Here is a 230686-nt window from a genome sequence, read left to right as displayed (position 1 = left end):
CTGGTGGCCTATGCCATCTTCGGCACCAGCCGGGCGCTGGCGGTCGGACCGGTGGCGGTGGTGTCGCTGATGACTGCCTCTGCCGTGGGTGAGCTGACGGCGCAGGGCACGGCGGAATATCTGGGCGCGGCCATTGCGCTTGCCTTCCTGTCCGGGCTCATTCTCATCGTTATGGGCCTGTTCCGCCTCGGTTTTCTCGCCAATCTCCTGTCGCATCCGGTGATCTCCGGTTTCATCACCGCCTCGGGCCTGCTGATTGCCGCCAGCCAGCTGAAACACATTCTCGGCGTGCCGGGCGGCGGCACCACGCTGGTGGAAATTGGTTCATCGCTTGCCGCCAATCTGGGCCAGATCAATCTCATCACGCTTGCCATCGGCATTCCGGCCATCGGTTTCCTGTTCTGGGTGCGCAAGGGGCTGAAGCCGCTTCTGATCCGTGCCGGATTGAAGCCAAGGCTCGCGGACAGCATTGCCAAGGCGGGTCCCGTTGCAGCGGTCGCCGTGACGACCACGCTCGCAGCCGCCTTCAATCTCGGTGATGCGGGGGTGAAGCTTGTCGGCCATATTCCGGGCGGGTTGCCCAAGCCCGTGCTGCCACCCTTCGAGGCGCAGCTCTGGCTGGACCTTCTGGGCCCAGCCCTGCTCATCTCCGTCATCGGTTTCGTGGAATCGGTTTCCGTGGCGCAGACCCTCGCCGCCAAGAAGCGCCAGCGCATCCTGCCGGATCAGGAGCTGATCGGACTTGGCGCGTCCAATGTGGCCTCGGCCATCTCTGGGGGCTATCCGGTAACTGGCGGCTTCGCCCGCTCGGTCGTCAATTTCGATGCAGGCGCCGAAACCCCCGCGGCAGGCGCCTATACCGCCGCGGGCATAGCACTGGCCACCCTGTTCCTGACGCCGCTGCTCGCCCATTTGCCCCAGGCCACGCTTGCCGCCACCATCATCGTTGCGGTTCTGTCGCTGGTGGATTTTCCGGCCCTCCGCCGAACCTTCATCTATTCGCGCAGCGATTTTGCCGCCATGGCTGCCACCATCCTCGTCACCTTGCTGGTGGGGGTGGAAACAGGCGTTACTACCGGTGTTGTGCTGTCGGTGCTGCTTTATCTGTTCCGCACCAGCCGCCCGCACATGGCTGTCGTCGGCATTGTTCCGGGCACGGAGCACTTCCGCAATGTGCGCCGCCACAAGGTGGTGACCGGCAGCACGGTGCTGACCGTCCGCGTTGATGAGAGCCTTTATTTTGCCAACAGCCGCTATCTGGAAGACCGCATTCTGGAACTGGTGGCCGAGCGCCCGGCGATCCGCCACGTGGTGCTGATGTGCACCGCCGTCAACGTGATCGACGCCAGCGCCTTCGAAAGTCTTGAGGAGCTGAACCGGCGGCTGAAGGATTCCGGTGTGACCTTCCACCTGTCAGAGGTGAAGGGCCCGGTGATGGACCGGCTGAACCGCACCGATTTCGCCCAGCACCTTACGGGCCAGGTGTTCCTGACCCAGTATGACGCTCTGTGCAGCCTTGACCCCGAAACCGCCCACCTCTCCGAATCCCGCCACCCCAAACGCCGCGCCATGAGCACGCTGTGGGACGGGCCGGAGATTTGAAGGGGGGGGGAGCTCAATCCTCAGCTTTTCCATCGTCACCCCGGACGAAGCGCAGCGGAGATCCGGGGCCGGTGAACCACGGTTTCCCGGTTATGCCTTTTGGGGCAAGCAACTTGTACCCCGGCTCACCGGTCCCGGCTCGGGGGCCGGGATGACGATGGAGGGGCTGCGGATTCGCCGGCAAGCTGCCATGGCGCCTTGTCTGTCCCAGTCCACCTTTCGCTTGCCTTCCGCACATCGCCCGGGCAAGGGTCGCGGCCATGGAACAGATGCCCCAGCCCATACGCTCCCAAGAACCGCCCGAGACGAGTCTGCGGCAGCGGTTTGTATCTGGCCCGCAGAACGGCGGGAGCGGCATTCTGGCCGTCGTCTACTCGCAGGTGCGCGTGCCCGAAGGCCGGTTCGGGCTGGAACGGCTGTTCATGGACACGCGCCACGCCTGCCTCTTCCTCAACGACCTGCGCTGGCGCTGGTATGAAGGGCAGACGGAGGCAGTCGATGCGGCGATTGATGCTGCCATTGCACAGGCAAAGCCTTCGCGGATCATCCACTATGGCTCGTCCATGGGCGGCCATGCGGCGCTGGCGGCGGGCTTGCGCCGGGGAGATGGTGAGGTGCACAGCTTCGGTCCGGAGCTGGAGCCCGGACGGCCCGGCACCCAGAGCGCGGATTATGGCCTTGCCTCACCCGGCACACCGGCAGAGGCACTGGCGCTTGCACCGGAGTTCGCGCGGCTGGAAACCCCGCCCGCCCATCCGCTGCATCTCTACTTCGGCCATTTCGATGCCGCAGATGCGGCAGGTGCGGCGCGGGTGCTGAGCCGCAAGGCAGAGGTCCCGGCGATGGCTGGTGTCCACGTGTATGAACTGGCATCCTGCCATGCCAGCCATGACCACCTCTATGCGCTGAACGTCATCCGCAAGATCATCCGCACCTTTGAGCGCGATCCGGCGGCGGAACTGGCCGCCCGTGATCTGCTGCAGCCGCTGCCGCCCGCGTTTCATGCCGGCTTCTCGCAGGCCGCCGAACTCTTCGCGCAAGGCGCCGTGCCCGAGGAAGCAGATCTTCTGCATCTGGCAGGCCTCGCCCCGGACCACATTGGCCTCCTGCGCCTCAGGGCGGATGCAGCTGCCGCGCGCGCAGATCTGGAATCCGCCCTTGCCCTGATCACACAGGCCGAGGCGCAGATTGCCGGCCATCCCGGCCTTGCCGCTCTGCCCAAGCGCTGGCGCAAGGACCTGACGCTCGCCCGCATCCGCTGGATGGCGGATCTTGGAAGACAGGAGGCAGCGGCGGACCTGCTGAGGTCTCTCGCCGTGCAGATGCCCCATGACGCAAAGGTTCTGGCGCTGGCGGAAGAGCTTGGCACCAACCTGCCGGAAAGCTGAAATACAGGAACTGACCTTGCATTTCCCGAACAAATGCGGAACATTCAAGGGATGAACCCGCTGGACCTCGCCCATACCAACCGCATTGCCCTGGATGACCCGCTGACGGACGGACGCCAGTCCGAAACGGCGCTCAAGGTCTGGCGCGGGGCGGCCCGGCTCATGCGCTTGCAGGGCTTTGCCTGCCTGTCCGAGCTGACGCTGGCCTCCGGGCGGCGGGCGGACCTGATTGCACTGGGCCCGAAGCACGAGCTCATCATCATCGAGGTGAAATCCTCCATTGCGGATTTCAGGGCAGATAGCAAATGGCCGGACTACCGCGCCCATTGCGACCGGTTCTATTTCGCCACCCACGTGGATGTGCCGGCGGAGATCTTCCCGCAAGAGGCCGGGCTGATCCTGTCTGATGGCTATGCGGCCGATATCCTTCGCGAGGCCCCGCACCATCCCCTGGCGGCCGCCACGCGCAAGGCCGTGACCTCCCGCTTTGCCCGTCAGGCCGCGCTGCGCCTGCATGACCTCCTGGACCCGGACGCAAGAGCCATCGCCAGCGTTCTCTGATCCTTAGCGCAAGGGCTGGCGTAAGAGGGAAAGTCCCATGTAACCACGTCCTTGCCAGCTCCCGTCATGCACCCTGCCCTTCCCGCCTCCTTTCCGTCCGGCCTGCAGGTTGTCTGGTTCAAGCGGGACCTTCGCGCCTTTGATCATCAGCCTCTGTTCGAGGCCGCCCGTCTTGGGCCGGTGCTGCCGCTTTACATCGTGGAGCCGGGTCTGTGGGCGCAGCCGGACATGTCCGGCCGCCAGTTTGCTTTCCTGCGCGAATGCCTTCAGGAGCTGCGGGAGGCGCTCGCCCGGCTGGGCCAGCCGCTGATCATCCGCACGGGTGAGGCGGTGCCGGTGCTTTCCGCGCTGCACCGGGCGCGGGGCATTGCCGCCCTGTGGTCGCATGAGGAAACCGGCAACCTTTGGACCTTCCGCCGCGATCTGGCGGTGAAGGCCTTTGCACGGGCCGAAGGCATCCCCTGGCACGAGCCGCGCCAGACTGGCGTGGTGCGCCGTCTGGCGAGCCGTAACGGCTGGGCCGCGCGCTGGGACCATGACATGCGCAAGCCCCTGCTGCCGGAAACGCCGCTCATTCCGCTGGCAAGCCTTGGCCTCACCATTGATCCCGGTCCTCTGCCCCCGGCAGAAAGTCTTGGCATTACACCGGATCCCTGCTCCCAGCGCCAGCCCGGCGGACGCAAGGCGGGCCTTGCCTGTCTTGAGAGCTTCCTGCACCGGCGCGGCAAAACCTACAGGTCTGGCATGTCGAGCCCTGTTTCCGGCTTCGATGTCTGTTCCCGCCTCTCGCCTCACATCGCCTTCGGCACGCTTTCCTTGCGTGAAATTACGCAGCGGGGGGAAGACCGGCTGAACCAGCTGGTTCTTGCGGGGGATGCGCCGGGTGCGGCCACATGGCGCGGCGCCGTCAGCTCCTTCCTCGCACGGCTGCACTGGCACTGCCACTTCATGCAGAAGCTGGAGGATGCGCCGCGCATCGAGGTCAGCAATCTGCATCCCGCCCATGACGGCCTGCGCCCGCGTGAGCCGGACCGGGCACGGCTGGAGGCCTGGATGAAGGGTGAAACGGGCCTGCCCTTCGTGGATGCCACCATGCGGGCGCTCCTTGCCACCGGATGGATGAACTTCCGCATGCGCGCCATGCTGATGGCCGTCTCCAGCTATCACCTGTGGCTCGACTGGCGAACGCCGGGGCAGCATCTTGCACGCTGCTTTACCGACTATGAGCCCGGCATCCACTGGCCTCAGGTGCAGATGCAGTCCGGCACCACGGGCATCAACACCATCCGCATCTACAATCCGGTGAAACAGGGCATCGATCAGGACCCTGACGGCCGCTTCATCCGCCGCTGGGTGCCGGAACTCGCCGCCATTCCGGACGCCTTCCTGCACGAGCCCTGGAAGGCACCCAATGCAGGCGCCGTGCTGGACAAGGCCTATCCGATGCCGGTGGTGGACCATGTGGCGGCTGCACGGGCGGCGCGAGACAAGGTCTGGTCCTTGCGCAAGGACCGCGAATTCCACAAGGCGGCAGACACCATTCAGGAGAAGCACGGCAGCCGCAAGGCCGGCATCACCCGCCGGGGACGGGATGGCGGAAGAGGACGCAAGCGCCCGGCAGACACATCTGCCCAGCTCAGCCTCGGCTTGCTGCTGCCGGAGGAGGAGGGCAAGGGCAGACCATGAAGATGCGCAAGAAATCCGACCTGCCGGTGAAGACCTGCCGCGCCTGCGCCAGGCCCTTCACCTGGCGGCGCAAATGGGCTCGCGACTGGGACAACGTGCTCTATTGCTCAGACCGCTGCCGGGGCGCACGCAAGGGAGGCATCCCGCTGGCTGAAGATCCAGCAGGGGGGACGCAAGGTTCCTCCCGCAGGCGCTAGAGGCACCGGCTCATCCCCTGGACGCAGCACCAGCGCTCGCTTCAGGCCAGTCCATCCGGGCGGAAAGCGTCCACCACATGTTCGGGCCAGCGGAAGGGCACGACCAGAACCAGATCGAACCGCAGTGTCTGCCCGGCGAGATGGGGGTGGTGCAACAGATAGATCTGCGCGGCGCGGATGATGCGGTTGCGGGCTGTGGGAGTGACCGCTTCCAGCGCTGCGGTGCGGGTGCGGCGGGCCTTTACCTCGACAAAGGCAACCACATCGCCCCGCTCAGCGATGATATCCACTTCACCGGTCGAGGCCTTGAAGCGGCGCTCCAGAATGCGCCAGCCGCGCAGACGCAGCGACAGGGCAGCGAGGCTCTCGGCCAGATGACCCAGCCGGTAAGCTTTCCGCCGCTTGTGCCGCCGCCCCTGCTCCGTCATGATCCGGTCTATTCCCCCTCAGCCCCTGCGGCCGCTTTCAGCGCCAGCGCCAGCTTGTAGACCTCGTTCCGGTCCAGGCCCGTGCGCTTCGCCACGTCCTTGGCGGCAGCGGCAACGGGCATGCCGGCAAGGGCCTCGGTGAGCAGCGCTTCCACATCGGCGGCATCTTCCTCGTGAGCCTGCACCTCCGGCGGGCCGATGAGAACGACGATTTCACCCTTCGGCGGGTTTTCCTCATAGAAAGCCGCCAGTTCCGTGAGTGTGCCGCGCTGGAAGGTCTCGAACTTTTTCGTCAGTTCCCGGGCGACCACCGCCGCCCGGTCTCCCAGCACCTCAGCCATGGCGGCGAGCGAAGCTGCCAGCCGGTGGGGAGATTCAAAAAAGGCCAGCGTTGCCGGAATGGCAGCCAGTTCCGACAGCCTCCGGCTGCGCTGGCCTGCCTTCTGCGGCAGAAACCCGGCGAAGAGCAGGGTGTCACTGGGCAGGCCGGAGGCGACAAGCGCGGCAAGCGGAGCTGAGGCACCGGGAATGGGGATGACCCGGTGGCCCGCTTCCAGCACATCACGCACCAGCCGGTAGCCTGGATCGGAGACCAGCGGCGTGCCCGCATCGGAGACCAGCGCCACCGCCTTGCCTTCTGCCAGCGCCGCCAGCAGCCGCGGGCGCTGCCGCTCCGCATTGTGCTCGTGATAGGGCAGAAGCGGCGCCCGCAGGCCGAAGCGCTGGGCCAGGGTCGCTGTGACGCGCGTGTCCTCGCAGGCAATCACATCTGCGCCTGCCAGCGTTTCCAGCGCGCGCAGTGTAATGTCACCAAGATTGCCGATGGGCGTCGAGACGACATAGAGCGCGGCCTCCTGCCGGGGTGCCTCGACAGTCTGTCCGGCAACAAAATAACGCCGTTCTGGCGGGGCTTCAGCCATCGTCATGTCAAAACTCCGGGCAACAACAGCTTAAGGGCTGTTCAACACATGATCCAGTCTCGTGAAACTGGACAGGAACGTTCTGAATTCGTAAAGGTTTTTGAACGCGGACGCGAGGAGGCCATAGTGCAAAACACGACTGAAGCCGCCAAGGGCATGAAAACAGCATCCCCACATGCGTCCGGACGCGGCTTTTTGCGCCGGAGCCGGCTTCGGTTTGCCGCACTTGCCGGGGCCCTTGGCCTTCTGGCGGGCTGCATGCCCTCCACCATGGGGCCGGTGCAGGATGGATCTGCCTTCCCGGCGCAGCCTTCGGCGCCCACAGTGGCAGGAGAAACGATTGGCGACGGGTCGATCCGCGTCGGACTGCTGCTGCCGCTCAGTGGCGGCGGTTCTGCCTCCTCCATCGCCACCACGTTCAAGAATGCCGCACAGCTGGCGATCAATGATTTTCAGGGTTCCAACATTCAGCTTCTGGTGAAGGATACGCAAGGCACCGCAGAAGGCGGGCGCGCTGCGGCCGAAGCGGCCATGTCTGAAGGCGCGGAACTGCTGCTCGGGCCGGTCTTCGCTCCCGCCGTTACCGGCGCTGCCAATGCGGCGCGCAATGCAGGCATTCCGATCGTCGCCTTCTCCAGCGACACCGCTGTGGCTGCTCCCGGCGTCTATCTGCTCAGTTTCCTGCCTGCCGGCGATGTGCGCCGGATCGTTGGCTACGCCGCGCAGCAGAGCCGCAAGTCCTTTGCCGCCCTGTTGCCGGATGATGCCTATGGCGCTGTCGCCGAAGCGGCCTTCCGTCAGGAAGTCGGCCGTGTGGGCGGGCGCATTGTCGCCATCCAGCGCTACAAGCTGACGGGCAGCGACACTTCGGATCTGGCGGCCAAGGTGCAGCAGCTGGCCCCGAACCTGGCTCAGATCGATGCGCTCTTCGTGCCCGCTGGCGGAGGCGTTGCGCCCTTTGTGGTGCAGACACTGGTCCAGCAGGGGGCGAACCTTGGCACAGTCAAGCTGCTGGGTAGCGGCCAGTGGGAGACCCAGCAGGTGACCAACAGCCCGATGATGACCGGCGCCTGGTTCCCCGGCCCGGAAAAGAGCGGCTTCGATGCACTGGCCAGCCGCTATCAGGCCGCATTTGGCAGCCCGCCGCCGCGCAATGCCTCGCTTGCCTATGATGGCACGATCCTGGCAGCCGGGCTTGTGCGCTCTGCTGGCCCGCAGCGCTTTGCCACGCAGACGCTGACCAACCGCGATGGCTTCCTCGGCATCGACGGCGTGTTCCGCTTCCTGCAGAACGGCCAGAACGAGCGCGGCCTCGCAGTCTATGAAATCACCGGTTCGGGCGTGAAGCCCGTCTCCCCCGCCCCGCGCGATTTCCGCAGCCCCAGCTGAGAAGGCCCATCATGACCGGCGGGAAACGGGTTCTTTTGATCATCGGCGGTGGTATTGCTGCCTACAAGTCGCTGGATCTGATCCGCCGCCTGCGCGAGCGCGGTGCGAGGGTTAAGGTGGTGATGACAGCCGCCGCGCAGCAATTCATCACGCCGCTCGCCGCCGGGGCGCTGACGGCTGAGAAGGTCTACACCTGCCTCTTTGACCGGGAGGCGGAACAGGATGTCGGCCACATCCGCCTGGCCCGCGACACCGATCTCATTATCGTGGCGCCAGCCACGGCGGATCTGATGGCGAAGATGGCGCAGGGCCTTGCTGGAGATCTCGCCAGCACCGTGCTTCTGGCGACCAACCGGCCCGTGCTGGTGGCCCCGGCCATGAACCCGGCCATGTGGGCCCACCCGGCGACGCAGCGCAATGTGGCCACGCTCAAGGCCGATGGCATTGCCTTCATTGGTCCGGAACGCGGCGAAATGGCCGAAAGCGGCGAGGCGGGCCTTGGCCGCATGGCCGAACCGCTGACCATTGCCGAAAGGGCGCTTGAGCTTCTGGAAGCTGGCAGCACGCTGCCTGCCGGGCCCCTCGCCGGGAAGCACGTGGTCATCACCTCCGGGCCGACCCACGAGCCGATTGATCCAGTGCGCTACATCGCCAACCGTTCGTCCGGCAAGCAGGGCCACGCCATTGCCGCCGCAGCCGCAGAGGCAGGCGCCCGGGTGACGCTCATTTCCGGCCCCGTCACCCTGCCCGATCCGGCAGGCGTCACGGTCATTCATGTGGAAACGGCGAAGGAAATGCTCGCGGCTGTCGAAGCGGCACTGCCCGCCGACGTGGCCATCATGGCCGCAGCCGTCGCCGACTGGCGCGTGGCGCAGGAAGGCAGCGAGAAGATCAAGAAAGACGGCTCGGGCCAGCCCCCTGCCCTGGCCTTGGTTGAAAATCCGGACATCCTGTCGACTGTCGGCCACCTCACTGGCAACCGGCCACGGCTCGTCGTCGGCTTTGCTGCCGAAACGCAGAACCTCATCGCCAATGCGCAAGGCAAGCTGCAGCGCAAGGCCGCCGACTGGATCGTCGCCAACGACGTCAGCCCCGCAACCGGCGTGATGGGCGGCGACGCCAACACCGTGCGCATCGTGACGCGTGACGGCATCGAGGACTGGCCGACCCTGAACAAAACCGAAGTCGCCCGGCGGCTGGTGGCACGGATTGCTGCGGCGCTGGCCACCGTTGAAGGCTAATATCACCCGGTCCGGATACGGTCGCCGCTGCCTGACCCTCTGACAGTCTTCAAAATGTAGTTGAAATACGCGCCGAGGCTCAGGTCCGTCAGCATTTGCGCGTCGGTTTCCGCCAGCAGCTGCGGCGTGGACATGTCGATACCATTGATCTGAGCCAGCCCGGTGATACCAGGCCGCGCATCAAAGACGCCACGCGCTGCGCGCTCATTGATCAGTTCAGTCTGGTTGAACAGGCAGGGCCGCGGGCCGACAAGGCTCATCTCCCCCTTCAGAACGTTCCAGAGCTGCGGCAGTTCATCGAGTTTCGTGCGCCGCAAAAAATGCCCCAGCTTCGTCACCGCTCGCGGATCGGCCTGATGCGTGGCCACGGAGGCCGTATCAGGCCGCATGGTGCGGAACTTGACGAGGATAAACGGCCTCTGGCCCCGCCCCACCCGCTCCTGCCGGAACAGTGGCGAACCCGTGTCAAACCAGCCCATAATCCAAAGCACAGCCAGAAGCGGCAAGCCAAAGACAAGCCCAGACAAAGACAGGATCACATCGAATACGCGAGTCATGCAGCACCACATTTTCCAGAATACCCGGAACTGATTGCAATCATGAATCAATCAGTAACAGAGTTCAGGGCTCAGACAGTTAAACGGGGGCTCCCTCAGATGATCAGGGCACCAGCCATCGTGTCATCTTCGACAGCCGCAAGCACCAAATAATTGGCCAGCAAACAGCAAAACAGCCCAAAACTGTGAGGGCAATATTAAGAATAGCGCTCGATGGAGAATTTGCTGTTTCTCCAACGATATTATAGTTCATTCTCTCAAGAACCAACACGTGCAATAGATAAATTCCAAAGCTGCACGACGCCACACTTGAAATAACTAGCTTTGCGAGAGCCAGGTTCGATTCATAGATGCGCCTGCCAACATATAAGAGAACAACAAAAGCGGACAGAGACATAAAAATCACGTTTGGTGCGCTATAGACATGTAGGAATTCAACATATCGTCCAGCGGCATAGCTTTCGCGTGCTGTTAACAGTGTCGTTATGACTGCGCAAACGAGGAAACAGATGGCAGCGGCAGCGGCATCTATAGGTCGCGGCGCTGATATGTGTTTGCGAACGAGGTACCCCGCGACAAAGTAGCCTATGTTTCCCAAGTCAATACGTCCGCCAAAGACGTAGTTCCAGTTCAGCAAGAACGCCATGGCCTGCAGGGTGGACAAGAAAAGCCAAAGGCAACAAAAATAGATAGCTGGATCATCGCTCTCTCTGACTAGCGGCCGCAAAACAGGTATGAGCATGTAAATAACTATTATCTCATAGAGGAACCAGAGGTGGTAAGTAACAGCCTCTTGAGAGATGCTCCGTAAAGAACTTATGATGAAGCTAAAGTTAAATGTCTCTCCCACTCCATATGCTATATAAAAGCGATAAGCAATGCTCCAGATAAGGAGGGGGAGAATGACCTTAAGTATCCGACGTCCAGTTTCGTGAAGCGGGGTTTCATCATTCTTACTCTCGGAGGAAAGGATTAAATAGCCACTCAATATAAAAAACAAAGGAACGCAAATACGCAGCATAGAAACAATAATATTGCTAACGCCCCAAATATCCGGAGGGGTGGACGCAATCTTGTACATGTTCTCTGATGACGAGTGAAGCCCTATGACCATAAACATCGCGGATGTGCGAATGAGGTCCAGGTAGTTCATGCGCTCTTTATTTTTCATTTTCCGTTACTCGATAAATTTACGGCCAAGAGCGCATGATACAGTGTCTTATTACATATCTTTTCGCCAAACGGTTCGGTTGACATAGTCCACATAGCTCAGGACAACCCGCAGGATCTGCTTGGATACCGGACCGGCTTCATAGTCATCAACCGGACGGAACACCCGCTCTTTGCCATCATGCTGCGCCGTGACAATGCTGACTGCTTCAAGGACGCGCTCGCTGCGCAGGCCGCTCATGACCAGCGTTCCCACGTCCATGCCTTCCGGCCGTTCATGTGCATTGCGAAGCGTGATCGCCGGGAGGTTCAGCAGTGAAGCTTCCTCGGTGATCGTACCGCTATCCGAAAGCACACAGAAGGCCGACATCTGCAGCTGGATGTAGTCGATGAATCCGAAAGGTTTCATAAAGTGCAGCAGCGGATGGTCAATGGGCTCGCCAAGTGCATCGAGACGCTTGCGGGTACGCGGGTGTGTCGAAATCAGAACCGGGAACCCGTAACGCTCTGCCAGCGCCTTAAGTGTCTTGAGAAGGTCACGGAGGTTCTCCGGTGTGTCAACATTCTCTTCGCGATGAATACTTACGATGAAATACTTGCCTTTCTCCAGCTGCATGCGGGTCAGCACATCAGATCCGGCGATCTTGGGCATATAATGCGACAGCACTTCCTGCATGTGCGAGCCGCTCTTAATGATTGTCTCGGGTCTGACACCTTCAGCGAGAAGATAGCGGCGGGCATGCTCGGTAAGAACGAGGTTGATATCGCTCAGGTGATCCAGAACCTTCCGGTTCAGTTCTTCCGGGACCCGCTGGTCAAAGCAGCGGTTGCCAGCCTCCATATGGAACACTGGAATTTTGCGGCGCTTGGCAGCAATCACGGCAAGGCAGGTGTTCGTATCACCATAGAGCATCAGCGCATCCGGCTGCTCCTTTTCGAAGATCTCATCTGCCTTGGCAATTACATCCGCGATTGTCTTGGCAGCGGTTTCACCGGCTGCCCCAAGGAAATAGTCAGGCTTCCGAATGCCCAGGTCATCAAAGAAAACCTGATTCAGTTCGTAGTCGTAATTCTGACCCGAATGAACCAGGACATGCTTCACATGTGCATCGAACTCGGCGATGACGCGGCTCATCTTAATGAGTTCGGGCCGGGTGCCGACCAAAGTCATAACCTTTAGCATTTCGCTTCCTGTCGTTCAGCGTTAATAACACCAGATCCAGCTGTCACATGACAGCTGGATCTTGTTAAGCCCATCTGCATTCACGCCATGCTCAGCGTGATGCGTCACCACCTCATTGCCGGTTCAACCGGCGGCAAGAGCGGTCAGGACGCGAGTTCTTCCTTGATGTAATCTAGCGTCAGAAGCAGCTTCTTGACTCCCTCAACGTCAAGTCTCTCCGTGTTATGAGACGTGTAATCGTCAATCTCGGAGATTTTCTGCTCACCTTCGATGAAGAACTTGTTGTAATTCAGGTCCCGGTTGTCGGCAGGAATGCGGTAGTACCGCCCAAGATCATCAGCCTTTGCCATCTCTTCGCGGGCAACCAGAGATTCATAAAGCTTTTCGCCATGCCTGGTCCCGATAATTTTGATCGGATTGCTGGCATTGAAGAGATCTTTAAGCGCGACAGCAAGGTCTTCCAGTGTTGATGCTGGCGCCTTCTGCACGAAAATATCGCCCTGAGACCCGTTCTCATAGGCATGGATCACCAGATCAACGGAATCTTCCAGCGACATCAGGAAGCGAGTCATCGTCGGGTCGGTGATTGTCAGCGGGAGGCCAGACTTGATCTGCTTGATGAACAGCGGAATGACCGATCCGCGTGACGCCATGACGTTGCCATAGCGGGTGGCGCAAAGCACAGGTCCCCCGTTCATCATCCGGGACTTGGCGACAACGACCTTCTCCGCCATAGCCTTGGAAATGCCCATGGCGTTGATCGGATAGACAGCCTTGTCTGTGCTCAGAAACACAACACGCTTCACGCCACGGTCTGCAGCGGCGTTCATAACGTTCTCTGTTCCCAGAACATTCGTGCGCAGCGCTTCCATCGGATAGAACTCGCAGGACGGAACCTGTTTCAGCGCGGCTGCATGGAAGACGTAGTCAACGCCTGTCATCGCATCGCGGATGCTATCGAAGTTACGCACATCGCCGATGAAGAACTTGAGCTTTGGGTTGTTCAACTCGATGCGCATATCCTCCTGCTTCTTCTCGTCGCGGCTGAAGATGCGGATTTCACGGACATCCGTGTCAAGAAAACGGCGAAGAACGGCATTGCCAAACGAGCCGGTGCCGCCAGTGATCAGAAGTGTTTTGTCATTGAACATATTACTTGTCTCCGCGGAAGTCGGCGTCATGCATGCGCTTGATGAGTTCTGGCCAGCTCGGAGCTACATAACCACTGGCCTGCGAGAAGCGTGTGGAAATGAGTGACCGGTCTATTACAAATTGCTCATCCCGGACAATCTTGATGTCCTTGCCATACTCTGCCGCAATCAGTTCCAACAGTGCGTATTTCGAAATCGGCTTTGCAGAGACGTGATAGAGGCCTTTGAGTTCAGGCTTGGGCATCACGTAATCCCGGATCACTGCAGCCAGCTCACATGTCGGCAGACCAGAGAAAATTGCCCGGTCGAAGCCCTTGACCTCGCCCTTCTGCGCCAGGAACCAGTCGACCAGCGAGTAAGCCGTCGTCAGTTCGCGGCCGATGATCGAAGTGCGAAGTGTAATGGCGTTATCGTACTCAACCACTTCACCAAGGTGCTTGGACACGCCATAAAGGTCCTCGGCATCGGCCTTGCTTTCCTCTGTGTAGCTCCCTGTTGCTCCGGAGAACACACAATCTGTGCTGATATGCACGAGGCGCGCGCCGGCAAGTGCTGCCAGCCGCGCCAGTTTGTGTGGGAACATTGCATTGAGCGGCAGGGCAACAAGCGGATCCTTTGCAGCTGATTGCTGCTTGATCAACCCCACGCAATTAATGATGGTGTCAGGTTTGGTACGGTTAAGCAGAGCTACAAGCGCATCACTGTCGAGGACATCGACATTGGCAATCATGTCCGCCTGTTGTTCTGGAGTGAAATGCCTGAAGGATGAGGCGCTTCGTACAGTTGCCAGAACCGTCTGATTTGCCCGGCCATGGAGCGCGCGCAGCACTGCGCTTCCGAGCATTCCGCTCGCGCCCAGAATGAGCGTCCTTTCATTCTTCACTTTGCCGAACTCCCATTCTGCTCTCAAGAATTGCAATCAGCCTGCGGACTACGCCTGCCGCCTGGTAATGGCTTTCAAAGTACCCTGTAGCCGCCGCCCTCATTGCCTCCCGCTTCCTGACGGGCAATGAGGACAAGGTCAAGATGGATTCCGCCAATCCTTTGCTATCCCCTGCCGCAACCACAAGTCCACACCCTGCTTCCCTAATGATCCGGGCGCCTTCGCCATTCAGGGCGGCAGCAATTGGTTTTCCCGCTTGCATATAGGCCTGAACCTTGCTGGGCACGATCATGCTCATGGCCGGATCATTCTTGAGTGTTACCAGCAGAACGCCGGCGCGGCGGAAGAGGGCAGGCATCAGCGGCCGGTCGATATGTCCGGTGAGAACAAAGTTTGCAAGACCAGCGCTAGCGGCTTGGGCCTTTAGCTGTTGAGCCTCGCTGCCGGAACCTGCAATGACAAAGCGGATGCGCGGCTCGTGCTGCAGGAGACGGGCGGCCTCAAGAATTGTTTCGAGTGACTGAGCGCGTCCCAGATTGCCTGCAAAAACAACGGGAAAACAGTCATCGAGAATCTTGGACAGCTGTGCCGGAAGAGGTCCCTCTTGCGTCTCCTCGACGGGGGCTGGGTTCGGCAGATAGATAATTTTGCGCGCATCAGCACATTCTGCAACCGGCCCGGCGAATGCCTCTGATTGCACGAGGATCGTACCTGCGCACCGGTAGAGAATGCGCATCAGCTGCCTGACAGCGGAAAGAATGAACCGGTTGGTGACGAAGCCAGTCACCGCAAGACTGTCTGGCCAGATATCTTGCACCCAGTAGGCAAGATGAGCTTTCTTGCGCCAAGCCATGAATGCGGCTGGAATTGCCGACGTGAGAGGTGAGACACCGTAAAACAGGACCACATCAAAGGACCTGCCACGCAACATCCTGGGAAAATGCAAAAGCCCCGAGAGGACGAAGGACAGGTAGTTCAATGAGAGACCGGCGACACCGGCGTTTCCGCGCGGGCGCAAGGGAACCCGCAAGACCTCAATGCTGCCGGCATAAAGCTCCCGCACCGTTCCCTTTCGGGAATAACCCGGCGCGATGCGGCCCTCCGGGTAATTTGGTTTTCCGGTCGCAACCGTCACTTCGTGGCCTTCAAGCGCCAGCGTGCGTGCCACATCATTGATGATAAAGGACTCAGGCCAGAAGTACTGAGAGACGATCAGGATGCGCATGCTCAATCCGAACTGACCCAGGAGGGTGCCGCCTTTTCCGGCGCTGCGATCCAGTTGTAGGTTTCAATGTACTGCCGGGCAATAGCGTCCCAGCTAAACCGCTGACCGGCATAGGCCATCGCCTTCCGGCGCATCCGCGAAAGTGCCGCAGGTTCAACATTCATGGCCGCGCGCAGGGCTGATGCCAGCTCCGTGACATCATTGCCAACGATCCAGCCCACCCCTTCCCCGGCAAGGCTGCTCCAGGGCGTCGCTCTTGTCGTAATGACCGGGACTCCGGCGCTGAGTGCTTCAGCAACGGTGATGCCAAAGTTCTCCGAATAACTTGGCAACACATAAATCGACGCACGGGCAAAGACATCCCATCGGTCAGCCCCGAAGACAGCGGGCAAAAGGGCAACATTCGTCAGGCCCAAGCTCGCGATCTGCTGCTGGATTCCTGCGACATACGCCGCCTCGCCGTGGCCGCAAATATGCAAACGGTATCCCTTATGGTCAGACAGAGACTTCCATGCAGCGAGAAGGTCGGGAATGCCTTTCTTGGGGTCGATACGGGAAAAGAAGAGAATAGTCTTCTCCCGCTCTTTGCCGGCAAGCTCTGGAGAAAATCCGTCGAGATCAACGCCATTGGGAATGACCGCGATTGGCGGTGTCAATCCCAGTTCCCTCAGGCGCCCGGACTCCTGGTCCGAGTTGACCACGAGCAAGTCTGCAGCTTGGAGAATGCGCCTCTGGTAGAGCCACCATGCAAAACGCTTCTTGGCCCACTTGTGATCAAACGCCCAGGGCTCAAGAGTGCCGTGCGGGCTCATGACGACCGCTGCGCGGCGGCGCCGGGCTTCATGAAATGCCCGGTATTCGAAAGGTGTCCAGAGCCCGTGAATATGAACGACAGAGGTCAACACGCTGGCCGGCAAGTGCCGGAGCTTCCGGCCGTTGAAACCCACAACGTGACTTTCCGCAGCCGCATCTGTGGTCGCATTGCCGCTGACGAAATGAGCCGTTACTCCTGACGAGCGCAGATGTGCATGTAGAGACTGGGCGACATTCATCATGCCGCCGCCCAGATGACTGGCATCACGAACAACAGTTGTTATTGCTGCGCTCACCAGGTTTGCCTCGGTTATTGTCTTGAACCGCGCGTGAGTTTGCGGACAAGCTTAAATATCCATGACCCTCTGACTTCCTGCACCTGTATCCTCTCGGCCTCAACAGCAGCCCGCTCGGCTTGGAGCTGAGCCTTATCGGCCTCAATCTGGGCTCGCGCAGCCTCGATCTCAGCTAGCGCAGTCCCAAGCTTTGACTGCTGCTCTTCGAGAAACTCGTTTCTATTCTTCAGCTCCGACATGCTGTCTTGCAGCTTTCGCAGGGCAATTTCAGATGGCAGTGGCCGCCTGATATCCGAGAGCGACAAGGAGCTCACAAACTCTGATTCTTCAATGTTACGGACAGCAAAGAATGCCCCGTATACTTTCTCGAGAGGCTCCCCACGAAAATTCTTGCTATGATATGTCTCGCATATATGAAAGTCCCAGCCGTCGCCGAAATCTTCTGGCAACCAACCGGACTTATGCTCCTGCATCTCCGCGCCCGAAAGACCCCAGGCATCCGGCTGCCCAGCTTCCACATGCTGTGGCATGAAGCCTAAAGGTGTGAATATTACCACCTGACGTGCGGCAACTCTTTCGAGCTCCGCAATGACCTTTAGGCCTACATCCTTCTCCAGATGTTCGATGACGTCGAGTAGAAAGATGCTGTCTACCGCCTTGTCATGAAGGGCGCCAAGAGCTTCCAAAGCCCCGAGCTTCAGAATGAGAACGCTCTTGTCATCTGAGTGGCGCTTCCGGAGTATGTTCGAGTACTCATCCCATGGCTCCACCATAATGTGAAGCTTAGGTCTGAAATAGTTCATGGGTACGATGCCGCACCCAACGTCCAGTGCAATATCTGTCTCGACAACAATCTTATCGATTGCGTCCAGAAGAGACTGCACGTCGTTATAGAGTGTTTTTTTCATCGGTTCCGTGTTCATTCCCTTGAGGCCTCTTTGCTGCAATCTTAACTTAACTAAGCTAAGGCGGCATTTATCGTTGATTTGACAGGAATTTGTAGAAGGACGCCGGTGTTTATTTCTGATTGAGAATGAAAAACAATTGCCTCATGAAGCCAATGATGCTGAACATGATCTTCAAGAGTTCCGCCTGCTATCGCCAAGACCACCGTATATGTTCCTGGTGCTAAAGTTGGCATTATGAACTTGAACCGAGCTTCGCCAACACTTTGCGAACTCATATTCACCGGTGAGGAGGCTGTCTCTTTAAAAGTGTTTTCTCCAAAGATATACTGCCCAAGTCGATCTTTGACTATAAATCCAGCAATAACGGATTCAAGATCTGAGTTTGCCTTGAAGTTGCAAGCAATCTCGCAGGTCTCGCCTCCAGTAACGACTTGTAAAATCTGCCCGTGTTCTCCAGCCAGCTGACAGCCAGTAATTTCCGCCGCCATATCGCCAAACCCACGATCGTTTGCTGGCGGCGGAAGTTCAGACTGCCCCCATCCGTTGTAAGCTTGTTCAGTTCCGCCGGGGCCGACGTCAGGACCTTGTTGCGGTTCAGTCGAAACGGCTTCTTCAGCTGAGGCAGCCGAAGGGGTTTCTGGTTCAACGCCAGTATGCTTCTGATAAAGGAAAGCTAGGTACTCTTCACAGACCTGCTTCGGATCGCCTTGTGCCCTGATAGTGCCGTTCTGCAGCCAAACAACACGATCGCAGAAACTCATCATCGCACCGGTGTCATGGCTCACAAAAAAGATGGAGCCGCGTTCCTGGAACTTGCGCAGGAAACGCAGGCACTTCTGCTGGAAATAGGCGTCCCCAACGGCCAGTGCTTCATCAATGACCAGAACCTCTGCATCGACATTGGCAATGACACTAAAAGCAAGACGCACGAACATGCCGCTGGAGTATGTCTTTACCGGTTGATCGATGTGCTCGCCGATTTCTGCAAACTCAATGATCGCGTCCATCCGCTGATCGATTTCGGCCCTGGAGAGGCCATAGATAGCGGCATTGAGATAGACGTTTTCCCTGCCCGTGAAGTCAGGATTGAACCCGGCTCCAAGCTCCAGCAGCGCAGCCACACGGCCGCGGCTGTAAGCGGCACCTGCGGAAGGCGAGAGCGTGCCGCAGATAATCTGCAGCAGTGTCGACTTGCCCGATCCGTTCTGCCCGATGATCCCAAGCGTTTCGCCAGGCATCAGACTGACGGAAACATCCCGAAGCGCCCAGAACTCGCGGAACCGCGGCTTGTCCTGACGCAGACGGGGGAACATGCTGCCCAGCACAGGCGCCAGCAGCCGCTTCATACGCGGCACAAGCATCTGCTTCAACCGGTCTTCCGACTTGTTGTACAGCAGATAGACCTTGCTGATGTTCTTTGCTTCGATCACCGCCTCAGAGGACATCGGCAAATCCCTTCCGCGTAGCCTGGAACCACGAGAACCCGATCGCAAAAACGACGGCCGCAGCAGCTGTATAAATCAGCAGACTCCACCAATCCGGCGCATTGCCGAGGATCGATACATCCCGCAGCTGTTCCACAATAACGGTCAAGGGATTGGCATAAAGATAGATGCGGAAGTTCTCCGGAACGTTCTCGATCGGGAACAGGACGGGAGAAGCAAACATTGCAATGGTTGAAATAATTCCGACCACATGAGTCAGGTCACGCACAAACACGCCAGTTGCAGCCAGAAAATAGCTAAGTCCAAGAACCATGAGGGCATAGGGTGTAATAATAAAGGGTAGAAATACGATCGTTAACGGAATGTTTCCCTGAAGATAGAATAACAGAAAGCAAACCAAAATCATGCCAACAAAGAAATTCACAAGAGCGCTTAGCAGGGGCATCAAAGGAAGCAGCTCGAGTGGAAATACAACTTTCTTCACATAGGACGAATTACTAGTAATAAGTTGAGGTGCGCGAGTAATGAACTCGGCAAAAAAGCCATGAACAACGAGTCCTGTGAAAAGAAGAATGACGAAATTGCCTTTTGTGTCCGGCCCAGAGCCCCAGCGCATTTGGAAGACGAACACAAATACGAAAGAGTAAAGGGTTAGCATCATCAATGGATTGAGCAAAGCCCATGCAATACCCAGCACACCGTTCTTGTAACGGATTGAAAAGTCGCGCATCCACAACTGCTTCAGCAGGTTGCGATTCTTCCACATGCTAGCTAGCACTGCAGAGGATGTCGGCAACGTATTGACGTTATACATGGTCATGCTGTTTTAATAGCCTTTCACGCGTCAAATGTCGCGATCAAAAACACGCGCACTATCCCGGATCTCAGCCTGCCTGCACCGGGAGAATGACATGGTCGATGTGGCCGTGCTCGTGCAGCCATGTGCATGTGGTGTGAGCGTCAGCCGAGACAATAACCGCACGGCAGGACGCCAAACGCGCCAGTTCCACAGCAAATGCGACGCGGAACGGAGTGTTTCCCTCCACTGCAATGCGGTCCAATCCATGGGCCATGACAAGATGCAGCTTTTCACCGAGGCCGTTACGGGGCAGCTGCTCTGCAGCATGCTTCCATTCGTCGGTCCAGTTGATGTTGCAGCCGCCATCCTCTGGCAGGTACAGGTAGCGGACAAGTCCAGCTCCTGCAGGCTTGCGAAGTCCCGTATCGTCATCAAAGCCTGACGTGCTCTGCCCTCCGGGTAAATCGGCCAAGACAAGCGTTTTGCCAGCAGGATACATTTCTCCGATCAGCTTCGGAGAGGCAGTGACCGGCAGGGCCGCGGTAGCTGGGAGTTCTCTTACTGGCTCGCTCATCTCACTGGGTTTGCTTGGTGTCATGCCAAGTAATGATTTCAGCTTGGCGTTCTCGCTTTCCAGCCCATTGACCCTCTCCAGCAAGGCAGCCTTCTCGGCATAAAGAGCGTGGATCTCCCGGTAAAGGCTCTCGAGACGTGGAATGGTGAACGCAACCCGCCGTACAACCGGTTTGTAGTGCCGGAGCAAACTTCGCGGACCTGCCGAAATACGGCTGCGTACCTGGCGCCCAATCCAGGGCAGCGTAAGCCTCCGTTGCTCGTTGGTCAGCCCGGCGCGATAGATGACCGCCTGTCCGCTTCGCCTCCGGTGATCATGGAGACGGGCATCTGCGCCCTCTTCAAGGTCATCTCCTCCAATGAAGGCATTGAAAGCCCGGTCCATGGACTCCAGCGTGAAATCTTTGAGGAACGCTGTTCGCGCGTTTGCGGCCATTTGCCTATAATTTTCGGGATTGGAGACAAGCCGTTCAAGTTCGTTGTAGATAGCGGTTGCCGCAAGCGTTGTAGCCACAAGCCCGCAGCGATGGTTTCTGATATATTTCGCAGGAGATGAATAATCAGGTCCATGAAATACAATGGGGCGACCAGCCGACAAGTATAGAACCAACTTGCTGGGGAAGCTATACTGCGAAACTTCCTTCATGCCCGGATCGAACGGATAAGGGCAGTAGAGGATGTCGCATTGCGATAAAATGAAAGCCGCATCCTTTTGGGATTTCCAGCCAAGGAAGGACACATGCGGATCCGGAGTGCCTGGAGGCTGCTGGGGCCCCAGGATGACAGCCCGCACCGGCCGCCCCGCGACCTGCCAGCCGGCTGAGCGGAGGGCATGCAACAACTGCAGCCATTCGTTCGCGGCATAGAACTGACCGGCCATGCCGATCACCAGAGGTTTCTCCCGGGAAGTGGAAGCGTCAGCTGCAGGCTGCTGCGCCATAGACTTGTGATGTGACGCTATAACGGGAATGGCAGATACACCAAACCGCTGCTTGTACAGCTCGGCCATCGGCACTGATGCCGTCGCAACCCCCTGGCTGGCGGCAATTGCCTTGTCAAACTGGGCTTGAACGCGCCGGGTGTGGAACCTGTCAATGCCGTGCGCTTTCGCCCACCAGCTGAACGGATCCCATACATGGGTGTGAAGTGGCACACCGAGCCTTTGTGCAACCGCTGCAGCCATACGGATCGTGGTTTGCCCTTGCAGCACCGCCCAGACACGATCAACGTGCTGATTCTGCCCAAACTTGACAGCTTTGCGGATCAGGCTTGGTATGATGGCCGTCTCGATGAATTTCTCTCCTGCAAAGGCCGCCGCAGCGGAGAGCGCGCGCATCGACCTGCGACGTGGCAGCCACGACCAGTTCTCGTTGGGCTTCGCATTCATCTCGATCGGAATATTGGCGAATTCTTCGCCAAGGCGCATGTCAAGCGCCGGATTCGTAACCGAAAATATGCAAATCTCATCCCGCGGGACCAGCCGGACCATTGCCGAGAGAACCAATCCTGCAGTAAAATTATCACAAGGCGGAATATCCGTTAGAAGAAGTATCTTCATGGGTGCGTTCTCCGGCGGTTAAGTGACCGGTCCTGAATTTTCATTTTGCGATAGAACGCGCTTGTAGAGGTCCGCAGTCAGTCTGGCTTGGTCACGGATATCATAGTGCTTCTCAGCAAGGCTACGGGAGAGAGAGCCCCGGCGCTCACAATCCGCAGGATTGCGAGCCAGCCATTCAATCGCGCGCGCCAACTCTTGGATGTTACCCATCGGCACACAGAGGCCGGCATCGGGCGCGAATGTGATACCCGGAAGAGAAGTGCCGTCGAAGGAAAGAACCGGCCGGCCGCACGCCATTGCTTCAATCGCCATCAGACCAAATGCCTCAGCTCTGGAGGGCATGGCAAAGAAATCGCACGCAGCATAGGCGTCAAGCAGCAGATCCTCATCGTTCGACCAGCCAAACTCGAGGATTTGGTGCTTGCCTATGAACTTGTCAAAGTGCCCTATTTCCTGAAGCGAGATGATGCAAAGCTGCAAATCGGAAGCGAGCTGTTCAACAGCCTTTACAAACTCAGAAAGCCCTTTGAATGGGGTGGATGATGAGCGAAGGAAAACAACTGGCCGGCCAGGAAAAATGCCCAGCCGTTCCCGTGCTGCCTGCTTGTCGGCAGGCTTGTAGCGATCAAGATCAAGGCCGAACGGAATAACGTTGACTTTCAGCCCCTCTGCGAGCGGAGACTTTGAAACCATTGTCCGCATCCATTCGGATGCGACAACGATTTCTGCCTTCATCTTAGAGTATATCTTCTTTTTCCAGGCATATTGCTCTGCCGTTTTGTCCTTGCGCATGGGAAAAGGCAGGGTCAAATCTGGGCACGAGCCACACCCGCTGGTCCAGCGCGTGCAATCCAGCGGATAGATGCAATGGCCTGTCATGGCCCACGGGTCATGCCACGTCCACACGGTCGGCTTGCGCCGGGTAAGATAGGGCAAGGCAGACAAACTCATCCACCCGTCGTGAATGATGTGGAGATGCGCCAAATCAGCTTCACGCATTCTCTTGTGCAGCGGAAGCGCCCAGGAATGCGGCTGGAGACGCGCATGCATCGACAGCTTTTGTTCAAGCTTCATCAATCCACGAGTGACATAGCGGTTGCCCGGATAGTCAAACGCCTTGGAAACGAAATCCGCGTCCGACTGCTTGTTCCAATACACAAGCTGTGTCGAATTGATGCCATGTTGCGAAAGGTGAGGATGCAGGTCATAGCCGTTAAACCGGCGGCCTATTAGATCACCTGAATTGATTTGAACAACGTTTACGCTCATGTGAAACCTGGGCCAGGAACTTCGTTGACAACCGCTCCACGCAATATTTTCTTCAAAAAATACAATCTACCCTGAGATGCAAATTTATCATCGCAGGAGAGCGCTAGAGTTCAAGGTTGCTTCGCATTGACGACCTTAACTGAGAACCATACGTGCGGAACACGGAAATGATTGAAAATTTACAGCACCTGCAAATTTAAAATTGCAATCACCCGACTCGCAATCTCCGTATTGCATGAAAACAACCTTGTCAACCTTTTGCAACCTGCAAGACTCAGGAACCAGAAGAATGCAGGCAATGCCTTGTGTTTTCAGAAAAGACTGTCCACCGACAGTACCTAAAACCCAATTATGAAAGGCAGCCTTCATCGACGTGCTGTCTATTCTGGAAATCGTTTGAATTCCAAGGGATCTCAGTGTGGAACGGGAAGGGGGGCGTCTGTTGCAGAAGGCTCGTTTGCGTCACAGACAACGACGACAATGTCTGTCCACAGCCTGCACCAACAGGCGGAAAACGCCGGAGGCTGCCAAACGCCTCACCGGTCCTTCGTTTCTCTCACCGGCAGGGGGCGTTGCTCTTCGATGGCTTCCATGGCGAAGTAGGATGTGACGCTGTCGAGTTCGATGCCGGCGATCAGGCGGCGGTAGACGGCGTCGTAGCTGGCCATGTCGCGGGTGACGACTTTCAGCATGTAGTCATAGTCGCCGCCGATGCGGAAGAAATCGATGACTTCCGGGATCTGCACCACGTGGCGCCGGAAAATCTCCAGCCATTCCGCAGAATGATGCCGGGTGCGGATCATCACGAAGACGACCAGATCAAGGCCCAGCCGGGTGCGGTCGAGCTGTACCGTCTGGCCTGTGATCACGCCCTCCTTCTTCAGCGTCTGGATGCGGTTCCAGCAGGCGTTGGGGGACAGATTGACCTTCTCCGACAATTCACGCTGGGTGAGGCTGCCATCCTCCTGCAGCGCCTTCAGGATGGCCTTGTTGAACTGATCAATCATCATGCACCTTTGTCGAACAGTTTCATCGCTTTAAGGCGCAATGATGTGAAATATGGGAACACATCTCAAGCCTGATCGCATAATTTTCGATACACCAGTTTTCTTCCATTGGAACCATCCCATGCCGATGAGCCTTGAATCCTTCCAGAGCAGCCTGCCCACCACCCGCATTGTTGAGGCGCTGCGCGCCGGGCTGATCGGGGAGGGGGCGGAGATCGAGGGCGCTTTCGGACCGCGCAGGATCACCTATGCGGACTACACCGCATCGGGCCGGGCGCTGCGGCAGGTGGAAGAGTTCATTCTCACGGAAGTCCTGCCCTATTACGCCAACAGCCACACGGAAGCCTCCTATTGCGGGGCGCGGATGACCACGCTGCGCCGCGAGGCGCGGGCGCTGATTGCCCGCAGCACCGGTGCGGATGAAAACTACACGGTGATCTTCACCGGCTCCGGCGCCACGGCCGGCATCAACCGGGCACTCAGCCTGTTCGGCCTTGGCGGGACAGGGCAGCAAGCTGGCCGCGCTGCCGTTCTCATCGGCCCCTATGAGCATCACTCCAACATCCTGCCCTGGCGTGAATGCGGCGCGGATGTGATCGAGATTCCGGAAGCGCCACAAGGTGGACCGGACATGGATGTCCTGGAGGCTGAGCTTCTGCGTCTCAAGGACAGACCCATGGTGCTGGGCGCCTTTTCGGCAGCCTCGAATGTCACCGGCATCCTGACGGATGTGGACGCTGTCACCCGTCTGCTGAAGCGCCACGGCGCGCTTGCACTATGGGATTATGCGGGCGGCGGACCCTATCTCCCCATCATCATGGTGCCTGAGGCGGACTGCGCCAAGGATGCGGTGGTGGTGTCGCCGCACAAGTTTCCCGGCGGGCCGGGGGCATCCGGCATCCTGATCATCCGCAATGCGGCAGTTCGCGCCAGCAAGCCCACATGGCCGGGCGGCGGCACGGTGTCTTTCGTCTCGCCCTGGGGGCATGACTATTCCGCTTCGCTGGCCGCGCGCGAGGAGGCGGGCACGCCGAATGTGCTGGGCGATATCCGCGCTGGGCTTGCCTTTGCGGTGAAGGATGCGGTGGGCTGCGATTTCATCCTTGCCCGCGACAAGGCGCTGGCCCGCATGGCCTTCGCGGCTTGGGACGGGCATCCCGCCTTGCGCATTCTGGCGGCGGATCAGCGGGACCGGCTGCCCATCTTTGCCTTTCAGGTGCTGGACCGGCAGGGCACACAGGTGCATCCGCAGCTGTTTACCCGCATGCTGTCCGATTTCCACGGCATCCAGGCCCGTGGCGGCTGCGCCTGCGCCGGGCCTTATGCGCACCGGCTGCTGGGCATCTCTCAGGCGCGCTCGGAAGGCCTGCGCGCCTCGATCCAGGCGGGGGACGAGATCGAGAAGCCCGGCTGGACGCGGCTCAACTTCAGCTATCTGTTGAGTGACGAAACCGCCCGTTTCATCCACCAGTCGGTCGCGGAACTGGCGGCAGAAGCGGGTGAGCGGGCAAAGCTCTATGTGGCCGACACGCGCACGGCCCGTTTCCGCAAGGCGGGCTGAGGGCTCGCTTATCGGGTGGCATAGGTGCGGCGCCGGGGGTAGGGTCAGGATCTGACATTCACCGGACCTGCCGTTGCCATGACCCAGCTTTTCGACCTGAACCTTGCCGGACGCGAGGCGGCCGCCGTTCCCGAAACGGGGGAAGCCGCCGCGCGGGACTATGCCATCGTCCGCCAGACGCTGGAGCGCATTTCCGATACCTGGCGGGACCAGCCGGCACTGGAAGACCTTGCCCGCGAGGCCGGGCTGCAACCGATCCAGCTGCAGCGGGTGTTCTCGCGCTGGGCCGGACTGACGCCCAAGCAGTTCCTGCAGGCGATCACGCTGGATCATGCCCGCGAGCTTCTGCGCGATGCAGCCAGCATTCTGGAGACCTCCTATGAGGTGGGGCTGTCCGGGCCGGGGCGGCTGCATGATCTGTTCGTCACCCACGAGGCGATGACGCCGGGCGACTACCGCAACCGTGGCGCGGGCCTCACCATCCGCTACGGCTTCCATCCGTGCCCCTTCGGCCAGGTGCTGATCATGGCGACCGACCGGGGCCTTGCCGGACTCGCATTTGCCGATGAAGGGGAAGAGGCATCCGCCTTTGTCGACATGTCCGGCCGCTGGCCTGCTGCCGTCTTCTTGGAAGATGACGTGGCAACAGCGCCCTATGCGGCGCGGGTGTTTGATCCGGCGAGTTGGTCTGAGGACACGCCGCTCAAGGTGATCTTCATCGGCAGCGACTTTGAGATCCGTGTCTGGCGCACGCTGCTGAAGATCCCCATGGGCAAGGCGACCACCTATTCCGACATTGCCCGCAGTCTCGGCAAACCCAGTGCGGCACGGGCGGTGGGCTCGGCCGTGGGGCGCAACCCGATTTCCTTTGTGGTGCCCTGCCACCGGGTGCTGGGACGCACCGGCGGGCTCTGCGGCTATCACTGGGGCCTCACCCGCAAGCGCGCCATCCTCGGCTGGGAAGCCGGGATCACCGGCATGGGAGGCTGACCTGTACAAACCGGAAAAGCCTAAAATTCGAAAGGCTTTTTCAAGGGATTGGACTGCAAGCTTGTTTCCGGCTGTGCCCGCAGAACCTTGTCGGGCCTTCATCAGGATCAGGCCTGCCGCGCAGGCCGCTGGGGACAGGGCATGCGACCGCAATCGGCAGACGGAAACGGCAGCAAGGCTGAAGCGGAAACGGGCCTGAAGGCACAGCAGCCGGACGGCCCCGAGCGCCCGGAAGGGCAGAAGCGCCCGCAAAGCCCGAAAGATGCAAAGCGTCCGCCGAAGGGAAAGGCCGGTCAGCCCGGATCTGCGCCGGATGAGCCTGGTTTACTGACCCGGGCCGGGCGCCGGTTCGGTCACGAACGGGTGCTCACATTGGCCGCCGGTATCGGCATTCTGGCTCTCATCGCTGCCTTTTTGCTGCTCGGCGGCGGGCCTTACGAGCGGCTTCTGGCGCTGGTTCTCGGCTTTGCCGCAGGCGGGCTGTCCATCGCCTGTGTCATTCATGATGACCGCCACCGCCTGCAGACCGCACTTGGCACTGCGGCGGTGGAAACCCACCGGCTGAACCAGCGCATCGAGGAGCTGGAAGACGCCGCCTGGGAGCTGCGCGAATCCGATGAGCGCCATGCCAGCATTCTCCATGCGCTGGGCGATGTGGTCATCCGCCGCGACATGGAAGAAAACGTCATCTATGCCAATCCGGTGGCTGGAAGCCTGTTCTGGCCGGAGCAGAGCCCGCGGCCCGGCGAAAAACTGGAGCTGCCGCTGGCCGAGACGCCGCAGGATTTGCTCAGCGCCGAAGCGACTGGCGTCTTCGGTGACATTCTGCTGGACACTCGCGAAGGGCCACGCTGGTTTTCCCGTATCGATGTGACCGTGCGCGAGGGGCCGCGCGGAACACCGGTGCTGCAGACCGTCCTGCGTGACGTTACCACGCGGCGCAAGATGGAAGAGGAACTTCTGGCCGCACGGCAGAATGCGGAAAGCGCCAGCGAAGCCAAGTCCCGCTTTCTGGCAACCGTCAGCCATGAGGTGCGCACGCCGCTCAACGGCATTCTGGGCATGGCCGCGCTTCTCTCCGACACGCATCTCACCCACGAGCAGCGGGCCTATGTGCGGGCACTGGAAACCTCGGGCGAAACGCTGCTGCTGCTGATCGATGAGCTGCTGGATTTCTCCCGTGCAGAAGCCGGCAAACTGACCATTCAGCCGGGACCGGTGGATCTGGAAGGTCTGGCCGAGCATGTGGTGGAGCTGCTGGCACCGCGTGCCCATGCCAAGGGGCTTGAGATCGGCTTCACAGCCGACCCGGCAATTCCCCGTATTGTCACCGCTGATGCCAACCGGCTGCGGCAGATCCTGTTCAATCTGGCCGGCAACGGCATCAAGTTCACCGAAGAGGGCGGCGTTCTCATCAGCCTCTCCATCGCTCCGCAGGAAAGCGGCAGCCTGCTGACGCTGGAAGTTAGGGACACCGGGATCGGCTTTTCGTCCGCGGATGCCGAGCGGCTGTTCGGAGAGTTCGAGCAGGTGGATCACGGCCCGGCACGGCGTTTTGGCGGCACGGGCCTTGGCCTTGCCATCGTCCGCCGCCTTACCGGCCTGATGGACGGCACGGTCGAGGCGCTGGCGGAGGAGGGCAAGGGTGCCATCTTCCGCATCTGTCTGCCGCTGCCGGAAGCTCCGGATACCGCAGGACAGGCCGGGGAGGGGCTTGCAAGCCTTGCGAACCGGCGTGTGGTCATTGTCTCGCAAGGGGTGATTGAAGGCAAAGCACTGGCGCTGCAGTGCACCGCTCATGGCGCCAGCGTGCAGCTTGTGCAGCCGGGCGATGATACGCTTGCCGATGCGCTGCCCCATGCGGACCTTGTGCTGCTGGAACACGGCGCGGTGGCCGATGGCGCAGGCTGGCTGGCGACCGCCCGTGCAGCCGGCTGCAGTGCGCCAGCCATTGTTCTGGTTACCCCGCAGGAGCGGGACCGGCTGGACCGCCTGCGCGAGGCAGGTTTCTCCGCCTATCTGGTGCGGCCCGTGCGAGGGCGCACATTCCGGCGCATCATTGCCAGCCTTATGGGCGAAGGCGGTGAAACGCTGGCCTGGGAGGCGGCCGTGGATCTGCCGCCGGAACGTATTCCGGGCGCGCCGCACCGGCTTGCCCCGGCCCGGCCACTGCGGCTGCTCTTGGCCGAGGACAACGATATCAACCGTCTTCTGGGCGAAGCACTGCTGCGCAAGCTTGGCCATGAGGTGACGGTGGTGCCCGATGGTCTGGAAGCCTGGCGCGCAGCCAGCGAGCAGAATTTCGATGCCATCTTGATGGACTTGCACATGCCGGGGCTCGACGGGCTGGATGCCATGGCCCAGATCCGCGAGATCGAGACCGCCCGGGGGCGCCCGCAGGTGCCGGTGCTCATCGTCACGGCGGACGTGATGCCGGCCGCCCGCGACCGGGCAAGGGCGAGTGGAGTTGCCGGTTTCCTCACAAAACCGCTTTCCCGCGAAGCCGTTGAAGAGGCACTGGAAAATCTGCCCGCCCGGACATAGTGCCGCTCCCGGATTGTTACCATGACGAAATATTGTGAACGCTGGCCGTTGTCATGCTAGTGTTGGAAAACTATGGTCTACGGCAAGATCAGGATTTCGCCGGTTAAAGGGATGAGAATCGCTGTACCGGCGTAGCAACCTGACAGGACAAACGAGGCCTGCGGCACCGGTTCCGCAGGGCCCCCGGTGGGAAACAACCGAGGCAGATAGGGGACCGAATCTCGATGATGCGGCCAGGTCTATTTTCTCCGCGCAAGCTTGTGCAGAAGTTCGTGCCCATGATGGGCGAACAGGGCATTTCCGCGCGTTTCTTTCCCGGCTTTGCAAAGCCCTTGCATGGTGAAGCTGGTCCTGCCGGTGATGTGTCTCTTGGCCGTGTGGGCTCTCTTGAGGTGCGCCTCGCGCGCACCGCGCGTGAAGTGAAGAAGGCGCAGCGCCTGCGCTATCACGTCTTCTACGAGGAAATGTCTGCCATTGCCGATGCGCAGACCCTCGCCACCCGCCGTGACATGGACGCCTTTGACGCCATCTGCGATCATCTTCTGGTCGTTGATCACGCTGCGATGAAGCGCAACAAGCTGGGCCGCCTGCAGCCACAGATCGTCGGCACCTACCGTCTGCTGCGCCAGGACGTGGCCGAGGCCCATGGCGGCTTCTATACGGCCAGCGAATATGACATCCAGCCGCTGGTGGATGCCAATCCGGGCCTGCGCTTCCTGGAACTGGGCCGCTCCTGCGTACTCAAGCCCTACCGCAACAAGCGCACGGTCGAGCTGCTCTGGCACGGCATCTGGGCCTATGTGATCCGCCACCGCATCGACGTGATGATCGGCTGCGCTTCCATCGAGGGCACGGATCCGGACCGGATCGCCAGCCAGCTTTCGTTCCTGCACCATCATGCCCGTGCGCCGGAGACCTGGCGTGTGCGTGCCGTGCCGGAACGCTATGTCGAGATGAACCGCGTTGCCCGCGAAGAGCTCAATGAAAAGGCGACCTTGCGCGAGCTGCCGCCTCTGGTGAAGGGGTATCTGCGCCTCGGTGCCTATATCGGCGATGGTGCCGTGGTCGACTATCAGTTCGGCACCACGGATGTCCTCATCGTTATGCCGGTGACGCAGCTGAATGAGCGCTATGTGAATCACTACGGTGCGGACGCCTCGCGCTACTCGAGCTGAGCCGTCTAACAACTCGCTTTAACATTAGAAACCGCTGCTTCTTTGAGGAGGCGGTTTCTCTTTGCGGGGGCTGCGTGCCGGCGACCCATCCGCACCCAAGGTTTAACGCCACCTTAAACCAGCCGCTCTAGTTTGATGCAGACTGCCTTGCGCTCCCCGCACAGGCCCTCAGAATGACGAGAGGCTCATGGCACGCCGCCCGGCTGGCAGCAATCGGATCGAACCGGCGTTTGGCCCTGCCAGCGGCGATCTTTACGATGTGCGCCCGGGAACCGGTGACGTTGCAGCAGAGCGTCCGGTCAAGCGGCCCCGGCGTCCGCGTACGGATGATGGTGACGCCCCTGCCCCCCGCCGCAAGCGCCCCGTAAAGCCTGGCGGAAAGAGCAAGGCTAAAAAGAAAGCCCGCCGCAGCCGCACCCGCTCTTCCAATCCGTTGTTCTGGCTGATCCGCAAGGCATTTTATTGGGGCTTCGTGCTTGCCATCTGGGGCGGCATCGCTGCCACCGGTGTGGTCGTCTACTACGCGGCCCATCTGCCTCCCACCTCCGAATGGAAGGTTCCTGCCCGGCCGCCCAATGTGAAGATCGTTGCCACCACCGGCGAGCTTCTGGCCAACCGGGGCGACACGGGCGGGGAAGCCGTACGTCTGGAGCAGCTTCCGGCATATTTGCCGCAGGCGGTAATTGCCATTGAGGACCGGCGGTTCGAATCCCACTTCGGGCTCGACCCGATCGGCCTTGTCCGCGCCCTTGCCGTCAACATGACGTCGGGCCATCTGGTGCAGGGCGGCTCGACGCTGACCCAGCAGCTGGCCAAGAACCTGTTCCTCGAGCCTGACCGCACCTTGAAGCGCAAGGTGCAGGAAGTGGTGCTGTCACTTTGGCTGGAGGCCAAATACTCCAAGGACGAGATCCTTGAGATGTATCTCAACCGCGTCTATCTGGGCGCAGGCGCCTACGGGGTGGACGCCGCCGCCCGGCGGTATTTCGGCAAGTCGGCAAGGCTTGTTACCCTGCAGGAGGCGGCCGTTCTGGCAGGACTGCTGAAAGCGCCCAGCCGCTATGCCCCCACGCGCAATCCCGAGCTGGCGTTTGAACGATCCAAGGTGGTTCTTGCCGCCATGCGCGATGCCGGCTTCATTGATGCAGCGACCGCCCGGACAGCCATGAGCGAGCCCGCCCATGTGGTCAGCGACCGCAACACGGCCAGCGCCAATTATGTCGCCGACTGGGTGATGGATCTGCTGCCGCAGTTTGCCGGGTCCATCGACAGCGACATCATCGTCGACACCACCATTGATCCGGTGATGCAGCAGGCTGCGGAATCAGCACTGGTGACTGCGCTGAATGCCCACGGACGTGAATTGGGGGTCTCGCAGGGCGCCGTCGTCATCATGGACACGGCAGGGGCCGTACGGGCCATGGTGGGTGGCCGGGACTATCAGAAGAGCCAGTTCAACCGTGCCACCAACGCGCGCCGTCAGCCAGGCTCCGCCTTCAAACCCTTCGTCTATCTGGCGGCGCTTGAAAGCGGCCTGACGCCGGACACGATCCGCCGGGACGAGCCCTTCTCCCTCAAGGGCTGGCGCCCGCAGAACTATACCAAGCAGTATTATGGCGATGTCACGCTCACCGACGCACTGGCCATGTCCCTCAACACCGTGGCTGCGCGGCTGGCGGTGGAAACCGGACCCGGCAAGGTGGTCAAGGTAGCGCAGAAGCTTGGCATCCGCTCGCAACTGGCGGCCAATCCCTCGCTGGCGCTGGGCACATCGGAAGTGACGCCGCTGGAAATCACGGCGGCCTATGTTCCCTTCTCCAATGGCGGCTACGGAGTTGTGCCCCATGTCATCCGCCGCATCCGCACGGCGGAAGGCCGCACGCTCTATGCCCGGCAGGGGGATGGAACTGGCAAGGTGATCGACGGGCTGCGCCTTGCCCAGATGAACCACATGATGGCGCAGACACTTGTCACCGGCACGGGCAAGAAGGCGATGCTGGCAGACCAGCGCCCGGCGGGCGGCAAGACGGGTACCAGCCAGGACTTCCGCGATGCCTGGTTCATCGGCTACACCGGCAACCTGACGGCCACCGTCTGGCTCGGCAATGACGACAACAGCCCGACGAAGAAGGCGACGGGCGGCTCCCTGCCAGCGGAAATCTGGAAGGCCGCAATGGACAAGGCGCATGCCGGTCTGCCCGTTGCGGGCTTGCCCGGTGTTGCCGAACAGCTGCCGCAGAATTACGGCCCTGTGCCCACCGACAATGCCCCCATTCCCCCGGCGGATGTGGGGGCCGATGGCCGTGTCATTCCGCCGCCGCCTTCCGAAGGCGGGCCGCTCGGCTTTATCGGCCGGCTTTTCGGCGGCTGATCAGCCGAACAGATGCAGCTTGCCGCCCTCGTCCTTCAGCCACTGGCGGGCTTTGGGCGTGTGCGGGGCAAGCTGCCGGCACAGCGCCCAGAACCGGTCCGAATGGTTCATTTCCCGCAGGTGCGCCACCTCGTGGGCAGCGACATAGTCCAGGATTTCCGGCGGGGCAAGGATCAGCCGCCAGGAGAAGGACAGCCGCCCGTTCGAGGCGCAAGAGCCCCAGCGGCTGCGGGTGTCGCGCAGGGAAATGGCCGCGGCCTTCACCCCCAGCGTGGCCGTGTGGCGGGCCACGGCTGCTTCGATATCGGCCCGTGCCTGCCGCTTCAGCCAGTCGGCCACCTTGCGGCCCGTATGTTCGGCAGCGCCGGGCACGCTGAGCACCGCATGACCGTCTGCATCAAGCCCTGCCGTTACAAGCCCGCGCAGGCGGCCCGAAGGCTCGATCCGGTGAAGGATTCCCCGGACAGGGACAACCGACCCGGCGGCAAAGGGGGTTGTCTGCGGCAGAGCGGCGAGCTTTTCCTCCAGCCAGCCGGCATGTTTTTCGGCAAAACGCTGGGCGGTAGAGAGCGAGCCGCCCTTGGGAATGGTCAGCACCGGGCCGGACTGGTCATGCGGCAGGCGCAGCAGATAGCGGCGCGCCCGCGGATCAGGCCGCAGGCGCACGGCAATCTCGCCGCCGCTCAGCGGCAGCACGATATGGTCCGGAAAAACAGGCCGCCGCAGCCGTGAGAACATTCCATTTCCCTGCAAGTCTCGCAGACAGGCGCTGCGAGTGTGATTCGAACGTATCAGAGGGTATCTGGTTTTGCTGGCGTGAGGAGTGGCTTGCAGCGGGAAACCGCGCCTTCCAAAACGGCGAAAGCGGCGCAAGCTGCGCCGCTTCCCGCGTGGTGTACCTTACCGGACCGGCCGGTCAGGCAGGACCAGAGGTGCCTGAGCTGCGGCCACGGGCGGCCATGAAGCGGTCGAACTCTTCCTGATCCTTGGCCCGGCGCAGTTCGCGCAGGAAAGTATCGAATTCGGCGCGCATGGCATCGAGTTTCGCACGCTCTTCCTCGAGGCGCTTTAGTTCGCGTTCCCGGTAGTCATCAAAGGCTACGTTGCCGGTCCGGCCAAAGCTTCCCGCATTCATGTTATTCACCGCACTCTTGATCGGGCTTCTGTTCCATTGATCACGGGCGTCACGAAACATTGTTTCGAAACGGTCACCCCAAAGAATATAGGCAAGCATTGCCAGTCCAAGCGGCCAGAACAACACAAAGCCCAGCACCATCAGCACGATGCTTGCCGCATTCCAGCCAGGCCTCAACACAGTGTTCCCAGTCATCGTCATCCCCTTTCGGATTTCAACAGATAAAGACGTGGGAATGCGCGGCCTGCCTTTCAAGAAGACCATGAGGCCCCTCATCGATTACACGGTGCGCCGGGTTGTCTGCAGAATTGAACGCAAAAGCGGAAGACGTCCTTGAATCAATGACTTGGACGGAAGGTTGGGCTCTCACCGGCCCCTGCCGCAGACATGAAAAAACCCGGCCCTGCCCTGATCACCTGCCGGAAGGCAGGCCTCAGAGGGCAGGGCCGGGCCTGATCTCTGGTCTGATCACCGGTCTCAGGCGACCGTTTCAGCCAGTTTGCGGGCCTGCTCGATCCAGTTGTCACGGGCCATGCGGCCGCGGAAATCCAGACGGTCGTCCAGCGCCTCGATCTGCGCATCCGTCAGGCCTGCGATCTGCCAGAAGTGGAAGATGCCCGCTTCATTCAGCGCCTTTTCCAGCTTGGGGCCGACGCCGGTGATGGCCTTGAGATTGTCGGCAACGCCCTGGGGCTTGGCCAGCAGGATCTCGGCCAGCGGGTCGCTCTTCGCAGCTGCGGCTGCCTTCGGCTCAGCCTTGGCAGCAGTTGTCACGTCCGCCTTGGGGGCGGGCGCTGCGTTGGCCCTGTGCGTTTCGGCTACCGGTTTTTCCACTGCGGCCGGTTTGGCGGCGGCAGCTGCAGCAGCTTTCTTCACACGCTCGCGGTTGGCTTGCGAGTGGGTCAGGATGAAGTCGATCATGCGCGGGGCGATTTCGGCGCGGAAGCGCGAGCCATTGAACACACCATAATGGCCCACATTCGGCTGTTCGTAATGAGCTTTCATGTCCTCCGGCAGGCTGGTGCAGAGCGTGTGGGCAGCGCGGGTCTGGCCACGGCCGGTGATGTCGTCCTTCTCGCCCTCGATGGTCAGCAGGGCGGTGTTACGGATGGCGCCGCAGTCTACGAGTACATCGCCGTGCTTCATCTTGCCAAGCGGCAGGGAGTGCTCGATGAACACGCTCTCCACCGTCTGCAGGTAGAATTCTGCCGTCAGATCCATCACCGCCAGATATTCATCGTAAAATTCGCGGTGCTTCTCGGCACTGTCACCATCGCCCTTCACCAGATGCTGGAAAAAGTCGCGGTGGGCGATGAGGTGCCGGTCGAGGTTCATGCTCATGAAGCCCGACAGCTGCAGGAAGCCAGGATAGACGTAGCGCATCATGCCCGGATGCGGGAACGGCACCTGCATGATCACGTTGCGCTTGAACCAGTTGATGCCCTTGGACATGGCCAGATCATTGACGGCGGTGGGCGCGACACGGGTGTCGATCGGCCCGCCCATCAGTGTCATGGTCGAAGGCGCATAGGGATCGTTGCGCGCTTCCATCACCGCAACAGCGGCCAGCACCGGTACCGAGGGCTGGCACACGGCCACGACGTGGGTGTCCGGCCCGAGAAAATGCAGCATGGAGATGACGTAGTCGATGTAGTCATCCAGATCGAACTTGCCGTCCGAAAGCGGCACCATGCGGGCGTCGATCCAGTCGGTGATATAGACATCGGCGCGCGGCAGCATGGCCTCCACCGTGCCGCGCAGCAGCGTGGCATAGTGGCCGGACATGGGAGCAACGATCAGGATCTTCGGGTCGTTACGGCGCTGGGCGGTGCCGCGCTCGAAATGCAGAAGGTCGCAAAAGGGGCGGCGCCAGACGACGCGTTCGCTCACCGGTACCTTCATGCCGCCGATGGTGGTTTCGGCCAGGCCGAACTCCGGCTTGCCATAGCGCCGTGTCGTGCGCTCAAGCACCTCGCAGGCGGCCGCAACCTGCCGGCCGAGCTGCGTGTGGCTCATCGGGTTGAACGGGTTCTGGAAATAGAGCCGTGTTGCGTCCGCTGCGGCACGCACCGGGCCCATGGCGGCATGGTTGATCTCGTAGAGATGATAGAAGGGCAACACTTCTGATCCTTCGTCGCTGGCCCGGCGAACACGCACTGTCTCTGCCGCGTATATCAAGCCCGGCTTCTGGCATTGCAGCAGAATAGGCTGATATTGCCGTCTGCATCAATAGCCCGAGTGTGAACAGCCTGACACCAACAGGTTGACAGCTCATGAAGCCAGTTCTGCACTCTGTATCATACAAAGGACTATTTGCTGCATTGCTGTTGTCGCAGTGCAGCATGAAAATAGAGAGAAATCCTATTTTGCTTAAGGACTTATTGCTGGTGAGTTGAAGCCTCCGGCTGCGCTGTTCCGGAAGCAGGCGCGAGGCATTACGCCGCCAGATCCGCCACGACTGCGTCCAGCACGAAAAAGCCGTCGCGGGTGGCGCGGACACGGGTTTCGTCCAGCTTCTCGACCATGCCATGCTCCAGCAGGTCGTTGAGGCGGCGCGGGTCGATGGAGCGGCCGGACAGCCGCTCGTAGCGGCGCATGTCGACGCCCTCGATCAGCCGCAGGCCCATCAGCAGGTATTCATCGCCCTGCTCCTCGTCACTCAGCGGCAGGTCCTCCACCATGCCGTGGCCGCGCTCTTCCACATGGGCAAGCCATGTTTCCGGATGGCGCTCGATGGCTGTGGCGCGCTTGGTGGCGCCCAGCGACAGGCGGCCATGGGCACCCGGCCCGACGCCCACATAATCGCCGTAGCGCCAGTAGACGAGATTATGGCGGCATTCCGCGCCGGGACGGGCGTGGTTGGACACTTCATAGGCCGGCAGGCCGAGATCAGCGGTCAGATCCTGCGTCAGCTCGTAGAATTCCGCTCCCAGATCCGGGTCTGGCACGATCAGCTTGCCCGCCTGATACAGGTTGAAGAAGGGCGTGCCTTCCTCGATGGTCAGCTGATAGAGCGACAGATGATCGGCGGCGAGTTTCACCGCCTGGCGCAGCTCTGCCTCCCAGCCGGTCACTGTCTGGCCGGGCCGGGCATAGATGAGGTCGAAGGACAAGCGCGGGAAGGTTTCGCGGGCAATCTCGATGGCCTGCAAAGCCCCGGCCACGTCATGCAGACGGCCGAGCTGGCGCAGGTCCTGATCGTTGAGCGCCTGCACGCCCAGAGATACCCGGTTGACGCCAGCTGCCCGGTAGCCCCGGAAACGTTCCGCCTCAACGCTGGAGGGATTGGCTTCCAGCGAGATTTCCACGTCCGTATCGATCGCCCAGTGGCGGGCGATGGCTTCCAGAATGCGCTCCACCGTGCGCGGCAGCATCAGCGACGGCGTGCCGCCGCCAAAGAAGATCGACTGCACCGTCCGGTTTGGCGTCCAGGCGGCAAAATGCGCCAGCTCCCGCTCGAAGGCCGCAACAAAGCGGTCCTGGTCGACCGGCTGATGCCGGACGTGGGAATTGAAGTCGCAATAGGGGCACTTGGCCGCGCAGAAGGGCCAGTGCACATAGATGCCGAAGCCGCCGTCCGGGGTGGTGGTCATTCTTGCTCCAGGCAGGCCTTCGAGAACAGGGTGAAGGCGCGGGCACGGTGGGACAGGGCAGGCGTGGTTCTGGACCAGCCGTGTTTTTCTTCCGAAGTCATCTCACCGAAGGTGCGCTCATGGCCGTCGGGCTGGAACATCGGGTCGTAGCCGAAGCCTTTCGTGCCGCGCGGCGGCCAGACAATCTGGCCTTCCACTTCGCCGCGGAAAAACTCCGCATGGCCATCAGGCCAGGCAAGGCAGAGCACGGCCACGAAGGAGCCGCGCCGGGCTTCCGCCGTCACCGCGCCTGCCTGCTGCAGCTTTTCTTCCACATTGCGCATGGCCATGGCAAAGTCCTTCTCCGGACCGGCCCAGCGGGCGGAATAGATGCCAGGATCGCCATTGAGAGCGGCCGCGCAGAAGCCGCTGTCATCGGCCAGCGACGGCAGACCGGAGGCCTCTGCTGCCGCACGGGCCTTCAGCTCCGCATTGGCCTCGAAGGTGGTGCCGGTTTCTTCCGGTTCCGGCAGGTCCAGCTCGCCGGCCGAAACCACATCGAACCCATAGGGGCCGAGCAGCTCGCGGATTTCGCGCAGCTTTCCGGCGTTGTGGGTGGCCACGACCAGACGGCCCGGCTCCAGCTTGCGGTGTGCCATGGGGTGCCTCACAGGATGGACATTTTCTGCAGGTCGATCAGGCGGCCGATGCCGCCGCGGGCAAGATCCAGCAGTGCCTTGAACTCTTCCTCGGAGAAGGGGGCGCCTTCCGCCGTGCCCTGGATCTCGACAATGCCGCCCGCGCCGGTCAGCACGAAGTTGGCGTCGGTCTCGGCAGCGGAATCTTCCTCATAGTCAAGGTCCAGCACCGGGTTGCCCTTGTAGATGCCGCAGGAAATGGCGGCCACATGGTCCTTCAGCACCGGCTTCTTGACGATCTCGCGGGCGCGCATCCATTCGATGCAGTCATGCAGGGCCACCCATGCGCCGGTGATCGAAGCCGTGCGGGTGCCGCCATCGGCCTGGATCACGTCGCAGTCGATGGAAATCTGGTTCTCGCCGAGGGCTTCCAGATCGACCACGGCGCGCAGCGAGCGGCCGATGAGGCGCTGGATTTCCTGGGTGCGGCCGGACTGCTTGCCGGAGGACGCCTCACGGCGCATGCGCGTGCCGGTGGCGCGCGGCAGCATGCCGTATTCGGCCGTCACCCAGCCCTTGTTCTGGCCGCGCAGCCAGGAGGGCACGCGCTCTTCCAGGCTGGCGGTGCACAGGACGTGGGTGTCGCCGAACTTCACCAGGCAGGAGCCCTCGGCATGCTTGGAAACACCACGCTCCAGCGTGACGGACCGCAGTTCATCGGCAGCACGTTTGGACGGACGCATATCTGGCTCCTGACTTGAAAATGGCCGCTGCGGCGCACTGGCCCACAGATCTTTCCGCGCTTGTAGCCCTGAGACCCGAGAGCCGTAAAGGCCTGCTTGCACTCTGCGGCCATTTTGGTCCTATATCTTGCAGAAGAGCCGTGAATTGCCCGAAGCTGGCAGCACACGAAACCCGGCAGAGGATGAGGTTGGATACGTGAGCCTGAGCGATCTGGACAAGCGGTCCCGCGAGATTTTCCGATCCATCGTCGAGACCTATCTGGACACCGGCGAGCCGGTCGGCTCGCGCAATGTGGCGCGCGGCCTCGGCATGTCGCTGTCGCCGGCCTCCGTACGCAACGTGATGGCTGATCTGGAGCATCTGGGCCTGCTCTATTCCCCGCACACCAGCGCCGGGCGCCTGCCGACCGAAACGGGCCTGCGCTTCTTCATTGATGCGCTGCTCGAGGTGGGGGACCTTTCACAGGAGGAGCGCGAGCGCATCGACGTTCAGGTGCGCGCCTCCAGCCACACCAAGGGCACGATGGAGCATGTCCTGACGGAGGCGAGCCAGCTTCTGTCGGGGCTTTCCAGCGGGGCAGGTGTGGTGCTGACTCACAAGCAGGATGTGCGCCTGCGCCAGATCGAGTTCATCCGCATTGAACCGCTGAAAGCCCTTGCCGTTCTCGTGGGTGAGGATGGCTCGGTGGAGAACCGCATCATCGATCTGCCCTCCGGCCTGCCGCAGTCGGCGCTGGTGGAGGCGGGCAACTATCTCAATGCCCAGATCCAGGGCCGGACCCTGTCGGATGTGCGCCGCGAACTGGAACGCCTGCGCGAGGCCAACCAGGCTGAGCTGGACAGCCTCACCCAGAAGATCGTCGAGGCTGGCCTGGCAGTCTGGGCAGGCGAGGGGGGCGAGGGCGACACGCTGATCGTCCGCGGCCAGTCGAACCTGCTTACCGATGTGGACGTGGCGGAGGATCTGGAGCGGGTGCGCTTGCTATTCGACGATCTTGAAAACAAGCGCGACCTCATCCAGCTGCTCGGCCTTGCCGAAAAGGGGGACGGGGTGCGCATCTTCATCGGCTCGGAAAACAAGCTCTTCTCGCTCTCCGGCTCGTCGCTGGTCGTCTCGCCCTACCGGGACCGGGAGCAGCGCATCGTCGGCGTCCTGGGCGTCATCGGCCCGACCCGCCTCAACTATGCCCGGGTGATCCCCATGGTGGATTACACGGCCCGCCTCGTCAGCCGCATGCTCGGCTGACAGGCCTTTCAGATACAGACAGGAACCGTCATGTTTTCTCCCGCAGAGCTGGAGCGCTATGCCCGTCACATCGTGCTGAAGGAGGTGGGCGGGCCGGGTCAGCAGAAGCTGAAGGCCGCGCGTGTTCTCGTCATCGGCGCGGGCGGGCTCGGCGCACCGGTGCTGCAATATCTGGCGGCGGCCGGCGTGGGGACGCTGGGCATCGTCGATGATGATACGGTATCGCTGTCCAACCTGCAGCGGCAGGTAATTCACGACACGGAGCATCTGGGCGAGCCGAAGGTGTCAAGCGCTGCCGAAGCGATTGCCCGGCTCAACCCCAATGTGACCGTGGAGCCGCATCCGGTGCGGCTTGCGGGCCACAACGCCATGCAGCTGATCCAGCGCTATGATCTCGTCATCGACGGTTCGGACAATTTCGCCACCCGCTATCTGGTGTCGGATGCCTGCTTCTTTGCCCGCAAGCCGCTGGTCACCGCTGCCGTGGGGCGCTTCGACACGACCATCACCCTGCTGAAACCCCATGAAACCGGCGCAGACGGCACACCCAATCCGACCTACCGCTGCCTCTTCCCGAAGCGCCCGGCGGAAGGGCATCTGCCGACCTGCGCCGAGGCCGGCGTTCTGGGGGCGCTGACTGGCCTTGCCGGAACATTGCAGGCGCTGGAAGCCATCAAGGAGATCACCGGCATCGGCTCCGGCCTGACCGGGAGGCTGCTGATGATCGACACGCTGGCCATGCGTTTCGAGACCATCAACTACCGCCGCTCTCCCGCCAATCCGCTCAACGGCGATCATCCGAAGACCTGGGCGGAGCTGCTGGAAGAGGAACGCTGACACCTGAAAAGCAAAGACCGCAGCCCGGATGGGCTGCGGCCTGAAGTCTTGCCGGAAATGGCTGTCCGGATCAGTTCGGAACCGGAGCCGCTTCCTGGTTGGCCATGTTCTGGCGGTAGAGCTGGGCGAAGTCGATCGGGTCCAGCATCAGCGGCGGGAAGCCGCCGTTGCGTGTCGCATCGGCCAGGATCTGGCGCGCAAACGGGAAGAGCATGCGCGGGCACTCGATCATGACGAAGGGGTGCAGGTGCTCGTTCGGCACACCGTTGATGCGGAACAGGCCGCCGTAGACCAGCTCCACGTTGAACATGACCATGTTCGGGCGCTCGGCCTTGGCGCTCAGCGACAGGACCACATCGAAATGACCATCGGCGACCGGCTGGGCGCTGACGTTCACCGAGATGTCGAGCTTTGGCTGTTCGCCCTGCTGCAGCGAGCGCGGTGCGTTCGGGTTCTCGAAGGACAGGTCCTTGATGTACTGCGCCAGGATGCTGAGGCCCGGTGCTTCGCCACCCTGTGCATCGCTGCCCTGCGCCGCGGCGCCACCTTCGTTGATGTCCGTCATCTGTCTCGTATCCGTCTTTCAGTTTCAGGCCCGGCACAATGCTCCGGACCATCAAGCGGCAAGCCGGTGCCCGCTCATCGGTCGCAGAACACCATCTGGAGAGGCTGGCTAGCACGCGAGCACCTGTTCACACAAGAGGCCTGGGCATACTGCGGTGAGTGGACACAGAGGGAGAGGGCTTGCCACGGCACGGATTTCGGCCCAGTTAGTTGCCATGAACGATCCAGTTGAATCCGGTTTCATCCTTTCCCACCGCAGGCTCAGCCTGGATACGCTGGTGCGCCTGCGCTGGCTGGCGGTTGCGGGCCAGACCGTGGCCCTGCTCGTGGTGCAGCTGGGGCTGGGCTATCCGGTGCCCTCCGCGCCCGCCTTTGCGCTGGTCGCCTGTTCGGCTTGGCTCAATGTCTTCCTGAAGATCCGCTCGCCTTCCGCCAAACGCCTGCCGGACTGGGCGGCGGCCGGGCAGCTGGCCTATGACATCCTGCAGATGAGCGGCCTCTTGTTCCTCACCGGCGGCCTAGGCAATCCCTTCGCCTTCCTGCTGCTGGCGCCGGTGATGGTGTCGGCCACCGGCCTTTCGGGCCGCCTGACGCTGATGCTGGGCCTGCTGGTGACGGTCTGCGCCACGCTGCTGGCCTTCATCCATTTGCCGCTGCCCTGGCCGGAGCCTCATGTCTTCTCGCTGCCGGATGTGTATTCGGTCGGTATCTGGATGGCGCTTGTCTGTTCTCTCGCCTTCATGGCCGTCTATGCTTTCCGCGTTGCGGTGGAAGCACGCCAGCTGGCCGATGCGCTGGCCGCCAGCGAGCTGGTTCTGGCGCGAGAACAGCATCTCAATGCCCTCGATGGCCTTGCCGCCGCCGCCGCCCACGAGCTGGGCACGCCTCTGGCAACGATTTTTCTGACGGCCAAGGAACTCTCGCGGGAATTTGACGAGGGGGACCAGCGCCGCGAGGATGTGGTTCTGATCCGTGCGCAGGCGGAGCGCTGCCGTGATATCCTGCGCCAGCTGACCACCCTGTCGAGCGACAAGGACCAGCTGTTCCAGCGCATGCCCATGTCGCAGCTGATCGAGGAAGTGGTGGAGCCCCACCGCGGCTTCGGCATCAGCATCAATGTGGACTTTGCCGGCAAGGAGCCGGAGCCGGTGGGCGTGCGCAATCCGGCCATTCGCTATGGCCTCGGCAACCTCCTTGAAAACGCAGTGGATTTTGCTGCGTCTGCCGTTCAGGTCAAAACCGCATGGGATCAGAGGACCGTCAGGATCGAGATCCGCGATGACGGGCCCGGCTTTACCCCGGACGTATTGTCGCGGATCGGCGAACCTTACATTTCCTCCCGGGCCTCCCGTTCCCAGACCGGGGGAGGCCTCGGACTTGGCTTTTTCATTGCGAAAACCCTGCTTGAACGGACCGGTGCGCGGCTGATGCTGGAGAACCGCCCTGCCCCCGAAACCGGGGCTGTCGTGCGTATTTCCTGGCCCCGCAGCAGCATTGAGGGCGGCTCGGATATGGACCCGGCCGCGGTTTCTGGCCATATAAAGGACACTATTCACGAGCGAGGGGCTCCGTGAGCGGCCAGACACCATGCTGGCAGCGGAGCTGATCACGTCTGTAAATGCAGGACGGCACCCATGAGTGACACAGAGCTTCGCAAGATTGAGGCGGAAGACAAAAGCCTTCTGCTTGTTGATGACGACAAGGCCTTCAACCAGCGCCTTGCCCGGGCCATGGAAAAGCGCGGTTTCGAAGTGGAAACAGCGGAAAGCGTGCGAGAGGCAATCGCCAAGGTGGGCGTCCGTGCGCCAGCTTTCGCCGTGGTCGATATGCGTCTCGAAGATGGCAGCGGCCTGGATGTGATCGAGGCGATCCGCGAGAGCCGCCCCGACGCCCGCGCAGTCATCCTCACGGGCTATGGTAACATCGCCACGGCGGTGACGGCGGTGAAGCTCGGCGCCATCGACTATCTCTCCAAGCCTGCCGATGCGGATGAGGTCTTTGCCGCGCTGACCCGTGAGGGCGATGAGAAGGCAATGCCGCCGGAGAACCCCATGTCCGCTGACCGTGTCCGCTGGGAGCATATCCAGCGCGTCTACGAAATGTGCGAGCGTAACGTTTCGGAAACGGCACGCCGGCTCAACATGCACCGGCGCACGCTTCAGCGGATTCTGGCCAAGCGCGCGCCGCGCTAAATACCGGACCTCAACGAAGGTGGCTATTGAGGTCTGATCAGGCCTTCACGGCGCATGAGCAACCTTAAGGCATGATGCGTCAGCGTCCCAGAGCCGTGGCAGAAGCCGGGCCGTCAGCCTCGCACCAGATGCAATTGATAGCGCTGGGGCACTTCCAGCGCTTTGGGCGCGGGTCTCGCGTGAGCAAAATCCCGCCCCAAGTGTTTGCGATATTGCCGTGAGTGGCCCGGCAAGGCTAAAAGCGGCTCGCGCCGGGCTTGTCCCGGACGTGTGCAAACGCATGAAGATGAGGGACGACATGGGGTGGGTGTTCAGCGGCGGTGCGCGGGGCGTGACGGCCGGACTTCTGACGCTTCTGGCGGCCACGTTACCTGCGCAGCCTGTCTTCGCCCAAAGTCTGCCGGAGCAGATCCGGGTGCAGGTCGTCCCAGCCGAGCCGGGCATCCGCTCCATTCTGGTCAACAAGCGTTACCGCCCGATTATCTCCCGTGGCATTGAAGGTGCTGTGGTCGAGACTGTCACCGGTGCCGTCGATCCCTCCACGGTCAGTTGTCAGGTCGAGCTTGAAATCACGCTCGAGAACAGCCGCGTCCTGCGCGAGAGTGCCGATATCTGTGCCTCCGGCGGCGCGGTGACGGTTGACGTGAAGAAGGACGTTACCGGCCGTCCGCGGGTCGTCGGCGGTGCGGGCGTCACCCCGGCGCCGGCCAGCCCCTCGGGCTCATCCTCCTCGCAGCCAGCTCAGAACCAGAGCACGCAGGCACCCGTCGCAACGGCTCCTGCGGCGCAAGCGCCCCAAACCCAGACCCAGCCGCAGGTTCAAATGCCGCCGCAGGCGCCGGTCCAGCCCCAGGCTCAGGAACAAACTCAGGCACAGACGCCTGTTGAACCGTCACAGCCGCAAGGTCAGTTGCCGCCTCTGGACAGCCCCGTACTGCCCGCCGCGCCAGTTGAACGGGAATGGACAGTCACTGGCACCGAACTTGGCTCGACGATGGCGCGGCTCGTGCATGGCCCGGCGCAAGGTGCAGATGCAGATTTCACCGCCCGCTGCACGCCGCAGTCCGGATTCATTACCGTCAGTGTGCCCCAGACTGCCGCGCCGGTTTCGCAGGGCAGCCCGGTCTCGGTGGCGCTGAAGTCGGAAGAATTCTACACCAGCTATGACGCTTCGGGTTCCGATGCGAACAATCCGCAGGGACGCTCCCTGCCGGAGTTTACCGTCGCAGCCACCGATCCCGTCTGGGATGTGATGGCGCGCAAGTCCGTGCTGGAAGTGATTGTCGAGGGGGCGGTCACGCCGGTTTCCCTGAAGGGCAGCGCCAAGGCGGTGCGCCTGTTCGCGGCAGCTTGCGCCTTGCCGGACCAGATCGTGGATCCCAGCTCCAACCCGGCCATGGCGGGTGGCACGGGAGATCTGGCTTGCACTGAACTTGGTGGCATCCGGTCACTGGATGGCGGCTTCCGGGGCCGCATGCTGTTCCGCAATGCCCGGGGCGGCCCCATCGATGTGTTCTGGATCGATTATTCCGGCATCCAGCAGTTCTACGCCCGCCTCGAGCCAGGGCAGGTGCTGGACCAGGAATCCATCATCTCCAACGCCTGGCTCGTGACGACCGATGTGGGCCAGTGTCTTGGGATCTACATCAGCCGCGAGCCGCAGCAGACCGTTGTAATCGGACAGCCGAGTGGCAGTACCATGCCGGTTCCGCAAGGCCTGCCGCAGGGGGCTTTCACCCCCGCGCCGCCCGTGCAGCCTCAACCTCAGCTTCAGACTCCGGGCATGTTGCTGCCACCCGCGCCCGTCGGCAATGTCAGCACCACGAACTATATCTGCACCGCCGGTATCGACCTGCAGGTCGTCTATGATACCGCCCGGGGCGTTGCCATGGTGACCGAGTTCGGGCAGGTCTCCGTCACGCTGCCGCGCGTCAATGGCGGGGCAGGCTTCCGCTATGAAGCGAACGGCTATGTCCTGCAGGGACAGCGGGACAACGTCACGTGGTCCCGCCCGGGCCTCTACGACGTCTTCTGCGGACGGGGGTGAGCGCAGTCAGGCCTTTGCCCGGATTTCAGATGCGCCGCAGGGCGACTTTTGAAATCCGGTGATTGGCATCCTTGGTCAGGATCAGATCGGCACGCGGGCGCGTCGGCAGGATGTTTTCCTTGAGGTTCAGAAGGTTGATATTGGTCCAGATGGTCTTCGCCGTGGCCAGTGCTTCTTCGTCCGTGATCCGGGAGTAGCGGTGGAAATAGGAGCCGGGATCGCGGAATGCGGTCTCGCGCAGGTGCATGAAGCGCTCCACATACCAGGTCTCCAGAATGTCCTCCGGCGCGTCGATATAGACCGAGAAGTCGAAGAAATCCGAAACGAAGGGCACGGCGCGGCCATCCTTGGGCAGTTCCCGCGTCTGCAGCACATTCAGGCCCTCGACGATGAGGATATCCGGCTGGTCGATGGTGACCGAGTGGCCGGGCATCACATCGTAATAGAAGTGGGAATAGAGCGGCGCCCGTACGTTGCGCTTGCCTGCCTTGATGTCTGACAGGAAGGTCAGAAGCGCGGTGCGGTCAAAGCTTTCGGGAAAGCCCTTGCGCTGCATCAGGCCTTCCGCTTCCAGCACGGCATTGGGGAAGAGAAAGCCATCGGTGGTGACAAGATCCACCTTCGGGCTCGCCGGCCAGCGGGCAAGCAGGGCGCGCAGGATGCGCGAGGTGGTCGACTTGCCGACTGCCACGGAACCTGCAACGCCGATGATGAAGGGCGTCTTGCTCTCCGCCACGCCGAGGAAGCGCTTCGTCGCCTGATGCAGGATCAGCGTCGCTTCGGCGTAATAGGCCAGAAGCCGCGATAGCGGCAGATAGATGCTTTCCACCTGCGCCATGGAAATGGGGTCGTTCAGCGCCCGCAGCTCGCTCACCTCGGCAGAGGTCAGCGTCATGGGCGTATCGGCACGCAGCCGGGACCATTCGGTTTCCGTGAAGACCCTGTACGGCGACAGGTCCATGGTCTCGGGGCGGGTGACAGTCTGGTCCATGGGCGGCTCTGTCCCGGTTGTTCCAAGGGCTTGCATGCGGGCCTTTCTGGTCCGGATGCGCTTGTGATGCGCCAGAACGGTGCCAGCTGAAATGCTCTAGCTGGCGGGCCGTGAGGCTTTTTCCTCAAGACCGGTCTGTCCGGTGCGTGCGGCAAGTTCCGCCATGACCTCGTCAAGGCTTACGCCGCTCACCTTCAGCACCACCATGAGGTGATACAGAAGATCCGCCGCCTCGCCCTTGAGGCCGTCCCGGTCGCCCTGCACAGCGGCAATCGCGGCCTCAACGGCTTCCTCGCCCAGTTTCTGGGCGCATTTGCCAACGCCTTTGCCCACCAGCTTGCGGGTGTAGGACATATCATCGTCGCTCGCCGCACGGGCCGCTACAATGGCTTCCAGGTCGGCGAGAGTGAATGCGGTCATCAGAGCTGTCTTTTCCCGTAACAGGTGAAACTTACACCGGATTTCAGCCGAAATCAGGTATCCATTCGCATAGGTATCCCTGCGGCAGCCATGTGGGCTTTTGCCTCACCGATGCTGTAGGTGCCGAAGTGGAAGATCGAGGCGGCCAGAACGGCTGTCGCATGGCCATCGCGCACGCCCTCGACCAGATGATCAAGCGTGCCGACGCCGCCCGAGGCAATCACCGGCACCGGCACCGCATCGGCAATCGCCCGCGTCAGGGCAATGTTGTAGCCGGACTTGGTGCCGTCCCGGTCCATGGAGGTGACCAGCAGCTCGCCCGCACCCAGCTCCACCACTTTCCGGGCAAATTCCACGGCATCGATGCCGGTGGCGTTGCGCCCGCCATGGGTGAAGATCTCGAAGCGGGGTGCTTCGCCTTCTGCATTCACCTGCTTGGCGTCTATGGAGACGACGATGCACTGGGCCCCGAATTTCTCGGCAGCCTCGCGCACGAAATCCGGATTGTTGACCGCCGCCGTGTTGATCGACACCTTGTCGGCACCAGCGATCAGCAGCTTGCGGATATCCTCCACCGTGCGCACGCCGCCGCCGACGGTGACGGGCATGAAGCAGGCCTCCGCCGTGCGCCGTACCACGTCGAAGATCGTGTCCCGCCCCTCGTGGCTGGCGGTGATGTCGAGGAAGCACAGCTCGTCGGCGCCAGCGGCATCATAGGCCTTGGCCGCCTCCACCGGGTCTCCGGCATCCACCAGATCAACAAAGTTGACGCCCTTGACGACACGGCCGTCCTTGACGTCGAGACAGGGAATGATGCGGGCCTTGAGGGTCATGCGCGGGCCTTTGCAATTTCATAGCCACGCAGATATGGAATCTGAATGGCAGAGGCAGACAGCTCTTACATCTTCTATGCAGACGAAAGCGGCGATCATTCGCTGACGTCCATTGACGTGAACTTTCCAGTTTTTGCCTTGTCGCTCTGTGGCTTCAAAAAATCAAGCTATTGCAGCCAGATCGTTCCCCGCTTCCAGCGGATCAAGTTCCACTACTTCGGCCATGATGCGGTCATTCTGCACGAGCACGAGATCAGAAAGCAGAAGGGCGATTTCAGGCTTTTCACTGATCAGAGGCTGCGCGAAAGCTTCCTGCAAGATGTGTCGGACTGCATCGAGGCTTCGTCCTTCCGGATCGCCGGGTGCGCCATTCTGAAAAGTGAGCTTAAGCTGGATTTCTTTCCGGACAATCCCTACGCCATCGCCCTTGGAATCTGTCTCGTGAAGATCCATCAGTTTCTGAAGGCAAAGCAGGAAACCGGCAAGCGGACGTTCTTCATCTTCGAGAAACGCGGGCCCCGGGAGGATCAGGAGCTTGAACTGGCCTTCCGGCGCATCATTGCCGGAGACAACCAGATCCGGACGCCAATGCCTGGCTTCGAGGCGATCTTTCTCGACAAGAAATCCAATTCGATTGGCTTGCAGATTGCCGATCTCACCGCAAGGCCCATGGCCCTCAGTGTGTTCCGCAAGGATCAGCCGAACCGGGCTTTCGAGATCCTGTCCAGAAAGATGATCGGCGGCACCTCTCTGGGTGCGAAGGGGCGCGGAATCTTCGCCTGAAAAGCGAAAGGCCCCGGATTACTCCAGAGCCTGACGCCGACCGGGAACCCCCAATCCATTTGGTTCAAAGATAAGGGAGTTTTAGATTTTGTCAAGCTTTTTCATAGGCTTAAGCAAAAAGTCCCAACCCCTTCATCTGATTCAGCTTTCCCTTGCCGCCCGGATCAGGGCCATGGCCTCGGCCGGGTCGAGGCGGCCGTCGTAGAGGGCGCGGCCGGAGATGGCGCCTTCCAGGATGGCACAGTCCTGCTGCAGCAGGCGCTTGATGTCTTCAATGGAGGCAAGGCCGCCCGAGGCGATGACGGGAATGGACACGGCAGCCGCCAGTTCCAGGGTCGAGGGGATGTTGAGCCCCTTCAGCACGCCGTCCCGGTCGATATCCGTATAGATGATGGCCGAAACGCCGGCATCCTCGAAGCGCCGGGCAAGGTCCACGGCGGTGAGTTCGGAGGTTTCCGCCCAGCCTTCCACCGCCACATGGCCACCCTTGGCGTCGATGCCGACGGCGATCTTGCCGGGGAACTTGCGGCAGGCCTCGCGCACCAGCTCCGGGTCGCGCACGGCGACGGTGCCGAGGATGACGCGGGTGATGCCCTTGGCCAGCCAGCTTTCGATATGGGCGAGCGTGCGGATGCCGCCGCCCAGCTGCACTGGGTTCTTCGTTGCGCCAAGAATGGCTTCCACCGCCGCGCCGTTGACGCTTTCCCCGGCAAAGGCGCCGTTGAGGTCAACCACGTGCAGATATTCAAAGCCTTGATCTTCAAAGGCCTTGGCCTGCGCCGCCGGATTGTCGTTGAAGACGGTGGCCTGGTCCATGTCGCCCAGTTTCAGGCGCACGCACTGGCCGTCCTTGAGGTCGATGGCGGGAAAAAGGATCATGGCAATGTCTCTCTTGCGGCGCCTGCCGCGCCTTGGTCGTGCATCGGGCGTGAAAGCCGGGCCTCAGGGCTTCCAGTCAAGGAAGTTGGCAATGAGGCCAAGGCCAAGCCGCTGGCTCTTCTCCGGGTGAAACTGGGTGCCCACCATCGTGTCGCGCGCCACCATTGCGGTGAAGGTGCCGGCATAGTCGAAGGTGGCCAGCCGGTCTTCCGGGCGGGCGCAGGCGAAATGGAAGGAATGGACGAAATAGGCATGCAGCCCGTCCGGCCCGGTGGCCAGACCCTTCAGCACGGGGTGGGACTGCGGATGCACGCTGATCGTGTTCCAGCCCATGTGCGGGATTTTCAGCGAAGGATCAGACGGCTGCATCGCCGTGACATCGCCGTCGATCCAGCCGAGGCCTTCCACCGTTTCGAATTCCAGCCCGCGGGAGGCCATCAGCTGCATGCCGACGCAGATGCCCAGGAAGGGCTTGGCCTTGCGGCGCACGCTTTCCTCAAGCGCTTCGCGCATGCCTTCGACGGCTTCCAGTCCCCGGCGGCAATCGGCAAAGGCGCCGACGCCCGGCAGGACGATACGGTCTGCCTTCAGCACCTGTTCCGGATCGGAGGTGACGATCACATCCGGCACCTTCGCGTGATCACGGGCGGCCCGTTCGAAGGCCTTGGCAGCCGAGCGCAGGTTGCCCGAGCCATAGTCAATGATGGCGACAGTCATCTTGCACTTTCTCCTGTGAACCCCGAGCCGGCAAATCCGGAGCCGGACAGCGTCAGGCCGATCACCTGCTCGCGGCCAAAGCGCGGCACGAAGCCCTGCGGCTGCGGGGCAGCCGGTGTTTCCACCGGGCGCTGGGCCGGGCGGTAGGCGTTGAAGAAGCGCAGCTCGGCCTCTTCTCTGTCCTGTCCCGTGACAACACCGGCGAAGATCCAGCCCTTGCGCTCCAGCGACCAGCGCCGCAGGTTGCCGCTTTCAAGGCCGATGAGAACACCGGTCAGAAATGCCACCACGCCGGGCGCTGACTGGATGAAATTCTGGGCGATCAGCTCCAGCACCAGCGAGAGGGTGAGATAGGCCAGAAACGGCAGCCACAGCCGGTGCACCAGCATCCAGATGCCGGTGAAGACCAGCGCCGGGGTGGAGAAACCGTCGCGCACGAAAACCGCCCTTTGCGCCATAGCAGGCGTCAGGCTGCGCCCCTCCGCCTCCGGCGGCAGCATGACCATGTATGTGCTCATTGCCCTGCCTCCTCAGCCGCCAAGCTGGCCCTTGGTGGTTGGCACGCGGCCCGCCTGGCGCGGATCGATCTCGATGGCCTTGCGCAGCGAACGCGCCACGGCCTTGAAACAGGTTTCTGCGATATGGTGGCAGTTGCTGCCATAGATATTGGCGATATGAAGGGTGATGCCCGCATTCATGGCGAAGGCACGGAAGAATTCCTCGAACAGTTCGGTGTCGAACTCACCCACCTTGTCACGGGAGAATTCCACCTGCCAGACGAGGAAGGGCCGGCCGGACACATCCAGCGCGCAGCGCGTCAGCGCCTCGTCCATGGCCAGATGGGTGTCTGCATAGCGGGTGATGCCGGACATGGACCCCAGCGCCTGAGACAGGGCCTGCCCCAGCGCGATGCCGGTGTCCTCCACCGTGTGGTGGAAGTCGATATGAGTGTCGCCCTCGGCGCGCACCTTGATGTCGATCAGCGAATGGCGCGCAAGCTGTTCCAGCATATGGTCGAAGAAGCCGACCCCCGTCGCCACGTCATAGGCGCCGGTGCCATCAAGATTGATCTCGACGTCAATGCGGGTTTCCTTGGTGTTGCGCGAGATTGCCGCTGTGCGCATCTGTCATCCTTCCATCGGCCAGCCTTACTACCTGCCTGGCGAAACCGCGCCGTTTTAGCAGGCGGTGCCACGCATGGAAACACAAATGGGCAATCTGGCCAGAGACTTCTTTGCCAGATCATCGAAGCCGGGAAGTTGCGCGGTTCTGGCGTTGCTGCAACGGGCCTGCTAGGAAGCGGCAACGCCTCACGCCACCATGAAAGGAAACCCGGATGGCCGCCTCCAGCCGCTTTGCCCCCAAGTCCGCCACTCACCGCCTGATGCTGCCGCTGGATGTGCCCACGGTTGAGGAGGCGCGGGCGCTGATTGCGGCGACGAAGGGCGCCGTCGGGGTCTACAAGATCGGCATGGAGCTGCAGTTTGCTGGCGGGCTGAAACTTGCCGAAGAGCTGGCGGGCGAGGGCATCGAGGTGTTTCTCGACGTGAAGCTGCTCGACATCGACAACACCATCGCCAGCGCCGTGCGCAACATTGCCCGCATGGGCGTGCGCTTCGTCACGCTGCATGCCTATCCGCGCACCATGCGCGCCGCCGTTGCCGCCTTGCAGGAAACGGATACCAAGGATCTCTGCCTGCTCGGCGTCACGGTTCTGACCTCCATGGACGAGGAGGATCTGCTGGCGGCCGGTTATCGCGGCCCGGTGGCGGGCCTTGTCGAGGCGCGCGCCGGGGATGCACGGGCCGTCGGCATGGGCGGCATCGTCTGCTCGCCGCTGGAAGCGGGCCTTGTGCGGAAGGCTGTGGGCGGCGAGCTTGTAGTCGTCACGCCGGGCGTGCGGCCCGCCGGCAGCGACAAGGGCGACCAGAAGCGCGTGATGACGCCGGGCGATGCCATCCGCGCCGGGTCCGACTATCTCGTCATCGGCCGCCCCATCAGCCGCGCCGCCGACCCCCGCCGCGCCGCAGAGGCCATCACTGCGGAAATCGAAGCGGCGCTGTGAGGCGGGTCACTACTCTCCGCGTCATCCCGGTTTGCCGCGTGGCGGCAAGACCGGGATCTAGTATCCCCGGCGGAAATGATGGCAGAGACCGGGGATACTGGATCCCCACCTTCGTGGGGATGACAAGGTGAGAGGCTGTGCCGGGGTGCATGAATGCTCTCCCGGCACAAGGCGGGGAAAGCCGCAGTCTGGTTGCCCAGGCACAGCGCTTCAACGCCCCTCCCCCTTGAGGGGAGGGGTGAGGGGTGGGGGTAACAGACTGAAAATACAGGGTATTTTTATTGAAATCTCTCTGTTCAGAGACGAGTGCCAGTCAGGAAGCGCTCCTGCGTGAAGACCCCCACCCCTACCCCCTCCCCTCAAGGGGGAGGGGAATCGAGAGGCCTCATTCAGAGCGGTAACCCTCGAAAACTTCTTGTCTTCCCGGCGCAAGGCGGCAGAAGCCCATCGCCGTTTCAGCGCAAACACCTGCCCCTTACGCCGCTTTTCCGAACCGGTAGTAGGACATGGACAGGGTGCCGTATTCGTAGGTGCGGTGAAGCAGCTCGCCCCTGGCGCCCTTGCCGCCAGCACCGAGCGCGAAGAACACAGGCAGAAGGTGCTCCTCCCTCGGGTGCGCCATCCGGTAGCCGGGGGCGGCGTCGAGATCCGTGATCCGTTCTGCGTCGCCGGTGAGAAGGCCCTGATCCAGCCAGGCATCGAAGGCCGTGGCCCATTCGGGGGCCGGGCTGTTCTGCGGCATCAGCTGGCGCAGGTTATGGGTGGTGCTGCCGGTGGCGATGATCAGCACGCCGCTGTCCTGCAGTCCGCTCAGTGCCTCGCCCAGCTCCAGCAGCTCCTGCGGGCCGTAGCTCAGCGGCAGGGAGAGGGCGACGACCGGAATATCCGCCTGCGGATAGGCGAGAGAGAGCGGCACCCAGGCGCCGTGATCCAGCCCCCATGTGGGGTCGATCTCTGCCTCGATGCCTGCGGCGCTCAGCTTTTCCATCACCTCGCCGGTCACATCTTCCGGGGCGCTGGCCGGATACTGGATCTCGAACAGGGCGCGGGGAAAGCCGCCGAAATCATGGATGGTGCGCAGCGGGCCGGGGGCGGAAACCCGGAGGCCCTCCGTCTCCCAGTGGGGCGACAGCACCACGATGGCACGCGGGCGCGGCAGGCTGGGGCCGAGTTCCTTCAGAAACCGGTGCGCGGCGCTGTCCGCAATCGCCAGCATGGGCGAGCCATGGGCCAGAAACAGCGGTTCAAATCCTGTGGCAGACATGTGATCCCTCCATGGCGGAGCAGGGCGTATCATTCGTTGCCTTGAGAATAGGAACGTTTCCGCCGTGGATAAAGAGGCGCGAATGCGACGGATCGTTCACCCTCACGAAACAGCAGCTATGCCCCCCGTCCGGCGCCCTGCCGCATGACCTGTTGACCGCAGGCCGCAAGGCTTGCGCTGGGCCGCCAATGCTGACAGCAAGAGGGCCGTATTTCCTTCAAGGAGAATTGCCATGCCCGTTCCTGCTTCCGTCACCGTTGAACTGCTGCGCCTTGAGCATGGCGCAGACCTGCCGCTGCCCGCCTATCAGAGCGCCGATGCAGCCGGGTTTGATCTGATGGCAGCGGTGAGCGAAGATCTGGTGCTGCAGCCGGGCAAGAGGGCGATGGTGCCGACCGGCCTTGCCATGGCCATCCCGCGCGGCTTCGAAGGCCAGGTCCGCCCCCGCTCCGGCCTTGCCGCCAAGAACGGCATCACGGTCCTCAACTCCCCCGGCACGGTGGATGCGGATTATCGCGGCGAGGTGAAGGTCATCCTGATCAACCACGGCGACGAGCCCTTCACCATCACCCGCGGGTTGCGCATCGCCCAGATGATCATCGCCCCTGCGATGCAAGCCACCCTGACCGAAGTCAACATCCTGGATGCCACCCAGCGCGGCGTTGGCGGGTTCGGGTCGACTGGGGTGGGGTGATTGGGTTTTTTGGGGGGCGCGCGGAATATGCTGCTGCGCCCCCCCCGCTTCCCGAGAGGGCGTTGGTGGCCGTGCTCCCTGCCCATCCCAAGAGCGGCACAAGATTGATTCGCGGGCCCGGAGGGAGCGCCCGCCATCGCTCAAAAGCCTTAGAAATTGGGCTTCCAGGAATAGCTAGGGGGGCACGATATCCCCGTTTTGTGTCGCTGCATGGCATAGGCTCATGGAGAAGACAGCTGGATAGCAGAGGCGTCATGGAAGACGACCATAGGCGATTTAAGGAATGTTCTGCTCGATCGCCAATGCAACGGCGGCATTTGCGGCTACTTGTAAAGCAGGCGCTGCCGTCGGTGACGATGCAATGCTAACGACAGTGATGTGTGGATTTGCAGCCACAAATGCATTTAGAGCTCTCACGGATGCGCCCCTTGATTTAGTTGTGCAAACAACAATGTCGCAGTTACGTGAAGCAAATAAGCCCACAGCGCTCTGGACATGACGAGCTGAATCTCCGTCTTTTGCCACTCCAAGCAACCAGTTTCCGTTTTTCTGAATGGGAAAAGTGATAAGTTCAGGAAATGGACTGGCGGTGACATTCCGATAGTTCTCCACAAAATGAACGACTGAGCTCGTTTTTCCAGAGTTTGACGTTCCGTAAACGACGATAAGCTTAGGCATAATTTCCTCGTCTATAAAATTTGATAATTTTTATTTTAATAATCATAAATAAAACTTTTTCCAAAATCAAAAATTTTTAAAAGCGGATATTTAGTGCTCGCCGTACAGCCGATTCTCCTGTTAGGGGGGGGGACTCCCCACCCCCGCTTTGGCACAACTTTCCTTATTCCTCAGGCTTTTGAGCATGAGAGCACTCGATTCCGGCGTGAATTGTTCCTAGGTTAGGATCAGAATTCCGACAGAAGAACAGGTGCCCCGCATCATGGTGCCGGGGCCAGGACGGGAGATGACAATGACCGACAGGAAGCCGGGCCGCGGCCGGATTTACAGCTCGATCACCGAAACCATCGGCGACACGCCGCTTGTGCGGCTGGACCGCCTTGCGGAGAAGCACGGGGTGAAGGCCACTCTGCTGGGCAAGCTGGAGTTCTTCAACCCGATTTCCAGCGTCAAGGACCGTATCGGCGTTGCTATGGTCGAGGCGATGGAAGCCGCTGGTCAGATCCAGCCGGGCAAGACCACGCTGGTGGAGCCGACCTCCGGCAACACCGGCATTGCGCTGGCCTTCGTCGCCGCCGCCAAGGGCTACCGGCTGATCCTTGTCATGCCGGAGACCATGTCCATCGAGCGGCGCAAGATGTTCAAGATCCTCGGCGCCGAGCTGGAGCTGACGGAAGGGCCGAAGGGCATGAAGGGCGCCATCGCCCGTGCTCAGGAGCTGGTGAGCGAGATCCCCGGCGCGGTGATGCCGCAGCAGTTCGAGAACCCGGCCAACCCGGAGATCCACCGCCGCACCACGGCGGAAGAGATCTGGAACGACACGGACGGCAAGGTGGATGTGTTCGTCTCCGGCATCGGCACAGGCGGCACCATCACCGGCGTGTCGCAGGTGCTGAAGAGCCGCAAGCCGGGCTTGCATGTGGTGGCGGTGGAGCCGGAGGACAGCCCGGTCCTGTCCGGTGGCAACCCCGGCCCGCACAAGATCCAGGGCATTGGTGCCGGTTTCGTGCCGGGCGTGCTGGACACGTCGGTCTATGATGAGGTGGTCAAGGTTTCCAATGACGAAGCCTTTGCCACGGCCCGTGAGGTTGCCCGTACCGAGGGCGTGCCGGTGGGCATTTCCTCCGGCGCGGCGCTGACGGCCGCCATCAAGGTTGGCCAGCGCGACGGGATGGCCGGCAAGACGATCGTCGTCATCATCCCCTCCTTCGCCGAGCGCTATCTCTCCACGGCGCTGTTTGAAGGGCTGGAGTGAGACACGGCTGCAACGGCCAGGCGTAACAAAGCCCCGGCGAATGCTGCATCCGCCGGGGCTGAAGAAAACCCTCTCCGCCGTCATCCCGGACGCGCCCTGCGCGATCCGGGACCGGTGAGCCGGGGTGGATGCTGTTTCAACGCGGTTTGACCGAAAGACCTGGGCTCACCGGTCCCGGATCTCCGCTTCGCTGCGTCCGGGATGACGAGGGAGAGGCAGCAGGACGCTTCTTGCCCCCCTGATGCTTACCTCTCCATCCCGGTCTTGCCCTTGGTCCAATAGGCAATCGCATACTGGCTGCCCTTGCCGAGGCTGAAGTCCTTGCGGAACAGGGGGCGCAGGCGCTGGGCGGTCTGCTGTTCGCCCGCAAACCAGGCAAAGGCAGGCTTTGTGCCCGAAAAAACCGTGCGGATGGTCTGTTCCAGATCCGCATCGAAACGTTCCGGGGCAAGGCCATGAACGGTCAGGCCGAGGCGGGCAGCCTCTACGGCGGGAAGATAGGCCAGCGCCTCCTCATCCGTGCCAAGCCCGAGGATCACATGCCCGCCACCGGAAACGGGGGTGCCCTCCCGGTCCATGTCCGCCGCCAGCGCCTCGATCATGCGGGCCACGGCCGGTGCGCCGGTGCCATCGGCGGCAAGCAGCAGCGGGCCTGCGAGCGGCGGATGCTGGAAGCCGGAGGGGCCGAGCAGGCCGATCACATCGCCCTCGCGGCAGGCCTCGGCCCAGTCGGAGACGGCGCCGCCCGCATGCCGGACAACGTCGATATCGATTTCGCCGGCCTGCTTGCGGGTTTCCTTGAGGGTGTAGTAGCGCATGTGCAGCCCGTCCGGCCCTTCAGGCAGGATCAGCGCGCCATTGGCGGCAAGCTTCGGCCAGACAGGGGCGCGGCCTTCCGGCGGCAGCAGCAATTTCACATGAATCCCGTCGCTGCCAAAGCGCTCCATCCCCTCCACCTTGAAGGTGAGGCGGAGCAGGACAGGGCTGAGCGCCACCTTTTTCAGGACCGTCAGCTCGTGGAAGTAAGGCGGGGCCACCTCGCCGTCGCGTGGATCATCATCGGACCAGCGCAAGGCGGCGGTCGTGCCGGGCTGCAGCTCTTCGATATGCTCCATCAGCCATTGCTTCAGCCGGTGCAGGGGAACCAGCCCGTTTGCCTGCACCGTAATGCGCAGCCCTTCGCCCTCATGAACGGTGAGGCCAACGGTGTTGGGGTCAAGGTTCAGCATAACTTCGGCCGGGGTGGGGCGGGTGATGTCCATGCTGTTGCGGAGCATTTCGGCAACGAGCGTTTCCAGCAACGCTGCCGGGGCGCCGCTGGGAAGCGTGGTGAAGGCAATCAAGGGGGCGGGGCCGTTCATGAGCGGGCTTCCTCAAACATGTGCGGGGCTGGCTTGCGGCGCAGCAATGTGGCCGTCAGCAGCACGGCAAGGCCGGACAGGGCCGTGGAAAGGGTGAAGAGCGTGCCATAGCCGAGCTTGTCCGCCAGCAGGCCGGAGGCACTCGATCCAGCCAGATAGACCACCAGCTGGGCGCAGGCGAGAATAGTGAAATCCGTACCCGGCTGGTCCTTCGAGGCAACGGACATGAACAGCGAATAGAGCACGACGATTTCCATGTAGCGGATCAGCGTCTGGAATCCGGCGGCACCCATGACGGTGTAGATGCTGTCCGAAATGCCCAGGGCATGGACCATGAACATCAGGAAGCAGATGGTTCTGAGGCCGCCCAGCGTGATCAGGGCCGTGCGGGTGCCCTGCCAGCGCATGAGACCCACGGCCACAACGGAGCCGAGAAGACCGGCGGTTGCCGCCGAAGCCCCCGACAGATAGCCGATCCAGGACAGCGGCAGCTTGATGTCAACCAGATAAGAGCCTTCCATCGCCTTGACGAGGCCCTCGCTGGCCCGGAACACCAGCGCGACGATGAGGATCTGCACCGCTTCGGGCCGGCGGAAGAAGGCGCGGAGCGACGGCCGGTGCACCTGCTCCGGGCCTTTGCTGCCCGTTTGTGACGGCTCCCCGTTCTCTTCCATCAGGGCGGTGATGGCGAGCGGGATCAGGGAAAGGGTGGCGACGAAGAGCAGCGCCGGCTGCCAGCCCCAGTGCTCGAACAGGAACAGCGACAGGCTGCCGCCAATGACAACGCCGAAGGCCACCGCCCCGCCTTGGCAGGCGTTGCCGATGCCCCGGTCCGCCTCTGTCAGCTTCTGTGTCGCATAGCCATCGGTGGCGATGTCCTGCGTTGACATGGCAACGGAAATGACCAGGCAGATGAGGAACAGTCCCACCACATCCGTGGGCTGGATGAAGGCCATGGCGAAAAGCGCGGAGGAGCTGGCAAGCTGCATCGGTACGATCCAGCCGCGCCTGTGGCCAATGGGCAAAAGACGGATCCGGTCGACGAAGGGCGCCCAGGCGAATTTCACCACGAGCGGCAGCATCAGAAGCGAGAAAAGCCCGATGGCCGTACGCGAAACGCCCTGCTCGCGCAGGACGGGCGGCAGGGCGGCAGCGATCAGGTAGGTGGGAATGCCTTGCGCCAGATAGAGGCCGGCCAGCGTCACATAAAGACGGATCCGGCTTTTCTCTGCTGGCGTGTTCTGGCTTTGGGGCGCTGGTGCATCCCGCATGGCACTGGTCTTTCCGCAAGGGGCAAAGCCTCCCGCAAGCACCTGCGGGAGGCTTCAGGCTCAGAACGACACGCGGTAGGTCAGGGCCACCGTGCGGCCAAGACCCGGCACTTCCGCACCGCGCACGGCGCTGGCCACCGGGTTGACGTAATAGGTGTCGAGCACGTTGCGCACGCCCAGCGAAAGCTTGCCGGCCTTGCCCATGTCCTTCGACATGCCAAGATGCAGCAGGGTGACCTGCGGCAGGCGCTGGCTTGTTTCCTTGCGGCCGGACAGATGCTCGATTTCGGCGCGGGCCATGATGTCGTACATGAACTTCACCTCGCCATAGACATTCAGCTTGACGTTGTTCGGGATACGGTTGTTCGGCATGTACTCGCCCGCATCGATGCGGCCGTTGCCATTGGCGTCATACTTGCCCTCGACATAGGAGAAGACGGTGCCAAGGGTCACATTGTCCCAGACGTCGGCTTCGGCGCTGGCTTCCACGCCCCAGATCCGCTCCTTCTGCTGAGAGACCTGATTGGTGGTCACGTTGTAGGAGACGCCATCATCCGAGGTGGAGACATACGCGCTCGCCGCGCCGCGGAAGCGGCCCCAGTCGCCGCGCAGGCCGCCTTCATAGGTGTTCACCAGCTGCGGCTTAGGCGCGATCGAGGCATAGCTGATGGCCAGGGACGGGGTGCCGGAGCAGCCAAAGGCGCGCGCCAGAGCGCCATAGGCGGCGCAGATCTCGCCCGTGCTGTTGACGCCTGCACGGCGGGTAAAGCCGCCGATATCCGTCAACGAGTAGCCTTGCGAGAAGTTGGCGAAGGCCTGAGCTTCCTGCGTCAGGTCAAATACGGCGCCGATATTATAGGTCGGAGAGTTGTATTCAAAGCTGCCGCCCCGGACATTGATGGCAGGCCAGAGTGTGTAGGCCGTGGGCGAGCGGTACTGAACGGCTGCAGGACGGTTGAAATTCTTCACGTCCAGATAAAACTGATCAAATCTGGCGCCACCCTGAAGGGTCAGGCGGTCGGTGACGGGCAATTCCAGCTGGGCAAAGGCACCGATCTGGTTCTGGGTCATGGGGGAGATGACGGTGGTTCCGTCGGTCAGTTCCTGCGTGGTCTGGTCATAGGTGTAGTCCAGACCCCATGTCAGGTTTGCCCCCTGACGCAACCAGTCAACCGGGCTGTTCACAGTGGCATTGATACCGGCGCGGTCACTCTTGAGTACGCTCTGATTATAGGGTGACGTCGGCGACGCGGGATTACCCGAATAATAGACGATCGAATTGACAGCAGAGAGTGTGTTGAACGGGCTCGTCTTTTCGATCGAATTGTAGAATGCCGTAACCGCCAGCTTGCCGAGCACGAAATCATTCTCGGTAAATTTGCCAGTCAGATACTTGGAATCTTCCTTGAGCGGATCGCCGGTATAGGGTGACCGGAAGTCTGGAGACACCGGCGTCGTGGTGTAGTTGGTGAGCCAGTCGGGATTCTGCTCCAGATAAGTCCAGTCGAAACTCAGATCAAAACGGCGGCTTTCGTTCTCGTAGCCAAGGCCGGTGAAGAGGTTGCCCTGCTTCGTCCGGTCTGCACCGCCCTGGCCGAGCATGGCATCGGAAGCCATCTCCTTGCCGCGCCCATCATAGGCCTTGCGTGTCATGTCGCCGGAGAGGGAGAAGAAATAGTCGAACTGGCGGATGCGGCCTTCAACGTTGGCACTCACCGAAGGAGCAATGGAATTGCCCACGTCCTGGGTGTAGGCGCTTGCCTGCGTTGTGATGGTGGTGCGGATGCCCTCTTCCGCGCCACGCTTGGTAATGAAGTTGATGGTGCCGCCCGTCGCGCCCGCGCCGTACAGGCTCGATGCACCGTTGACGACCTCAATGCGCTCGACCGTGCTCAGGTCAATCATCGACAGGATACGGGAATTGTCGCGCAGCGGCGTGTTGCGCGGCACGCCGTCAACCATGATCAGCACGTCACGGCCACGGAAGGTTTCCGAAGCACCGGAAAGTGTCTGGTTTGACGGAGCGAAGCCTGGAACCATGCGGGCAATGAGATCGGCGGCATCGGTGGACCCGAAATTACCGTCCTCGATCTGCTCCCGGTCGATCACGACCACCGACTGTGCCAGTGTGCTGACTTCGTTTTCACTGCGCCCCGCAGTGATGACGATCTTGTCGAGGGTGGATGCAGCCTTGGGTGCGGTGTCTTCCTGCGCTAGTGCCGGAAATGCTGCGATGAGCGCTGTCGTTGTCAGCGCAAGTGTCTTGAAATGCATGGCCTGCCACCTGTTGCATGTGCTGTTGAAGTCTGGTCTGCGGTGGCTTGGCCATTGCGGCCTGGCTTCCTGATATTGGCGCTAAAACTGCATATATGAATTAAAGATTCAAGTTTCATCCAAGGCGCGCGCCTTGCAAAAGTTGCGCTGTTGCGCGAACGCAACATTTCAATGCCGGCACAGCGGGTTCCGCAGGTCAGTTCCCAGTGCAGGCATCGGGCGCTGGGCGGCATCGCCATAGCCGATGGCAAAGCGGACCTTGTTGATACAGACCCTCGGCATTGCCGGATTGAACAGATCGAACATCTTGTGCCGTTCCGCCAGCTCCGGATAGGCCGCCATGTAAGCCGCAAGCACATCCGCCAGAAGCCGGTAGAATCTGTCTTCCGGCAGCACGCCGGAGGCTTCGAGCCGGGCAGAAAAGAAACGCAGAACCGTGACGAAATGCGCCGTCTGGATGTTGTGAACGATATAGGCCGGGGGTTTCGACGGCAGCACGGCCCTTACCTCGGCTGGCAGACCGGCCTGCTCCGGAAACTCGACATTGACCAGATCCACGTCGCCCTGCAGGTCCTTGATGGCAATGCCCGCCGGCATGTCCCTCTCCAGCACCACGGTGATGTTCTGCCCATGGGCGATGAAGCCCGTGCCGAAGCGGCAGAGCATATGGTAGAGCGGCACCACGCTGACTTCGAAGAGGCGCTTCAGCCAGTCCTCGAAGTCCATTCCGGCCCGGCGCGCATGGGCCACGGCCAGTGGCCGCCCTGCTGCATCGGGATGCAGAAGCGCTGCATAAAGGCAGGCACGGCGGTTCGGCCCCACCCGGCCGGAGGCATTGTCGCGCCAGATCACGCCCAGCGTTTCGTTGTGCTGATAAGGTGCATCTTCCATCTGGCCATAGAGCGGATGCCGGTACCAGATGCCGCGCGCCTCGCGCAGGATCGTGACGTGCCGGACCAGCAGATCATCCGAAGCAACGATGCCTTCCAGCCAGTCCGACAGGGCGGCGCCGATGGCGATGTATTTGCCCGGAATACCGCGCCAGGCGGAGGTGTTGAGGATGGTCAGCGCCACCTTCACATCCGCCGAGCCGGGCCGGTCGATGCTGGTGAGCGTGCGCAGGCTGGGGCCTGCTACATAGCGCCCGCCGAAGCTGCCGAGGAACACCAGATCACCCGCTGCCAGATCCGTAACATAGGCCTGCTGGATCACGTTGTCCCACTGCCAGGGATGCACCGGGATCAGCGTATGGGTCTCAAGGCTCAGCCTTTTTTCAGCCAGCCAGGCAAGAAGCTTTGCCGTCTCATTTTCGCCGAGCTGACGGCGCAAAAAGGCCGCTTCATCCCCCTCTCCGCCCATGCGGCAGTTCTGCCGGCTGGCTGCCAGCCAGAACAGGGAGAAAGGCTCGGCAGACTCCGGCGAATAGCGGGCAAGGTCATCCGCGCCCCAGCCCAGGCGCCCCTTGTTGGCCACCGCCTTGGGGTGCCCTTCCAGCAGCCCGTGCAGCACATGCACGGGCAGGTTCAGCAGCCGGTCCGCATCAAGGCCTTCCGTCTTCTGATGCAGGATCATGTCCTGCCGCAGGGTGTTGGAAAGCTCCCGCAGGAAGGTGGCGAGGGTTTCCGGCGCCATGCCGAGCTCGGCCCTTGCGTCCAGCGTGAACTGAAGCGGCGAGATGGCCCCCTCCGGTTCGCGGCGGATCGTGCGGCTGTCTGTCAGCAGGTTGCCCCAGGCGCCCGTGCGGGCGGCAAAGCGCCAGGTGATGCCGGACTTGAGGCGCAGGGCGTATTCGCCGCCGCCTTCCGCTTCTGGCGCTAGAACTTCCTCGTAGGTCAGCTCGTCCAGCATCTTGGCAAGGCCTGCGCGGCAAACCTCCTGCCAGCGGGCGTCTGCGGCGCTCCGGCTGTCTGCCGGGGTGGAGACTGCAAAGGGCGCGTTCACAGCCGGACCTCCGAGAAGAACCGGTCACGGGTGCAGCGCATCAGGGCCGAGCGCTTGTGCGGAAAGTCGAATTCCTTGACCTTTTCGTAGCCAACCTCGCGCGCGTAGCTCAAAAGCTTGGAGTTATCGACGCGGGGCTCGCCCATGATGTTCTCGGTCATCGGGCAGTCGAGGAAGAGATAGTGGATGAGCCCGCGCAGCCAGGCTCCGGTCTTGGCCCGGCCGAGATGGCGGCGTTCGCCGATCAGCCCGTGCCAGGCCCGGTCCCAGGGGCCGCTGTCATAGAAGGGGCCAAGCCGGTCCTCCCGCACCCAGTAGGTCTCGAAATAGCCCGCATCCTCGCCGTTGAAGCAGCCGATCAGCGGATAGGTGTGCGGACGCTCCGCGAAGGCGGCGAGATAGTCGCGCAGCTTCGGCTTTTCCCAGGCCAGCTCCCAGAAATAGGCGACGCGGCCGTCGTTCATCCAGCGGTGGAAGGTGTCGAGGTCCCGGTCAATGTCCACGGTGCGGAAGGAAACGGTGAGATCGGCCACCGGGTCATACCGCTCATAGACCACGCCCACCGGATGGGGCGGGCGCAAGGGGTGGTCGCGGCCATCGGGGCCCGGCACCAGCCCGGTGCGCAGCCGCCCCGCAGGCTTGTGTCCCAGCCAGAGCATGTCTGTCTGGTAGAAGCCATCACGGCGCACCTCCAGCCCGCCCGTGACCGGATGGGCAAAGGGCAGATCGCGGAGGGTGAGCGGCAGGCCGGACGGATCAAGGATCAGCCGGTGGAGGCTGCCGTCAGCGGCAAAGGCCGCTTCCAGCGCCCGCAGCACGGCGCCGGTCAGCTCGTCCGCGCCGGGCATTGCCCCGTTCAGGCGCAGCGACAGAACCGGTGTTTCCCCGGTGCTGTCGAGACGGGTGGTCACGAGGGCTTCCGCCCGTGTGGTGCTGGCAGCATGAATGTTCATGGGCTGGGTCTCCGGTGTCAGTGCCCGTCCGCGCGCGTCAGCGGCAGCAGCGGGTTTGGCATTTCAAGGAAGGCGGCGAGCTGGCCCGAGCCATCGCCCGAAGCCTCGTTCACGTTGCTGAGGCTGGTGCGGTAGTTGCCCTTGCTCACCCAGGTTGGCCGGTTCAGCAGGAAATCATGCAGGCTGGTGTCGCCCCGGCTTTGCGCCTTTTCCCGTTGCAGGAAGGTCAGAAGGCAGCGGTTGGCCCGCTCTTCCGGGATGAGCTCATCCAGCACCAGCGTGGCGATCACGCTCATCAGGTTGTTGACGATGACGTAGTAGCAGACGAGCCCATCGCCCAGCTCCGGCGGCACCACGTTTTCGGCGTGGCGGCCGATATCGGGCAGATGCTTCGCCAGCAGGTCGTGATGGGTGGTGAGATGACCGGTGCCCTGACAGTCGCGCAGCCACAGATGCGCAGGCCAGCCGTGCGGATCGAGTGCCAGCGTCATGTTCTGCTGATGCGCCCCAAACAGCAGGCCGTAGCGGGCGCGGATTTCCAGAAGCGGATGGATCGCCACATCCAGGAAGCCCTGCAGCCAGCTCTCCGCCAGATCCTCCGCTGCGCCGCCATCGCGGGCGGCGCGGGCCAGGATCAACTCGCCGAGAGGTGACGCGCCATCAGGGCGCTGTTCGCACAGGCCTGCCATCATCACCGGCCCGGCGGCGGTTTCATCACGGAACGGGTTGTCGCGCAGGACAACGAAACTTTCCTCCCGCGCGCCGCCATCGGCGTCCTTTAGCGCCACATAGGCCGGTTCGCGCAGGATCGAAGCTGTGGGGAACTCAGCGGCAAGGCTGTCACCGATCGGGCCATCAAGCAGTTCTGCCAGTTGCAGACCCCGCTCCACTTCCTTGCGCGCCAGCGTGCGGCGGGAGTTGGTGAGCCGCAGGGAGAGAGAGAATTTCAGCATCGAAGGCGCGTGCCAGGCATGGACACCCCGGAACGAGCCGGTGGCGGCAAAGGGCTGGCCCAGCTCGCCGAGCGGCCGCAGCAGGCCTTCCCGCACGAGGGCGATGACATCTGCCCGGGCGAGAAGCTTCGGCGCCTGAAAGGGATGCCAGGGCAGCGGCACGAAGCCGTCTTCCGGCTGGCGCAGCTCTTGCGGCAAGGACGGGTCACTGTCTGCCAGTGCCCGCAGCATCTGTTCTGCCGGGGTCAGCGTGCCGCTGGCAAGCACGAGGATGGAGCGGTGGGCGAGGCACCAGAACAGCGGGAAGCGCCCGCCCAGATCTGGCGCGAAGCGGCGGGCCTCCTCCAGATCCAGCCCGTCGCGGCTGCGCGGATTGGGATGGGTGGCGTGGCCGCCGGTTAGGGCCTGCTCGCCCTGCTGGAAAGTCCAGCCTGAGGCGAGCCCCAGCGGCGGGCGGGCGCGGAAAGCCTCTTCCGCGGCAAGGCGGCTGTCCATCACCCGCTGAAGCAGCTTCATCTGCAGGGCCTCATCGCCCGCGCTTGCCACCGGATCGGTGACGAGCAGCGCCAATGCGGTGGCCAGCGGCACCTTGCGCAGGCTGCCATCAGCACCCATCAGGCAGAAGGGCAGGCGCACGGCGGTGCGGAAGGGGGTGCGGGCAGGAGCGTGGATCAGCAGCGCATCGCCGCCGGCAAGTGGCAGTTTAAGGATTTCACCGCCGGAAGCGGCAAAACCGTCCGGGAAGGCCGCCTCGAGGCGGGCTGTTTCGTCCGTGCCAAGCGCAGACCATCCGTCCCATTCGCGCAGGAGTGCGTTTAGAAAGGCGCTGGCGGCGGAATGATCGGCCAGGGCTGCGGCGTCCATGGACGCGGCTGCGGGCGTCATCCGTTTTGAAGGCAGAAGCTGGTTCATGCCGGGTCCTCGTCACTCGGGATCAGATCAGCCGCCGCCGCCAGGACCGGGGCAGGTCTGGCAGGCGGCGGCAATGGTGGCGGCCGGATTACCCGACAGCCCGGGTGAGCGGGGCTTCATCCGGGAGGCGCTTCGGCCAGTCCACCAGTTCCGGTCCGGCACTGACATCGAAGAGGTCTTCGCCAGTCAGGGCGTTGATGATGACGGCGCTGCGCCAGGCCATCAGGCTCATCTGCGGATCGACGATCCCGTGAGACGACAGGCCGAGATTGAGGCCGAAGAGGCCGATGCTGGACGGCCCATCCCATTGCAGGCGGTAGCTGGCATCCAGAACCGGCAGGCCATGGGCATCGAGATCCAGCCGGTGGCGCAGGGGCTCAAGGCAGGCGGGCAGGGCAGGGCGGGCGCCGGTCGCCAGGATCACCACATCGGCAGCGAAAAGCTCGCTCTCGCCGCTGGTGACCGCGTGGGTGTGCAGCAGGAAACCGCCGTTCTGCCGGTCCATTGCTTCCAGATTACGGCCCGGAAGCAGGGAGATGCAGTTCTCACCCATGAGGTGCCGGCGGCGGTAGATCTCGGCAAAGAGCGTGTCCACCGTCACGGGCGTCAGGCCGTCGCTGGCGAGCTTCTGGCCCGCAATCTCGCTGCGCTGGGCCTCGAAGGGGAGCGTCTGATAGGCCGCGACATAGCCCGGCGTGAACACCTGATCGACAAAGCCGCCTTCTTCCAGCGGGGAAAAGCGCGGCAGATTGCTGATCCAGCTTACATGCGCGGGCGCGCCATCGGCACGGGTCAGAAGATCGAGGACGATTTCCGCGCCGGTCTGCCCGCCACCGATCACCGCCACGCGCTTGCCCGTGAAGTTGCGCGGCTGTGTCAGGTAAGTTCCCGCATGGAAGCAATCGGCTCCCAGATGTGCTGCCGTGCAGGGCGGGACAAAGGGCTGCATGCCTGCGCCCGCGATGAGATTGTGCGCCAGCTCCGTGCGGCCGCTGGCAAATTCAAGCCGCAGGCGGCTGCCGTCCAGATGCACGGCTGTGGCTTCCTCGTCAAAGGCAAGAGTGTCGAGCCTTGCACTCACCCACTGAAGATACTCGTTGAACTCCATCCGGGTGACGCCGGTGAAGCGGCCGGAGAGGAAATCGTAGAAGCGCTTCTTCTCCACCAGAAAGGCGGTGAAGGAATGCGGGCTCGTCGGCAGGACAGGCGTCACCAGATCCTTGAGGAAGGAGGTTTGCAGGATTGAGCCGGGGAACATCAGCCCCTGATGCCAGATGAACTGCTTCTTCTTTTCAAAGAAACGCGCATTCAGCCCCGGCACGCTGTCAAGAAGCGCAGCGACGCTGAGATTGAAAGGGCCGATGCCTATTCCGGCAACATCCAGCGGCAGTGCGGGGGTGCCTGCATGAGGGCGCATTTCGAGCACGGGGTTCATTCGGATGCTCCTTTACAAGGGGCGTGGGCAGGGGCCGCGGCGGTCAGATCCGGGAGGGGGAGCTGAAGCGCCGGGCCACTGCTGCGGCTGAAACGGGTGAGGATGGGGATGAGAATTGCGGTGAGCGCGGTTGCGCCCGCCAGAACGGAAAGGGCCATGTCGAGGCTGATGGAGCCCAGAACACCGCCTGCAAGGGAGCCCACAGCCAGACCGGCAAATTGCAGGCTGCTGAGGCGCGTGGAAACAAGGGCGCGGTTCGCGGCAGATATGCCTTCGCCAGAAAGTGTCAGGGCCGTGTTGGCTCCGAGGGCTACCGAGAAGCCAGCGGCGGTGAGTGCTGCGGCAAGCGCCAGCAGCGGCAGGCTGGCCGCAAGAGCCAGAAGGCCGAGCCCGGCAGCACAGAGACATGCCCCGGCCACACGGCCTGCCTGAAGGCGGGGGCCGATGATCCTCTCAAGGCCAAGCTGAACGGCGATGCCCACGGCGACCGATACGGCAAGGCAAAGCCCCGCCGCGCTGGCTGCGTCCGCCGGGGAAAGGGACAGGCGCTGCGCGATGATTGGGCCCAGGAGGACATAGGCGGCACCGGTCGCAAGCTGCAGCAGGAAACCGAGAGACAGAGGCCCCGCCAGCACGCGCCAGCCCAGTCTGGCGGCACCGTTCTCAGTCTTTTGCACCGGGCGGATAGCAGATTTTTCGACCATGCCTTCCCTCAGGAAAAGCACAAGCGCAGCCAGATAGACCGGCAAGGGCAGAAGCACGGGCGCCCAGGCGCCCAGCAGCAGCAATGGTGCTATGAGGGCATTGCCTGCGAGGCGCCCGATCCCGTTCATGGCATTGAGCCGGCCGATGTGCCCGGCAAGCGCTGCCCCCTCTGTTCCGGTGTTCTGCTGTGTTCTGACCGTGCCTGCACTTTGCGCCAGCGGCAGAATGGCCGGGGCGCTGAGGCTGTAGATCAGGCGTCCGGCGGCCAGAAGCCCGAAGGCAGGCAGGGCGGCGAGCCAGCCATATGCTGCTGTTGCGATGCCTGTGCCCATCATCATGACACCGGCACCAGCACCCGTCAGCGTCAGCCGCAGGGCCTGGTCAAGCCCCCGGCTGGCTGCCACACGGCCCCACACCGGAATGGCAAGCGCCGCCGCGAGCAGGCCAAGCCCCACTAGGGCACCAAGGGCCGCAAGGCTGACACCGAAAAGATGCTGCAATACCGGCACAAGGGCGATCAATGCCGCTTGATGGAATGCGTTGGCCGCCAAAGCCAGCATCAACATCCGGAATTTTGCCACGGGTAATGCAACCTTGAGTTTTTGATTGCACCACAAATACCTGAGTTTTTGATTCAAGTAAATATGATTGATCGTCCCGATCGTGCGGCCCGGCCGCAAAAATTTTGGAACAAAGTTTTGTGTGGCGTGTTCTTCCTCTGTGTCTGGGAAAAACAGGATGGCTCTCAGTTGTTTCTCAATTCAGAGAACCGCTGGGGCATCTGCAAGAAATGGAGGATAAATAATGATCCAAAGGATTCTTGCTACGACCGCTCTTGTTTCTGTAATTATCGCCGCCCCGGCGATGGCGCAGGACATGAATAAAGCACCGGAAACGGCGCCTTCTCTGGAAAGTCCTGCAGTGATGCCGGGCACACCAGCGGAAATGCGGCCGGGCGTGACGTCTGGCCAGGACATGAGCCAGTCCGCAGGCACGATGGCTCCGTCCGGCTTGTCCGGCATCACGTCTGAAGTTGCCGCCAGCAGTCTGATTGGTGAAGACGTCCATGCGACGGGTTCCACTGAAGGCGAGCCCATTGGCACAGTTTCCGATGTGGCAATGACCGAGACCGGCGAAGTGAATGCCGTGATCATCTCGGTTGACAGCACAGCTGATGCCGAAGGCAAGGACGTTGCCGTTCCCTTTGATCAGCTGACCTGGATCGACCAGAACGGCGAGAGCCGCCTGATGGTCCAGATGACGCCGCAGCAGCTGTTTGGAGCTCCTGCCTTCGACAAGACCAGCCTGACTGGCCCGTCGGTCATCGACGAGCTGAAGGAGACGGCCGGTCTGAGCGATGAAAACGCAGGCACCACCATGGCAGTGCCGGGCACCGGTGCAGCAGGTGAGGCGGCCAAAGAACAGGTCGCAGGCGTTAACGTGATCAGTACCGAAAGCCTGATCGGCACCAACGTTATGACGGCAGGTGGCGAAACCGCCGGCAAGATCTCGGATGTCGTCCTGGCACCTGCCGGAAAGGCCGAGGCCTATGTGGTTGACGTGGGTGGCGTGCTTGGCATCGGCAGCAAACCGGTCGCCGTTGAGGCTGCCAACGTGATGATCCAGCGTGATGCCGAAGGCACCATTCAGGCCACCACGTCAGTGACACCGGAGGCTATCGAGAACGCCCCTGCCTACACGCTCGAAGCCTACAGGCAGAGCCCGGAAACCACCGTGATCCGCTGACTTTAACTGGCGCCCGCCTCTGCGGGCGCCATCAGCCGGAGCCATTTCTCCCGGCAAATACTGGCCTTTCCGGCCGCACAACATGACAAGAGGAGCATATCATGCCCGCAGCAGTTCAAAATGCCGCAAATGACGCCAGCAAGTCCGTCTCCGCCAAGGATCTGGAAGAGCGCATCGCCCGCGTACGCGCCGATGTCGCCGATCTTGGCAAGACCGTTGCCAGCTATGGCAGTGGCAAGGCTGACGACCTGAAGGCCGCCGGTGAGGACGCGCTGGAAACGCTCAAGAAGGAACTTGCCGATCTTGAGGGCAAGGTCGCCAAGCAGGTTCGAGCCCGGCCGCTCCAGTCACTGGCCATTGCCGCCGGTGCCGGTGTGCTCGCAGCTCTGCTGATGCGGCGCTAAGCCATGCGCCTGCTGGCTTCCCTCGCCCTGGATACCTTGGGTGATGCAAAAGGAAGGCTGCGGCAGTTCCGCCGCAGCGTCCTGCTGGTTGGGGCCTGCGCCTTGCTGGCTCTCACCGCCTGGGGCTTCGGCGCGACCGCCGCCGTGATCTGGGTTATCCGCACCGGATATGACCCGGTTGCCGTCCTTTTCACGGGGGCGCTGCTGTTGTTGTCCTGTGCGGCGCTGCTGGTGGCCATCATGATGCTTTTGAACCGGCGGGACCGGCGCAAGCGCGAACACAGGCGCGCCCTCAATGCCATTGCTCTGGCAGCTGCCACGCCGCTTCTGGCGGGTGGAAGGGCGAAGACCATGGGTCTTGCAGCTCTTGCTGTTGCCGGCCTTTTCCTCGCCAGCCGAGCCCGGTCATCTGACAGCGAGTAAGAAGCCCCGTGGGCTCCTGCCAACTGGTTTCATCCCGGCCTCGTGCCGGGATTTCTGCGTCTTGAAGGGCTTATGGGACAGACGGGAAAGCGTATCAGATTGCGCCCGGTGCAGGGGGCCGGAGCACGGCCAGCGCCTTCGGTTCGATCTTCACGGTGATCTTCAGCGGCAGCTCGACCAGCTCGCCATCCAGCACACCAATCTTGCGGCGCATGGAAGGGGACAGTTCCACAGTGATTTCCCGGGCCCGGTCGTACATCAGATTCGGATTGGAGCGCCAGGCACCGCGCGCCAGATCCGCCGCAAGCCGCGTTGTCTCGAAGGATGTCAGCCGGTGGACGCTGTAGACCCCCAGAACCCCTTCATCCAGCCGCGCGGCATAAGGCAGCGTACCCTCGCCATAAACATTGTTGGAGACGGCAATCACGCTGAACCGCCCGCGCCGTGTCTCGCTGCCGGTACGCAGCCTTGCGCGGAAGGAGAAGGGGCGGAAAGTGGAGCGCAGGAAGGCGCGGAAGCTGCCCCACATCTTGGCAAGGCGGGAGGCATGCTCCGCCTTGTCGCGCTCACGGATCATCTGCGCCTGCAGGCCGAGGGAAAACTGATGCACGAAGGGCCTGCCGTTCATCAGGCCGATGTCGGAGCGCACGGTTTCGGCTTTCGCCAGGGCCGCGATGGCCTTGTCAAGCTGGAGAGGAATGGTGAGGGAGCGGGCAAAGAGATTCATCGTCCCGGCCGGAAGCACGCCGAGCACCTTGCCGGAGTGGTAGGCCATCGCAGCGGCTGCCGAGATGGTGCCATCCCCGCCGCCGGCAAGGATGACTTCTGTTGCCGGGTCTCCGGCAATGCGCTGCAGATTGTCTTCAAGACGTGCCGAGGAGGTGACGATACACTGCACCTCATGTCCGGCGGCGGAAAATTCGGCCTCGATAAGATGGCAGACCGCCTGAATGTCGGCAGTTTTCAACGTGCCGCCATCCCGGTTCAGAAGTGCTGTCACGCGCATTCATTCTCTCTTTCGTGCTGCAGCCTTTCACTCATAGGGCACAAACAGACAGAACGAGGAACAGCCTCTTTCCGCTGCGGGCGGCCCGGGGGCTAAGCGAAGGTCAGCCGTGAAACAGTTGTTGCGTTGCGGGAGCAGACAGGCTGTCGGGGCCGTAATCTTCTTCGCCGCTGATCTGCAGCCGTTCCTGCAGGCGGTTGCGGGCGCGGTTGACCCGGCTCTTGATCGTGCCGATTGCACAGCCGCAGATCTCCGCCGCCTCCTCATAGGAAAAACCGGAAGCGCCAATCAGAATAATGGCTTCACGCTGATCGTCGGGAAGTTCGTCCAGCGCCTTGCGGAAGTCCTGCAGGTCAAGCGAGCCATACTGACCGGGATGCACGGCCAGACGCTCGGTGAACAGCCCGTCGCTGTCCTGCACCTCGCGGCCGCGCTTGCGGGCCTGGCTGTAGAATTCATTGCGCAGGATGGTGAAGAGCCAGGCCTTCATGTTGGTGCCCAGCTCGAAGCTTTCCTGCTTGGCCCAGGCTTTCATGATGGCATCCTGCACCAGATCATCGGCTCTGTCGGAGCTGCCGGTCAGCGAGACGCCAAAGGCGCGCAGGCTTGGCAGGCATGCGAGCATCTCACGCTTGAAGATCTTCCGCGGGTCTGCCGCCTGCGCCGGATCTGCCGTCTCCGCTGCCATCATTTCTTCAGGCTCCTCTCCTCAGCTTCGTCGAGGCGCTCCAGAAGATCGAGAAACCGGTCAGGGATCCCTTCATTCTGTACCGTGTCGTAAAGCTGCCGGAGCCGGGCCGAAATCTGCTGGGCATGAGCGCCGTCCAGCGCCCCAGTGCCAGCGCCCGGTGTTCCGGGCTTTTTCCAGTCATTCATGGGCATCATGCATCCGTATTGTATCTGTCAGGAAAATGCGGACCGGCAAAAAAAGTTCCAGGCAGGAGGAACTTTTTTTGGAACCGGCCGTTCTTCTCCGAAGATGCCCGCCGTGCGGGCGGTCAAGATCCGGTTTCCCGGCATAGTTCCATTCTGGACGCCACCCGGAAAGCCTTATGGAGCGTTTTTTAATGTCGCTTTCGACCCGTATTGCACCTCACCTGAGCTATCTGCGCCGCTACGCCAGAGCCGTGACCGGCTCGCAGGCATCGGGCGATGCCTATGTCGCGGCGACCCTTGAAGCCTTGATTGCCGATGTGTCGCTTCTGCCAGAGGCGCAGAATGACCGGGTTGCGCTTTACAAACTCTTTGCCACGCTTTTTGGTTCCACGCTGATCAAGATAGAGACGTCTGAATCGCCCTTCCTGTGGGAGCGCCGTGCCTCCAGCTACCTTGCCTCCCTGCCGCCACGCAGCCGCCTCGCTTTCCTGCTGGTGTCGGTGGAAGAGTTCACCGCAGCAGAGGCGGCCGATATCCTGTCCGTAACGGAAGCCGAGTTCGGATCCCTTCTGCGTGAGGCGGCAGAGGACATCTCCCGTCAGGTGGCCACCGACATCATGATCATCGAGGATGAGCCCCTGATCGCCATGGACATCGAGCAGATGGTGGAAGGGCTGGGCCACCGGGTCACAGGCATTGCCCGCACCCATGCGGAGGCTGTCGAGCTGTTCCGCGAGACCCGGCCGCGGATGATCCTGGCCGATATCCAGCTTGCCGATGGCAGTTCGGGGCTGGATGCAGTGAACGAGATCCTCGCAGACGTGACGGTGCCGGTCATCTTCATCACCGCCTTCCCCGAGCGTCTTCTTACGGGCGAGCGCCCGGAACCGGCGTTCCTCGTGACCAAGCCTTTCAATCCGGACATGGTGAAGGCCTTGATCAGCCAGGCCCTTTTCTTTGACGAAAGTGCCAGGGCTTCTGCTGCCGAGTAATGCCGTGCCGCCTGTTGCCCTGGCGGTTCAAAATGTGATGCGTCGGCGCCGCAAGGGCCCGGAATGACTGGCTTTGCCTGTTCGCGAGCCAGTTTCGATGGAACCACACGGGAGTTCAGCCGTTACATGATCAGCACCTTGCCTCTGCATTGCATAATATCCGTGCAAAGCAGAGGCGGTGAAAACCTCGAATCCGGACACCGGAACGTCCTGTTGCAATGCAGGTCTGGCGTCTTTCAGAAGGAGTTGGTCATGCTGTATTATGCGGCTGTTTTTTTCGTGATTGCGGTCATCGCAGGTGTACTGGGGTTTGGTGGCATTGCTGGAGCTTCTGCCGGTATTGCACAGATCCTATTCTTCGTGTTTCTGGTGTTCCTCGTCTTGTCCCTGATCGCTGGTGTGCTGCGGCGGGGCTAGGAGCAATAGTGATGTTCCGGAGTGAACAGCAGGAGGGGCTGGCTGCAAAAGCAGCGGAGCCCCTTTCTGCGACAGTTGGAGTAGTGCCGGTGGTTCATCGGTTGATCTGGAAGGACCCGGGGCAGCCGGAGACCCATCTGCGTGAATATCTGCTGCTGGCGCTGGAGCGGTCGGGCATCTGCCTTACCCTTCAGGACAGCCAGTTGAACTACGTCTATGCCGCCAATCTCCCTGCGCCCTGGAGGCTGGACCCGGAGGCAGGGCATCCGACGGATGCCGCCATTTTCGGTGAGGAGGTGGCCGCAATGCTGGCGGCCAGCAAGGCCCAGGTCGTGGCTTCAGGCGAGCCAGCTTCTCTTGAGGCCGATCTCGGTGAGGCCGGGGTTTTTTCGTTTAAAGTAGAACAGGTGACGTCCTTTGGTACGCGTCCCTATCTGCTGACCACAATCGCGGACCTCACTGAAAAGACCCGGCGTGAGAAGGTGCTCCGGGCGCTTCTGCGCGAGGTCAGCCACAGGTCCAAGAACCTTCTTGCGATCATTCAGAGCATTGCTTCGCAGACAGCGCGGCATTCGACCAGGATGGACCAGTTTCTGGCCAAGTTCCGGGGGCGGCTGCATTCGCTCGCGCAGTCGCAGGATCTGGTGACGGACTCCAATTGGCATGGCGCCTATTTCGAGGATCTGGTGCGCCAGCAGGTCAGCCGGTATGTGCCGCAAAATCCGCACCTGGTTGAGGTCCTGGGTGACAACGCGCTGCTGGATCCGAATGCGGCCTTGCATGTGGGCCTGGCCCTGCATGAACTGATGGTCAATGCCGTCAGCTACGGAACTGCGCTGACCGTTGGCCCGCCCGTCACGCTGCGCTGCCGGGTGAGCAAGCAGGACGGCGTGCGTATGGCGGAGATCGTCTGGATCGAAACCGTGACGCCGCAGGCTGGCGAAACGGATGCCTCGACAGGCGCTGCCCAGGCTTCCCGCACGGTTTACGACCGGCATTTTGGCAGTACAGTGCTTGAGCGGGTGGTGCCGCAGGCCGTCAATGGCAAGGCCAGCTACAGTCTCACGCCGCGCCTTGTGACATATAGCGTCGAGTTCCCCCTTGAGCCCCGTCCTGCCTGATTTCTCCGGCCAGATGGGGTTAGCCCCGGAAATTCAGCACATTGCCCTAACGTGACCTATTGAAAACTGACAAGACGCACCGTTTACTCCCTTTACCGGCAGGGTGTGTTTACCCCCTTTGCTCCTGAGCACGGTTGCAGATGTCATGAGGAAGTATCTCCCCCCGGCCGTGTTCCTTGCCGTGTCCTGTGTAGGGCTCTGGCTGACCTGGGCCGTTTTTCAGGCCGAAACAACGGCAGAGCAGCAGCGGTTTGAAGCCGTCGCCCGGGAAGCTGTGGACAGGGTCAATAGCCGGATAGAACAGCAGCTGGGTGTTCTGGCTGCCACTAAGGCCTTTTTCGAGGCAGCTGGAGGGATCGCCGGAGACAACGAGTTTCGCACCTTCGTTCTGGGGCTTGAGCTGACAGGCCAGCTCCGCGGGCTGCAGGGCGTCGGCTTTGCACAGCTTATCCGCACCGGGGCCGAGGCGCCTGTGAATGATGCCTTGTCCGCCCATTTCGGGCCTGAGGCCGCCATCTGGCCCGCCGATACCTCAGAAGAGTGGCGCACCCCCATAGTCATGCTGGAGCCGCAGGACCCGCGCAATGCCAGGGCCATCGGATATGACATGTTCAGCGAGCCTCTGCGCCGGGACGCCATGTCACGGGCCCTGGAAACCGGCAAGCCCCAAGCCTCTGCACCGGTCGAACTGGTCCAGGAGACAGGCACAGAGAAGCAGGCAGGCTTTCTGGTCTACAGTCCCTTTCGCGGAACACAGCCGCGTGCGCTGGAAGATGAGACAGGCGGGCAGCCGGATGGTTTTATCTACGCTCCTGTGCGCGCAGGAGACCTCATTCTTGCGGCTTTGACGTATCCGCAGGAGCTGCCTGTCGAGGTTGAGGTGATGGATCAAGGGGCTGACAGTTCCACTCAGCCCGTTCTTTTCCGCTCCGAAGGCTATGCGAAACTTCCGGAGCAGAGTTTCCAGTCCATGTCAGGAGAAATCACCGTTGCTGGCCGCAGCTGGCTCGTGCGTGTGCGGCAGCCTGACGTTGAAAACGGCATCGGGGCGCATTGGCGCTCCCTTCTGATCTGCACATTCTCGCTGCTCTTCGCAGCAGCACTTGCTGTCTCCATCCGCAATCAGAACCGGGCCGTGGAAGCCCGCCGCGACCTTGAAACCCTGTCGCAGCAGGTCATCGCCGAGAAGGATCTGATGCTTCAGGAAATGAAGCACCGGATCAAGAATTCGATTGCCCGCATTCTCGCCATTGCCCGGCAGACGGCGAACAGCTCTCCCTCATTGGAGAGCTTTTCCTCCTCCTTCGCCTCCCGGCTGCAAGCCATGGCCAATGCACAAGACCTGCTGACGCGCTCCCGCTGGCAGCGGGCGGGGCTGAACGAGCTTCTGGAACAGGAACTGGAGCAGGTTTTCGGCGAAGCGCTCCAGCGTGAAAAGCTTTGCGGTCCTCCGGTTGTCCTCAATGAAAAGGCCGCTCATGCGCTGAGCCTCGTCTTCCACGAGCTGGCGACCAATGCGCTCAAATATGCCCGTGTCGGCGATGACGGAGCATCCCTGACGGTGGACTGGACGCTGGAAGCCGCCCCAAAGGGCAAGCTTCTGCAACTGATATGGACGGAGAAATCTGCGCAGGCCATTGAGCCGGGGACTGCCAAGGGCTTTGGCACAAGGCTGATTGACGCCAGCATCCGCGGCGAACTGGGCGGCAAGATCGAGCGCGAGTTCACCGGAAATGGCCTGACCGTGCGCATGTCCGTGCCGCTGCAGGCCTGAGGCTGAAGCCCTGTCCGCTTACGCTCAGCGCCAGCTGGCTGTTGCGGCGAGCCACTCACGCACGCGCGCTTCCGGATCTGCATTGCGGGTGATGTCGGTGGCAACCGCTGCACTGTCCGCTCCGGCCGCAAGGGCCGCTTCCGCCCGCTCCGGTGTCAGGCCGCCAATGCCAATGAGGGGCAGGGTGCCGATGCGCTTCTTCCAGATGCCGAGCCTTTCCAGCCCCTGCGGCGCCCACTTCATCTCCTTCAGGATGGTGGGATAGACCGGACCCAGCGCCATATAATCGGGCTCTGCGGCAAGGGCCGTCTCAAGCTCCGCCTCGTCATGGGTGGAAAGACCCAGCTTCAACCCGGCGCTGCGGATGGCAGCAAGATCGGCCTCCGCCAGATCCTCCTGCCCCAGATGCAGCCAGCTGTAGCCTTCCTCGATGGCCATCTGCCAGTAGTCGTTCAGCACCAGCGTGGCGCCATGGGCCTCGCACACGGCTTTTGCTTCGCGGATCTGTCGGCGCAGCTCGTCCGGTGCGCAGTCCTTGACGCGCAGCTGCACCAGCTTCACGCCCTGCGGCACGAGGCGGGCGATCCAGTCCGCGCTGTCGACGATGAGATAGAACGGATCAAGCTTCATCCGAAAGCTCCCTTGCCAATGATAGGGGTTGATGGCACGGCCATATCCCTTGGTTCAAGCAGTCCGGCAAGATATCCTTGGCGCCCGGCCTCCACCGCCCCGGCAAAGGCCTCGGCCATGAGCGCCGGATCCGCTGCCCCCGCTACGGCTGTGTTGAGCAGCACCGCATCAAAACCCAGCTCCATCACCGTGGTGGCATGGGAGGGGCGGCCAAGCCCGGCGTCGACGATCAGCGGCACATCCGGGAAGGCGGCACGCATGGATCTGAGGGCGGCAAGGTTTTGCGGGCCCGCAGCCGTGCCGATGGGCGCGCACCAGGGCATCAGCACCTGACATCCTGCGGCCAGCAGCTTTTCCCCCACGATCAGGTCATCGGTGGTGTAGGGAAACACCTCGAAGCCCTCGGCGCTGAGAATGCGCGCGGCCTCCACCAGCTCGAACACATCCGGCTGCAGCGTGTCGTGGTGGCCGATGACTTCCAGCTTGATCCAGTTTGTACCAAACACCTCCCGCGCCATTTTCGCCGTCAGCACCGCCTCAGACGCGCTGTGGCATCCTGCGGTGTTGGGCAGCACCTTGACCCCGAGATCGCGGATCATCTGGAAGAACGCGCCGCCATTTCGCCCGGCCGCCGTTTCCCGGCGCAGCGACACGGTGACAATCTCCGCCTTCGAGTGCCGTACGGCATCAGCCAGTATGGCAGGTGAAGGATAGCGGGCTGTGCCCAGCAGCATCCGTGACGAGACCTCGCAGCCATAGAGTGTCAGGCTCATCTCAGCCTCCCTGCATCGGCGACAGGATCTCGATCCGGTCGCCCTCGCTCAGCCGGCAGGCCTCCCGGGCTTCGCGCGGCACCAGTTCGCCATTGACGGCGGTGGCTAGCCAGTCGCCTTCATAATCAAGTTCCTGCAGCAGGGCGGGCAGGGTTTCCGCCGCACAGGCCACGGCTTCGCCATTCACCAGCACTTTCATGGGTTTGCATCTCCCTTGTTTTCCATCAGCCGCCTTGCGGCCATATCCGCTGCCTGCCGGGCGAGGGCCGGGGCAAGCAGGAAGCCATGCCGGTACATGCCGGCAACGGCCAGATCCGCGCTGTGCGGCAGGCGTTCCGGCTCTGCCACCACGCGCGGCATGTTGTCGTCAAAGGCGGGGCGCACTCCGGCGCCCAGTTCCACGATGCGCGCTTCGCCAAAGGCGGGATGCAGCGCATAGGCGGTGTTGGCCAGTTCCATGACCGAGCGTGCCGTCACCGGGCCGCCGTCGTCGCTTTCAATCATGGTGGCGCCTACCATGAAGCGCCCGCCGCCGCGCGGAACCACATAGAGCGGATGGCGCGGATGCAGCAGGCGCACGGGGCGCGACAGGGAGATTTCCGTGGTCTCCAGATACAGCATCTCGCCGCGCACACCGCGCAGACCCGGCATCCGGCCGATAGCGCCGGGCCCGGTGCAGTCGATGACAAGCGATGCCCGCAGATCTGCCCCTTGCGCTGCTTCGCCCAGCTGGAAGGTAACACCGCGTGCTTCCAGCTGCTTCCAGAGCGCCGTCATGGCGAGGCGCGGATCAAGATGGGCTTCATTCTCGAAGAACAGCCCGGTCATGAAGCGCCCGGCAAGGGCAGGTTCCAGCTCTGCAATTTCCGCAGCATTCACCGTCCTGTGGCCTGTCGAGCGGCTGGCAAAGCGGCGCAGTTCCGCCTGATCGCGCGGCGGGCACAGAACCAGCGTGCCTTTGCGGGAGACAAGCCCCGGCACGGCCGCCTCCCACCAGTCTGCAGCTTCCAGCCCAAGCTTCAGCACCTCGGGCCCGGCGGTCTCCGCCTCGCACCAGGGGGCAAGCATGCCGCCGGCATAGAAGGACGCGCCATGACCCGGTGCCGGATTGGTGTCTGCCACAATGACGGAAATCCCGCGCCGGGAAAGCTCCAGCGCTGCGGCAAGCCCGGCCACTCCTGCGCCGCGCACCACCACTGGACGAGAGCCTGCAGAATGAGAGAGGCCTACGTGTGTCTGGCTCATCCGCTTCCGGCTCCGTGGCATCTGTCTCACGGGCGGAAGGGCTTTGTGAGGCGCCCGCTGGCAAACGCCGTGCCTGCGCGCATCACACACCATCCCTCCGCCAGCGTGAACTGGATCAGGTTCAACGGGTCACTGCGCTGCATCGCCAGCAGTATCTCAGCCCCTTGCACGGGACTCCCCAAGGTGAAGCCCAACCTTTGCGCCGGGAATGGAGGCTTGTCAATCGCGGGAGGGCCGGTGATTGCATGATTGCAACGGCTTGCCCTTCGAACTGATCTGCTTCGCCGCAGCGGGCCCTCTGAGGGCAAAGGCCGCCGGGCTGCTCTTCCGTGCCTTGGCACACGCGGCCGCAAAGCGGCTTGTGCCTTCACCTGTTGCGTGCGCCCTGCCTTTCCGGATGCACCCGGCGGAGACTAGCCGCGCAACTCGTGCAGGATCATGGCGGCCGCGCCAAAGGCGACCGCATCCGTCGCGGAGTTCTGCGGCACAAGGATTTGCGGCTGCAGAACCCGCGCCCCTTCAAATGGGTCCGATGTGGCAAATTCAAGCCAGCCTGCAAGACGTTTGCGGACACTCCAGGGCAGCGTCCCTCCGAGATAAATTGCAGAAGGCGCGAGGATGGCTGCAATCATGAAGGCGAGCGTTGCCGTCTCCGGCCCTGCCTTCGCAAGCCAGGTTTCCAGTACGGCCTCATGTTGCTCCAGATAGGCGGTCCATTCCCCGGCCGAGCGCCCTTCCGGGATAACGCCTGCATGGTCGAGGCACCAGGAGGCCAGATCATCGAAGCTGGGTCTGGAGCGGCCCCTGGCGCGCAAGGCGCCGACTTCGCCGGCATTGCCCGCATGCCCGCGGTAAAGCTCGCCGTTGACGATGATTCCGCTGCCGATGCCTTCAGAAAGATAGAGATAGACGAAGTTTTCGTGAGTGGCGGCGTTGCCCATCGTCAGTTCGCCCATTGCGGCGGCGTTGGCATCGTTCTCGATCATGACCGGGCATCCCAGAGTTTCCTCCAGGGCGGTTGCAAGGTCTGAACCCGTCCAGCCGATCACCTCCTGCGCCAGATCGAGGGATGCCGTCTGTTGATGGAAACGGGTCGGCATGGCGATGCCGGCACCGATCAACAGCCGCGGGTCTATGGCGCTTGCAGACAGAAGTTCTCCTTTCAGCCGCCCGACGGCGTCCAGCAGGCCGGAAAAGCTCTCGAAAGAGCCTCGTTCCTGCCACTCTCCCACGAGATTTCCGCGAAAGTCGAGCAAGGCAACCGAGACGGCAAACCGGTTGGCGTGCAGGCCGATTGCGTAACCGGCCTTTTCAGACAGCGTCAGATCAATATGCGGTGCCCCGCGCCCGCCCGAGCGCCTCGCACCTTCGACGATGATGCCGCGCTCAATCAGGTCGCGGGTCATCGTACTGACCGCCGCTGTCGTGATGCCGCACATTTCCGCCAGTTGCACCCGCGATGCCATGCCTTTCCTGCGCAGGTGCTTGAGCATGTCGGCCTGCGTCCGTCCAATGCCCTCCAAAGGGTGCTGCCGCGTCAGCATGAATTTCCTCCTCCTCGCAATTCCCTAGCGAATGTCATCAAACTTTTAATTAAGCAAGTTAATTAATGAAATATCGCCAACTGGATTGATCAGTATGACAAAGCCTCTCGCTCTTCTCACCAGCATTGCTCTTTCGGCTCTCGTGGCCGGCAACGCGTATGCCGAAGACATCAAGATCAAGATGTCGACCCTCGCGGACAAGTCCGGCCCGGCGCGTATCACCAACATCGAAGCCGCAGCCGACATCATGAACAGTCAGTTCAAGGCAGCCGGCATCGACAAGCGCATCGTCATCGAGGCAAATGCCAGCGCTGTCAAAGGCTGGGACGACCTGGCGCTTGAACTCATGAAGGCCTTTTCGGTCGGTCAGGGGCCGGACCTCTATGTCCTGCCGCATGAATGGATTGGCAAGTTCGCTGAAGACGGCAATGCCCTGGCCATGGACGGGATCATTGCCTCTACCCCGTGGGCCTATGGCGACATCCTGCCAGTCCTGTGGAACTCCGCCAAAGCCGCCGATGGCAAGATCTATGGCATCCCGCAGGATGCGGAGATCCGCATGTTCTTCTATAACAAGGACATGCTTCGCAAGATCGGCAAGGATGAGGCTTTCATCGAGAGCATCCCTGCCCAGGTTGAAGCTGGCAGCTTCACGCTTGATGACCTGACCGCCCTCGCCAAGGAGGTGGTTGACGCAGGTGCGGCGGAATACGGCATGCTGCACCGTCCGAATGTCGGCATCGACTATCTGATGGTGTTCCAGTCCTATGGGGTCAAGTTCATCGACGAGGCCAGCGGCAAGCTCATCTTCCCCAAGGCGGAGATGGTCGAGGCGCTGGGCTGGTACGAGCGGAACGCCCGGGAAGGCGTGACGCCGGCGGACAATACCGCCATGAGCTGGGACGCCATTCAAAGTGCCTTCAAGCAGGAGAAGGCCTTCATCTTCCATCAGGGTGTATGGGCGGTTGCCTGGCAGGCTGGTGACAAGAATGGAGCGGTCTGGCCGGCGGACAAGGAAGGCTACTTCAACAAGATCGGCTGGATTCCGGCTCCGGCGGCGGAGCAGGGGGGCAAGCCGTCCAACCTGTCCCATCCGCTTCTCTACACGGTCAATGCAAAGAGCGGGCATGCAGATATCGCCGCAAGCCTCATCGCGCTGGCGACCTTGCCCTACTTCAACACCGAGCATGCTGTCGGCTCCTATCACACGGCGATCAGCCACGCGCAGACAGCCATGCCGAAATACAGGGACAACTGGGTGCTTTCGGCCGCATCGCCGATGATGGAGCATGCGCAGTTTGTTCCCAACCATACCCAGTTCGGCAGCTACAACAAGGCGCTCTTCAGTGGTCTCCAGGCTGTTGAGACCGGCAAGATGACGGCTGAACAGGCGGTTGACTTCATCGCGGAAGAACTGAGCCTCCAGTTCGGCGCCGATGTCGAAATCCGGGAAAGCGCAAGCAACTGATCTTCGTGTGGCTGCAACGCCACTGACGTGCCGCCCGGCCGGAGACTGCCTTGCAAGCACCGGCCGGGTTCCCGGTACAAAGAAACTGCCGCCGCAGGCGGGCTATCCGGATTGAGTTCAATGTCCAGCACTCGCCTGCGGGCGCATCGCCCAGCCAGACCGGCGCTCTATCTGCTGCCGGCCATCGGGCTTCTGACGGTCTTCTTTCTCGGGCCGATCATCGTCAATGGCGTCATCGCCTTCACGGACATGGGCGCCAACCTCCGGGCCGGAGAGTTCACGCTGCAGAACTTCGAGCGCATTCTGCAGCGTGACGCACGCCTGCCGGCTGTTCTCCTGACAACGCTGATCTACGTCACTGCGACCCTGTTCCTGTTCAACGTCGGTCTTGGGGCATTGCTGGCTGTTGCGACCACGGCAGTCTCCGGAAGGCTGGGCACGTTCTTCCGTGGTCTGTGGCTCTTGCCGCGCATGAGCCCTGCCGTCCTCTATGGCATTCTCTGGATCTGGATCGCCGACCCTTCACCAGCAGGCCTGCTGGCCCAGGTTTCCGGTGCACTCGGTTTGCCGCCGGTCAATCTGCGCAATGATTTTCCGCTCTTGCTCGTTGTTATTGCAAACGGTTTTGTCGGTGCGTCGTTTGCCATGGTCATATTGACCTCGGCAATCCGTTCAATTCCGGCGCATCTGGCCAATGCCGCCCGCGTTGATGGCGCAAGCGAGTGGGGCGTGCTGCGCCATGTGGTGGTACCTGCGCTGTCCCAGCCGGTCCGCTTCATCACGATCTATCAGGCGCTCTCCCTGATGACGACCTACGAGTACATCCTGCTGATCACCGGCGGGGGGCCTGTCTACGATTCCACGCCCTATGCCCTCTACATCTATCGCAGAGCCTTCGAGAACGGTGCTTACGCCTATGGTGCGGCGCTTGCCCTGGGCCTGATGGTCATCGGTGTGGTGATCACACTCCTCCAGTGGCGGCTTGCCGACATGCGCTCCACCTTTGCAGCCCCCAGAATCGAGGTGCTCTGATGCCGTCCAACCGGTCAATGCTCGCGGGATCTTCCAGCTGGGCGCGCCTGGAGCGGCGTGGCGCCATGAACCGCGCGGGCTTCTCGGGTGTCATCCTGCTCTTTCTGACGCTCGTCTCCATTCCTGTTCTGCTGCCTTATCTTTGGCTCCTGGTGAAGTCATTCACCCTCTCCGATGGCGCCATCAGCAGCATGGTGATGTGGCGCAGCACGGCAATCGCAGCCGTGGCCTATGCAGGGGCCGTGCTGCTCTGCCTTCTGGCTGCCAGATTGAAAAGGCCGCAATTCGCCTGGAGCGTCTTCGGTCTGGCCATTCTGATCCTCGCTGCGGTTTTTATCGGTCCTTATCTGACGCTGGAGAACTACCGTTTTCTCCTGACGCGCGACATCGACGGAACGGGAACAAGCCGGACAGGCCTGCTTCCGTCAATCTGGTCGGCGCTCGGCAGCTCGCTGCTGTTTGCGATGGCCCAGACCTTGATCGTCACGCTGGTTGCCACGCCTGCGGCCTATGCCCTGTCGCGCTTTGCCTTTGCCGGGCGGGAGGCCTTCCTTCGCGGCCTCCTGATGCTGCATGCCTTTCCGGCTCTGGCGCTGACGGTCGCCGTCTTCGTGCAGCTTTACTACATGGGGCTGCTGAACAGCCTTGCCGGGGTCGTGCTTGTCCTGAGCGCCCTGGAGCTGCCCTATGCGATTTTCGTGCTCAAGGGGTTCTTCGACACGGTGCCCTGGGACATCGAAATGAGCGCTGTCACAGACGGCGCGACCCGGGCACAGGCGTTCCGGATGATCGTGCTGCCGCAAGTCCGTTCGGGGCTTATTGCGGTTGCCACATTCACCTTCCTGCGGGGCTGGGAGGAATATGTCTTTGTTCAGACCCTGCTCATCGAGAAAAGCCAGATGACGATGAGCCTCTATCTCTTCTTCGTCTCGCAGGATCATATGGGCGTTGACTATGGGCTCGTGGCGGCCGTCGGCATTGTCTACCTGCTGCCCGTGATCATCCTCTACACCTTCACACAGAAATACATCACACAGATGAGCTTCGGCGGAATCAAGGGATAAGAGCCATGGCCAAGATCACACTCGACAACGTGACGAAAAGCTGGGGCGAAAACCTTGTGCTGAAGCCGTTGAACCTGACCATCGAGGATGGAGAATTTGTCGCCATTCTGGGCCCCTCGGGGTGCGGCAAGTCGACGACGCTGTTCCTGCTTGCCGGTCTCTATGCACCGGCCTCCGGTGCAATCACCTTCGACGGCCACAATGTCAGCAAGGTTGACGCACGTGACCGGAACGTCGGCATCGTCTTTCAGTCCTATGCGCTTTATCCGAACCTGACCGTTCGCGAGAACATCGCCTTCCCGCTGAGGTTCAAGCCTGTTGGCAAGGCGGAGGCGGTCCGGCGCGTCGAGGAAGCGGCGGCTCTCGTGCAGATCAGCCCCTTGCTCGACCGGCGGCCTTCGCAACTGTCCGGAGGCCAGCAGCAGCGGGTGGCTCTGGCACGGGCGCTGGTCAAGGAGCCGAATATTCTGCTGCTGGATGAGCCGCTTTCGAACCTCGATGCAACGCTGCGCATTTCCATGCGGGCCGAATTGAAAGCGATCCAGAAACGCCTTGGTATTACCACGCTGATCGTCACGCATGATCAGATCGAAGCAATCACGATGGCTGATCGCATCATATGCATGAACAATGGCGAGATTGCTCAAATCGGTACGCCGGACGATCTGTACCGGCGGCCCAGCAATCTTTTTGTCGCAGGCTTCATTGGAACACCTCCGATGAACCTGATCGCAGGTCAGGCAAGCGGTGAGGAGCTGCGTCTTGGTGCATCCCTGCTGCAATTGACGCCGCCCTGGAACGGGCCAGTGACACTGGGGTTGCGCCCGGAGGATATTGCGCTGACTGCTCCGGCAGAGGCAATGCTTTGCGGTGAGATCGTCAGCGTAGAGCCGATGGGACGCGAAGTCTTCTACACGGTTTCCACGCCTGCTGGTCTCATCCATGCGCTCGAATACGGCGAGGCTGTGCGCCATGCACCCGGAAGCAGGGCCGGACTTGACTGGAATACTGCCCTTTCTCTCCTCTTCGATGAAGATGGCAACCGCATCCCCGGCCTTCATGCCGGAGTTTCGCATCCCGCCTCAAGCCGCGCCGGGCAGCGGCTGCAGGCGAATTGACAGGACCTTTCAGTGACCAGAATTGTCTCTCATCGCGGTGCAAACAAGTTTGCACCGGAAAACACATTTGCCGCCGCAGACCTCGCCCTTGAGCAAGGGGCTGACTACATCGAGCTGGACGTGCGCGAGAGCGCCGACGGTGTGCTCTACGTCTTTCACGACGAGATACTTGACCGAACCACAGATGGTTCAGGTCCTATTGGCCATGCCCTGGCCAGGGAAATTGATGCACTCGACGCCGGCAGCTGGTTTGATCAGAAATTCAAGGGCGCCGTTGTGCCGCGGCTGGATGCTTATCTTGAGCACCTGCGGGGCCGTGCCGGGGTCTATGTCGAGCTGAAATACTGCGATCCGGCCAAGGTGGCGGCTCTGGTCCGCAATCTGGGCATGACACGCGACACGTTCTACTTCTCCTTCTCCGAGGAGATGCGGCTGGGGCTGCAGCTGATTGCACCGGAATTCCGGAAGATGATGACGCTCAACATTGCCAAGTCACCGTCTCTTGCCGCCTCTGTCCATCATGCGTCGATCATCGAGATCACGGTGGAACAGATGCGCAGGCCAGGCCTTCTGGAGGCCTGCCGTATGGCCGGTCTGGACATCATGGTCTATTACGGGGGAGACGATCCGCTCGTGCATCGCGAAATTGCTGACGCGGGTGCCAGCTACATCAATCTCGACCGGCCGGACCTTTTCCAGGCGGCGCGCCGTCATCCTGGAGGTTTTCTCTCTTGCTGAAGGCCGCAATCGTTGCTGATGTCCATCTGCATGACCTGTATGGTGGTTACGGGCTGGGGGAGCGAAGCAGTGGTGCGCTTTCCCTTCGCACCTTCGCAGATACTGCGGCCTCCACGCGCGTGTTCAACGAAAGCTACCCGGCCTTCATTGCAACGCTTGAAGATATCGTCCGGCGGGGCATCAGCACGGTCGTGCTGCTGGGCGATTATTCAGACGATGGCCAGCCCGGTGCGGTGACGGCACTCAAGCGTATCCTCTCAGACTACGAAACGAACCATGGGCTTCGTTTCTTCACGGTCTTCGGCAATCACGATTGCTTTGGTCCTCTCCCCCGGCATCAGTCCAAGTGGCTGACGGCGGGCGGCAGCACGGCGGCGGTGCTGGCGTCGAGTGATCCCTGCGCCCCGGAGCCTGCCGTCTTTGCACCGGACATGCTGGGCATGACCACTGCCGGCGCCATGCAGGCCATGGCGTCTTATGGCATCGCGCGTCCCGCTGGTGTGCTTCACTGGGAAACACCTTTCGGCGCCCGGGACGGCCTTGATGAACGCTATCCCCAAGGCGGTGATCCGGCATTGCCTGACGCATCCTATCTGGTCGAGCCGCAAGAGGGGCTCTGGCTGCTGATGCTGGATGCCAATGTGTTTCATCGCGCCGGGGCGGGATGGAAACTGAAGGCAGATGCGGCCTGGGATCATGTCCTGACGGACCGGCCTTATCTGATCAACTGGATCCGGGACGCCGCCCAGCGTGCGAAGCGTCAGCAAAAGACCCTCCTCGCCTGCTCCCATTACCCCGTTCTGCCGCTGACGCTTGAGGACACTGGCAGCGGCGTGCGGGCTGGAGGCACTGCCAGCTGGCAGGAGCGGATGCCGTCAACACATGCAGGCCAGACTTTGGCAGCTGCCGGGCTTAAATGGCATTTCAGCGGCCACATGCATACAGCCGGTCAGGTGGAACTCGGCGGTCTGGTGAATGTCGCCGTTCCGTCACCCGTCGCCTTTCCAGCAGGATATTGCGTTGTTGAGGCATCACACGGTTCGGTTCACGTGGAGACCATTCCGCTGGCTCATGTACCCGGATTTGACATCGCTTTTGCCGCCTATGGAGACGAGATCCGTCACGGGAGCATCAGCGGCAGTCACAAGATGCTCGCCAGCGGAATCTATGCGGATTTTCTGCAGGCGCATCTGCGCCAGCTCGTGGCCACCCGGCATGTCCCGGCGGACTGGCCCCGCCTTCTGCCCTGCCTTGAGCAGCCAATCGGGCATCTTCTGCCTTCCGGGGGCCCTTTTGACCGCCTCTTCACGCGATGGCCGGACATGGCTCTTCTGCCTTTGTGTTCAGTTCTGGAAGACTATTACCTGCTCAGGGCATGCGGCGGTGAGGTGTCCGGTGCCGTCGATCAGACAAGAGCAGAATTCTATTCCGGTCTTTCAAAGGTTTTATCTGGCACATTGCGCCGGTCCGATGATTCAATACGGGATAAGGATCTGTTTGAGATCATTTCGAAGGGGCTGACCTCATTTCAGCCGGCGAAGAGGTGATCTCCTTGATTTCTCACCGCGCCGGTGATGGCCGGGAAAGGTTGCCGCTCGATGCCGGACCTCCAGCAACTCATTGAACGCGCCAAAGGCACGGAGCATGGTTTCAAGGACCTTGAGGCTGCCGCTGCCGAGGTCCTTGACGAGGCAGAGCGCGGCGAAGCCTTGCAGATAGCGAGCGCCCTTCTGAACGTCGAGCCGGCTCAGGCGCGCTGTATCGGAACGTTCATTCTGGGTAGGCTGGCATCATCGGATGAAACGGCGCTGGGGATATTGAAGAAGCAGGTCAGCCGGGATGGCGACTGGCGCGTGCAGGAAATCCTTGCCAAGGCGTTTGACCGTTATTGTGCAGACATTGGATACGAAGCCGCGCTTCCCGTCATCAGGGAGTGGCTGGCAGATCCCTCCGCCAATGTCCGCCGTGCCGTGACTGAGGGGCTGAGAATCTGGACGGGGCGCCCATATTTCTGCGATCACCCCATGGCTGCAATCGAACTGCTTTCCCAATTCAGGAACGACGGCAGCGAGTATCTGAGGAAGTCTGTTGGCAACGCGCTGCGGGATATCAGCAAGAAGCATCCCGAGCTGGTCAGGCAAGCCGTGGAGCAATGGAACCTTGATGAGCGCGGAGCGGAGCAGACCCACAAACTGGCAACGCGGTTGATTCGACGGCAGTAGACGTCAGCCGTCCTGTTGACGGCCGTGTTCATCACCTGCATCCGGCCGGACCTTCCGGGCCAGATTGCTGCGAACAGCTGTGATAGCCCGGCCAGATCGCTGCTTCCGCCCTCCCGGACACGCGCATCTTCGGTCAACACAATGACGGCTCTGTCTCGGCTGCAGGCGAGCTTATGAGCATCGCGCCGGGTCCGCCGTCGGCGCGCGGCGCATCATAGGGCAGAATTCGGAGTTTCTGCTAACACTGGCCGCCGCTTCGGCCGTAGAAACGTGGCGCCCTATTCTGCGCGTTCTTTGAGAAAATGGCGCACCCGAAGGGATTCGAACCCCTGGCCTCTGCCTTCGGAGGGCAGCGCTCTATCCAGCTGAGCTACGGGTGCTGACCGGGCGCCGGTTGGGACCGGCCGGTTCGGTTCTGATACAGGAATGAAACCGTCTCGGCAACGGCTTTTCTGTTCTCCCGGGTGGATAGCTGGAAGGTGCAGAGTTGCGCGGTTCCGGCAAGGCCTTGCGGCTTCATGCATATGCTGGGTTCAGGCCCTCCCTGTCCTGAGGCACGCTGCCCTTTTGGCGGCGCGGCGGGTCGCTGCCGTCCGGCAAGCCGGAAGGGAAGGCTTGTATCCATCGTCTCGTCATGGGGCGATCGTTCATCGTCCATACCTGTGATACAGAACCCCGGCGGTTGCGTAGAGGCAGAGAGCGACGGCAGCCAGGCCTGATCTCTTTTCCTGCCACCTCCGCGATCCTGCAGAAGCCGGGATAGCTGACAAAAGAGCCGCAAATTCCCATGAACCAGCCGCCGGAAGCAGACACCGCAACTGCGCGGATCCTCTCCACAGCCCCGGCCTTCGCCGGTGCCCTTGGTGCCGAGCCGCAGGTCCCGGCCGGTCCGGTGGACACGCTCGTGCCGGTGCTGGGCGATCAATTGTCCCTCGGTCTTTCAGCTCTTCAGGCCGCCGGCCGGGCGAGGACCGTGGTGCTCATGGCGGAGGTGATGAGCGAGGCGAGCTATGTAGGCCATCACAAGCAGAAGATCGCCTTCATCTTCTCGGCCATGCGCCACTTTGCCATTGCTCTGCGAAAGGCTGGCTGGCGCGTGGACTACATCACGCTGGAGGACCCGGACAATACGGGAAGCCTTGCCGGAGAAGTGCAACGAGCAGCCTTTCGCCATGGCTGCAGCAGGATCCTTGCCACGAAGCCTGGCGAATGGCGGGTGCTGGAGGACATGACCGGCTGGGGCGCATTGACCGGATGCGAAACCGTTTTGCTGGAAGACACGCGCTTTCTCTGCCCGCTGGATGAGTTTGCCGCCTGGGCAGAAGGGCGCAAACAGCTGCGCATGGAATATTTTTACCGCGAGATGCGGCGCAAGACCGGCCTTCTGATGGAGGGAGACGAACCGGCAGGGGGGCGCTGGAACTTTGACGCGGAGAACCGCAAGCCGGCGGAAGGCAGCCTGTTCCTGCCGCGGCCCTTCCGGGCCGCGCCTGATGCGGTGACGAAGGAGGTGCTGGCGCTGGTGGCTCAGCGCTTTGCGCAGAATTTCGGGCGGCTTGAGGGCTTTGCCTATGGCGTGACGGCGCAAGACGCGCAGGCGGCGCTGGACTGGTTCCTGCACGAGGCGCTGCCGTCCTTCGGCGACTATCAGGACGCGATGCTCAAGGGAGAGGCCTGGCTCTATCATTCGGTGCTTTCCCCGTATCTCAACACCGGGCTTCTCGATCCGCTGGAGGTCTGCCGCCGGGTGGAGGCCGAATGGCGGGCGGGGCGGGTGCCGCTCAATTCGGCGGAGGGCTACATCCGCCAGATCATCGGCTGGCGCGAATATGTGCGCGGCATCTATTGGCTGAAGATGCCGGGCTATACGGAAGAAAACGCGCTTGCGGCGGACCGGCCCCTGCCTGGTTTCTATTGGACGGGCGAAACGGACATGCGCTGTCTGCGCGAGGCCATCACCCAGACGCGCGACACGGCCTATGCCCATCACATCCAGAGGCTGATGGTGACCGGCAACTTCGCCATGCTGGCGGGGGTCAACCCGCGCGAGGTGCATGAATGGTATCTTGCGGTCTACATCGACGCTTTCGAGTGGGTGGAGGCGCCCAACACCATTGGCATGAGCCAGTTTGCCGACGGCGGGCTGCTCGGTTCCAAGCCCTATGCGGCGGGGGGCAACTACATCAACCGCATGTCGGATTATTGTGGCAGCTGCCGCTATGACGTGAAGCAGAGGACGGGGCGCGATGCCTGCCCGCTGAATGCCCTCTATTGGGATTTTCTGGTGCGAAACGGGGACAGGTTGCGCGGCAATCCGCGTCTGGCACAGGTGTTCCGCACTTATGACAAGATGGGGGATGAGGCAAAGCAGGATCTGCACCGGCAGGCGGCGCAATTCCTCAAGGCACTGTAATTTCGAAGCAAATCAGAGAGCTTCAAAAAAGCCGCGCCCTTCGGGAGAAGGTGCGCGGCTCAAGTTTTGTGCACATGGCCCCATCGACCACGACGGCGGAATGTAACGTTCGCCTCTGAAGCTGTCATTACTTAATGTAAGTTAACTTCATAAATAATGCTTCGCTCTTGCGGTTGCGGATAAAATGGCCGCCTGCGCACCCGCAGTGTTAACAGTGCTTGCCGGCACGCAGGGTGCTGCCGTGCGGGCCAACGACCTTGACCCGCGCCGTGCCTCTGCCGGTAAAGCCGAGCTCGTTTGCAGCCCGCCGGGTCACATCAATGACGCGGGAGCGGATGAAGGGGCCGCGATCGTTGATGCGGACCTTCACGTGCTTGCCGTTGTCCAGGTTGATGACCGTGACCACGGTGCCGAAAGGCAGAGACCGGTGGGCAGCTGTCAGCATGTTGGGATTGGCGCGCTCGCCGCTGGCAGTCTTGCTGGTCATTGCATACCACGATGCCATGCCGCATTGGCCGGATGTGCCGGCAGAAGCTGTCGCAGAGGCGGCTGCTGCCATGGAAAAAGCCAATGCTGCCAGAGACCTGGCATATATCGCACGCGAGGCTCTGGTCTTCATTTCATTTTCGGACTCTATTGTCTCATCCCCCGGTGATCTCCCTGCGGCGGCGCTCAGCACAAGGCTGAAACGAAATGGTAAACCCGCCAGGAGGGACGTCCAGCTACAGCCCGCCCTCACAGGATAGTCAGCAGTTCATCTGGAGACACATCTTCGATGTCTCCGGAAATCGATGGCCGCCTGATGCCTATACAATCTGGCCATATTGTGACGCTGCGTCTGATTGCGTCGTGGCATGGCGTGGTGGAAATCCTCGCCAGCGCGTTAACACTTTGTTAAGGTCACGGGTAACGCCATTGGGAAAACCGCCCGGGTCACTGTTGTCCGCAAGGCGGCGTTGGTCCACTTCTTGAGGCCGATTTGGGGGGAGGAGGATCAGGAGGCTGGTCCTTTTGCTGAGGGGCACGGTTTGACTGAAGAGACCTCGAATTCTCCGCAGACCCATGCAGACGTCAGGCCGCTGACGGAACTGGATCTCGCCTGCGCGGCGGGAACATTGCTTCACAGCGTGCGCCATCCGGCTGCCCTGCTGACCGCACGGGGCAAATTTCTGCTGGCCAATCAGGCATTGCTGCAGGAGCTGGCTTGCAGCAGTGCGTTTCTCACAGGGCGTTCCCTTGAAACAGTCATCAATGAACCGGCCCTGCGCCGCCTGAGGCCACTGATAGAGATGGCGGCACGTGGCAAGCCTGCCATGGCTGAAGGCATGTTTGCCCTCGACGAGGGGCGCGGGGCGCCGATGCGGCTGACCTGCACTCCCTTGCGAACAGCCGCCTCCCCGCGTCAGACGCAGCTCCTGTTTCTGGAGATGCGGGAGCTTGCTTTCGTCGGCCCGGCCGAGCGGCGCATGCGCATTGCGCAGCAGGCAGCGCATCTGCTTGCCGGGCGGGTGCTGATGCTGGCGCGCAATGGCCGTGTGGCTGATGTGCTTCCTGTCGATGACCATGATCCGCAGCTGGCCACGCTCCAGGATATGGATGAGAGCGCCCTCACCGGCATGCACCTCGCAGAACTGGCCGGTCATGACCTTTTCCGCCAGTCACTGGAGCCAGCCTTTGACGCCGCGCTGGAGGGCCAGTGCACGCATGTTACCCTGCCGTTCAGTCAGATGACCGGCGCGCTGGCGCAGCTATGTCAGCGCAAGGCCGGTGCGTCTGGCGGGGTGGAAGTGCTCAAGCAGGTGGTGCTGACCTTTGCGCCCAGCTGCGACTGGGTGGGCCGCGCCGATGGCGTCATGCTGGTGCTCGGCACCGCCACGGCGGCCAGCGCAGGCCGCGAACCGGAAGCACGCACGCGGGAGCTGGAGCGTCTCGCCATGGAGGACCCGTTGACGGGCCTCGCCAACCGGCGCGCCTTTCAGCAGGCGCTTGAGGATGAACTGACGCGGGTGCGGGCGGGCGCTTCTGCCGGCATTACGGTGCTGGTGGTGGATCTTGATCAGTTCAAGATCATCAATGACCGGGCCGGGCATATGGCAGGCGATGCCATGCTGGAGCGTATCGCCGCCCAGCTCCGCCACATCGCGGGGGAAACGGCGCTTGTGGCGCGGCTTGGCGGTGACGAGTTTGCCATCATCCGCTTCAGCGCCGATGAGGATGGCGCCCATGGCTTTGCCAGCACAATCGCGGCCTCTCTGGCGCAGCTCGATTTCCCGTGGGATGGCGTGGTTTACCGCTCCGGTGGCAGCATCGGTTTTGCCGTTCTGGACCGGCAGTTTGCCCGCACGCTCAATGCATCGGCCGCGGATGTGCTGAGCTGGGCCGATCAGGCCTGCATCTCCAGCAAGGCGCTGGGCGGGGGCAAGGTGCTGCAGTTTCGCTTTGATGAGCATCTTCTGGCCTCCTACAAGACGTCACGCTCCAATCTGGAGCGGATCGAGCAGGCGCTGGCCACCGACCGCTTGCAGCTCTTTTCCCAGCCGGTGTGCTGCACGGCCACGGGCCGCACGGTGATGACCGAATTGCTGCTGCGGGTGGACGATGAGGAGCTGGGCCTTCTGGAGCCGCAGGGCGTGCTGTCCGCCGCCGCAAGGCATGGTCTGCTGCCGCAGGTGGACCGGCGGGTGGTCGAACTGGCGCTGGCGCGGCTGCGCCGGGGCGGACGCAGCGCCGCCGGGCAATTCTCCATCAACCTGTCGGAGCAGTCGCTCGGCGACAGCGATTTCCTGGGGTTCCTGGATGGCGCTCTTGCGCGGAACCGGGCCATCGCCACACGGCTCGCTTTTGAGGTGCCGGAATTGGCGGTCGCGCGCGAAACCGCAGGCATGATACGGCTTGCCGCCATGCTCAAGGCCCATGGCGCAACGCTTATTCTGGATGATTTCGCTGGAAACTGGCCGAGAACCACGCATCTGAAGGGCCTTGGCCTCAAGTGGCTGAAGATCGACGGCAGCATGACGGCGAGCCTGCTGAGCGACCGGGTGCAGCGGGTTCAGGTCAAGGGCATCGTGCTGGTTGCTGCCTCGCTGGGGGCAAGGGTCATCGCCGAGGCGGTGGAGAATGAGGACACCGCCGTTTGTCTGGCTGAGCTTGGCGTCTTCACCGCGCAGGGCTTTCATTTTGGCGCCCCGCAGCCCTGGACCAGCGCTGCCGATCTCCTGAAAAAGGCTGCGTGAAACGCTCCCCGCAATGACACGGCGCAGAGACGGCAGACAGACCTGCCGCAGGAGCAGCTTGACAGCCCGGTTGCGCAAGGGCTCAATGAAGGCGGCTCAGGAATAATGCGTAGAGGCGGCAAACCGCCCGCAAGCGCAAGGCAGAGACCGGAAAGACCGGAGCCACCTTCACATGCGGATGGGGCGTGGCACGCCATGAGGGAGCATTTCGCAGCACATGATTTCTCCGGCATCGGAGCCTTCCGGGATGGGATCTCGAAGGTCTGCGGCTGCTTTGACGTGCGCGCAGCAGAAGGCGGAACGGCCTCCGCCAGCCCGGCCTTTCGGGCCAGCACGGCATTGCGGCAGTCGAACGGGCTGGAGCTGGCCTATGTGGCAGTGGCCGGCGCCAGCGTGCTGCGCAGCGGCCAGGCCTACCGCACGGATCACCTCGATCATTTCGTCCTGACCATCCAGAACCGGGGCTCTGCGCGCATGCGCCAGCTGGAGGGGGATGTGATCATGCGTCCCGGCGACATGTTCCTGATGGACGCGGCAAGGCCAAGCCACTTCAATTTCGAGCAGGGGTTCAGCGAACAGCTGTCCGTGCATCTGCCGCGTGAGGATCTGATCCGCCGCATCCCGGCCCTGCCGGGCGGTGGGCTTGCGATCCGCCGGGAGGACAGCATCGCCATTGCCATGCAGGCGGTGCTGAACCGGCTCTGCGAAAGCAGGGAAGAGGCGGCAACTCCGCTGCAGGAGGCGCTGTTCGCCCTCTTCGGCAGCTACATGCATGATCTCGCCCGCGGCTCCGCAGACCATGGTGTGCAGGGAGAGGGGCTTTTCGGCGAGGCGCTGCGGCTGATCCGGCAGAATTTCCGTGATCCGGATTTCAGCGCAGGCACCCTCTGCGCGCTTCTGGGCGTTGCGCCCCGGCAGCTTCAGCGGGCATTTGCCCGCCACGGGGATAGCCCGCGTGAGCAGATCCTCGCCATCCGGCTCGATGCAGCGCGGCGGCGCCTCATGGCCGAACCGCAGCGCACGGTCGCCGACATTGCCTTTGAGCAGGGCTTTGGCGATCTGTCGCATTTCTACCGCGCCTACCGCCGCCGTTTCGGCCATGCACCGGGGGCGGCCAGCCATCATTGAAGGCTGGCTGTCACGGATCAGCCGTGACGCTTTACACCAATACGCCTGTCGCATGCGCCCAAGACCGCACGGGAGCCGCACGCCTAACCTCCCTTCATAAAAACCTGAAGGAGGGAGCTCACATGACTTTGCACGCTTCGGATGCCGCTGCATCCGCGCCTGTCTATCCGCTCATCATCAATGGCCAGAAGGTCAATCTGGACAGTGTCTTCCCGGTCGATGACCCCGCCACCGGTGCCGTCGTCGGCTTTGCCCCCAATGCGGGCGAGGCGGAGCTGAACGCAGCCGTTGCCGCAGCCGCGGCGGCCTTTCCAGGCTGGGCTGCACGCCCGGATGCGGACCGTGTGGCCGCCTGCCATGCGATTGCTGACAAGCTGGAAGCCCATGCGGATGAACTCTCGCGCCTCATCACCCGCGAACAGGGCAAGCCGCTCAACGGGGTCGGCTCCCGCTTCGAGGTGCAGGGTGCTGCGGGCTGGTGCCGCTATACGGCCGGTCTGACCCTGCCTGTGGAGGTGCTGCAGGACGGTGAGGCCGGGCGCGTCGAGATGCACCGCAAGCCGGTTGGCGTCGTCGGTTCCATCACGCCGTGGAACTGGCCGATGATCATTGCCGTCTGGCACATTCTTCCGGCCATCCGCAGCGGCTGCACGGTCGTGTGCAAGCCTTCTCCCTATACGCCGCTCTCCACCCTGCGCATGGTGGAACTGATGAACGAGGTTCTCCCCGCCGGTGTCGTCAACGTGGTGACCGGCGATGACAAGGGCACCAGCCTCGGCGGGCTCATTTCCGCCCATCCGGATATCCGTAAGGTGGTCTTCACCGGTTCGACGGCCACGGGCCAGAAGGTGATGCGCTCGGCGGCCGACACGATGAAGCGCCTGACGCTGGAACTGGGCGGCAATGACGCGGGCATCGTCCTGCCCGATGCCGATCCGCAGGCCATTGCCGAGGGCCTGTTCTGGGGCGCCTTCATCAACATGGGCCAGACCTGCGCCGCGCTGAAGCGGCTCTATGTGCATGACAGCATCCATGATGCGGTGGTCGAGGCGCTGGCCGCCTATATCCGCAACATCCCGGTTGGCAATGGCCTTGAGGAAACCTCGGTCATGGGGCCGGTGGCCAACAAGATGCAGTTCGACAAGGTGGCAGCGCTCGTCGAGAGCGCCAGGGCCAAGGGCACTGTCGTCACCGGCGGGGCTCCGGGCGAAGGCCTGTTCTTCCCGCCGACGGTGATCACTGGCCTGTCGAACGGAGATCCGCTGGTCGATCAGGAGCAGTTCGGCCCGGCGCTGCCGGTCATCCGCTACACCGATCTGGAAGAGGCGATCCGTGCCGCCAATGACAGCCCGTCGGGCCTTGGCGGCTCGGTCTGGTCGTCGGATCCGGAGAAGGCGCGGGCGGTTGCCTCGCGGCTTGAATGCGGCACGGTCTGGATCAACAAGCACGGCATGATCCAGCCCAACGCACCCTTCGGCGGCACCAAAATGTCCGGTCTGGGTGTCGAGTTCGGCCAGGAGGGGCTGCTCGAATACACGGATATCCAGGTGATGATTCTCTGAAAGGGGCGGGAGGAGAAACCATGAGCACTGAAACAGGAAACGGGCTGACCCGCCGCAGCTTCATCGGCAAGGTTGCGGTCGCCAGCGGGGTGCTGGTGCTGGCCAACGGTCTGCCGGGCGCATCCATCAATACCGCCGAAGCCCTGGACGGCAGCTTTGACTATATCATCTGCGGGGCGGGCAGCGCAGGCTGCGTGCTGGCCGCAAGGCTCAGCGAAACGGGGGCAAAGGTTCTGCTGATCGAGGCGGGAGGCCCCGACAACAGCGAAGCCATCTCCACCCCTGTCCGGCTGATCGAGCTGTGGCGTTCGGAATATGATTGGGCCTACCGCACGGTTCCGCAGAAACATGCGAACGGACGGCGGATCGACTGGCCGCGCGGCAAGACGCTGGGCGGATCGTCCTCGCTCAACGGCATGATTTATGTGCGCGGCGCGCCCACCGATTATGACCGCTGGGCCTCCTTCGGCAACGAGGGCTGGGCGTGGAAGGACGTGCTGCCCTATTTCCTCAAGTCCGAGGATTACGATGGCGAGGCCTCGGCCTATCACGCCAAGGGCGGGCCGCTGCATGTGCAGTCGAAGATCACCCCGCACCCGGTCTGCAAGGCCATGCGCGATGCGGCCATCGAGGCCGGGCACGCGGACAATCCGGATTGCAACGGCGAAAGCCAGATGGGGGCAGGCTACTGCCACCTCAACATCAAGGACGGCAAGCGCCAGTCCACAGCGGTTGCCTTCCTGCGCCCGGCGCTGGAGCGGCCGAACCTGACGCTCATCACCAATGCCCGCGTGCTGAAGGTGGAGATCGAGAACGGCCGCGCTACCGGCGTCACCTACATGCAGGACAGCAAGACCCATACGGTCAAGGCGGCAAAGGAAGTAGTGTTGACGGGCGGTGCCATAGAAAGCCCGCGCATGCTCATGCTCTCCGGTGTTGGCCCGAAAGCGCATCTGGAAGAGATGGGCATCGAGGTGAAGCTGGACCTGCCGGGTGTTGGCGAAAACCTGCATGACCACACTCTGCTGCCGGTCATCTGGGAAGCTTCCCAGCCCGTCCCGCCGCCGCAGGACCCGGGGCTGACCGTGCTGCATGTGCAGCTCTTCGCCAAGACGAAGCCGGATCTGCCGGAGCCGGACCTGCAGCCGCTCGGCTTCCACGTGCCCACCTATGTGGAAGGGCAGGATGCCTCGGTCAGCAATGCCTTCACCTTCAACGCTGGCGGCGTGCGGCCGGTTTCGCGCGGCACACTGCGGCTGTCCTCGGCCGATCCGGATGCGGAATTGCTGCTGGACCCGAACCTTCTCTCCGCGAAGGAAGATGTGGACGCCCTCGTCCATTGCATCCGCCTGCTGCGCGAGGTGGCGGAACAGCCGTCGATGAAGGCCTGGGTGAAGCGGGAAATCTATCCGGGGCCTGATGCCCAGTCGGATGAGGCGCTGGCAGACTATGCCCGCTCGGCGCTGGTGACCTATCACCACCAGTGCGGCACCTGCAAGATGGGTGAGGATGAGCTGTCGGTCGTGGATGCGCAGCTGCGCGTGCGCGGGATTGACGGCCTTCGCATCGCCGATGCCTCGATCATGCCCGATGTGACGACCGGCAACACCAATGCGCCTGTCATCATGATTGCCGAAAAGGCCGCCGACATGATCAAGGCAGATGCCTGATCTGCCGGCTTGAAGCCATGCCCGGCGCCCCGGCTGCAGGAGACTGCGGCCGGGGTTTTTGTCTTCCGGCAAGCCTGTTGGCCAAAAGGAGGAAACTGCCGCAGGCCTTGCGGCTGGCCTTCGGGACTGTGGCAGGCTAATGTCGCGGCTCAGGGTGCAGGCAGAGCCATGTACCCCTTGGAACTTCCCGCGGGACCCATATAGGGACGCGGACCGGGAGCGCTGGGCGCACGGGGGAATGATGGCAAGACGCATTCGTGTCATCGGGATTGGCGCTGGCAATCCCGAGCACCTGACTATTGAGGCGGTGAACGCCCTCAACACCTGTGACGTGTTTTTCATCCCCGTGAAAGGCGAAGAGAAGACCTTTCTGGCCGGGCTTCGTGAGGAAATCTGCGCCCGTTTCATCAAGGGAAAGCAACCGCGCCTGATCCATTTCGACATTCCCGCAAGGCGGCAGGACGGAGCCTATGCGGGTGCCGTCAAGGACTGGCACGAGGCGATTGCCGCGATCTACGAGCGGCTGCTGAGCGAAGAAACCGGGGCGGATGAAACCGCCGGGCTGCTCGTGTGGGGTGACCCCATGCTTTATGACAGCACCATCCGGATCATCGAGCATGTGCGTGCCCGCGGCCATGTGGCCTTTGAGTATGACGTCATTCCCGGCATCAGCAGCCTGCAGGTGCTCTGCGCAAGGCATCGCATTCCCCTGAACCGGATCGGCGAGCCTGTGCAGATCACGACCGGCCGGAGGCTGGCTGAAGGGTGGCCGCAAGGCGTGAACGACGCTGCCATTATGCTCGACGGTATTCAGGCCTATGAGACCGTGGCAGACCCGGATGCGGAAATCTTCTGGGGGGCCTATCTGGGCACCAGCATGGAGACCGTGCTGTCAGGGCGGCTGGGCGACATTGCGCCAGACATTTCAAGGGTCCGGGCTGCGGCGCGGGCTGAACATGGCTGGATCATGGATACCTACCTGATCCGCCGCAAGGCAGGTCCGGAAGACGGGGAGGCCCAGCCGTGACCCAGCCGGAAACCTCCTGCAGCGCCTCTGGAGCTGCACCCCGATTTCCCGTCAGGCGCGGGGCCTGCCCTTCGCTTGTGAATCCCATGCCGACCGGGGACGGTCTGCTCGTCCGGCTCCGTCCTGCCGCTGCCGGTCTGACGCCCGGGCAGTGGGGCACCCTTGCGGATCTGGCCAGGACATTCGGCAATGGCTTGCTGGATGTCACCGCACGCGGCAATCTTCAGATCAGGGGGCTCGCGCATCAGGATGCCGCGCAGCAGCTTTCGGCGGAGTTGTCTCGGGCCGGCATCGAAATCCGCTCCGGTACGGCGGTGGAAACGCCGCCGCTGGCTGGGCTGGATTGCGCCGAAGTTGCCGATGCATCGGGGCTCGCGGACCAGATCCGCGATGCGATCCGCCAGCATACACCCGCACTCGCGCTTGCGCCGAAGCTGGCCATCACCGTCAATGGCGGCGGCCTGTTCAATCTGTCAGATGCCATTTCCGACCTGCGCCTTGATGCCGTCCGGCATGGGGGCCAGGTGCTCTGGCGCATTGCTCTTGCCGGTGATGCGCGGACGGCAAGGCCGGTTGCGCTGGTGGATGAAGCGCAAGCCGTCAGCCATGTCATCGCCCTGCTTGAGCTGCTCCACGCGCAAGGCAGCGCCAGCCGCGGGCGTGACATTGCAGCGCTTGTGCCAGCGTTGGACGAAGCGTGTTTTCCGGCGGAGCTGACGGCTGGCCCAGTCAATCCCGCAGGCGTGATCCGCAATGGCAGCTCTGCCGTGCTCGGGCTCCGGCTGGCGTTTGGCCGCATGCATGCCGGTGAGCTGGAGAGCCTGATGGCTGGCCTTTCCGGCCTCGGCGCAACGCAAGTCCGGCTGGCTCCGGACCATGCGCTTCTGGTGCTGGGGCTCCCGGATGGCGCCATCCCGGCCGCAGCAAGGCTTGCTGCAGAGCAAGGGTTCATCACCCGCCCTGACGATCCGATGAATTCGGTCTCGGCCTGCCCGGGAACAGGCTTTTGCGCGGCAGGACGTCTCGACACGCAGGAACTTGCCGGACTACTGGCCTCACAGGCGCCGGATTTGCTGGATGGCTCATGCACGGTGCATCTCTCCGGCTGCACCAAAGGATGCGCGCACCCGTCCCCTGCTCCGCTCACGGTTACAGGTACAGACGCAGGTCTGCGGATTGTACTGGCCGGGCGGGCGGGAGATGCTGCGGATCTCAATATATCTCTGGAGGAATTCCGGGCTCTGCTTCCGGCCTTGCAGCAAGGCATTGCGCAGCACCGGCAGGCAGGGCAAACCGCAGCGCAGGCCCTCAGCCTGAGCGGGGCTGCCATCTTCGGCATGGCGCCCTGAAGGAAAGGACATGATGCACTACGACTACATCAAGGACGGAACGGCGATTTACGAGAAGTCCTTCTCGATCATCCGGGCAGAAGCGGACCTGTCGCGGTTCTCCGAAGCTGAGGCGGATGTTGCCGTGCGCATGATCCACGCTTGCGGTCTGGTGGAAGCGGGCCGGGAGTTTCATTTCTCACCGGATTTCGTGTCTGCGGCACGCGAAGCGCTGCTGGCTGGAGCGCCAGTGTTCTGTGATGCGGAAATGGTGGCACGCGGTGTCACGGCGGCCCGTCTGCCGGCCAGTAACGAGGTGATCTGCACCTTGCGCGATCCGCGCACGCCTGAGATTGCAGCTGAAATCGGCAACACCCGTTCGGCAGCGGCGATCCGGCTCTGGCTGGACCGGATGGCTGGCTCTGTTGTGGCCATAGGCAATGCGCCCACTGCCCTTTTCTTTCTTCTTGAGCTGCTGCGCGACGGCGCGCCGAAGCCGGCCGCGATCCTTGGCATGCCGGTCGGATTCGTCGGTGCTGCCGAATCCAAGGATGCGCTGGCTGACAATTCCTATGGCGTACCTTTTGCAATTGTCCGTGGCCGTCTTGGCGGCAGCGCGATGACCGCAGCTGCCATCAATGCTCTTGCGAGGCCCGGACTGTGACAGCCCAGAATACCTTGACCGGCAGGCTTTATGGCGTCGGCACCGGCCCCGGTGACCCGGAACTGATGACCGTCAAGGCCGTACGTATATTGGGTGAGGCGGATGTGATCGCCTGGTTCGCCAAGGCCGGGCGCACCGGCAATGGCCGCCGCATCGCGGACAGCATGATCCGGCCGGGCGTGGAGGAGCTGCCGCTTTACTATCCGGTCACTACGGAAATCGACAAGCACGAGGAGGCCTATACCTCCTGCCTTGAAGCCTTCTACGAGGAATCGGCAGAGGCCATCGCCGCCCATCTCAGTGCAGGGCGGACGGTCGCGGTTCTGTCCGAGGGCGATCCGATGTTCTACGGCTCCTACATGCACATGCATGTGCGGCTGGCGGACAGGTTTGACGTAGAGGTCATTCCCGGCATCACGGCGATGTCCGGCTGCTGGTCGCGCACCGGCGTTCCCATTGCGCAGGGCGATGATGTGCTGTCCGTGCTTCCGGGCACCATGGCAGAAGCGGAGTTGCAGCGCCGGCTCGCCGATACGGAAGCGGCGGTGATCATGAAGATCGGCCGGAACCTGCCGAAAGTCCGGCGGGCGCTGGCGGCTTGCGGACGCCTTGATGACGCCATCTATGTGGAGCGCGGCACCATGGCAGCAGAAAAGGTGATGCGCCTTTCTGCCAAGCCGGATGACGCGGCGCCCTACTTCTCGCTGGTGCTGGTGCCGGGCTGGAGCGGACAGCCGTGACCGGCCGTCTCTATGTGATTGGCACCGGGCCGGGAAATCCGGACCAGATGACGCCGGAAGCTCAGGCTGCCGTTGATGATTCAACGGCTTTCCTCGGCTATCTGCCCTATCTGGAGCGGCTCACCCTGCGCCCGGACCAGATGCGGATCGCCTCGGACAACCGGGAAGAGCTGGCCCGTGCCCGCGATGCGCTGGAGAGAGCTGCCAGGGGCGAGCGGGTCTGCATGGTCTCCGGCGGGGACCCGGGCGTCTTTGCCATGGCGGCTGCCGTGTGCGAGGCCATCGAGCATGGGCCGGACGGCTGGAAGCAGGTCGATCTCGTCATTGTTCCGGGCATCACCGCCATGCTGGCCGTTGCAGCCCGGATTGGCGCGCCGCTCGGCCATGACTTCTGCGCCATCTCCCTTTCCGACAATCTGAAGCCTTGGCCGCTGATTGAAAAGCGGCTGCGTCTTGCCGCTGAGGCCGGGTTTGTCATGGCCTTCTACAATCCGGTCAGCAAGGCGCGGCCCTGGCAGCTGGACCGGGCTTTCGAGCTGTTGCGCGGCGTGCTCCCGCCTCAGACGCTGGTTATCTTCGGCCGCGCTGCGGGGCGTCCGGATGAACGGATCGTGGTGGCGCCGCTTTCTGAGGCCAAAGCAAGCATGGCGGATATGGCCACCTGCGTCATCATCGGCTCGGAAGAGACACGGCGCGTGCCACGCGAGGGCCGCCCGGATCTCGTCTATACGCCGCGCTTTTCTGGCGGAGGCAGCAGGTGATCAATCAGGCGCAAGGCTTCCCCGGCAGTGCCTGCGGTGAGGGCCGCTGCCGTGCTGCTGCGCTCGACCATGATGACCTCAAGCCCCAGCTGGCGCGCTGCCTGCAGCTTGGCAAAGGTGGCCTTTCCGCCGCTGTTCTTGCAGATGATGACGTCAATCCGGTGCTGCCGCAGCAGTTCCAGTTCCTCGTCGAGGCCAAAGGGCCCGCGGCCCAGAATGCAGGTGGCATGGGGAACGGTGAGCGGCGGATCGACCGGATCGACGCTGCGCACCAGATAGACATGCTGGGGCGCGCTGTTGACCGCCGCAGCTTCCTGCCGGCCGGTTGCCAGAAACACACGCCGCTGGTCCGCTCCCAGCGCCGCAACGGCCTCCGGCACCGTCTGGACGCTGGTCCATCTGTCACCCTCCTGCGGCACCCAGGGCGGGCGTTCGACTTTCAGGAGCGGCAGGCCAAGGCGCGCCGCCGCCTCAGCAGCGTTGTGCGAGATGCGCGCTGCAAAGGGATGGGTAGCGTCGATCAGAAGGCGGATGTTTTGCCGTCTCAGATAGTCCGCAAGCCCATCGGCGCCACCGAAGCCGCCGGAGCGGATGTGGCCGGGCAGGGCTGCCGGATGCTGCGTGCGGCCTGCAAGCGACAGTGTAACCGACAGGTCAGTGCGCAGGACAAGCTGTTCCGCCAGTGCCCGCGCCTCCGCCGTGCCTGCCAGAATGAGGATATGACTTTTGTCCAAGCGTGATCTCCCGCCGTCTCCCCGGCATCCCTGGCTGACCATCATCGGCATCGGTGAGGATGGTTTAGCGGGCATTGGCGAGGCTGCCAAGGCAGCGCTCGCAGCGGCGGAGGTGGTCTTTGGCGGTGTCCGGCATCTCGATCTGGCCGGGGCTGCGATCACGGGCGAGGCCCGGCCCTGGCTCAGTCCGTTCGAGCGCTCGGTGGAAGCGGTTGCTGCCGAACGCGGGCGGGCGGTTGTTGTTCTGGCTTCCGGGGACCCGTTTCTTTATGGCGCAGGGGCGACATTGGCGCGGCGGATACCGGCCAGAGAGATGCGGGTCATTCCGCACCCGTCTTCCTTCAGCCTGGCCGCGTCACGCCTTGGCTGGGCTCTGGCGGAGACGGTCTGTGTGTCCGTGCATGGCCGCCCGGTGGAGCTGATCCGTCCGCATCTCCACCCCGGTGCCCGCATAATTGCGCTGACTTCGGATGAGCACGGACCTGCCGCCATCGCAGGTCTTCTGAGCGGGGATGGCTTCGGCGCCTCGCAGGTTCATGTGCTGGAGGCGCTCGGCGGGGACAGGGAGCGCATCAGCTGCCAGAGGGCAGAGACGTTTGCTCCTCAGGATTTCCATGCGCTGAATGTCTGCGCCATCGAGGTGCTGGCAGGTTCTGGTGCGCGGGTGCTGCCCTATGCGCCGGGTTTGGATGACAGCCTGTTCGAGCATGATGGCCAGATCACCAAGCGTGAGGTCAGGGCGCTGACCCTCTCCGCCCTTGCCCCCCGGCGCGGGGAACTGCTGTGGGATGTTGGCGGAGGTTCCGGTTCGGTCAGCATCGAATGGATGCTAGCGGATGCTTCGCTCAGGGCCATTGCCATCGAAAGCGAGGGCGAACGCGCCTCCCGCATCCGCCGCAATGCCGCAAGCTTCGGCGCGCCCGGCCTGCAGGTCATTGAGGGTGAAGCGCCAGCAGCGCTCGCGGATCTGCCTGCACCCGATGCCGTGTTCGTTGGCGGTGGCGGCACGAACCCCGGTGTCATGGATGCGGTCATCGAACGGCTGAAGCCCGGCGGCCGGCTTGTGGCCAATGCGGTGACGACAGAGATGGAAGCCGTGCTTCTTGCCCTGCATGCCCGCAACGGCGGCTCGCTGACGCGCATTGAAATCGCCCGCGCCTCACCCATCGGCTCGATGCACGGCTGGCGGCCGGCCATGCCCGTTACCCAATGGAGCTGGGCGAAGCCCCCGGTGGATGAAAGCCCAAGCAAAGAGGAAGAATGATGAAGGTCCATTTTATCGGCGCAGGCCCGGGCGCGGCTGATCTGATCACCGTCCGGGGGCGCAGCCTGATCGAAAGCTGCCCGGTCTGCCTTTATGCCGGGTCTCTCGTCTCGGAAGAGCTTCTGTCTTTCTGCCCGAAAGGTGCGCGGATCATCGACACGGCGCCGCTGTCGCTGGACGAGATCGAGGCCGAGTTCCTGCGTGCTTCTCAAAACGGGCAGGATGTGGCCCGCCTGCACTCCGGCGACCTCTCGGTCTGGAGCGCGGTGGCCGAGCAGATCCGGCGGCTGGACCGGCTGGGCATCGGCTACACCATGACGCCGGGCGTGCCTGCCTTTGCGGCGGCTGCCTCGGCCCTCGGGCGCGAGCTGACGATCCCGGCGGAGGCCCAGAGCCTTGTCCTCACCCGTGTGTCTGGCCGGGCCTCGCCCATGCCGGAGGGGGAAACGCTCGACCGGTTCGGCGCCACCGGCGCGACGCTGGCGATCCACCTCGCCATCCATGCGCTCGACAAGGTGGTGGCGGAGCTGACCCCTCTTTACGGAGCGGATTGCCCGGTTGCCATTGTCGTCAAGGCGTCCTGGCCGGATGAACGGATCGTCTCCGGCACGCTGGCGGATATCTGTGCCAAGGTGGCGGAAAACCCGATCGAGCGTACGGCGCTGATTTTCGTCGGCCGCGGGCTTGGCGCGAAGGAATTCCGCGAAAGCGCGCTTTATGATCCGGCCTATCAGCGCCGCTTCAGGGGCCGGGAGGGCTTGTGACGCCGCAAGCGTCAGCTTGAAAAAAGAACAGGGCCTCACGCGCAAGCGTAAGGCCCTGAAATCTGGCTGGCTCTGGCCGGGTCTCAGAAATCCCAGTCTTCGTCTTCGGTGGCCACGGCCTTGCCGATGACATAGGACGAGCCGGAGCCGGAGAAGAAGTCGTGGTTCTCGTCGGCATTCGGCGAAAGGGCCGAGAGAATTGCCGGGTTCACCTTGCAGGCTTCCGCCGGGAACAGGGCTTCGTAGCCGAGGTTCATCAGCGCCTTGTTGGCGTTGTAATGCAGGAACTTCTTCACGTCTTCGGTCAGGCCCGCACCGTCGTAAAGGTCTTCGGTGTAGCGGGTCTCGTTGTCGTAAAGCTCCAGCAGCAGATCAAAGGCGAAATCCTTGATCTCCTGACGGCGGGCTTCCGGCTCCCGCTCCAGCGCACGCTGGAATTTGTAACCGACATAATAGCCATGCACCGCCTCGTCGCGGATGATCAGGCGGATAAGGTCCGCCGTGTTCGTCAGCCTGGCGCGGCTCGACCAGTATATCGGCAGATAGAACCCGGAGTAAAACAGGAAGCTCTCGAGGAAAACCGAGGCTACCTTCTTCTTCAGCGGATCGCCGCTCGCGTACTGTTCCATGATCAGCGCGGACTTGCGCTGCAGGAACTCGTTCTCCTCCGACCAGCGGTAGGCCTCGTCCACGTCCGGCGTCAGGCAGAGCGTGGAGAAGATGGAGGAATAGGAGCGCGCATGCACCGCTTCCATGAAGGAGATGTTCGACAGAACCGCCTCCTCATGCTGCGTCACGGCGTCTTCCATCAGCGTCACCGCGCCAACGCCGTTCTGGATGGTGTCCAGCAGGGTGAGGCCGGTGAAGACGCGGATGGTCAGGCGCTGCTCTTCCGGGCGGAGGGTCGCCCAGGACTGGATGTCGTTGGACAGCGGAACTTTCTCGGGCAGCCAGAAATTGCCGGTCAGGCGGTTCCAGACTTCCAGATCCTTGTCGTCCTCCATGCGGTTCCAGTTGATGGCGCGCACGCGGGAGGCGGGCTTGATGTGCATGTTCATGATGCTTTCTCCACGGACAAGACAGCTTACAGGGTGCAGGACACGCAGCCCTGAACCTGCGTGCCGTCCAGAGCCATCTGGCGCAGGCGGATGTAATAGATGGTCTTGATGCCCTTCTTCCAGGCGTAGATCTGCGCCCGGTTGATGTCGCGGGTCGTGGCCGTGTCGCGGAAGAAAAGCGTCAGCGACAGGCCCTGATCCACGTGCTGCGTGGCTGCGGCATAGGTGTCGATGATCTTCTCCGGCCCGATCTCGTAGGCATCCTGATAGTAGTCGAGGTTCTCGTTCGACATGTAGGGCGCCGGATAATAGACGCGGCCGATCTTGCCTTCCTTGCGGATCTCGATCTTCGACACGATCGGGTGGATCGAGGAGGTCGAGTGGTTGATGTAGGAGATCGAGCCGGTGGGCGGCACGGCCTGCAGGTTCTGGTTATAGAGCCCGCCTGCCATCACCTCGGCCTTGAGGGTGCGCCAGTCGTCCTGCGTCGGGATATGGATCCCGGCGTCGGCGAAAAGCTGTGCCACCCGCTCCGTCTTCGGCGCCCAGACCTGATCTGTGTACTTGTCGAAATATTCGCCGGAAGCATACTTGGACTTCTCGAAGCCCTTGAAGCTGCGGCCCTTTTCGACAGCCAGACGGTTCGACGCACGGATGGCGTGATAGGTTACGGCGTAGAAGTAGATGTTGGTGAAGTCGATGCCTTCTTCCGAGCCGTAGAAAATGCGCTCGCGGGCGAGATAGCCGTGCAGGTTCATCTGACCAAGGCCGATGGCATGGCTCTCCGCATTGCCGCGGGCGATGGAGGGCACGGAGGTGATGTTGCTCATTTCGGCAACCGCCGTCAGGGCGCGGATGGAGGTTTCGACCGTGCGGCCGAAATCATCCGAATCCATCGTTTTGGCGATGTTCAGCGAGCCGAGATTGCAGGAAATGTCCTTGCCGAGGTGCGAGTAAGACAGGTCCTCCTCATAGAGGCTGGCCTCGCTCACCTGCAGGATTTCCGAGCACAGGTTGCTCATGGAAATGCGGCCGGCAATCGGGTTGGCGCGGTTCACCGTGTCCTCGAACATGAGGTAAGGATAGCCGCTCTCGAACTGGATCTCGGCAATGATCTGGAAGAACTCGCGGGCCTTGATCTTGGACTTGCGGATGCGCGCGTCCTCGACCATCTCGCGGTACTTTTCCGTGACCGAAATCTCGGAGAAGGGCACTCCGTAGACCCGCTCCACGTCATAGGGCGAGAACAGGTACATGTCCTCGTTGTTGCGGGCGAGTTCAAAGGTGATGTCCGGCACGACGACACCCAGCGACAGGGTCTTGATGCGGATCTTCTCATCCGCGTTCTCGCGCTTGGTGTCGAGGAAGCGCATGATGTCCGGGTGGTGGGCGTTGAGATACACCGCTCCCGCGCCCTGACGGGCACCCAGCTGGTTGGCATAGGAGAAGCTGTCTTCCAGCAGCTTCATCACCGGGATGACGCCGGAAGACTGGTTCTCGATGTGCTTGATGGGCGCACCCGATTCGCGCAGGTTCGTCAGGCACAGGGCTACGCCGCCGCCGCGCTTGGACAGCTGCAGCGCCGAATTGATCGACCGGCCGATGGACTCCATGTTGTCTTCGATGCGCAGCAGGAAGCAGGACACCAGCTCGCCGCGGCTCTTCTTGCCCGCGTTGAGGAAGGTCGGCGTTGCCGGCTGGAAGCGGCCGGTGATGATCTCTTCCATCATCGCCATGGCAAGGGCTTCGTCGCCGCGTGCCAGCGCCAGCGCCACCATGCAGACGCGGTCTTCGTAGCGCTCCAGATAGCGCTTTCCGTCAAACGTCTTCAGCGTATAGGACGTGTAATACTTGAAGGCGCCGAGGAAGGTCGGGAAGCGGAACTTCTTCGCATAGGCAGCGTCGAACAGGTCGCGCACGAATTCGAAGGAATACTGTTCCAGAACCTCGGGCTCGTAGTAGCCCTCGGTGACCAGATAATCGAGCTTCTCCTTCAGATTATGGAAGAAGACCGTGTTCTGGTTCACGTGCGAGAGGAAATACTGGCGAGCGGCCTCGCGGTCCTTCTCGAACTGGATCTTTCCCTCATCATCATAGAGGTTCAGCATCGCGTTCAGCGCGTGATAGTCCAGCGCCGTGGACTGACGGGCATTGCTGCCGCCGGAAGCCGGGGCAACGGCTGCGGAGTGGGTCTTTGCGCCCGCGTCCTGCGGGGAATCCGTGTCTAGCATGTCCAAAACCGTTCCAGTCCGAGGGTGACGTTCCCGACATCTTCCGCCGTGCCCAGAAGCTCGAACCTGTAGAGGAACGGCACGTTGCACTTGGCGGAAATGATGTTGCCGGCGATGGCATAGCCTTCGCCAAAATTGGTGTTTCCCGCAGCAATGACGCCGCGTAGGAGAGTGCGGTTCTGCTCCTCGTTGAGAAAGCGGATCACGGGCTTGGGCACCGCGCCCTTCGGGGTGCCGCCGCCATAGGTCGGTGTCACCAGCACGAAGGGCTCGCTTACGAGGGGCACGGGCGCACTGGCGTCCACGGGCAGGCGGATGGCGTCCATACCCAGCTTCTCAACGAAGCGCCGGGTATTTTCCGAAGTGCTGGAAAAATAGACGAGCCTGGCCATGGTGCATGCGCCCTTCAGTGTTTCAGGCGAGGCCGCCGATCAGGTCCGGGCGGAAACCGGCCCAGTGGTTTTCGCCGGCAACAACCACCGGCACCTGGCGGTAGCCAAGACCGGTCACATAGTCATAGGCCGCCGTATCTTCGGAGATATCGACCAGCGTGTAGTCAATGCCCTTGCGCTCAAGGGCGCGAGTGGTGGCATTGCACTGGACGCAGGCGGGCTTGCTGTAGACGGTGACGGTCATCGGTCGTTCCTCGTATGACGGACGTAACAAAGGGTTCGGCCACGCGTCTGCGCAGCCGGTATCAGATGAAAACTCAAGGACAAATTTACGCGCCCCAACCAGATAGTGTCCGGCGGAACGGTGGAAACAGGCCGCGGGCAACTACCCGGGCGGAAACTCGTAAACGGCTCTCTTCATCATGCCTGCACCCCGAAGCACTGCTGCCGAAGCAGATGGCGCTGGCCAGAGGGAGCGGACAGCCCGGCATAACCGGACATGAACTGACCACACCCCTCCGGCACCCCGCCGGTGGACGTTACGTTCAAGGCAGGTCTCCTGGCTCACGGGTCATCACGCCGCCCCGCCTTCCCAGGCCTTGCGGCCAAGTGGCAGAATAGGACGAACGCTCTCCGTTCACAGTTGCGGGGGCAGCCTGGGAATTGCCGGATTTCCGCCGGTTTCACCCTGTTCCCGTCTTAGCTCATCGGCGTTTCCGCCAGAGAACCCTGAACAGGAGTCAACATAGCGGAGATTCGATTTTTATCAATCCCTATGTGAAATGGCGTCGGATACCCACAAGATGTAGTGATCCGGCTCAAAGCCAGCACGGCCGGAAAATGGCGGAAATCTGCGAAAGAGCGCTTCAGACCATGAAAAAGGGCACCCCTTTTGAGGGTGCCCTCGATGGCAAAATTGTGTTTTCCGGGGATCAGTGCACGCCAGATCTTGATACCTCTGGACTCAGCTGACCGGGGCTTCAGTCAGCCAGATCCTCGACGCTTGCCACCTGGCCGTCTTCATCAAGACGGTAGACGACTGGTGCGCCGGTGCCCAGTTCGCGCTTGAGGATCTGTTCCGGCGTCAGCTTTTCCAGTTCCATGATCAGCGCGCGCAGGGAGTTGCCGTGGGCGGCAACGATGACGCGGGTGCCTTCCATGACGCGCGGCAGGATCTCGGCGCGGTAATAGGGCAGAACGCGCTCGGCGGTCATCTTCAGGCTTTCGCCGCCCGGAGGGGGCACGTCGAAGGAGCGGCGCCAGATGTGCACCTGCTCTTCACCGAACTTCTCGCGGGCTTCATCCTTGTTCATGCCGGTGATGTCGCCGTAGTCGCGCTCATTCAGGGCCTGATTGCGGATCGTCTCCAGGCCCTCCTGGCCGAGTTCGGCAAGGATGAGCTTCAGCGTGTGCTGCGCACGGGTCAGGTCCGAGGTGAAGGCGACGTCGAACTTCAGCTTCATGTCGCGCAGCTTGCCGCCGGCGGCCTTGGCTTCACCGATGCCCTGCTCAGTCAGGTCCGGGTCCTTCCAGCCGGTGAAGAGGTTCTTGAGGTTCCATTCGCTCTGGCCGTGGCGGACGAGCACCAAGAGACGTTCCATGCACCGATCTCCTTGAATTTCTGAATTTGTGTCAGTCGTTGAGGCCGAGCACGTCGGCCATGGAGTAAAGACCCGGCTTGCGGTCACGCGCCCACAGGGCTGCCCTGACTGCACCACGGGCAAAGATCTGGCGGTCTTCCGCCTTGTGGGTCAGTTCGACCCGCTCACCCTCACCGGCGAGGATGACGGTGTGGTCGCCGACGACAGACCCACCGCGCAGGGTGGCGAAACCGATGGTGCCGGCCTCACGCGGGCCGGTATGCCCGTCGCGCACCCGCACCGAATGCTCTGCAAGGCCGATGCCGCGCCCTTCGGCCGCAGCCTCGCCCAGCAGCAGCGCCGTGCCGGAGGGTGCATCCACCTTGTGGCGGTGATGCATCTCGACGATTTCCAGATCGTAATCGGGGCCAAGGGCTGCAGCGGCCTTCTTCACCAGCGCCGCCAGCAGATTGACGCCAAGGCTCATGTTGCCGGACTTGACGAGCCGGGCATGGCGGGCGGCGGCTTCCAGCTTCGGCTGGTCCTCGTCCGTCCAGCCCGTGGTGCCAATCACATGCACGATGCGCGCCTGGGCGGCGAGTTCGGCAAAATGCAGGCTGGCCTTGGGAGCGGTGAAATCCAGCACGCCTTCGGCGGCAGCAAAAGCGGTCAGCGGATCATCCGTCACCTTGACGCCGAGCGGGCCGAGACCTGCCAGCTCACCTGCATCTTTCCCCAGAGCAGGAGAGCCTTCCCGTTCGATGGCGGCGGCGAGCACGCTGCCTTCCATGGCGGTGATGGCGCGCACAAGGGCCTGGCCCATCCGGCCCGCAGCCCCGACGACGACAAGACGCATCTGGCTCATGTGTGTTCCTGAATTTGTTTCCGGCCCGATATATCAGGCGGGAGGGGCGCGCGAAAGGGCTTGTGGCGGTGAAGCTGTGTGCCCGGGCCACGTGTATTCGTGCCCGGGGTGCCTTGTCTTCACACGCAGTGCTGAAGCGAGGGTGCCGCAGGCCGCAAGGGACGCAGCGGCAGAGCAGATCAAACTTGCCTGGCGCCGCTGGGCAAAAGAAAAGACCCGGGCTTGCGGCCCGGGTCCCATGTCTTTCAGGATCTGGAAGCGGATTATTCCGCTTCCTTTTCCTTCTCGATTTCCTTGCCGGTTGCCTGATCGACAACCTTCATGGACAGGCGGACCTTGCCGCGCTCGTCGAAGCCCATGAGCTTGACCCACACCTTGTCGCCTTCCTTGATCACGTCAGTGACCTTGGCGACCTTCTGCGGGGCGAGCTGGGAGATGTGGACGAGGCCGTCCTTGGCACCGAAGAAGTTCACGAAGGCGCCGAAATCGACGCACTTCACGACCGTGCCTTCGTAGATCATGCCGATTTCCGGCTCAGCGGCGATGGAGTTGATCCAGTTGATCGCAGCCTTGATCGCCTTGCCGTCGGAGGAGGCCACCTTGACGGTGCCATCGTCCTCGATGTTGATCTTGGCGCCGGTCTTTTCCACGATCTCGCGGATGACCTTGCCGCCCGAACCGATCACTTCACGAATCTTGTCGACCGGGATCTTCAGCACTTCGATGCGCGGCGCATGTTCGCCGAGTTCCGAACGGGCTTCGGTGATCGCGTTGGACATTTCGCCGAGGATGTGGATGCGGCCGTCGCGGGCCTGATCCAGAGCGACCTTCATGATCTCTTCGGTGATGCCGTCGATCTTGATGTCCATCTGCAGCGAGGTGACGCCGTTGGATGTACCGGCCACCTTGAAGTCCATGTCGCCGAGATGGTCTTCATCGCCGAGAATGTCGGACAGAACGGCGAACTTGTCGCCTTCCTTGATGAGACCCATGGCGATACCAGCCACCGGAGCCTTCAGCGGCACGCCTGCATCCATCAGCGCCAGCGAGGTGCCGCAGACGGTTGCCATCGAGGACGAGCCGTTGGACTCGGTGATCTCGGAGACGACACGCAGGGTGTAGGGGAACTCGTGGTGGTTCGGCAGCATCGGGTGGATCGCGCGCCAAGCGAGCTTGCCATGGCCGATTTCACGGCGGCCCGGCGAGCCCATGCGGCCCGTCTCGCCCACGGAATAGGGCGGGAAGTTGTAGTGCAGCATGAAGTGCTGCTTGTAGGTGCCTTCCAGCGCGTCGACGAACTGCTCGTCTTCGCCGGTGCCGAGGGTGGCAACGACCATGGCCTGGGTTTCACCACGGGTGAACAGGGCCGAGCCGTGTGCACGGGACAGAATTCCGACTTCCGAAACGATCGGGCGGACGGTCTTCAGGTCGCGGCCGTCGATGCGGTGGCCGGTCTCGATGATGGCGCCGCGAACGATCTCGGCTTCCAGCTTCTTGAACAGCTCGCCGACAACGGTGCCAGCCGGAGCTGCGTCGCCGCCGTTGGTGATGACGGCTTCCACGACCTTGGCCTTGGCCGCATCAACGGCGTTCTTGCGCTCGGTCTTGGAGGTGATCTTGTAGGCAGCGGTCAGATCGGCGGCAGCGATGTCCTTGATCTTGCCATAGAGCCCGGAATGATCCGGCAGGTTGAGAGCGCGGGGCTCCTTGGCTGCGGTCTCGGCCAGCTTGATGATGGCGTCGATCACGGTCTGGAAACCGCGGTGACCGAACATCACGGCGCCGAGCATGACGTCTTCGTTCAGTTCCTTGGCTTCCGATTCCACCATCAGAACGGCGTCATTGGTACCGGCGACAACGAGGTCGAGCAGCGAATCGGCCATGGTGTCCACGGCCGGGTTCAGCACGTATTCGCCATTGATGTAGCCGACGCGGGCGCCGCCGATCGGGCCCATGAACGGAACACCCGACAGGGTCAGGGCAGCCGAGGCTGCGACCATGGCGAGGATGTCCGGAGCGTTTTCCATGTCATGCGACAGGACGGTCACGATCACCTGGGTGTCGTTCTTGTAGCCGTCAGCAAACAGGGGGCGGATCGGGCGGTCAATCAGGCGCGAGGTCAGGGTCTCGTGCTCGGACGGACGGCCTTCACGCTTGAAGTAGCCACCCGGGATCTTGCCGGCCGCGAAGGCCTTTTCCTGGTAGTTGACGGTGAGCGGGAAGAAGTCCTGGCCGGGCTTCGGCTCCTTGGCGGACACGACGGTGGCCAGAACCTTGGTCTCGCCATAGGTGGCCATCACGGCGCCGTCAGCCTGACGGGCGACCTTGCCGGTTTCGAGGACCAGCGGGCGGCCTGCCCAGTCGACTTCAACACGATGAATATTGAACATGTACTGTCCTTACATATGCGTCCGCAGCCCCTTGGCATGCGGGCGGTTTCCGGCTGGCCCCGGATGGGCCGGTTACCGGGGACAAGTCATGGGCAAGACGGCAAGACGCTTCCCGTGCCACCTTGGCACTGCCGGGAGAGCATCCGGCGATCCTGCCCCATGACTGTCATGAGACTTCCTATAAGCAAACGCGGCGGGCAAATCCACCCACCGCGTTTCCTTCTTGTCCTTAGCGACGGATCCCGAGGCGGGCGATCAGCGCCTTGTAGCGCGCTTCGTCCTTGCGGTTCAGGTAGTCGAGCAGGGTACGGCGCAGGGCCACCAGCTTCAGCAGGCCACGGCGGGAATGGTTGTCCTTGACGTGCCCCTTGAAGTGTTCGGTCAGGTTCGTGATCCGTTCGGTCAGAACGGCAACCTGCACTTCCGGAGAACCGGTGTCGCCTTCCTTGGTGGCGTATTCCTTGATGAGCTGCGCCTTGCGCTCTGCAGTGATCGACATCGGTATGTCCTTTCTTGGGATGAAGCTGACCGGGTCAGCTGTATCTTGGCGGCTCATGCCGCCGTGTGCCGCTCCTGCCGTTCAGCCAGGGCCGGGATGTCGTCCAGCAAAGGTCGGGCAGAAGGGACCGGTGCCATCATTGGCCCGATTGCGCGGGAATATGACGGAGACGGCCTGCAAATTCCAGAAGAATCTTGAAAGGCCGCGCCCCGCCGTTCCTAAAGGTGAAGAATGCGCGAAGGCTGGAACCGGCCCTTGTCGATGAAGCCGAGGGCCACCGGCGTGCCGCCGTGGCTGGCAAACGCCAGATCGCAGGAAAGCGGCGCATTGCGCCCGCGCAGCAGCACGGCCATGCCCTGGCGGATGCGGGCTGCATCATCGCTGCTGACCGGCACTTCCGGCAGGTCTTCCAGCGCCTCGCGCACGGGCAGCAGGAAGTCCATCAGGGCCTCTACATTGCCTTCGGCCTGTTCGGCAGCTTCGCTCAGCTCGTCCAGTGTCACCATGTCCGCTTCGCCAAAGGGCCCGACCAGCAGCCGGCGCAGCTCGGTCACATGGCCGCAGGTGCCAAGACGGCGGCCAAGATCGCGCGCCAGCGCCCGGACATAGGTCCCCTTGCCGCATTCGGCCTCGAAGACGGCGCGGTTTTCATCGGGCATGTCCGCCAGCGTAAGCCGGTGCACGTCGATGGGCCGGGCTTCCAGCTCCACGTCCTCGCCGTCGCGGGCAAGGTCATAGGCGCGTTCGCCGTCCACCTTGATGGCCGAGAATTTCGGCGGCACCTGAAGGATGGTGCCGGTAAACTCCGGCAGCACGGCACCAATGGCGGCAGCATCCGGACGCACATCCGAGGTGGCGATGACTTCGCCTTCGGTGTCATCGGTGTTGGTCTCCACGCCCCAGGTGACTTCGAAACGGTAGATCTTGCGCCCGTTCATCACCATGGGCACGGTCTTGGTCGCCTCGCCAAAGGCAATCGGAAGGCAGCCGGAGGCACGCGGGTCCAGCGTGCCGGCATGGCCTACCTTCTCCGGATGCAGGATGCGCTTCAGGCGCGACAGGGCGTCATTGGAGGTCAGGCCATAGGGCTTGTCGAGCACCAGCCAGCCGTCAATGGCGTTGCGCGGGCGGCGCTGCTTCTGCGGACGGGACATGTTTGTTTCCTGAAATTCCTGATGGACCCAAGGGCGCGGTTCAATCCTCGTGCTCTTCACCGTCATCGCCGTCGGCGATGTCGCGCTTCACATCGGGTGTATGCAGCAGCGCGCCGATGCGGTCGTCGTCGTCAAAGCGGGTGTCGAGGATGAAGCGCAGGTCCGGCATGAATTTCATGGTCATGCGGCGGGACACCTGGCCGCGGAAATATTTGGCACTGCGGTTCAGCGCCTTCACCACCTTGTCGCCGTTCTGGCCGCCCAGCGGCATGATCAGGCAGGTGGCCAGACGCAGATCGGGCGTCATCCGCACTTCCGGGATGGTGATGATCACTCCGTCCAGGTCCGGGTCGGACAGCTGGCCGCGGGTAAGGATTTCCGACAGTTCCTTGCGCACGATTTCGCCGACGCGAAGCTGGCGCTGCGAGGGCATGCCGGCGCCCTCTCCTGATGTTCTGGCCATTGGGTCATCCACTCAAACAGGCCCACCGGGGACGGCCGGTGCCCTGCGAAAACAAACCGCCGGCGCAAAGGAAGCTCCTCGCGCCGGCGTGCAATCCTGCCAGCATTTCATCTGGCTCGATGCCCGGCGGATGCCGCCGGGCGGGCGCTTGCCTTACAGCGTGCGGGCGATCTGCTCGACGCGGAAGCATTCGATGACATCGCCAACGCGCATGTCCTGGAAGTTGACGAAGTTCATGCCGCATTCCTGACCGGATTCGACAGACTTGACGTCATCCTTGAAGCGCTTGAGCGTGCCCAGCTTGCCTTCGTGCACCACGACGTTGTCGCGGATGAGGCGGACTTCGGCGCCGCGCTCGACGATACCTTCCGTGACAAGGCAGCCTGCGACCTTGCCCACCTTGGTGATGTCGAAGATCTCGCGGATCTCGGCATAACCGATGAAGGTTTCGCGCCGCTCGGGAGCCAGCATGCCGGACATCGCCGCCTTCACGTCATCCACGAGGTCGTAGATGATGTTGTAGTAGCGGATCTCGATGCCTTCACGCTCGGCCGCTTCACGGGCCTGCTTGTTGGCGCGCACGTTGAACGCGATGATCGAGGCATTCGACGCCGTTGCCAGCGTGACGTCGCTCTCGGTGATGCCGCCAACGCCGGACAGGAGGATGCGGGCGCCGACTTCGTCGTTGCCAAGCTTCTCCAGCGCATGGGCGATGGCTTCCGCCGAGCCCTGCACGTCCGCCTTGACCACCAGCGGGAAGTCCTTGCGGCCGCCGCTCTGCAGACGGCTCATCATCTGCTCCAGCGAGCCGCGCGAACCGGCCTTCAGCACAGACAGCTTCTCGCGCTTCTGACGCTGACGGTAGTCCACGATCTCGCGGGCGCGGGCTTCGTTCTCGACCACGGCGACCTGGTCACCGGCGTCCGGCGTGCCCTGGAAGCCGAGGATTTCGACCGGCTTGGAGGGACCTGCCTCCTTCACCTGGTTGCCGTCCTCGTCCAGCATGGCGCGGACCTTGCCCCACTCGCCGCCGGCGACAAGAATGTCGCCAACGCGCAGGGTGCCCTTCTGCACCAGAACGGTTGCCACCGGTCCACGGCCCTTGTCGAGCTGGGCTTCGATGACGAGACCTTCTGCAGTGCGGTCCGGATTGGCGCGCAGCTCCAGAACTTCCGACTGCAGCAGGATCATTTCCAGCAGGCGGTCGAGGTTCAGGCCGGTCTTGGCCGAAACTTCCACGTCGATGGTGTCACCGCCCATGGATTCCACGACGATCTCGTCATGGAGCAGTTCGGTGCGCACGCGGTTCGGGTCAGCGGCCGGCTTGTCGATCTTGTTGATGGCAACGATGATCGGCACACCGGCAGCCTTGGCATGCGAAATCGCTTCCTTGGTCTGCGGCATGACGCCGTCATCGGCCGCCACCACCAGCACCACGATATCGGTTGCCTTGGCGCCGCGGGCACGCATCTGCGTAAAGGCCGCGTGGCCCGGCGTATCGATGAAGGTGATCTTCTGACCATTCTTCTCGACCTGATAGGCGCCGATGTGCTGGGTGATGCCACCTGCTTCGCCCGTCACCACCTTGGAATTGCGGATCGCATCCAGCAGCGAGGTCTTGCCGTGGTCAACGTGACCCATGATCGTGACGACCGGCGGACGCGAGATCAGGGTGCCTTCCTCGTCGGCTGCGGAGAACAGGCCGTCCTCCACGTCCGCTTCAGAAACGCGCTTGACCGTGTGGCCCAGTTCGGAAGCGATCAGTTCGGCTGTGTCTGCGTCGATCACGTCGTTGATCTTCAGCATCTGGCCCTGCTTCATCAGCAGCTTGATCACGTCCACGGAACGCTCGGCCATACGGTTGGCGAGTTCCTGGATGGTGATGACTTCCGGCAGGATGACTTCACGCGAGATCTTCTCGCGCACAGCCTGCATGCCGCCGCGCTTTTCCTTTTCACGGCGGCGGCGCAAGGAGGCAAGCGAGCGCGAACGCTGCTCGTCCGACCCGCCGGTCGCGGCAGAAATAGTCAGCTTGGAACGGCGGCGGTCATCGCCGGTGCTGCGCTTGGCAACCGGAGCTGCCGGAGCCTTCGGGCGCTTGACGGTCCGCAGGCCGTTCTTGCGCTCTTCCTCGGCTTCTTCCTCGGCAGTGCGGCCGGCGGCCGGGCGCGGACGCTCGGGGGCAGCCGTTGCTTCGGGCTTGCGCGCGGCAGGAGCTTCAGCACGGGCGGCCGGAGCGGGCGCTGCAGCCACCGGCTTCACCGGCTCGGGCTGAACTTCCGGCTCGGCAGCGCGGCGCTCGGCCTCTTCGGCTTCGCGGCGTGCACGCTCTTCTTCCTCGGCCTTGCGGCGGGCTTCTTCCTCAACGCGGCGGATCGCCTCTTCCTCGGCCCGGCGGATGGCTTCCTCTTCGGCGCGCTTGCGCTCCTCGATCTCGCGCTGCTGCGCAAGCTTGAGGGCGGCGGCACGGGCGGCTGCCTCTTCCTGGGTCAGGGAGCGGAGCACGGCACCGCCACCGGGGCGCTGCTGCTGGCCGCGGTTCTGCTGCTGCGGCCCGCGGCGCTGCTGCTGATTGCGGTCACCGCCCTGGTTCTGCGGCTGCTGCTGGCGCTGAGGCGCGGGCGACTGGGCCTGTGCAGGGGCAGGAGCTGCCTCACGCGGACGCTCGGCCGGCGCAGATGCTGCTGCCGGGGCCTCGCCCTCGGGGCGCCCTTCCTGGCCGGGAACCACCACCCGGCGTTTCTTCTTTTCCACGACGACAGCCTTCGACCGGCCATGGGAGAAGCTCTGGCGAACAGTTCCCTGTTCGACGCCGCCCCGCTTGAGGCCGAGGGTCTTCCGCTCGACGTTGATCGTCTTGTCGCCTGGATTCTTCGTATCGTTCATATTTGCCTTCAGTCCTGCGCTACCGCACTGTCCGCGCCACAGCGTTCATACGTGACGGAACCTGCCCGGAAAGCTTCCAGTTGACGCACACGTTCAAGGAAGCCTTCGCTCGCCCGGCCAGCGAGCAGTGCAGCATGTATCACATTAGTGCGACCCAATGCCAAATCCAATTGAGTCGAATCGAACAAACGGACGACCGGACGGCCGCTTGCCAGCTCTGTCTGGCTCGCAGCGGCTGCCGCGAGCTTTCGAATCCCGTCCCCGGATGCATCCGAGGCATGAATGAGGGCGACCACCGGATCGCGCCGCAATGCGGCCTCGACCTTGGAAAACCCGGTCACCAGTTCCCCGGCCTTGCGGCACAGGGACAGTGCGGACAGCGCGCCCTTGACGAGCAGCGTATCGATAAGATCCGCCAGTCCGGGCTCCGCCTTCACCTCTGCCTTGAAGGCCTTGGCGAAGACACGCTTTTTAACGGCCGCCTCGACGGCCTCACGCTTTGCCGTGACCCAGACCCCGCGCCCTGGCAGCTGGCGCTTGAGGTCCGGCACGACCTGACCTTCCGGGTCCAGAACGAAGCGCATCAGCTCCGAAACCGGCAAGACCGCCCGCGAGAGCGCACATTGCCGTTCCAGCGGCTCGTTCTTCCTCGGCACCCGGTGGGCCTCCATTCCTTCCGCCCGCCTGCGCCTCACACAAGGCCGCAGGCAGGTTCTGGTTCCCGTTCATCCCGCAAGGCGTGCAACCGGACCATTGTCCCTGCTTGTCCTGCGGATGTGCTTCCCGGCGAAACCGCCCCGGAAGCCCTTCTCGTCAGGCGGTCTCGCCGGCGTCTTCTTCTTCGCCGTCTTCCGCCTCTTCCTCAAGGCCGCCCATATGGGCTGCAAGCTCTTCCTCGGTGATCCAGCCTGCCGCAAGGCGGGCTGCCATGACCATGCCCTCGGCATCGGTGCGCGACACTGCGAAGGACGACAGGGCGCCGTCGAAACGCTTGGTCTCGCCATCCTTGCGCTCGGTCCAGCCCACGAGGTCATCGGCGGCGCAACCCGCCAGATCCTCGATCGTCTTGATGCCGTCCTTGCCAAGGGCAACCAGCATTGCGGTGGTCAGGCCATCGATCTGGCGCAGCTCGTCGGCAACACCCAGAGCGCGGCGCTCCTCGTCCTGCTTGGCTTCCAGCTCGGCGAGGTAATCACGGGCGCGGGCCTGGATTTCCTCGGCGGTGTCATCATCGAAGCCTTCGATCATCGAGATTTCCTCGAGATCGACATAGGCCACTTCCTCAACCGACGTGAAACCTTCGGTCGCCAGCAGCTGGCCAACCATCTCGTCCACGTTGAGGCATTCCATGAACAGGGTGGAGCGCTCCTGGAATTCCTTCTGGCGCCGCTCGCTTTCCTCCTGCTCGGTCATGATGTCGATGGCCCAGCCGGTCAGCTGCGAAGCCAGGCGCACGTTCTGGCCGCGGCGGCCAATGGCCAGCGACAGCTGCTCGTCCGGCACCACGACCTCGATGCGCTCGGCATCCTCGTCCACCACGACCTTGGCGACTTCCGCCGGCTGCAGGGCGTTGACGATGAAGGTCGCCTCATCCGGGTTCCACGGAATGATGTCGATCTTCTCGCCCTGAAGCTCGCCCACGACAGCCTGAACACGCGAACCACGCATACCGACGCAGGCGCCGACCGGGTCGATGGAGCTGTCCTTGGAAATGACGGCGATCTTGGCACGCGAACCCGGGTCACGGGCCACAGCCTTGATCTCGATAACGCCATCATAGATCTCCGGGACCTCCTGCGCAAAGAGTTTCGCCATGAATTGCGGATGAGTGCGCGACAGGAAGATCTGCGGGCCGCGCTGTTCGCGGCGCACGTCGTAGATATAGGCGCGGATGCGGTCACCGGTGCGGAACAGCTCGCGCGGGATCAGCTCGTCACGGCGGACGATGCCTTCACCGCGGCCAAGGTCGACGATGACGTTGCCGTATTCGGCACGCTTGACCGTGCCGTTGACCACTTCGCCGATACGGTCCTTGAATTCGTCGAACTGACGGTCACGCTCGGCCTCGCGCACCTTCTGCACGATCACCTGCTTGGCAGACTGGGCGGCAATACGGCCGAAATCGAGCGGCGGCAGCGGCTCGGCGATATAGTCGCCGATGGTGGCTTCCGGGTTGCGCTGCTTGGCATCCTCGAGCGCGATCTCGGTGGAGAAATTCTCCACGGTCTCGACCACCTGGAGCAGGCGCTGCAGACGGATCTCACCGGTCTTCGGATTGATCTCTGCGCGCACTTCCGTCTCGGTGCCATAACGGGAACGGGCCGCCTTCTGGATGGCGTCCTCCATGGCAGCGATCACGATACCCCGGTCGATCGTCTTTTCCCGGGCAACCGCATCGGCGATCTGGAGCAGTTCCAGCCGGTTCGCGCTGATAGCCATTCTCGTTCACTCCTCTTGCGCGCCTGTTCTCCGCGCGCTTGTCTCAAAGCGTTGAAAAGGGGCAGGCCTCAGTTGGCCCGGTCTCCGGAGGAGCCGGAGCCGTCCCCGTCATCATCTTCGTCGTCGTCGTTGTCGTGCTCGTATTCGAATTCCGTGTCCTCGTCATCAAGGTCATCGGCATCGATGCCACGGGCGGCAAGGGCAGCTTTCTCGGCCTTGAGTGCGGCGCGGATCAGATCGTCGGTCAGCACCAGCCGGGCTTCGCCAATCTCGGCCAGCGGCAGCAGAACCGGGTTCGGGGTGCCTTCCGGCGCGTCGGAAAGACGCAGCACGGCAGCTCCACCGTCGACGCCGGTGATGACGCCGCGGAAACGCTTGCGGCCATCCTGCGGCACGGACATCTCAACCTTCGCCTCATGGCCGGACCAGCGGACGAAATCGCTTTCGCGCACCAGCGGGCGGTCGATGCCTGGCGAGGAGACTTCCAGATGATAGGCGCGGTTGATCGGATCGTCCACGTCAAGCGCCGGTGAAACAGCGCGGCTGATCTCCTCGCAGTCATCCACGGTCATGGTGCCGTCCGGCCGTTCGGCCATGATCTGCAGGGTGCAGCCGTTTGCCGCGCTGATCTTCACGCGCACCAGCCGGTAGCCAAGGTCGGTGATCACCGGCTCGACAATGGCCGCAACGCGGGCATCGAGGCCGTCTTCGATGACGATACGGGGCTCTTGCAAACTCAATGCATGTCTCCTGTCCGGGGGCGGTCCGGCGCCGGAATCTTCCGGCTGTCCATTCCGCCAGCATCACGACCGGCCTAAACAAAAAAGAGCGGGTCCTTCGCGGGGCCCACTCTCATACTGCTCCGATCGAGCCGCTAGAGAAGATGAATGATGCCTTTATACGCAAGTCTGCCGGAAAAGCAAGGGCAAAGCCCTGTTGCCGCCTTCCGGCAGATCGTTCTTCTCCAGCGTCAGCGCCGCAGGAAGGTGAGATAGCGCGGCACGCGGCCTTCCCTGAGGGCCTTGGCCTCATAGCGGGTGCCCGGCCAGCCGGCCCAGGGCCGGCGCCAGTCATCTGCCGTTTCCGCCGTCCAGTCAAAGGCTTCGTGGTCGCGGATGTGGCGCAGGGTCCAGTCCACATAGGTGTCGATGTCGCTTGCAAAGCGGAACTGCGATCCCGGGCGCAGGGCGCGGGCGTAGCGGTCCAGGTTCTTCGGGCTGATGAACCGGCGTTTCCAGTGGCGCTTCTTGTGCCAGGGGTCCGGATAGAGCTGGTAGGCAAGGGACAGGCTTGCCTCCGGCAGCCAGTCGAGGATCTGCACAGCGTCATCGTCATAGAGGCGGACATTCTTCAGTCCGCCATCCACCACCTCGACCAGTGCCTTGCCCATGGAGGTGCTGAAAGGCTCGATGCCGATGATGCCAACGTCCGGATTCTCGCGGGCCCGGTGCAGCAGATGCTCGCCGCCGCCGAAGCCCACTTCCAGCCAGACTTCGCGCACGGGCGCCTCGAACAGGCTGGCAAGGTCGGCAGGCGCCGGAATGGACGGGTCCAGCCGCAGGCGCGGCATGTCCGTTTCCATCAGCGTGCTCTGGCGCGGTGTCAGCGGCTTGCCCTTGCGCCGTCCATAGAAGGAACCGTCGTAGAAATCAGTCATGTGTCCATGCGGTCAAACGGATGGCTGGGGCGCCTCACAAAGCCTGCCCCCGGATAGGAAACGCCGGCCGCCATCGGGCAGCCGGCGCTCCGGTTCACGACGAAAGGGCTGCCTCAGCCGGCAAAGCCCTTCAGTGCGCCAACCAGATCGGTCGCTTCCCAGGAGAAGCCGCCATCTGCTTCCGGCGCACGGCCGAAGTGGCCGTAAGCGGCGGTGCGCTCATAGATCGGAGCGTTGAGCTTGAGGTGCTGGCGGATGCCGCGCGGGGTCAGGCTCATGATGTCGCGCAGGCCCTTCTCGAGCTTGGCTTCATCGCAGCGGCCGGTGCCATGCAGGTCAACATAGACCGAAAGCGGCTCGGACACGCCGATGGCGTAGGACAGCTGGATCGTGCAGCGGTCGGCGAGGTCGGCGGCCACCACGTTCTTGGCAAGGTAGCGCGCGGCGTAGGCGGCCGAACGGTCCACCTTGGTCGGGTCCTTGCCGGAGAATGCGCCGCCGCCATGCGGGGCTGCGCCGCCGTAGGTGTCCACGATGATCTTGCGGCCCGTCAGGCCGCAGTCGCCGTCCGGACCGCCAATGACGAAGGCGCCGGTCGGGTTGACGTGCCAGGCGGTCTGCTCGTCGATCCAGCCATCCGGCAGAGCGCCGCGGATGTAGGGCTCGACAATGTTCCGCACATCGCGGGAGGTGAGGGTGGCGTCAAGGTGCTGGGTGGACAGCACGATGGAGCTGACGCCAACCGGAACGCCGCCCTTGTAGCGGACGGTCACCTGGCTCTTGGCATCGGGGCCGAGCACCGGCTCGCGGCCCGACTTGCGGGCCTCGGCGAGCAGGCGGAGAATCTTGTGCGAATAGTAGATCGGCGCGGGCATCAGCTCCGGCGTCTCGCGGCAGGCATAGCCGAACATGATGCCCTGGTCGCCTGCGCCTTCGTCCTTGTTGTCGCCGGCGTCAACGCCCTGGGCGATATGGGCGGACTGGGCGTGCAGGTGCACGGCAATGTCGCAGTTTTCCCAGTGGAAGCCTTCCTGGGCATAGCCGATGTCCTTGACGGCCAGACGTGCCAGGTGGGCGACGTAATCCTTGGTAATGGTCGCAGGACCACGGGTTTCACCGGCAATCACGATGCGGTTCGTGGTTGCAAGGGTCTCGCAGGCAACGCGTGCCTCGGGCATTTCACGCAGGTAAGCGTCAACGACGGCATCGGAAATGCGGTCGCACACCTTGTCGGGATGTCCTTCCGAGACGGACTCGGAGGTGAAGAGATAGTCCTGACGGGCCATAGCCGAACGTCCTTCTGGGAAAATATGAACATGGCGGCGGAATATCTCCGCCGCCAAGCCAAGTGATGAAGCAGATTGACCGGCGAGCGTCAAGTTCCCTCGCCGTTGAAGATCATCCGGCGCTGCATCCCGGAGAGTCCGAAGCTCCGGGATATAATCAAACCCTTATGCCGTCTCAGCAATTCCGGGAAGTGATGTGACAGCGTCTTCAAGGCCTTGTGTCAGGCCTCGTCGCCCGCAAGTGCACGGACCAGATCAACGATCTTGCGGCGCACCTTGGGGTCCTCGATCCGCACGAAGGCCTTGTTCAGGGACAGGCCTTCGGAGGAGGAGAGGAAGTCGACCACGTAGGAGGTCGGCTGCGACTCGCCAAAGCCTTCGAAGTCATCCGGCGAACCGGGGGCATCCTCGAAGAAGAAGGCGACCGGCACCTTGAGCACGGTCGAGATGTGCTGCAGGCGCGAGGCACCGATGCGGTTGGTGCCTTTCTCGTATTTCTGGATCTGCTGGAACGTGATGCCGAGGCTCTCACCGAGCTTCTCCTGGCTCATGCCAAGCATCATACGGCGCAGACGGACGCGGCTGCCGACATGCACGTCGATCGGGTTAGGTGCTTTCTTGCTGGGCATTGCCCTCATCTTTCCGTTCAGCGTGGCCTCCGGCCAGAAGGCGCACGCGGGTTTTCAAGAACACGAAACACACGTTGAGCTGCCATCCTGGCGCTTCGGGTGCGGACCGGACCACCCACTGCCGGTCCTCTGTTTCGCGGTTTCCACTGCTCCTCCGGAAGCTGCGGTTGTACTACACTATGCTCGCGGACTCTCCCATTCAATATCAATTATGACGCGAAGGCAGGTTGAGGCTCATTAAAGTAAAAAATGTAGTAAAAATGATCAGGAGTATGGCCAGTCCCGCATCGCCGTACCGCGCATAAAGCGTCGCCGGCAAGGGTGCCGCAAGGTGTGCGTCAATCACGCCGGCCCGGTTGAGTGCTAGGGAGCCGATTACCCGGCCGTACGGATCGATTACAGCTGATATACCTGTATTGGCAGATCTGACAAGGGGTAATCCTTGTTCTATTGCCCGGAACCGTGCTTGAGCCAGGTGCTGGTGTGGCCCCGCCGTATCTCCGAACCAGGCGTCATTTGTGACATTAAGCAGCCAATCCGGGCGGCTTCCGGCCTCTGATGCCATTTGCGGAAAGATTGCCTCATAGCAGATCAGCGGCAGGAACGGCGGCAATCCCGCCGTCTGCAAGACGTGCGGCGCATAACCAGCCGTGAAGGCGCCGGGAGCGTTCACCAGCTTGCGGATGCCCAGCCGCTCGAGCAGGCTGGACAGGGGCAGGTACTCACCGAAGGGGACGAGGCGCACCTTGTCATAGGCATCAAGAATCTCGCTGCCGTCTCCAATGACGTAGATGCTGTTGTAATATTTCGTTTCTTCAGGCCCTCTTTCGGCGCGGATTGCGCCTGTAACAAGTGTCTGGTCTGGCTCTAAAAGAGAATCGATCTCTGACAGTGCCTCGGGAGAACTTGTCAGAAGAAAAGGAAAGGCCGATTCTGGCCAGATAAAGACTTTGCGTGTATTGCCTTCAGAATTATCGATTTTAGCGGACGCACTCAACCCAAGATAGCTTCTGAAAATTGAAACTTTATTCTCAGGGAGCCATTTCTCTTTTTGCGCGATGTTCGGTTGTATAACGCGGATATCTACCAGAGGCTCTGCAAGCTCCGCCGGTTTAGCAAGCCTTGCGGTGCCCCAGCCCCACAGAGCGGCGAGTACCGCAAGGCTAAAAGCCAGTGGCAGCCAGTTGCGCCGTCCGGAATCTGCCAGGGCCGCAGGTGCGGTTGCGCCGGCGATGAGAAGAGCGCTTAGCCCGTAGATGCCGATGAGGCTGGCACTCTGGGACAGGGCAAGGCTGCCGGACACACTGTAGCCGAAGCTGTTCCAGGGAAAGCCGGTCAGAATATGGCCACGCAGCCAGTCCGAGATGGCCAGAAGCCCGGCAAGCAGCAGCAAGCGGCCGGCATGCTCGGGCCAGAAGCGGGTGGCCAGAGCAACGGCGGCTGCGTGAAACAGGGCCAGCCCCGCCGGAAGGCCCGCCATGGCAAAGGGCAGCATCCAGGCATATTGTTCGGCTTCCACCAGGAAGGCGCTGCCGATCCACCAAAGGCCTGCGAGGAAATAGCCAAAGCCGAAGCACCAGCCAATGGCAAAGCCGGCGCGCATACGCCGTCCGGGCGGAATGCTCCCCTTTGCGCCCGCCGCACCGTCGATCAGCCACACGAGAGCTGGCAGTGTGACAAAGAGTACCGGGAGAATGTTAAAGGGCGGCAGCGCCAGCACCGAAGCTGCGCCTATGGCAAAGGCCAGAAGCCACCGTCTCTTGCCGTGCGCCAGAAGGAAGGGGCTGGCGGCGCGCCGTATCAAGTCTGGCAGGAAGGGCATTCTCAATTTTCTCCGCCGCTTACGGCCCGCAGCATGTGGGGCGCGTCAGAGCGCAGGTCAAGTCTTCCGGACCTGCGCTCTCATCAGGGCAGGCCCACGCGGCGCCCGGGCAACGCCAAGGCATGATGGGCCGGTAGTTCAAAGCCCTGGCACTTACGTAGCCGGAGGCTCCGTCCCTGCTGTCTTTTCGTCGCGCTTCGTCCGGCGCCGCTGGTCGCCCGTGCGGCCTTCCACCCGGCGCTTGCGCACTCTCAGGCGCTTGATCCGGCGCGGGTCCGCATCGAGGACTTCGAATTCGTAGCCGGTGACCTCCTTGGGGGCGATCAGCTCGCCGCGCACCGGCACCCGGCCAAGCAGGGTGAACAGCAGGCCGCCCAGCGTGTCCACTTCCTCGGCCATTTCACCGGCGTTGAAATCGGTGCCCAGCTGTTCAGACAGCTCTTCCAGCGGAATGCGGGGATCAGCAATCCAGACACCGTCGCCGGACGGCTGAAGCATTGCCTCTTCGTCCTCGTCGTGTTCGTCTTCGATATCGCCGACGACCGTCTCGACGATATCTTCCAGCGAGACAAGACCGTCCGTGCCGCCGTATTCATCGATGACGAGCGCCATCTGCACACGGCTTGCCTGCATCTTGGCCATCAGGTCAGTTGCAGGCATGGAAGGAGGCACAAACAGAAGCGGGCGCAGCAGGCCGGTTTCGGCGAGCGTCAGCGTCAGATCGATCAAGGTCAGATCAAGAGCGGAATTCTTGGCAGATACGTCGGTGTCTTGTGCGGCCCCCGCCTCTGATGGCGTTGCAAGACGGGCGATGAAGGCCATCAGGTCCTTGATGTGAACCATACCGCGCGGGTCATCAAGGCTCTCGTGATAGACCGGCATGCGGGAGTGGCCGTTTTCGCGGAACACTTCCATGAGGCGGCCCAGTGTCACGCTGTCGTCGACGGCCTCGATGTCTGCGCGGGGGACCATCACGTCATCTACACGCAGCTCGCGCAGGCGAAGAATGTTGCCGAGCAGCAGCCGCTCTTCCGGCGAAAAGGCCGTATCCCCGCCCTCAACCAGATCGCGGGCCAGTTCATCCTGGAGATTTTCCCGCAAGCTTGACGCGCTGCTGCGCCGCAGCCGTGCAAGGCGCCCGGCAATCCGGGCCAGAGGCCCCGGTTTTCGGGGCCCGGATAGTCGTGGGTCGGCGCCGTCTTCCTGAACCGGCACGGAAGCCGGACTGGCTGCAGGCGTTGCGATACTGCCACTGTCAGAAACTGTCATCTGTCCATTCGTTCGTTGTCCCTGCTGTCACCCTTGCGGGGTCAGGGCTCCTGCGGGCCGTCCGCCACAAGCGGCGCATCCGCATAGGGGTCGGCAATGCCCAGGCTGGCAAGGATCCGCCGCTCAAGATCTTCCATCTCTTCGGCTTCAGCCTCCATCTGGTGATCATACCCGAAAAGATGAAGGAGTCCGTGCACAACTAGATGCAAAAAATGATCCTGAAACGAAATAGCCTGTTCTTCAGCCTCTCTCGAGACTGTTTCCAGCGCGAATACGATATCACCAAGCAGAGGGCCGTAAAGCCCGTTCATCTCTTCCCCGCCAGGGAAAGAGAGAACATTCGTGGCCTTGTCCTTGTTGCGCCACTCGGCGTTGAGCTCGCGGATACGCGCATCATCGACGAAAAGGAGCGACAACTCGGAGCCGGGCATGGCCTTGAGCCCGCCAACGCGGAAAGTGGCTTCCGCAGCGCGCAGGCTCAGGGCCTCCAGTTCGTCTTCTTCCGGCCAGCCGTCACATTCGATGCTGAGGTCCAGCAGAAAATCTTCCGGCAGGGCGCTGGCGGACGAAGGGGCAGGGGCCACGGGGCTTACTCCTGCTGCTGCGCGGCGGCAGCGCGCAGGGCATGCCGGCGCTCACGCTCCTGCAGCTCTTCGCGGCTGGCGTCGTCATAGGCGCGCACGATGCGGGCCACCAGCTCGTGGCGTACCACGTCCACATCGGTGAACTGCACGTGGGCCACGCCTTCGATCTCCGGCAGCAGTTCCAGCGCCTCGCGCAGGCCCGACTTTTGCCCCATGGGCAAGTCGATCTGGCTGGGGTCACCGGTGACAATCATCTTGGAGTTCTCGCCCAGACGGGTGAGGAACATCTTCATCTGCATCGTCGTGGTGTTCTGCGCTTCATCCAGCAGAACCACGGCGTTCGAGAGCGTGCGGCCGCGCATGAAGGCGAGCGGCGCCACTTCGATCATGCCGGATTGAAGGCCGCGATCGACCTTTTCCGGCGGCATCATCTCGTAGAGTGCGTCATAGAGCGGGCGCAGATAGGGATCGACCTTTTCCTTCATGTCGCCCGGCAGAAAACCGAGGCGCTCGCCCGCTTCCACAGCCGGGCGGGAGAGGATCAGCCGCGAGGCATCACCGCGCTCGATCAGGGCAGCGGCATAGGCCACCGCAAGAAAGGTCTTGCCCGTACCGGCGGGGCCGGTGCCGAAAATGAGGTCAGCCCGGTCCATCGAGCGGATATAGGCGTCCTGTGCGGCCGTGCGGGCAACAACGGTCTTCTTGCGGGTGGAGATCTGGGCGAAGGAGAGCCGAGAGCGGGGCTCCAGCGTCGGCAGGGGCAGCTGCGCGTCGGCGGCAACCGCCATGCGCAGCGCACCTTCCACGTCGGCCGGATGGATTTCGTGGCCTTGCTGCAGGCGCTGATAAAGTGATTCGAGTGCGTGGCGCGCCTGCTCGCACTGGCGGTGCTTGCCCTTCAGTGTCACCTGATTGCCGCGGGCGATGGCATCGACGCCAAGGCGCTGTTCGATCAGGGCCAGGTTCTGGTCAAACTGGCCGAAAAGATCACCAATCAGCCTGTTGTCTTCGAACGCAAGGACAATATGGGTCATGTCAGAGGCGGGGACTGCTCCCCGGTCAGAGGGCTTGCGAAGCGTAGTCTGGCTGTCACGCGTCAATGGCCGCCTCCTTGGCAGGGCTCGGGAAATCGAGCGCAGTCTCAGTGTGCCCTGCAATCAGCCGTCCGAACAGCGAATTGGAGCCCGTGTCGTAAATTTCCACGGTTTGGATCGTGCCGATCAGATCCTGCGGCCCATCCACCTGCACCGGCTGCAGCCAGGGGGACTTACCGGTGATCTGGCCCGGCATACGCCCGGGTTTTTCGAACAGCACGTCCATCCGCATGCCGATGCGGGACCGGTTGAAGGCGCGCTGCTGCTCGGCCAGCAAGGCCTGCAGCTCAAGCAGACGGGCAGTCTTCACGTCTTCTGGTACCTGATCTGCCATGGTTGCCCCCGGCGTGCCGGGGCGCTGGCTGTATTTGAAGGAGAAGCAGGCGGCATATTCCACGCGCCGCACCAGATCCAGCGTGTCCGCAAAGTCCTGATCCGTCTCGCCGGGGAAGCCGACAATGAAATCGCCCGAAAGCGCCAGGCCGGGTGCCACATCCCGGATGCGGCCGATGAGGCGGAAGTAATCCTCGCGCGTATGGCGGCGGTTCATTGCCGCCAGAATCCGGTCGGAGCCAGACTGCACCGGCAGATGCAGATAGGGCATCACTTCCTTCAGGTCCCGGTGCGCAGCGATCAGCTCGTCGTCCATGTCACGCGGGTGGCTGGTGGTGTAGCGCAGCCGGTCGAGGCCCGGAATGTCCGCAAGGCGCCGCAGCAGGTAGCCAAGGCCGAGAGGCTTCCCGTCCGGACCCTCTCCATGCCAGGCGTTGACGTTCTGGCCCAGCAGCGTCACCTCGCGCACGCCCTGTGCGGCCATCTGTTCCGCCTCGCGCAGGATCTGGGTGAGCGGGCGCGACACTTCCGAGCCGCGCGTATAGGGCACGACGCAGAAGGTGCAGAACTTGTCGCAGCCTTCCTGCACGGTGAGGAAGGCAGACGGGGCCCGCTTCAGACCCGGCTTTGCCGCTTCCTTCGACAGGTGCTCGAATTTGTCCTCGATTTCGAATTCGGTTTCGACCACGCTTTCCCCGCGCGAGGCGCGGGCGATCAGGTCCGGCAGGCGGTGATAGCTCTGCGGGCCGAAGACCATGTCCACAACAGGCGCGCGGCGGGCGATTTCCTGCCCCTCCGCCTGCGCCACGCAGCCGGCAACGCCCACCATCAGCGGTTTGCCGCCGGGGCCGCGCTCGTCCTTCAGCTTGCGGATGCGGCCAAGCTCGGAATAGACCTTCTCCGCGGCCTTCTCGCGGATGTGACAGGTGTTCAGGATCACCAGATCCGCGTCATCCATGCTGTCCGTGGTGCGGTAGCCCTGCGGGCCCAGCACATCGGCCATGCGGTCGCTGTCATAGACATTCATCTGGCAGCCATAGGTGCGCACGAAGACCTTCTTCATGCCGTCCTGATCACTGCCTTCCGCCCGCCGGCTGACAACAGCCTCGTCAGAGCCTTCGCCGCCCGCCGTCTGGCTGCCATTGGTGTGGGAATGGGCCTTGGAATGGGCCGGGGCGGCCGGATGCAGTTCGCTGGAACGCTGGGTCATGAGCTCCTCACGGCGCCCGGACGGTCAATGCCATCACGCGGGCTCGCGCAGATCAGATATATAGGGGCCATGTGACGGTTTGCCGTCACAGGAGAGGCCACCCTCGATTTCCGCCAGCTTTAGCCGCTTTTGCCCCCGATGAGAATAGGCGAGGCGTCATTGTGTTGCTTCGCTGGCCTGAACTTCAGCTTCACCTGCCTCCGGATCCAGCGGCTCGCGGCCTGTCAGCCCGGTAATGGTCATGCGCTCCACATCGGCGTGAAGGCGTGCGGTCAGGGCCTTGCGGTCGGTTCCGGGGCTCACTTCCACCGGCTCGCCCCAGGTCAGCTCCACATCAATGGCGCCATTGCAGAACACGCCCCACAGGTGCCCGCCCAGCTCCATGTCGCCATACCAGGCGATGCGCGCACGGGTGCGCCGGTCCAGCGGGATGCCGTGCTGGCGCGCATAGACAATGGACAGCGGCTGCACCTGAACGGGCGCACCATTTTCCAGCGCCTTGGTGGCCGCGCCCAGAAGGGCCGAGCGGAAAGGCAGAACCCGGTTGCCGTCGTTGGAGGTGCCTTCGGCAAACAGCACCATGGCATCGCCGCTGGCCATGCGCCCGGCAATCTGGCTGGCGACAGCGCCGGTCTCGGTCCGGCGTGTGCGGTTGACGAAAACCGTGCGCTGAAGCTTGGCGAAAAGCCCGAAGACGGGCCAGCCCTCCACCTCCGACTTGGCGATGAAGGACAGCGGCATCACGGCGCCCAGAACGGTGATGTCTACCCAGGAGGCATGATTGGCCACGATCAGCAGCGGCCGGTGAGTGGCGGGCTTGCCCTTCTGCGTGATGCGGATGCCCACCAGCCTTGTGGCAATGCGATGCCACAGATACGGAAGCTGCCGCTGCACCGGATGTCCGGCTTTCATCGCCAGCCACTGCAGCGGAATGAGGATGAGGGATACGATAGTCAGCAGAAAGATGACGCAGACCGCCTTACTCTGCTGCATCGCCGCCCTCCGGGGACTTAGGCGCCAGCGGCACACAGTAAAGCTCCAGCCGGTGGTCCACCAGCCGGTAGCCGAGCCGCTTGGCAATCAGTTCCTGCAGCGCCTCGATTTCCTCACTGCGGAATTCGATCACCGTGCCATTGCGCAAGTCGATCAGATGGTCGTGATGCTCGTCCGGTACGGTCTCGTAGCGCGAGCGCCCGTCGCGGAAATCATGCCGTTCGATGATGCCAGCATCCTCGAACAGCTTCACGGTGCGGTAGACTGTGGAGATGGAAATGCGGGCATCAAGCGCAGATGCCCGGCGGTAGAGCTCCTCCACATCCGGATGGTCCGTCGCCTCCTCGATGACAGAGGCGATGATGCGGCGCTGCTCCGTCATGCGCATGCCTTTGGCGATGCACTGATCGGCAAGCGAGTTTTGCCGGTCACCGGACATGCCTGACCCCTTCCATCCGCGTTGAACCCTGTCTTGAGCGATTAGCCAAGATCGGCGCGCATGACAAGCGCAGTCCCGTCTTTCTCGCTCTGCCGGTAATAGCCCTTGCGCTCGCCCACCTGCTGGAACCGGAGGCTCCGGTAAAGATGCAGGGCAGCGTCATTGGCGGCATCCACCTCCAGAAAGACACTGGCGCAGCGCTCGCCATAAAGGCGGAACATCGCTTCCTGCATCAGACGCTTGGCGACGCCACGCCCGCGCTGGCGCGGATCAACGGCCAGCGTCAGCACCTCTGCCTCGTCCGCCACCTGCCGCATGATGACGAAGCCGACAGGCGTACGCGTGCCATAAGGGCTGGCGCGGCGGGCAAGCAGCATCAGAACTCCGTCCTGCGAGCGCAGGCGCGCCAGTTCATCCTCGTCCCATCCATGGGCAAAGGATTTGGCGTGGATATCCGCAAGGCGCGGAAGATCCTCGTCTTCGACGGGCTCAATCACGGGCGGGGCAGACCAGAACCACCAGAAACTCATATCCGCTCGATCCTCCCTTTGAGCTGCGGCTTGGCGTCCGGCGGGCGCAGATAAAGCGGCACTGGCGGCAGGCCGGTTGCCTGCGCCGCCGCCCCCAGCCGTGCCACCGTGGCAATATCCGGCACAGTGGCCGTACCGTGCACCTTCACCCCGGCAAGGCCGCAGGCATCCGCCAACGCAGGTGCTGCCGAACCGGTCAGCACCATGTCCGGCGTGATGCGGGCCGCCAGATCTTGCCGCAAGGCGACCTCCGGCTCTCCTGCCGGGCGGCCCGTTTCATCATAAAAGGCAGCGTAGATTTCGTCTTCGCGGGCTTCCAGGACGGCCAGAACGGGCCGGCCTTCCGCCTCTGCCCAGGCCTCGGCAGCAAGGCCGTCGAGGACGGAAATGCCGATGGCCGGGATCTGCCGCACCAGCGCAAAGCCGCGGGCAACGGACAGACCCACCCGCAGCCCGGTAAAGCTGCCGGGGCCGCAGGTGACGGCAATCCGGTCAAGATCCGCAAAGGTGACGCCCGCTTCGCCCATCACCGCCTCGATCATCGGCATCAAGGCTTCCGCATGGCCCCGGCCGATGGCCTCGCTGCGGGACACCAGCGTTTCGCCGCCGTCTGTCAGCGTCAGCACGGCAACCGCGCAATTGGCCTGGGCCGTATCGATGGCAAGCAGTCGGGTCATCGCCTGTCCCGGCCTCCGCAAGGCTTACTGGAGCGGCACCGGACCGGGGTGCGGCTTAAAGAAAATCCGGATGCAGCGGCTGCTGCATCCGGATTGCTGTAGTGGCACGAACCGCGCTTGTCGAGAGCGGCTTTCGGTGAACCGGCTTACAGAGCGCGGACTTCTTCGACTTCGGGCACGAAATGCCGCAGCAGGTTCTGGATGCCGTGCTTCAATGTCGCGGTGGAGGAGGGGCAGCCGGCGCAGGCGCCGCGCATGGACAGGTAGACGATACCTTCCTTGAAGCCCTTGAAGGTGATGTCACCGCCGTCCTGTGCCACAGCCGGGCGCACGCGGGTCTCGATCAGGTCCTTGATCACGGTGACGGTCTCTTCGTCGGCGGCGTCGAAGAACTCCTCGCCGTCCACACCGTCATCCGTGTTGCCAGCCATCTGCATGACCGGCTGGCCGGACATGAACTGCTCCATGATCGCGCCCAGAATGGCGGGCTTCATGTGCTGCCAGTCGGTGTCGTCCTTGGTGACGGTGATGAAGTCATGGCCGAAGAACACGGCCGAAACGCCCGGCACGTCGAACAGGCGCTGCGCCAGCGGCGAGGCGGCAGCGTCATGGGCCGAGCGGAAATCATGCGTGCCTTCCGGCAGCACGACACGCCCGGGCAGGAACTTAAGGGTCGAGGGATTCGGGGTTGCCTCGGTCTGGATGAACATGGGTCTGATCCTCAGTCGATCGTCGGGGCAAGGTCTCTTCGACTGGCGGTAACGGCTTGCCGGACGCGCCCCAGATTGGAATCTTTATAAACTACTTAGGTGCATTTGACCACAGGTCAAGCACATCCGCGCGCGTCCGGCAGAAGAATTGGCGCTTCTGCCGCCCTCATGCAAGGGCGGCGATCTCGTCATCACCCAGATTGCCCGGCACGATGGTGACGGGGATCGGGAAATTGCCGGCTGCCTTGCCGGCGATTGAGGTGACCAGCGGGCCGGGGCCTTCCGAACTCATGCCGGCCGCCAGCACCAGAATGGCGATGTCGTCGTCGGATTCGATCAGCTTGACGATCTCGTCGGACTTGTTCCCCTCGCGGATGACCAGCTCCGGCTCGGTGCGGGCGACAGCCCGGGCCCGGCCTGCGGCTCTGGCGAGGGTCTTCTCCGCCTCTTCCTGCGCTTCGGCGCGCATGATGTCCTCGACGCCCAGCCAGTGCTGGAAATCGCCGGGGGCAATCACGAAGAGGAGGGTGACCACGCCGCCCGTGCGGGCGGCGCGTTTTGCGGCGTAAATGATGGCACGGTCGCATTCCGGTGTGTCGTCCACGACCACCAGAAACTTGCGCCTGTGCCCTTCTTCAAAGCTTTTGCGGATCGCTACCATGGCCGCATGCTGCCACTTGGCCGTTCCGCCTGCAAGCGCGGCAAATGGCCGTGCCTGTGCATGACGGAAAAGTTGTGAAGCATCGCTGCGGCTTCAGAGGATGAAGCGGGACAGGTCGACATTCTTGGCCAGCTCACCAATGTTGCTGCGCACGAAGTCCGCCGTGATCTCCACCTTGCTGCCGGACTTGTCCGGTGCGGTGAAGGACACTTCGTCCAGAATGCGCTCCATCACAGTCTGCAGGCGCCGGGCGCCGATGTTCTCGACGCTGGAGTTGAGATCAACCGCGATGGTGGCGATCTCGTCAATCGCGTCATCGGCGAAGCTCAATTCCACCCCTTCGGTGCCCAGCAGCGCCACATATTGCTTGATGAGGCTGGCTTCCGGCTCGGTCAGGATGGCGCGGAAGTCCTCCTGCGTCAGCGCCTTCAGCTCGACGCGGATCGGCAGGCGGCCCTGGAGCTCCGGCAGAAGATCGGAAGGCTTGGCCACATGGAAGGCGCCCGAGGCGATGAAGAGGATGTGGTCGGTCTTCACGGGCCCATGCTTGGTGGACACCACCGTACCCTCGATCAGCGGCAGCAGGTCACGCTGCACGCCTTCGCGGGACACATCCCCTCCGGTGCGGCCATCGCGGGCGCAGATCTTGTCGATCTCGTCGAGGAAGACGATACCGGAATTCTCTACGAGGCTTACGGCCTCGCGCACGACCTTTTCCTCGTCCAGAAGCTTGTCGGATTCCTCGGTGATGAGGATGTCGTGCGATTCCTTCACCGTCACCCGGCGCGGTTTGGTCTGGCCGCCAAGGGCCTTGCCCAGCATGTCGGAGAGGTTCATGACACCAACGCTGGCGCCGGGCATGCCGGGCAGTTCGAAGCTGGGCATCTGCGGCTGGGCGCGGACCTGGATCTCGATTTCCTTGTCATCAAGATCGCCCTCGCGCAGCTTCTTGCGGAAACTGTCACGCGTGGCCGGGCTGGCGTTGCTGCCGACGAGGGCATCGAGCACCCGCTCTTCCGCCAGCACATGGGCCTTGGCCTTCACCTCCTCGCGGCGCAGCTCGCGCACCAGCGTGATGCCAGCCTCCACAAGGTCCCGGACGATCTGTTCCACATCGCGGCCGACATAGCCGACCTCGGTGAACTTGGTGGCTTCCACCTTGACGAAGGGCGCATTGGCGAGACGGGCAAGGCGGCGGGCGATCTCGGTCTTGCCAACGCCGGTTGGTCCGATCATGAGAATGTTCTTCGGCAGAACCTCCTCGCGCATCGGGCTTTCAAGCTGCTGGCGGCGCCAGCGGTTGCGCAGGGCAATGGCCACCGCGCGCTTGGCATCCTTCTGCCCGACGATATAGCGGTCCAGTTCGGAGACGATTTCCCGGGGTGAAAAATTGGTCATCGTGTCAGCTTTCAGTCATCAGGATCAATGGGCGGCGGGCACGTAACGCATCAGGCGCGTGCCGGTGAGGGGCGCAAGCAGCTTCCGCCGCAGGGGCACCCATGCAGAACCCAGCAGCAGGATGAAGCTGCCCAGGACCAGCAGCGTGATGGAGACACCCGTCATGTTGGAGACTTCCGCGTTCCACAGCAGCATGCTGACGGCCACGCCGAAATAGCCAAGGCCTGAAACGAGGATCGCCCGCCTGTCCACCAGCAGCGCCACGAAGGCAAGCATGAGCACCAGCATGATCATCACAGAGGCCAGAACCAGTTCTCCTGCGCCCGTGTTGTAGAGGCCGCTCATGGTGAGGGTTTGCAGCGAATGAACCATGAGCGGGGCCGCGAGGAAATGCAGCCAGAAGGCCTTGTCGCTGTTGACCGTGCGCCGGGTTAGATCGCGGCTGTCAAAGTACATGGCGGCTGCGAAGGCGGAAAGACCTGCAGCAAGCCCGATCCAGGGCAGATAGTCACCGACAAAATTCTCATCAATGGCATGAGCTGCGGCAAGCAGGCTGCAGATCGCCCCCGCACAGATCACCGATACGCCTACCGGCACCTGGAAACGCCAGTAATGCAGTGCGGCGATGGCCGTTGCGGCCACCGTCAGCAAGACGAGTGTGGCACCCGGAAGGGTATCCATTGCAGCCTGGAACTTCTGGGAGGCATCCGAAGAGGCCCCTGGCACGAACTCTGCCGTTACGAAGATCACCGCGAGCAGGGTGGCCGGCAGGAACAGGACCGACAGGATGAAGGAAGGCAGGGCAAGTCGCATCCGCCGGGCAAAGATCTCTGACAGGACCCAGATGGCGACCGCCAGACCCGCGAAATTCAGGCCCCAGTTGCGCGTGAAGGTGAGGAAGAAGAACAGGCCGAACAGCAGTGTGCCAATGCCGATGGAGATGAAGATGTCGTGGAACCCGCGCACGAAGCGCAGTTCCTCTGCATCCACGGTGGAGATGGAGGGCTGGCGCAGTCCGTCCAGATAGGCGGCAAGCGCCTCAAGCTGCGGCGGCGAGAGGACGCCGGCACTTACCGCGCCCTGCAGATCCTCCCGTGTGAAGGCCTCATTGGTCATGTACTGGTATCCGCGTAAGGGGCAGGGTCAGCTGGCGCTGTCGAGGCTTTCGACCGTCAGGTTGCCATTGGTGTAGACGCATATGTCTGCCGCGATGGCCATGGCCTTGCGGGCAACGGTTTCCGCATCGAAGTCCGTTTCCACAAGGGCACGTGCGGCGGCGAGCGCGTAGTTGCCGCCCGAGCCGATGCCCATGACGCCGCCTTCCGGCTCCAGCACGTCGCCCGTTCCGGTCAGCACCAGCGACACATCCTTGTCGGCCACCAGCATCATGGCTTCGAGGCGGCGCAGGTAGCGGTCGGTGCGCCAGTCCTTGGCCAGTTCCACGCAGGCGCGCATCAACTGGCCGGGATACTGCTCCAGCTTGGCTTCCAGCCGCTCGAACAGGGTGAAGGCATCTGCCGTTGCCCCGGCAAAACCGCCGATGACGGTGCCCTTGGCCAGAGGGCGCACCTTGCGTGCGGTGTTCTTGATGACGGTCTGGCCCAGCGAGACCTGCCCGTCACCGGCAATCACCACCTTGCCGCCCTTGCGCACCATGAGAATGGTGGTGCCGTGCCAGGTGCCCATGCCGTGTTCTGAACTCATGCCTTGTCCGATCCTGCAGATGATTGGCTTGCATCGCCAAAAGAAAGGCGGCCGCAGGGCCGCCAGCGTTGTCTCTTATTTAGGAGGGAAAATCCCATCCGCCAAGCCGCGGGCTGTGACGCGCCGGATCGGAGCGTCCAGGCCGCCGGGCGCGCCAGACCGATGATCAGATGAGAGCCCGGGTTTCGCGCATCAAACGCTGCACGGCGGCATCAAGAGCACGGGAGCTCATTTCGTTGACGAGATTGCCTTGCGGATCAAAGGCTTTGCCAGCATCAGGCACCATGGCCATTTCCGGCAGAACCAGTGCGCCAAGCCCGATTTCGAGTACGGTGCGTGAGCCGATGAGGCCGCGAATGCCGCCGAGAGCGCCGGGGGAGGCAGCGCCCAGACAGAAGACACGATTCTTGAAGGCGATGCCGGGCGCTTCGCCCTGATCGGCGACGCGGCTCACCCAGTCCAGCGTGTTCTTGAGAAGCGGGGTCATACCGGCGTTGTACTCCGGGCAGGCGATGAAGACGCCGTGCTGTTCCTGCATCAGCCGCTTGAGCTTGCGGGCCGCTTCCGGCGGACCCTTCTCCTGTTCCAGATCGCCGTCATAGATGGGCATCTGGTAGTCGGCGAGCGAAATGCGTGTCACCTCCGCATCGGCCAGAGCCAGCCGCTTTGCGGCAAGCCCGGCAAGGCGTGTGTTGAGCGATCCACCCCTGATGGAGCCGGAAAAGACGAGGATCTTCGGATGGCGCATGCTGTCTCCTTCTGGTGCGGCATCGCGGTTCGCACACGCCCGGGAACAGAGCTGTGATCATCCGGCGACAGATATTTTTCACAACCTGCCATCACAAGCGGTTGAGGCGCAAGAAGAAACGCTGAAACTCATGCGATCCGGATGCCGGGCCGAAATCAGTTGGCTGCCGGAATTACTGCGGCTTGCTGTAGACCCAGACGCGGGCAGGCGGCAGGTTGGCAAAAATCCAGCCGGTCTTGTCGAGGCTGAGAACACCAGGTTCCGGCTTTACCGGCGGCACCAGCGCATAGGAGAACTGGATGAAGTTCGCGCCAGGCTCGCACAGGTCCAGCGCCTCAAGGATCAGCGCCCGGCGCTTCTCCACAGGCTGGGTGAACAGAGGCAGGCCCGAAACAATGCCGGCGAACATGCCATCCTGCACCGGAATGGCTTTTTCCAGGGTCTGGCGCAGGGCGTAGGCATCACCCTGAATGGTCATCATGCCGGGAAACCGGTCGCGCAGCATGCGGCAGAATTCAGTGGTGTATTCCAAGGCGGTCAGCTGGCTTTCCGTGATGCCGCGGTCAAAGATCGCCTGCGTTACCACGCCCGTTCCGGGCCCAAGCTCGAGATAGCGGCCGTCAGGGCGCACATTCAGGAAGGAGGCAATCCGCCGGGCCAGTTCCGGGCCGGAAGGCGAAATGGCGCCAAGGGTCAGCGGACTGTCGAGCCAGTTGCGGAAGAAGCGGAACTCATCCTGGAGCTTTTTCTTCAAGGGCTTCTCGCCGAGCATCCTGAATGCAGCCATCGTTTCCTCCGGTTAGATTTGTAAAAGCATCTATCCGCGCAACCGTGGCCATTTCAAGGCCCTTGATGCCGTGTGGCGGCATAGGGCCTTGAACGGATGCAGGCTCAATTGCCCAGATTGTCGAGAAAATCCTTTACCCGGGCAAAGAAGCCGGTGCTCTCCGGATTGTTTTCTCCCGAGCTTTCCTTCTCGAATTCGGCCAGCAATTCGCGCTGGCGCTTGGTCAGGTTCGTCGGTGTTTCCACCGTGACCTGAATGTACATGTCGCCGTGCTGGGTGGTGCGCATCACCGGCATGCCCTTGCCCTTGAGACGGAACTGGCGGCCGTTCTGCGTGCCCTCGGGCACCTTGACCCGCGTCGTGCCGCCTTCAACCGTAGGCACATCGAACTGGCCGCCAAGGGCAGCCGTCGTCATGGAAATCGGCACGCGGCAATAAAGATCCGCCCCGTCGCGCTGGAAGAACTCATGTGGCTTCAGCGACAGGAAAATATAGAGATCGCCAGATGGACCGCCACGAAGGCCTGCCTCGCCCTCACCGGCAAGGCGGATGCGGGTGCCGTCCTCGATGCCAGCCGGAATGTTGACCGAGAGGGTGCGCTCCTGCGTCACCCGGCCAACGCCGGAGCAATGGGGGCAGGGATCGGAGATGACCTGGCCGCGGCCCTGACAGCCCGGGCAGGTGCGTTCCAGCGTGAAGAAGCCCTGGGCCGCGCGTACGCGCCCTGAGCCGCCGCAGGTGCGGCAGGTGGTGGGACTGGAGCCGGGCTTGGCGCCGGAGCCGCTGCAGGGCTGACAGGTGACGGAGGTCGGAACCTCGATCTCCACGGTCTTGCCCGTGAAGGCCTCTTCCAGGGTGATTTCGAGGTTGTAGCGCAGGTCTGCGCCGCGCTCGCGCCCGCCAGACGAGCGGCGTCCGCCACCCATGCCGAAAAACTCTTCGAAGATGTCGGACATGGTCGAGGCGAAGTCGCCGTTGCCGCCAAATCCGGCCCCGCCGCCTCCGCCGCCGTTTTCAAACGCGGCATGGCCGAAGCGGTCATAGGCTGCCCGCTTCTGTCCGTCCTTCAGGATGTCGTAGGCCTCGTTGACTTCCTTGAATTGCGCCTCGGCCGAAGCATCGCCCGGATTACGGTCCGGATGATACTGCATCGCAAGCTTGCGGTAGGCACTCTTCAGGGCCTTCTCGTCCGCATCCCGCGCCACGCCAAGGATTTCATAAAAGTCGCGCTTCGCCATGAATTGCTGCCCGCCGGGTATCGCTTGAGGGTGCCTGGCATCCGTCTCTGTCTGGCCGTTCTCCGGGCGTCAGACAGGCTCTCCGCTGCGCATCTGCGCGTCATTGGGGAAAACGGTGCAGGCATCATGCCCTGCATTGCAGCGGTGCCGGCCTGCCGGACTGAACCGGTCGCCGCCAGCCGCCGCTGGAAAGCCGGAACGGCGCGGTCCCTTGAGGAGCCGCGCCGTGCCAGTGACTTACTTCTTGTCGTCCTTGACTTCTTCGAAGTCGGCATCGACCACGTCGTCGTCTTTCGCGGAGGACGCACCGGCGTCTTCGCCGCCTTCGGCTTCCGCCTGCGAGGCCTTGTACATGGCTTCACCCAGTTTCATCGAGACTTCGGCCAGAGCCTGGGTCTTGGACTGGATGTCCGCTACGTCTTCCGTGGTCAGGGCCGTCTTGAGGGCAGCAATCGCGCTCTCGATCGAGGCCTTGTCGTCTGAGGAGACCTTGTCGCCGTAGTCCTTGAGGGACTTCTCGGTGGAATGCATCAGAGATTCACCCTGATTGCGGGCTTCCACCAGCTCGCGGCGCTTCTTGTCCTCATCCGCATGGGCTTCGGCGTCCTTGACCATCTTCTCGATGTCAGCGTCGCTGAGGCCGCCGGAGGCCTGGATGCGGATCTGCTGCTCCTTGCCGGTCCCCTTGTCCTTGGCCGACACGTTGACGATGCCGTTGGCGTCGATGTCGAAGGCTACCTCGATCTGCGGCACGCCGCGCGGGGCGGGCGGCAGCCCGACGAGGTCGAACTGGCCGAGCATCTTGTTGTCGGCTGCCATCTCGCGCTCGCCCTGGAACACCCGGATCGTCACGGCGGTCTGGTTGTCTTCGGCCGTGGAGAAGGTCTGGCTCTTCTTCGTCGGGATCGTGGTGTTACGGTCGATCAGGCGGGTGAACACGCCGCCGAGCGTCTCGATGCCGAGCGACAGCGGGGTCACGTCGAGCAGCAGAACGTCCTTGACGTCGCCCTGCAGCACGCCGGCCTGAATGGCGGCGCCCATGGCCACCACTTCGTCCGGGTTCACGCCCTTGTGCGGCTCCTTGCCGAAGAAGGTCTTCACGACTTCCTGGATCTTTGGCATGCGGGTCATGCCGCCGACGAGAACCACTTCATCGATCTGACCGGCGACGAGGCCGGCATCCTTCAGGGCTGCCTTGCACGGCTCGATCGTGCGCTGGACCAGATCCTCGACGAGGCTCTCGAACTTGGCGCGCGTCAGCTTCATGGTCAGGTGCTTGGGACCGGACGCATCAGCCGTGATGAAGGGCAGGTTGATTTCGGTCTGCGAGGAGGACGACAGCTCGATCTTGGCCTTTTCTGCAGCCTCCTTGAGGCGCTGCAGGGCCAGCTTGTCGTTCTTCAGGTCGATGCCCTGCTCCTTCTTGAACTCGGAGGCAAAGTAGTCGACCAGACGCATGTCGAAGTCTTCACCGCCGAGGAACGTATCACCGTTCGTCGACTTCACTTCGAAGACGCCGTCGCCGATTTCCAGAACCGACACGTCGAAGGTGCCGCCGCCAAGGTCATAGACAGCGATGGTCTTGCCATCGTTCTTGTCGAGGCCATATGCGAGCGCGGCTGCGGTCGGCTCGTTGATGATGCGCAGAACTTCGAGACCGGCGATCTTGCCCGCATCCTTGGTGGCCTGACGCTGGGCGTCGTTGAAATAGGCCGGAACGGTGATGACTGCCTGGGTCACGGTCTCGCCGAGATAGCTCTCGGCGGTTTCCTTCATTTTCTGCAGGATGAAGGCGGAAATCTGGGAGGGCGAGTACTTCTGCCCGTTGGCCGAAACCCACGCATCGCCATTGTCTGCCTTGACGATGTCATAGGGTACAAGGCCCTTGTCCTTCGCCACGGTCGGATCATCGAAGCGGCGGCCGATGAGGCGCTTCACTGCGAAGAGCGTGTTGGTGGGGTTGGTGACGGCCTGGCGCTTGGCCGGCTGGCCGACGAGACGCTCGTTGTCGTCCGAGAAGGCGACCATCGAAGGCGTGGTGCGTGCGCCTTCCGAGTTCTCGATGACCTTTGCATCCTTGCCGTCCATGACGGCAACACACGAATTCGTCGTGCCGAGGTCGATACCGATGACCTTTGCCATTTCTTCCTCTCTTTCTAGCAAACCGGAAAAACCCGTATCGGCGTCAATCCGGCTCCCTTTCACAATCAGTGATGCCGGCGCGCTTAAAGCCTGATGCTCCGCAATGGAAGCACTGGCCCAAGCCCCTTTTGATCCCTGAGGCCCTGATCACGAGTTTTGACCCTTGGCCTTGTCCGGGGCTGTCAGCAGGTTGTTCCGCCTGTCAGCACTGAGCTTGACCGCTATATAGGCGGGAGACAGGCTTGCTGCAAGGCGTCTGCCTGCCTGATCTTGCTGTGCAAAAGCCCTTATCAGCGCAAGGATCGCTACATGCCTTGCGGACTTGCGTTCTTTGGCTGCTGGAGACTGTGGAATGACTTTGGACAACGCTGCACCGGAAAGCGCCCGGAAGAGACGAGGCCCGCTGCCGGAGGGGGTGCGTTTTCTGCCCGGTCATCTGGACGGCCCCGCACAGGAAGATCTTGCGGAGCAGCTGCGGACCATTGTGGCCGAAGCGCCGCTGTTCCGTCCGGTAATGCCTAAAAACGGCCAGCCCTTTTCTGTGCGCATGAGCAATTGCGGCCCCCTGGGCTGGGTATCGGACATTCGCGGCTACCGCTATCAGCCGCTGCATCCGGTGACGGGAAAGCCGTGGCCGCCAATGCCGGATGTGCTGAAGGACCTGTGGCGCGAGCTTGCTCCAAATGCCCCTGAGCCCGAAGCCTGCCTGATCAATTTCTATGACGGGAACGCCCGGATGGGCCTGCATCAGGACCGGGACGAGGAAACCTTTGAGGCGCCGGTTCTGTCTGTCTCGCTGGGCGATTCGGCCCTATTCCGCATCGGTGGCCTCACCCGCAAGGACCCGACCCGCTCGTTCCGGCTGAACTCGGGCGACGTGCTGCTGCTGGAGGGCCCGTCCCGGCTCGCCTTCCACGGCATCGACCGGCTTTATCCGGGCACCTCCACCCTTCTTAAAAACGGCGGCCGTATCAACCTGACACTGCGCCGGGTAACGAAACCCGCCTGACGCCTCACAGGCGGCTCAGCGCCGCGACCGGATCGAGGCGGGAGGCGTTGCGGGCGGGGAGGAAGCCGAAAACGATGCCGATCAGGGTTGAAATCCCGAAGGCATAGGCAATCGAGGCGTTCGAGAAGATCAGCGCGAAATCGGAGACAAAGAACGGGAATAGGGCACCGAAACTCAAAGCCACTGCAATTCCCGTCAGGCCGCCGATGATGCAGACCGTGACCGCCTCGATGAGGAATTGCTGCAGGATGTCGGACCGCCGCGCCCCGACAGCCATACGCACGCCGATTTCCGAGACACGCTCGGAGACAGTCACCAGCATGATGTTCATCACGCCGATGCCGCCCACGATCAGCGAGATCACGGCAATGGCGGCGATCAGCAGTGTCATGGTGGCGGTGGTGCTGGTGATGGACTGGCGGATGTCGTCGGTGTTGAGGATGAAGAAGTCCTTCGTGCCGTGGCGCTGGGTCAGGAAAGTGGTGACCATCTGCTCGGCCAGCTTCATGTCCACATCATCCTCCACCCGCACGGTGATGCTGCGCAGGGTGCCTGAGCCGGTGAGGCGTGCCTGTACGGTGGTGTAGGGCAGGAACACCGAGAGATTCTGGCTGCTGCCGAAACCGCCCTGCTGGGGCTGGGCCACGCCGACGATGCGCGCGGGCATGTTGTTGATCAGCAGCACCTTGCCAACCGCACCGTCCGGCTCATCTGCAAAAAGGGTCTTGCGGGTGTTCTCGTCGATCACCGCCACCGCATCGAGATTATGCTCGCTGCCGGCATCGAAGAACTTGCCTGATGCGATCTTCGTGCCCTTGGCATCGAAATAGGCAGTGCTGACGCCGTTGGCGAGGGCGGAGGCTTCCTTCGAACCATAGCGCAGGGTAGCGCTGGTGGAGACGGTTGGCGTGACGGCCCTGAGATAAGGCTGTCTGGCGAGTTCCCTGGCGTCGGAAATCACCAGCGTCGTCACCTTGCCGGAGCGCGCATCGCCGAAGTCCTTGCCGGGGAAGACCTCCAGCGTGCTTGTGCCGAGGCTAGCGATGTTGGCCAGCACCTTCTCCCGTGTGCCCGTGCCGAGCGCCACCACGCTCACCACGGAGGCGATGCCGATGATGATGCCGAGCATGGTCAGGAATGTGCGCAGCTTGTGCGCCTTCATGGAGAGCAGCGCCATGCGGAACGCTTCGCCGAAGCGGCCGGCCCATGCGGTGAGGCCCCGGTTCAGCTTGCGCGCCGTGCTCTGCCCCGGCTGCAGCTGCGGTGCCGGGGCAATAGCAGCAATGGCCTGTGGTTCCGCCATATCCGGGGTACCTGTCTTGCGCAGGTTGTCGGCGATGATCTCGCCGTCGAGGATTTCGATGGTCCGTTCTGCCAGCGCGGCCACATTGGGGTCATGGGTGACGATGATGACCGTCTTCCCCTCCCTGTGCAGCTCACGCAGGATGCCGAGCACATCCTGTCCGCTGCGCGTGTCCAGCGCGCCGGTCGGCTCGTCGGCGAGGATGATGTCGCCGCCGTTCATGAGAGCTCGGGCGATAGAGACGCGCTGCTGCTGTCCGCCCGAGAGCTGTGGCGGACGGTGCTCCATCCGGTCGCCAAGGCCAAGCCGCGTGAGGATATCCGCCGCCCGCTGCCGCCGCTCCGCCTGCGCAAGGCCTGCATAGACGGCAGGCACTTCCACATTGCCGAGGGCGGTCAGTTCGGCCAGCAGATTATAACGCTGGAAGATGAAGCCGAATTTCTCGCGTCTCAGAGCCGCCAGTTCATCTGGCTCAAGGTCCGCCGTCTCGCGCCCGCCGATCCGGTAACTTCCCCCGGTCGGTGTGTCGAGGCAGCCGAGGATGTTCATCAGCGTCGACTTGCCGGAACCGGACTGGCCGATGATGGAGACGAACTCACCCCGGGCGATCTCAAGATTGATGCCCTTGAGGACCGCGACCTCTCCGTCTCCGGCCGGGAACGAGCGATAGAGCGCCTTCAGGCTGATGAGCGGTTCCGCCATGGCCCCGCCTCACAGTCCCATGGGCGGGCCGCGCCGTGTGGTGCTGCGGGTAACGGTGCCGGCTTCCAGAGTGCCGGTCACGACCCTTTCGCCCTCCTTGAGGCCGGAGCGGATCTCCACGTTGATCTTGTCGTTGAGGCCGGTTTCCACCTGCCGCGTTTCGATGCTGCCGTCCCGGCCCATCACCTGAACGGTGTAGCTGCCGTCCGGATTGCGGGCGCCGAGTGCGGTGGCGGCAATCACTGGCACATCCACAGCCTTGCCCAGCACGATGGTGACTTCCGCCGTCATGTAGGTGCGCAGCACTCCGTCTGGATTGGGCACGTTGAAGATGCCGTTGTAATAGATCGCGGCGGTGCTGGAGCTGGAGGATGCGGCACTGGAAGAGCCACTGACGGCCTTGTCGCTGGTGATCGATTCCGGCGCTGGCTCGATGAAGTCGAGCTGGGCCTGATATTTCGTGTCCGGCGCCCCGAGCACGTTGAAATAGACTTCCGTTTCCGGCTTCACCTTCACCACATCCGCTTCGGAGATTTCCGCCTGCACATTCATCACGTCGAGCTGGCCCATGATGATGATGGTGGGGGCCGATTGGGCCGCATTCACCGTCTGGCCTTCCTGGTTGACGATGGCCAGCACCGTACCGTCAATCGGGGCGGTGATGCGGGTGTAGCCGAGATTGGCGCGTGCCGTTTCCACGGCCACCTTGGCTGCCACGATCTGGGCATCCAGCGCCCGGATCTGGGCCTCGATGGTCTTGACCTGCGACTGCGCCGTGTCCAGCTCAGCTTTCGAGGTGGCGTTCTGGGCGATCAGCGTCTTCTGGCGGTCAAGAGAGGTGCGGGCCAGCTGCAGCGAGGCTTCCTTCTCCACGCGCTGGGCCTCCACATTGGCCAGTGAGGCTTCCGCAGTACGCAGGCTGTTGGTCTGGGTGGTGGCGTCGATCTCTGCCACCAGATCCCCGGCCTTCAGCTTCTGACCCAGCTTCACCTTCAGGGCGATGATCCGGCCCGAGGCCTGTGCGCCGACAGCGACCAGTTTGGATGGCTTCAGGATGCCGGTGGCCAGCACCGTTTCCTCGATAGTGCCCTTGCGCACGGCGGAGGTCATCACGGTTGGACCGGCGGCTGGCTGCAGGGCGGCGCGGGCGTAATAAGCGCCGCCCGCTGCTGCGGCGAGGAGAGCGGCGGCAATCAGCCAGCGGCCTTTTTTGCGGGGTCTTGATGCGTTCATTGAGAACACGCTTTCATCAGGCTGGGCCGGGCGGGCAGGAGGGCCGCCCCGGCGCTGCATCAATTGTCGGGCGTCAGCTTGCGCAGCCGCGGTCCGTTGCGCTCATCCCTGACGGCCGGGGTGCTGGTATCCACTGTTCCGTCCCAGCCGCCGCCAAGACTGCGGTTGAGGCTGATATAGGCCGAGGTGATGGAAAGCTGGCTGGCGATCAGGCTGTCTTCGGCGCTGTAGAGCGAGCGGTCGGCGTTGAGGACTTCCAGAAAGCTGCTGGAGCCACTCTGATACTGTGTGCGGGCAAGGTCTGCCGCCTGCCGGTAGGCACGGGCAGCGGCGGAAAGCTTGGCCGCCCGCTGGCGCTGCTGGCTGAGGCTGACCAGCGCGTTCTCAACCTCTTCGAGAGCGGTCAGCACACCCTTGCGATAGGCCAGAAAACTCGCGTCGCGCTGAGCCCGTGCAACCTCTGCTGCCGCGGCCAGTGCACCGCCATTGAAAACGGGCACGCTGAGAGAGGGGCCGAAGGACCAGCTGATCGAGGAGTTCTTCGCCAGATCCCCCGTTTGCGCTGCCGAGGTGCTGATATTGCCCGTCAGGCTGATGGCCGGATAACGGGCAGCCTCCGCCGCGCCAATGGAGGCGGTGGCTTGCGCCAGTTTGCGCTCCAGCACCTTGAGGTCTGGCCGGGTGTTGAGAAGATCTGCCGGGACGCCTGAGCCAAGCGGCAGTTTTGGCCGGGGGATGGGCCGGGGCTTGTCCATCAATCCAGCCAGCGAGGCAGGCTCGCCGCCCGTCAGCACGCCCAGCCGGTGCAGGGCTTCGGCATAGGAGATTCTGAGGCTCGGAATGTTCGCTTCCGTGCTGGCTGCCTGTCCGGTGGCATTTGCCACGTCCGCCGCTGAAACGGCGCCAGCGTCGAAGCGGGACTGTGTCAGGCGTACGGTTTCGGTCTGTGAGGCGGCCGTGCGCCGTGCCAGGGCGATGCGGGCCTGATTGGCGCGGGCCTGCACGTAATAGCTCGCGGTGTCGCCGATCAGCGTCACCATCGTGGCGCGCAGGTCTTCCTCGGCAGCATCAAGGCCGTAGCGTGCTGCCTCCACCTTGCGGGCATTGGCGCCAAACAGATCCACCTCCCAGCTGGCCGAAAGGCCTGTCTGGAACAGATTGCTCATCTTCGGGTCTTCGCCGGAGGAGCGTGACCGCCGCGCGCTGCCCGATCCGTCTGCCGACGGCAGCAGCCCGCCGGTCTCCCGGTCCAGCGAGGCGCGGGCTTCGCGGACACGGGCCTTGGCGGTGGCTGCGTCAAGGTTTTCGCGGATCGCCGTTTCGATCAGCTGGTTCAGCACCGGATCGCCCAGCTGTTCCCACCATCTTGCAAGTTCCGCAGGGCGCGCCTCGCCCTTCTGGCTCGTGTTGCTGAAGTTCTGGGAAAGAACAAACCCGGGCTTTGTATAGTCTGGCCCCACGGCACATCCTGAAAGGACCAAGGCAAGTGGCAGAAAACCGAGAGGCCGGCGCCAGGAAAAATCTGACCTTGCAGGCCGGATTGATCCGGATCGGCTGAAAAATGACAGGGCACGCATGGACAAGGCCGCCGAAGGGGATCAGGTAAAACGACATGCTACCTAAAATTACCGGGCGGCGGCGTCAACGGCCGCAAGTGTCACTATTTGTATCAGGACTTCCTCCCTGCGTGCCTTTCAGGCCTCTGCGCTGACGCGCCGCAGGCCACAGCGGCTGCATGTGACGGAGCGTCATTGAAACTGCACAGGAACGGCTTTAACTGTAGGAACAGGAGTTCTGATGCACCAAGGGCAAAAACACACGGCGAACCTGCTGCGCATTCTTTGCGCCATGGGTTTCCTGTTGCTTGGCTTTGCCCATCAGCCGCCTGCCCATGCCCTTTCCGCCAGCCAGCTGGAGGAGCTGGAAGCCTTCCGCCTGCCGGATGGCAGCCTGCCGGTGCTGTGCCTCACCCCCACCGGAAAGGATGGCACGCCGCATCATTCCGGCTCTGAAGGGTGCGAGGCCTGCCGCCTCTCGGCCTCTGTCGTTCTGCCCGAGCCTGTACTGGGCGCCGGCAAGGCTCTGTCCTTCGCAGAACAGGGCATCTGGGTTCTCTATCTGCCGCAGGTGCCTGCCTCCGGCGTGCCGCCGGGCAGCAGAGGCTCCAGGGCGCCCCCTGCAAACATCCTGATCTAAACCGGCCGGGCCTTTCCGGCCTGTCTCTGTTCCACCAGCCCCGCTGGTGCCAGACCGGATGTGTTCAGATGGAAATGCTCTCCCCGAGCCGCGGCACGCACACTGCCGTCCCGATTGACTTTCTCATTGACCCGCTGATGAGCGAGAATGGCCGCAAGATTGCAACGGTTGCCGCCCGCACCAGTATCTTCCTGCCCGGTGTCAACCGCAGCGAGACCTTCCGTATCCTTGAGGGCTGCGTTGCCCTTTATCAGCGCCTGCCCGACGGGCGCCGGCAAATCCTGGATGTGCTCGGGCCCGGCAAGATGTTCGGGCGCGGCCTTTCGGATATCCAGCAATGCGGCGCCGAGGCCATGGCTCCCGCCCGGCTGGAACTGGTCGCCGCCGGACAGCGGCGCATGGAGGGTGAGCTGAATGCCGCCGTCCGCCTGCTGCTGCGCCGGGCCCAGGCCCATGCCATGCTGCTGGGGCGCAAGACGGCAACGGAAAAGGTCGCCTCGGCGCTGGTGGATCTATGCCGCCAGTTCGCCAAGGTGGGGGCCGAAACTGCGGTATTGCGCTTTCCGATGTATCTGACGCGGCAGGATCTGGCGGACTGGCTGGGGCTGACGCTGGAAACCGTCAGCCGCTGCATCAGCCGCCTGCGCCGCGATGGCTATATTTCGCTGAACGTGCAGGGTGATGTGGCCGTGCATGACCTGCCCGCGCTGAGGGCGCTTGCCATGGGCACTGTTCCGCCGAAAGCTGTGTTCAGGGTTGCGGCGGAGTAATACCAATGCTCGATAAGCTTGACTTGTCGAGCATTGGTCAAGCCCGTGCGGCGCTTGAGCCTTTTCAAGGCGTGATGCGTCAGCATCGAAAGCCTTGGTATAAACGAACTGCAATCCGGCGCCGTGCTTCCGGCTGGGTATCAGTCCAGCCGGAGCGCCATCCATGCGGTGACCGCAGCCCAGGCGCAGCGCATGTAATCCTCGGCCCGGTAAAGCGCCTCCTCCGGCTTACCCTGCAGGGCATTGAGTTCCGCTGCCATGCCAAGGAAGGCGGCAAGGGCAGCTTCAGCCTCTGCGGCCTCCGCCGGACGGTCTGCTGCGGCGGCGGCAATGCCTTCGCGCATCAGCCGTTCAAACACGGCAAGGCCCCGGCCCTGATCGCGCCACAGGCGGCGGGTCAGGAAATCGATGGCCTGAATGCCGGTGGTGCCCTCGTAAATGGTCATCACCCGGCTGTCGCGCAGGTGCTGCTCGACCGGCCATTCCTTCGTATAGCCGGCCGCGCCCATCACCTGAATGGCCCGGTTTGAGACTTCAAAGCCCGCTTCCGCGCCGAAGGTCTTGATCATGGGCAGCATGAAGGCGCTGAAATCGCGCATGTCTGCCCGCAGCTTTTCATCCGGCGCCAGGCGGGCCAGATCCATCCGGGCGGCGCTTTCCAGAATGGCGGCGCGTGTGACCTCCGTCTGACGGCGCAGAAGCGAAAGCTGTCGGCACACATCGGGATGCTGCGCGATCGGCACAGGCGGCCGGTCCGCCGGTCCGCCCTGCCTGCGGTCCTGCGCGTAGGCTTCCGCGATATCGGCGGCAGCGGAAGCAAGGCCGAGGCCCTGGCAGCCGGTCTGCAGGCGCATCAGTTCGATCATATGGAACAGGGCATGCAGCCCGCGCCCCTCCTCGCCGAGCAGCCAGCCGCGCGCGCCGTCAAACCCGAGGATACAGGTGGGCGAGCCATGCAGGCCCATCTTCTCCTCGATCCGCTGCACGGTGATACCATTGGCCTTGCCGCCGGTCTGATTGGGCACGAGGAACAGGCTGAGCCCGGCGGTGCCCGCCGTCTTGCCCGTGCGGGCAAGCAGGCAGTGGCCGATGCGTGAGGCAAGGTCATGATCGCCGAAGGAAATCCAGCTCTTGACGCCGTGGATCTGCCACAGGCCATCGCTGCCCTGCACTGCCGTCGTGCGGATGCGGCCCACGTCGGACCCGGCATCAGGCTCGGAAATGCAGATCGTGGCAGTCCATTCACCGGCAAGCAGCTGGCCGATCCATTCTTCCGCAAGGGCCGGTTCAGCGACCGCGGCCAGCAGATGGCAGGCGGCGCGGGAGGAGCCGGCCGCCATCATCATGGAAACGCAGCCGCGCTCGAACAACGGCAGGCAGGCGGCCTGAAGCGTTAGGGGCAGACCCTGTCCGCCGTGGGCTTCCGGCAGGTCCATTCCCAGCCATCCAGCTTCCGCATAGCGGCGGTAGGCCTGCGCAAAACCGGCTGGTGTCTTCACCCGGCCGTCCACGATGCGGCATCCCTGCCGGTCGGAGACCGCGTTCAGCGGGGCGAGTTCGGTCGCTGCAAAGGCTGCGGCCTCCCTCAGGATCGCCTCCACCGTTTCGCTGTCATAATCCGGCAGGATTGCCTGAACGGCCTGCCAGCCGGAGGTTGCCTGCAACAGTCTGGCGGTGCGGCCCGCCTGCGCGCGAAAGCCTTCCATGGCGGTCAGCGCGGCTGCATGCGAAGGGCACCGTCCAGCCGGATGACCTCGCCATTGACGTAAGGATTGGCCACGAGATAGCGCACCGTATCGGCAAATTCCTCCGGCGTGCCCAGACGCGCAGGGCCGGGAATGGCGGCAGCAAGGCTGTCCTGCGCTTCCTGAGGCAGGCCCGCCAGCAAGGGCGTGCGGAACAGGCCCGGGGCGATGGTGTTGACGCGGATGCCGAAACGGGCCAGCTCCCGCGCCGCAGGCAGCGCCATGGAGACGATGCCGCCTTTGGAAGCCGAATAGGCGATCTGGCCGATCTGACCCTCGAAAGCGGCCACTGAAGCGGTGTTGACGATCACGCCCCGGCCCAGCCCATCGATTTCCGCCGCCTCTGCCATCCGGGCTGCGGCGAGGCGCATCATGTTGAAGGTGCCCACCAGATTGACGCGGATCACCCGCTCGAAAGCATCCAGCGGCATCGGCCCGTCGCGGCCCAGAAGCCGGGCCGCGGTGCCGATCCCGGCGCAATTGACGAGAATGCGCAGGCCATTGCCGGCCGCAGCGGCCTTGTCCAGTGCGGCGCTGGCGTCTGCTTCGCTGGTCACGTCACCGGCAATGGCAACACCGCCAATGTCTGCGGCCACGCGCTCAGCACCTGCTGCATCCCGGTCGAACACATGCACGATGGCGCCTTCTGCCGCCAGCAGGCGGGCTGTTGCCTCGCCCAGACCCGAACCGCCACCGGTGACGAGTGCGCTGGAACCTGAAATCTTCATGCTGCGGCCTCTTCCCTTGCCAGAATGACGTCTGCGCCGCCTGCATAAAGCGCTGCGATCTGCTCATGCCGGTGGCTGCGCAGGGCGCGCTGGTTCAGCGAGCCCTTCTCGGTGATCTCGCCCTTGTCGAGGCGCGGCGGGTCCGTCAGCACCGCAAGGCGCATGACCCGGCTGGCCGAGCCCGTCGCCTGCTTCTGGTGCCGGTAGAGCCGGGCGGCGAGTGCTGCCTGCACCGCCGGATGAGCCTGAACGGCAGCCTCATCAAGGCCTTCGCCGCCCTCAATCAGCTTGCGTGCTGCGGGCATCGAAAGCAGCACAAGCGCACCGAGTTCTGCCTCGTTCTCGCCGGTGATCACCGCATCGCGGATCAGGCCGCCAAACTGATCGACCAGTTGTGCGCGCAAGGGGCCGACAGCCACCCACGTGCCAGTCTGGAGCTTGAAGTTTTCAGCAATGCGCCCATCGAAGAAGAAGCCCCGCGAAGGATCGCCCGGCACTGAGAACTTGAGGGCATCGCCGATGCGGTAGAAACCTTCTTCGTCAAAGGCGGCTGCCGTCAGCTCCGGATTGCGCCAGTAGCCGGGGGTCACGTTCGGGCCCTTCAGGCGCAGCTCGTATTTGTCTTCCACCGGCACCAGCTTCATGGTGATGCCCTGCGCCGGGATGCCCACATTGCCTGCCTTGTCTTCCTGTGTGGTGCAGAAGAGAGAGAAGGGGCTGGTCTCGGTGGCGCCAAGGCCGGTGCTCAGCAGCACGCTGCGGCCAAGGATGGCTTGCGAGATTTCGCGCAAGGAATCCCAAGTGTGCTGCGCCATGCCGGCGCCCGCATACATCATCAGCTTCAGGTTCCGGAAGAAGTTCTGTGCCAGGTCCGGATCGGCCTCGAAGGCATGCACCAGCATCTCGTAACCGGCGGGCACATTGAAGTACCATGTCGGGGAGATTTCCTTCAGATTGCGCAGCGTCTCGCCGATGTGCTGGGGCGAGGGGCGGCCGTTGTCGATGTAGAAGGTGCCGCCGTTGTAAAGCGCCATGTTGAAGATCTTGCTGCCTGCCGCAACGTGGTTCCACGGCGCCCAGTCGACGATGACCGGCGGCTCATCCTTCAGGAACTGGTAGCAGTCGCGGATCATCTCCTGATTGGAGCACAGCATCCGCTGGGTCTGGATCACCGCCTTGGGCGAGCCCGTGGTGCCGGAGGTGAAGAGGAACTTCGCCACCGTATCCGGCCCCACCGCATCGAATGCGGCATCAACCGCTGCCGTTGCTTCTGTCTTCAGCAGGTCTTCGAAAAGGAAGCTGTTGGGCCGGTCAGCTGGCAGATTGCGGGCCGCGACCAGCACGCATTCGGTGCCGAAAGCCGCATCGACGGCTGTCCGGAAGCGCATGCCGTCTTCCACGAAGGCAAGGCCCGGCGTGATCTGCTGCGCGATTTCGGTCAGCTTGCCGAAGTCGGTGGCCAGCGTCACGTAATTGGCGGAAATGGCTGCAGAGGGAATGCCCACATGCTGGGCGCTGAGCGCCATCAAAGCATGCTCGAGCGAGTTTTCGGCCAGAATGGCAACGGGCCTGTCAACGGACAGGCCGTGGTTGAGGAAGACCTGCGCGAGGCTGCGCACATGCGACAGGGCCTGAGCATAGGAAATACGTTTCCAGCCATCGCCTGCACGTGCCGCCATCCATGTCCGCTCCGGAGCAACTTGTGCCCAGTGCAGCAGCCGTTCGTTGATCTTGGTGGCGTATGCGCCCAGCTTGTCCTCGCGCCAGATGACGATCGTGCCGTCCGCCCGGGTCTCCCATGCGAGTTCCGGCGTCCAGAATTCCTTCCGGACAATAGCTCCTGCGGTCATGACTCCTCCCAGACGTCAATCACGTGAACAAATTTTTCAGGCCGGATGGCCCCTCCGGAAATTTGTTTACAAGGAAACAATCCATCTGTAAACAATCAAAATCATGCACACGAAGATGGGCAGCGGGAGTAACGCCATGGACAGCACCGTCACCGGGGACATCGTCACCTATGAACTGAAGGGCAATGTCGCCCTTGTCGGCCTGAACCGGGCCGAAAAGCGCAATGCCATCAGTGACCGGGTGGTCGAGGCACTGGCTGTTGCCATTGCCCGGGCCGAGCGTGAGGCCAGGGCCGCCGTGCTCTTCGGTTATGGCAATCACTTCTGCGCCGGGCTGGATCTGGCCGAGCATGTGGAGCGTTCACCGATTGAAGGCGTGCGCAATTCACGCCGCTGGCATGCGGTGTTTGGCGGTATCGAGCACGGCACCATTCCCTGGATTTCGGCCCTGCATGGCGCTGTCGTAGGCGGCGGCCTTGAGCTTGCGGCTTCCACCCATATTCGTGTTGCCGATGCGACCACCTTCTTCGCCCTGCCGGAAGGCCAGCGCGGCATTTTCGTCGGCGGCGGCGGCTCGGTGCGCGTGGCGCGGCTGACAGGCGTTGCCCGCATGACCGACATGATGCTGACCGGCCGCGTCGTGCCGGCCGCCAGCGCCGAAGCCTGGAACCTTGCCCAGTATGTGGTGGCTGAGGGTGAGGCTCTGGCCAAGGCCACGGAACTGGCAGAGGCCGCTGCCAGCAATGCGGAACTGTCCAACTATGCCGTCATCAATGCGCTGCCGCGTATTCAGGACATGGCAAAGGAGGATGGACTTTTCGTCGAATCCTTTATTGCATCCTTTACGGCCACGAGCCCGGAAGCCGAGGAACGCCTGCGCGCCTTCCTCGAAAAGCGTGCCGCGCGGCTGAAGGCTCCGGGCGCCTGAAGGAGATGCCATCATGGCCATGGATGCGGACGTGATCTGCCCGAAACAGGGTGAGGTGGAGATCGGCAAGCTGGACGGAGCTGTCGGCTTTCTGCTGCGCATGGCGCAGCTCAAGGTCTACGAGCAGTTCTTTGCCGATGATGCCGAGCTGGTGATGAAGCCGGGCGAGTTTTCCGTGCTTTGGGTCATGTCCTGCAATCCGGGCATCCGCCAGAGCGTGCTGGGCAACCGGCTGATGATCAAGCGGGCGCACATGACCAAGCTCATCCGCGCCTTTGAGGATCAGGGCCTTGTCTCCCGCCGGGTGCCGGACGAGGACCGGCGCGCCGTGGAGCTGACGCTGACAGCGGAAGGCGAGGATCTGGTGGAGCGGACGAGCCGCTGGTTCTTCCGCCACGAGGAAAGAATTGGCGCCAATCTGGCTGCGGAGGAGCGGGACCAGCTGGTGCATCTGTTGCGCAAGTTCATCGGGATTGAAGGGAGGCCCACATGAATATCGACGATCTGATTGCCATCGATTTTCACACCCACGCGGAAGAGCCCTGCTGCGGCCCGCGTGATGACGGCTATGACGAGTTTCAGGCCGGCATGGCCAAGTATTTCCGCAATCCGGTGTCGCACAATCACCTGCCCACGGTGCAGGAAACGGCGGACTATTTCCGCGAGCGCAAGATCGGCGCGGTGATCTTCCCCGTCGATGCGGAGCGCGAGACCGGCTTCCGCCGCTATGACAACGAGGAAGTGGCCCGCATCGCCGCCGACAACAGCGATATCCTGATCCCCTTCGCCTCCATCGATCCGGCCAAGGGCAAGGCCGGTGCGCGCGAAGCACGCCGTCTGGTGCGCGACTTCGGCGTGCGGGGCTTCAAGTTCCACCCCACCATGCAGGGCTTCTACCCGAACGACCGGTCGGCCTATGTGCTCTATGAGGCGATTGCCGAGGAAGGGGCGATTGCCCTCTTCCACACCGGTCAGACGGGCGTGGGCGCAGGCATGCCCGGCGGCATGGGCATGCGGCTGAAATATTCCAACCCGATGTATCTCGATGACGTGGCGGTGGACTTCCCCGACATGCCCATCGTGCTGGCGCACCCGTCCTTCCCTTGGCAGGAAGAGGCCCTGTCGGTGGCGACCCACAAGCCGAATGTCTACATCGACATGTCCGGCTGGTCGCCCAAATACTTCCCGCCGATCCTGGTGAAATATGCAAACAGCCTCTTGAAGCACAAGATGCTGTTCGGCTCCGACTGGCCGGCGATCACGCCGGACCGCTGGCTTGCCGATTTCGAGCAGATCGACATTCGCGACGACGTGCGGCCGCTGATCCTCAAGGAAAATGCAAGGCGCCTTCTGAAGCTCTGAAGGCTTGGGATCTTCGCAGAAGATCCGGCCAATCCCGTCATGGTCAGCCCGCCCGGCAGCAGTCTGGCGGGCTTTTTTCCGTCACTGGGCAAACATTCGCACATTCGAAAATACCGTAAATGGAGTTCGTAAATCTCGTTCATTTATCATCGAGATAACTTGAGGATGTATCGAATTCCGGGATTTTTGATTGAGATTGTTATTTTTTACATATGTTCTCCATGAATAACGGCAATTTATGATTAATAAATAGGCGGTAGCGTAATGCTGGTTCTTGACGCCACGGCATACCATAAGTTGGTCAGATGCGGGCCGCGCTAGACCCTTTTCAGGGCGTGGTTCGGCATCAAAGGCCTTGGTGTCTGGCGAGGATCAGGCCGGGGGAGTTTGTAATGACAATTCGCATTAAGCTTTTCGTCTCACTATTCCTGCTCGCGATAGCCCTGACAGTCAGCAGCCTGGTGGGCTGGGTGGCGCTTGGACAGTTTTCGGAGAGAACCCGCACCATCGTCGAGGATCGCATAATCCCGATGGAACAGCTCAAGGCCGTTGCGGATATGTATGCGGTCAATATCGTTGATACGGCGCACAAGGTCCGCGCAGGCAGCGTGTCTTGGGAAGACGGCCTGCGCAATGTGAACGCTGCGCTCGAAACAATCGAGTCGCGCTGGAACGCTTATGCCGCGACCTACATGGTTCCTGAGGAGCAGCAAATTGCCCGCGAGATCAGCGCTGCCCAGCTACGTGCCGGGCCCGCCATTGCCAGGCTGCTGGCCATTCTGGCTGCGAAGGACATGGCTGCCCTCGATGCTTATGTGTCGAGGGATCTCTATCCGGCGATTGACCCCATCGGCGAGCCGGTTGCCCTGCTGGTGGACCTGCAGATCAGGGTCGCCCAGCAGGAGTATGCGGCTGCGGTGGAGGCCAGATCGCAGACAAGGACGGTGATGCTTGTGATCGCGGGCATCTCGGTATTGGTCATCGTGTTTGCCGGGCGCACGGTCGTTGCCGGCGTAACCAGACCCCTGGCAGGCATGCAGCTGGCCATGCGTCAGCTTGCCGATGGTCTGCTGGAAACCAATGTACCTTTCCTGACGCGTAAGGATGAGGTTGGCGCGATGGCAGCTGCCGTTCAGGTATTCAAGGACAACGGCCTTGAGCGCCGCCGCCTGGAAGCTGAACAGGCGGAGCAGCGTGCCGCCGCCGAGCGCCGGGCAAAGGCCATCGAGCAGGTGATCAATGGCTTTGACAGCGATGTGAACCTGATTCTGCGCACCGTCGCCGCCGCCTCTTCCGAACTTGAGGCAACGGCTGCATCTTTGTCTGCATCGGCAGAAGAAAGCGCCCAGAGCGCCACAACGGTCAGCGCGGCCTCGGAGCAGGCATCGGCCAATGTACAGACTGTTGCCGGTGCGTCGGAAGAGCTGAATGCATCTATCGCGGAAATCGCCAACCGGGTGCAGTCATCGGCAGATGTGGCCGGTAAGGCCCTGAAGGCCGCCAATGAGACCGAGACGATGGTGGAAGGACTGGTGGCTTCCGCCGAAAAGATCGGCAGCGTTGTGGAGCTGATCAACGACATTGCCGGGCAGACCAATCTGCTGGCACTCAACGCAACCATTGAGGCTGCGCGGGCGGGAGAGGCGGGCAAAGGCTTTGCCGTTGTCGCCACGGAAGTGAAATCCCTGGCCAGCCAGACCGCGAAGGCCACCGAAGAGATTGATGCCCAGATCACCGGCATGCAGGGCGCCACGGGCCGTGTCGCCGCCGCCATCCGCTCCATCGGCGAAATCATCCAGCGGATTTCGGAATCCTCTTCTGCCGTTGCGGCCGCGGTGGAGCAGCAGAGCGCGGCGACGCGCGAGATTGTCCGCAACATCACGGAAGCTGCCACGGGCACGCAGCAGGTGTCATCCAACATTATAGCTGTTACGCAGGCGGCAACTCATACGGGGGCGGGCGCATCGCAGGTTCTCACCTCCTCGCAGGAACTGGCACGCCAGTCCGAAACACTGAAGGGCAAGGTGGAGACATTCTTCGCCGACATCCGCGCGGCGTAATATCACGCAGCGGCATCGAAAACTCTGGCCGGAAACCGGCTTGCGTTATGACATGGAAAACCCTCCGGCGGTTCACCCGCCGGAGGGTTTTCCATTGTGCAGCCCGGAACGCGCCCTCGTAGCAACGAGCCCAGGTATCAGAGCGTGAAGCCGCTGTCTGTGGCCAGCGCCTTGAGGTTCTTCTGCGGGCGGGCGCCCACGTGAGCGATGACTTCGGAGGCGCACAGGCAGCCAAGGCTGGCGGAGGTGGCCAGATCGAAGTCACGGGCAAGGCCATAAAGGAAACCGGAGGCGAAGAGATCGCCCGCGCCGGTCAGGTCGGCGATCTCGCTCACCTCGTTGGCGCGCACATGCACGGTTTCCTCGCGGGTGATGGCCATGGCACCATCTTCGCCGCGGGTCAGGGCCGTCAGCTTGCAGCTCGCGGCTGCGGCGCGGATGGCCGTGTCGATGTCGGCGGTCTGGTACAGCGCCTTCAGCTCGTGCTCGTTGGCAAACATCAGATCCACCACGCCATCGCGCAGCAGGCCGTGAAACTCGCTGCGGAAGCGGTCAACGCAGAAGGAATCGGACAGGGAAAGGGCAACCATCCGGCCATTTTCATGGGCAATCCGGGCCGCCTGCAGGAAAGCCTCCTTGGCGGCAGGGGGATCCCACAGATAGCCTTCCATGTAGGTAACGGCAGAGGCGCCGACGACCGCCGGGTCAACATCTGCCGGAGACAGCTCGACGCAGGCCCCCAGATAGGTGTTCATGGTGCGCTCGCCATCCGGTGTGATCAGGATCATGGAGCGGGCGGTCGGAACGCTGTCCACCAGCGGGGCCGTCTCGAAATGCACGCCCGTGCCCTTCATGTCATGGGCGTAGCTGGCGCCCAGAACATCGTTGGCCACCTTGCCGAGATACGCCGGCTTGCCGCCCAGCGAGGCAATGCCTGCCGCCGTGTTGCCCGCGCTGCCGCCCGAGATCAGAACGGTCTGGCCCATGCGCTCATAAAGGCGCAGCGCTTCTGCCGTGTCGATGAGGCGCATGGAGCCCTTCACGAGGTTTTCCTGCACGAGGAAGTCTTCTTCCACATGGGCGAAGACGTCGCAGATCGCATTGCCGATACACAGGGCATCAAAGGCCGGTTTGGTCATAGAGCAGTCCACAGTTGCCGGGCCGCACAGATGGTGTGCAGCCGGAAGGATTGGAGATCAGACGGAAGGTGTCGGGCGCAGGGCGCGGTTGGCCTCAGGCTCGCGGATCTTCTCGCGGAAGGGGCTGGCCCGGTAGACGCCGAGGATCTTCAGTTCGGCGCAGTAGAAGGCGAGCTCTTCCAGCGCCAGCGCCACGGACGGATCATCCGGATGGCCTTCGATATCGGCATAGAACATCGACGCGAAGAACTGGCCTTCCAGCTGGTAGGATTCCAGCTTGGTCATGTTCACGCCATTCGTGGCAAAGCCGCCGAGCGCCTTGTAGAGCGCGGCCGGCACGTTGCGGACGCGGAAGATGAAGGTGGTGATCACCGGCTGGCCGTTGTTGGCCGCACGCGCCGGGCTGCGCGAGAGAATGAGGAAGCGCGTCGTGTTGTGCTCCGCATCTTCGACATTGTGCTTCAGGATATCGAGGCCATAGACATCCGCCGCCATTTCCGGGGCGAGCGCAGAGGCGGTCATGTCGCCGCTTTCGGCGATCTGGCGGGCAGAGCCTGCAGTGTCGGCGCCAACGATGGCCTTGAGGCCAAGCTCGCGGATGATCTTGCGGCACTGGCCAAGGGCCATCACGTGGCTCTGCACACTCTTCAGCCCGTCCAGCGTCGCGCCCTTCAGCGCCATCAGCTGGAAGCGGATCGGCATGAAATATTCGCCGATGATGTGCAGGCTGGAGCGCGGCAGCAGGTAATGGATGTCGGCCACACGGCCCGCGATGGAGTTCTCCACCGGGATCATGCCGAAATCGGCCTCACCCGACTCCATGGCAGTAAAGCAGTCCTCGAACGTCGCGCAAGGGATGGCCTGGTAATCCGGATAAACGCTGTGGCAGGCCATGTGCGAATTGGCACCGGTCTCGCCCTGGAACACGATTTTCTTGCGGTCAGACATGGACGTCCGCTTTCTGCTGTTTGAGGCTCTTTGCGATTAAAGAGGAAGTGCCCGGAGGGCAAGGCCGGAAGAGGGGCTCAGCGCCCCTCAAACAGCTTGCGAACGTGATCAAGGTCTTCCGGCGTGTTCACGTCGATGGGCACGGTCGGCGTCAGGCACACATCGATTCGCATGCCGTCTTCCAGCGCGCGCAGCTGCTCCAGCTTTTCCCGCAGCTCCAGGCCGGAAGGAGGGAGCGAGACGAACCGGTCCAGCGCGCTGCGCCGGTAAGCATAGACCCCGATGTGCTGGTAAAGCGGGCCGGGCCCTGTGGGGGCCGTTGCCCGGGTGAAATAGAGGGCGCGGAAGCGTTCGCCTTCCACCGGCGTCACCACGGCCTTCACGAAGGCCGGGTTGTTGCGGCCCTCTTCGGTGCGGATTTCGGTCATGATGGTGCCGATATCAACAGCCGGATCGGCCAGCGGCAGGAAAGCGGCGCGGGCCGCTTCCGGCGCAATCAGCGGCACATCGCCCTGCAGGTTCAGCACCACATCGAACTTGCGCTCCGGATCAAGGATGTTCGCCGCTTCCTGAATGCGGTCAGAGCCGGACTGGTGATCGGGACTGGTCATGACGGCATGGCCGCCGTGGTCGCTGACGGCCTCGAAGATGCGCCGGTCGTCGCAGGCAACTGCGACCGGGCCGATATCGACGGCCAGAGCCTGCTCCAGAACCCGCACGATCATGGGTTTGCCAGCTATGTCCGCAAGGGGTTTTTCCGGCAAACGAGTCGCTGCCAGACGCGATGGTATAATAACAAGTGCCGATGTCACGCCTTGCTCCGGGTGCTGCCGGGCCTCAAGTTCTGCGGCATAATGCGTAGAGGGCCCAATTTCCTTGTGCCGGGACTTTTATACCTATGGACAGCGGCGTCAAAAAATTTGTAGTTTCCAGCCCAAATTCATGGAGCAGATTATGGCCACGCTTCTGGGGGGCGGGCCATGGACGCGTTAATCTGGAGCCAGACCCTTATGGATTCCTTCGAGCTGAACAAGGCCGCAGGTGCGGTTTTGATGGTGCTTCTTCTGACGATGGGCGTGGGTATCGCCTCTGACGTGATTTTCGAGACCGAGGTGCCGGAGAAGCCCGGGTATGAAATCGAAGTGGCTGAGGCCGCTTCCGGTGAGGCTGCGCCCGCTGCCGCGGAGGCAGTCCCGCTGCCGCAGCTTCTGGCTGCTGCTTCTGTGGCAGATGGAGAAAAGGCCTCGAAGAAGTGCGCCGCCTGCCACAGCTTTGAAAAGGGCGGCCCGAACAAGGTCGGCCCGGATCTGTGGGGCATCGTCGGCCGTGCGCCCGGCGGCCACGAAGGCTTTGCCTATTCGGCGGCGATGAAGGCCTATGGCGAAACCCATCCTGCCTGGACCATCGAAGAACTGGATGCCTTCATCGCGAACCCGAAGGCACACATGCCGGGCACAGCCATGGGCTTTGCAGGCCTGAAGAAGCCGGACGAGCGCGCTGCCATGCTGGTCTATCTGAACAGCCTTGCAGACAGCCCGGCCCCGCTGCCGCAGTAAGCTGAACAGCACAGAGAATTCAGGAACCGCGCCTCCCAGGGCGCGGTTTTCGTTTGTGCTTCTGGCTGTGACCTCTGGTTAAATTTCTGTCATCTCCCGTTTTATCCGGTGACGGCACGGTATATCGCCTTTTACTATAGCTTCGGTTGCGGCTGATTTGAGTCTGCGGCGGGCTGTACTCTCCATGGCCCGGCCGGCAGGTGGACCGCTGAAGAGGAGACCAGTTGATGACGCTAGCCCGCAAGGCTTCCTTCCGTGCATTTATGACCGCGGCCGTCATGACATTGGCGTGCTGGCAAATGACCGGAGGGCAGGCAAGGGCTGCGGAGGAGCCGCAATGGCAGCATGCCACGGCACTCACCGGCGAACCGCGCTACGGGGCGGATGCCACCCACTTCAACTATGTGAACCCGGATGCCCCCAAGGGCGGCACGGTCAAACTGTCTTCCATTGGCGGCTTCGACAATTTCAACGTGCTTGCCCCGCGGGGCAACCTCGCACCTGGCCTTGGCCTCATCTACGAAAGCCTGATGGAATCCTCGCTTGATGAGGTCGATATCAGCTCGATGTATGGCGTCATTGCCGAGGCCATGCGCTATCCTGAAGATTATTCCTGGGTCGAGTACCGGCTCAACCCCAAAGCCCGCTGGCAGGACGGCACGCCCATCACGGCTCAGGATGTGATCTGGTCCTACGAAAAGGCGATCGAACTCAGCCCGCAGCAGAAATTCTACTACAAGGACGTGAGCAAGGTGGAAGAGCTGCCGGGCGGTGTCATCCGCTTCAGCTTTGCCTCCGCCGGTAACCGGGAACTGCCTCATACGGTCGGCCAGATCCTCGTGCTGCCGAAGCATTGGTGGGAGGGCACGGACGCGAAAGGCAACAAGCGCGACATTTCCCGTACCACCCTTGAGCCGCCGCTTGGCTCAGGCCCCTACCGGATGAAGAGCTTCGTGGCCAACCGTGAAGTCGTCTATGAGCGGGTCAAGGATTACTGGGGTGAAGATCTGCCGATCCGGGCGGGCACGAATAACTTCGATGAAGTCCGCTATATTTCCTTCCTCGACCGTACTGTTGCCTTCGAGGCATTCAAGGGTGGTCAGTACGATTTTCACCTGGAGAACAGCGCCAGCGCCTGGCTGAAGAACTACGATTTTCCGGCCGTGCGCGATGGCCGTGTGGTGAAAGAGGAATTCATCGACCACGGTTCGGGCCGGATGCAGGCCTTCGTGCCGAACTTGCGGCTGAAGAAATTCCAGGATCCGCGCGTTCGCCTGGCACTCAATTATGCCTTTGATTTCGAAACCGGTAACACCATCATCTCTGGCGGGCTCAACAAGCGGATCAACTCCTATTTCGCCGGGACCGATGAACTGGAAGCCAAGGGGCTGCCCGAGGGCAAGGAGCTGGAGATTCTGGAAACCGTCCGCGATGAGGTTCCGCCGGAGGTCTTCACCAAGCCCTATGTCAACCCGGTGGGAGGCTCGCCTGAAAAGGTGCGTGCGAATCTGCGCGAGGCGGTGAAACTGCTGCGCGAGGCAGGCTATACCCTAAAGGGCGGCAAGATGGTGGACGCGCAGGGAGATCCGCTTTCCTTCGAGATGCTCTATTTCGACCAGGGCGCCGAGCGCACGCTTTTGCCGTACCAGCAGAATCTCCGGGACATCGGCATCACGATGACCTTACGGGTCGTTGATATGCCCCAGTACATCAACCGCGTGAACAGCCGCGACTTCGAGATGACGACCCTGGTGTGGGCGCAGTCCCTGTCGCCGGGCAACGAGCAGCGCAACATGTGGGGCTCGGAATCGGCTGACCGCGAGAATTCGCAGAATTATGCCGGCATTCAGAACCCGGCCGTGGACAAGCTGATCGACAGGATCATTTTCGCCAAGGACCGCGAAGAGCTGGTGGCAGCCACAAGGGCGCTGGACCGGGTGCTGCTCTGGAACCACTATGTGATCCCGCAATTCTATGCTGACGTGGACCGCACGGCCCGCTGGAACCGTTTCGGCCATCCGGACAACATGCCGGAGTTCACCTACGGATTCCCAACGATCTGGTGGTATGACGCCAGCCTGGCAGCCAAGACGGGAGGCGCACAATGAGCCGCTCTGACACCCTTTCCCGCCGTTCCATTCTCAAGCTGGGCGCCTCAGCTTCCGCGCTCGGTGTCCTGCCCTGGGGTGCTTCGGTCCTGGCGCAAGGGACCAGTCCTGCGGCAGCTGATGCTGCGGCTACTGCGGCAGCGGAAGCGGCGGCAAGGCCGGATCTGCGCCATGGCCTGTCGGTCTTCGGGGACCTGAAATACGCGCCCGATTTCACCGCCTTTGACTATGTGAACCGGGAGGCTCCGAAGGGCGGGCGGCTCGTGTTCACGGCACCCAGCTGGGCCTTCAACCAGAACCCCCAGACTTTCAACACCTTCAATACCTTCATCCTGAAGGGTGACGCACCGCCGCGCATGGAGATGTGCTTCGACACGCTGATGATCCGGGCCCTGGACGAACCGGATGCGGTCTATGGCCTGCTGGCTTCGGGTGTGGAGGTTCTGGATGACGGCAACCGCTATGTGTTCCACTTGCGGCCCGAAGCCGTGTTCCATGACGGATCGCGCCTGACAGCGGAAGACGTGGCCTTCTCCTTCAATCTGCTCAAGGAGAAGGGGCATCCGCTGCTCGTTCAGATGCTGCAGGAGTTCAAAACCGCCAATGCGCTGGATGTGTCGCGGGTGGAGGTGATCCTTTCCGGCAATCACAGCCGCCAGCTGCCGCTGATTGTGGCCGGCTTGCCGGTCTTCTCCAAGCGCTACTACACCGCCTATGACTTCACCCAGTCGACACTGACCCCGCCGCTGTCCTCCGGTCCCTACAAGGTGGGCAAGTATGAGGTTGGCCGCTTCATCGAATATGAGCGGGTGAAGGACTGGTGGGCCAAGGATCTGCCCGTCAGCGTGGGACAGGGCAACTTCGACGTGATCCGGCTTGAGTTCTTCCGCGAGCGGCAGGTCGCCTTCGAGGCCTTCAAGAAGGGCGTGATGACCTTCCAGGAGGAATTCACCGCCAGAACCTGGGCGACCGAATACAATTTCCCCGCCGTGCAGGACGGCCGGGTGTTAAAGAAGGAATTCCCCGACAACCGGCCGAGCGGGGCACAGGGCTGGTTCTTCAACACCCGCCTGCCGAAATTTGCCGATCCGCGCGTACGTGAGGCGATTGGTTATGCCTTCGACTTTGAATGGTCGAACCAGAACCTCTTCCACGGCGCCTACACCCGCACCCAGTCCTTCTTCCAGAAGACGGAGATGATGGCCGAAGGCAAGCCTTCGGCGGCGGAACTGGCACTGCTGGAGCCTTTCCGCGCTGATCTGCCGGAAGCTGTTTTTGAGGAAGCTGTCGTGGCGCCGGTCTCCGATGCATCAGGCAATGACCGCAATCTGCTGCGCCGTGCCGCTGGCCTTCTGGCCGAAGCCGGGCTGAAGCGGGATGGAAGCACGCTGCTGGATGCGGATGGCAGGCCCTTCACGATCGAACTCCTCGATAATTCCTCCGCGTTCGACCGCGTCGTCCAGCCTTTCATCACCAACCTGCGCCGCCTCGGCATCGCAGCAACGTCACGCGTTGTCGATCCGGCGCAGTATGAGTCGCGGCTGAACAGCTTCGACTTCGAGATGACGAGCCGCCGGTTTGCCCTGTCGCCGACTTTGGGCGATTCGGTCCGCAGTTTCTGGAGCAGCCGGTCTGCGGCAACCAATGGCAGCCAGAATCTGGCCGGCATCAGCAGTCCGGTCATCGATGCACTGCTTGAGAAGGCCATCGGTGCAGCCACCCGCGAGGAGATGAACATCGCCGCGCGGGCGCTCGACCGGGTTCTGCGGGCCGGGCATTACTGGGTGCCGCACTGGTTCAAGCCTGTTCACACGGTGGCAATCTGGGATGTGTTCGGCTATCCCGATGAGCCGCCGTATTACGATTTTCCGGTGGAATCGACCTGGTGGTTTGACACCGAAAAGGCAAAGAAGATTGGCATGGGGGGCTGAGAGGCACTGACGCCTCGCATCCATTCCGGCACAAGGGCACAAGACCAGACACATGGGCGCCTATATTCTCCGCCGCTTGCTCCTCATGATCCCGACGCTTGTGGGGATCATGGCGATCAATTTCGTCATCATTCAGTTTGCTCCCGGCGGTCCGGTGGAGCGGGTCATTGCTCAGCTGTCGGGCACCGACGTTTCGGCCACATCGCGCATCAGCGGCGGTGGCGGCGGCGACTTCAGCGGTGCGGGCGGACAGGCCCAGGCCACCGCCGGCGACAGCATCAGCTCGAAGTACCGCGGTGCACAGGGGCTGGACCCCGATTTCATCAAGCAGCTTGAGGCGCAGTTCGGCTTCGACAAGCCTCCGCTGGAGCGGTTCCTCACCATGCTGTGGAACTATGCCCGCTTCGATTTCGGCGAGAGCTATTTCCGCGACATCCGCATCATCGACCTGATCAAGGAAAAGCTGCCGGTTTCCATGTCGCTCGGCATCTGGATGACGCTGATTTCCTACACGATTTCCATTCCTCTCGGCATCCGCAAGGCGGTGAAGGACGGCTCGCGCTTCGATATCTGGACGTCAGGCGTGATCATCGTCGCCTATGCGATCCCCAGCTTCCTTTTTGCCGTACTGCTGATCGTGCTGTTTGCGGGCGGCTCCTTCTACGACTGGTTCCCGCTGCGCGGCCTCACCTCCGACAACTGGGAGCAGCTGTCGCTCTTCGGCAAGATCGCGGATTACTTCTGGCACATGGCCCTGCCGCTGGCGGCCATGGTGCTCTCCGCCTTTGCCACGACGACCCTGCTTACCAAAAACTCGTTCCTCGACGAGATCCGCAAGCAATATGTCATTACGGCCCGCTCCAAGGGCCTTACCGAGCGCCAGGTGCTTTATGGCCATGTGTTCCGCAATGCGATGCTGATCGTGGTTGCGGGGTTCCCCGGCGCCTTCATCTCGTCCTTCTTTGCCGGATCGCTCCTGATCGAGACCATCTTCTCTCTCGACGGTCTGGGCCTTCTCGGCTTTGAGTCCGTCATCAACCGCGACTATGCGGTGGTCTTTGCGACGCTCTACATCTTCTCGCTCATGGGGCTTCTGGTGAACCTCCTCTCCGATCTCACCTACACCTGGATCGATCCGCGGATCGACTTTGAAAGCCGGGAGGTCTGAGGCATGGATAGCACCAGCACGGCACCCGCCTCTTCCGTGGCAGCGCCTGCCCCGCGCGGCCGCTTCTCCCTGTCGCCGATCAACCGGCGCCGCCTTGCCAATTTCCGGGCCAACCGGCGTGGTTACTGGTCGCTCTGGATCTTCCTCGTGCTTTTCGGCCTGTCGCTGATTGCGGAGGTTCTGGTCAACGACAAGCCGGTGCTCGTCTCCTACAAGGGCGAGCTGCTGGCGCCGGTTCTGGTCGATTATCCGGAAGAGAAATTCGGCGGCTTCCTCGCTGTTACCGATTACCGTGACCCCTTCATTCAGGATGAGATCAACGCCAACGGCTGGATGATCTGGCCGCCGGTGCGCTATTCCTACCGGACGGTCAACCGCGACATTCCGGTGCCTGCCCCGGCGCCGCCCTCCTGGATGATGGACAAGGAGCAGCGCTGCGCCCGCTATCCGCTAGGCGCGGAAGATCCCGGCTGCACCATGGGCAACTGGAACTGGCTTGGCACGGATGATCAGGGCCGCGATATCCTCGCCCGCCTCGTCTATGGTTTCCGCATTTCGGTGATCTTCGGCCTCGTGCTCACCATCGCCTCCTCGGGCATCGGCATCGGTGCGGGCGCGGTGCAGGGCTTTTACGGTGGCTGGGTGGACCTTCTGTTCCAGCGCTTCATCGAGATCTGGAGCGCCATCCCGACGCTCTATCTCATCCTGATCATCTCCTCCGTGCTGATACCCGGCTTCTGGACCCTGTTCTTCATCCTGCTTGCCTTCTCATGGGTATCGCTCGTGGGCGTCGTGCGGGCGGAATTCCTGCGCGGGCGGAACTTCGAATACATCGCCGCAGCCCGTGCGCTTGGCGTGTCCAACCGTACGATCATGTGGCGGCATCTGCTGCCCAACGCCATGGTGGCAACGCTGACCTTCATGCCCTTCATCCTCAACGGGTCGATCTCGACGCTGACGGCGCTGGATTTCCTCGGCTTCGGCCTGCCGCCCGGCTCCGCCTCGCTGGGCGAAATGCTGGCGCAGGGCAAGAACAACCTTCAGGCCCCCTGGATCGCCATCACCGGCTTCTTCGTCATCTCGCTCATGCTCAGCCTGCTGATCTTCATCGGCGAGGCGGTGCGCGACGCCTTCGATCCGCGCAAGAGTTTTGTCTGATGGACTTGCACCAAGGGAGTCCGGCCATGAACATGACCGACACGCCGCTTCTTTCCGTCAAGGACCTGTGCACCGCCTTCTCGCAAGGCGGGGCAACCAGTCTTGCGGTTAACAAGGTGAGCTTTGACATCCGCCCCGGCGAAACGCTGGCGCTGGTGGGGGAAAGCGGATCGGGCAAGTCGGTCACGGCCATGTCGATCCTCAAACTCCTGAACTATCCGGCCGCCTCTCATCCGGGCGGCTCGATCCATTTCAAGGGCAAGGAGCTTGTGTCAGCCAGCGAAGATGAGATGCGCAAGCTTCGCGGCAACGACATTTCCATGATCTTCCAGGAGCCGATGACCTCGCTCAACCCGCTGCATACGGTGGAGCGGCAGATCGAGGAAATCCTCAAGGTCCATCGCGGCATGGGCGGCAGGGCGGCGCGGGAGCGGGTGCTGGAACTGCTGACGCAGGTGGGAATTCCCGAGCCGGAGACCCGCCTCGGCTCCTATCCCCACCAGCTTTCCGGCGGCCAGCGGCAGCGTGTCATGATCGCCATGACGCTTGCCAACGAGCCGGAGCTCTTGATTGCCGATGAGCCGACCACGGCTCTCGACGTGACGGTGCAGGCGCAGATCCTCAAACTCCTGAAGGATCTGCAGACGGCGCGCGGCATGGCCATGCTGTTCATCACCCATGACCTCGGCATCGTGCGCAAGATCGCCGACCGGGTCTGTGTGATGACGAAAGGCCAGATCGTCGAGCAGGGGCCGGTGGAAGAGGTGTTCCGCAATCCCCAGCACAGCTATACCCGCCATCTGCTGGCTGCCGAGCCCAAGGGTGAACCGCCCGCCGAGGATCTGTCGCGCCCCGTGGTGGTGGAGACGAAGGACCTGAAGGTGTGGTTCCCCATCCGGCGCGGCCTGCTGCGCCGCACGGTCGGCCACGTCAAGGCGGTGGATGGCATTGATCTGACCCTGCGCGAGGGGCAGACGCTGGGCATCGTGGGCGAAAGCGGCTCCGGCAAGACGACGCTGGGCCTTGCCATCCTGCGCATGATTTCTTCGCAAGGCGCCATCCGCTTCAAGGACAAGACCATCTCGGGCCTGTCCTGGGACGACATGCGCCCGCTGCGGCGCGACATGCAGATCGTCTTCCAGGACCCCTTCGGTGCGCTCAGCCCGCGTATGTCCGTTGCCGATATCGTTGGCGAGGGCCTCAAGGTGCATCAGCCGCGCCTGAGCGAGACCGAGCGCGACCGGCTGGTCGCCACTGCGCTGGAGGAAGTGGGGCTGGATGCTGCCTCCCGATTCCGTTATCCGCATGAGTTCTCGGGCGGCCAGCGCCAGCGTATTTCCATAGCCCGCGCTCTCGTGCTGGAGCCGAAATTCGTCATGCTGGACGAGCCGACCTCAGCTCTCGACATGAGCGTGCAGGCGCAGGTGGTGGACCTCCTGCGTGATCTGCAGCAGCGGCGTGGCCTTGCCTATCTGTTCATCTCGCATGACCTCAAGGTGGTGCGGGCGCTGGCCAATGACGTGATCGTCATGCGCCATGGCAAGGTGGTGGAAGCAGGCCCCGCCACACAGGTCTTTACCAATCCCGCCTCGGACTACACCCGCGCCCTCATGTCCGCAGCCTTCAATCTTGAAACGGCTGATGCCGGAGTGGTGAGCGAGTAGCCTGTTATTTTGGCCTAGGTATTTGTATTTACGCTTGGGAATTTTCTGAAATTTGTTTTGCCTTGGAGATTTATTCGCTGAAAACCTTGGCCTCTGACTGCGGTTGACGGTTCAAGTTTACGCTTCGTTATGTGCTGTCCTTGAGAGTCTGAAACTGTTTCCTTCAGGGAATGAGACTGACTTCGGGGAGTAAACTGGCATGTTCGGGATGAAGCGCAAGCCGGCGGCAACAATAGCATCGCAGGATCTGTCCGTGCCCAAGACGGAAACCAGGGCGGAGCAGGAGGAGCACGCCGGTCCGCCTGTGCGCACGATCAGGACGGATGACAGCCTGTCCGGCCTCGCCGCAGCAGATCTTCACATCAACGGTTCAACCCCGCGTCTGGTGCTCGCCTATGTCTCGCCGAATGCGGATTTCCAGGCTGTGATGAACCGGCTGCAGCGCCTTGCGGAAGGGGCCATGGTCATTGGTACCACCACCGCGGGCGAACTTTGCGCGGAGGCAGGCGAGGGCGTTTACTGCAGTGCCACGGGCAACTGGCGCTCCGTCGTGCTGCAGGTGTTCGGCGGCGCTCTCGTGGAAAAGGCGGAGGTCTTTGCCGTACCGCTGCACAGCGAGGACCTGCGCGGCGGGCGAAAGCCGGTGGACCGGGAGACCCGGATTCACCGCATCATGTCAGGCCTGGAAAGCGTGCGCCCTTCTTTTCCGCTGGAGGCCAAATCTGCCTTCGCGCTGACCTTTATTGACGGCCTGTCGCTCTCCGAAAACTACTTCATGGAAGCGGTCTACCGCATCCGGCGATTCCCCTGCTGCTTCATCGGCGGTTCTGCTGGCGGCACACTGGACTTCAAGACGACCCGGCTTTTTGACGGAAAGCGCGTGCTGGAGAACCACGCTGTCATCGTCTTCATCAAGGTTGCCGAGGCTTACCGTTACGGTGTGATGCGCAGCCACAATTTCCGCAAGACGCAGACCCGTTTTGTCGTGGTGGATGCGGATATGGACCGCCGCACGGTGAGTGCGGTGATGGATCCGTCCTCCGGCCAGACCATTTCCCTTGTCAGAGCCCTGTCGCATGCCCTTGGTGTCAATCCGGACGGGCTGGAAAAGGCGCTGCAGAACCGCACCTGCGGCGTGGAAATCGGCGGCGAGGTTTTCGTCCGTTCGATATCCGGTATCGATCTTCAGAACGAAGTCATCACCTTCTACTGCGATATCGCACCGGGTGATGCCCTCTACCTTCTGGAAGCAACCGGCTTCATCGAGCAGACCCGCCGGGACATTGGCCAGTTCCTGTCCGGCAAGCCGAAGCCTGTTGCGGTGATGATGAACGACTGCATCCTGCGGCGCCTGTCCAATGGCCCGGAGCTGCGCAATGCCACGGGGCTTTGGCCGGCGCCGGTCGCAGGGTTTTCGACATTCGGCGAGCTTCTGGGTGTCAACATCAACCAGACGCTTGTTGCTCTCGTGTTCTTTGAGAACGATGGCCGTGCCTGGAAGGACGAGTTCATCGACAACTTCCCCATTCACTACGCCAGTTTTGTCGAGTATTTCACCCGCCGCCGTCTCAATCAGGTGCAGGTGCTTAACATGCTGCGCTCACAGGTGGTGGACGATATCGCCCATTATCTGGGGGCATCCAGCCGGATCGAGAATGTCGTGACCGAGGTGTCGGAAGTCGGCAACGTGATCAACAACATCCGCGGTGCCATGGCGGGCGACAGCGGGGCTGCGGAGGGCGCGGGGGAAGACAAATCCGCTCAGCTTGCCAGCAAGTTCGGCAGTGTGGCTGAATCGCTCAACTCCCTGCGCCAGGTGCTCGGTATCATCGACAACATCACCGCTCAGACCAACCTTCTTGCCCTCAACGCCACCATTGAGGCGGCTCGTGCGGGAGAAGCAGGCAAAGGATTCAGCGTGGTGGCCGGGGAGGTGAAGAAGCTCGCCAATGACACCAAGGCTTCTCTCGGCCATACCCAGAAGGCTATCGGCGATATCGAGGTTTCGCTGGGCGAACTGGGTGGCATCATTGACGCCACCCGTGATCAGTTCGCCCGTGAGGGCGAACGGTACAAGCACATTGTCTTGAGGGTGGATGAGGTGTTCGCCCAGGCCGGCAACATCGAGCGCTCACTGCATGATCTCACCGAAATCAGCCAGATGCATCAGCAGGGCTCCGCGCAGGTCATGGACCGCATCGCCTTCCTCAAGCGTCTCGACGAGACCAGCGAGGGGCGTAATACCAGCTCTCGGTGAGCTCCACTCATCGAGAGCTGGTTAAGTCCTTGCGGCGCTTGAGCAATTTCAAGGCGTGATGTGTCAGCATTAAAAGTCTTGGTATAAGGCTGCAGGGTGAGGGAGGTGGCCTTCCTCACTCCAGCCAGCATGTCGCCGGGCGGCCAGCTGCCTCCTGCATCATGCCAAGTGACCGGCGGGTCTTGAAGCCGATGAGGCCGTCGGGCTTGCCGACGTCATAGCCTGCCTTTTGCATCTTCAGCTGCAGGTCGCGCACGGCGCCGCGTGAGAGATGCGGCGTGGGGTCCCAGTCCGCGGCAAAGCCTTCGTCGCGGCTGAAGCGGTCGGCAAGGTGCCCGACGAACAGGGCGTAGACGTCGCTCTCGTTATAAGCTTTCAGCACATAGAAGTTGCCGGTGGCCAGAAAGGCCGGTCCATGGCGCCCGGCGGGCATCAGGATATTGACGGGCTTGCCGAGTTCGGATTTGGGAAATTCGCGCCCGCGCACCCGGGTGACGCCCTCGCGGACAAAGCGGGAGACGGCCTGCTGCTGGTCCGGCCCTTCGCGGGAACAGGAGACAGACGGCGGCAGCACCACCTCATAGCCCCAATCGCGGCCGCGCTCCCAGCCGTGCTGGCTTAGATAATTGGCAATGGAGGCCAGCGTATCGGGCACGGAGCGCCAGATATCGCGGCGGCCGTCGCCATCGAAATCGACAGCATATTTCAGGAAGGACGAGGGCAGGAACTGTGGCTGGCCCATGGCCCCGCCCCAGGAGCTTTTCAGCTCAGTGCGGGTGATGTGGCCATCGGCAAGGATCTGCAGCGCGGCCACCGTCTCACCCAGAAAGAACTCCCGGCGCTCGCCCATGAAGGCACGCGTCGCCACCACGCGCAGGCCATCATGCGGGATTTTTGCCGCGCCATAGCCGGTCTCCCGGCCCCAGATGGCCACGATGATCCGCGCTGGAACGCCATAGCGTGATTCCACCGCTTTCAGGGTTGCGGCATGTTTCTGCATCAGGCTGCGGCCGGGACCGGCCAGTGCGCGGAACTGCTTGTCCTGAAAATAGCCGCCGGGAGCCTTGAACTCCGCCTGAAAATTGACGGCAGCGGGGGCTTCCGGCCGGTCAGGGCGGCTGAGGCCGGGCAGCCTTTCATCCGGCGTCAGGCCGGAAAGTTCCCGGTCGATGACGGACTGCGGCACGCCTGCGGCGCGGGCGGCAGGCACCACCTTGCCGGACAGGAAGGCGCGGAACTCCGCTTCATACCGGGCATGGGCGGGCTGAGTTGCAGAGAGCGCCGCCAGCGCCAGAAGTACCGCCAGAAACCGGACTGGAGCGAGCCTCATACACCTTCCTCCGCCAGCCAGCCCGCGATCAGCTGGTGCGCGATGGAGATGGGCGGCGGGGTGCGGTGGCCGAGCGGATGGGTGCCGGCCATCATCTGGCGGACTTCTGCCCGGTCACACCAGCGGCAGGCTTCCAGCTCGTCCTGCTCGAAGGCAATTTCATCCGTCAGCGCCTCGCCCGTGCAGCCCAGCATCAGGTTGGCGGGGAAGGGCCATGGCTGGTTCAGCACGATGGAGACATCACCGACACGGATGCGCGATTCCTCGTAAGTCTCGCGCCGCACCGCGTCTTCAATCGTCTCGCCCGGTTCCATGAAACCGGCCAGAACGGTGAAGATGCCTTCCGCAAGGCGCGGCGGCCGGCCCAGCAGCACCTTGTCCTGATGGGTGATGAGCATGATCACCACCGGATCCGTGCGCGGGAAATGCATGGCGCCGCAGGCCGGGCAATCGCGCCGGTAGCCAGCTTCTGCCATGACGCTCTTCTGGCCGCAGCGCGAGCAGAAACGGTGGCTCATGTGCCAGTGCACAAGTGCACGCGTCTGTGCCAGTGCACCCAGATCCGCCTCGGGCAGATCGGCGCGGACGGCCAAGCTGCGCAGATCGATGACCTCGAGATCCGGCCGGATTTCCAGCTCCTCATCCGTCCCGGTGCAGGCAAAGGCGAACAGCGGGCGGCGCTCATCCCCTTCAAGGCCAAGCAGAATGGCTTCCGCCGGATCAAAGCCCAGCCGGTCGGCACTGGCCCGGCCATGGCGGATCGATGGCGCGCCACTGTCACGGGTCAGCACCAGCTTCCCAGCCGTGGAGGCAACGAAACGGGCGTCGGACCGGGTCATCTGTTCGATGAGCCATTCCGTCTTGCCGCGCAGCTCCGAGCAGCGGTCGAGGGGGTTCACGGTAAAGCTCATGCCGGCCGGCGTGTTCGCCAGGGCCGCAGCGTCAGATGCCATCGGTTCGGTCTCCCTCGGAAATGGTTTGGTTCAGGCTTCCAGCGCGGAGCGCAGACGGTTGATCAGCTCCTCGGCCACGTCCTGCTCATAGGGCTTTGCCGGAACGGCGCCCCAGACCGGGCCGGGCCATGCCGCATCCTCATGGAACCTTGCAATGACATGCACATGGAGCTGGGAGACCATGTTGCCAAGGGCGCCGACATTCAGCTTTTCGCAAGCCGTGATGGCACGCAGGGCCTCGCTGACACGGGCGATCTCGCGCATCAGCTGCAGGCGGTCCTCTTCGGAAAGGTCGATGATCTCGATCAGGTCGCTCTGGCGCGGCACCAGCAGCACCCACGGGTAATTGGCATCCTTCATCAGCCGCACCGCGCACAGCGGCAGATCGGTTATATGCAGGCTGTCGCCTTCAAGGCGGGGATTGAGGTCAAAGCGGATCATGAGCGTCCCGGCGTCCTTCCAGCGCCCCGGTGTGCGGGGCAGAGGCGGCAGACTACACGCGCCGTTCCGTCTTGGCGAGAGACGCGCACATAAACAAAACGCCCCGGCTTTTGACCGGGGCGTTCCAGTTTCAGGTCAGGTGACCGGATGAGGATCAATCCTCGTCGCGGGCCTTCAGAGCGGCGCTCAGGATGTCGCCGAGCGAGGCACCCGTGTCGGAAGAACCGTACTGTGCCACGGCTTCCTTCTCCTCGGCGATTTCAAGCGCCTTGATGGAGACGGAGATGCGGCGGGTCTTCTTGTCGAACTGGGTGATGCGGGCGTCGAACTTGTCGCCAACCGAGAAACGCTCGGGGCGCTGTCCATCGCGGTCGCGGGCCAGATCGGCGCGGCGGACGAAGGAGGTCAGATCGCTGTCCGCAACCTTCACTTCCAGACCGCCATCCTTCACTTCGATGACTTCGCAGGAGACGATGGCGTTCTTGCGCAGTTCGCCAGCGGCGCCAGCTTCGAACGGATCACCGCCGAGCTGCTTGATGCCGAGCGAGATACGCTCCTTCTCCACGTCCACGTCGAGCACCACGGCCTTGACCATGTCGCCCTTCTTGTACTCCTCGATGACCTGCTCGCCCGGACGGTTCCAGTCGAGGTCGGAGAGGTGCACCATGCCGTCCACGTCGCCTTCGAGGCCGATGAACAGACCGAACTCGGTCTTGTTCTTGACTTCGCCTTCGACTTCCGTGTTGACCGGGAAGCGCTCTGCGAAAGCATCCCACGGGTTCTGCAGGGTCTGCTTGAGACCGAGCGAGATGCGGCGCTTGACCGGATCGACCTCCAGGACCATGACGTCGACTTCCTGAGAGGTCGAAACGATCTTGCCCGGATGGACGTTCTTCTTGGTCCAGGACATTTCGGAAACGTGGATCAGGCCTTCGATGCCCGGCTCCAGCTCAACGAATGCACCGTAGTCGGTGATGTTGGTCACGCGGCCCGAGAACTTGGCGCTGATCGGGTACTTGGCTTCGATGCCATCCCACGGATCAGTTTCAAGCTGCTTCATGCCGAGGCTGATGCGGTGCGTGTCCTGGTTGACGCGGATGATCTGCACGCGGACGGACTGGCCGATGGTGAGAACTTCCGACGGGTGGTTGATGCGGCGCCATGCAATGTCGGTGACATGCAGCAGGCCGTCGATGCCGCCGAGGTCGACGAACGCACCGTAATCGGTGATGTTCTTGACCACGCCTTCCACGGTCTGGCCTTCTTCCAGGCTCTGCACCAGCTCCGAACGCTGCTCGGCGCGGGTCTCTTCCAGCACGACGCGGCGGGACACCACGATGTTGCCGCGGCGCTTGTCCATCTTGAGGATCTGGAACGGCTGCGGGGTGTGCATCAGCGGGGTGACATCGCGCACCGGGCGGATATCGACCTGCGAACGCGGCAGGAAGGCAACGGCGCCATCCAGATCGACGGTGAAGCCGCCCTTGACCTGGTTGAAGATCTGGCCGGTGACCTTTTCGCCCTTCTCGAACGACACTTCGAGACGGACCCAGCTTTCCTCGCGGCGCGCCTTTTCGCGCGACAGCACGGCTTCGCCGAGAGCGTTTTCGACGCGCTCGAGATAGACCTCGACCTCGTCGCCAACCTTCAGGTCGCCATCACGGCCCTTGACGCCGAATTCCTTCATCGGAACACGGCCTTCGACCTTCAGACCAACGTCGATGACGGCGAGGTCCTTTTCGATGGCAACGATGATGCCCTTGACGACAGACCCTTCATACAGGTCGTTCGTGCTGAAGGACTCGTTCAGAAGGGCGGCGAAATCCTCGGTGGAGGGGTTCATTGCAGACATAAAAACTCCTGGTGCCATTGCTGGCGTCGCCGGCTGGGCTGGTGTTGATGATGGACCTCTAATCCTTCCGGGACACCATCGCAAGATGGCATCCTTCCACGCAGAACCTGCCCTTTGAGCAGATCCGGCGCGGGCCGGCGGACGGAAGGCGGAGATCCGTTACGTCCTTGGCTCAAGCGCTGCATCAGCGGCCGCCCGAACCGGAATTCCTTCATGCGGGACATGCCAGCGGAGAGGGGGTAACCCGTCTGCCCGTCACAAGCCTGCCTGTTTGATCAAGCCGAAATCCCGCTCTCCGGCATGGCCGGGCGGGTCTTTCCGAGGTTCCTGATCAGGATGCCCGGGCGGATGTGACGATATCCACAGCCGCCTGGAACGCCGTCTCTATACCCATTCCGGTCGTATCTAGCAAGTGCGCACCGTCAGCCTGGCGCAGCGGAGCGACGGTTCTGTTCATGTCCCGCTCGTCCCGGCGCTTCAGATCTTCGAGCACAGAGGCAAAATCCGCCTCCTTGCCCTGCGACTGGATCTCCGCCGTCCGGCGCCTGGCCCGCGCTTCCGGCGCGGCGGTGACATAGAGCTTCACATCCGCATCCGGGCAGACCACCGTGCCGATGTCGCGTCCATCGAGAACCGCACCGGGCGGCGTCTGGGCAAAGGCGCGCTGCAGGCGGACAAGTTCATCCCTGAGACCCGGCAGCACGGCAATGCGCGAGGCAGCCTCTCCAACCTCATGGGCGGAGAGGGCGCTGCGGTCCATGTGGCCAAGGTCAAGACGCCCGGCAATATCGACGGCCACCTTCTCGTCCCCGAGCGGCAGGCCCTGCGCCAGCAGCGCAGCGGCAACAGCCCGGTAGGTGAGGCCGGTGTCCAGATGCCGCAGGCCGAAATGGGCAGCGAGGCGGCGGGCAAGCGTGCCCTTGCCGGAAGCGGCTGGTCCGTCGATGGCAATGATCATGCGCGCGCGTCCTCCAGTTCGCTGATCTCGGCTCCCAGGCCTGCAAACAGGCTGGTGAAGGTGGGAAAGCTGGTGGCGATCACCGCGCCGTCGTCCACCGTAACGGCCTTGTCGCTGGCAAGGCCGAGCACGAGGAAGCTCATGGCGATGCGGTGGTCGAGGTGCGTCGTCACGATGCCGCCGCCGATGCCGGAAGCGCCGCCCGTCACGGTCAGCTCTGCCTCGCCTTCCTTGCAGGGGATGCCATTGACTTCCAGCCCGCGCGCCACGGCAGCCAGACGGTCGGATTCCTTCACGCGCAGCTCTTCAAGGCCCGGCATGAAGGTGTCGCCTTCGGCAAAGGCTGCGGCGACTGCGAGCACCGGATATTCGTCGATCATGGAGGGGGCGCGGTTCGCGGGAACGGTGACGCCCTTCAGCTTGCTGGCCCTGACGCGGATGTCGCCCACGCGCTCACCGCCGGCCATGCGCTCGTTCTCGATGGTGATGTCGCCGCCCATCTCGATCAGGGTGGTGATGAGTCCGGTCCGGTGCTCGTTGAGCAGCACGTTTTCCACCGTCACGTCGGAACCCGGCGTGATCAGCGCGGCGACGATCGGGAAGGCGGCAGAGGACGGATCGCCCGGCACGTCGATGGCCTGGGCCTTCAGCTCAGGACGGCCCTTGAGGCGGATGATGCGGGCGCCTTGCTCGTCAATCGTCACGGAAATATCAGCGCCGAAACCGGCCAGCATCTTTTCCGTGTGGTCACGGGTGGCAATGGGCTCGATCACGACGGTCTCGCCCGGCGTGTTGAGGCCTGCCAGAAGCACGGCAGACTTCACCTGCGCAGACGGCATGGGCACCCGGTAGGTGACAGGCAGCGGCATGTCGGCGCCGCGGATGGACAGCGGCAGACGGTCGCCTGCCCGGGCCACGACCTGCGTGCCCATTTGGCGCAGCGGATCCAGCACACGGCCCATGGGGCGGCGCGACAGGGACGCGTCGCCCACGAAAGTCGCGGCAATCGGATGGGTGCCGAAGATGCCCATGGTGAGGCGTACGCCGGTGCCGGCATTGCCAAAGTCGATGACGTCTTCCGGCTCAAGCAGGCTGCCGAGGCCAACACCATCGATGTGATAGGTGCCGTTCTCGTCCTTGAGGATGCGTGCACCGGCCGCGCGCATGGCACCTGCAGTGTTCAGCACGTCCTCGCCTTCCAGCAGGCCGGTCACGGTGGTGCGGCCGACAGCCAGAGCGCCGAACATCAAAGAGCGGTGCGAGACGGACTTGTCCCCCGGCACGCGGATGCGGCCCGTGAGGGCGGAACCGGCGCGCGAACGCAAGGGGCGGGGCGTCGAAGCGTGAGACATGGTCAATTCCGGAAGTTGCGGAGCCTGAAAAAGTGGTCACTCCTAACACGGGTCCAAGCCTCCGTCATCCGCGAGTGCGGGATGGCACGAATTTTTGCTTGCGCAGCGCCTGAGAATGCTTCAGTCAACGAGGCCGGTCATTTGGCTTTGACATGAGGGCGCGCCGCAGTTAAGGGCCGCGCCTTGAGCAAGACGGCCCCGGCGTTTGCGGACTGGACAGAGGCGTTCCAGCCCGGAAGTGCCGGAGACAGAATTTTGGACAAACCCTCGAGCACGAACAAAGGGTAAGCACGGTGGCAAAACCTGAACTCGGCACAAAGCGGCTGTGCCCTAGCTGCGGCGCCAAATATTACGACCTGAATCGCAACCCCATCACATGCCCCAAGTGCGGCACCCTGTTCGACATCGTTTCGAGCAGCCGCGCCACCAAGGCCTCGCGCGTCGTCCAGCAGGAGGACGAAGACGAGGATGAAGAGGATCTGGTGGCTCCCGAGCTGGTCTCCCTGGAAGAGGCGGATGCCGAGGTCGAGGGCGATATCGTTCCGGACCTGGGTGATGACGACGAAGCGGCCATCGACGATGACGCCGACGATGATGTCTTCATCGAGGACGAGGAAGACGAAGACGAAGCCGTTCCGGGCATCGTTGTCGAAATGGACGACGACACCGACCGCTAAACGTGGCTCCGGTGAAACGGGAACCCGGCCGGCTGCCGCCGCCGGGATCCGGTTCGTCAGTCTTTGAGCAGGGGCGGGGTTTCAGCGCCATCGGGAAACCGGTGCGCCAAGGCCTCGCCCCTTGCTGTTCCGGGCCTTTGCCGGCTCACGGATACGCAGATTTCTGCGCGGGTTTTCAAGGGGTTGAGTTGTCCACAGGCGGTTTTTGATTTTTCTCGAGAAAGCCTCTTGATCAATTCGAAGACCCCCTCTATAACCCGCCTCCACAGACGCCGGTGACCCAAGCCGGTTCAAAAGTTTCGGGGCCATAGCTCAGTTGGGAGAGCGCTTGAATGGCATTCAAGAGGTCGTCGGTTCGATTCCGATTGGCTCCACCATTTCGAGGGTAACCTCGGCGAGGCAGGTTCAGGAAACTGAACCTGCCTTTTTCGTTTTCCCGTCCTGTGCCATGGTCCGGAACCATCTTCGGAAATGCAGCGAGGCCGCATGAAGCACTTTCTTCCGCTCGATCTGGATCAGCTGACGCCGGAGCACGATGCGCCGGCCCCCGAAAAAGTGCTGTCGGGAGATCCCCGCTTCACCACATGGCTGCTTGAGACCCGCGATGGCGATCAGCAGTTCACCGGCGCCTGGGAATCAACGCCGGGCGCCTGGCGTATCTCCTATGATGAATGGGAGTTCTGCACGATCCTGTCCGGCCATTCCCGCCTGACGGATGCAGACGGTTCTGTGCGCGATCTGAAGACCGGCGACAGCTTCGTCATCCAGCCGGGCTTTTCCGGCATCTGGGAGGTGATCGAAACCACCCGGAAGCTGTTCGTCATCCGCCTGTGAGGGGCTTTGCCGTCACGCAGAGGCGTCTGTGGCTTCCTGTCTGGCGCTGGGGAGCACCCGGTCGCGGCCGATGATGATGACGCGCTCCATGGCCTTTGCAGCGGCCTGAGGGTCGTGCTGGCCAATGGCATCGGCAATGGCTCGGTGGGTGCCGGCGGTCTCGGCAAAGCCCTCCCGGCTGCCCGCAGGCGAGCTGAGGCGGAAAATGCTGACCAGGGCTGCGCCAATCAGGCTGCCGACGGAGCTCATGAAGGGATTGCGCGAGGCTTCCAGCACGGCCAGATGGAATTTCATATCGGCTTCGGCGAAGGCGCGGGCGTCTTCGGCGTCGCGCATGGCATCGGTCAGCCGGTGAAGCGTGCGGATATCCTCGGCACTGGCATTCATGGCTGCCATTGAGGCTGCAGCCGGTTCCAGCGCCAGCCGCACATCCGAGAGGTGATTGAAGAGGGCCGCGTCGACGCCCTGGCTGAAATGCCAGCTGAGAACATCCCCGTCGAACAGGTTCCAGAACTTGCGGTCTGTCACCTTGGTGCCGATGCGGGCGCGGGCCTGCACCATGCCTTTGGCAGCCAGCGTCTTCATAGCCTCGCGCAGCACGGTCCGGGACACCTGGAACCGCTCGGCCAGCTCATTGTCACCCGGCAGAACCGCACCCGAGGGGTATTTCCCTTCCACGATTTCACGGCCCAGCACATCCACCACGCGCCCATGGCTGTTGCGCGGGGAGAAGCTTGCGATACTGGGCTCCATCACGTTCATGTCCGGTTCCCAAGGCCCTCCGGGGGCCTCCTCTAGCTGGTCTGATGCATGCGCCTGTCCGCTCCGCCGGTAAACCAAACCAGGCTCTTCTGCAACAAAATGAAAGCGAAGAGCAGCAATCCGATGACGATCTTGGTCCACCAGCTCGAAAGTGAGCCGTCGAAGATGATATAGGTCTGGATCAATCCCATGATCAGGACCCCGGCAAAAGTTCCCGCGACATAGCCGCTGCCGCCGGTCAGCAATGTGCCGCCGATGACGACAGCGGCAATCGCGTCCAGCTCCACGCCCACCGCCGCCAGCGAGTAACCGGCAGAGGTGTAGAGTGAAAAGACGATGCCTGCGAGGCCCGACAGAAAGCCGGACAGGGCGTAGACCTGTACCGTGGTGCGGCCCACAGGCACGCCCATCAGCCGGGCGGTCTGCACCCCGCCGCCAAGGGCATAGACATTGGTGCCGAAACGCGTGCGGTGGGCGAGGAAGATACCGGCAGCCACAGTCAGCAGCATCAGTCCGCCGATCAGCGTCAGCCGGCCCTTGCCGGGCAGGCGGATGAACATGTCCTGCAAGGTTCCATAGAACTCATGGGTGACGGGGATGGATTCGGTCGACAGCACGAAGGCAAGCCCGCGCGCCAGAAACATGCCCGCAAGCGTGACGATGAAGGCGGGCATGGCGAGTGCATGGATGATGCCGCCCATGGCGGCCCCGAAGGCCGATGTCAGCGCCAATACCAGCGCGAAGGCCGCCAGCGGGTGTACTGACGTGTCGCGCAGCAGCACGGCCAGCAGCACGCCGGTGAAGGCGATCACCGAACCTGCGGACAGGTCAATGCCGCCCGAGAGGATGACAAAGGTCATGCCGACGGCGGCAATGCCGAGAAAGGCATTGTCTGTCAGAAGGTTGCCTGCAACGCGGGTCGACAGCATGGCCGGATACTGCGTGTAGCAAATCACATAGGCCAGCACGAAGACAGCAAGCGTGATGAGCAGGGGAAGCTGGCGGGATGTCATGGCTTGGACAGCTCCCTCGTGGCGGTGTTTTCCGGCTGGCGGCGCAGCACGGTGAAGAGGCTCTGGACGGCGGGGGACTGGATCAGCAGGATCACGATGATGATGCTGGCCTTGATCACCAGATTGAACTCCGGCGGGAAGCCGGAGATCAGGATGCCGGTGTTGATCGACTGGATGATGAGTGCGCCAAGGGCGGTGCCAAACAGGGTGAAGCGCCCGCCGAGCAGCGAGGTGCCGCCGATGACGACGGCCAGAATGGCGTCCAGTTCCAGCCACAGCCCGGCATTGTTGGCATCGGCGCCCCGGATGTCGGCGGCGGCGATGATTCCAGCCACCGCGGCCGCAAAACCGGAGATCATGTAGACGGCGACAATCAGCACTCCGGCATTGACACCGGCGAGGCTGCTGGCGCGGCGGTTGATGCCGACGGCCTCGATGAGAAGGCCAAGGGCGGTGCGGCGCACCAGAAGTGCTGCAATGAGGGCGGCTGCCAGCCACAGCACCACCGGCATGGGCAGGCCGAAGAGCGAGCCACTGCCGACGAAGATCAGCCCCTCATGGGTGAACGTCAGGATGGTGCCTTCGGTGATGAGCTGGGCGATGCCACGCCCGGCCACCATGAGGATGAGGGTGGCAATGATCGGCTGGATGTTCAGCAGCGCGACGAGAATGCCGTTCCACAGCCCGCAAGCCAGACCAATCCCAAGGGCAACGGTGATGGCCGTGACCGCGCTGCCGCTGCTGGCCACCGTTGCCGCTGCCGCCGCGCCGCAAATCGCCATGACCGCGCCCACCGACAGGTCGATGCCGCGCGTGGCGATGACCAGCGTCATGCCGATGGCCAGCAGGGCCACCGGTGCGCCGCGGTTGAGAATGTCGATCAGGCTGCCGTAGAGCCGCCCGTTGGCAATGCCGATGTCGAGAAAGCCGGGAAACAGCAGGGTGTTCAGAGTCAGAACCACGGCAAGCGTGATTAGCTGCGGGGCAAAGCGCCGGCCAATGCCGCCAGCGGCCTCGATAAAGGGCGTCATTCGGCAGCTCCTCTGGCCTGATCATGAGCGGGCACATGTCCATGTCCGGCCTCTGCGATGGCCTGCATCACCTTGTGCGGGGTCACGTCCTCTCCTGTCAGTTCGGCCACATGCGTGCGGTCGCGCACCACGATCACCCGGTGGCTGTAGACCACCAGCTCCTCCAGTTCGGAGGAAATCACCAGCAATGACATACCTCTGGCGCAAAGATCCTCGATCAGGCGGATGATCTCCGCATGGGCGCCCACATCGATGCCGCGTGTCGGCTCGTCAAGGATCAGGAACTTCGGGTTGAGCGCCAGCCAGCGGGCGAGGAGTGCCTTCTGCTGATTGCCGCCGGAAAGCTGGCCGATCGGCTTTTCCCGGCTGGTGGTGCGGATATCGAGGGCCTTGATGTATTTGTCGGCGAGTGCCACCTGCTCCTTGCGTGGTACAGGCCGCATCCAGCCGCGCCGCGCCTGCAGCGCCAAGGCAATGTTCTCGCGGATCGAAAGCTCGGCGATGATGCCGTCATGCTTGCGGTCTTCCGGGCAGAAGGCAAAGCCTTCGGCAATCGCCTGACGCGGCGAGCCGAGTTTCAGCACCCGCCCGTCCATCCGTGCTTCGCCCGTATCGGCGGGGGCGGCGCCGAACAGAACTTCAGCGGTTTCCGTGCGGCCGGAGCCGAGCAGGCCGGCCATGCCCACCACCTCACCGGGATGGACAGAGAGGTCGAAGGGGGCAACATGACCCTTGCGGCCGAACTGGCGGAACTGCAGCGCAGCTTCGCCTTCCGGTGCCGTGTGAACGGCCCGCTCCCGCGTTTCGGCCTCCAGATCTCGCCCCAGCATCAGCGCCACCAGATCAAGGCGGGGCAGCTCAATGGCGGAGCGCGTGGCAACCTTGCGGCCATTGCGCAGGATCGTCACCGTGTCGCAGATCTCATAGACCTGATCCAGGAAGTGCGAAATGAAGACGATGCCGAGGCCGCGCGCTTTCAGCCCGCGCACCGCGTCGAACAGCATCTTCACTTCCTGGGTATCGAGGCTGGCGGTAGGCTCGTCCAGAATCAGCACCTTGCCGGAAAGATCTGCCGCACGGGCGATGGCGATGATCTGCTGCACGGCGACCGGATAGGCCGACAGGCTGCGCCGCACGTCGATATCAAGCCCGTAACCGGCGAGCAGCACCTTGGCGCGTGCTTCCATCTCGCGGGTGTGGACCATGCCGAAGCGCATGGGCTGGCGGCCGAGAAAGAGGTTCTCGGCCACCGTCAGGTTACCGAGCAGATTGACCTCCTGATAGACGGTGCCAATGCCCATGGTCTGGGCATCCAGCGTGTCGCGCGGGTCGATCCTGCGGCCTTCCAGCAGGATGTCGCCCCGGTCGCGCCGGTAGGCGCCGGTCAGGCATTTCACCAGCGTGGACTTGCCTGCGCCATTTTCGCCGAGCAGGGCATGCACCTCGCCCGCTTGAAGGGTAAAGTCCACGTTGTCGAGGGCGAGTGCGCCGGGAAAGGATTTGGTGATGCCGGCAGCCTGCAGCAGATGCGGCTGCCCGGTCTGGAAATGTCTGTCTGTCACGGCGCAGCTCCGCAGGCATTGGCCGCCGAAAGGGCGGTCAGAAGCTTGGGACCGGCAGGAGGGTTTCTGCCGGTCCCCTGATCAGGACCGGCTCAGTAGCCGAGGTCCTTCTTTTCTTCGTAGACCTTCTGCGGGTCGTCAGCCTTGGTGTAGAGCTTCGATTCCGTCTGGATGAACTTCGGCGGCATGGTGCCGTCCTTGCGGAAGGCTTCCAGCGCATCGAAGGCTGGCCCTGCCATGTTCGGTGTCAGCTCCACGGTGGCATTGGCTTCACCGGCTGCCATGGCCAGGAAGATATCCGGCACGGCGTCGATGGAGACGACGAGAATGTCTGTGCCCGGCTTAAGGCCCGCTTCCTTGATGGCCTGGATGGCACCAACGGCCATGTCGTCATTGTGAGCATAAAGCGCACAGATGTTCTTGCCGCCATCTTCCGCCTTGAGGAAGCTTTCCATCACTTCCTTGCCCTTGGTGCGGGTGAAGTCGCCGGTCTGGCTGCGGATGATCTTCAGGTTGTCATGCCCGGCGAGTGCCTGCTCGAAGCCCTTCTTGCGGTCAATGGCAGGCGAAGAGCCGGTCGTGCCCTGCAATTCCACCACATTGCACGGCTTGCCGTTCACTTCCTTCACCAGCCAATCGCCAGCGACAGATCCTTCATGCACCAGATCGGACCCGACAGCCGTCAGGTACAGGTCCTTGTCGCTGTCGACCATGCGGTCGAGCAGGATGACCGGGATTTCCGCTTCCTTGGCTTCCTTCAGCACAGCGTCCCAGCCGGTGGCGACGACAGGTGCGAGCAGGATGGCATCAACGCCCTGTGCGATGAAGGAGCGCAGCGCCTTGATCTGGTTTTCCTGCTTCTGCTGGGCATCGGCAAACTTCAGGTCGATGCCGCGCTGTTCCGCCTGCTGGCGGGTCAGGGTCGTTTCGGCAGCGCGCCAGCCGGATTCAGATCCGATCTGCGAAAAGCCGACTGTCAGCGCCATCGCTGAGGTTGAGGCAAGCGCGACCGTTGCGAGCATCGTCATGCCCGCCAGAGCTGTCTTCAATTTCATTGGTTCCTCCCAGAACACGAATGGCCGTGGCCGGAAGTCAAAAAATCATACTATATTATTATTGTAAAGATGGTGTTTGAGGCACAATGCAACATTGCATTGTGCATGTGCGAAAACACGCAGCGCCAGCTGTCTGTGCGATGCGGACAATTCTTTGAAATGTATGAGGATTCTGAGGGGTAGAGGCGCCGGCTCTCCTCAGGCCGGCTGCTCCTGCATCTGGCTGTTGCGCCCCGCCAGGCGGCTTTCGAGGATCAGCCCCTGTTCGGCGAGGATAGGATGGGCGACGGTGACCAGCAGGGAATTGATCTCCTTGAAGGCCCGCACCAGTTCCAGATGCATGTTGGAGGTGGCCATGCTTGCCGGGTTGCCCGTCTGCAGCCGCTTGAGGTGGCGGTTCTGGCTGTCACGCTCCAGCTTGCGCAGGACTTCCTTTTCACGCATCAGCTGCTCGGCTGAATCGATGTCGGCGGAGATCAGCACGTTCATCGCCATCTGCATGTTGGCCAGAACCCGCTCGTGCAGGCGGGTGATCTCGGCCCAGCCTTCGTCGGAAAAGCGCAGGCCGAGCCGGTTGCGTTCTTCGGCCAGCGGCAGCAGCATCTTGGCGATGATGTCGCCGATATGCTCCAGGTTGATGGCAAAGTTTGTCAGCTCAATGCTGCGCCGGGCATCTTCCCGCTTCAGCTCGCCCCGGTTCACCTCGGCAATGAAAAGCTTGATCTCGGTGTGCCGCCGGTTGACCTCTTCATCAAGGGCACGCAGCGCAGCAATCTGGCCGTCCTGCGCTCCGGCGAGAAGGTCGATGACCGGCCGGTACATCTGTTCCACGGTTTCGCCCATCAGCAGAAGCTCGCGCTTGGCCGAAGCCAGGGCGAGGCTGGGGATCCTGACGGTAGAGCGGTCGAGCGCGGAACGCGGGCGCGTCTGCACCGGATCTGCCACCACCGGCGGGCGGGGCAGAAGCAGCGCCGTCAGAGCCTGCATCGGCCCGGTAAACGGCAGTGCCAGCGCCAGCAGCGCGGCGTTGAACAGAACATGGGCGTTGACGATGCGGCTTTCCGGAGCCGCGCCGAGCCAGTCCAGCGGAGGTCTGGCAGCCCACAGCGCCAGCAGTGCGGCACCGGCGCCAATCGCCCTGAAGACAAGATTGCCCATGGGGATGCGGCGCGCCTCGATGCTGAGCCCGCGCGTCAGCCACACGGCGATAAGCCCTGCGCCCAGATTGGCACCCAGAACCATCGGCAGGGCCGCATTGAACGGCAGCAGGCCCGCGCCGGCAAGGCTGGCGAGCAGCAGCACCATGGCAACGGAGGAATGCATGGCCCAGGTCAGCAATGCGGCAAGGGCGAAGGCGGTGAGCGGGTCGCCCTGCAGATAGGTGATCACCGCCGGCAATGCCTCGCTGTGGCGCAAGGGTGCGGTCGCCTCACCGATCATCTTCAGGGAAAGCAGCACGAAACCGATGCCCAGAATGATGCGGCCCAGCTGCCGCACCTGTCGGGCCTCGAACTTCAGGAACAGCACACAGCCGGTCAGCAGCAGCAGCGGAATGAGTTCGGACAGATCGAAGGCTAGAATGCGCACCACCAGTGCAGAACCAAGGTCCGCCCCCAGAAGCGCAGCAAGACCCATGGAGGCACCCAGCAACCCGCTGGCGGCAAAACCTGCGGCCAGCACGGCCACGGCGGTAGAGCTTTGCAGCAGGACGGCCAGGAACATGCCGGCAAGCGCCATACCGAAGCGTCCACCCTTTGCCTGCCTCAACGCATCGCGCAGGGCAGGACCATGCGCCCGCTCCATACCGGTGCGCACCATCCGCACCGCCCAGAGCAGAAGCATGACGGCAGCCGCCAGATGCAGAATGACAAGAAAGGGATGCATGACGTCTCCAGGATTACCTGCCGGGAGGAAGGACTGGCTGCATATCTGCGGCTGCCGATCATCCCCGCCAGCCTGCGTTGATAAGCCAGAATGACGGAATTGATAAGGCACGCGTGAAGAAATGTCGCGGAATTGTGCGAATCTGACAGGTGGAATTAGATAAGCTGGCAAAACAGTTGATGGCGTTGGGCTGATGGATGGGGACTCTGGGGTCGAGTTCAGCGGCCGCTGCCCGCCTTTGTTGCCCGTGTGACAGAAGCATTGCACAGGGGGCGTTGTCCTGCTCATTGAACTGTCGTACAACGTTCATATGAGCGACATATGCCGTTCATATGAACATAATAAGAAGCGCGGGGACAAACACAGACTGCAGCCGGAAAGTCCGTCTTTCAGGCCCGGTTCGAGTGTTCCAAGCGCTATGCGGAGCCGGACTCGTGGAGCGGGGGCGGTTCCTTGTTAGGGAGCAGAAAACCAATGGCTAAGCGTCATATCGCAGCCGGCCTCTTTGCCGCTGCCGCCCTCATGGGCACCTCCGCCGCCTCTTTCGCGGCCACGGAAATCACCTGGTGGCATGCCATGGGCGGTGAACTGGGCCAGAAGCTCGAGGAAATCGCCACCAAGTACAACGCCACGCAGAGCGAGTACAAGGTTGTCCCGACCTACAAGGGCAGCTACGCCGAGACGATGACGGCCGCAATTGCCGCCTTCCGCGCTGGCCAGCAGCCGCACATCGTTCAGGTGTTCGAAGTCGGCACCGGCACCATGATGGCTGCCAAGGGCGCCGTCTATCCGGTCTACCAGCTGATGGCTGACGCTGGCGAACCCTTCGACCCGAAGGCCTTCCTCCCGGCAGTTGTCGGCTACTACACCGACACGGACGGCAACATGCTGTCCATGCCGTTCAACTCCTCGACCCCGGTGCTCTATTACAACAAGGACGTCTTTGCGAAGGCCGGCCTTGATCCGGAAACCCCGCCGAAGACCTGGGAAGAGCTCGAAAGTTTCTCCAAGAAGATCATGGAATCCGGCGCTGCCAAGTGCGGCTTCACCACAGCCTGGGTTTCCTGGGCACAGACCGAAAACTTCTCCGCCTGGCACAACCTGCCGATTGGCACCCTGGAGAACGGTTTCGGCGGTCTTGGCACCGAGCTGACGCTGAACGGCGAGACCCAGGCCCGTCACTGGGGCAACCTGAAGAAGTGGCAGGACGAGGGCATCTTCCAGTACGGCGGCCCGGCCGGCGGCAATGACGCTCCCCCGAAGTTCTACTCGCAGGAATGCGCCATCTACATGAACTCCTCGGCTGCCCGCGCTGCCGTGAATGCAAACGCCAAGGACTTCAAGGTCGGCGTCGGCATGCTGCCTTACTACAGCGATGTTCAGGGCGCTCCGCAGAACTCGATCATCGGTGGCGCCACCCTGTGGGTGCTGCAGGGCAAGCAGGCGGAAGAGTACAAGGGCGTTGCCAACTTCTTCAGCTACCTCGCCTCGCCGGAAGTGCAGGCCGAGTGGCACCAGTTCACTGGCTACCTGCCGATCACGCAGGCTGCCTATGACCTGTCGAAGGAGCAGGGCTACTACGAGAAGAACCCGGGCGCCGACGTCTCCATCAAGCAGATGACGCTGAACGCCCCGACGGTCAACTCCAAGGGTCTGCGCTTCGGTAACTACGTCCAGATCCGCGCGATCATCGACGAAGAATTCGAGCAGATGCTCAGCGGTTCCAAGACCTCGCAGCAGGCTCTCGATGACCTCGTCAAGCGCGGCAACGAACTCCTCCGCGAGTTCGAGGCAGCCAACAAGTAAGCCGGAAACGGCAGGCAAGCCCGCGCTTCCCGCGCGGGCTTGCTTCTTTTTGCGTTCAGGGTGGGACCCATGCAGACAAAACGCGCCATCTTCCCCAACAGGCTGCTGCCCTATCTTCTTGTGGCACCGCAGCTTGCCATCACCGGCGTCTTCTTCCTCTGGCCGGCAAGCCAGGCGATCTGGCAGTCGTTTCTCAGGGAGGACGCCTTCGGCTTCAAGACCACGTTCGTCGGGGTGGATAACTACATCCGGCTGCTGGCAGATCCCACCTATCTGAATTCGCTCTATGTCTCGGCGATTTTCGCCGTTTCGACGGCGCTGCTGTCGCTCGGTCTGGCTCTCGTGCTGGCCGTGGCCTGCAACAGTCTGATCCGCTCGCGCAATGTCTATTCCACCCTGCTGGTCTGGCCCTATGCGGTGGCTCCTGCGGTGGCGGGCATCCTGTGGTGGTTCATGTTCAACCCGTCGATCGGCATCTTCCCCTATCTGCTGCATGGGCTTGGTTACAGCTGGAACCACAGCACCAGCAAGGTGGACGGGATGATCCTTGTCATCCTTGCCGCGAGCTGGAAGCAGATTTCCTACAATTTCATCTTCTTCCTGGCGGGGCTTCAGTCCATTCCCCAGTCGCTGCTGGAAGCGGGGGCCATTGATGGCGCCCGCCCGGTGAAGCGCTTCTTCACCATCGTGCTGCCGCTGCTTTCGCCCACCACCTTCTTCCTGATGGTCGTCAATTTCGTCTATGCGATGTTCGACACCTTCCCGGTGATTGATGCGACGACCAAGGGCGGCCCGGCGCAGGCGACCAATATCCTTGTCTACAAGGTCTATTCCGATGGTTTCGTCGGCCTCAACCTTGGCTCCTCGGCGGCTCAGTCCGTCATCCTGATGGCGATCGTCATCGTGCTCACCATCATCCAGTTCCGCTTCATCGAGCGGCGCGTGGCTTACTGAGAGAGGCGCAAATGGTTGAGAACAAACCCTGGCTGACCGTCCTCACGCATCTTGTTCTGCTGACGGGCCTCTTCATCGTCGCCTTCCCGGTCTATGTGGCAGTGATCGCTTCCACCCATGGGCCCAGTGACTTCATGACCGGCGTCATCCCCATGCTGCCGGGCAATGAGGCGATTGCCAATTTCACTACCATGATGACAAGCGGAAACAGCTCGGCCGGTGCGCCGCCGCTGGGACCGATGATGTTCAACTCGCTGATCATGGCCCTGGCGATTGCCATCGGGAAGATCAGCATCTCGATCCTCTCGGCCTTCGCCATCGTCTATTTCCGCTTCCCCTTTCGCCAGCTGGCCTTCTGGCTGATCTTCATCACCCTGATGCTGCCAGTGGAGGTGCGCATTCTGCCCACCTACAAGGTGGTGGCCGATCTGGGCATGCTGAACAGCTACTCCGGCCTTGCGATACCGCTGATTGCCTCGGCAACGGCAACGTTCCTCTTCCGCCAGTTCTTCCTGACGGTGCCCGAGGAACTGATGGAAGCTGCGCGTGTGGATGGGGCTGGTCCGATGAAGTTCTTCCGCGACATCCTGCTGCCGCTCAGCCGGACCAATATCGCGGCGCTCTTCGTCATTCTCTTCATTTATGGCTGGAACCAGTATCTCTGGCCGCTGCTGGTGACCACCGACACGTCCTATTACACGATCGTCATGGGCATCAAGCGCATGGCCGACGTGGCCGATGCGCATCCGCAATGGCATCTGGTGATGACCACCGCCGTGCTGGCCATGCTGCCGCCGGTCATCGTCGTCATCGTCATGCAGAAACTCTTCGTCAAAGGTCTCGTGGAGACGGAAAAGTAATGGCTACCATCACTCTTGATAACGTCCGCAAGGTCTATGCCGGCGGCGTCGAAGCGGTCAAAGGCGTGTCCATGGACATTGCCGACGGCGAGTTCATCGTGCTGGTCGGCCCTTCCGGCTGCGGCAAGTCCACCCTGCTGCGCATGATCGCGGGGCTTGAGGAAATCTCCTCCGGCGATATCCGCATCGGCGACCGGGTGGTCAACCGGGTGGACCCGTCCGAGCGCGACATCGCCATGGTGTTCCAGAACTATGCGCTCTATCCGCATATGACGGTCTACAACAACCTCGCCTATGGGCTGCGCAACCGCGGGGTGCCGAAGGACGAGATCGACCGCCGCGTCAAGGAAGCTGCGCGCATCCTGGAAATCGGCGCCTATCTCGACCGCAAGCCCAAGGCGCTGTCCGGCGGCCAGCGCCAGCGCGTGGCCATGGGACGTGCCATCGTGCGCGAGCCGGCTGCCTTCCTCTTCGACGAGCCTCTGTCCAACCTCGACGCCAAGCTGCGCGTGCAGATGCGCGTGGAAATCAAGCGCCTGCAGAAGTCGCTGGCGACCACCTCCGTCTATGTGACGCATGACCAGCTGGAAGCCATGACACTGGCCGACCGGCTTGTGGTGCTGAACGGCGGCCAGATCGAGCAGATCGGTGATCCGATCTCGGTTTACGAGCGCCCGGCTTCCACTTTCGTGGCTTCCTTCATCGGCTCTCCGGCCATGAACCTCATCACGACGGCTTCTGCCAATGGCCGTCTGTCGCTGCCGGGCGGTGCCGGTCTTGATGCGCCGGACATGGGCAAAGGCGCAGAGGTCATCCTCGGCGTGCGTCCGGAGCATCTGGCACTCGCCAGCGAGCAGCCTGTGGAAGCGGGCGGCCTGACGCTGGACGTTGTGGCCGGTGTGCTGGAACCGGTAGGGGCGGAAAGCTTCCTTTATGGCTCCGTGGGCAGCGAAACCGGGCCGCAGGTGGTCATCCGCGTGCCCGCTCATGCCCGCTACGAGACCGGCCAGCGCGTCAGCTTCACCGCCCGCGCCGCCAATCTCCATGCCTTCGACAAGGCTACCGGCAAGCGCATCGAAGACTGATCGCGGCACTTGCACCGATCTGAAGGCCCGGCCATGCGCCGGGCCTTTGCGTGTCCGGGGTCAGAACCAGTCCGGCCTTGTCCTGGGAGTGATGGGAGCCGTGCCCATGACATCGAGATCGACTGCGCCGCTGATGCCAGGGACGGTGCCGCTCTGGCTGTACTGCCAGAAGGCGTAGCTGGTCCAGTCCGGCGGCAGGGTGGGCGCCGGGGCAGACGTGTATTCGGCGACCCAGAGCGGGTAATCCGAAAAGTCAGGATTGCCGGCACTGCTCCAGAAGCCGGGCGAGGCATAGATCAGCGGCTTCACGCGCAGATATATCTGCAGGACATGCAAGAGCTGCGACAGGGCATAGCTGAACTCGGTATTGGTAACCCCATTGGTCTCTTCGCAGTCAATGGCGGGCGGCAGGTCCGTCTTGCTGTCATAGCCTGCGATCTTGAGCTGCCGGATGAACAGATCCGCCTGATCGAGAAAGCTCTCATTGGGTTCAAAGAAGAGATAGGGCCCGCATTTCAGCCCGGCCGCCTTGGCGCCCTGCCAGTTGGTCTGAAACATGGGGTCGACATAGGTCGTCCCCTGCGTTGCCTTGATGAAGGTAAATCCGATCCCATCTGCCGCCACCTGTGCCCAGTTGATAGTGCCTTGATAGTGCGAAACGTCGATGCCATTGACCGTGCTGCTCATGCTTCATCTCCATTGCGAGGCGATAACCGGGCTGACGCGGCAGATGGCTTGCCGTGAGGCCGGTGCGTGGCGTGGCATGGCGTCACGGGTGCGCTGCAATCTGTCGCGCCATCCTGCATCACGTGGCAGATCAGCTATGAAGGGGTGAGGGGAAACTCGGGATGCCGGTACAATCAAAAGATGTATCTCTGCGCCTGCTGATCGTCGAGGATGATCCGAAGCTGGGTGCAACGCTTTCTGCGAGTTTTACGCAGCGTGGTTACCGGGTGCAGGTGGCCAGGTCGGTGGAGGATGCCTTGCTGCAGATGCGGCACCAGACACCGGACCGGGCGATCGTGGATCTGAAGCTTGCGGAAGGCAGCGGGCTGGATGTGATCGCTGCGCTGGCCGCGCTGGTTCCTGCGCCACGCATCGTCGTTCTGACCGGATTTGCGTCCATCGCCACAACGGTGGAGGCAATCAAGCTGGGCGCGACGCATTATCTGGCAAAGCCGGCGACCGCCCGCGAAATCGAGGCTGCCTTCGAACATGTGGCAGGGCGTGAACCGGTGGAGATCAGCCCGCCGCGCGTATCCTCCCTGCGCACCCAGGAATGGGAAACCATCCAGCGCATGCTGGCCGAAACGGACTTCAACATTTCGGAGGCTGCCCGGCGCCTTGGTATGCACCGGCGCACGCTGGCCAGAAAGCTTGCCAAACAGCCGGTTCGTTGACCCCTGAAAAACAGCGGCGCCCGATGGCCTGGGCGGCTCATCGGGCGCCCTGTCGCAGGGGCCGGACTGGGAACGGCCCCCGGTTCACAGATCAACGTTTGGCGCGGGCCGTCAGGGCACGGTCTGCGGCCATCTCAAGCCACATGGCATTGACAACGGCGAACAGGGCGGCGGCGGGCAGTCCGAGAAGCCAGGCGAAGTACCACATCTTCCGTTCCTTTCAGTAGGCGTTGGGATTGCTGGAGATCTCGTCACTGCCGACCTTGCCCCACAGCACCTTGTAGACCCATGCGGTATAGGCAAGGACGATGGGCAGGAAGATCAGCGTGCAGATCAGCATGATGAAGAGCGTCTGGTGCGAGGAGGAAGCATTCCAGACCGTGAGCGAGGCTCCCGGCTGCTTGGATGAAGGCAGGATGAAGGGGAACATGGTCAGGCCTACGGTGGAGATGACCCCAAAGATGCCGAGCTTCGAGGCAAGCAGCGAGAACCCGCCCAGCCCCTTGCGCAGGCCAAGCGTGGCAAGGCCGATACCGGCAAAGCCCATCAGCGGTGCAACGGCAATCCACGGGCGGACGGTGTAGGCATTCAGCCATGAGCCGCCGCGCACGATTTCCGCCAGCAGCGGATTGGACGGACCTGACGGATCAATGTTCCCGGCGTAGCTGTAGGCTGGAATGCCGAAAGCAAGCCACACACCGGCCAGCGCAAAGGCGAGCATTGCCACCGGACCGCTGACTGAACCGATGGCCATCGCCCGCCTGGCGACGATGCCTTCGGCCTTGAAGGCCAGCCATGCAGCGCCATGAGTGACCAGCATGGCAGCGGAAACAACGCCGGCCAGCAGGGCAAAGGGGTTGAGCAGGCCAAGCAGCTTCAGGATGGCATTGCCTTCGTAAAGCGGGACGAGATGGCCGGTCAGTTCGAAGGGCACGCCCTGCAGGGCATTGCCGACAGCGACACCGAAGACAAGCGCCGGGACTGCGCCGCCTACGAACAGGGCCCAGTCCCAACGGCTGCGCCATGCAGCATCCGGCCGCTTGTTCCTGTACTTGAAGCCAACTGGCCTCAGGATCAGGGCCGCAAGCACCAAAAACATGGCGAGATAGAAGCCGGAGAAACTGACCGCATAAAGCGGCGGCCAGGCAGCAAAGATGGCGCCGCCGCCGAGAACGAGCCAGACCTGATTGCCTTCCCACACAGGACCGACCGTGTTGATGGCAATGCGCCGTTCCTCATCGGTGCGGCCGACGAAGGGCAGCAGCGCGCCCACGCCCAGATCAAATCCATCCGTCAGGGCAAACCCGATCAGCAGAACGCCGAGCAGAACCCACCAGATGAGACGCAGAACATCATAAGAGATCAGTTCATAGAGGATCATTGGAGTTACTCCGCCGGAAAGAGGGCCGGGTTGCTGCCAGTCAGCCGGGCTTCATGGCTGGCCTGCCATTGCGCGGTCGCATCCACGTCCTGCACCGGTCCCTTGCGGATCGCGGCCAGCATGAGCTTCATCTCGATCACCAGCAGGACGGTGTAGAGTGAGACGAAACCGGCAAGCGTCAGGGCGAGGTCCAGCATGGACAGGCGGCTGACCGAGATGGCGGTGGGCAGCAGGCCGTCAACGGTCCAGGGCTGGCGGCCGAACTCGGCAACGAACCAGCCGGCTTCCGCCGCCAGCCAGGGCAGCGGCAGCAGAATCACCGCCGCGCGCAGGGCCCAGGACGGATAACGCGCCTCCCGGAAATTCCCGTACCAGAACATCAGGGTGATGAAGGCCAGCATCAGGAAGCCGGCGCCAACCATGAAGCGGAAGGTCCAGAACATGGGCATCACCGCTGGCACCGTATCCCAGGCTGCCTTGGCAATCTGCTCTTCCGTGGCCTGCCGGGGATCTTCCACATAGCGCATCAGCAGCATGGCATAGCCGAGATTGCGGCCATTGACCTCGAACGCTTCGCGCACATCCGCCGGGGCGGCGTTGCGTTCGGCGCGGATCGTCTCCAGCGCATCATAGGCCAGAAGCCCCGACCGGATGCGGCCTTCCGCTTCTGCCACCAGTTCCTTGATACCGGTGATTTCTTCCGTCAGCGAGCGGGTGCCGATCAGGCCCATCACATAGGGGATCTTGATGGCATAGTGGGTTTCCCGCGCTTCCTGATCGGGCAGTCCGATGAGAGTGAAAGCTGCGGGGGCAGGCTCCGTCTCCCACATGCCTTCCATGGTGGCGAGCTTCATGCGCTGGTTCAGCGTGCTCTCGTAGCCGCTTTCATCGCCCAGCACGATGACGGAGAGTGCCGAGGCGAGGCCGAATGAGGCTGCAACGGCGATGGAACGGCGGGCCATTTCCATGTGGCGCCCGCGCAGCATGTACCAGGCGGAAACGCCCATGACGAACATGGCTGCCGTGACATAACCGGCCGAGACCGTATGCACGAACTTGGCCTGGGCCACCGGGTTGAACAGCACGTCGAAGAAGCTGGAAAGCTCCATGCGCATGGTGTCCGGATTGAACACGGCACCAACCGGGTTCTGCATCCAGCCATTGGCGATCAGGATCCACAGGGCCGAGAAATTGGACCCCAGCGCCACGCACCAGCCGACGATGGCATGGGCACGGGCGGACATCTTGTCCCAGCCGAAGAACCAGAGGCCGACGAAAGTCGCTTCGAGGAAGAAGGCCATCAGGCCTTCAATCGCCAGCGGTGCGCCGAAGATATCGCCGACGTAGTGGCTGTAGTAACTCCAGTTCATGCCGAACTGAAATTCCATTGTGATGCCGGTGGAAACGCCCAGCACGAAATTGATGCCGAACAGGGTTCCCCAGAACTTCGTCATCTGCCGCCACACCGGGCGGCCCGTCATGACGTAGACGGTCTCCATGATGGCCACGACGACCGACAGGCCGAGGGTGAGCGGCACAAAGAGAAAATGATACATGGCCGTCGCTGCGAACTGCAGCCGTGACAGGCCAACGATGTCGAGCTCCATTGACTGGCTCCTCTTGCGTATGACCCGGTGACTGCCGGGCGTGGAGCCAGTTCATGCCTTTTGACGTCTGGTGAATTGACATCCCGCAAGCAGAAAGGGGCGGCGCCCCGGTTTCTGCATGCCTTGGACACTCTGTCCAATCCTGTTTGGTTAGATATCCCGGAAGCGCACCTTCAGATTGCATCCGCGCGGGTCAAGGTTGGAAGGGTGATGCAGGCGCGGGCACCGCCGCCGGGCAGATTGGAGAGGACTAGCTCTCCATTCAGCCGCCGCACCACGGACTGAACCAGCAGTAGACCAAGGCCATGGCCCTGTTTCAGACGTTCGGCCTGTCCGCTGGAGTCTCGATTTGTCCGGCCTTCCAGAATAGGGGCGGGAAAGCCGGGGCCGTTGTCCTCGACGCAAAGGGTCAGGGCAGTGCCGGTATCGGCCAGCACAAGTGTCAGGGCTGTTGCGCCCGCTTCCCGCGCATTGTCGAAAAGGTTCTCCAATGCGCGCTCCAGCAGAATGTCAGCCAGCACGGCTCCGCCCGACTTACGCTGGTCCTGGAGCATCAGTGTCACACCGGGATGTGTTGCTGACCAGGCCTCGACGAGCGGCCCGGCAAAGGCGGCGGCATCCACTGGCCGGGAGTTTTCCAGACGGCTCTGGCCGGCGCTGCGCAGCATGTGCGAAATGCTCTCCCGGCATGTTGTCACGGCTTCCTGCATCAGAAGCGCCTGCTTGCGCAGCTCCGCTTCCGGCGGCGGGCCCAGATCCACCCAGTCGTCAAGAATGACGGCAAGGTTTGTCAATGGTGTGCCGAGATCATGGGCGGCTGTTCCTGCCATGAGGCCAAGACGCAGCACCACCGCTTCTTCCTCCATCTGCCGGGTCATGCGGGCCATCTGCCGGTCGCGCCGGGCCAGATTGGAGCGGATGCCGAGGATGAACATCACGGCCAGCGAGCCGCTGAGAAAGAAGCTCAGGAACATGCCCTGCAGATGCAGGTCAAAATGGCTGGGTCCTGCTGCGCCTTGCTCCATGTGATGCGCGCCGGGCATGTTCAGCGGCAAGCCATTGCCCAGGAGCCAGAATTGGGCGGCCACCGTCGCCACCAGGATGATGACTGCCTCCCATGGCCTCAGCAGGATGGCCGCGACAATGGCCTGAAGGATGAAAAGGCCGGTAAAGGGATTGGTGGCACCTCCGGTCAGAAACAACAGCACGGTCAGCGCCGCCACATCGACCAGCAGATCGCCCAAAATGGCATTGGGCAGAAGCTTGCCGGGCCGCCAGGCGCGCCAGGCGGCGACAAGGTTCACGGCCACGAGAAAGCCCAGCAGCAGCAGAATTTGCTGCATGGGCAGCGGCACCTTCAGAACATAATGCGTGAAGATGACAGCGAGCATCTGCCCGCTGATGGCCAGCCAGCGCAGCCAGACAAGCAGCTTCAGGTTTCTCTGCTCCGCCCGCCGCTCGATATGAAGGGCCTGCTGACTGCTCATGAGATTGGCCGGTTCCTGTCTGTTGAATGCCGAGGGCAGCCAGCCGGTTGACTGGCTGCCCTCGCAGTGTGGCAAAGCTTGCCGTAGAGCGCACCTTCATTGCAAACGCAGCCACAGAATGTGCTCTGTTTTATGCTCTGCAAGGCAAGGGCTCACTCGTCTCAGATCAGGTGTCTGTACCGCTTCTTGCAGCCAGCGGCAGTTGCCGCCAGCTGCAAGCGGGCGTGGATTACATCGCTGGCTGGATCGAGATGGCACGCAGCGGCTGGCTGAGGCCCGTGATCTCGCCGGCTTTCGTCGCGGCGCCGGTCATCAGGTCAACCGTGTAGAGCACATTGTCCGCCACCAGCCAGGCCGTGTTCTGGCCATCTGCCGTTGCTTCAATGTCGAAGGCATAGGTCGCGGGCTTGCCTTCGATGCCGAGCTTGCCGATTTCCTTCAGCGTGCCGTCATTCGGCTTTGTCTGCTGCACCAGCGCGCCGAGGGTTGCGTCGATGTTGTACATGGCCGTCTTTTCCGGCTTGCCGCGCGAGTTGGTGTAGGCGGCCGCGGCGATATCCGGCGTTTCGCCCTTGTGCATGCTGCCTTCTTCATAGGCGAGGCTGCCATCGACGGTGACGGCGCCCGTATCGGGATGGACGCGGTGATTCACCGTGCCGGTCATGTAGCGCAGCCGGTCGGCGGCAGGGTTGAAGTTGACGATGACCGGCATCTCGCCCATCGTCAGCGGAATGTCCATCTTCGCCACTTCCGTGGCCTTGCCGGTTTCCAGATCGATGGTGACGATTACATTCTCTGCGGTGACGCCAGTCAGAGCCTGATTGGCCGGGCGGAAGTCGATGCCGGCGAGGCGTCCGGCGCCTGTGATGTCCAGCGTGCGGGTCTGGCCCGGATTTGCCGTGTCGAACAGCACCAGTGTGTTGTCACCGGCAAGTCCGGCCACCTGCGCGGCCTGCGCGCCGCTGATTGCCAGGGTGGAAACCGCAGCAAGGGTCACAAGTCGGATCATGGTCATCTGCATCTCCTCAATCTTCGGGATGCACGGCCCTTGATGAGCCGCACACCCTCCAGACACGGGAGAGCCCGGCATTGGATGCAGCGCGGAGAAGATTTTTCTGTGCATCCGTTCGGCCCGCTGGCGTGTCAAAGAGACGGGAGGGCGGGTGATGTTGCTCTTGCCATGGAGCGGCAGACGTCTACTCTTGCCTCCGCAACAGGGAAACAGGACGATGGAAGACCCGCAGCAGCGGCTCGAACAGGCGTTGAAAGCCTGCGCAGAAGGCAGCCGCGACGGGCTTGCCACGATTTACGAAAGCGAGGCCGCACGCATGGTCACCATTGCGTTGCGTATCCTGCGCCGTCATGACCTTGCCGAGGAAATCGTGCAGGAGGCTTTCCTGCAGATCTGGCGCAAGGCCGGGCAATATGACCCCGCCCGGGGCAGCGCGCGCGGCTGGCTTTACACTATCGTCCGCAGCCGTGCGCTCAATGCCCTGCGAGATTCAGGCCGGGAAGAACTGGCATCCGCCGAAAGCCTTGACCAGCTGCGCGAGGATGGAGACGAGACGCTCTACACGGATCTGTTCGATGAACTCGACACCGCCAGCCGCCTCAAGGCCTGCCTGTCACGCCTGGACGCCCTGCGCCGCAAGACCATCCTGATGGCCTATGTCTCCGGCTACAGCCACGGGGAGATTGCCGGGCGCCTTCGGCTGCCGCTGGGCACGGCCAAGGCGTGGATCCGCCGTTCCCTTCTGGCCCTGCGGGAGTGCATGGCATGACCGGCCCCCTCACGGATGCAGAAATGGCTGATGCCTATGTTCTCGGTCTCATGGATGATGACGAGCGGAAGGCCTTTGCCGCGAGGCTCGAAACCGATGCTGAGCTTGCCCGGTTGACGGGAGCAGCACAGGACCGGTTTCTGGAACTGGATCTGGCAGGCCCCGCCGCGCCGGTGTCTTCAGGGCTCTGGCACAGGATCGAGGCGGGGCTTGAAGCCCAGCCTCGGGACACGGCTGGCGCTGCGGGTGCTCCGCCACCGGCGAATGATAACCGGGCCAGACCGGCTGCTGCCCGCTGGAAGCTGCTGGCCCTGATGGGTATGGCGGCATCGGTCCTGCTGGCAGCCGGGCTGACGGCGGCCATGCTGCGCCTGCAGGAGCCGCAGGTGGTGGCCATTCTCATGGATGCTGGCGGCAATCCGGTGGTGATGATCGAGGATTTCGGCGGAGAGCAGGCCAAGGTGGTGCCGTTGGCGGATATCCGCGTGCCGGCCGGCCAGTCGCTGGAGGTCTGGACCCTGCCGCGGCAGGCCAGCGCTCCGGTGTCCATGGGCGTGCTTGACGCCCTCAAGGGGGCAACCCTGTCTCTTTCAGGTTTGCCCGAGCCGCAGGAAGAGCAGCTTTACGAGATCACCTTCGAACCGGCCGGAGGTTCGCCCACCGGCCGCCCGACAGGTCCCATCCTCGGCAAGGGCTTTGCCCGCATCCCGAGATCCTGAGATGTCTCACTCCAGCCCCAGTTCCAGCCGGAGTTTGCGGGTGAGTTTGGCGGCAACGAGGGCGTGGGCGGCACGGATATAGGCGAAGAGGTCTGTTTCGCTCAGGGCGCCGGTGTCGTGCAGCTGTATCCATTTGGCGCGTGCAAGATAGGGGGCGGGGGCAAGGCCGGGCTGTTCACTCAGCATCTGATAGGCCATGTCCGAGCACTTGAAGCTGACGGCGGGGATGCCTTTCCAGTCTGACCAGATGGCGAAGATCTTGCCTCCAACCTTCCAGACGGAGGCACCCTCCCACTGGATGACGTGGGTTGTTGCGGGCAACGAGGCGCAGAAACGGTCGTAGGCGCCTCTGGTCACGGGGCCATCTGCCGCGCCATCCGCCAGCCCATCTTCCGCCTGTTTGTTAGCCATGTTTGGTCTCCCCTGTGCAGGGCGGTGCTGCGCCTTGCTTGAAACTGCCACCGCCAGCCGCCATATTGAGGTCAAGCGGGGTGATTGGCACCCCGGCTCCGGATGCCTCAAGAGAGGGTCCGGTTCTCAAGGTCGCTTTGTAGAGGACTTTGACGATGACGCGAATGTCAGCGTTTTCAAGCCCGTTCATGCTCGGCTTCGACGACATTGAACGGGTACTGGACCGGGTGTCAAAAGCCGCCAATGACGGCTATCCGCCCTATAATATCGAACGTCTGCCGAAGTCGGACGAGCATGGCGAAGTCATTCGCATCACGCTTGCCGTTGCAGGTTTCACCCGCGAGCAGCTGGATGTCTCCGTCGAGGAGCGTCAGCTGGTGATTCGCGGGCGCCAGTCCGAAGACAAGTCCCGTCAGTATCTGCATCGCGGCATCGCCGCCCGCCAGTTCCAGCGCGCCTTCGTGCTGGCGGAGGGCATTGAAATCCTCGGAGCCGATCTCAGGGACGGGCTGCTGTCCATTGATCTTGCCCGCCCGGAGCCGGAGCGTGTCGTGCGCCGGATCGAGATCACCGCGAGGGACTGACTTTCCAGGGGGCATGCCCTGCCGCCCAATCGAGGAGAAAACGCCATGACGCGCGATGCAAATGAACGCGCAGTGGACCCGCATGACCTGACGCCGGAGCTGTTCGCACGGCTCGGCGCCGGACAGGTGGGCTATCTGCGCCAGATGAGTTCCGATGATCTTGCCCGGCTTTTCCCCGGCGCGGCGCATATCGCCCGGGGCCTTCGCCTGTGGGCGCTGCTCAACGCAGATGGAACACCGATCATTGTGGCCGACAGCCGCGAGGCGGCTATCGCCAATGCCTATGAGCACGATCTGACCATGCTGTCTGTTCACTGACGATCATCACCAGTTGGCAGACATGAAAAAGGCGCAGCCGGGGAGGCTGCGCCTTTTGTGCTTGGTGGCTGGCCTGCATCAAACCCCTTGCGGCAGGGCACCCGGTGTTCTCACAGGCCCCACAGGCGGTCCGTAGGCAGGAACGGCCGGTTTGCCGGACTGGATCTTTGCATGCGGCCTGACCGGAAGGGGGGAGGCGGCCGGCTGAGGGGCCTTGCGCCAGGGCTGGCTCTTGAACCAGGCTGCGAGATAGGCCGCGGCAACGATGGCGGCGAGGCCTGCAAGATTCGAGACGGCCTGCAGGAGCCAGCTGTCCCGGCCACCGGCCATGTCGCGCAGGATCGCGGTGGCCTGTGCGATGGGAAGGCTGGCGAGGAAGACGGACAGCGACTGCTGGCCCACCTTGCGCAGTACCGCCAGCACCGGGCCTGTGATGCGCCCTTCGGCATGCAGGCGCACGCCATTGGGGCCAACTGCCACATAGGCGATATAGGCCAGCGCCAGGAAGTGCACATAGCGCAAGATGCCAAGCTCCGTCTTCACCCAGAGCGGCTTGGCTGCGTCCCGCAAGGCCTGAAAGCCCGGAACAGCCTCGTAGATTCGGAAGTTGGTGAAGGGGATGCTGACCAGAACCAGCGCAACTGCCACCCAGACAAGGCGGCGGTTGACGGGAGGTGCCGGAATCCAGCCCTTCATGAAGGCAAAACCGGTAAAGAACACCAGCTGCCATGCGAAGGGATTGAAGAACCACGGACGGTTCGACCAGGGCTCTGCCGGAAAACTGATCATATGCAGGGTGGCGGCAACCCACATGCCGATCATCGCGGCAAAGAAGGCAATGCGGCTCCTGGCGGCGATGAACATCATCACCGGCACCATGGCAAGCAGCGCCACATACATCGGCAGGATGTCGAAATAGTTCGGCACATAGGTGAGGCTGAGCAGGCCAGGCAGGTTGCCCAGCGGATCCTCGAAGAAGAAACGCAGGTTCAGCGCCTGAACGTAGTCTTCCTTCAGGCCGCAGCAGCGCTCCAGATAGCCGCTGTTCATCAGGGCAGCGAGGCCGGCGGCGATGACCAGGAACTGGCAGATATGTGCCCAGTAAACCTGCCACATGCGGTGGCCGATGCGGGCTGTGCCCATCAGCATGCCGCTCTGGTCGAAGATCTTGCCGAAGGCAATGGCCGATGCCATGCCGGAGCAGAAAACGAAGATCTCCGTCGCGTCGGAAAAGCCGAAACGGGCTGGAATCCAGTTCGCCCACCAGCTCTGCGGCAGGTGGGAGATGAAGATGATGAACATGCCAAGGCCACGAAACACATCAAGACGAATGTCCCGGGGTCTTTGCACAGCTTGAGCTGGCAGCTGAGGGGTCGGATGGAAAGTCAAGCGCTTCAGGCTCCCCGCTGGACAGTTGATGGAGATGTCATGCCGGAGCGGCGCGAGGCCACAGACCGGGCGTGAAACATGTGCAGCGCCATGCGGTGCCGCGGACGGCAAACTGCTGTCCGGCGGCCGCGGCTGTATCTGCAGCCCGGATGATGGGCATGGGCCTTGGACGGCCGGACATGTCCGGCCGGACTTGCGCGAAAGGCTCCGGTCAGGCCTCTTGTCCTGCAGCCGGTGCACCGTGCCGGTGACTGCCCGGGAGCGGACAGCCGGCGGGCAACGGGCCGGGAGGGGCCCGATGCCATGGGCATGGTGGGCGAGGCATATCTCCCCGGCCGCCCATCCTCAAGCCTGAAAGAACCTGCCGTCTGCCGGGTCTCCACAGATTTAGCCAGCTCATGAACCGCATGAAAGAATGCAGTTTCATGCGCTGGTCTGCGGGCAGTGTGCAATTGCCGCTGCATCGCAGCCTCCCTGTTGGACGAGCCAGAGTGCAGGGTCCTGATGGCGGATCTGGGGATGATCTGTGGCGATCCTTGCCCAAATTAGCCGCCGCCGCGAACCGGGTTTCATGCGGACTGGAACGCAGCGGCCCGCCATTTGGTTGCCTCTGGCGGCGCAAAATCTGCACAATTGCGGCGGCATCTGGGAGAGAGTGAGTAAATTCAGGGGCTTGCTTTGCTTGCCGCAGAGCAGTCACGGGCATTTGAACTTGCACTCTACGAGGTTCCGGCTAAGCTCATTCTGTCTGCAACTGTTGAAAGGAGGTGAGCCCATGTCGAGTGAGACCCCGAGCCTGACCCTGATGTTTGGGCAGAACGGAACGGTGCTGGAGCAGCCTCTGGCAGCGCGAGGTTTTGCCGGGATCTGATCCGGACACGAGGTCAGCCGATCTCACGGAAGGGCCGCCAGCGCGGCCCTTCTTTGTTTTTATGGGCTTTGTCCTGCACGATGGACCCGTCAGCCTTCTGCTGTCCTGGCGTGAGAAGAGAGACCAAAGACCTTGCGGGCCATCCCGAAGGCAAGGCGGCTCCAGCTGCCCAACGGATCGGCAGGCGGGAGGCTGGCAGGCTGCGGCACCAGATGGCCCACCACGTCGCCGCATTCGAAGCTGAGATCGGCGGAGAACTTTCGGGCGAGGGCCTGCATGGACCGGTTGGTGGCCAGGCAATTCATGTAGATGTGCTGGTAGTCGCGCGCTCTGGCGGCAATCAGCAGCAGCTCCATCAATTCGGTACCCAGCCCCATTCCACGCCAGCCTTCTTCAACGCAAAAGGCGGCTTCTGCGGAGGCGGCGCTGCCAACGGGGCGCAACTCTGCCGTTCCCCGCACCACACCGTCCTCGAAATAGCCGTAAATGACTGTATCAAGCGCAAAGCTGGTTTCCACATAGGCCCGCAGAAAGCTGTCGCCGGCAAGCATGGCAAAGCGGCTGCGGCGGGTCTCTGGGTCCAGACGCAGGAGATGATCACGAAAGAGATGTTTGTCGGCGCTGCCCAGGAGGCGAATCTGCCCATTGGTGCTGCCATCGTTCTTAAGGTGCGGCATTCCAGCGGTCCTTCGGTGAAGTGACACGCCGCCCTTGGGTCCTCCATAGACTTGGACCATATATGGCGCGGAACAGCACCCGGATCAATCATGTTTGCCCCTTACGGTGAATTGGGGCATAGCGGGGGAAGAAATTTTTCGCCCTTGCGGTTAGATTAAACGTCCCTGTGGGGCAGGAAGGACTGATTCGACATGACACGAGTTGCAACGATCGCGGTTCTGGCATTTGCCGTTGGTGTTGCCGGCTGTTCGCGGCTGGGCATGGATGGTGGCCGGTCGGCAGCGCCGCTGCCCGCTTCCCCAACGACGCCGGTGGCTGGTGGTCAGCTGCAGCCGCTCACACCTGCGCCGGGCATGGTGACGACTGATCCCACGGTTTCAGGGCAGCCGCTTGGTGCGCCCATGGGGCAGGCCCCCGGCACCATGCAGCCCGGCATGACCGCACCCGGTGCCATGGCTTCGGTCACGCCGCCCGCAGGCGCCACGGAAGTAGGCCGCAACGACATGCTCGGCGGCTGGAAGATTGCCTCCGGCAGCTCCAATTGCATGCTGTTCATGACCTTGACCACCTGGTCGGGCGGCTACCGCGCCAACACCCGCGGCTGCAATGACAGCACACTTGCCGGGATTGCTGCCTGGGATCTGAGCGGCAAACAGGTTGTCCTCAAGGATGGCACCGGCGCTACGGTGGCTCAGCTTTACGGGGCAGGCGGCGAGCGTTTCAACGGTCAGACCATCGGTGGCATGCCGGTATCCCTTTCCCGCTGAAGCTGGAATCGCTTGAGCGCATACGGACTTGCACCCTTTACCCGTTTCCCGGAAATTTCACGGGAAACGGGTAGGAATATCAGGGTGTAACTATCGGATGCTGCTTGCTCATGGCGAAATACGACCCGCTGCGTGAACATCTGGCCCGTCTGGACGAAGTCGTCTGGGCTGCAAAGCTTGACGAACTGGAAAATATCCTCGGCGTCAGCTTGCCGATGAGTGCCCGGGAGCACCGTACCTGGTGGGCCAATTCCGGTGGCAGCCTCGTTCATCAGAATGCCTGGCTCGACGCCGGCTGGCGTGTCGATCACACGGATCTGCGCCGGGATCTGGTGGTCTTCCGGCGTCTGCGCATTTCCGGCACTTCGGCTGCAGCCGAAAGCTCCGCGCAGTCACGTTCAGGCCGTCATCAGGGCGATCTCGATCAATTGCGGCGTCATGCCCGCGAAATGCGGGAACCGGTCAACATGACCGTTCGTGCCGAATGGACAGAGATCGGCATCGTGGCCGAAACCCCCTGCAACAGCCGTCTTGTGCCTGCGCTTCCGGGTCTCTACCGGCTGGCTGTGCTGGCTGGCGGCAAGGTCCAGACCTTCATTCTGGATTCGAGTGATCTGGGTGCGCTGCATCGGGATCTTGAACGGCTCAGCCACCCGGATGGGCAGGATGTGACCCGGATCGGGGAAAAGCTCGGCCTTGCGGCGGGAACGGCTGCCATGGCCGACATGGTAACGCCCGGCAACATCTGGCTGATCGCAGATGGCCGCGGCAAGCCGGCCGATCTTGCCAGCCCGGCCGGCCGCGAGCTTGCGGGCCGCCTGCTGTGCCTGCATGAGAGGCAGAATGGCCGTAAATCGCGTTTTGTGCGCCTGTGATGTGGGGGGGGCGTCCCGGAATGACTGGTGCCAACTCACGATGAGCTTGATATATCGTGCGTTGGTTAAGTCACTGCCATTATTGAAGAATTTCAAGGCATGATGCATCGGTGCCGGAAGTCCTGGTATGAGCATCCGGTTGCCGCCACGTGCCCGTGCAGCCCTATATGGCAGTGCTCCGCTTGCCGGCCTGCCCCTGCAAGTGAGCGGGAGGACTGTGCCCGCCGAACAGCCGTATGACTGCGTTTTTCCTCAGGCGGTGCCGATTGCAATCCGCTGGGATACGCTACCCGGAAAGTGCGTCTTGTGATTGCGCTTCGGACGCGCTGGGCTTGAGCGAAGCCCCGCTTTTGCCGTTTTCCTCCTGCAATTGACGAAGAAGCTTTACGTTTGGGTGTCCTCCTTGTGCTAAAAAGCACGCGCTGGCGGGATAAGGGACTTGCGCCGACGTGGCTTTATCCGTATCGCAACAGCGGAAAATTGTATGCGCTTGTGCGCAGTCGTGCAGCAGATGCCCGTCTGGCAGACCGTACAGGAAGGCGGAAGGCCATTCGGTGCAGGCGGAGAGCCTAACATTGAAGCCGACGATGAACATGGATCTGCCGGTCGCAACTGCACTGGCCAGCAGGTACGAAGCGCTGGTTGCGTCCGGCGCAATTGCCCGTGATGACGCCCAGGTGGCAGTCGTCCGCAAACTCGATTCCCTCAATGCACGTCTTGCGGAAGTTCGCCTCGCCTCGAAGAAGAGTGCGCTGGGCTGGCTGTTTGCGCGCAAGAAGAACGAGATGTGGGCTGCCGTGCATGGCCTCTACATCTGGGGCGGTGTTGGGCGTGGCAAGACCATGCTGATGGACCTGTTCATGGAGGTGACCGTCATCCGCCGCAAGCGCCGGGTGCACTTCCATGAGTTCATGGCGGAGACGCATGAGCGTATATTCGCCTGGCGGCAGGCTCTGAAAAATGGCGAGGTGAAGGGTGATGACCCCATACCTCCGGTTGCAGATCAGATTGCTGCCGAGACCCGCCTCCTGTGCTTTGACGAGTTCTCCGTCACGGACATTGCCGACGCCATGATCCTTGGCCGGCTGTTCACACAGCTCTTCGCAAGGGGTGTTGTCATGGTTGCAACGTCAAATGTTGCACCTAACAATCTTTACAAGGATGGGCTCAACCGGCAGCTCTTCCTGCCCTTCCTCAACCTGCTGCAGAAGCAGGTGGATGTGCTGATGCTCGATTCGCCAACCGATTACCGGATGGAGAAACTGGGCGGCGCCGAAGTCTATATCAGCCCGCTTGGCGAGGCGGCAAAGGCTGCTGCAGACGGCATCTGGGCGAAGCTCACGAACGGTTTTGCGGAAGAGCGCCAGCAGCTGGATATGAAGGGCCGGCACATCGACGTGCCTCGCGCGGCCAACGGTGTGGCCCGCTTCACTTTCGCAGATCTCTGCGCAAAACCGCTGGGTGCAGCGGACTATCTGCGCATCGCTCATACCTATGATACGGTCTTCATCGAAGATGTGCCTGCGATGGACCAGACTCGCCGGAACGAGGCCAAGCGCTTCATCAATCTCATAGACGCACTCTATGACAACGGGGTGAAGACGGTGGTCACCGCAGAGGTTGAACCCGATGGCCTCTACAGGGCGCCAAGCGGTGCGGAGGTGTTCGAATTCGACCGGACAGTGTCCCGTCTCATCGAGATGAGGTCGGAGGCTTACCTGTCTGGAGACAACAGAAGTCATGCACGCGCTGATATGCATTCCGTATAGGTCATGCACGTAAGCGCGCAGGGGACGCCAGAATCTTCAGGTGTCCTAGCGTAATATTCCTTTGATTGGCTTGCGTGAGCGGATCAAAGGGAGTAGTGCCATCCCCAGTCATCGGCGGATGGCATTGAGTTCCATCTTACGTAAAGGGAAACGTTCGGACATGGCGCGCAATAAGATTGCTTTGATCGGTTCGGGTCAGATCGGCGGCACGCTCGCTCATCTTGCCGGTCTCAAGGAACTCGGGGACATCGTCCTCTTCGACATCGCCGAGGGCACGCCGCAGGGCAAGGCGCTCGACATTGCCGAGTCTTCCCCGGTGGATGGCTTCGATGCCAAGCTGGCCGGTGCCAACTCCTATGAAGCGATTGCAGGTTCCGATGTGGTGATCGTCACCGCCGGCGTGCCGCGCAAGCCCGGTATGAGCCGCGACGACCTTCTTGAAATCAACCTGAAGGTCATGGAGCAGGTGGGTGCGGGCATCGCCAAGCACGCCCCGGACGCTTTCGTCATCTGCATCACCAACCCGCTCGACGCGATGGTCTGGGCCCTGCAGAAGTTCTCCGGGCTGCCTGCGCACAAGGTTGTCGGCATGGCCGGCGTTCTCGACAGCGCCCGCTTCCGCTACTTCCTGGCCGACGAGTTCAACGTCTCCGTTGAAGACGTCACGGCCTTCGTACTGGGCGGCCACGGCGACACCATGGTGCCGCTGACCCGCTATTCCACGGTTGCCGGCATCCCGCTGCCGGATCTGGTCAAGATGGGCTGGTGCACGGCCGAGCGTCTGGAGCAGATCGTTCAGCGCACCCGAGACGGCGGCGCTGAAATCGTCGGCCTGCTCAAGACTGGCTCTGCCTTCTATGCTCCGGCGTCTTCGGCCATTGCTATGGCTGAAAGCTACCTCAAGGATAAGAAGCGCGTCCTGCCGTGCGCCGCTGCCCTCAGCGGCCAGTACGGCCTCAAGGACACCTACGTTGGCGTTCCGGTCGTTATCGGTGCCGGCGGCGTCGAGCGCATCATCGAAATCGACATGAATGCCGACGAGAAGGCCATGTTCGACAAGTCCGTCGCATCTGTCGATGGTCTGGTCGAGGCCTGCAAGAAGATCCAGCCGGCGCTCGCCTGAGCCCGGTTGTAACCTCACAGGAATGACGTCCGCTGCCGGGTCCCCCGGCGGCGGTTCTCCGAACACACGGGGGAGAGAATGAACATTCACGAGTACCAGGCCAAAGCGGTCCTGAAGGAATATGGCGCTCCGGTTGCCGAGGGCGTTGCAATCTTTTCGGCTTCTGAAGCCGAAGCGGCTGCAAAGCAGCTCCCTGGCCCGCTCTGGGTCGTCAAGTCCCAGATCCACGCCGGTGGCCGCGGCAAGGGCAAGTTCAAGGAACTGCCCGCTGATGCCAAGGGCGGCGTGCGTCTCGCCTTCTCGCTGGAAGACGTGGTCAAGCACGCTGGCGAAATGCTCGGCAACACCCTCGTCACCGCCCAGACGGGCGATGCCGGCAAGGTCGTGAACCGCCTCTACATCGAAGACGGCGCCGACATCGAGCGCGAGCTCTATCTCTCCATCCTCGTGGACCGTTCCGTCGGCCGTCCGGCTTTCGTCGTCTCCACCGAGGGCGGCATGGACATCGAGGCCGTTGCCGAACACACCCCGGAAAAGATCGTCACCCTGCCGATCGATCCGGACACTGGTGTGACGGATGCGGACGCTGCCAAGCTCTGCGATGCGCTGAAGCTTGAGGGGGAAGCCCGCGCCGACGCCATGAAGCTGTTCCCGATCCTCTACAAGGCCTTCATGGAAAAGGACATGAGCCTTCTGGAGATCAACCCGCTGATCGTCATGAAGAACGGCCGCGTGCGCGTTCTCGACGCCAAGGTCTCCTTCGACGGCAACGCCCTGTTCCGTCATCCGGAAATCGTTGCCCTGCGCGATGAGACTGAAGAAGACGCCAAGGAAATCGAAGCTTCCAAGTGGGACCTCGCCTACGTTGCCCTCGACGGCAACATCGGCTGCATGGTCAACGGCGCCGGCCTTGCCATGGCAACCATGGACATCATCAAGCTCTACGGCAAGGAGCCGGCGAACTTCTGTGACGTCGGTGGTGGCGCAGGCAAGGAAAAGGTCGCTGCGGCCTTCAAGATCATCACGGCTGACCCGAAGGTCGAGGGCATCCTCGTCAACATCTTCGGTGGCATCATGAAGTGCGACGTCATCGCGGAAGGCGTTCTCGCCGCCGTGAAGGAAGTCGGCCTCAAGGTTCCGCTGGTGGTGCGCCTTGAAGGCACCAACGTCGAACTCGGCAAGAAGATCATCGCCGAAAGCGGTCTGAACGTGATCGCCGCTGATGATCTGGACGATGCCGCCCAGAAGATTGTCGCTGCCGTGAAGGGAGCCGCCTGATGTCCATTCTCGTCAACAAGGACACCAAGATCATTGTCCAGGGCCTGACCGGCAAGACCGGCACGTTCCACACGGAACAGGCTCTGGCCTATTACGGCACCCAGATGGTCGCGGGCGTGCACCCGGCCAAGGGCGGCGAAAAGTGGTCCGGCTCCAAGGGCGAAAGCCTGCCGATCTTCGCATCCGTGGCTCAGGCCAAGGATGCAACGGGCGCTGATGCTTCCGTGATCTACGTGCCGCCTGCCGGTGCTGCTGCTGCCATCATCGAGGCGATCGACGCCGAGATCCCCTTCATCGTCTGCATCACGGAAGGTATTCCGGTTGCTGACATGGTGAAGGTCAAGGCGAAGCTGGAGAAGTCCAAGTCGCGCCTGCTCGGCCCGAACTGCCCCGGCATCCTGACCCCTGAAGAATGCAAGATCGGCATCATGCCGGGCTCCATCTTCAAGAAAGGTTCGGTCGGTATTGTGTCGCGCTCCGGCACGCTTACCTATGAAGCCGTGTTCCAGACCTCCAACGCCGGCCTCGGCCAGACGACGGCTGTCGGCATTGGCGGTGACCCGGTCAAGGGCACCGAGTTCATCGACGTGCTGGAGATGTTCCTGGCCGACGAAGCCACCCAGTCGATCATCATGATCGGTGAAATCGGTGGCTCCGCCGAAGAGGATGCAGCCCAGTTCCTCAAGGACGAGGCCAAGAAGGGCCGCAAGAAGCCGATGGCCGGCTTCATCGCGGGCCGCACGGCTCCCAAGGGCCGCACGATGGGTCACGCCGGTGCCGTGATCTCCGGCGGCAAGGGCGGTGCGGAAGACAAGATTGCCGCCATGGAATCGGCTGGCATCCGCGTCTCTCCGTCTCCGGCCAAGCTCGGCGAGACCCTCGTCGAAGTCCTGAAGGGCTGATACGATTTCCGGGCGGGGCGCATGGCGCCCCGCTTCGGCAACCACCGGGCCCCCGGCGGCCACGCGGTAATCCAGGGGGATTTCCGCCAGCAAAGTGCCGGAAACGTGTCTTGGCTGCGTAGTTTGTTTACGTATCGTAAGGCATAAGGGGTACCCGAGCGGACGCGGCGTCGCCGTCTCGTTCGCACTCTTGAGCGGGGTCCGCGCCGCAAGGCCGGGCCCGAACGTGCAAACCAAGGGCCTGCCATCCGGCCGGTCCGCCAAAATAAGGGCGGAGCAACCCTCCGCTGATGCAGCATGGCTCGGCAGGACGCGAACAATGTCTTCGCGATGACGTCGTTTCTCTACGGCGCCAACGCAGCCTATATTGAAGAACTCTACGCCCAGTATCAGGAGAACCCCGCCTCGGTTGACGCCGAGTGGCAGGACTTCTTTGCTGCGCTGAAGGACGACAAGGCCGATGTGCTGAAGGAAGCGCGTGGCGCTCCCTGGAAGCGCGCCGACTGGCCGCTCGCCGCGAAAGGCGATCTCGTCAATGCCTGTGACGGCAACTGGGCTCCGGTCGAAAAGGCCGTAGGTGACAAGCTGAAGCAGAAGGGCGATGCCAAGGGCAAGCCGCTTTCGGATGCCGAAGTGCAGCAGGCGACCCGCGACAGCGTGCGTGCGCTGATGATGATCCGCGCCTACCGCATGCGTGGCCATCTGCATGCCGATCTTGATCCGCTGCGCCTCTCGCCTCCGGGCGATCATGAGGAGCTGCACCCCTCGTCCTACGGCTTCACGGATGCCGACTGGGACCGTCCGATCTTCATCGATCACGTGCTGGGTCTGGAATACGCCACCCTGCGCCAGATGATGGAAATCCTCAAGCGCACCTATTGCTCGACCCTCGGCGTCGAGTTCATGCATATCTCCGATCCGGCCGCCAAGGCCTGGATCCAGGAGCGCATCGAGGGGCCGGACAAGCACGTCGAATTCACGCCCCAGGGCAAGCGCGCCATCCTGAACAAGCTGGTCGAGGCCGAAGGCTTCGAGAAGTTCATTGATGTGAAGTACACCGGCACCAAGCGCTTCGGCCTTGATGGCGGCGAAGCGCTGATCCCGGCACTGGAGCAGATCATCAAGCGCGGTGGCCAGCTCGGCCTCAAGGACATCGTTCTCGGCATGGCCCACCGCGGCCGCCTGAACGTGCTGACCCAGGTGATGGGCAAGCCGCACCGCGCCGTGTTCCACGAGTTCAAGGGCGGTTCCTACGCGCCGGACGACGTGGAAGGCTCGGGCGACGTGAAGTACCACCTCGGTGCCTCTTCGGACCGTGCGTTCGATGGCAACGAGGTGCACCTGTCGCTGACCGCGAACCCCTCGCATCTGGAAATCGTCAACCCGGTGGTGCTCGGCAAGTCCCGCGCAAAGCAGGACCAGATTTCCGCCGTTGATGGCCGCTGGATGATGGACACGGCGCAGATCGACCGTTCCCCGGTCCTGCCGCTGCTGATCCATGGTGACGCAGCCTTTGCCGGCCAGGGTGTCGTGGCTGAATGCTTCGGCCTTTCGGGTCTGCGCGGACACCGCACCGGCGGTTCGATCCACGTCATCATCAACAACCAGATTGGCTTCACCACCAATCCGCGCTTCTCGCGCTCTTCGCCCTATCCGTCGGATGTGGCGAAGGTCATCGAAGCGCCGATCTTCCACGTCAACGGTGATGATCCGGAAGCCGTGGTCTATGCCGCAAAGATTGCAACCGAGTTCCGCCAGACCTTTGGCCGCCCGGTCGTCATCGACATGATCTGCTACCGCCGCTTCGGTCATAACGAAGGCGACGAGCCTGCGTTCACGCAGCCGATCATGTACCGCAAGATCCGCAAGCACCCGACCACGCTGCAGCTCTACACCGACCGCCTGATCGCGGAAGGCGTTGTTTCGGCTGAAGAGGTCGAGGGCATGAAGGCCGCATGGCGCGCCAAGCTCGACACCGAGTTCGAGGCAGGCCAGGTCTACAAGCCGAACAAGGCCGACTGGCTGGACGGCAAGTGGTCGGGCCTCAAGCGTGCTGCCGACGAGGAAGATCCGCGCCGCGGCTCGACCGGTGTTGCCATGGACGACCTGAAGGCCCTTGGCAAGAAACTCACGGAAGTGCCGGGAGGCTTCAACGTCCACCGCACAATCTCGCGCTTCCTCGCCAACCGTCAGACGATGATGGAGACCGGTGAGGGCATTGACTGGGCGACGGCCGAGGCGCTGGCCTTTGCAAGCCTGCTGAAGGAGGGCCACCCGGTCCGCCTCTCCGGCCAGGATTGCGAACGGGGCACCTTCTCCCAGCGCCACAGCGTGCTCTACGATCAGGAAGACGAAAGCCGCTACATCCCGCTGAACCATATCAGCGAGGATCAGGCCCGCTACGAGGTCATCAACTCGATGCTCTCGGAAGAGGCGGTGCTCGGCTTCGAATACGGCTACTCGCTGGCAGAGCCGAACGCGCTGACCATGTGGGAAGCCCAGTTCGGTGACTTTGCCAACGGCGCACAGGTGCTGTTCGACCAGTTCATCTCCTCTGGCGAGCGCAAGTGGCTGCGCATGTCCGGTCTCGTCTGCCTTCTGCCGCATGGCTATGAAGGTCAGGGCCCGGAACACTCCTCCGCCCGTCTGGAGCGTTTCCTCCAGCTCTGCGCGGAAGACAACATGCAGGTCGCCAACTGCACGACGCCGGCGAACTACTTCCACATCCTGCGCCGTCAGCTGAAGCGCGACATCCGCAAGCCGCTGATCCTGATGACGCCGAAGTCCCTGCTGCGCCACAAGCGTGCGGTGTCCAAGCTCGTCGAGCTGGGCGAGGACTCCACGTTCCACCGCCTGCTGTGGGATGATGCCGAGTACCAGCCCGATGGCGCCACCCGCCTCGTCGCGGATGACAAGATCCGCCGGGTCGTCATGTGCTCCGGCAAGGTCTACTATGACCTGCTGGAAGAGCGTGAAAAGCGCGGCATCAACGACGTGTACCTGCTCCGCGTCGAGCAGATCTACCCGTTCCCGAAGAAGGCGCTCGCCCAGGAACTGGCCCGCTTCCGCAACGCCGACATGGTCTGGTGTCAGGAAGAGCCCAAGAACATGGGCGCCTGGTTCTTCGTCGAACCCTACATCGAATGGGTGCTCGACCAGATCGGCGCCAAGTGCCGCCGCCCGCGCTATGCCGGCCGCGACGCCATGGCATCGACGGCAACGGGCCTGATGTCCAAGCATCTGGCCCAGCTTCAGGCGTTCCTGGACGAAGCATTCGCAAACTGATCCGGTCCGGCCTGCCGTCCCCGGGATGGCAGGCTTCCGGTCTGTAGAATTGGCCAAGGCAGATTTTTTAAGAGAAGGCGACCATGGCAACCGAAATCCGCGTGCCCACCCTGGGCGAATCCGTGTCCGAAGCGACGATTGCCCAGTGGTTCAAGAAGCCGGGCGACGCCATCAAGGCTGACGAGCCGCTGGTGGAACTGGAGACCGACAAAGTCACCGTTGAAGTTCCCGCACCCGCTTCCGGCGTTCTGGAAAGCATCGTCGTCAAGGAAGGCGAGACCGTTGGTGTCAACGCTCTCCTCGGCTACATCGCAGCTGGCGAAGGCGCTGCTGCAGCTCCCGCCGCCAAGGCAGAGGCTCCGGCTCCCGCTGCCGCTCCGGCCGCATCTGCTCCGGCCGCAGCTCCCGCAGCTCCGTCTTCCATGCCCCCGGCCCCCGCTGCCGGCAAGCTGCTGGCCGAAACCGGCCTGTCGGCTGATCAGGTTGCCGGTTCCGGCAAGCGCGGTCAGGTGCTGAAGGGCGATGTGCTGGCAGCTGTTGCCGCTGGCGTTTCCGCAGCTCCGGCTGCCGCAGCTGCTCCCGCCGCCGTCCGTGCGTCCGTTCCGGCGGATGACGAGGCCCGCGAAGAGCGCGTGCGCATGACCAAGCTGCGCCAGACCATCGCGCGCCGCCTGAAGGATGCCCAGAACACCGCCGCTATGCTCACCACCTACAACGAGGTGGACATGGGCCCGGTGATGGAACTGCGCAGCGCCTACAAGGACGTGTTCGAGAAGAAGCACGGCGTGAAGCTCGGCTTCATGGGCTTCTTCACCAAGGCCGTCTGCCACGCCCTGAAGGAAATCCCGGCTGTGAACGCCGAGATCGACGGCACGGACGTGATCTACAAGAACTTCTGCCACATCGGTGTGGCCGTCGGCACGGACAAGGGCCTTGTCGTGCCGGTGGTGCGTGATGCGGACCAGATGTCGATTGCAGAGATCGAGAAGGAAATCGGCAACCTCGGCCGCAAGGCCCGTGATGGCAAGCTCGGCGTCGCCGACATGCAGGGCGGCACCTTCACCATCTCCAACGGCGGCGTCTATGGCTCGCTGATGTCCTCGCCAATCCTCAATGCGCCGCAGTCTGGCATTCTGGGCATGCACAAGATCCAGGAGCGTCCGATGGCCGTGAACGGTCAGGTCGTCATCCGTCCGATGATGTATCTGGCGCTGTCCTACGATCACCGCATCGTTGACGGCAAGGAAGCCGTGACCTTCCTCGTCCGCGTCAAGGAAAGCCTGGAAGATCCGCGCCGTCTGGTGCTGGACCTCTAAGCGCTTCACAGCTCATCCGCCGCCGGTTCTCCGGCGGCGGGCCTGCAAAAGGGCCGTGGTCATGAGAGGCATGCTCGACAGGCTGCAAGCCAACTGGGTCTACGGCGGTTTCCTCGCCGGTCTCGTCCTGCTGGCCATGACCAGCGTCTTCACCAAGACTTGGCCCTTCCCGGAAAAGCTCGTCTATCTGAGCCTTCCCTTCTACATGCTGCATCAGCTTGAAGAGCATGATGCCGACCGTTTCCGCCGCTTCGTGAATTATGTCATTGGCCGGGGGTACGATGTGCTCACGGTGCCTATGGTTTTCATCGTCAACGTGGCGGGCGTGTGGGGCGTCGTGGCGCTGTCACTCTGGCTCATGCGCTCCATCGCGCCGGGCTGGGGGCTGATTGCGGTCTATCTGCTGCTGATCAACGCAGCCTTGCATGTGGTGCAGGGTCTTGTCCTGCGCCTCTACAATCCGGGCCTCGTCACCGCCGTGGCCCTGTTCATTCCTCTGGGCGTCTATGCGATGGTTGGCCTCTGGCCCCTGACGACGCCCCTCCAGCACGGGGTGTCGATCCTTCTCGTGCTGGCGCTCCATGGCGTCATTGCCCTGCGCGTGCGCCAGAGGCTGCAACGGTTCGAAGCCGCAGCCGCATCTCCGAACGATTTCACTTAAGAAACCTAGAGGCGACCTCATGTCCCAATACGATCTCGTCGTCATCGGCACCGGCCCCGGTGGTTATGTCTGCGCCATCAAAGCGGCCCAGCTTGGCCTGAAGGTCGCCGTTGTCGAGAAGCGCGCCACCCATGGCGGTACTTGCCTGAACGTCGGCTGCATTCCGTCCAAGGCGCTGCTGCACGCTTCGGAAATGTTCCATGAAGCTGGTCACGGCTTTGAAAGCCTCGGCATCAAGGTGGGTGCACCTAAGCTCGACCTGCCGGCCATGATGCAGCACAAGCAGGCCACCATCGACGCCAATGTCGGCGGTGTGGGCTTCCTGCTGAAGAAGAACAAGATCGATGCCTTCCACGGCACCGGCAAGATCCTGGCGGCAGGCAAGGTCTCCGTCACGGCGGAGGACGGCAAGGTCACGGAACTCGAGACCAAGTCCATCGTCATCGCCACCGGCTCTGACGTGATGCCGCTGCCGGGTGTCGAGATCGACGAGAAGACTGTGGTTTCCTCCACCGGCGCGCTGACGCTGGAGAAGGTTCCGGGTCATCTGGTGGTCGTCGGCGGTGGCGTCATCGGTCTGGAGCTGGGTTCCGTCTGGGGCCGTCTGGGCGCCAAGGTGACTGTCGTCGAGTTCATGGACAAGATCCTCGGGCCGATGGACGGTGACATCTCCAAGCAGTTCCAGCGCATCCTTGCCAAGCAGGGCATGGAGTTCAAGCTGTCGTCAAAGGTGACGGGCGTTGAGAAGAAGGGCGGAAGCCTTGCCGTCAGCATCGAGCCGGCCGCCGGTGGCGCTGCCGAGGTGCTGGAAGCCGACGTTGTGCTGGTCGCCATTGGCCGACGTCCCTACACCGCCGGTCTTGGCCTTGAGGAAGCGGGCGTCAAGCTGGACAACCGCGGCCGCGTCGAGATCGACGGTCACTATCAGACCAACGTTCCGGGCATCTATGCCATCGGCGACGTGGTCGTTGGCCCGATGCTGGCCCACAAGGCGGAAGACGAGGGCGTCGCTCTGGCCGAAATCCTCGCCGGTCAGGCTGGCCATGTGAACTATGACGTCATCCCGGGTGTGGTCTACACTTCGCCGGAAGTCGCCTCCGTCGGCAAGACCGAGGAAGAGCTGAAGGCTGCTGGCGTCAACTACAAGACCGGCAAGTTCAACTTCACCGCCAATGGCCGCGCCCGCGCCATGAACCACACCGACGGTTTCGTCAAGGTTCTGGCTGATGCTGCGACCGACCGCGTTCTGGGCGTGCACATCCTCGGCCATGGCGCTGGCGAGATGATCCACGAAGCTGCCGTGCTGATGGAATTCGGTGGCTCCTCGGAAGACCTCGGCCGCACCTGCCACGCGCATCCGACCATGTCGGAAGCCGTCAAGGAGGCCGCCATGGCCACCTTCGCCAAGCCGATCCACGCCTGATTGGCATTGGACCTGCGGACATGACAAAGGCCGGAGCGGCGACGCTCCGGCCTTTTTGCTATACGGACGGCCTGCCGATTTCCTCCGTCATGCCATGGCATCCATGCCGGTTCACCTCCGCTCGCGCGCGTGCGTATGGGGTGGAGTTTCCTGAAATCTGCATGGTTGGAAAGGTCACGGAATGGATGGCATGATCAAGTCATGCCATGACGATGGTGAGGGAAGACGATAGCCCCTCACCCTTGCGGCATATACCAAAGTCCGTCCGGTCTCTTTTCCAGCATCGGGGTCTCGAAGCAGCCTACGGTGCGGGTGGTCCAGTGGTCCGGGCCATCTGCGCCCTCGCGCCAGCGGCGGGACTGCAGCATGGCGGCGCCAATAACCACGGGGGCAAGGCCAAGACCGGCCAGAAGGGCAAGCGCGGCGCGGATGGAAGCGCCGCTGGAGATTACGTCATCAACCAGCGCGATCCGGCGGCCCTGAAGCAGGGGCAGCATGCGCGGGTCCACATAGAGCCGCTTGATCTGGTCCGGCGTGGTGATGGAGGTGAGTGGCACGGACAGACTGTCATCATACCAGAACTTGCGCGAGGTGCCGAGCGGCACATAGCGGCTGTGGCCGAGCCTGCGGGCAGTCTCGGCGGCGAGCGTCAGACCAAGCGTCGGCAGGCCCACCACCACATCGGGGGCGAAAGGTGCGAGCCTCTCCGCAAGCCCTTGCGCCAGTGCATCCAGAACGGCAAAGCCTGCCTGATTGACGATCAGCGAGGCAAGCGCATGCTTTCCATCGGCCAGCGGGCGGATGGGCAGGCGGAGCTGTTGGCCGCCGGGAAGTGTTGCCGGAAAGAAATTGCGATGGCCAATGTTGACCGGGAAGCTGCCGGGCGCATGCAGCTCCTGCCAGAACGCATGCGGTTCAAGCGCGGGCTGGTGCCGCTCAGTCATGCGCGGCCTCACCGGAAAGTTCCCGTTCCACCAGCCGCACCCAGAAGCGCACGCCAGGGCCAATGGCGGCGTCGTTGAAGTCATAGGCAGTGTTGTGATGCAGCGCGCCATCCATCGCCGGGCCATTGCCGAGCCAGACATAGCAGCCGGGTGCTTCACCGGCGAAATAGGCGAAATCATCGCCCGCCGTAGAGGGCGGGAAGGCCGTGCGCACCCTGGCGCCAAATACATCCCGCGCCGCGCCAAGCGCCCGCTGCGTTGCGTCTGGATGGTTGATCACCGGCGGAATGCGCCGGATGTAGGTATAGTCTGCGGCAATGGCGAACATCTGCGCCGTGCCCTGAGCCAGACGGCCGATTTCCGCCTCCAGCTGGTCGCGTACCTCAGGCGAATAGGCGCGTGCCGTGCCGCCGATTTCCACCAGATCCGGAATGACGTTGAGTGCCTTAGGGTCACCGGCCTGAACGGAACAGGCGCTGACGACAGCAGGCTGCAGCGGATCGACAACGCGGCCCGGAATGGTTTGCAAGGCGGAGAGGAAAGCTCCGGCGGCAGTGACGGGATCGCGGCCCAGATGCGGCTTGGCGCCATGCGTGCCGGTGCCCCGGAAGGTGACGCGCCAGCTGTCGGAGGAGGCAAGCTGCGGACCTTCCACAACGGCCATCTCATCCGGGTCCAGCCCCGGCATGTTGTGCAGCCCATAGACCGCATCGCAGGGGAACAGGCGGAACAGGCCATCTTCCACCATGCGCTTTGCCCCGCCCCGGCCTTCTTCGGCGGGCTGGAAGATGAAATGCACCGTGCCGGAGAAATTGCGCGTCTTCGCCAGCGCTCTTGCTGCGCCCAGCAGCAAGGTGGTGTGGCCATCGTGGCCGCAGGCGTGCATTTTGCCGGGGACGGTGGACTTCCATGGCCGGTCTGCGGTCTCCGGCATGGCGAGCGCATCCATGTCGGCGCGAAGGCCAATGCTGCGCGGGCCGTTGCCACAGCGCAGGGTGCCGACAACACCCGTTCCGCCAAGGCCCCTGTGCACCTCGAGCCCTGCCTCTTCCAGCAGGTTTGCAACAATGGCGCTGGTACGCTCTTCCTCAAAGCCCAGCTCCGGGTGGGCGTGCAGGTCGCGGCGCAGGTCCGTCAGAAACCGCAGGTCAGCGTCGATCAGGTCGCTCATGGCGGGTTTTCCCTGTCAGGCGAGAATTTCGAGAACGGGGGACTCCAGCACACGCCCGGTCTCCACATCGGCAATGCCCCGGTCGGTCTGGTGCGGCCCTGCATTACAGGCCAGCGTGGCGCCGAAACAGGCCTTGAATACCAGATAGGGCGGCTGCCAGGTGACAACCTCATCCATGGCGGCGCGGACGCGGGCAAAGCCTTCGGCCACTTCGCCCAGCGGGGCATCTGACACAAGGCCGGAGAGCGGCAGGGGCAGCACGGCCAGCACCTTGCCTTGCGAAGCTACGGCCATGCCGCCGCCCGCCTCAATCACCGCATTGGCCGCTGTGGCAAGGTCTTCGGCGCTGCCGCCAAAGACCGTCAGGTTATGGCTGTCATGGGAAACAGTGGTGGCAAAGGCGCCGTTCCAGCGGCCCCATTCGCGCAGGAAACCCACACGCGGGCGGCTGTCCGCCCGGCCATGCCGGTGGGCAACGGCGATCAGCGTTGTCTCCTGCGGCGGCACCACAAAGCCGCCGCGCACGTCTGCTTCCACTGTGCCCCAGCGGGTGAAGCGGGGCCTGTCGATCGTGGCGAGTTTGACGCGGGAGCCCGCTGTGGCAACCCGGAAATCATCCGGACTTAGCTGGCTAATTTTCATCGAGCCGCGCAGGCCGGAGAGAGCGCTAGAGCGCAGCTCTGCCAGCATCTTCCCATCCCGCGCCACCACTTCGCCGCTGACGATCACCTGCCGGGCGGTGAAGCTCTCAAGATCAGCGAAGATGACGAGGTCGGCCCGCCGCCCGGCAGCGATGAGGCCGAGATCCTCGCGGCCAAGGCGTCTTGCGCCGTTGAGCGTTGCCGCCTGCAAGGCCCATTCGGGCTTGAGACCATAGCGCACCAGCCGCCGCACCACGTCATCAAGGCCGCCAGCCTTGGCAAGGTCGTCCGGAAATACATCATCGGTGCAAAGGGTCACGGTCTGCGGCAGGTGGCCCAGCGTATTCAGGGCTTCCACGAATTCCGGCAGCAGATGGTCGTGGGAGCCGCGCAGTTCGATTGTGAGCCCTGCGCGCAGCTTCTCCATCAGGTCAGCGGCGGAGGTCAGCTCATGATCGGAGGTGACACCGGCGGCCATGAAGGCGGCAAGATCCGGACCGGTAAGCCCGCGTGCATGGCCGCAGACCGGCTTTCCGGCGGCAAGCCCGGCCTGCACGATGCCGCTCATGCGCGCCTCGCCCGATATGACGCCGCGCATGTTCATCACTTCCGCAATGCCTGCAATGCCGGGGCGGGTGAGCAAGGCAGCGATTTCTTCCGGTCCGAAGTCGGCCCCGGCCAGCTCCAGCCCCGGCGCGGAAGGCACGCAGGAGGGGGCGAGCACGGCAAAGCGCAAGGGAAGACCCGCACTGGCGGCAAGGGCAGCATCGACGCCCGCAAGCCCGTGCACATTGCCGAATTCATGCGGGTCCCACACGGCGGTGGTGACGCCCCGGGGCACAACGGCTGCCGCATAGGCGGCGGGTGTCACCATGGAGCTTTCGACATGCATATGCGTGTCGATGAGGCCGGGGGAGAGATAGCCGCCCTGCGCGTCGATGATGTCCGTGGCATCGCTGCGGTTGCCGGGGACGTGGACAGAGGCAATCAAAGGCCCTGTCAGCCCCACATCGGCGGCGCGGCGCTCGCCGGTCACCATGTCGATGAGGATGGCGTTGACGATCAGCCGGTCAAACGGCGCATCGCCTCTGGCTGCCGCGACAGCACGCAGGCGCAGGCTAGGATCTGCAAGATCGAACGGCTCGCGTGTCTGGTGTGTGGTCATGGCCGGGCTGCCTCCCGCGTCAGGGCGGTGAGGATCATGCCGCGCACGGCGTCCACATCGCAGGCCGAGGCATAAGCGGCGTTGAAGCGGGCATGGCTGGCGCGGGTTTCCACCACGGTGCGCCCGCGTGTGTGCTGGCCCGCGGTTTCCATGGCGATATGGGCCGGGGTGAAGGTGGCCAGTTCCGGCCGGACAAAGATGGCTGCGGCTGCCGGATCATAGAGCGCCATGGCAGGCCGTCCCCGGCTGGTGGCGATGGCGATGAAGCCTTCCAGCATGTCCGCCAGAAGCGCTGCATTGCGCCCGCCTGCGGCCCGCACGGGAGCGGCGTCCTCGGGGCTTGCGAGGATCTGGCGGCAGAAATCGAGGTCCACCATCTTCAGCGGCAGTCCCTGCGCCAGCACGATGGCCACGGCCTCGGGGTCGGCATAGGCGTTGAATTCGGCAGAGGCGGTGTGGTTGCCTTTCGTCAGCCCGCCGCCCATCCACACCAGCTCGTCAATGCGTGCAGCAAGGGCAGAGCGGGCGAGCGCCAGTGCGGCAAGGTTGGTCAGCGGCCCCAGCGCCAGAATGCGGCGCGGGGCAGGGGCGCTCTCCAGCCAGTCACAGAGTGCGGCAAAGGCATCGCCTTCCGGCAGCGGCTGATCCTGCGGCACGGTGAGGCCCATCGTCGGAATGCCGGTCGACCCGAGAATGGCCTCTGCCGTCTCCATCTGCCCCATGACGGGGCGGGCAAGGCCGTTGTGCAAGGGCACGCGCCAGCCGAAGGCCGAGGCCGCGCCCGCAGCGTTGCGGCGCACCTGATCAAGCGGCGTGTTGCCGAAGACGAGCGAAATGCCGTCCACATCAAGCCCTGCATCCATCACGGTCACAATGGCCGCGATGTCATCAAAGCCCATATCCGTGTCGATCCACACACCCATGGTCTATCCGAACCTGTTGAGTTCCGCCGCGCCGGAAACCGGCATGTCGAAGGCAAGGCTTGCCCCCAGCGCATGGGCGGGAAGGGCTGCATCGGTTTCGGCTTTTACCAGACCCAGCGGCGTTTCCAGCACATATTCGCGGGTGCTGCCTGCAAAGGACACGCCGCGCACGATGCCCTTGTGCGGCCCCGTTTCAAGCTGGATGGCGCGGGGGCGCCAGGCAAGGCCGGCCGCTTTCGGCAGCGGGCCGGACACGTCCAGCGCGCCTGCGTCCGTCACCAGCTTGTTGCCGTCGATGCGGGCGATGTTCTCGAAGCCGACGAAATCGGCGACGAAGCTGGAAGCCGGGTGATTGTAGATCTCCTCCGGCGTACCGATCTGCTCGATGGCGCCATTGCGCATGACGACGATGCGGTCAGCCAGAGCCAGGGCTTCCACCTGATCATGGGTGACGAAGATCATCGTCACGCCGCTTTCCTTCTGCACGCGCTGCAGCTCCGTGCGCATTTCAAGGCGCAGGCGGGCATCCAGGTTGGATAGCGGCTCGTCCAGCATCAGGAGCTTGGGTTGCATCACCAGCGAGCGGGCCAGCGCCACACGCTGCTGCTGGCCGCCGGAAAGCTCCGGCGTCTTGCGGGCGGCAAAAGCCGAGAGCCCCACGGTCTTGAGCCCGGCTTCCACAGTCTGCTTCAGCGTCTCGCCGCTGATGCCCTTCAGCCGCAGGCCGAAGGCGACATTCTCGAACACGGTCAGATGCGGGAACAGGGCATATGACTGGAAGACGAGGCCGATCTCGCGCTTGTTGGCGCCCACGCGGGTGATGTCGCGGCCATCCAGCACGATGCGGCCCGATTGGACCGGCATCAGCCCTGCGATGGCGCGCATGGTCGTCGTCTTGCCGCAGCCGGAGGGGCCGAGCAGGGCCAGCAGCTCGCCACGCCGGATGGTAAGGTCAAGGCTCTCCACGGCCGTGGTCTTGCCATAGGCGAGCGACAGCTTGTCCAGGGTCAGATAGGTGGCGTCAGACATAGCGTGAGAACCCCAGAAAACGTTCGGCGGCAAAGACGATGCCGATGGACAGGAAGGCGAGCAGCGACGACAGGGCGGCGATGGAGGGATCGAAGACGATTTCCATATAGCCCAGCATGTCGATTGGCAGGGTGCGCACGCCGGGGCCGGAGAGGAACAGCGACACCGGCACCTGATTGAAGCTCGTCACAAAGCCGAGGATGAAGGCGGAGAGAATGCCGCCGCGAATGTTTGGCAGTACCACCCGCAAGAAGGCACCCAGCCGCGACGAACCGAGCAGCACGGCTGCCTCCTCCATGTCGGAACGCAGGTTCGCAAGGCTGGCGGACACCACACGCACCGCATAGGGCAGCACCAGCGCCGTATGGGCGACGAACAGCGCCAGGCTGATCGACAGGCCGATGGGCAGCACGAAATAGCGCAGCAGGGCAAGGCCGACGATGATGCCCGGCACGATGATGGGCATCGACACCATGAAGCGCACGGTCTCCGCCCCCGGCAGGCGGTAGCGCGACATGGCATAGGCCGCAGGCACGCCCAGAACGAGCGCCGACAGGGTGCCGCCAATGGCGAGGATCATCGAGGTGACGAAGCTCTGCTGGAAACTCTCCACCGTGAAGACCTTTGCGATCCAGCGGAAGGAAAAGCCCTGCGGCGGAAAGGCCAGGGTCTCGCCGGCAGAAAAGGACGCGGCGACGATGATGAAGAACGGACCGATGAGGAAGGTCAGCACCAGCGTCAGGATGATCCAGCTGGACAGTCTCTGGGTCATGACTTGCTCCGGGCCGTGGCAATGCGGCGCAACAGGATGTTGGCGGCAAAGCTCATGACGATGAGGATGAGGGCGATGACGCTGGCGGCAACGAAATTGCCTGCGACGGTGACCTGCTGGTAGAGCAGGGTTTCCAGCATCAGCACCTTGGAGCCGCCGAGGATGGCCGGGGTGATGTATGCGGTGAGCGATCCGGTGAAGACCAGCGTGCCGCCGACCACCAGCCCTTCGCGGGAGAGCGGCAGGATCACCTTCCAGAACACCTGGAACCAGTTGGCCCCCAGCACCCGTGCAGCAGGCACCGCATCACGCGGCAGGTTTTCCAGCGCGCTGATCAGCGACAGGATCATCAAGGGCAGGAACAGCTGCAACAAGCCAATGAAGACGGCGGTCTCGGTGAAGAGGATGCGCAAGGGGCCATCCGTCAGGCCGGTGCCCTGCAGCGCCTGATTGACGATGCCGGTGCGCCCCAGAATGACGATCCAGGCATAGGTACGCGCCACCGGCGAAATCATCAGCGGCAGAACGATCAGCCCCGTAACGCGGCCCTTGGAGCCCGGCGGCAGGGTGACGATGGCATAGGCTGCAGCATAGCCGATGACGGCGGCCACCACGGTGACCATGGCGCCCAGTTTCAGCGTGCGCAGGAAGACCGTCTGGTTCAGCGGCTCGGAGAAGAAGTCGGTATAGGCCGAGAGCGTCCAGCCCTCGGCAGAGCGGAAGCCCTCCGACAGCAGCAGCACGACAGGCACGAGAAAGACTACGGCGGCGAAAAGCGCCGCAGGCAGCGCAAGCGCCAGAGCTTCCGCCCGGTTCTGGAACATGATGTCCGCCTCACCTTCTGGGTGGAGAAAAAGTCGGGGTGCGGCGGCGGCGCGGAGCCCGCCCGCCGCACCCCCAGCCTTGGGAGGCATTCGTCAGGCAGCACAAAACTGCCTGTGTTTCTGAGATAATCAGCCTTACTGGGCGACCTTGGCGTTCCATTCCGTCAGCCATGCATCCCGGTTGTCCAGAATGGTGGCGGAAGGGATCAGCTTCAGGGTTTCAGCCGTTTCCTGGCCGAAGGTGATATTGTCCGCAATGGCCGGGGAAACGGTCACTTCCTTGTTGGCCGGGCTGTCGACCAGCTTTTCGGCAAGCTTGGTCTGCACTTCGGTGGAGAGCCAGTAGTCCATGAACTGAAGCGCCAGATCCTGGTTCTTCGAACCCTTGGTCAGCACCATCACGTTCATGCCGCCGGTCTGACCTTCATCGGGCATGGCCCATGCCAGCGGCAGGCCGAGCTTGGTGAAGGGCGCCCAGGAGAAGCGGCCGATGGGGGCGGCCCAGATCTCTTCCTGCTGCATCAGCTGCACCAGCTGGGAAGATTTGACGTAGAAGGTGACGATCTCGTCCTTCTTGGCGCCAACGGCCTCGATCGGGCCCTTCAGGTCAGCCGAGTTGTTGCCGAGCGCTTCGCCCAGCATGTAGAGCGCGGGCGGGCCCTGATTGGTGGTCACGTTCGGGAAGGCAACGTGGGAGACATACTCGTCCTTGAGCAGATCGGCCCAGGAGCGGATCGTCATCTTGTCGGTGCGGTAGACGATCGACGTGGCATAGAAGGTGTAGCCGACGCTCATTCCGTCGCCATTCGGGTCCTTGGCGATGTCATAGAGCTTGCCGAAGTTGGAAAGCTTCGTGCTGTCGATCTTGTCGATCAGGCCCTTGCGGGACGCGGCCAGCGCATCGGCCATGGAGACAACGGCCATGTCCACCACCGGATTGTCCTTGTTGGCTTCCATCTTCGCCAGGCGCTCGACGCTGTTGCCGGTCTCCACCACCAGCTTGCAGCCGCACTTTTCTTCAAAGGGCGTGTAGAGCAGTTCCTTGAACTCGTCCTGCGCAAAGGCATAGACGGAGATCGTCAGGGTCTTTTCCTGGGCGGCGGCGGCGCTCATGGTCAAAGCAAGCGCGGTGGCCGCGCCAAGCATCAGTTTAACGGTCATTGGCTGTCTCCTGCTGGTGTCTGTTGTTGTTCTGCGGTTCTGCTTGGGGATGGACCGCAGGTCTGGCGGACCACCAGGCTCATGGGCACACTGGGGCGGCTGGCACGGGCAATGCCCGGATCGCGCGGGCCATTCCCCCTGTCCCGGCTTTCAATGAGGCGGAGCAATGCCTGGATCGCCTCTCCCGCAATGGCGGGCATGTCCATCCGCACGCTGGTGATGCCCGGCGTGATGGCGGAAGACCAGACTAGATCGTCAAAGCCAGTGAGGCTTGCGTCCTGCGGCACGCGCAGGCCTGCCTGCTGCAGCTCTGTGAGGGCGCGCAGGGCCTGAAGATCGGAGAGGGCGGCAAAGGCGGTGAAGCCTTCTGCCACACGGGCCGCGAGCCCAAGGCTTGCACCCGGTCCATGCAGGGCCTCATGCGGTTCGATCCACAGCACCTCAACCCGCCGGTCCGGACCGAGGGCGGAGCGGATGCCGCCCACCCGGTCGTTCTGCACGTTGGAGGCCGGATTGCTGCCGATGATCACCACGTCCCTGTGGCCGAGAGCCGCAAGATGGGAGCCGACCAGCTCACCGCCCTGCCAGTGATCGGCTGAAACAGTGTTGCCGGGCGTCGAGGGACTGTCGATCACCGCGACCGGGCTGCCGGTACTGATGATCCGCGTGCCGCGGCGCGGCACGATGACGATGCCGTCGACGCCACGGTCCTGAAGGTGGGTGATCGCCTGCGTCTGCATTGCCGCATCGCCGCGCGAGTCGGCAATCAGCACGCCATAGCCGGCGGCGGCGGCGGCATGCTCGATGGCCTGCGCAATCTGCGGGAACAGGGGATTGGCAATGTCGGGCAGCACGAGGCCCAGAACCTGCGACCGGCCGGTGCGCAGCGCCCGTCCCGCATGGCTGGGCATATAGCCGAGTTCGGCCGCCTTTGTCCGGATCCGCTCGGCCAGCTCAGCCGAAACACGCCCCTTGCCAGACAGCGCATTCGACACCGTCGCGGCGGAAACATCCAGCAGCGCTGCAATCTGGGTGAGGTTTGGCCGTGACCGGGGGGCGTTCATCCTGCGGGCACCTGATTAATCGATTAATCCGAGTGCTAGATGAAGTTTATGCCGCTGTCGATGGCTTTTCCGGCTGGAAACGGCTCTTGCCTAAAAGAAATGCAACTTAATGTACCGCTTCGGTTGAGGCTTCTGTGCGGCTACCGCTTCTGGTCAGTGGTCGCCGGCGCAGAGGCCGTGATTGCCGAGTGCGCGCAGCACCTGACAGTCGGCGACCACATGGTCATGTCCGCAGGCTGCGACAATGCGCTTGAGTTCGGATTCCAGCCGCTTGAGGCGGGCAATCTTGTCCTGCACGGCCTTGAGCTGGGTTGCAGCGATCTCGTCCGCGCGGTTGCAGGGCGCTTCCGGGTGGGCGCTCAGTTCCAGCAGATCACGGATGGCTTCCATTGGCAGGCCGAGATCGCGGGCATGGCGGATGAACTGCAAACGCTCCAGATCCGGCTGGCCAAAGCGGCGCTGGTTGCCCTCCGTGCGCAGAGGCTGCGGCAGCAGGCCCGCCTGCTCATAGTAACGGATTGTCGGAACCTTGACGCCGCTGAGCCGCGCCAGATCGCCAATCGAAAAGTCCATCACCGCTCTCCCCTCTTGCGCTTGCAGGAAGAAGTCTAGGAAGGCCCTGAAGCCTTCGCAAGAGGCAGGGCGCTTATCGGCGGCGTGTCAGTATATGAGTGGTAACTGTCTCTACGAGACGCGGATCATGAGGATCGGCAACAACGGTTGCTTCCATTCGCTGGTCGCCGAAC

207 protein-coding genes, 2 tRNA genes and 2 riboswitches (2 of these 211 cut by a window edge) are annotated in these 230686 nt (G+C 62.7%); of the genes, 83 read left to right on the top strand and 126 right to left on the bottom strand.

Annotated elements, in window-relative coordinates; genetic code table 11:
- The 5 genes from V6L75_RS06610 to V6L75_RS06590 form a co-directional block, all read left to right on the top strand.
- Positions 1-1602: the 3' portion of a SulP family inorganic anion transporter gene (locus V6L75_RS06610; protein WP_334250727.1), read on the top strand. It extends 183 nt beyond the left edge of the window; only the last 1602 of its 1785 coding nucleotides appear in the window; the start codon falls outside the window, past its left edge; the stop codon is at positions 1600-1602.
- A 260-nt stretch (positions 1603-1862) separates the two neighbouring features.
- Positions 1863-2990 (top strand): hypothetical protein, encoded by a 1128-nt coding sequence (locus tag V6L75_RS06605; RefSeq protein ID WP_334250726.1) that lies wholly within the window; start codon positions 1863-1865, stop codon positions 2988-2990.
- A 51-nt stretch (positions 2991-3041) separates the two neighbouring features.
- On the top strand, positions 3042-3551 hold the full coding sequence (locus tag V6L75_RS06600; RefSeq protein WP_334250725.1) for an MmcB family DNA repair protein: 510 nt from the start codon (positions 3042-3044) through the stop codon (positions 3549-3551).
- 66 nt (positions 3552-3617) lie between these two features.
- Positions 3618-5237: a deoxyribodipyrimidine photo-lyase gene (locus tag V6L75_RS06595; protein ID WP_334250724.1), complete on the top strand. Its 1620-nt coding sequence runs from the start codon at positions 3618-3620 to the stop codon at positions 5235-5237.
- The gene (locus V6L75_RS06590) at positions 5234-5434 is read left to right on the top strand and encodes a DUF2256 domain-containing protein (RefSeq protein WP_334250723.1); all 201 of its coding nucleotides are present in this window, start codon (positions 5234-5236) and stop codon (positions 5432-5434) included. The genes V6L75_RS06595 and V6L75_RS06590 overlap by 4 nt, the downstream gene beginning before the upstream one ends.
- 41 nt (positions 5435-5475) lie before the next feature.
- On the opposite strand, the gene V6L75_RS06585 is transcribed toward V6L75_RS06590, so the two are convergent.
- Positions 5476-5862, bottom strand: coding sequence for a YraN family protein (locus V6L75_RS06585; RefSeq protein WP_334250722.1), 387 nt, complete (start codon positions 5860-5862; stop codon positions 5476-5478).
- An 8-nt stretch (positions 5863-5870) separates the two neighbouring features.
- The gene (gene rsmI, locus V6L75_RS06580) at positions 5871-6788 is read right to left on the bottom strand and encodes a 16S rRNA (cytidine(1402)-2'-O)-methyltransferase (RefSeq protein ID WP_334250721.1); all 918 of its coding nucleotides are present in this window, start codon (positions 6786-6788) and stop codon (positions 5871-5873) included.
- A gap of 120 nt (positions 6789-6908) precedes the next feature.
- On the opposite strand from rsmI, the gene V6L75_RS06575 reads away from it, so the two are divergent.
- Both V6L75_RS06575 and coaBC read left to right on the top strand, forming a co-directional pair.
- Entirely contained in the window at positions 6909-8171 is a 1263-nt protein-coding gene (locus tag V6L75_RS06575; protein ID WP_334250720.1) for a penicillin-binding protein activator, read from the top strand.
- An 11-nt stretch (positions 8172-8182) separates the two neighbouring features.
- A complete protein-coding gene (gene coaBC / locus V6L75_RS06570; RefSeq protein ID WP_334250719.1) occupies positions 8183-9412 on the top strand; it encodes a bifunctional phosphopantothenoylcysteine decarboxylase/phosphopantothenate--cysteine ligase CoaBC in 1230 nt (409 codons plus the stop codon).
- 2 nt (positions 9413-9414) lie between these two features.
- On the opposite strand, the gene V6L75_RS06565 is transcribed toward coaBC, so the two are convergent.
- From V6L75_RS06565 to V6L75_RS06505, 13 genes are all read right to left on the bottom strand, one after another.
- Positions 9415-9969: a sugar transferase gene (locus tag V6L75_RS06565; protein ID WP_334250718.1), complete on the bottom strand. Its 555-nt coding sequence runs from the start codon at positions 9967-9969 to the stop codon at positions 9415-9417.
- Positions 9970-10072: 103 nt separating this feature from the next.
- Positions 10073-11122 (bottom strand): acyltransferase, encoded by a 1050-nt coding sequence (locus tag V6L75_RS06560; protein WP_334250717.1) that lies wholly within the window; start codon positions 11120-11122, stop codon positions 10073-10075.
- 69 nt (positions 11123-11191) lie between these two features.
- Positions 11192-12322 carry a non-hydrolyzing UDP-N-acetylglucosamine 2-epimerase gene (gene wecB / locus V6L75_RS06555; protein ID WP_334250716.1) on the bottom strand — a complete coding sequence of 377 codons (1131 nt, stop codon included), beginning with the start codon at positions 12320-12322 and terminating at the stop codon, positions 11192-11194.
- 143 nt (positions 12323-12465) lie between these two features.
- Positions 12466-13473, bottom strand: a complete 1008-nt coding sequence (locus V6L75_RS06550; protein ID WP_334250715.1) for a polysaccharide biosynthesis protein — start codon at positions 13471-13473, stop codon at positions 12466-12468.
- 1 nt (position 13474) lies between these two features.
- Positions 13475-14356, bottom strand: a complete 882-nt coding sequence (locus V6L75_RS06545) for a dTDP-4-dehydrorhamnose reductase family protein (RefSeq protein ID WP_334250714.1) — start codon at positions 14354-14356, stop codon at positions 13475-13477.
- Positions 14346-15581 (bottom strand): glycosyltransferase family 4 protein, encoded by a 1236-nt coding sequence (locus V6L75_RS06540; RefSeq protein WP_334250713.1) that lies wholly within the window; start codon positions 15579-15581, stop codon positions 14346-14348. Before V6L75_RS06540 ends, V6L75_RS06545 begins: the two co-directional genes overlap by 11 nt.
- Before the next feature lie 2 nt (positions 15582-15583).
- Entirely contained in the window at positions 15584-16690 is a 1107-nt protein-coding gene (locus V6L75_RS06535) for a glycosyltransferase (RefSeq protein ID WP_334250712.1), read from the bottom strand.
- 14 nt (positions 16691-16704) lie between these two features.
- A complete protein-coding gene (locus V6L75_RS06530; protein WP_334250711.1) occupies positions 16705-17613 on the bottom strand; it encodes a methyltransferase domain-containing protein in 909 nt (302 codons plus the stop codon).
- Positions 17614-17648: 35 nt separating this feature from the next.
- Positions 17649-19043 carry an ABC transporter ATP-binding protein gene (locus V6L75_RS06525; RefSeq protein WP_334250710.1) on the bottom strand — a complete coding sequence of 465 codons (1395 nt, stop codon included), beginning with the start codon at positions 19041-19043 and terminating at the stop codon, positions 17649-17651.
- The gene (locus tag V6L75_RS06520; protein ID WP_334250709.1) at positions 19033-19863 is read right to left on the bottom strand and encodes an ABC transporter permease; all 831 of its coding nucleotides are present in this window, start codon (positions 19861-19863) and stop codon (positions 19033-19035) included. The genes V6L75_RS06525 and V6L75_RS06520 overlap by 11 nt, the downstream gene beginning before the upstream one ends.
- Positions 19864-19927: 64 nt before the next feature.
- Complete coding sequence (locus V6L75_RS06515) at positions 19928-21973, bottom strand: glycosyltransferase family protein (protein WP_334250708.1); 2046 nt, start codon at positions 21971-21973, stop codon at positions 19928-19930.
- A gap of 18 nt (positions 21974-21991) precedes the next feature.
- Positions 21992-23242 carry a glycosyltransferase family 4 protein gene (locus tag V6L75_RS06510; protein WP_334250707.1) on the bottom strand — a complete coding sequence of 417 codons (1251 nt, stop codon included), beginning with the start codon at positions 23240-23242 and terminating at the stop codon, positions 21992-21994.
- A 536-nt stretch (positions 23243-23778) separates the two neighbouring features.
- Complete coding sequence (locus tag V6L75_RS06505; protein ID WP_334250706.1) at positions 23779-24252, bottom strand: Lrp/AsnC family transcriptional regulator; 474 nt, start codon at positions 24250-24252, stop codon at positions 23779-23781.
- Between the two features lie 118 nt (positions 24253-24370).
- Here V6L75_RS06505 and V6L75_RS06500 point away from each other — a divergent pair, with 118 nt between their 5' ends.
- The 5 genes from V6L75_RS06500 (at position 24371) to V6L75_RS06480 (ending at position 32890) form a co-directional block, all read left to right on the top strand.
- Positions 24371-25810, top strand: coding sequence for an aminotransferase class V-fold PLP-dependent enzyme (locus V6L75_RS06500; RefSeq protein WP_334250705.1), 1440 nt, complete (start codon positions 24371-24373; stop codon positions 25808-25810).
- 78 nt (positions 25811-25888) lie between these two features.
- A complete protein-coding gene (locus V6L75_RS06495) occupies positions 25889-26800 on the top strand; it encodes a bifunctional helix-turn-helix domain-containing protein/methylated-DNA--[protein]-cysteine S-methyltransferase (RefSeq protein WP_334250704.1) in 912 nt (303 codons plus the stop codon).
- 141 nt (positions 26801-26941) lie between these two features.
- Positions 26942-29344, top strand: a complete 2403-nt coding sequence (locus tag V6L75_RS06490) for an ATP-binding protein (protein WP_334250703.1) — start codon at positions 26942-26944, stop codon at positions 29342-29344.
- Positions 29345-29568: 224 nt separating this feature from the next.
- Positions 29569-30519, top strand: coding sequence for a l-ornithine N(alpha)-acyltransferase (gene olsB, locus V6L75_RS06485; protein WP_425498693.1), 951 nt, complete (start codon positions 29569-29571; stop codon positions 30517-30519).
- 187 nt (positions 30520-30706) lie between these two features.
- Positions 30707-32890 carry a transglycosylase domain-containing protein gene (locus tag V6L75_RS06480; RefSeq protein ID WP_334250702.1) on the top strand — a complete coding sequence of 728 codons (2184 nt, stop codon included), beginning with the start codon at positions 30707-30709 and terminating at the stop codon, positions 32888-32890.
- Here V6L75_RS06480 and V6L75_RS06475 read toward each other — a convergent pair whose 3' ends face one another.
- The 6 genes from V6L75_RS06475 to rph all read right to left on the bottom strand — a co-directional run bounded on the left by V6L75_RS06475 (position 32891) and on the right by rph (position 38978).
- Positions 32891-33628 carry a M48 family metallopeptidase gene (locus V6L75_RS06475; RefSeq protein WP_334250701.1) on the bottom strand — a complete coding sequence of 246 codons (738 nt, stop codon included), beginning with the start codon at positions 33626-33628 and terminating at the stop codon, positions 32891-32893.
- 178 nt (positions 33629-33806) lie between these two features.
- Complete coding sequence (locus tag V6L75_RS06470) at positions 33807-34220, bottom strand: DUF2852 domain-containing protein (protein ID WP_334250915.1); 414 nt, start codon at positions 34218-34220, stop codon at positions 33807-33809.
- A 282-nt stretch (positions 34221-34502) separates the two neighbouring features.
- Complete coding sequence (gene phaZ, locus V6L75_RS06465; RefSeq protein ID WP_425498706.1) at positions 34503-36104, bottom strand: polyhydroxyalkanoate depolymerase; 1602 nt, start codon at positions 36102-36104, stop codon at positions 34503-34505.
- A gap of 356 nt (positions 36105-36460) precedes the next feature.
- Positions 36461-37618 (bottom strand): radical SAM family heme chaperone HemW, encoded by a 1158-nt coding sequence (gene hemW, locus V6L75_RS06460; protein ID WP_019964187.1) that lies wholly within the window; start codon positions 37616-37618, stop codon positions 36461-36463.
- Positions 37615-38256, bottom strand: coding sequence for an RdgB/HAM1 family non-canonical purine NTP pyrophosphatase (gene rdgB / locus V6L75_RS06455; RefSeq protein ID WP_334250698.1), 642 nt, complete (start codon positions 38254-38256; stop codon positions 37615-37617). Before rdgB ends, hemW begins: the two co-directional genes overlap by 4 nt.
- Before the next feature lie 8 nt (positions 38257-38264).
- Positions 38265-38978, bottom strand: coding sequence for a ribonuclease PH (gene rph, locus V6L75_RS06450; protein ID WP_334250697.1), 714 nt, complete (start codon positions 38976-38978; stop codon positions 38265-38267).
- A 196-nt stretch (positions 38979-39174) separates the two neighbouring features.
- On the opposite strand from rph, the gene hrcA reads away from it, so the two are divergent.
- Together hrcA and V6L75_RS06440 are read left to right on the top strand one after the other, a co-directional pair.
- Positions 39175-40224, top strand: coding sequence for a heat-inducible transcriptional repressor HrcA (gene hrcA, locus V6L75_RS06445; protein ID WP_334250696.1), 1050 nt, complete (start codon positions 39175-39177; stop codon positions 40222-40224).
- A 30-nt stretch (positions 40225-40254) separates the two neighbouring features.
- Positions 40255-41061: a HesA/MoeB/ThiF family protein gene (locus tag V6L75_RS06440; RefSeq protein ID WP_334250695.1), complete on the top strand. Its 807-nt coding sequence runs from the start codon at positions 40255-40257 to the stop codon at positions 41059-41061.
- Between the two features lie 70 nt (positions 41062-41131).
- Here the strand turns inward: V6L75_RS06440 and secB are convergent, their stop codons facing one another.
- Positions 41132-41626: a protein-export chaperone SecB gene (secB, locus tag V6L75_RS06435; protein WP_050473564.1), complete on the bottom strand. Its 495-nt coding sequence runs from the start codon at positions 41624-41626 to the stop codon at positions 41132-41134.
- Positions 41627-41840: 214 nt separating this feature from the next.
- On the opposite strand from secB, the gene V6L75_RS06430 reads away from it, so the two are divergent.
- The 3 genes from V6L75_RS06430 to V6L75_RS06420 all read left to right on the top strand — a co-directional run bounded on the left by V6L75_RS06430 (position 41841) and on the right by V6L75_RS06420 (position 45864).
- Positions 41841-43199: an ActS/PrrB/RegB family redox-sensitive histidine kinase gene (locus tag V6L75_RS06430; protein ID WP_334250694.1), complete on the top strand. Its 1359-nt coding sequence runs from the start codon at positions 41841-41843 to the stop codon at positions 43197-43199.
- Between the two features lie 60 nt (positions 43200-43259).
- Positions 43260-43817: an ActR/PrrA/RegA family redox response regulator transcription factor gene (locus tag V6L75_RS06425; protein ID WP_334250693.1), complete on the top strand. Its 558-nt coding sequence runs from the start codon at positions 43260-43262 to the stop codon at positions 43815-43817.
- A gap of 280 nt (positions 43818-44097) precedes the next feature.
- The gene (locus tag V6L75_RS06420; RefSeq protein ID WP_334250692.1) at positions 44098-45864 is read left to right on the top strand and encodes a hypothetical protein; all 1767 of its coding nucleotides are present in this window, start codon (positions 44098-44100) and stop codon (positions 45862-45864) included.
- Between the two features lie 25 nt (positions 45865-45889).
- On the opposite strand, the gene coaA is transcribed toward V6L75_RS06420, so the two are convergent.
- The 3 genes from coaA to hisF all read right to left on the bottom strand — a co-directional run bounded on the left by coaA (position 45890) and on the right by hisF (position 48108).
- Positions 45890-46855, bottom strand: coding sequence for a type I pantothenate kinase (gene coaA / locus V6L75_RS06415; protein ID WP_334250691.1), 966 nt, complete (start codon positions 46853-46855; stop codon positions 45890-45892).
- A gap of 96 nt (positions 46856-46951) precedes the next feature.
- The gene (locus V6L75_RS06410) at positions 46952-47275 is read right to left on the bottom strand and encodes a phosphoribosyl-ATP diphosphatase (RefSeq protein WP_334250690.1); all 324 of its coding nucleotides are present in this window, start codon (positions 47273-47275) and stop codon (positions 46952-46954) included.
- A gap of 53 nt (positions 47276-47328) precedes the next feature.
- Positions 47329-48108, bottom strand: a complete 780-nt coding sequence (gene hisF / locus V6L75_RS06405) for an imidazole glycerol phosphate synthase subunit HisF (protein ID WP_334250689.1) — start codon at positions 48106-48108, stop codon at positions 47329-47331.
- 45 nt (positions 48109-48153) lie between these two features.
- Here hisF and V6L75_RS06400 point away from each other — a divergent pair, with 45 nt between their 5' ends.
- Complete coding sequence (locus V6L75_RS06400; protein WP_334250688.1) at positions 48154-48891, top strand: DUF3800 domain-containing protein; 738 nt, start codon at positions 48154-48156, stop codon at positions 48889-48891.
- A 141-nt stretch (positions 48892-49032) separates the two neighbouring features.
- Here V6L75_RS06400 and hisA read toward each other — a convergent pair whose 3' ends face one another.
- The 4 genes from hisA to hisB form a co-directional block, all read right to left on the bottom strand.
- Complete coding sequence (hisA, locus tag V6L75_RS06395) at positions 49033-49770, bottom strand: 1-(5-phosphoribosyl)-5-[(5-phosphoribosylamino)methylideneamino]imidazole-4-carboxamide isomerase (protein WP_334250687.1); 738 nt, start codon at positions 49768-49770, stop codon at positions 49033-49035.
- 63 nt (positions 49771-49833) lie between these two features.
- Positions 49834-50487, bottom strand: coding sequence for an imidazole glycerol phosphate synthase subunit HisH (hisH, locus tag V6L75_RS06390; protein WP_334250686.1), 654 nt, complete (start codon positions 50485-50487; stop codon positions 49834-49836).
- Positions 50484-51005 carry a DUF2628 domain-containing protein gene (locus tag V6L75_RS06385; RefSeq protein ID WP_334250685.1) on the bottom strand — a complete coding sequence of 174 codons (522 nt, stop codon included), beginning with the start codon at positions 51003-51005 and terminating at the stop codon, positions 50484-50486. The genes hisH and V6L75_RS06385 overlap by 4 nt, the downstream gene beginning before the upstream one ends.
- Positions 51006-51017: 12 nt before the next feature.
- Positions 51018-51611, bottom strand: a complete 594-nt coding sequence (gene hisB, locus V6L75_RS06380) for an imidazoleglycerol-phosphate dehydratase HisB (protein ID WP_334250684.1) — start codon at positions 51609-51611, stop codon at positions 51018-51020.
- 212 nt (positions 51612-51823) lie between these two features.
- Here hisB and pyrF point away from each other — a divergent pair, with 212 nt between their 5' ends.
- Positions 51824-52552 (top strand): orotidine-5'-phosphate decarboxylase, encoded by a 729-nt coding sequence (pyrF, locus tag V6L75_RS06375; protein WP_334250683.1) that lies wholly within the window; start codon positions 51824-51826, stop codon positions 52550-52552.
- Positions 52553-53027: 475 nt separating this feature from the next.
- Here the strand turns inward: pyrF and V6L75_RS06370 are convergent, their stop codons facing one another.
- Positions 53028-53816 carry a dioxygenase family protein gene (locus tag V6L75_RS06370; RefSeq protein ID WP_334250682.1) on the bottom strand — a complete coding sequence of 263 codons (789 nt, stop codon included), beginning with the start codon at positions 53814-53816 and terminating at the stop codon, positions 53028-53030.
- A 232-nt stretch (positions 53817-54048) separates the two neighbouring features.
- On the opposite strand from V6L75_RS06370, the gene dut reads away from it, so the two are divergent.
- On the top strand, positions 54049-54510 hold the full coding sequence (gene dut / locus V6L75_RS06365) for a dUTP diphosphatase (protein WP_334250681.1): 462 nt from the start codon (positions 54049-54051) through the stop codon (positions 54508-54510).
- Positions 54511-54786: 276 nt separating this feature from the next.
- Here the strand turns inward: dut and V6L75_RS06360 are convergent, their stop codons facing one another.
- Positions 54787-55188: a hypothetical protein gene (locus V6L75_RS06360; protein ID WP_334250680.1), complete on the bottom strand. Its 402-nt coding sequence runs from the start codon at positions 55186-55188 to the stop codon at positions 54787-54789.
- Between the two features lie 292 nt (positions 55189-55480).
- Between V6L75_RS06360 and cysK the strand changes: the two genes are divergently transcribed.
- Positions 55481-56443 (top strand): cysteine synthase A, encoded by a 963-nt coding sequence (cysK, locus tag V6L75_RS06355; RefSeq protein WP_334250679.1) that lies wholly within the window; start codon positions 55481-55483, stop codon positions 56441-56443.
- Positions 56444-56688: 245 nt separating this feature from the next.
- Here cysK and V6L75_RS06350 read toward each other — a convergent pair whose 3' ends face one another.
- From V6L75_RS06350 to V6L75_RS06315, 8 genes are all read right to left on the bottom strand, one after another.
- Positions 56689-57804 carry a siderophore-interacting protein gene (locus tag V6L75_RS06350; RefSeq protein WP_334250678.1) on the bottom strand — a complete coding sequence of 372 codons (1116 nt, stop codon included), beginning with the start codon at positions 57802-57804 and terminating at the stop codon, positions 56689-56691.
- Positions 57801-59075: a RhtX/FptX family siderophore transporter gene (locus V6L75_RS06345; protein WP_334250677.1), complete on the bottom strand. Its 1275-nt coding sequence runs from the start codon at positions 59073-59075 to the stop codon at positions 57801-57803. The genes V6L75_RS06350 and V6L75_RS06345 overlap by 4 nt, the downstream gene beginning before the upstream one ends.
- A gap of 60 nt (positions 59076-59135) precedes the next feature.
- Positions 59136-61349: a TonB-dependent receptor gene (locus V6L75_RS06340; RefSeq protein ID WP_334250676.1), complete on the bottom strand. Its 2214-nt coding sequence runs from the start codon at positions 61347-61349 to the stop codon at positions 59136-59138.
- A gap of 168 nt (positions 61350-61517) precedes the next feature.
- Entirely contained in the window at positions 61518-63290 is a 1773-nt protein-coding gene (locus V6L75_RS06335; protein ID WP_334250675.1) for an IucA/IucC family protein, read from the bottom strand.
- Positions 63287-64243 (bottom strand): GNAT family N-acetyltransferase, encoded by a 957-nt coding sequence (locus V6L75_RS06330; RefSeq protein WP_334250674.1) that lies wholly within the window; start codon positions 64241-64243, stop codon positions 63287-63289. Before V6L75_RS06330 ends, V6L75_RS06335 begins: the two co-directional genes overlap by 4 nt.
- A 17-nt stretch (positions 64244-64260) precedes the next feature.
- Entirely contained in the window at positions 64261-66108 is a 1848-nt protein-coding gene (locus tag V6L75_RS06325; protein ID WP_334250673.1) for an IucA/IucC family protein, read from the bottom strand.
- 88 nt (positions 66109-66196) lie between these two features.
- On the bottom strand, positions 66197-67543 hold the full coding sequence (locus tag V6L75_RS06320; RefSeq protein WP_334250672.1) for a lysine N(6)-hydroxylase/L-ornithine N(5)-oxygenase family protein: 1347 nt from the start codon (positions 67541-67543) through the stop codon (positions 66197-66199).
- Positions 67540-68985: an MFS transporter gene (locus V6L75_RS06315; protein WP_334250914.1), complete on the bottom strand. Its 1446-nt coding sequence runs from the start codon at positions 68983-68985 to the stop codon at positions 67540-67542. Before V6L75_RS06315 ends, V6L75_RS06320 begins: the two co-directional genes overlap by 4 nt.
- 67 nt (positions 68986-69052) lie before the next feature.
- Between V6L75_RS06315 and V6L75_RS06310 the strand changes: the two genes are divergently transcribed.
- From V6L75_RS06310 to V6L75_RS06300, 3 genes are all read left to right on the top strand, one after another.
- Positions 69053-69994: a PRC-barrel domain-containing protein gene (locus tag V6L75_RS06310; protein WP_334250671.1), complete on the top strand. Its 942-nt coding sequence runs from the start codon at positions 69053-69055 to the stop codon at positions 69992-69994.
- A 101-nt stretch (positions 69995-70095) separates the two neighbouring features.
- Positions 70096-70398 (top strand): glycine zipper domain-containing protein, encoded by a 303-nt coding sequence (locus tag V6L75_RS06305; RefSeq protein WP_334250670.1) that lies wholly within the window; start codon positions 70096-70098, stop codon positions 70396-70398.
- Between the two features lie 3 nt (positions 70399-70401).
- Positions 70402-70821, top strand: coding sequence for a hypothetical protein (locus V6L75_RS06300; protein ID WP_334250669.1), 420 nt, complete (start codon positions 70402-70404; stop codon positions 70819-70821).
- A gap of 94 nt (positions 70822-70915) precedes the next feature.
- Here V6L75_RS06300 and V6L75_RS06295 read toward each other — a convergent pair whose 3' ends face one another.
- The 3 genes from V6L75_RS06295 to V6L75_RS06285 all read right to left on the bottom strand — a co-directional run bounded on the left by V6L75_RS06295 (position 70916) and on the right by V6L75_RS06285 (position 72703).
- Entirely contained in the window at positions 70916-71827 is a 912-nt protein-coding gene (locus V6L75_RS06295) for a diacylglycerol/lipid kinase family protein (protein WP_334250668.1), read from the bottom strand.
- A gap of 103 nt (positions 71828-71930) precedes the next feature.
- Entirely contained in the window at positions 71931-72518 is a 588-nt protein-coding gene (locus V6L75_RS06290; RefSeq protein ID WP_334250667.1) for an RNA polymerase sigma factor, read from the bottom strand.
- Positions 72515-72703 carry a NepR family anti-sigma factor gene (locus tag V6L75_RS06285; protein WP_334250666.1) on the bottom strand — a complete coding sequence of 63 codons (189 nt, stop codon included), beginning with the start codon at positions 72701-72703 and terminating at the stop codon, positions 72515-72517. The genes V6L75_RS06290 and V6L75_RS06285 overlap by 4 nt, the downstream gene beginning before the upstream one ends.
- Positions 72704-72894: 191 nt before the next feature.
- Between V6L75_RS06285 and V6L75_RS06280 the strand changes: the two genes are divergently transcribed.
- From V6L75_RS06280 to V6L75_RS06265, 4 genes are all read left to right on the top strand, one after another.
- The gene (locus tag V6L75_RS06280; protein ID WP_334250665.1) at positions 72895-73695 is read left to right on the top strand and encodes a response regulator; all 801 of its coding nucleotides are present in this window, start codon (positions 72895-72897) and stop codon (positions 73693-73695) included.
- Between the two features lie 252 nt (positions 73696-73947).
- Positions 73948-74112, top strand: coding sequence for a DUF1328 domain-containing protein (locus V6L75_RS06275; RefSeq protein WP_334250664.1), 165 nt, complete (start codon positions 73948-73950; stop codon positions 74110-74112).
- Between the two features lie 89 nt (positions 74113-74201).
- Positions 74202-75233: a sensor histidine kinase gene (locus tag V6L75_RS06270; RefSeq protein WP_334250663.1), complete on the top strand. Its 1032-nt coding sequence runs from the start codon at positions 74202-74204 to the stop codon at positions 75231-75233.
- A 145-nt stretch (positions 75234-75378) separates the two neighbouring features.
- Positions 75379-77007, top strand: a complete 1629-nt coding sequence (locus V6L75_RS06265; protein WP_334250662.1) for a CHASE domain-containing protein — start codon at positions 75379-75381, stop codon at positions 77005-77007.
- Positions 77008-77031: 24 nt separating this feature from the next.
- On the opposite strand, the gene V6L75_RS06260 is transcribed toward V6L75_RS06265, so the two are convergent.
- The 5 genes from V6L75_RS06260 to V6L75_RS06240 form a co-directional block, all read right to left on the bottom strand.
- Complete coding sequence (locus V6L75_RS06260; RefSeq protein WP_334250661.1) at positions 77032-77637, bottom strand: thiamine phosphate synthase; 606 nt, start codon at positions 77635-77637, stop codon at positions 77032-77034.
- On the bottom strand, positions 77634-78410 hold the full coding sequence (locus tag V6L75_RS06255) for a thiazole synthase (RefSeq protein ID WP_334250660.1): 777 nt from the start codon (positions 78408-78410) through the stop codon (positions 77634-77636). The genes V6L75_RS06260 and V6L75_RS06255 overlap by 4 nt, the downstream gene beginning before the upstream one ends.
- A gap of 1 nt (position 78411) precedes the next feature.
- Entirely contained in the window at positions 78412-78609 is a 198-nt protein-coding gene (gene thiS / locus V6L75_RS06250) for a sulfur carrier protein ThiS (RefSeq protein ID WP_334250659.1), read from the bottom strand.
- Positions 78606-79655 (bottom strand): glycine oxidase ThiO, encoded by a 1050-nt coding sequence (gene thiO, locus V6L75_RS06245; RefSeq protein WP_334250658.1) that lies wholly within the window; start codon positions 79653-79655, stop codon positions 78606-78608. The genes thiS and thiO overlap by 4 nt, the downstream gene beginning before the upstream one ends.
- Positions 79656-79730: 75 nt before the next feature.
- Positions 79731-79846: riboswitch (TPP riboswitch) on the bottom strand.
- A gap of 222 nt (positions 79847-80068) precedes the next feature.
- A complete protein-coding gene (locus V6L75_RS06240) occupies positions 80069-81199 on the bottom strand; it encodes an ROK family transcriptional regulator (protein WP_334250657.1) in 1131 nt (376 codons plus the stop codon).
- A 94-nt stretch (positions 81200-81293) separates the two neighbouring features.
- Here V6L75_RS06240 and V6L75_RS06235 point away from each other — a divergent pair, with 94 nt between their 5' ends.
- The 7 genes from V6L75_RS06235 (at position 81294) to V6L75_RS06205 (ending at position 88841) form a co-directional block, all read left to right on the top strand.
- Positions 81294-82667, top strand: coding sequence for an ABC transporter substrate-binding protein (locus V6L75_RS06235; RefSeq protein WP_334250656.1), 1374 nt, complete (start codon positions 81294-81296; stop codon positions 82665-82667).
- A 120-nt stretch (positions 82668-82787) separates the two neighbouring features.
- The gene (locus V6L75_RS06230; protein WP_334250655.1) at positions 82788-83699 is read left to right on the top strand and encodes a carbohydrate ABC transporter permease; all 912 of its coding nucleotides are present in this window, start codon (positions 82788-82790) and stop codon (positions 83697-83699) included.
- 65 nt (positions 83700-83764) lie between these two features.
- Entirely contained in the window at positions 83765-84763 is a 999-nt protein-coding gene (locus V6L75_RS06225) for a carbohydrate ABC transporter permease (RefSeq protein WP_334250654.1), read from the top strand.
- 5 nt (positions 84764-84768) lie between these two features.
- Positions 84769-85881, top strand: a complete 1113-nt coding sequence (locus tag V6L75_RS06220) for an ABC transporter ATP-binding protein (protein WP_334250653.1) — start codon at positions 84769-84771, stop codon at positions 85879-85881.
- A gap of 12 nt (positions 85882-85893) precedes the next feature.
- Positions 85894-86619 carry a glycerophosphodiester phosphodiesterase gene (gene ugpQ / locus V6L75_RS06215; RefSeq protein WP_334250652.1) on the top strand — a complete coding sequence of 242 codons (726 nt, stop codon included), beginning with the start codon at positions 85894-85896 and terminating at the stop codon, positions 86617-86619.
- Positions 86613-88166: a metallophosphoesterase family protein gene (locus V6L75_RS06210; RefSeq protein WP_334250651.1), complete on the top strand. Its 1554-nt coding sequence runs from the start codon at positions 86613-86615 to the stop codon at positions 88164-88166. Before ugpQ ends, V6L75_RS06210 begins: the two co-directional genes overlap by 7 nt.
- Before the next feature lie 51 nt (positions 88167-88217).
- A complete protein-coding gene (locus tag V6L75_RS06205) occupies positions 88218-88841 on the top strand; it encodes a DNA alkylation repair protein (protein ID WP_334250650.1) in 624 nt (207 codons plus the stop codon).
- Between the two features lie 303 nt (positions 88842-89144).
- On the opposite strand, the gene V6L75_RS06200 is transcribed toward V6L75_RS06205, so the two are convergent.
- Positions 89145-89221, bottom strand: a tRNA-Arg gene (locus V6L75_RS06200).
- 407 nt (positions 89222-89628) lie between these two features.
- Between V6L75_RS06200 and V6L75_RS06195 the strand changes: the two genes are divergently transcribed.
- On the top strand, positions 89629-91254 hold the full coding sequence (locus V6L75_RS06195) for a cryptochrome/photolyase family protein (protein ID WP_334250649.1): 1626 nt from the start codon (positions 89629-89631) through the stop codon (positions 91252-91254).
- 208 nt (positions 91255-91462) lie between these two features.
- Here the strand turns inward: V6L75_RS06195 and V6L75_RS06190 are convergent, their stop codons facing one another.
- Complete coding sequence (locus V6L75_RS06190; protein WP_425498692.1) at positions 91463-91741, bottom strand: septal ring lytic transglycosylase RlpA family protein; 279 nt, start codon at positions 91739-91741, stop codon at positions 91463-91465.
- Between the two features lie 541 nt (positions 91742-92282).
- Between V6L75_RS06190 and V6L75_RS06185 the strand changes: the two genes are divergently transcribed.
- From V6L75_RS06185 to V6L75_RS06145, 9 genes are all read left to right on the top strand, one after another.
- Complete coding sequence (locus V6L75_RS06185; RefSeq protein ID WP_334250647.1) at positions 92283-94487, top strand: EAL domain-containing protein; 2205 nt, start codon at positions 92283-92285, stop codon at positions 94485-94487.
- 195 nt (positions 94488-94682) lie between these two features.
- On the top strand, positions 94683-95615 hold the full coding sequence (locus tag V6L75_RS06180) for a helix-turn-helix domain-containing protein (protein WP_334250646.1): 933 nt from the start codon (positions 94683-94685) through the stop codon (positions 95613-95615).
- Positions 95616-95737: 122 nt separating this feature from the next.
- Positions 95738-97177: an aldehyde dehydrogenase family protein gene (locus tag V6L75_RS06175; RefSeq protein WP_334250645.1), complete on the top strand. Its 1440-nt coding sequence runs from the start codon at positions 95738-95740 to the stop codon at positions 97175-97177.
- Between the two features lie 20 nt (positions 97178-97197).
- Positions 97198-98847, top strand: a complete 1650-nt coding sequence (locus V6L75_RS06170; RefSeq protein ID WP_334250644.1) for a GMC family oxidoreductase — start codon at positions 97198-97200, stop codon at positions 98845-98847.
- 241 nt (positions 98848-99088) lie between these two features.
- Positions 99089-99874 carry a precorrin-6A synthase (deacetylating) gene (gene cobF, locus V6L75_RS06165; protein ID WP_334250643.1) on the top strand — a complete coding sequence of 262 codons (786 nt, stop codon included), beginning with the start codon at positions 99089-99091 and terminating at the stop codon, positions 99872-99874.
- Entirely contained in the window at positions 99871-101223 is a 1353-nt protein-coding gene (cobG, locus tag V6L75_RS06160; protein WP_334250642.1) for a precorrin-3B synthase, read from the top strand. Before cobF ends, cobG begins: the two co-directional genes overlap by 4 nt.
- Positions 101224-101233: 10 nt before the next feature.
- Positions 101234-101866, top strand: a complete 633-nt coding sequence (locus V6L75_RS06155; RefSeq protein ID WP_334250641.1) for a precorrin-8X methylmutase — start codon at positions 101234-101236, stop codon at positions 101864-101866.
- Positions 101863-102606 (top strand): precorrin-2 C(20)-methyltransferase, encoded by a 744-nt coding sequence (locus tag V6L75_RS06150; RefSeq protein ID WP_334250640.1) that lies wholly within the window; start codon positions 101863-101865, stop codon positions 102604-102606. Before V6L75_RS06155 ends, V6L75_RS06150 begins: the two co-directional genes overlap by 4 nt.
- Positions 102603-103367 carry a precorrin-3B C(17)-methyltransferase gene (locus tag V6L75_RS06145; protein WP_334250639.1) on the top strand — a complete coding sequence of 255 codons (765 nt, stop codon included), beginning with the start codon at positions 102603-102605 and terminating at the stop codon, positions 103365-103367. The genes V6L75_RS06150 and V6L75_RS06145 overlap by 4 nt, the downstream gene beginning before the upstream one ends.
- Here V6L75_RS06145 and V6L75_RS06140 read toward each other — a convergent pair.
- Entirely contained in the window at positions 103331-104101 is a 771-nt protein-coding gene (locus tag V6L75_RS06140; protein ID WP_334250638.1) for a cobalt-precorrin-6A reductase, read from the bottom strand. The genes V6L75_RS06145 and V6L75_RS06140 overlap by 37 nt on opposite strands.
- On the opposite strand from V6L75_RS06140, the gene cbiE reads away from it, so the two are divergent.
- Both cbiE and cobM read left to right on the top strand, forming a co-directional pair.
- Positions 104094-105365, top strand: coding sequence for a precorrin-6y C5,15-methyltransferase (decarboxylating) subunit CbiE (gene cbiE / locus V6L75_RS06135; RefSeq protein WP_334250637.1), 1272 nt, complete (start codon positions 104094-104096; stop codon positions 105363-105365). The two genes, V6L75_RS06140 and cbiE, sit on opposite strands and share 8 nt — an antisense overlap.
- The gene (gene cobM / locus V6L75_RS06130; RefSeq protein WP_334250913.1) at positions 105365-106129 is read left to right on the top strand and encodes a precorrin-4 C(11)-methyltransferase; all 765 of its coding nucleotides are present in this window, start codon (positions 105365-105367) and stop codon (positions 106127-106129) included. The genes cbiE and cobM overlap by 1 nt, the downstream gene beginning before the upstream one ends.
- An 83-nt stretch (positions 106130-106212) precedes the next feature.
- On the opposite strand, the gene nrdF is transcribed toward cobM, so the two are convergent.
- The 35 genes from nrdF to dnaK form a co-directional block, all read right to left on the bottom strand.
- Positions 106213-107187, bottom strand: coding sequence for a class 1b ribonucleoside-diphosphate reductase subunit beta (gene nrdF, locus V6L75_RS06125; RefSeq protein WP_334250636.1), 975 nt, complete (start codon positions 107185-107187; stop codon positions 106213-106215).
- A 26-nt stretch (positions 107188-107213) separates the two neighbouring features.
- A complete protein-coding gene (nrdE, locus tag V6L75_RS06120; RefSeq protein WP_334250635.1) occupies positions 107214-109418 on the bottom strand; it encodes a class 1b ribonucleoside-diphosphate reductase subunit alpha in 2205 nt (734 codons plus the stop codon).
- The gene (gene nrdI / locus V6L75_RS06115; RefSeq protein WP_334250634.1) at positions 109412-109810 is read right to left on the bottom strand and encodes a class Ib ribonucleoside-diphosphate reductase assembly flavoprotein NrdI; all 399 of its coding nucleotides are present in this window, start codon (positions 109808-109810) and stop codon (positions 109412-109414) included. The genes nrdE and nrdI overlap by 7 nt, the downstream gene beginning before the upstream one ends.
- Positions 109811-109832: 22 nt before the next feature.
- Positions 109833-110054 (bottom strand): glutaredoxin-like protein NrdH, encoded by a 222-nt coding sequence (gene nrdH, locus V6L75_RS06110; protein WP_334250633.1) that lies wholly within the window; start codon positions 110052-110054, stop codon positions 109833-109835.
- A gap of 288 nt (positions 110055-110342) precedes the next feature.
- A riboswitch (cobalamin riboswitch) is annotated at positions 110343-110557 on the bottom strand.
- 233 nt (positions 110558-110790) lie between these two features.
- Entirely contained in the window at positions 110791-111411 is a 621-nt protein-coding gene (locus tag V6L75_RS06105) for a 2,3-bisphosphoglycerate-dependent phosphoglycerate mutase (RefSeq protein ID WP_334250632.1), read from the bottom strand.
- Between the two features lie 31 nt (positions 111412-111442).
- On the bottom strand, positions 111443-112255 hold the full coding sequence (gene dapB, locus V6L75_RS06100; protein WP_334250631.1) for a 4-hydroxy-tetrahydrodipicolinate reductase: 813 nt from the start codon (positions 112253-112255) through the stop codon (positions 111443-111445).
- A 263-nt stretch (positions 112256-112518) separates the two neighbouring features.
- Positions 112519-114645, bottom strand: a complete 2127-nt coding sequence (gene pnp / locus V6L75_RS06095; RefSeq protein ID WP_334250630.1) for a polyribonucleotide nucleotidyltransferase — start codon at positions 114643-114645, stop codon at positions 112519-112521.
- 229 nt (positions 114646-114874) lie between these two features.
- Entirely contained in the window at positions 114875-115201 is a 327-nt protein-coding gene (gene rpsO, locus V6L75_RS06090; RefSeq protein WP_334250629.1) for a 30S ribosomal protein S15, read from the bottom strand.
- Between the two features lie 161 nt (positions 115202-115362).
- Entirely contained in the window at positions 115363-116298 is a 936-nt protein-coding gene (truB, locus tag V6L75_RS06085) for a tRNA pseudouridine(55) synthase TruB (RefSeq protein WP_334250628.1), read from the bottom strand.
- A gap of 40 nt (positions 116299-116338) precedes the next feature.
- Complete coding sequence (rbfA, locus tag V6L75_RS06080) at positions 116339-116761, bottom strand: 30S ribosome-binding factor RbfA (protein WP_050473476.1); 423 nt, start codon at positions 116759-116761, stop codon at positions 116339-116341.
- 153 nt (positions 116762-116914) lie between these two features.
- The gene (gene infB / locus V6L75_RS06075) at positions 116915-119647 is read right to left on the bottom strand and encodes a translation initiation factor IF-2 (protein WP_334250627.1); all 2733 of its coding nucleotides are present in this window, start codon (positions 119645-119647) and stop codon (positions 116915-116917) included.
- Positions 119648-119655: 8 nt separating this feature from the next.
- Positions 119656-120303: an RNA-binding protein gene (locus V6L75_RS06070; RefSeq protein ID WP_334250626.1), complete on the bottom strand. Its 648-nt coding sequence runs from the start codon at positions 120301-120303 to the stop codon at positions 119656-119658.
- 157 nt (positions 120304-120460) lie between these two features.
- Entirely contained in the window at positions 120461-122086 is a 1626-nt protein-coding gene (nusA, locus tag V6L75_RS06065; RefSeq protein WP_334250625.1) for a transcription termination factor NusA, read from the bottom strand.
- Positions 122087-122154: 68 nt separating this feature from the next.
- Positions 122155-122826: a ribosome maturation factor RimP gene (rimP, locus tag V6L75_RS06060; RefSeq protein WP_334250624.1), complete on the bottom strand. Its 672-nt coding sequence runs from the start codon at positions 122824-122826 to the stop codon at positions 122155-122157.
- Positions 122827-123056: 230 nt separating this feature from the next.
- On the bottom strand, positions 123057-123743 hold the full coding sequence (gene trmB / locus V6L75_RS06055) for a tRNA (guanosine(46)-N7)-methyltransferase TrmB (RefSeq protein ID WP_334250623.1): 687 nt from the start codon (positions 123741-123743) through the stop codon (positions 123057-123059).
- A 113-nt stretch (positions 123744-123856) separates the two neighbouring features.
- Complete coding sequence (metK, locus tag V6L75_RS06050) at positions 123857-125029, bottom strand: methionine adenosyltransferase (protein ID WP_334250622.1); 1173 nt, start codon at positions 125027-125029, stop codon at positions 123857-123859.
- Between the two features lie 221 nt (positions 125030-125250).
- Positions 125251-125658, bottom strand: a complete 408-nt coding sequence (locus V6L75_RS06045; protein WP_019963782.1) for a helix-turn-helix domain-containing protein — start codon at positions 125656-125658, stop codon at positions 125251-125253.
- Positions 125659-125863: 205 nt separating this feature from the next.
- Positions 125864-127480 carry an apolipoprotein N-acyltransferase gene (gene lnt, locus V6L75_RS06040; RefSeq protein ID WP_334250621.1) on the bottom strand — a complete coding sequence of 539 codons (1617 nt, stop codon included), beginning with the start codon at positions 127478-127480 and terminating at the stop codon, positions 125864-125866.
- A gap of 153 nt (positions 127481-127633) precedes the next feature.
- Complete coding sequence (locus V6L75_RS06035) at positions 127634-128749, bottom strand: transporter associated domain-containing protein (RefSeq protein ID WP_425498690.1); 1116 nt, start codon at positions 128747-128749, stop codon at positions 127634-127636.
- Positions 128750-128790: 41 nt separating this feature from the next.
- Positions 128791-129333 (bottom strand): rRNA maturation RNase YbeY, encoded by a 543-nt coding sequence (gene ybeY / locus V6L75_RS06030; protein WP_334250620.1) that lies wholly within the window; start codon positions 129331-129333, stop codon positions 128791-128793.
- Positions 129334-129338: 5 nt separating this feature from the next.
- Positions 129339-130367 carry a PhoH family protein gene (locus V6L75_RS06025; RefSeq protein ID WP_334250619.1) on the bottom strand — a complete coding sequence of 343 codons (1029 nt, stop codon included), beginning with the start codon at positions 130365-130367 and terminating at the stop codon, positions 129339-129341.
- 55 nt (positions 130368-130422) lie between these two features.
- Positions 130423-131823 (bottom strand): tRNA (N6-isopentenyl adenosine(37)-C2)-methylthiotransferase MiaB, encoded by a 1401-nt coding sequence (gene miaB / locus V6L75_RS06020; protein WP_334250911.1) that lies wholly within the window; start codon positions 131821-131823, stop codon positions 130423-130425.
- Positions 131824-132126: 303 nt separating this feature from the next.
- Positions 132127-132963: a lyso-ornithine lipid O-acyltransferase gene (gene olsA, locus V6L75_RS06015; RefSeq protein ID WP_334250618.1), complete on the bottom strand. Its 837-nt coding sequence runs from the start codon at positions 132961-132963 to the stop codon at positions 132127-132129.
- Positions 132950-133402, bottom strand: coding sequence for a Fur family transcriptional regulator (locus tag V6L75_RS06010; protein WP_334250617.1), 453 nt, complete (start codon positions 133400-133402; stop codon positions 132950-132952). Before V6L75_RS06010 ends, olsA begins: the two co-directional genes overlap by 14 nt.
- 41 nt (positions 133403-133443) lie before the next feature.
- Positions 133444-133932 (bottom strand): ribosomal protein S18-alanine N-acetyltransferase, encoded by a 489-nt coding sequence (rimI, locus tag V6L75_RS06005; protein ID WP_334250616.1) that lies wholly within the window; start codon positions 133930-133932, stop codon positions 133444-133446.
- Positions 133929-134609, bottom strand: coding sequence for a tRNA (adenosine(37)-N6)-threonylcarbamoyltransferase complex dimerization subunit type 1 TsaB (gene tsaB, locus V6L75_RS06000; protein WP_334250615.1), 681 nt, complete (start codon positions 134607-134609; stop codon positions 133929-133931). Before tsaB ends, rimI begins: the two co-directional genes overlap by 4 nt.
- 146 nt (positions 134610-134755) lie before the next feature.
- Positions 134756-135319 carry a NifU family protein gene (locus V6L75_RS05995; protein ID WP_186391542.1) on the bottom strand — a complete coding sequence of 188 codons (564 nt, stop codon included), beginning with the start codon at positions 135317-135319 and terminating at the stop codon, positions 134756-134758.
- Between the two features lie 166 nt (positions 135320-135485).
- The gene (locus V6L75_RS05990; RefSeq protein WP_019963771.1) at positions 135486-135980 is read right to left on the bottom strand and encodes a universal stress protein; all 495 of its coding nucleotides are present in this window, start codon (positions 135978-135980) and stop codon (positions 135486-135488) included.
- A gap of 93 nt (positions 135981-136073) precedes the next feature.
- Positions 136074-137378, bottom strand: a complete 1305-nt coding sequence (gene hslU / locus V6L75_RS05985; RefSeq protein WP_334250614.1) for an ATP-dependent protease ATPase subunit HslU — start codon at positions 137376-137378, stop codon at positions 136074-136076.
- A 24-nt stretch (positions 137379-137402) separates the two neighbouring features.
- Entirely contained in the window at positions 137403-138494 is a 1092-nt protein-coding gene (locus tag V6L75_RS05980) for a hypothetical protein (RefSeq protein ID WP_334250612.1), read from the bottom strand.
- 27 nt (positions 138495-138521) lie between these two features.
- A complete protein-coding gene (hslV, locus tag V6L75_RS05975; protein WP_334250610.1) occupies positions 138522-139082 on the bottom strand; it encodes an ATP-dependent protease subunit HslV in 561 nt (186 codons plus the stop codon).
- A 166-nt stretch (positions 139083-139248) separates the two neighbouring features.
- Complete coding sequence (locus V6L75_RS05970) at positions 139249-139830, bottom strand: NADPH-dependent FMN reductase (RefSeq protein WP_334250609.1); 582 nt, start codon at positions 139828-139830, stop codon at positions 139249-139251.
- 172 nt (positions 139831-140002) lie between these two features.
- Entirely contained in the window at positions 140003-140617 is a 615-nt protein-coding gene (locus V6L75_RS05965; protein WP_334250608.1) for a class I SAM-dependent methyltransferase, read from the bottom strand.
- Between the two features lie 104 nt (positions 140618-140721).
- Positions 140722-141855, bottom strand: coding sequence for a molecular chaperone DnaJ (gene dnaJ, locus V6L75_RS05960; RefSeq protein ID WP_334250607.1), 1134 nt, complete (start codon positions 141853-141855; stop codon positions 140722-140724).
- Positions 141856-142092: 237 nt separating this feature from the next.
- On the bottom strand, positions 142093-143997 hold the full coding sequence (gene dnaK / locus V6L75_RS05955) for a molecular chaperone DnaK (RefSeq protein ID WP_334250606.1): 1905 nt from the start codon (positions 143995-143997) through the stop codon (positions 142093-142095).
- 352 nt (positions 143998-144349) lie between these two features.
- Here dnaK and V6L75_RS05950 point away from each other — a divergent pair, with 352 nt between their 5' ends.
- Positions 144350-145006 carry an alpha-ketoglutarate-dependent dioxygenase AlkB family protein gene (locus V6L75_RS05950; protein ID WP_334250605.1) on the top strand — a complete coding sequence of 219 codons (657 nt, stop codon included), beginning with the start codon at positions 144350-144352 and terminating at the stop codon, positions 145004-145006.
- 4 nt (positions 145007-145010) lie between these two features.
- Here the strand turns inward: V6L75_RS05950 and V6L75_RS05945 are convergent, their stop codons facing one another.
- Genes V6L75_RS05945 through V6L75_RS05935 form a run of 3 tightly spaced genes read right to left on the bottom strand, consistent with a single transcriptional unit; the run spans position 145011 to position 149821 of the window.
- Positions 145011-147011: a MacB family efflux pump subunit gene (locus V6L75_RS05945; protein ID WP_334250604.1), complete on the bottom strand. Its 2001-nt coding sequence runs from the start codon at positions 147009-147011 to the stop codon at positions 145011-145013.
- Between the two features lie 9 nt (positions 147012-147020).
- Complete coding sequence (locus tag V6L75_RS05940; RefSeq protein ID WP_334250603.1) at positions 147021-148244, bottom strand: efflux RND transporter periplasmic adaptor subunit; 1224 nt, start codon at positions 148242-148244, stop codon at positions 147021-147023.
- 59 nt (positions 148245-148303) lie between these two features.
- Positions 148304-149821 carry an efflux transporter outer membrane subunit gene (locus V6L75_RS05935; protein ID WP_334250602.1) on the bottom strand — a complete coding sequence of 506 codons (1518 nt, stop codon included), beginning with the start codon at positions 149819-149821 and terminating at the stop codon, positions 148304-148306.
- Between the two features lie 220 nt (positions 149822-150041).
- Here V6L75_RS05935 and V6L75_RS05930 point away from each other — a divergent pair, with 220 nt between their 5' ends.
- Both V6L75_RS05930 and V6L75_RS05925 read left to right on the top strand, forming a co-directional pair.
- Entirely contained in the window at positions 150042-150440 is a 399-nt protein-coding gene (locus V6L75_RS05930; RefSeq protein ID WP_334250601.1) for a hypothetical protein, read from the top strand.
- Positions 150441-150508: 68 nt separating this feature from the next.
- Positions 150509-151210, top strand: coding sequence for a helix-turn-helix domain-containing protein (locus V6L75_RS05925; protein ID WP_334250600.1), 702 nt, complete (start codon positions 150509-150511; stop codon positions 151208-151210).
- A gap of 140 nt (positions 151211-151350) precedes the next feature.
- On the opposite strand, the gene V6L75_RS05920 is transcribed toward V6L75_RS05925, so the two are convergent.
- From V6L75_RS05920 to V6L75_RS05910, 3 genes are read right to left on the bottom strand one after another with little or no spacing between them, the layout of a single operon-like run.
- Entirely contained in the window at positions 151351-152916 is a 1566-nt protein-coding gene (locus tag V6L75_RS05920) for an acyl-CoA dehydrogenase family protein (RefSeq protein WP_334250599.1), read from the bottom strand.
- A 5-nt stretch (positions 152917-152921) separates the two neighbouring features.
- Entirely contained in the window at positions 152922-153683 is a 762-nt protein-coding gene (locus V6L75_RS05915; RefSeq protein ID WP_334250598.1) for an SDR family NAD(P)-dependent oxidoreductase, read from the bottom strand.
- Complete coding sequence (locus V6L75_RS05910; protein ID WP_334250597.1) at positions 153680-155533, bottom strand: feruloyl-CoA synthase; 1854 nt, start codon at positions 155531-155533, stop codon at positions 153680-153682. Before V6L75_RS05910 ends, V6L75_RS05915 begins: the two co-directional genes overlap by 4 nt.
- Positions 155534-155669: 136 nt before the next feature.
- On the opposite strand from V6L75_RS05910, the gene V6L75_RS05905 reads away from it, so the two are divergent.
- The 4 genes from V6L75_RS05905 to V6L75_RS05890 all read left to right on the top strand — a co-directional run bounded on the left by V6L75_RS05905 (position 155670) and on the right by V6L75_RS05890 (position 159883).
- A complete protein-coding gene (locus tag V6L75_RS05905; protein ID WP_334250596.1) occupies positions 155670-156461 on the top strand; it encodes a crotonase/enoyl-CoA hydratase family protein in 792 nt (263 codons plus the stop codon).
- Between the two features lie 13 nt (positions 156462-156474).
- On the top strand, positions 156475-156954 hold the full coding sequence (locus V6L75_RS05900; protein WP_334250595.1) for a MarR family winged helix-turn-helix transcriptional regulator: 480 nt from the start codon (positions 156475-156477) through the stop codon (positions 156952-156954).
- Positions 156951-157823, top strand: a complete 873-nt coding sequence (locus V6L75_RS05895) for an amidohydrolase family protein (RefSeq protein WP_334250594.1) — start codon at positions 156951-156953, stop codon at positions 157821-157823. Before V6L75_RS05900 ends, V6L75_RS05895 begins: the two co-directional genes overlap by 4 nt.
- Before the next feature lie 392 nt (positions 157824-158215).
- A complete protein-coding gene (locus tag V6L75_RS05890; protein WP_334250593.1) occupies positions 158216-159883 on the top strand; it encodes a methyl-accepting chemotaxis protein in 1668 nt (555 codons plus the stop codon).
- 137 nt (positions 159884-160020) lie between these two features.
- On the opposite strand, the gene V6L75_RS05885 is transcribed toward V6L75_RS05890, so the two are convergent.
- The 3 genes from V6L75_RS05885 to V6L75_RS05875 all read right to left on the bottom strand — a co-directional run bounded on the left by V6L75_RS05885 (position 160021) and on the right by V6L75_RS05875 (position 162782).
- The gene (locus tag V6L75_RS05885; protein ID WP_334250592.1) at positions 160021-161022 is read right to left on the bottom strand and encodes an adenosine kinase; all 1002 of its coding nucleotides are present in this window, start codon (positions 161020-161022) and stop codon (positions 160021-160023) included.
- Between the two features lie 57 nt (positions 161023-161079).
- Positions 161080-161970, bottom strand: a complete 891-nt coding sequence (locus V6L75_RS05880) for a prephenate dehydratase (protein ID WP_334250591.1) — start codon at positions 161968-161970, stop codon at positions 161080-161082.
- Positions 161971-162047: 77 nt separating this feature from the next.
- Positions 162048-162782 (bottom strand): 3-deoxy-manno-octulosonate cytidylyltransferase, encoded by a 735-nt coding sequence (locus V6L75_RS05875; protein ID WP_334250590.1) that lies wholly within the window; start codon positions 162780-162782, stop codon positions 162048-162050.
- 168 nt (positions 162783-162950) lie between these two features.
- Between V6L75_RS05875 and V6L75_RS05870 the strand changes: the two genes are divergently transcribed.
- The 7 genes from V6L75_RS05870 (at position 162951) to V6L75_RS05840 (ending at position 173812) form a co-directional block, all read left to right on the top strand.
- On the top strand, positions 162951-163526 hold the full coding sequence (locus tag V6L75_RS05870) for a c-type cytochrome (RefSeq protein ID WP_334250589.1): 576 nt from the start codon (positions 162951-162953) through the stop codon (positions 163524-163526).
- A 227-nt stretch (positions 163527-163753) separates the two neighbouring features.
- Positions 163754-165634, top strand: coding sequence for an ABC transporter substrate-binding protein (locus V6L75_RS05865; RefSeq protein WP_334250588.1), 1881 nt, complete (start codon positions 163754-163756; stop codon positions 165632-165634).
- On the top strand, positions 165631-167565 hold the full coding sequence (locus tag V6L75_RS05860; RefSeq protein WP_334250587.1) for an extracellular solute-binding protein: 1935 nt from the start codon (positions 165631-165633) through the stop codon (positions 167563-167565). The genes V6L75_RS05865 and V6L75_RS05860 overlap by 4 nt, the downstream gene beginning before the upstream one ends.
- A 52-nt stretch (positions 167566-167617) precedes the next feature.
- A complete protein-coding gene (locus V6L75_RS05855; protein WP_334250586.1) occupies positions 167618-168733 on the top strand; it encodes a microcin C ABC transporter permease YejB in 1116 nt (371 codons plus the stop codon).
- Between the two features lie 3 nt (positions 168734-168736).
- On the top strand, positions 168737-169891 hold the full coding sequence (locus V6L75_RS05850; protein ID WP_334250585.1) for an ABC transporter permease: 1155 nt from the start codon (positions 168737-168739) through the stop codon (positions 169889-169891).
- Positions 169892-169923: 32 nt separating this feature from the next.
- Positions 169924-171555, top strand: coding sequence for an ABC transporter ATP-binding protein (locus tag V6L75_RS05845; RefSeq protein WP_334250910.1), 1632 nt, complete (start codon positions 169924-169926; stop codon positions 171553-171555).
- A gap of 199 nt (positions 171556-171754) precedes the next feature.
- Positions 171755-173812, top strand: a complete 2058-nt coding sequence (locus V6L75_RS05840; protein WP_334250584.1) for a methyl-accepting chemotaxis protein — start codon at positions 171755-171757, stop codon at positions 173810-173812.
- Positions 173813-173927: 115 nt separating this feature from the next.
- On the opposite strand, the gene V6L75_RS05835 is transcribed toward V6L75_RS05840, so the two are convergent.
- The 6 genes from V6L75_RS05835 to aroA all read right to left on the bottom strand — a co-directional run bounded on the left by V6L75_RS05835 (position 173928) and on the right by aroA (position 180698).
- Positions 173928-175142, bottom strand: a complete 1215-nt coding sequence (locus V6L75_RS05835) for a lytic murein transglycosylase (RefSeq protein WP_334250583.1) — start codon at positions 175140-175142, stop codon at positions 173928-173930.
- Positions 175139-176095 (bottom strand): NAD(+) diphosphatase, encoded by a 957-nt coding sequence (nudC, locus tag V6L75_RS05830; RefSeq protein WP_334250581.1) that lies wholly within the window; start codon positions 176093-176095, stop codon positions 175139-175141. Before nudC ends, V6L75_RS05835 begins: the two co-directional genes overlap by 4 nt.
- Before the next feature lie 30 nt (positions 176096-176125).
- The gene (locus V6L75_RS05825; protein WP_334250580.1) at positions 176126-176536 is read right to left on the bottom strand and encodes an HIT family protein; all 411 of its coding nucleotides are present in this window, start codon (positions 176534-176536) and stop codon (positions 176126-176128) included.
- Positions 176537-176690: 154 nt separating this feature from the next.
- Entirely contained in the window at positions 176691-178388 is a 1698-nt protein-coding gene (rpsA, locus tag V6L75_RS05820; protein WP_334250579.1) for a 30S ribosomal protein S1, read from the bottom strand.
- A 331-nt stretch (positions 178389-178719) separates the two neighbouring features.
- Complete coding sequence (gene cmk, locus V6L75_RS05815) at positions 178720-179346, bottom strand: (d)CMP kinase (protein ID WP_334250578.1); 627 nt, start codon at positions 179344-179346, stop codon at positions 178720-178722.
- Positions 179343-180698, bottom strand: coding sequence for a 3-phosphoshikimate 1-carboxyvinyltransferase (gene aroA / locus V6L75_RS05810; RefSeq protein WP_334250577.1), 1356 nt, complete (start codon positions 180696-180698; stop codon positions 179343-179345). The genes cmk and aroA overlap by 4 nt, the downstream gene beginning before the upstream one ends.
- A 293-nt stretch (positions 180699-180991) precedes the next feature.
- Between aroA and V6L75_RS05805 the strand changes: the two genes are divergently transcribed.
- From V6L75_RS05805 to V6L75_RS05795, 3 genes are all read left to right on the top strand, one after another.
- Complete coding sequence (locus tag V6L75_RS05805; RefSeq protein ID WP_334250576.1) at positions 180992-181375, top strand: TIGR02300 family protein; 384 nt, start codon at positions 180992-180994, stop codon at positions 181373-181375.
- Positions 181376-181676: 301 nt separating this feature from the next.
- Positions 181677-181752, top strand: a tRNA-Ala gene (locus tag V6L75_RS05800).
- Between the two features lie 109 nt (positions 181753-181861).
- Positions 181862-182209 (top strand): cupin domain-containing protein, encoded by a 348-nt coding sequence (locus tag V6L75_RS05795; RefSeq protein WP_334250575.1) that lies wholly within the window; start codon positions 181862-181864, stop codon positions 182207-182209.
- Between the two features lie 12 nt (positions 182210-182221).
- Here the strand turns inward: V6L75_RS05795 and V6L75_RS05790 are convergent, their stop codons facing one another.
- The 6 genes from V6L75_RS05790 to V6L75_RS05765 form a co-directional block, all read right to left on the bottom strand.
- Positions 182222-182962 (bottom strand): FadR/GntR family transcriptional regulator, encoded by a 741-nt coding sequence (locus tag V6L75_RS05790; RefSeq protein WP_334250909.1) that lies wholly within the window; start codon positions 182960-182962, stop codon positions 182222-182224.
- A gap of 41 nt (positions 182963-183003) precedes the next feature.
- Positions 183004-183984, bottom strand: coding sequence for a galactofuranose ABC transporter, permease protein YjfF (yjfF, locus tag V6L75_RS05785; protein WP_334250574.1), 981 nt, complete (start codon positions 183982-183984; stop codon positions 183004-183006).
- Positions 183981-185015, bottom strand: coding sequence for an ABC transporter permease (locus V6L75_RS05780; RefSeq protein ID WP_334250573.1), 1035 nt, complete (start codon positions 185013-185015; stop codon positions 183981-183983). Before V6L75_RS05780 ends, yjfF begins: the two co-directional genes overlap by 4 nt.
- Positions 185012-186577 (bottom strand): galactofuranose ABC transporter, ATP-binding protein YtfR, encoded by a 1566-nt coding sequence (gene ytfR, locus V6L75_RS05775; RefSeq protein ID WP_334250572.1) that lies wholly within the window; start codon positions 186575-186577, stop codon positions 185012-185014. Before ytfR ends, V6L75_RS05780 begins: the two co-directional genes overlap by 4 nt.
- A 92-nt stretch (positions 186578-186669) precedes the next feature.
- Positions 186670-187632, bottom strand: a complete 963-nt coding sequence (ytfQ, locus tag V6L75_RS05770; RefSeq protein WP_334250571.1) for a galactofuranose ABC transporter, galactofuranose-binding protein YtfQ — start codon at positions 187630-187632, stop codon at positions 186670-186672.
- Positions 187633-187830: 198 nt separating this feature from the next.
- Complete coding sequence (locus V6L75_RS05765; protein WP_334250570.1) at positions 187831-189516, bottom strand: Na/Pi cotransporter family protein; 1686 nt, start codon at positions 189514-189516, stop codon at positions 187831-187833.
- A 474-nt stretch (positions 189517-189990) separates the two neighbouring features.
- On the opposite strand from V6L75_RS05765, the gene ugpB reads away from it, so the two are divergent.
- The 4 genes from ugpB to V6L75_RS05745 all read left to right on the top strand — a co-directional run bounded on the left by ugpB (position 189991) and on the right by V6L75_RS05745 (position 194221).
- Positions 189991-191322, top strand: coding sequence for a sn-glycerol-3-phosphate ABC transporter substrate-binding protein UgpB (ugpB, locus tag V6L75_RS05760; protein WP_334250569.1), 1332 nt, complete (start codon positions 189991-189993; stop codon positions 191320-191322).
- A 69-nt stretch (positions 191323-191391) separates the two neighbouring features.
- Entirely contained in the window at positions 191392-192276 is an 885-nt protein-coding gene (gene ugpA / locus V6L75_RS05755; protein ID WP_334250568.1) for a sn-glycerol-3-phosphate ABC transporter permease UgpA, read from the top strand.
- 11 nt (positions 192277-192287) lie between these two features.
- Positions 192288-193136, top strand: coding sequence for a sn-glycerol-3-phosphate ABC transporter permease UgpE (ugpE, locus tag V6L75_RS05750; RefSeq protein ID WP_334250567.1), 849 nt, complete (start codon positions 192288-192290; stop codon positions 193134-193136).
- Positions 193136-194221, top strand: a complete 1086-nt coding sequence (locus V6L75_RS05745; protein ID WP_334250566.1) for a sn-glycerol-3-phosphate import ATP-binding protein UgpC — start codon at positions 193136-193138, stop codon at positions 194219-194221. The genes ugpE and V6L75_RS05745 overlap by 1 nt, the downstream gene beginning before the upstream one ends.
- Before the next feature lie 60 nt (positions 194222-194281).
- Here the strand turns inward: V6L75_RS05745 and V6L75_RS05740 are convergent, their stop codons facing one another.
- Positions 194282-194908: a glycoside hydrolase family 25 protein gene (locus V6L75_RS05740; protein ID WP_334250565.1), complete on the bottom strand. Its 627-nt coding sequence runs from the start codon at positions 194906-194908 to the stop codon at positions 194282-194284.
- Positions 194909-195069: 161 nt separating this feature from the next.
- Between V6L75_RS05740 and V6L75_RS05735 the strand changes: the two genes are divergently transcribed.
- Complete coding sequence (locus tag V6L75_RS05735; protein ID WP_334250564.1) at positions 195070-195621, top strand: response regulator transcription factor; 552 nt, start codon at positions 195070-195072, stop codon at positions 195619-195621.
- Between the two features lie 91 nt (positions 195622-195712).
- Here V6L75_RS05735 and cydX read toward each other — a convergent pair whose 3' ends face one another.
- The 5 genes from cydX to V6L75_RS05710 all read right to left on the bottom strand — a co-directional run bounded on the left by cydX (position 195713) and on the right by V6L75_RS05710 (position 201111).
- Positions 195713-195829, bottom strand: a complete 117-nt coding sequence (gene cydX / locus V6L75_RS05730) for a cytochrome bd-I oxidase subunit CydX (RefSeq protein ID WP_334250563.1) — start codon at positions 195827-195829, stop codon at positions 195713-195715.
- Positions 195830-195841: 12 nt separating this feature from the next.
- Positions 195842-197002: a cytochrome d ubiquinol oxidase subunit II gene (cydB, locus tag V6L75_RS05725; protein ID WP_334250562.1), complete on the bottom strand. Its 1161-nt coding sequence runs from the start codon at positions 197000-197002 to the stop codon at positions 195842-195844.
- Between the two features lie 5 nt (positions 197003-197007).
- Positions 197008-198609 carry a cytochrome ubiquinol oxidase subunit I gene (locus tag V6L75_RS05720; protein ID WP_334250561.1) on the bottom strand — a complete coding sequence of 534 codons (1602 nt, stop codon included), beginning with the start codon at positions 198607-198609 and terminating at the stop codon, positions 197008-197010.
- A 173-nt stretch (positions 198610-198782) separates the two neighbouring features.
- On the bottom strand, positions 198783-200096 hold the full coding sequence (locus V6L75_RS05715; protein WP_334250560.1) for an ATP-binding protein: 1314 nt from the start codon (positions 200094-200096) through the stop codon (positions 198783-198785).
- Between the two features lie 229 nt (positions 200097-200325).
- Positions 200326-201111: a DUF4394 domain-containing protein gene (locus V6L75_RS05710; RefSeq protein ID WP_334250559.1), complete on the bottom strand. Its 786-nt coding sequence runs from the start codon at positions 201109-201111 to the stop codon at positions 200326-200328.
- Positions 201112-201325: 214 nt separating this feature from the next.
- Here V6L75_RS05710 and V6L75_RS05705 point away from each other — a divergent pair, with 214 nt between their 5' ends.
- Together V6L75_RS05705 and V6L75_RS05700 are read left to right on the top strand one after the other, a co-directional pair.
- The gene (locus V6L75_RS05705; protein WP_334250558.1) at positions 201326-201877 is read left to right on the top strand and encodes a sigma-70 family RNA polymerase sigma factor; all 552 of its coding nucleotides are present in this window, start codon (positions 201326-201328) and stop codon (positions 201875-201877) included.
- The gene (locus tag V6L75_RS05700; RefSeq protein WP_334250557.1) at positions 201874-202596 is read left to right on the top strand and encodes an anti-sigma factor; all 723 of its coding nucleotides are present in this window, start codon (positions 201874-201876) and stop codon (positions 202594-202596) included. Before V6L75_RS05705 ends, V6L75_RS05700 begins: the two co-directional genes overlap by 4 nt.
- Before the next feature lie 6 nt (positions 202597-202602).
- On the opposite strand, the gene V6L75_RS05695 is transcribed toward V6L75_RS05700, so the two are convergent.
- Positions 202603-203007 carry an MmcQ/YjbR family DNA-binding protein gene (locus V6L75_RS05695; RefSeq protein ID WP_334250556.1) on the bottom strand — a complete coding sequence of 135 codons (405 nt, stop codon included), beginning with the start codon at positions 203005-203007 and terminating at the stop codon, positions 202603-202605.
- Positions 203008-203162: 155 nt separating this feature from the next.
- On the opposite strand from V6L75_RS05695, the gene V6L75_RS05690 reads away from it, so the two are divergent.
- Together V6L75_RS05690 and V6L75_RS05685 are read left to right on the top strand one after the other, a co-directional pair.
- Positions 203163-203591: an Hsp20 family protein gene (locus tag V6L75_RS05690; RefSeq protein WP_334250555.1), complete on the top strand. Its 429-nt coding sequence runs from the start codon at positions 203163-203165 to the stop codon at positions 203589-203591.
- A 45-nt stretch (positions 203592-203636) separates the two neighbouring features.
- Positions 203637-203909 (top strand): BQ00720 family protein, encoded by a 273-nt coding sequence (locus V6L75_RS05685; RefSeq protein WP_334250554.1) that lies wholly within the window; start codon positions 203637-203639, stop codon positions 203907-203909.
- 78 nt (positions 203910-203987) lie between these two features.
- On the opposite strand, the gene V6L75_RS05680 is transcribed toward V6L75_RS05685, so the two are convergent.
- On the bottom strand, positions 203988-205259 hold the full coding sequence (locus V6L75_RS05680) for an OpgC family protein (RefSeq protein WP_334250553.1): 1272 nt from the start codon (positions 205257-205259) through the stop codon (positions 203988-203990).
- Between the two features lie 999 nt (positions 205260-206258).
- Positions 206259-206846, bottom strand: coding sequence for a GNAT family N-acetyltransferase (locus tag V6L75_RS05675; protein ID WP_334250552.1), 588 nt, complete (start codon positions 206844-206846; stop codon positions 206259-206261).
- Between the two features lie 192 nt (positions 206847-207038).
- On the opposite strand from V6L75_RS05675, the gene V6L75_RS05670 reads away from it, so the two are divergent.
- The 10 genes from V6L75_RS05670 to lpdA all read left to right on the top strand — a co-directional run bounded on the left by V6L75_RS05670 (position 207039) and on the right by lpdA (position 220246).
- Positions 207039-207614, top strand: a complete 576-nt coding sequence (locus V6L75_RS05670; RefSeq protein ID WP_334250551.1) for a protease inhibitor Inh/omp19 family protein — start codon at positions 207039-207041, stop codon at positions 207612-207614.
- A 110-nt stretch (positions 207615-207724) separates the two neighbouring features.
- Positions 207725-208489, top strand: coding sequence for a DUF7662 domain-containing protein (locus V6L75_RS05665; RefSeq protein ID WP_334250550.1), 765 nt, complete (start codon positions 207725-207727; stop codon positions 208487-208489).
- A 587-nt stretch (positions 208490-209076) separates the two neighbouring features.
- On the top strand, positions 209077-210258 hold the full coding sequence (gene zapE, locus V6L75_RS05660; protein WP_334250908.1) for a cell division protein ZapE: 1182 nt from the start codon (positions 209077-209079) through the stop codon (positions 210256-210258).
- 160 nt (positions 210259-210418) lie between these two features.
- On the top strand, positions 210419-211381 hold the full coding sequence (mdh, locus tag V6L75_RS05655) for a malate dehydrogenase (protein WP_334250549.1): 963 nt from the start codon (positions 210419-210421) through the stop codon (positions 211379-211381).
- A gap of 78 nt (positions 211382-211459) precedes the next feature.
- Entirely contained in the window at positions 211460-212659 is a 1200-nt protein-coding gene (gene sucC, locus V6L75_RS05650) for an ADP-forming succinate--CoA ligase subunit beta (protein WP_334250548.1), read from the top strand.
- Complete coding sequence (sucD, locus tag V6L75_RS05645; RefSeq protein ID WP_019963709.1) at positions 212659-213561, top strand: succinate--CoA ligase subunit alpha; 903 nt, start codon at positions 212659-212661, stop codon at positions 213559-213561. Before sucC ends, sucD begins: the two co-directional genes overlap by 1 nt.
- Before the next feature lie 297 nt (positions 213562-213858).
- A complete protein-coding gene (locus tag V6L75_RS05640) occupies positions 213859-216846 on the top strand; it encodes a 2-oxoglutarate dehydrogenase E1 component (protein ID WP_334250547.1) in 2988 nt (995 codons plus the stop codon).
- Positions 216847-216929: 83 nt separating this feature from the next.
- Positions 216930-218162 carry a 2-oxoglutarate dehydrogenase complex dihydrolipoyllysine-residue succinyltransferase gene (odhB, locus tag V6L75_RS05635; protein WP_334250546.1) on the top strand — a complete coding sequence of 411 codons (1233 nt, stop codon included), beginning with the start codon at positions 216930-216932 and terminating at the stop codon, positions 218160-218162.
- Positions 218163-218232: 70 nt separating this feature from the next.
- Positions 218233-218823: an HXXEE domain-containing protein gene (locus V6L75_RS05630; RefSeq protein ID WP_334250545.1), complete on the top strand. Its 591-nt coding sequence runs from the start codon at positions 218233-218235 to the stop codon at positions 218821-218823.
- A gap of 19 nt (positions 218824-218842) precedes the next feature.
- On the top strand, positions 218843-220246 hold the full coding sequence (gene lpdA, locus V6L75_RS05625) for a dihydrolipoyl dehydrogenase (RefSeq protein ID WP_334250544.1): 1404 nt from the start codon (positions 218843-218845) through the stop codon (positions 220244-220246).
- Between the two features lie 236 nt (positions 220247-220482).
- Here lpdA and V6L75_RS05620 read toward each other — a convergent pair whose 3' ends face one another.
- The 11 genes from V6L75_RS05620 to V6L75_RS05570 all read right to left on the bottom strand — a co-directional run.
- On the bottom strand, positions 220483-221190 hold the full coding sequence (locus V6L75_RS05620; protein ID WP_334250543.1) for a phosphoribosyltransferase: 708 nt from the start codon (positions 221188-221190) through the stop codon (positions 220483-220485).
- Positions 221183-222361 (bottom strand): M20 aminoacylase family protein, encoded by a 1179-nt coding sequence (locus V6L75_RS05615; protein WP_334250542.1) that lies wholly within the window; start codon positions 222359-222361, stop codon positions 221183-221185. Before V6L75_RS05615 ends, V6L75_RS05620 begins: the two co-directional genes overlap by 8 nt.
- Positions 222362-222376: 15 nt before the next feature.
- Positions 222377-224167, bottom strand: a complete 1791-nt coding sequence (locus V6L75_RS05610; protein ID WP_334250541.1) for an adenine deaminase — start codon at positions 224165-224167, stop codon at positions 222377-222379.
- Complete coding sequence (locus V6L75_RS05605) at positions 224164-225090, bottom strand: nucleoside hydrolase (RefSeq protein ID WP_334250540.1); 927 nt, start codon at positions 225088-225090, stop codon at positions 224164-224166. Before V6L75_RS05605 ends, V6L75_RS05610 begins: the two co-directional genes overlap by 4 nt.
- A 3-nt stretch (positions 225091-225093) precedes the next feature.
- A complete protein-coding gene (locus V6L75_RS05600) occupies positions 225094-226119 on the bottom strand; it encodes an ABC transporter ATP-binding protein (RefSeq protein WP_334250539.1) in 1026 nt (341 codons plus the stop codon).
- Positions 226112-226891, bottom strand: a complete 780-nt coding sequence (locus V6L75_RS05595) for an ABC transporter permease (protein ID WP_334250538.1) — start codon at positions 226889-226891, stop codon at positions 226112-226114. Before V6L75_RS05595 ends, V6L75_RS05600 begins: the two co-directional genes overlap by 8 nt.
- Entirely contained in the window at positions 226888-227715 is an 828-nt protein-coding gene (locus tag V6L75_RS05590; protein ID WP_334250537.1) for an ABC transporter permease, read from the bottom strand. The genes V6L75_RS05595 and V6L75_RS05590 overlap by 4 nt, the downstream gene beginning before the upstream one ends.
- Positions 227716-227850: 135 nt before the next feature.
- Entirely contained in the window at positions 227851-228876 is a 1026-nt protein-coding gene (locus V6L75_RS05585) for a polyamine ABC transporter substrate-binding protein (protein WP_334250536.1), read from the bottom strand.
- A complete protein-coding gene (locus tag V6L75_RS05580; RefSeq protein WP_334250535.1) occupies positions 228873-229940 on the bottom strand; it encodes a LacI family DNA-binding transcriptional regulator in 1068 nt (355 codons plus the stop codon). The genes V6L75_RS05585 and V6L75_RS05580 overlap by 4 nt, the downstream gene beginning before the upstream one ends.
- Before the next feature lie 153 nt (positions 229941-230093).
- On the bottom strand, positions 230094-230513 hold the full coding sequence (locus V6L75_RS05575) for a MerR family transcriptional regulator (protein ID WP_334250534.1): 420 nt from the start codon (positions 230511-230513) through the stop codon (positions 230094-230096).
- 73 nt (positions 230514-230586) lie between these two features.
- Positions 230587-230686, bottom strand: the 3' end of a protein-coding gene (locus V6L75_RS05570; protein WP_334250533.1) for a hypothetical protein. 335 nt of this gene lie beyond the right edge of the window; 100 of the gene's 435 nt are visible here — the last part of the coding sequence; its start codon lies beyond the right edge, outside the window — the gene reads right to left on this strand; it ends in the stop codon at positions 230587-230589.

Origin of the sequence: Pannonibacter anstelovis (genome assembly GCF_036881715.1) — a bacterium.
In the GTDB taxonomy this organism is placed as follows: domain Bacteria; phylum Pseudomonadota; class Alphaproteobacteria; order Rhizobiales; family Stappiaceae; genus Pannonibacter; species Pannonibacter anstelovis.
This window is presented reverse-complemented; position numbering and strand designations above follow the sequence as displayed.

Bases quoted from the DNA above. Each gene is read 5' to 3' on its own strand.
- V6L75_RS06605 (WP_334250726.1), top strand. From the start codon at position 1,863: ATGGAACAGATGCCCCAGCCCATACGCTCCCAAGAACCGCCCGAGACG.
- V6L75_RS06600 (WP_334250725.1), top strand. From the start codon at position 3,042: ATGAACCCGCTGGACCTCGCCCATACCAACCGCATTGCCCTGGATGAC.
- V6L75_RS06595 (WP_334250724.1), top strand. From the start codon at position 3,618: ATGCACCCTGCCCTTCCCGCCTCCTTTCCGTCCGGCCTGCAGGTTGTC.
- V6L75_RS06590 (WP_334250723.1), top strand. From the start codon at position 5,234: ATGAAGATGCGCAAGAAATCCGACCTGCCGGTGAAGACCTGCCGCGCC.
- V6L75_RS06585 (WP_334250722.1), bottom strand. From the start codon at position 5,862: ATGACGGAGCAGGGGCGGCGGCACAAGCGGCGGAAAGCTTACCGGCTG.
- rsmI (WP_334250721.1), bottom strand. From the start codon at position 6,788: ATGACGATGGCTGAAGCCCCGCCAGAACGGCGTTATTTTGTTGCCGGA.
- coaBC (WP_334250719.1), top strand. From the start codon at position 8,183: ATGACCGGCGGGAAACGGGTTCTTTTGATCATCGGCGGTGGTATTGCT.
- V6L75_RS06565 (WP_334250718.1), bottom strand. From the start codon at position 9,969: ATGACTCGCGTATTCGATGTGATCCTGTCTTTGTCTGGGCTTGTCTTT.
- V6L75_RS06560 (WP_334250717.1), bottom strand. From the start codon at position 11,122: ATGAACTACCTGGACCTCATTCGCACATCCGCGATGTTTATGGTCATA.
- wecB (WP_334250716.1), bottom strand. From the start codon at position 12,322: ATGCTAAAGGTTATGACTTTGGTCGGCACCCGGCCCGAACTCATTAAG.
- V6L75_RS06550 (WP_334250715.1), bottom strand. From the start codon at position 13,473: ATGTTCAATGACAAAACACTTCTGATCACTGGCGGCACCGGCTCGTTT.
- V6L75_RS06540 (WP_334250713.1), bottom strand. From the start codon at position 15,581: ATGCGCATCCTGATCGTCTCTCAGTACTTCTGGCCTGAGTCCTTTATC.
- V6L75_RS06530 (WP_334250711.1), bottom strand. From the start codon at position 17,613: ATGAACACGGAACCGATGAAAAAAACACTCTATAACGACGTGCAGTCT.
- V6L75_RS06525 (WP_334250710.1), bottom strand. From the start codon at position 19,043: ATGTCCTCTGAGGCGGTGATCGAAGCAAAGAACATCAGCAAGGTCTAT.
- V6L75_RS06520 (WP_334250709.1), bottom strand. From the start codon at position 19,863: ATGACCATGTATAACGTCAATACGTTGCCGACATCCTCTGCAGTGCTA.
- V6L75_RS06515 (WP_334250708.1), bottom strand. From the start codon at position 21,973: ATGAAGATACTTCTTCTAACGGATATTCCGCCTTGTGATAATTTTACT.
- V6L75_RS06510 (WP_334250707.1), bottom strand. From the start codon at position 23,242: ATGAGCGTAAACGTTGTTCAAATCAATTCAGGTGATCTAATAGGCCGC.
- V6L75_RS06505 (WP_334250706.1), bottom strand. From the start codon at position 24,252: ATGATGATTGATCAGTTCAACAAGGCCATCCTGAAGGCGCTGCAGGAG.
- V6L75_RS06500 (WP_334250705.1), top strand. From the start codon at position 24,371: ATGCCGATGAGCCTTGAATCCTTCCAGAGCAGCCTGCCCACCACCCGC.
- V6L75_RS06495 (WP_334250704.1), top strand. From the start codon at position 25,889: ATGACCCAGCTTTTCGACCTGAACCTTGCCGGACGCGAGGCGGCCGCC.
- V6L75_RS06490 (WP_334250703.1), top strand. From the start codon at position 26,942: ATGCGACCGCAATCGGCAGACGGAAACGGCAGCAAGGCTGAAGCGGAA.
- olsB (WP_425498693.1), top strand. From the start codon at position 29,569: ATGATGCGGCCAGGTCTATTTTCTCCGCGCAAGCTTGTGCAGAAGTTC.
- V6L75_RS06480 (WP_334250702.1), top strand. From the start codon at position 30,707: ATGGCACGCCGCCCGGCTGGCAGCAATCGGATCGAACCGGCGTTTGGC.
- V6L75_RS06475 (WP_334250701.1), bottom strand. From the start codon at position 33,628: ATGTTCTCACGGCTGCGGCGGCCTGTTTTTCCGGACCATATCGTGCTG.
- V6L75_RS06470 (WP_334250915.1), bottom strand. From the start codon at position 34,220: ATGACTGGGAACACTGTGTTGAGGCCTGGCTGGAATGCGGCAAGCATC.
- phaZ (WP_425498706.1), bottom strand. From the start codon at position 36,104: ATGGGCCCGGTGCGTGCCGCAGCGGACGCAACACGGCTCTATTTCCAG.
- hemW (WP_019964187.1), bottom strand. From the start codon at position 37,618: ATGACCACCACCCCGGACGGCGGCTTCGGCATCTATGTGCACTGGCCC.
- rdgB (WP_334250698.1), bottom strand. From the start codon at position 38,256: ATGGCACACCGCAAGCTGGAGCCGGGCCGTCTGGTCGTGGCCACCCAC.
- rph (WP_334250697.1), bottom strand. From the start codon at position 38,978: ATGCGTCCGTCCAAACGTGCTGCCGATGAACTGCGGTCCGTCACGCTG.
- V6L75_RS06440 (WP_334250695.1), top strand. From the start codon at position 40,255: ATGTTTTCTCCCGCAGAGCTGGAGCGCTATGCCCGTCACATCGTGCTG.
- secB (WP_050473564.1), bottom strand. From the start codon at position 41,626: ATGACGGACATCAACGAAGGTGGCGCCGCGGCGCAGGGCAGCGATGCA.
- V6L75_RS06430 (WP_334250694.1), top strand. From the start codon at position 41,841: ATGAACGATCCAGTTGAATCCGGTTTCATCCTTTCCCACCGCAGGCTC.
- V6L75_RS06425 (WP_334250693.1), top strand. From the start codon at position 43,260: ATGAGTGACACAGAGCTTCGCAAGATTGAGGCGGAAGACAAAAGCCTT.
- V6L75_RS06420 (WP_334250692.1), top strand. From the start codon at position 44,098: ATGAAGATGAGGGACGACATGGGGTGGGTGTTCAGCGGCGGTGCGCGG.
- coaA (WP_334250691.1), bottom strand. From the start codon at position 46,855: ATGGACCAGACTGTCACCCGCCCCGAGACCATGGACCTGTCGCCGTAC.
- V6L75_RS06410 (WP_334250690.1), bottom strand. From the start codon at position 47,275: ATGACCGCATTCACTCTCGCCGACCTGGAAGCCATTGTAGCGGCCCGT.
- hisF (WP_334250689.1), bottom strand. From the start codon at position 48,108: ATGACCCTCAAGGCCCGCATCATTCCCTGTCTCGACGTCAAGGACGGC.
- V6L75_RS06400 (WP_334250688.1), top strand. From the start codon at position 48,154: ATGGCAGAGGCAGACAGCTCTTACATCTTCTATGCAGACGAAAGCGGC.
- hisA (WP_334250687.1), bottom strand. From the start codon at position 49,770: ATGATCCTTTTTCCCGCCATCGACCTCAAGGACGGCCAGTGCGTGCGC.
- hisH (WP_334250686.1), bottom strand. From the start codon at position 50,487: ATGACTGTCGCCATCATTGACTATGGCTCGGGCAACCTGCGCTCGGCT.
- V6L75_RS06385 (WP_334250685.1), bottom strand. From the start codon at position 51,005: ATGAGCACATACATGGTCATGCTGCCGCCGGAGGCGGAGGGGCGCAGC.
- hisB (WP_334250684.1), bottom strand. From the start codon at position 51,611: ATGCGCACAGCGGCAATCTCGCGCAACACCAAGGAAACCCGCATTGAC.
- pyrF (WP_334250683.1), top strand. From the start codon at position 51,824: ATGGCCGCCTCCAGCCGCTTTGCCCCCAAGTCCGCCACTCACCGCCTG.
- V6L75_RS06370 (WP_334250682.1), bottom strand. From the start codon at position 53,816: ATGTCTGCCACAGGATTTGAACCGCTGTTTCTGGCCCATGGCTCGCCC.
- dut (WP_334250681.1), top strand. From the start codon at position 54,049: ATGCCCGTTCCTGCTTCCGTCACCGTTGAACTGCTGCGCCTTGAGCAT.
- V6L75_RS06360 (WP_334250680.1), bottom strand. From the start codon at position 55,188: ATGCCTAAGCTTATCGTCGTTTACGGAACGTCAAACTCTGGAAAAACG.
- cysK (WP_334250679.1), top strand. From the start codon at position 55,481: ATGACCGACAGGAAGCCGGGCCGCGGCCGGATTTACAGCTCGATCACC.
- V6L75_RS06350 (WP_334250678.1), bottom strand. From the start codon at position 57,804: ATGAACGGCCCCGCCCCCTTGATTGCCTTCACCACGCTTCCCAGCGGC.
- V6L75_RS06345 (WP_334250677.1), bottom strand. From the start codon at position 59,075: ATGCGGGATGCACCAGCGCCCCAAAGCCAGAACACGCCAGCAGAGAAA.
- V6L75_RS06340 (WP_334250676.1), bottom strand. From the start codon at position 61,349: ATGCATTTCAAGACACTTGCGCTGACAACGACAGCGCTCATCGCAGCA.
- V6L75_RS06330 (WP_334250674.1), bottom strand. From the start codon at position 64,243: ATGAACATTCATGCTGCCAGCACCACACGGGCGGAAGCCCTCGTGACC.
- V6L75_RS06325 (WP_334250673.1), bottom strand. From the start codon at position 66,108: ATGAACCAGCTTCTGCCTTCAAAACGGATGACGCCCGCAGCCGCGTCC.
- V6L75_RS06320 (WP_334250672.1), bottom strand. From the start codon at position 67,543: ATGAACCCCGTGCTCGAAATGCGCCCTCATGCAGGCACCCCCGCACTG.
- V6L75_RS06310 (WP_334250671.1), top strand. From the start codon at position 69,053: ATGATCCAAAGGATTCTTGCTACGACCGCTCTTGTTTCTGTAATTATC.
- V6L75_RS06305 (WP_334250670.1), top strand. From the start codon at position 70,096: ATGCCCGCAGCAGTTCAAAATGCCGCAAATGACGCCAGCAAGTCCGTC.
- V6L75_RS06300 (WP_334250669.1), top strand. From the start codon at position 70,402: ATGCGCCTGCTGGCTTCCCTCGCCCTGGATACCTTGGGTGATGCAAAA.
- V6L75_RS06295 (WP_334250668.1), bottom strand. From the start codon at position 71,827: ATGCGCGTGACAGCACTTCTGAACCGGGATGGCGGCACGTTGAAAACT.
- V6L75_RS06290 (WP_334250667.1), bottom strand. From the start codon at position 72,518: ATGATGGCAGCGGAGACGGCAGATCCGGCGCAGGCGGCAGACCCGCGG.
- V6L75_RS06285 (WP_334250666.1), bottom strand. From the start codon at position 72,703: ATGAATGACTGGAAAAAGCCCGGAACACCGGGCGCTGGCACTGGGGCG.
- V6L75_RS06280 (WP_334250665.1), top strand. From the start codon at position 72,895: ATGTCGCTTTCGACCCGTATTGCACCTCACCTGAGCTATCTGCGCCGC.
- V6L75_RS06275 (WP_334250664.1), top strand. From the start codon at position 73,948: ATGCTGTATTATGCGGCTGTTTTTTTCGTGATTGCGGTCATCGCAGGT.
- V6L75_RS06265 (WP_334250662.1), top strand. From the start codon at position 75,379: ATGAGGAAGTATCTCCCCCCGGCCGTGTTCCTTGCCGTGTCCTGTGTA.
- V6L75_RS06260 (WP_334250661.1), bottom strand. From the start codon at position 77,637: ATGAAGCTTGATCCGTTCTATCTCATCGTCGACAGCGCGGACTGGATC.
- V6L75_RS06255 (WP_334250660.1), bottom strand. From the start codon at position 78,410: ATGAGCCTGACACTCTATGGCTGCGAGGTCTCGTCACGGATGCTGCTG.
- thiS (WP_334250659.1), bottom strand. From the start codon at position 78,609: ATGAAAGTGCTGGTGAATGGCGAAGCCGTGGCCTGTGCGGCGGAAACC.
- thiO (WP_334250658.1), bottom strand. From the start codon at position 79,655: ATGAGCCAGACACACGTAGGCCTCTCTCATTCTGCAGGCTCTCGTCCA.
- V6L75_RS06240 (WP_334250657.1), bottom strand. From the start codon at position 81,199: ATGCTGACGCGGCAGCACCCTTTGGAGGGCATTGGACGGACGCAGGCC.
- V6L75_RS06235 (WP_334250656.1), top strand. From the start codon at position 81,294: ATGACAAAGCCTCTCGCTCTTCTCACCAGCATTGCTCTTTCGGCTCTC.
- V6L75_RS06230 (WP_334250655.1), top strand. From the start codon at position 82,788: ATGTCCAGCACTCGCCTGCGGGCGCATCGCCCAGCCAGACCGGCGCTC.
- V6L75_RS06225 (WP_334250654.1), top strand. From the start codon at position 83,765: ATGAACCGCGCGGGCTTCTCGGGTGTCATCCTGCTCTTTCTGACGCTC.
- V6L75_RS06220 (WP_334250653.1), top strand. From the start codon at position 84,769: ATGGCCAAGATCACACTCGACAACGTGACGAAAAGCTGGGGCGAAAAC.
- V6L75_RS06205 (WP_334250650.1), top strand. From the start codon at position 88,218: ATGCCGGACCTCCAGCAACTCATTGAACGCGCCAAAGGCACGGAGCAT.
- V6L75_RS06195 (WP_334250649.1), top strand. From the start codon at position 89,629: ATGAACCAGCCGCCGGAAGCAGACACCGCAACTGCGCGGATCCTCTCC.
- V6L75_RS06190 (WP_425498692.1), bottom strand. From the start codon at position 91,741: ATGACCAGCAAGACTGCCAGCGGCGAGCGCGCCAATCCCAACATGCTG.
- V6L75_RS06180 (WP_334250646.1), top strand. From the start codon at position 94,683: ATGAGGGAGCATTTCGCAGCACATGATTTCTCCGGCATCGGAGCCTTC.
- V6L75_RS06175 (WP_334250645.1), top strand. From the start codon at position 95,738: ATGACTTTGCACGCTTCGGATGCCGCTGCATCCGCGCCTGTCTATCCG.
- V6L75_RS06170 (WP_334250644.1), top strand. From the start codon at position 97,198: ATGAGCACTGAAACAGGAAACGGGCTGACCCGCCGCAGCTTCATCGGC.
- cobF (WP_334250643.1), top strand. From the start codon at position 99,089: ATGGCAAGACGCATTCGTGTCATCGGGATTGGCGCTGGCAATCCCGAG.
- V6L75_RS06155 (WP_334250641.1), top strand. From the start codon at position 101,234: ATGATGCACTACGACTACATCAAGGACGGAACGGCGATTTACGAGAAG.
- cobM (WP_334250913.1), top strand. From the start codon at position 105,365: ATGAAGGTCCATTTTATCGGCGCAGGCCCGGGCGCGGCTGATCTGATC.
- nrdF (WP_334250636.1), bottom strand. From the start codon at position 107,187: ATGAACATGCACATCAAGCCCGCCTCCCGCGTGCGCGCCATCAACTGG.
- nrdE (WP_334250635.1), bottom strand. From the start codon at position 109,418: ATGCTAGACACGGATTCCCCGCAGGACGCGGGCGCAAAGACCCACTCC.
- nrdI (WP_334250634.1), bottom strand. From the start codon at position 109,810: ATGGCCAGGCTCGTCTATTTTTCCAGCACTTCGGAAAATACCCGGCGC.
- nrdH (WP_334250633.1), bottom strand. From the start codon at position 110,054: ATGACCGTCACCGTCTACAGCAAGCCCGCCTGCGTCCAGTGCAATGCC.
- V6L75_RS06105 (WP_334250632.1), bottom strand. From the start codon at position 111,411: ATGGAACGTCTCTTGGTGCTCGTCCGCCACGGCCAGAGCGAATGGAAC.
- dapB (WP_334250631.1), bottom strand. From the start codon at position 112,255: ATGAGCCAGATGCGTCTTGTCGTCGTCGGGGCTGCGGGCCGGATGGGC.
- pnp (WP_334250630.1), bottom strand. From the start codon at position 114,645: ATGTTCAATATTCATCGTGTTGAAGTCGACTGGGCAGGCCGCCCGCTG.
- rpsO (WP_334250629.1), bottom strand. From the start codon at position 115,201: ATGAGCCGCCAAGATACAGCTGACCCGGTCAGCTTCATCCCAAGAAAG.
- truB (WP_334250628.1), bottom strand. From the start codon at position 116,298: ATGTCCCGTCCGCAGAAGCAGCGCCGCCCGCGCAACGCCATTGACGGC.
- rbfA (WP_050473476.1), bottom strand. From the start codon at position 116,761: ATGGCCAGAACATCAGGAGAGGGCGCCGGCATGCCCTCGCAGCGCCAG.
- infB (WP_334250627.1), bottom strand. From the start codon at position 119,647: ATGAACGATACGAAGAATCCAGGCGACAAGACGATCAACGTCGAGCGG.
- nusA (WP_334250625.1), bottom strand. From the start codon at position 122,086: ATGGCTATCAGCGCGAACCGGCTGGAACTGCTCCAGATCGCCGATGCG.
- trmB (WP_334250623.1), bottom strand. From the start codon at position 123,743: ATGACTGATTTCTACGACGGTTCCTTCTATGGACGGCGCAAGGGCAAG.
- metK (WP_334250622.1), bottom strand. From the start codon at position 125,029: ATGGCCCGTCAGGACTATCTCTTCACCTCCGAGTCCGTCTCGGAAGGA.
- V6L75_RS06045 (WP_019963782.1), bottom strand. From the start codon at position 125,658: ATGCCCAGCAAGAAAGCACCTAACCCGATCGACGTGCATGTCGGCAGC.
- lnt (WP_334250621.1), bottom strand. From the start codon at position 127,480: ATGCCCTTCCTGCCAGACTTGATACGGCGCGCCGCCAGCCCCTTCCTT.
- V6L75_RS06035 (WP_425498690.1), bottom strand. From the start codon at position 128,749: ATGACAGTTTCTGACAGTGGCAGTATCGCAACGCCTGCAGCCAGTCCG.
- V6L75_RS06025 (WP_334250619.1), bottom strand. From the start codon at position 130,367: ATGACCCATATTGTCCTTGCGTTCGAAGACAACAGGCTGATTGGTGAT.
- miaB (WP_334250911.1), bottom strand. From the start codon at position 131,823: ATGAAGAAGGTCTTCGTGCGCACCTATGGCTGCCAGATGAATGTCTAT.
- olsA (WP_334250618.1), bottom strand. From the start codon at position 132,963: ATGCAGCAGAGTAAGGCGGTCTGCGTCATCTTTCTGCTGACTATCGTA.
- V6L75_RS06010 (WP_334250617.1), bottom strand. From the start codon at position 133,402: ATGTCCGGTGACCGGCAAAACTCGCTTGCCGATCAGTGCATCGCCAAA.
- rimI (WP_334250616.1), bottom strand. From the start codon at position 133,932: ATGAGTTTCTGGTGGTTCTGGTCTGCCCCGCCCGTGATTGAGCCCGTC.
- tsaB (WP_334250615.1), bottom strand. From the start codon at position 134,609: ATGACCCGACTGCTTGCCATCGATACGGCCCAGGCCAATTGCGCGGTT.
- V6L75_RS05995 (WP_186391542.1), bottom strand. From the start codon at position 135,319: ATGTTCATCCAGACCGAGGCAACCCCGAATCCCTCGACCCTTAAGTTC.
- V6L75_RS05990 (WP_019963771.1), bottom strand. From the start codon at position 135,980: ATGGTAGCGATCCGCAAAAGCTTTGAAGAAGGGCACAGGCGCAAGTTT.
- hslU (WP_334250614.1), bottom strand. From the start codon at position 137,378: ATGACCAATTTTTCACCCCGGGAAATCGTCTCCGAACTGGACCGCTAT.
- V6L75_RS05980 (WP_334250612.1), bottom strand. From the start codon at position 138,494: ATGACCAATGAGGCCTTCACACGGGAGGATCTGCAGGGCGCGGTAAGT.
- hslV (WP_334250610.1), bottom strand. From the start codon at position 139,082: ATGAGTTCAGAACACGGCATGGGCACCTGGCACGGCACCACCATTCTC.
- V6L75_RS05970 (WP_334250609.1), bottom strand. From the start codon at position 139,830: ATGCGCCATCCGAAGATCCTCGTCTTTTCCGGCTCCATCAGGGGTGGA.
- V6L75_RS05965 (WP_334250608.1), bottom strand. From the start codon at position 140,617: ATGGCTGCATTCAGGATGCTCGGCGAGAAGCCCTTGAAGAAAAAGCTC.
- dnaJ (WP_334250607.1), bottom strand. From the start codon at position 141,855: ATGGCGAAGCGCGACTTTTATGAAATCCTTGGCGTGGCGCGGGATGCG.
- dnaK (WP_334250606.1), bottom strand. From the start codon at position 143,997: ATGGCAAAGGTCATCGGTATCGACCTCGGCACGACGAATTCGTGTGTT.
- V6L75_RS05950 (WP_334250605.1), top strand. From the start codon at position 144,350: ATGACTTTGGACAACGCTGCACCGGAAAGCGCCCGGAAGAGACGAGGC.
- V6L75_RS05945 (WP_334250604.1), bottom strand. From the start codon at position 147,011: ATGGCGGAACCGCTCATCAGCCTGAAGGCGCTCTATCGCTCGTTCCCG.
- V6L75_RS05940 (WP_334250603.1), bottom strand. From the start codon at position 148,244: ATGAACGCATCAAGACCCCGCAAAAAAGGCCGCTGGCTGATTGCCGCC.
- V6L75_RS05935 (WP_334250602.1), bottom strand. From the start codon at position 149,821: ATGCGTGCCCTGTCATTTTTCAGCCGATCCGGATCAATCCGGCCTGCA.
- V6L75_RS05930 (WP_334250601.1), top strand. From the start codon at position 150,042: ATGCACCAAGGGCAAAAACACACGGCGAACCTGCTGCGCATTCTTTGC.
- V6L75_RS05925 (WP_334250600.1), top strand. From the start codon at position 150,509: ATGGAAATGCTCTCCCCGAGCCGCGGCACGCACACTGCCGTCCCGATT.
- V6L75_RS05920 (WP_334250599.1), bottom strand. From the start codon at position 152,916: ATGGAAGGCTTTCGCGCGCAGGCGGGCCGCACCGCCAGACTGTTGCAG.
- V6L75_RS05915 (WP_334250598.1), bottom strand. From the start codon at position 153,683: ATGAAGATTTCAGGTTCCAGCGCACTCGTCACCGGTGGCGGTTCGGGT.
- V6L75_RS05910 (WP_334250597.1), bottom strand. From the start codon at position 155,533: ATGACCGCAGGAGCTATTGTCCGGAAGGAATTCTGGACGCCGGAACTC.
- V6L75_RS05905 (WP_334250596.1), top strand. From the start codon at position 155,670: ATGGACAGCACCGTCACCGGGGACATCGTCACCTATGAACTGAAGGGC.
- V6L75_RS05900 (WP_334250595.1), top strand. From the start codon at position 156,475: ATGGCCATGGATGCGGACGTGATCTGCCCGAAACAGGGTGAGGTGGAG.
- V6L75_RS05895 (WP_334250594.1), top strand. From the start codon at position 156,951: ATGAATATCGACGATCTGATTGCCATCGATTTTCACACCCACGCGGAA.
- V6L75_RS05890 (WP_334250593.1), top strand. From the start codon at position 158,216: ATGACAATTCGCATTAAGCTTTTCGTCTCACTATTCCTGCTCGCGATA.
- V6L75_RS05885 (WP_334250592.1), bottom strand. From the start codon at position 161,022: ATGACCAAACCGGCCTTTGATGCCCTGTGTATCGGCAATGCGATCTGC.
- V6L75_RS05880 (WP_334250591.1), bottom strand. From the start codon at position 161,970: ATGTCTGACCGCAAGAAAATCGTGTTCCAGGGCGAGACCGGTGCCAAT.
- V6L75_RS05870 (WP_334250589.1), top strand. From the start codon at position 162,951: ATGGACGCGTTAATCTGGAGCCAGACCCTTATGGATTCCTTCGAGCTG.
- V6L75_RS05865 (WP_334250588.1), top strand. From the start codon at position 163,754: ATGACGCTAGCCCGCAAGGCTTCCTTCCGTGCATTTATGACCGCGGCC.
- V6L75_RS05860 (WP_334250587.1), top strand. From the start codon at position 165,631: ATGAGCCGCTCTGACACCCTTTCCCGCCGTTCCATTCTCAAGCTGGGC.
- V6L75_RS05855 (WP_334250586.1), top strand. From the start codon at position 167,618: ATGGGCGCCTATATTCTCCGCCGCTTGCTCCTCATGATCCCGACGCTT.
- V6L75_RS05850 (WP_334250585.1), top strand. From the start codon at position 168,737: ATGGATAGCACCAGCACGGCACCCGCCTCTTCCGTGGCAGCGCCTGCC.
- V6L75_RS05845 (WP_334250910.1), top strand. From the start codon at position 169,924: ATGACCGACACGCCGCTTCTTTCCGTCAAGGACCTGTGCACCGCCTTC.
- V6L75_RS05840 (WP_334250584.1), top strand. From the start codon at position 171,755: ATGTTCGGGATGAAGCGCAAGCCGGCGGCAACAATAGCATCGCAGGAT.
- V6L75_RS05835 (WP_334250583.1), bottom strand. From the start codon at position 175,142: ATGAGGCTCGCTCCAGTCCGGTTTCTGGCGGTACTTCTGGCGCTGGCG.
- nudC (WP_334250581.1), bottom strand. From the start codon at position 176,095: ATGGCATCTGACGCTGCGGCCCTGGCGAACACGCCGGCCGGCATGAGC.
- V6L75_RS05825 (WP_334250580.1), bottom strand. From the start codon at position 176,536: ATGATCCGCTTTGACCTCAATCCCCGCCTTGAAGGCGACAGCCTGCAT.
- rpsA (WP_334250579.1), bottom strand. From the start codon at position 178,388: ATGTCTGCAATGAACCCCTCCACCGAGGATTTCGCCGCCCTTCTGAAC.
- cmk (WP_334250578.1), bottom strand. From the start codon at position 179,346: ATGATCATTGCCATCGACGGACCAGCCGCTTCCGGCAAGGGCACGCTT.
- aroA (WP_334250577.1), bottom strand. From the start codon at position 180,698: ATGTCTCACGCTTCGACGCCCCGCCCCTTGCGTTCGCGCGCCGGTTCC.
- V6L75_RS05795 (WP_334250575.1), top strand. From the start codon at position 181,862: ATGAAGCACTTTCTTCCGCTCGATCTGGATCAGCTGACGCCGGAGCAC.
- V6L75_RS05790 (WP_334250909.1), bottom strand. From the start codon at position 182,962: ATGGAGCCCAGTATCGCAAGCTTCTCCCCGCGCAACAGCCATGGGCGC.
- yjfF (WP_334250574.1), bottom strand. From the start codon at position 183,984: ATGACATCCCGCCAGCTTCCCCTGCTCATCACGCTTGCTGTCTTCGTG.
- V6L75_RS05780 (WP_334250573.1), bottom strand. From the start codon at position 185,015: ATGACGCCCTTTATCGAGGCCGCTGGCGGCATTGGCCGGCGCTTTGCC.
- ytfQ (WP_334250571.1), bottom strand. From the start codon at position 187,632: ATGAAATTGAAGACAGCTCTGGCGGGCATGACGATGCTCGCAACGGTC.
- V6L75_RS05765 (WP_334250570.1), bottom strand. From the start codon at position 189,516: ATGCATCCCTTTCTTGTCATTCTGCATCTGGCGGCTGCCGTCATGCTT.
- ugpB (WP_334250569.1), top strand. From the start codon at position 189,991: ATGGCTAAGCGTCATATCGCAGCCGGCCTCTTTGCCGCTGCCGCCCTC.
- ugpA (WP_334250568.1), top strand. From the start codon at position 191,392: ATGCAGACAAAACGCGCCATCTTCCCCAACAGGCTGCTGCCCTATCTT.
- ugpE (WP_334250567.1), top strand. From the start codon at position 192,288: ATGGTTGAGAACAAACCCTGGCTGACCGTCCTCACGCATCTTGTTCTG.
- V6L75_RS05745 (WP_334250566.1), top strand. From the start codon at position 193,136: ATGGCTACCATCACTCTTGATAACGTCCGCAAGGTCTATGCCGGCGGC.
- V6L75_RS05740 (WP_334250565.1), bottom strand. From the start codon at position 194,908: ATGAGCAGCACGGTCAATGGCATCGACGTTTCGCACTATCAAGGCACT.
- V6L75_RS05735 (WP_334250564.1), top strand. From the start codon at position 195,070: ATGCCGGTACAATCAAAAGATGTATCTCTGCGCCTGCTGATCGTCGAG.
- cydX (WP_334250563.1), bottom strand. From the start codon at position 195,829: ATGTGGTACTTCGCCTGGCTTCTCGGACTGCCCGCCGCCGCCCTGTTC.
- cydB (WP_334250562.1), bottom strand. From the start codon at position 197,002: ATGATCCTCTATGAACTGATCTCTTATGATGTTCTGCGTCTCATCTGG.
- V6L75_RS05720 (WP_334250561.1), bottom strand. From the start codon at position 198,609: ATGGAGCTCGACATCGTTGGCCTGTCACGGCTGCAGTTCGCAGCGACG.
- V6L75_RS05715 (WP_334250560.1), bottom strand. From the start codon at position 200,096: ATGAGCAGTCAGCAGGCCCTTCATATCGAGCGGCGGGCGGAGCAGAGA.
- V6L75_RS05710 (WP_334250559.1), bottom strand. From the start codon at position 201,111: ATGACCATGATCCGACTTGTGACCCTTGCTGCGGTTTCCACCCTGGCA.
- V6L75_RS05705 (WP_334250558.1), top strand. From the start codon at position 201,326: ATGGAAGACCCGCAGCAGCGGCTCGAACAGGCGTTGAAAGCCTGCGCA.
- V6L75_RS05700 (WP_334250557.1), top strand. From the start codon at position 201,874: ATGACCGGCCCCCTCACGGATGCAGAAATGGCTGATGCCTATGTTCTC.
- V6L75_RS05695 (WP_334250556.1), bottom strand. From the start codon at position 203,007: ATGGCTAACAAACAGGCGGAAGATGGGCTGGCGGATGGCGCGGCAGAT.
- V6L75_RS05690 (WP_334250555.1), top strand. From the start codon at position 203,163: ATGACGCGAATGTCAGCGTTTTCAAGCCCGTTCATGCTCGGCTTCGAC.
- V6L75_RS05685 (WP_334250554.1), top strand. From the start codon at position 203,637: ATGACGCGCGATGCAAATGAACGCGCAGTGGACCCGCATGACCTGACG.
- V6L75_RS05675 (WP_334250552.1), bottom strand. From the start codon at position 206,846: ATGCCGCACCTTAAGAACGATGGCAGCACCAATGGGCAGATTCGCCTC.
- V6L75_RS05670 (WP_334250551.1), top strand. From the start codon at position 207,039: ATGACACGAGTTGCAACGATCGCGGTTCTGGCATTTGCCGTTGGTGTT.
- V6L75_RS05665 (WP_334250550.1), top strand. From the start codon at position 207,725: ATGGCGAAATACGACCCGCTGCGTGAACATCTGGCCCGTCTGGACGAA.
- zapE (WP_334250908.1), top strand. From the start codon at position 209,077: ATGAACATGGATCTGCCGGTCGCAACTGCACTGGCCAGCAGGTACGAA.
- mdh (WP_334250549.1), top strand. From the start codon at position 210,419: ATGGCGCGCAATAAGATTGCTTTGATCGGTTCGGGTCAGATCGGCGGC.
- sucC (WP_334250548.1), top strand. From the start codon at position 211,460: ATGAACATTCACGAGTACCAGGCCAAAGCGGTCCTGAAGGAATATGGC.
- sucD (WP_019963709.1), top strand. From the start codon at position 212,659: ATGTCCATTCTCGTCAACAAGGACACCAAGATCATTGTCCAGGGCCTG.
- V6L75_RS05640 (WP_334250547.1), top strand. From the start codon at position 213,859: ATGGCTCGGCAGGACGCGAACAATGTCTTCGCGATGACGTCGTTTCTC.
- odhB (WP_334250546.1), top strand. From the start codon at position 216,930: ATGGCAACCGAAATCCGCGTGCCCACCCTGGGCGAATCCGTGTCCGAA.
- V6L75_RS05630 (WP_334250545.1), top strand. From the start codon at position 218,233: ATGCTCGACAGGCTGCAAGCCAACTGGGTCTACGGCGGTTTCCTCGCC.
- lpdA (WP_334250544.1), top strand. From the start codon at position 218,843: ATGTCCCAATACGATCTCGTCGTCATCGGCACCGGCCCCGGTGGTTAT.
- V6L75_RS05620 (WP_334250543.1), bottom strand. From the start codon at position 221,190: ATGACTGAGCGGCACCAGCCCGCGCTTGAACCGCATGCGTTCTGGCAG.
- V6L75_RS05615 (WP_334250542.1), bottom strand. From the start codon at position 222,361: ATGAGCGACCTGATCGACGCTGACCTGCGGTTTCTGACGGACCTGCGC.
- V6L75_RS05610 (WP_334250541.1), bottom strand. From the start codon at position 224,167: ATGACCACACACCAGACACGCGAGCCGTTCGATCTTGCAGATCCTAGC.
- V6L75_RS05605 (WP_334250540.1), bottom strand. From the start codon at position 225,090: ATGGGTGTGTGGATCGACACGGATATGGGCTTTGATGACATCGCGGCC.
- V6L75_RS05600 (WP_334250539.1), bottom strand. From the start codon at position 226,119: ATGTCTGACGCCACCTATCTGACCCTGGACAAGCTGTCGCTCGCCTAT.
- V6L75_RS05595 (WP_334250538.1), bottom strand. From the start codon at position 226,891: ATGACCCAGAGACTGTCCAGCTGGATCATCCTGACGCTGGTGCTGACC.
- V6L75_RS05590 (WP_334250537.1), bottom strand. From the start codon at position 227,715: ATGTTCCAGAACCGGGCGGAAGCTCTGGCGCTTGCGCTGCCTGCGGCG.
- V6L75_RS05585 (WP_334250536.1), bottom strand. From the start codon at position 228,876: ATGACCGTTAAACTGATGCTTGGCGCGGCCACCGCGCTTGCTTTGACC.
- V6L75_RS05580 (WP_334250535.1), bottom strand. From the start codon at position 229,940: ATGAACGCCCCCCGGTCACGGCCAAACCTCACCCAGATTGCAGCGCTG.
- V6L75_RS05575 (WP_334250534.1), bottom strand. From the start codon at position 230,513: ATGGACTTTTCGATTGGCGATCTGGCGCGGCTCAGCGGCGTCAAGGTT.